Source organism: Aeromicrobium sp. P2_G6 (genome assembly GCF_056403535.1).
In genome coordinates, this window is record NZ_JBFUFH010000001.1 from 1,071,493 (window position 1) to 1,289,220 (window position 217,728).

227 protein-coding genes and 3 tRNA genes (1 of these 230 only partly in view) are annotated in these 217,728 nt (G+C 67.0%); 130 read left to right on the top strand and 100 right to left on the bottom strand.

The window, feature by feature from the left end:
• Positions 1 to 521, top strand: the end of a protein-coding gene (locus AC1DVU_RS05245; RefSeq protein WP_476921361.1) for an MFS transporter. 928 nt of this gene lie to the left of the window's left edge; 521 of the gene's 1,449 nt are visible here — the last part of the coding sequence; the start codon falls outside the window, past its left edge; its stop codon occupies positions 519 to 521.
• 9 nt (positions 522 to 530) lie between these two features.
• Positions 531 to 791 (top strand): hypothetical protein, encoded by a 261-nt coding sequence (locus AC1DVU_RS05250; RefSeq protein ID WP_476921362.1) that lies wholly within the window; start codon positions 531 to 533, stop codon positions 789 to 791.
• Here the strand turns inward: AC1DVU_RS05250 and AC1DVU_RS05255 are convergent.
• The gene (locus AC1DVU_RS05255; protein ID WP_476921363.1) at positions 788 to 2,215 is read right to left on the bottom strand and encodes a CDP-glycerol glycerophosphotransferase family protein; all 1,428 of its coding nucleotides are present in this window, start codon (positions 2,213 to 2,215) and stop codon (positions 788 to 790) included. The two genes, AC1DVU_RS05250 and AC1DVU_RS05255, sit on opposite strands and share 4 nt — an antisense overlap.
• Before the next feature lie 50 nt (positions 2,216 to 2,265).
• Here AC1DVU_RS05255 and AC1DVU_RS05260 point away from each other — a divergent pair, with 50 nt between their 5' ends.
• Positions 2,266 to 3,285, top strand: coding sequence for an LLM class flavin-dependent oxidoreductase (locus AC1DVU_RS05260; RefSeq protein ID WP_476921364.1), 1,020 nt, complete (start codon positions 2,266 to 2,268; stop codon positions 3,283 to 3,285).
• A 167-nt stretch (positions 3,286 to 3,452) separates the two neighbouring features.
• On the opposite strand, the gene AC1DVU_RS05265 is transcribed toward AC1DVU_RS05260, so the two are convergent.
• Together AC1DVU_RS05265 and AC1DVU_RS05270 are read right to left on the bottom strand one after the other, a co-directional pair.
• Complete coding sequence (locus tag AC1DVU_RS05265) at positions 3,453 to 5,273, bottom strand: phosphoenolpyruvate carboxykinase (GTP) (protein WP_476921365.1); 1,821 nt, start codon at positions 5,271 to 5,273, stop codon at positions 3,453 to 3,455.
• 236 nt (positions 5,274 to 5,509) lie between these two features.
• Positions 5,510 to 7,414: a hypothetical protein gene (locus tag AC1DVU_RS05270; RefSeq protein WP_476921366.1), complete on the bottom strand. Its 1,905-nt coding sequence runs from the start codon at positions 7,412 to 7,414 to the stop codon at positions 5,510 to 5,512.
• A gap of 141 nt (positions 7,415 to 7,555) precedes the next feature.
• On the opposite strand from AC1DVU_RS05270, the gene AC1DVU_RS05275 reads away from it, so the two are divergent.
• A tRNA-Arg gene (locus tag AC1DVU_RS05275) sits at positions 7,556 to 7,631 on the top strand.
• Positions 7,632 to 7,701: 70 nt separating this feature from the next.
• Here AC1DVU_RS05275 and AC1DVU_RS05280 read toward each other — a convergent pair.
• The 10 genes from AC1DVU_RS05280 to AC1DVU_RS05325 form a co-directional block, all read right to left on the bottom strand.
• On the bottom strand, positions 7,702 to 7,893 hold the full coding sequence (locus tag AC1DVU_RS05280) for a tyrosine-type recombinase/integrase (protein ID WP_476921367.1): 192 nt from the start codon (positions 7,891 to 7,893) through the stop codon (positions 7,702 to 7,704).
• Between the two features lie 12 nt (positions 7,894 to 7,905).
• On the bottom strand, positions 7,906 to 9,183 hold the full coding sequence (locus tag AC1DVU_RS05285) for a cation:proton antiporter domain-containing protein (RefSeq protein ID WP_476921368.1): 1,278 nt from the start codon (positions 9,181 to 9,183) through the stop codon (positions 7,906 to 7,908).
• A 467-nt stretch (positions 9,184 to 9,650) separates the two neighbouring features.
• On the bottom strand, positions 9,651 to 10,664 hold the full coding sequence (locus AC1DVU_RS05290) for an asparaginase (protein WP_476921369.1): 1,014 nt from the start codon (positions 10,662 to 10,664) through the stop codon (positions 9,651 to 9,653).
• 86 nt (positions 10,665 to 10,750) lie between these two features.
• Positions 10,751 to 11,230, bottom strand: a complete 480-nt coding sequence (locus AC1DVU_RS05295) for a hypothetical protein (RefSeq protein WP_476921370.1) — start codon at positions 11,228 to 11,230, stop codon at positions 10,751 to 10,753.
• A 114-nt stretch (positions 11,231 to 11,344) separates the two neighbouring features.
• Positions 11,345 to 11,788 carry a DUF6069 family protein gene (locus AC1DVU_RS05300; RefSeq protein WP_476921371.1) on the bottom strand — a complete coding sequence of 148 codons (444 nt, stop codon included), beginning with the start codon at positions 11,786 to 11,788 and terminating at the stop codon, positions 11,345 to 11,347.
• A complete protein-coding gene (locus tag AC1DVU_RS05305; protein WP_476921372.1) occupies positions 11,781 to 12,149 on the bottom strand; it encodes a SpoIIAA family protein in 369 nt (122 codons plus the stop codon). Before AC1DVU_RS05305 ends, AC1DVU_RS05300 begins: the two co-directional genes overlap by 8 nt.
• Positions 12,150 to 12,313: 164 nt before the next feature.
• A complete protein-coding gene (gene lepB, locus AC1DVU_RS05310; protein ID WP_476921373.1) occupies positions 12,314 to 12,976 on the bottom strand; it encodes a signal peptidase I in 663 nt (220 codons plus the stop codon).
• A 66-nt stretch (positions 12,977 to 13,042) separates the two neighbouring features.
• Positions 13,043 to 13,408, bottom strand: coding sequence for a TraR/DksA family transcriptional regulator (locus AC1DVU_RS05315; protein ID WP_476921374.1), 366 nt, complete (start codon positions 13,406 to 13,408; stop codon positions 13,043 to 13,045).
• A 110-nt stretch (positions 13,409 to 13,518) separates the two neighbouring features.
• Positions 13,519 to 13,947: a hypothetical protein gene (locus AC1DVU_RS05320; RefSeq protein ID WP_476921375.1), complete on the bottom strand. Its 429-nt coding sequence runs from the start codon at positions 13,945 to 13,947 to the stop codon at positions 13,519 to 13,521.
• A 44-nt stretch (positions 13,948 to 13,991) separates the two neighbouring features.
• The gene (locus AC1DVU_RS05325) at positions 13,992 to 16,379 is read right to left on the bottom strand and encodes an ATP-dependent DNA ligase (protein ID WP_476921376.1); all 2,388 of its coding nucleotides are present in this window, start codon (positions 16,377 to 16,379) and stop codon (positions 13,992 to 13,994) included.
• Between the two features lie 211 nt (positions 16,380 to 16,590).
• Between AC1DVU_RS05325 and AC1DVU_RS05330 the strand changes: the two genes are divergently transcribed.
• Both AC1DVU_RS05330 and AC1DVU_RS05335 read left to right on the top strand, forming a co-directional pair.
• Complete coding sequence (locus AC1DVU_RS05330; RefSeq protein WP_476921377.1) at positions 16,591 to 17,358, top strand: sigma-70 family RNA polymerase sigma factor; 768 nt, start codon at positions 16,591 to 16,593, stop codon at positions 17,356 to 17,358.
• A 114-nt stretch (positions 17,359 to 17,472) separates the two neighbouring features.
• Positions 17,473 to 17,694 carry a hypothetical protein gene (locus AC1DVU_RS05335; protein WP_476921378.1) on the top strand — a complete coding sequence of 74 codons (222 nt, stop codon included), beginning with the start codon at positions 17,473 to 17,475 and terminating at the stop codon, positions 17,692 to 17,694.
• Here the strand turns inward: AC1DVU_RS05335 and AC1DVU_RS05340 are convergent.
• Complete coding sequence (locus AC1DVU_RS05340; protein ID WP_476921379.1) at positions 17,688 to 18,185, bottom strand: hypothetical protein; 498 nt, start codon at positions 18,183 to 18,185, stop codon at positions 17,688 to 17,690. The genes AC1DVU_RS05335 and AC1DVU_RS05340 overlap by 7 nt on opposite strands.
• 173 nt (positions 18,186 to 18,358) lie before the next feature.
• Here AC1DVU_RS05340 and AC1DVU_RS05345 point away from each other — a divergent pair, with 173 nt between their 5' ends.
• Entirely contained in the window at positions 18,359 to 19,078 is a 720-nt protein-coding gene (locus AC1DVU_RS05345; RefSeq protein WP_476921380.1) for a GAF and ANTAR domain-containing protein, read from the top strand.
• Here the strand turns inward: AC1DVU_RS05345 and ku are convergent.
• Complete coding sequence (ku, locus tag AC1DVU_RS05350; protein WP_476921381.1) at positions 19,075 to 19,923, bottom strand: non-homologous end joining protein Ku; 849 nt, start codon at positions 19,921 to 19,923, stop codon at positions 19,075 to 19,077. The two genes, AC1DVU_RS05345 and ku, sit on opposite strands and share 4 nt — an antisense overlap.
• A 77-nt stretch (positions 19,924 to 20,000) precedes the next feature.
• Between ku and AC1DVU_RS05355 the strand changes: the two genes are divergently transcribed.
• The 4 genes from AC1DVU_RS05355 to AC1DVU_RS05370 all read left to right on the top strand — a co-directional run bounded on the left by AC1DVU_RS05355 (position 20,001) and on the right by AC1DVU_RS05370 (position 22,336).
• Entirely contained in the window at positions 20,001 to 20,870 is an 870-nt protein-coding gene (locus AC1DVU_RS05355; protein WP_476921382.1) for an SDR family oxidoreductase, read from the top strand.
• A 21-nt stretch (positions 20,871 to 20,891) separates the two neighbouring features.
• Complete coding sequence (locus AC1DVU_RS05360; RefSeq protein ID WP_476921383.1) at positions 20,892 to 21,164, top strand: DUF7218 family protein; 273 nt, start codon at positions 20,892 to 20,894, stop codon at positions 21,162 to 21,164.
• Between the two features lies 1 nt (position 21,165).
• Positions 21,166 to 21,618 (top strand): DUF6328 family protein, encoded by a 453-nt coding sequence (locus AC1DVU_RS05365; RefSeq protein WP_476921384.1) that lies wholly within the window; start codon positions 21,166 to 21,168, stop codon positions 21,616 to 21,618.
• 73 nt (positions 21,619 to 21,691) lie between these two features.
• Positions 21,692 to 22,336 (top strand): methyltransferase, encoded by a 645-nt coding sequence (locus AC1DVU_RS05370; protein WP_476921385.1) that lies wholly within the window; start codon positions 21,692 to 21,694, stop codon positions 22,334 to 22,336.
• On the opposite strand, the gene AC1DVU_RS05375 is transcribed toward AC1DVU_RS05370, so the two are convergent.
• The 3 genes from AC1DVU_RS05375 to AC1DVU_RS05385 are packed head-to-tail and all read right to left on the bottom strand — an operon-like array spanning position 22,329 to position 24,581.
• Positions 22,329 to 23,024: a GAF and ANTAR domain-containing protein gene (locus AC1DVU_RS05375; RefSeq protein WP_476921386.1), complete on the bottom strand. Its 696-nt coding sequence runs from the start codon at positions 23,022 to 23,024 to the stop codon at positions 22,329 to 22,331. The two genes, AC1DVU_RS05370 and AC1DVU_RS05375, sit on opposite strands and share 8 nt — an antisense overlap.
• 2 nt (positions 23,025 to 23,026) lie before the next feature.
• On the bottom strand, positions 23,027 to 23,740 hold the full coding sequence (locus AC1DVU_RS05380) for a GAF and ANTAR domain-containing protein (RefSeq protein ID WP_476921387.1): 714 nt from the start codon (positions 23,738 to 23,740) through the stop codon (positions 23,027 to 23,029).
• A gap of 31 nt (positions 23,741 to 23,771) precedes the next feature.
• On the bottom strand, positions 23,772 to 24,581 hold the full coding sequence (locus AC1DVU_RS05385) for an SDR family NAD(P)-dependent oxidoreductase (RefSeq protein ID WP_476921388.1): 810 nt from the start codon (positions 24,579 to 24,581) through the stop codon (positions 23,772 to 23,774).
• 236 nt (positions 24,582 to 24,817) lie between these two features.
• On the opposite strand from AC1DVU_RS05385, the gene AC1DVU_RS05390 reads away from it, so the two are divergent.
• Positions 24,818 to 25,915 carry a glycosyltransferase family protein gene (locus AC1DVU_RS05390; protein ID WP_476921389.1) on the top strand — a complete coding sequence of 366 codons (1,098 nt, stop codon included), beginning with the start codon at positions 24,818 to 24,820 and terminating at the stop codon, positions 25,913 to 25,915.
• 2 nt (positions 25,916 to 25,917) lie between these two features.
• On the opposite strand, the gene AC1DVU_RS05395 is transcribed toward AC1DVU_RS05390, so the two are convergent.
• Complete coding sequence (locus tag AC1DVU_RS05395) at positions 25,918 to 26,649, bottom strand: CatB-related O-acetyltransferase (protein ID WP_476921390.1); 732 nt, start codon at positions 26,647 to 26,649, stop codon at positions 25,918 to 25,920.
• 69 nt (positions 26,650 to 26,718) lie between these two features.
• On the opposite strand from AC1DVU_RS05395, the gene AC1DVU_RS05400 reads away from it, so the two are divergent.
• Genes AC1DVU_RS05400 through AC1DVU_RS05410 form a run of 3 tightly spaced genes read left to right on the top strand, consistent with a single transcriptional unit; the run spans position 26,719 to position 29,242 of the window.
• Entirely contained in the window at positions 26,719 to 27,975 is a 1,257-nt protein-coding gene (locus AC1DVU_RS05400) for an NAD(P)/FAD-dependent oxidoreductase (protein WP_476921391.1), read from the top strand.
• Positions 27,976 to 28,003: 28 nt separating this feature from the next.
• Positions 28,004 to 28,597: an LURP-one-related family protein gene (locus AC1DVU_RS05405; RefSeq protein WP_476921392.1), complete on the top strand. Its 594-nt coding sequence runs from the start codon at positions 28,004 to 28,006 to the stop codon at positions 28,595 to 28,597.
• 15 nt (positions 28,598 to 28,612) lie between these two features.
• Positions 28,613 to 29,242 carry a Pr6Pr family membrane protein gene (locus tag AC1DVU_RS05410; protein WP_476921393.1) on the top strand — a complete coding sequence of 210 codons (630 nt, stop codon included), beginning with the start codon at positions 28,613 to 28,615 and terminating at the stop codon, positions 29,240 to 29,242.
• A gap of 29 nt (positions 29,243 to 29,271) precedes the next feature.
• Here AC1DVU_RS05410 and AC1DVU_RS05415 read toward each other — a convergent pair whose 3' ends face one another.
• Genes AC1DVU_RS05415 through gabT form a run of 3 tightly spaced genes read right to left on the bottom strand, consistent with a single transcriptional unit; the run spans position 29,272 to position 33,405 of the window.
• On the bottom strand, positions 29,272 to 30,633 hold the full coding sequence (locus tag AC1DVU_RS05415) for an NAD-dependent succinate-semialdehyde dehydrogenase (protein ID WP_476921394.1): 1,362 nt from the start codon (positions 30,631 to 30,633) through the stop codon (positions 29,272 to 29,274).
• Positions 30,634 to 30,655: 22 nt separating this feature from the next.
• Positions 30,656 to 32,077: an NAD-dependent succinate-semialdehyde dehydrogenase gene (locus AC1DVU_RS05420; protein ID WP_476921395.1), complete on the bottom strand. Its 1,422-nt coding sequence runs from the start codon at positions 32,075 to 32,077 to the stop codon at positions 30,656 to 30,658.
• Complete coding sequence (gene gabT, locus AC1DVU_RS05425) at positions 32,074 to 33,405, bottom strand: 4-aminobutyrate--2-oxoglutarate transaminase (protein ID WP_476921396.1); 1,332 nt, start codon at positions 33,403 to 33,405, stop codon at positions 32,074 to 32,076. The genes AC1DVU_RS05420 and gabT overlap by 4 nt, the downstream gene beginning before the upstream one ends.
• A 71-nt stretch (positions 33,406 to 33,476) precedes the next feature.
• On the opposite strand from gabT, the gene AC1DVU_RS05430 reads away from it, so the two are divergent.
• Positions 33,477 to 34,370: a LysR family transcriptional regulator gene (locus AC1DVU_RS05430; protein ID WP_476921397.1), complete on the top strand. Its 894-nt coding sequence runs from the start codon at positions 33,477 to 33,479 to the stop codon at positions 34,368 to 34,370.
• Here the strand turns inward: AC1DVU_RS05430 and AC1DVU_RS05435 are convergent.
• Positions 34,340 to 34,690 carry a DUF3817 domain-containing protein gene (locus tag AC1DVU_RS05435; RefSeq protein ID WP_476921398.1) on the bottom strand — a complete coding sequence of 117 codons (351 nt, stop codon included), beginning with the start codon at positions 34,688 to 34,690 and terminating at the stop codon, positions 34,340 to 34,342. The two genes, AC1DVU_RS05430 and AC1DVU_RS05435, sit on opposite strands and share 31 nt — an antisense overlap.
• A 55-nt stretch (positions 34,691 to 34,745) precedes the next feature.
• Here AC1DVU_RS05435 and AC1DVU_RS05440 point away from each other — a divergent pair, with 55 nt between their 5' ends.
• Positions 34,746 to 35,390, top strand: a complete 645-nt coding sequence (locus AC1DVU_RS05440) for an ACT domain-containing protein (protein ID WP_476921399.1) — start codon at positions 34,746 to 34,748, stop codon at positions 35,388 to 35,390.
• Between the two features lie 92 nt (positions 35,391 to 35,482).
• Here AC1DVU_RS05440 and AC1DVU_RS05445 read toward each other — a convergent pair whose 3' ends face one another.
• Positions 35,483 to 36,364, bottom strand: coding sequence for an SDR family oxidoreductase (locus tag AC1DVU_RS05445; protein WP_476921400.1), 882 nt, complete (start codon positions 36,362 to 36,364; stop codon positions 35,483 to 35,485).
• An 83-nt stretch (positions 36,365 to 36,447) separates the two neighbouring features.
• Here AC1DVU_RS05445 and AC1DVU_RS05450 point away from each other — a divergent pair, with 83 nt between their 5' ends.
• Complete coding sequence (locus tag AC1DVU_RS05450) at positions 36,448 to 37,353, top strand: 1,4-dihydroxy-2-naphthoyl-CoA synthase (RefSeq protein WP_476921401.1); 906 nt, start codon at positions 36,448 to 36,450, stop codon at positions 37,351 to 37,353.
• Positions 37,354 to 37,591: 238 nt separating this feature from the next.
• Here the strand turns inward: AC1DVU_RS05450 and AC1DVU_RS05455 are convergent, their stop codons facing one another.
• On the bottom strand, positions 37,592 to 39,079 hold the full coding sequence (locus AC1DVU_RS05455; protein WP_476921402.1) for a hypothetical protein: 1,488 nt from the start codon (positions 39,077 to 39,079) through the stop codon (positions 37,592 to 37,594).
• Between the two features lie 147 nt (positions 39,080 to 39,226).
• On the opposite strand from AC1DVU_RS05455, the gene AC1DVU_RS05460 reads away from it, so the two are divergent.
• A complete protein-coding gene (locus AC1DVU_RS05460) occupies positions 39,227 to 40,792 on the top strand; it encodes a Re/Si-specific NAD(P)(+) transhydrogenase subunit alpha (protein WP_476921403.1) in 1,566 nt (521 codons plus the stop codon).
• Between the two features lie 5 nt (positions 40,793 to 40,797).
• On the top strand, positions 40,798 to 42,183 hold the full coding sequence (gene pntB / locus AC1DVU_RS05465; protein WP_476921404.1) for a Re/Si-specific NAD(P)(+) transhydrogenase subunit beta: 1,386 nt from the start codon (positions 40,798 to 40,800) through the stop codon (positions 42,181 to 42,183).
• Positions 42,184 to 42,545: 362 nt separating this feature from the next.
• Here the strand turns inward: pntB and upp are convergent, their stop codons facing one another.
• The gene (gene upp / locus AC1DVU_RS05470; protein WP_476921405.1) at positions 42,546 to 43,184 is read right to left on the bottom strand and encodes a uracil phosphoribosyltransferase; all 639 of its coding nucleotides are present in this window, start codon (positions 43,182 to 43,184) and stop codon (positions 42,546 to 42,548) included.
• Between the two features lie 73 nt (positions 43,185 to 43,257).
• Here upp and AC1DVU_RS05475 point away from each other — a divergent pair, with 73 nt between their 5' ends.
• From AC1DVU_RS05475 to AC1DVU_RS05495, 5 genes are all read left to right on the top strand, one after another.
• Positions 43,258 to 43,725 (top strand): tRNA adenosine deaminase-associated protein, encoded by a 468-nt coding sequence (locus AC1DVU_RS05475; protein WP_476921406.1) that lies wholly within the window; start codon positions 43,258 to 43,260, stop codon positions 43,723 to 43,725.
• Positions 43,722 to 44,201 (top strand): tRNA adenosine(34) deaminase TadA, encoded by a 480-nt coding sequence (tadA, locus tag AC1DVU_RS05480; RefSeq protein ID WP_476921407.1) that lies wholly within the window; start codon positions 43,722 to 43,724, stop codon positions 44,199 to 44,201. Before AC1DVU_RS05475 ends, tadA begins: the two co-directional genes overlap by 4 nt.
• Entirely contained in the window at positions 44,188 to 45,267 is a 1,080-nt protein-coding gene (locus AC1DVU_RS05485) for a GNAT family N-acetyltransferase (protein WP_476921408.1), read from the top strand. Before tadA ends, AC1DVU_RS05485 begins: the two co-directional genes overlap by 14 nt.
• Before the next feature lie 83 nt (positions 45,268 to 45,350).
• Positions 45,351 to 46,466 carry a CE1758 family FMN-dependent luciferase-like monooxygenase gene (locus AC1DVU_RS05490; RefSeq protein WP_476921597.1) on the top strand — a complete coding sequence of 372 codons (1,116 nt, stop codon included), beginning with the start codon at positions 45,351 to 45,353 and terminating at the stop codon, positions 46,464 to 46,466.
• Positions 46,463 to 47,062 carry an FMN reductase gene (locus AC1DVU_RS05495; RefSeq protein WP_476921409.1) on the top strand — a complete coding sequence of 200 codons (600 nt, stop codon included), beginning with the start codon at positions 46,463 to 46,465 and terminating at the stop codon, positions 47,060 to 47,062. The genes AC1DVU_RS05490 and AC1DVU_RS05495 overlap by 4 nt, the downstream gene beginning before the upstream one ends.
• Before the next feature lie 117 nt (positions 47,063 to 47,179).
• Here AC1DVU_RS05495 and AC1DVU_RS05500 read toward each other — a convergent pair whose 3' ends face one another.
• From AC1DVU_RS05500 to AC1DVU_RS05515, 4 genes are read right to left on the bottom strand one after another with little or no spacing between them, the layout of a single operon-like run.
• Positions 47,180 to 47,818 carry a nucleoside/nucleotide kinase family protein gene (locus AC1DVU_RS05500; RefSeq protein WP_476921410.1) on the bottom strand — a complete coding sequence of 213 codons (639 nt, stop codon included), beginning with the start codon at positions 47,816 to 47,818 and terminating at the stop codon, positions 47,180 to 47,182.
• A complete protein-coding gene (locus tag AC1DVU_RS05505; protein ID WP_476921411.1) occupies positions 47,818 to 48,483 on the bottom strand; it encodes a class I SAM-dependent methyltransferase in 666 nt (221 codons plus the stop codon). The genes AC1DVU_RS05500 and AC1DVU_RS05505 overlap by 1 nt, the downstream gene beginning before the upstream one ends.
• Positions 48,480 to 49,547 (bottom strand): dipeptidase, encoded by a 1,068-nt coding sequence (locus tag AC1DVU_RS05510; RefSeq protein ID WP_476921412.1) that lies wholly within the window; start codon positions 49,545 to 49,547, stop codon positions 48,480 to 48,482. Before AC1DVU_RS05510 ends, AC1DVU_RS05505 begins: the two co-directional genes overlap by 4 nt.
• Complete coding sequence (locus AC1DVU_RS05515) at positions 49,540 to 50,193, bottom strand: MurR/RpiR family transcriptional regulator (protein ID WP_476921413.1); 654 nt, start codon at positions 50,191 to 50,193, stop codon at positions 49,540 to 49,542. Before AC1DVU_RS05515 ends, AC1DVU_RS05510 begins: the two co-directional genes overlap by 8 nt.
• A 150-nt stretch (positions 50,194 to 50,343) precedes the next feature.
• Between AC1DVU_RS05515 and AC1DVU_RS05520 the strand changes: the two genes are divergently transcribed.
• Positions 50,344 to 51,150, top strand: a complete 807-nt coding sequence (locus tag AC1DVU_RS05520; RefSeq protein WP_476921414.1) for a serine hydrolase — start codon at positions 50,344 to 50,346, stop codon at positions 51,148 to 51,150.
• A 44-nt stretch (positions 51,151 to 51,194) separates the two neighbouring features.
• Positions 51,195 to 51,281: transfer RNA gene (locus AC1DVU_RS05525), tRNA-Ser, on the top strand.
• A 282-nt stretch (positions 51,282 to 51,563) separates the two neighbouring features.
• Here the strand turns inward: AC1DVU_RS05525 and AC1DVU_RS05530 are convergent.
• The 5 genes from AC1DVU_RS05530 to AC1DVU_RS05550 form a co-directional block, all read right to left on the bottom strand.
• Entirely contained in the window at positions 51,564 to 52,955 is a 1,392-nt protein-coding gene (locus AC1DVU_RS05530) for an AlbA family DNA-binding domain-containing protein (protein WP_476921598.1), read from the bottom strand.
• Positions 52,956 to 53,080: 125 nt separating this feature from the next.
• Positions 53,081 to 55,213 (bottom strand): hypothetical protein, encoded by a 2,133-nt coding sequence (locus AC1DVU_RS05535; protein ID WP_476921415.1) that lies wholly within the window; start codon positions 55,211 to 55,213, stop codon positions 53,081 to 53,083.
• Positions 55,214 to 55,447: 234 nt separating this feature from the next.
• Entirely contained in the window at positions 55,448 to 55,933 is a 486-nt protein-coding gene (locus tag AC1DVU_RS05540) for a GNAT family N-acetyltransferase (RefSeq protein WP_476921416.1), read from the bottom strand.
• A 58-nt stretch (positions 55,934 to 55,991) separates the two neighbouring features.
• A complete protein-coding gene (locus AC1DVU_RS05545; RefSeq protein WP_476921417.1) occupies positions 55,992 to 57,101 on the bottom strand; it encodes a site-specific integrase in 1,110 nt (369 codons plus the stop codon).
• Between the two features lie 121 nt (positions 57,102 to 57,222).
• Positions 57,223 to 57,417, bottom strand: a complete 195-nt coding sequence (locus tag AC1DVU_RS05550) for a helix-turn-helix transcriptional regulator (RefSeq protein ID WP_344768943.1) — start codon at positions 57,415 to 57,417, stop codon at positions 57,223 to 57,225.
• A gap of 304 nt (positions 57,418 to 57,721) precedes the next feature.
• On the opposite strand from AC1DVU_RS05550, the gene AC1DVU_RS05555 reads away from it, so the two are divergent.
• Positions 57,722 to 58,225 carry a hypothetical protein gene (locus AC1DVU_RS05555; RefSeq protein ID WP_476921418.1) on the top strand — a complete coding sequence of 168 codons (504 nt, stop codon included), beginning with the start codon at positions 57,722 to 57,724 and terminating at the stop codon, positions 58,223 to 58,225.
• 192 nt (positions 58,226 to 58,417) lie between these two features.
• Here the strand turns inward: AC1DVU_RS05555 and AC1DVU_RS05560 are convergent, their stop codons facing one another.
• Positions 58,418 to 58,972, bottom strand: a complete 555-nt coding sequence (locus tag AC1DVU_RS05560; protein ID WP_476921419.1) for an SRPBCC family protein — start codon at positions 58,970 to 58,972, stop codon at positions 58,418 to 58,420.
• 405 nt (positions 58,973 to 59,377) lie between these two features.
• Complete coding sequence (locus AC1DVU_RS05565) at positions 59,378 to 59,770, bottom strand: EthD domain-containing protein (RefSeq protein ID WP_476921420.1); 393 nt, start codon at positions 59,768 to 59,770, stop codon at positions 59,378 to 59,380.
• Between the two features lie 335 nt (positions 59,771 to 60,105).
• Here AC1DVU_RS05565 and AC1DVU_RS05570 point away from each other — a divergent pair, with 335 nt between their 5' ends.
• Positions 60,106 to 61,071, top strand: coding sequence for an MBL fold metallo-hydrolase (locus AC1DVU_RS05570; protein WP_476921421.1), 966 nt, complete (start codon positions 60,106 to 60,108; stop codon positions 61,069 to 61,071).
• A gap of 57 nt (positions 61,072 to 61,128) precedes the next feature.
• The gene (locus tag AC1DVU_RS05575; RefSeq protein WP_476921422.1) at positions 61,129 to 61,452 is read left to right on the top strand and encodes a hypothetical protein; all 324 of its coding nucleotides are present in this window, start codon (positions 61,129 to 61,131) and stop codon (positions 61,450 to 61,452) included.
• A gap of 27 nt (positions 61,453 to 61,479) precedes the next feature.
• Here the strand turns inward: AC1DVU_RS05575 and AC1DVU_RS05580 are convergent, their stop codons facing one another.
• Complete coding sequence (locus tag AC1DVU_RS05580; RefSeq protein WP_476921423.1) at positions 61,480 to 62,373, bottom strand: 3-oxoacyl-ACP reductase family protein; 894 nt, start codon at positions 62,371 to 62,373, stop codon at positions 61,480 to 61,482.
• A 64-nt stretch (positions 62,374 to 62,437) separates the two neighbouring features.
• Here AC1DVU_RS05580 and AC1DVU_RS05585 point away from each other — a divergent pair, with 64 nt between their 5' ends.
• From AC1DVU_RS05585 to AC1DVU_RS05640, 12 genes are all read left to right on the top strand, one after another.
• Positions 62,438 to 63,205: a maleate cis-trans isomerase family protein gene (locus AC1DVU_RS05585; protein WP_476921424.1), complete on the top strand. Its 768-nt coding sequence runs from the start codon at positions 62,438 to 62,440 to the stop codon at positions 63,203 to 63,205.
• Positions 63,206 to 63,224: 19 nt separating this feature from the next.
• The gene (locus AC1DVU_RS05590) at positions 63,225 to 63,956 is read left to right on the top strand and encodes a VOC family protein (RefSeq protein WP_476921425.1); all 732 of its coding nucleotides are present in this window, start codon (positions 63,225 to 63,227) and stop codon (positions 63,954 to 63,956) included.
• Complete coding sequence (locus AC1DVU_RS05595; protein WP_476921426.1) at positions 63,953 to 64,201, top strand: hypothetical protein; 249 nt, start codon at positions 63,953 to 63,955, stop codon at positions 64,199 to 64,201. Before AC1DVU_RS05590 ends, AC1DVU_RS05595 begins: the two co-directional genes overlap by 4 nt.
• Positions 64,198 to 65,454, top strand: coding sequence for an alpha/beta fold hydrolase (locus AC1DVU_RS05600; protein ID WP_476921427.1), 1,257 nt, complete (start codon positions 64,198 to 64,200; stop codon positions 65,452 to 65,454). The genes AC1DVU_RS05595 and AC1DVU_RS05600 overlap by 4 nt, the downstream gene beginning before the upstream one ends.
• 90 nt (positions 65,455 to 65,544) lie before the next feature.
• On the top strand, positions 65,545 to 66,015 hold the full coding sequence (locus tag AC1DVU_RS05605; protein ID WP_476921428.1) for a nuclear transport factor 2 family protein: 471 nt from the start codon (positions 65,545 to 65,547) through the stop codon (positions 66,013 to 66,015).
• Between the two features lie 334 nt (positions 66,016 to 66,349).
• The gene (locus AC1DVU_RS05610) at positions 66,350 to 67,099 is read left to right on the top strand and encodes an SDR family NAD(P)-dependent oxidoreductase (RefSeq protein ID WP_476921429.1); all 750 of its coding nucleotides are present in this window, start codon (positions 66,350 to 66,352) and stop codon (positions 67,097 to 67,099) included.
• A 45-nt stretch (positions 67,100 to 67,144) separates the two neighbouring features.
• The gene (locus AC1DVU_RS05615) at positions 67,145 to 67,996 is read left to right on the top strand and encodes a mycofactocin-coupled SDR family oxidoreductase (protein ID WP_476921430.1); all 852 of its coding nucleotides are present in this window, start codon (positions 67,145 to 67,147) and stop codon (positions 67,994 to 67,996) included.
• Positions 67,997 to 68,140: 144 nt separating this feature from the next.
• Entirely contained in the window at positions 68,141 to 69,634 is a 1,494-nt protein-coding gene (locus AC1DVU_RS05620; RefSeq protein ID WP_476921431.1) for a sugar ABC transporter ATP-binding protein, read from the top strand.
• Positions 69,631 to 70,635 (top strand): ABC transporter permease, encoded by a 1,005-nt coding sequence (locus AC1DVU_RS05625; protein WP_476921432.1) that lies wholly within the window; start codon positions 69,631 to 69,633, stop codon positions 70,633 to 70,635. Before AC1DVU_RS05620 ends, AC1DVU_RS05625 begins: the two co-directional genes overlap by 4 nt.
• Before the next feature lies 1 nt (position 70,636).
• Entirely contained in the window at positions 70,637 to 71,641 is a 1,005-nt protein-coding gene (locus AC1DVU_RS05630) for an ABC transporter permease (protein ID WP_476921433.1), read from the top strand.
• Between the two features lie 34 nt (positions 71,642 to 71,675).
• Positions 71,676 to 72,623 carry a sugar ABC transporter substrate-binding protein gene (locus AC1DVU_RS05635; protein WP_476921434.1) on the top strand — a complete coding sequence of 316 codons (948 nt, stop codon included), beginning with the start codon at positions 71,676 to 71,678 and terminating at the stop codon, positions 72,621 to 72,623.
• 46 nt (positions 72,624 to 72,669) lie between these two features.
• Positions 72,670 to 73,398, top strand: coding sequence for an SDR family NAD(P)-dependent oxidoreductase (locus AC1DVU_RS05640; protein WP_476921435.1), 729 nt, complete (start codon positions 72,670 to 72,672; stop codon positions 73,396 to 73,398).
• Positions 73,399 to 73,589: 191 nt separating this feature from the next.
• On the opposite strand, the gene AC1DVU_RS05645 is transcribed toward AC1DVU_RS05640, so the two are convergent.
• The gene (locus AC1DVU_RS05645) at positions 73,590 to 74,342 is read right to left on the bottom strand and encodes an SDR family NAD(P)-dependent oxidoreductase (protein WP_476921436.1); all 753 of its coding nucleotides are present in this window, start codon (positions 74,340 to 74,342) and stop codon (positions 73,590 to 73,592) included.
• A gap of 336 nt (positions 74,343 to 74,678) precedes the next feature.
• Between AC1DVU_RS05645 and AC1DVU_RS05650 the strand changes: the two genes are divergently transcribed.
• The 10 genes from AC1DVU_RS05650 (at position 74,679) to AC1DVU_RS05695 (ending at position 85,334) form a co-directional block, all read left to right on the top strand.
• Positions 74,679 to 75,131, top strand: coding sequence for a nuclear transport factor 2 family protein (locus AC1DVU_RS05650; protein ID WP_476921437.1), 453 nt, complete (start codon positions 74,679 to 74,681; stop codon positions 75,129 to 75,131).
• A gap of 105 nt (positions 75,132 to 75,236) precedes the next feature.
• A complete protein-coding gene (locus AC1DVU_RS05655) occupies positions 75,237 to 76,208 on the top strand; it encodes a quinone oxidoreductase family protein (RefSeq protein ID WP_476921438.1) in 972 nt (323 codons plus the stop codon).
• On the top strand, positions 76,205 to 76,957 hold the full coding sequence (locus AC1DVU_RS05660; RefSeq protein ID WP_476921439.1) for an SDR family NAD(P)-dependent oxidoreductase: 753 nt from the start codon (positions 76,205 to 76,207) through the stop codon (positions 76,955 to 76,957). Before AC1DVU_RS05655 ends, AC1DVU_RS05660 begins: the two co-directional genes overlap by 4 nt.
• A gap of 130 nt (positions 76,958 to 77,087) precedes the next feature.
• A complete protein-coding gene (locus AC1DVU_RS05665; RefSeq protein ID WP_476921440.1) occupies positions 77,088 to 78,740 on the top strand; it encodes a (2,3-dihydroxybenzoyl)adenylate synthase in 1,653 nt (550 codons plus the stop codon).
• A gap of 293 nt (positions 78,741 to 79,033) precedes the next feature.
• Entirely contained in the window at positions 79,034 to 80,269 is a 1,236-nt protein-coding gene (locus AC1DVU_RS05670; RefSeq protein WP_476921441.1) for a bifunctional 3,4-dihydroxy-2-butanone-4-phosphate synthase/GTP cyclohydrolase II, read from the top strand.
• A 320-nt stretch (positions 80,270 to 80,589) separates the two neighbouring features.
• A complete protein-coding gene (locus AC1DVU_RS05675; RefSeq protein ID WP_476921442.1) occupies positions 80,590 to 81,837 on the top strand; it encodes a M24 family metallopeptidase in 1,248 nt (415 codons plus the stop codon).
• Positions 81,838 to 81,975: 138 nt separating this feature from the next.
• Complete coding sequence (locus AC1DVU_RS05680; protein ID WP_476921443.1) at positions 81,976 to 82,857, top strand: IclR family transcriptional regulator; 882 nt, start codon at positions 81,976 to 81,978, stop codon at positions 82,855 to 82,857.
• Between the two features lie 76 nt (positions 82,858 to 82,933).
• The gene (locus AC1DVU_RS05685) at positions 82,934 to 84,079 is read left to right on the top strand and encodes an LLM class flavin-dependent oxidoreductase (RefSeq protein WP_476921444.1); all 1,146 of its coding nucleotides are present in this window, start codon (positions 82,934 to 82,936) and stop codon (positions 84,077 to 84,079) included.
• Positions 84,076 to 84,576 carry an NADPH-dependent FMN reductase gene (locus tag AC1DVU_RS05690; RefSeq protein WP_476921445.1) on the top strand — a complete coding sequence of 167 codons (501 nt, stop codon included), beginning with the start codon at positions 84,076 to 84,078 and terminating at the stop codon, positions 84,574 to 84,576. The genes AC1DVU_RS05685 and AC1DVU_RS05690 overlap by 4 nt, the downstream gene beginning before the upstream one ends.
• Positions 84,573 to 85,334, top strand: a complete 762-nt coding sequence (locus tag AC1DVU_RS05695) for a Crp/Fnr family transcriptional regulator (RefSeq protein ID WP_476921446.1) — start codon at positions 84,573 to 84,575, stop codon at positions 85,332 to 85,334. Before AC1DVU_RS05690 ends, AC1DVU_RS05695 begins: the two co-directional genes overlap by 4 nt.
• Here the strand turns inward: AC1DVU_RS05695 and AC1DVU_RS05700 are convergent.
• Both AC1DVU_RS05700 and AC1DVU_RS05705 read right to left on the bottom strand, forming a co-directional pair.
• Positions 85,301 to 86,023: an IclR family transcriptional regulator gene (locus AC1DVU_RS05700; RefSeq protein ID WP_476921447.1), complete on the bottom strand. Its 723-nt coding sequence runs from the start codon at positions 86,021 to 86,023 to the stop codon at positions 85,301 to 85,303. The genes AC1DVU_RS05695 and AC1DVU_RS05700 overlap by 34 nt on opposite strands.
• Positions 86,024 to 86,063: 40 nt before the next feature.
• Complete coding sequence (locus tag AC1DVU_RS05705) at positions 86,064 to 87,467, bottom strand: FAD-binding oxidoreductase (protein ID WP_476921448.1); 1,404 nt, start codon at positions 87,465 to 87,467, stop codon at positions 86,064 to 86,066.
• A 268-nt stretch (positions 87,468 to 87,735) separates the two neighbouring features.
• On the opposite strand from AC1DVU_RS05705, the gene AC1DVU_RS05710 reads away from it, so the two are divergent.
• The 5 genes from AC1DVU_RS05710 (at position 87,736) to AC1DVU_RS05730 (ending at position 92,149) form a co-directional block, all read left to right on the top strand.
• The gene (locus tag AC1DVU_RS05710; protein WP_476921449.1) at positions 87,736 to 88,212 is read left to right on the top strand and encodes a flavin reductase family protein; all 477 of its coding nucleotides are present in this window, start codon (positions 87,736 to 87,738) and stop codon (positions 88,210 to 88,212) included.
• Positions 88,213 to 88,277: 65 nt separating this feature from the next.
• Positions 88,278 to 89,432: an LLM class flavin-dependent oxidoreductase gene (locus tag AC1DVU_RS05715; protein WP_476921450.1), complete on the top strand. Its 1,155-nt coding sequence runs from the start codon at positions 88,278 to 88,280 to the stop codon at positions 89,430 to 89,432.
• An 88-nt stretch (positions 89,433 to 89,520) separates the two neighbouring features.
• The gene (locus AC1DVU_RS05720; protein WP_476921451.1) at positions 89,521 to 90,681 is read left to right on the top strand and encodes a cupin domain-containing protein; all 1,161 of its coding nucleotides are present in this window, start codon (positions 89,521 to 89,523) and stop codon (positions 90,679 to 90,681) included.
• The gene (locus AC1DVU_RS05725; protein WP_476921452.1) at positions 90,678 to 91,505 is read left to right on the top strand and encodes a fumarylacetoacetate hydrolase family protein; all 828 of its coding nucleotides are present in this window, start codon (positions 90,678 to 90,680) and stop codon (positions 91,503 to 91,505) included. The genes AC1DVU_RS05720 and AC1DVU_RS05725 overlap by 4 nt, the downstream gene beginning before the upstream one ends.
• On the top strand, positions 91,505 to 92,149 hold the full coding sequence (locus AC1DVU_RS05730) for a maleylpyruvate isomerase family mycothiol-dependent enzyme (RefSeq protein ID WP_476921453.1): 645 nt from the start codon (positions 91,505 to 91,507) through the stop codon (positions 92,147 to 92,149). Before AC1DVU_RS05725 ends, AC1DVU_RS05730 begins: the two co-directional genes overlap by 1 nt.
• On the opposite strand, the gene AC1DVU_RS05735 is transcribed toward AC1DVU_RS05730, so the two are convergent.
• Together AC1DVU_RS05735 and AC1DVU_RS05740 are read right to left on the bottom strand one after the other, a co-directional pair.
• Entirely contained in the window at positions 92,146 to 92,949 is an 804-nt protein-coding gene (locus AC1DVU_RS05735) for a TetR/AcrR family transcriptional regulator (protein ID WP_476921454.1), read from the bottom strand. The genes AC1DVU_RS05730 and AC1DVU_RS05735 overlap by 4 nt on opposite strands.
• A gap of 12 nt (positions 92,950 to 92,961) precedes the next feature.
• Positions 92,962 to 93,654: an NADPH-dependent F420 reductase gene (locus AC1DVU_RS05740; protein WP_476921455.1), complete on the bottom strand. Its 693-nt coding sequence runs from the start codon at positions 93,652 to 93,654 to the stop codon at positions 92,962 to 92,964.
• A gap of 500 nt (positions 93,655 to 94,154) precedes the next feature.
• On the opposite strand from AC1DVU_RS05740, the gene AC1DVU_RS05745 reads away from it, so the two are divergent.
• From AC1DVU_RS05745 to AC1DVU_RS05755, 3 genes are all read left to right on the top strand, one after another.
• Positions 94,155 to 95,138, top strand: a complete 984-nt coding sequence (locus AC1DVU_RS05745; RefSeq protein ID WP_476921456.1) for a sugar ABC transporter substrate-binding protein — start codon at positions 94,155 to 94,157, stop codon at positions 95,136 to 95,138.
• Entirely contained in the window at positions 95,135 to 96,211 is a 1,077-nt protein-coding gene (locus AC1DVU_RS05750) for an ABC transporter permease (RefSeq protein WP_476921457.1), read from the top strand. Before AC1DVU_RS05745 ends, AC1DVU_RS05750 begins: the two co-directional genes overlap by 4 nt.
• Positions 96,212 to 96,290: 79 nt before the next feature.
• Positions 96,291 to 97,853, top strand: coding sequence for a sugar ABC transporter ATP-binding protein (locus AC1DVU_RS05755; protein WP_476921458.1), 1,563 nt, complete (start codon positions 96,291 to 96,293; stop codon positions 97,851 to 97,853).
• An 88-nt stretch (positions 97,854 to 97,941) separates the two neighbouring features.
• On the opposite strand, the gene AC1DVU_RS05760 is transcribed toward AC1DVU_RS05755, so the two are convergent.
• The gene (locus tag AC1DVU_RS05760; RefSeq protein ID WP_476921459.1) at positions 97,942 to 98,397 is read right to left on the bottom strand and encodes a nuclear transport factor 2 family protein; all 456 of its coding nucleotides are present in this window, start codon (positions 98,395 to 98,397) and stop codon (positions 97,942 to 97,944) included.
• Between the two features lie 191 nt (positions 98,398 to 98,588).
• Here AC1DVU_RS05760 and AC1DVU_RS05765 point away from each other — a divergent pair, with 191 nt between their 5' ends.
• From AC1DVU_RS05765 to AC1DVU_RS05785, 5 genes are all read left to right on the top strand, one after another.
• Positions 98,589 to 99,080 carry a nuclear transport factor 2 family protein gene (locus AC1DVU_RS05765; protein WP_476921460.1) on the top strand — a complete coding sequence of 164 codons (492 nt, stop codon included), beginning with the start codon at positions 98,589 to 98,591 and terminating at the stop codon, positions 99,078 to 99,080.
• A gap of 14 nt (positions 99,081 to 99,094) precedes the next feature.
• A complete protein-coding gene (locus tag AC1DVU_RS05770; protein ID WP_476921461.1) occupies positions 99,095 to 100,726 on the top strand; it encodes a carboxylesterase/lipase family protein in 1,632 nt (543 codons plus the stop codon).
• A gap of 92 nt (positions 100,727 to 100,818) precedes the next feature.
• Positions 100,819 to 101,247 carry a nuclear transport factor 2 family protein gene (locus tag AC1DVU_RS05775; protein WP_476921462.1) on the top strand — a complete coding sequence of 143 codons (429 nt, stop codon included), beginning with the start codon at positions 100,819 to 100,821 and terminating at the stop codon, positions 101,245 to 101,247.
• Positions 101,248 to 101,272: 25 nt separating this feature from the next.
• Entirely contained in the window at positions 101,273 to 101,512 is a 240-nt protein-coding gene (locus tag AC1DVU_RS05780; protein ID WP_476921463.1) for a hypothetical protein, read from the top strand.
• A gap of 511 nt (positions 101,513 to 102,023) precedes the next feature.
• A complete protein-coding gene (locus tag AC1DVU_RS05785) occupies positions 102,024 to 104,048 on the top strand; it encodes a right-handed parallel beta-helix repeat-containing protein (RefSeq protein WP_476921464.1) in 2,025 nt (674 codons plus the stop codon).
• An 87-nt stretch (positions 104,049 to 104,135) separates the two neighbouring features.
• Here the strand turns inward: AC1DVU_RS05785 and AC1DVU_RS05790 are convergent, their stop codons facing one another.
• The 3 genes from AC1DVU_RS05790 to AC1DVU_RS05800 all read right to left on the bottom strand — a co-directional run bounded on the left by AC1DVU_RS05790 (position 104,136) and on the right by AC1DVU_RS05800 (position 108,912).
• Positions 104,136 to 104,522, bottom strand: a complete 387-nt coding sequence (locus AC1DVU_RS05790) for a cupin domain-containing protein (protein WP_476921465.1) — start codon at positions 104,520 to 104,522, stop codon at positions 104,136 to 104,138.
• Positions 104,519 to 105,838 (bottom strand): FAD-binding oxidoreductase, encoded by a 1,320-nt coding sequence (locus AC1DVU_RS05795; RefSeq protein ID WP_476921466.1) that lies wholly within the window; start codon positions 105,836 to 105,838, stop codon positions 104,519 to 104,521. Before AC1DVU_RS05795 ends, AC1DVU_RS05790 begins: the two co-directional genes overlap by 4 nt.
• A 110-nt stretch (positions 105,839 to 105,948) precedes the next feature.
• Positions 105,949 to 108,912 carry a helix-turn-helix transcriptional regulator gene (locus AC1DVU_RS05800; protein WP_476921467.1) on the bottom strand — a complete coding sequence of 988 codons (2,964 nt, stop codon included), beginning with the start codon at positions 108,910 to 108,912 and terminating at the stop codon, positions 105,949 to 105,951.
• Positions 108,913 to 109,153: 241 nt separating this feature from the next.
• On the opposite strand from AC1DVU_RS05800, the gene AC1DVU_RS05805 reads away from it, so the two are divergent.
• Complete coding sequence (locus AC1DVU_RS05805) at positions 109,154 to 110,077, top strand: patatin-like phospholipase family protein (protein WP_476921468.1); 924 nt, start codon at positions 109,154 to 109,156, stop codon at positions 110,075 to 110,077.
• Between the two features lie 13 nt (positions 110,078 to 110,090).
• On the opposite strand, the gene AC1DVU_RS05810 is transcribed toward AC1DVU_RS05805, so the two are convergent.
• Entirely contained in the window at positions 110,091 to 110,381 is a 291-nt protein-coding gene (locus AC1DVU_RS05810; protein ID WP_476921469.1) for an ANTAR domain-containing protein, read from the bottom strand.
• 134 nt (positions 110,382 to 110,515) lie between these two features.
• On the opposite strand from AC1DVU_RS05810, the gene AC1DVU_RS05815 reads away from it, so the two are divergent.
• Positions 110,516 to 111,196 (top strand): hypothetical protein, encoded by a 681-nt coding sequence (locus AC1DVU_RS05815; protein WP_476921470.1) that lies wholly within the window; start codon positions 110,516 to 110,518, stop codon positions 111,194 to 111,196.
• On the opposite strand, the gene AC1DVU_RS05820 is transcribed toward AC1DVU_RS05815, so the two are convergent.
• From AC1DVU_RS05820 to AC1DVU_RS05830, 3 genes are all read right to left on the bottom strand, one after another.
• On the bottom strand, positions 111,129 to 112,361 hold the full coding sequence (locus tag AC1DVU_RS05820) for a cytochrome P450 (protein WP_476921471.1): 1,233 nt from the start codon (positions 112,359 to 112,361) through the stop codon (positions 111,129 to 111,131). The two genes, AC1DVU_RS05815 and AC1DVU_RS05820, sit on opposite strands and share 68 nt — an antisense overlap.
• Before the next feature lie 65 nt (positions 112,362 to 112,426).
• Entirely contained in the window at positions 112,427 to 113,104 is a 678-nt protein-coding gene (locus tag AC1DVU_RS05825) for a GAF and ANTAR domain-containing protein (protein ID WP_476921472.1), read from the bottom strand.
• A 246-nt stretch (positions 113,105 to 113,350) separates the two neighbouring features.
• Complete coding sequence (locus tag AC1DVU_RS05830) at positions 113,351 to 114,193, bottom strand: acyl-CoA thioesterase domain-containing protein (protein WP_476921473.1); 843 nt, start codon at positions 114,191 to 114,193, stop codon at positions 113,351 to 113,353.
• A gap of 97 nt (positions 114,194 to 114,290) precedes the next feature.
• On the opposite strand from AC1DVU_RS05830, the gene AC1DVU_RS05835 reads away from it, so the two are divergent.
• From AC1DVU_RS05835 to AC1DVU_RS05845, 3 genes are read left to right on the top strand one after another with little or no spacing between them, the layout of a single operon-like run.
• Positions 114,291 to 115,091 (top strand): SDR family oxidoreductase, encoded by an 801-nt coding sequence (locus AC1DVU_RS05835; protein ID WP_476921474.1) that lies wholly within the window; start codon positions 114,291 to 114,293, stop codon positions 115,089 to 115,091.
• A complete protein-coding gene (locus tag AC1DVU_RS05840) occupies positions 115,088 to 116,155 on the top strand; it encodes an NAD(P)H-dependent amine dehydrogenase family protein (RefSeq protein WP_476921475.1) in 1,068 nt (355 codons plus the stop codon). The genes AC1DVU_RS05835 and AC1DVU_RS05840 overlap by 4 nt, the downstream gene beginning before the upstream one ends.
• On the top strand, positions 116,152 to 116,619 hold the full coding sequence (locus AC1DVU_RS05845; protein ID WP_476921476.1) for a DUF8021 domain-containing protein: 468 nt from the start codon (positions 116,152 to 116,154) through the stop codon (positions 116,617 to 116,619). Before AC1DVU_RS05840 ends, AC1DVU_RS05845 begins: the two co-directional genes overlap by 4 nt.
• A 5-nt stretch (positions 116,620 to 116,624) precedes the next feature.
• On the opposite strand, the gene AC1DVU_RS05850 is transcribed toward AC1DVU_RS05845, so the two are convergent.
• Complete coding sequence (locus tag AC1DVU_RS05850) at positions 116,625 to 117,218, bottom strand: TetR family transcriptional regulator (protein ID WP_476921477.1); 594 nt, start codon at positions 117,216 to 117,218, stop codon at positions 116,625 to 116,627.
• Positions 117,219 to 117,307: 89 nt separating this feature from the next.
• Here AC1DVU_RS05850 and AC1DVU_RS05855 point away from each other — a divergent pair, with 89 nt between their 5' ends.
• Entirely contained in the window at positions 117,308 to 119,446 is a 2,139-nt protein-coding gene (locus tag AC1DVU_RS05855; RefSeq protein ID WP_476921478.1) for an acyl-CoA dehydrogenase family protein, read from the top strand.
• Here AC1DVU_RS05855 and AC1DVU_RS05860 read toward each other — a convergent pair.
• The 3 genes from AC1DVU_RS05860 to AC1DVU_RS05870 form a co-directional block, all read right to left on the bottom strand.
• Positions 119,432 to 119,905: an SRPBCC family protein gene (locus tag AC1DVU_RS05860; RefSeq protein WP_476921479.1), complete on the bottom strand. Its 474-nt coding sequence runs from the start codon at positions 119,903 to 119,905 to the stop codon at positions 119,432 to 119,434. The two genes, AC1DVU_RS05855 and AC1DVU_RS05860, sit on opposite strands and share 15 nt — an antisense overlap.
• Positions 119,906 to 120,365: 460 nt before the next feature.
• The gene (locus AC1DVU_RS05865; protein WP_476921480.1) at positions 120,366 to 122,936 is read right to left on the bottom strand and encodes an ATP-binding protein; all 2,571 of its coding nucleotides are present in this window, start codon (positions 122,934 to 122,936) and stop codon (positions 120,366 to 120,368) included.
• Between the two features lie 56 nt (positions 122,937 to 122,992).
• The gene (locus tag AC1DVU_RS05870) at positions 122,993 to 124,216 is read right to left on the bottom strand and encodes an alpha/beta hydrolase fold domain-containing protein (protein WP_476921481.1); all 1,224 of its coding nucleotides are present in this window, start codon (positions 124,214 to 124,216) and stop codon (positions 122,993 to 122,995) included.
• 70 nt (positions 124,217 to 124,286) lie between these two features.
• Here AC1DVU_RS05870 and AC1DVU_RS05875 point away from each other — a divergent pair, with 70 nt between their 5' ends.
• Positions 124,287 to 125,678, top strand: a complete 1,392-nt coding sequence (locus tag AC1DVU_RS05875) for a WS/DGAT/MGAT family O-acyltransferase (RefSeq protein WP_476921482.1) — start codon at positions 124,287 to 124,289, stop codon at positions 125,676 to 125,678.
• 18 nt (positions 125,679 to 125,696) lie between these two features.
• Here AC1DVU_RS05875 and AC1DVU_RS05880 read toward each other — a convergent pair whose 3' ends face one another.
• Together AC1DVU_RS05880 and AC1DVU_RS05885 are read right to left on the bottom strand one after the other, a co-directional pair.
• Positions 125,697 to 126,326: a hypothetical protein gene (locus AC1DVU_RS05880; RefSeq protein ID WP_476921483.1), complete on the bottom strand. Its 630-nt coding sequence runs from the start codon at positions 126,324 to 126,326 to the stop codon at positions 125,697 to 125,699.
• On the bottom strand, positions 126,323 to 126,835 hold the full coding sequence (locus AC1DVU_RS05885; RefSeq protein ID WP_476921484.1) for an NYN domain-containing protein: 513 nt from the start codon (positions 126,833 to 126,835) through the stop codon (positions 126,323 to 126,325). Before AC1DVU_RS05885 ends, AC1DVU_RS05880 begins: the two co-directional genes overlap by 4 nt.
• 115 nt (positions 126,836 to 126,950) lie before the next feature.
• Here AC1DVU_RS05885 and AC1DVU_RS05890 point away from each other — a divergent pair, with 115 nt between their 5' ends.
• On the top strand, positions 126,951 to 127,886 hold the full coding sequence (locus tag AC1DVU_RS05890) for a hypothetical protein (protein ID WP_476921485.1): 936 nt from the start codon (positions 126,951 to 126,953) through the stop codon (positions 127,884 to 127,886).
• Here AC1DVU_RS05890 and AC1DVU_RS05895 read toward each other — a convergent pair.
• Positions 127,883 to 128,824: an alpha/beta fold hydrolase gene (locus tag AC1DVU_RS05895; protein WP_476921486.1), complete on the bottom strand. Its 942-nt coding sequence runs from the start codon at positions 128,822 to 128,824 to the stop codon at positions 127,883 to 127,885. The two genes, AC1DVU_RS05890 and AC1DVU_RS05895, sit on opposite strands and share 4 nt — an antisense overlap.
• Before the next feature lie 81 nt (positions 128,825 to 128,905).
• On the opposite strand from AC1DVU_RS05895, the gene AC1DVU_RS05900 reads away from it, so the two are divergent.
• Genes AC1DVU_RS05900 through AC1DVU_RS05920 form a run of 5 tightly spaced genes read left to right on the top strand, consistent with a single transcriptional unit; the run spans position 128,906 to position 134,567 of the window.
• Positions 128,906 to 131,080, top strand: a complete 2,175-nt coding sequence (locus AC1DVU_RS05900) for an acyl-CoA dehydrogenase (RefSeq protein ID WP_476921487.1) — start codon at positions 128,906 to 128,908, stop codon at positions 131,078 to 131,080.
• Positions 131,077 to 132,366, top strand: coding sequence for an OB-fold domain-containing protein (locus AC1DVU_RS05905; RefSeq protein WP_476921488.1), 1,290 nt, complete (start codon positions 131,077 to 131,079; stop codon positions 132,364 to 132,366). The genes AC1DVU_RS05900 and AC1DVU_RS05905 overlap by 4 nt, the downstream gene beginning before the upstream one ends.
• Positions 132,363 to 133,529, top strand: a complete 1,167-nt coding sequence (locus AC1DVU_RS05910; RefSeq protein ID WP_476921489.1) for a lipid-transfer protein — start codon at positions 132,363 to 132,365, stop codon at positions 133,527 to 133,529. The genes AC1DVU_RS05905 and AC1DVU_RS05910 overlap by 4 nt, the downstream gene beginning before the upstream one ends.
• 40 nt (positions 133,530 to 133,569) lie before the next feature.
• Positions 133,570 to 134,136 carry a dihydrofolate reductase family protein gene (locus AC1DVU_RS05915; RefSeq protein WP_476921490.1) on the top strand — a complete coding sequence of 189 codons (567 nt, stop codon included), beginning with the start codon at positions 133,570 to 133,572 and terminating at the stop codon, positions 134,134 to 134,136.
• Positions 134,133 to 134,567 (top strand): VOC family protein, encoded by a 435-nt coding sequence (locus AC1DVU_RS05920; protein WP_476921491.1) that lies wholly within the window; start codon positions 134,133 to 134,135, stop codon positions 134,565 to 134,567. Before AC1DVU_RS05915 ends, AC1DVU_RS05920 begins: the two co-directional genes overlap by 4 nt.
• Here AC1DVU_RS05920 and AC1DVU_RS05925 read toward each other — a convergent pair.
• Positions 134,564 to 135,181 (bottom strand): class I SAM-dependent DNA methyltransferase, encoded by a 618-nt coding sequence (locus tag AC1DVU_RS05925; protein WP_476921492.1) that lies wholly within the window; start codon positions 135,179 to 135,181, stop codon positions 134,564 to 134,566. The two genes, AC1DVU_RS05920 and AC1DVU_RS05925, sit on opposite strands and share 4 nt — an antisense overlap.
• A gap of 72 nt (positions 135,182 to 135,253) precedes the next feature.
• Between AC1DVU_RS05925 and AC1DVU_RS05930 the strand changes: the two genes are divergently transcribed.
• Positions 135,254 to 135,850 carry a dihydrofolate reductase family protein gene (locus AC1DVU_RS05930; RefSeq protein WP_476921493.1) on the top strand — a complete coding sequence of 199 codons (597 nt, stop codon included), beginning with the start codon at positions 135,254 to 135,256 and terminating at the stop codon, positions 135,848 to 135,850.
• Here the strand turns inward: AC1DVU_RS05930 and AC1DVU_RS05935 are convergent.
• Entirely contained in the window at positions 135,837 to 136,706 is an 870-nt protein-coding gene (locus AC1DVU_RS05935) for a MaoC/PaaZ C-terminal domain-containing protein (RefSeq protein WP_476921494.1), read from the bottom strand. The two genes, AC1DVU_RS05930 and AC1DVU_RS05935, sit on opposite strands and share 14 nt — an antisense overlap.
• On the bottom strand, positions 136,706 to 138,373 hold the full coding sequence (gene kstD, locus AC1DVU_RS05940; RefSeq protein ID WP_476921495.1) for a 3-oxosteroid 1-dehydrogenase: 1,668 nt from the start codon (positions 138,371 to 138,373) through the stop codon (positions 136,706 to 136,708). The genes AC1DVU_RS05935 and kstD overlap by 1 nt, the downstream gene beginning before the upstream one ends.
• A gap of 56 nt (positions 138,374 to 138,429) precedes the next feature.
• On the opposite strand from kstD, the gene AC1DVU_RS05945 reads away from it, so the two are divergent.
• The 3 genes from AC1DVU_RS05945 to dmpG are packed head-to-tail and all read left to right on the top strand — an operon-like array spanning position 138,430 to position 141,241.
• Positions 138,430 to 139,245, top strand: a complete 816-nt coding sequence (locus AC1DVU_RS05945; RefSeq protein WP_476921496.1) for a 2-keto-4-pentenoate hydratase — start codon at positions 138,430 to 138,432, stop codon at positions 139,243 to 139,245.
• A 2-nt stretch (positions 139,246 to 139,247) separates the two neighbouring features.
• Positions 139,248 to 140,144: an acetaldehyde dehydrogenase (acetylating) gene (locus AC1DVU_RS05950; RefSeq protein WP_476921497.1), complete on the top strand. Its 897-nt coding sequence runs from the start codon at positions 139,248 to 139,250 to the stop codon at positions 140,142 to 140,144.
• Positions 140,141 to 141,241 (top strand): 4-hydroxy-2-oxovalerate aldolase, encoded by a 1,101-nt coding sequence (gene dmpG / locus AC1DVU_RS05955; protein WP_476921498.1) that lies wholly within the window; start codon positions 140,141 to 140,143, stop codon positions 141,239 to 141,241. The genes AC1DVU_RS05950 and dmpG overlap by 4 nt, the downstream gene beginning before the upstream one ends.
• Before the next feature lie 103 nt (positions 141,242 to 141,344).
• Here dmpG and AC1DVU_RS05960 read toward each other — a convergent pair whose 3' ends face one another.
• On the bottom strand, positions 141,345 to 142,157 hold the full coding sequence (locus tag AC1DVU_RS05960; RefSeq protein WP_476921499.1) for an isocitrate lyase/PEP mutase family protein: 813 nt from the start codon (positions 142,155 to 142,157) through the stop codon (positions 141,345 to 141,347).
• A 51-nt stretch (positions 142,158 to 142,208) separates the two neighbouring features.
• Positions 142,209 to 142,475, bottom strand: a complete 267-nt coding sequence (locus AC1DVU_RS05965; protein ID WP_476921500.1) for a hypothetical protein — start codon at positions 142,473 to 142,475, stop codon at positions 142,209 to 142,211.
• 226 nt (positions 142,476 to 142,701) lie between these two features.
• Here AC1DVU_RS05965 and hsaA point away from each other — a divergent pair, with 226 nt between their 5' ends.
• From hsaA to AC1DVU_RS05995, 6 genes are read left to right on the top strand one after another with little or no spacing between them, the layout of a single operon-like run.
• On the top strand, positions 142,702 to 143,868 hold the full coding sequence (gene hsaA / locus AC1DVU_RS05970; protein WP_476921501.1) for a 3-hydroxy-9,10-secoandrosta-1,3,5(10)-triene-9,17-dione monooxygenase oxygenase subunit: 1,167 nt from the start codon (positions 142,702 to 142,704) through the stop codon (positions 143,866 to 143,868).
• A complete protein-coding gene (hsaD, locus tag AC1DVU_RS05975; protein WP_476921502.1) occupies positions 143,868 to 144,755 on the top strand; it encodes a 4,5:9,10-diseco-3-hydroxy-5,9,17-trioxoandrosta-1(10),2-diene-4-oate hydrolase in 888 nt (295 codons plus the stop codon). Before hsaA ends, hsaD begins: the two co-directional genes overlap by 1 nt.
• Positions 144,752 to 145,651 carry an iron-dependent extradiol dioxygenase HsaC gene (hsaC, locus tag AC1DVU_RS05980; protein ID WP_476921503.1) on the top strand — a complete coding sequence of 300 codons (900 nt, stop codon included), beginning with the start codon at positions 144,752 to 144,754 and terminating at the stop codon, positions 145,649 to 145,651. The genes hsaD and hsaC overlap by 4 nt, the downstream gene beginning before the upstream one ends.
• A gap of 11 nt (positions 145,652 to 145,662) precedes the next feature.
• Positions 145,663 to 146,283, top strand: coding sequence for a flavin reductase family protein (locus AC1DVU_RS05985; protein ID WP_476921504.1), 621 nt, complete (start codon positions 145,663 to 145,665; stop codon positions 146,281 to 146,283).
• Between the two features lie 8 nt (positions 146,284 to 146,291).
• The gene (locus AC1DVU_RS05990; RefSeq protein WP_476921505.1) at positions 146,292 to 147,782 is read left to right on the top strand and encodes an FAD-dependent oxidoreductase; all 1,491 of its coding nucleotides are present in this window, start codon (positions 146,292 to 146,294) and stop codon (positions 147,780 to 147,782) included.
• Complete coding sequence (locus tag AC1DVU_RS05995) at positions 147,779 to 148,903, top strand: hypothetical protein (protein WP_476921506.1); 1,125 nt, start codon at positions 147,779 to 147,781, stop codon at positions 148,901 to 148,903. The genes AC1DVU_RS05990 and AC1DVU_RS05995 overlap by 4 nt, the downstream gene beginning before the upstream one ends.
• Before the next feature lie 65 nt (positions 148,904 to 148,968).
• On the opposite strand, the gene AC1DVU_RS06000 is transcribed toward AC1DVU_RS05995, so the two are convergent.
• Positions 148,969 to 149,571, bottom strand: coding sequence for a hypothetical protein (locus AC1DVU_RS06000; protein ID WP_476921507.1), 603 nt, complete (start codon positions 149,569 to 149,571; stop codon positions 148,969 to 148,971).
• 176 nt (positions 149,572 to 149,747) lie between these two features.
• Positions 149,748 to 150,386 (bottom strand): TetR/AcrR family transcriptional regulator, encoded by a 639-nt coding sequence (locus AC1DVU_RS06005; protein ID WP_476921508.1) that lies wholly within the window; start codon positions 150,384 to 150,386, stop codon positions 149,748 to 149,750.
• Positions 150,387 to 150,472: 86 nt separating this feature from the next.
• On the opposite strand from AC1DVU_RS06005, the gene AC1DVU_RS06010 reads away from it, so the two are divergent.
• A complete protein-coding gene (locus AC1DVU_RS06010; RefSeq protein WP_476921509.1) occupies positions 150,473 to 151,417 on the top strand; it encodes an NADP-dependent oxidoreductase in 945 nt (314 codons plus the stop codon).
• Here AC1DVU_RS06010 and AC1DVU_RS06015 read toward each other — a convergent pair.
• A complete protein-coding gene (locus AC1DVU_RS06015) occupies positions 151,401 to 151,904 on the bottom strand; it encodes a peptide-methionine (S)-S-oxide reductase MsrA (RefSeq protein WP_476921510.1) in 504 nt (167 codons plus the stop codon). The genes AC1DVU_RS06010 and AC1DVU_RS06015 overlap by 17 nt on opposite strands.
• A 251-nt stretch (positions 151,905 to 152,155) precedes the next feature.
• A tRNA-Gly gene (locus AC1DVU_RS06020) sits at positions 152,156 to 152,229 on the bottom strand.
• A 258-nt stretch (positions 152,230 to 152,487) separates the two neighbouring features.
• Here AC1DVU_RS06020 and AC1DVU_RS06025 point away from each other — a divergent pair.
• From AC1DVU_RS06025 to AC1DVU_RS06040, 4 genes are all read left to right on the top strand, one after another.
• Positions 152,488 to 153,063 (top strand): ArsR/SmtB family transcription factor, encoded by a 576-nt coding sequence (locus AC1DVU_RS06025; RefSeq protein WP_476921511.1) that lies wholly within the window; start codon positions 152,488 to 152,490, stop codon positions 153,061 to 153,063.
• A complete protein-coding gene (locus AC1DVU_RS06030; protein ID WP_476921512.1) occupies positions 153,060 to 153,617 on the top strand; it encodes an SRPBCC family protein in 558 nt (185 codons plus the stop codon). The genes AC1DVU_RS06025 and AC1DVU_RS06030 overlap by 4 nt, the downstream gene beginning before the upstream one ends.
• Entirely contained in the window at positions 153,614 to 154,045 is a 432-nt protein-coding gene (locus AC1DVU_RS06035; protein ID WP_476921513.1) for a DUF6069 family protein, read from the top strand. Before AC1DVU_RS06030 ends, AC1DVU_RS06035 begins: the two co-directional genes overlap by 4 nt.
• Positions 154,046 to 154,112: 67 nt before the next feature.
• Positions 154,113 to 154,589 (top strand): VOC family protein, encoded by a 477-nt coding sequence (locus tag AC1DVU_RS06040; RefSeq protein ID WP_476921514.1) that lies wholly within the window; start codon positions 154,113 to 154,115, stop codon positions 154,587 to 154,589.
• A 10-nt stretch (positions 154,590 to 154,599) separates the two neighbouring features.
• Here AC1DVU_RS06040 and AC1DVU_RS06045 read toward each other — a convergent pair whose 3' ends face one another.
• On the bottom strand, positions 154,600 to 155,535 hold the full coding sequence (locus AC1DVU_RS06045; RefSeq protein WP_476921515.1) for an alpha/beta hydrolase: 936 nt from the start codon (positions 155,533 to 155,535) through the stop codon (positions 154,600 to 154,602).
• A gap of 81 nt (positions 155,536 to 155,616) precedes the next feature.
• Between AC1DVU_RS06045 and AC1DVU_RS06050 the strand changes: the two genes are divergently transcribed.
• Positions 155,617 to 156,147 (top strand): TetR/AcrR family transcriptional regulator, encoded by a 531-nt coding sequence (locus tag AC1DVU_RS06050; RefSeq protein WP_476921516.1) that lies wholly within the window; start codon positions 155,617 to 155,619, stop codon positions 156,145 to 156,147.
• A gap of 25 nt (positions 156,148 to 156,172) precedes the next feature.
• Here the strand turns inward: AC1DVU_RS06050 and AC1DVU_RS06055 are convergent, their stop codons facing one another.
• The 3 genes from AC1DVU_RS06055 to AC1DVU_RS06065 form a co-directional block, all read right to left on the bottom strand.
• Complete coding sequence (locus AC1DVU_RS06055; protein WP_476921517.1) at positions 156,173 to 156,571, bottom strand: ester cyclase; 399 nt, start codon at positions 156,569 to 156,571, stop codon at positions 156,173 to 156,175.
• Positions 156,572 to 156,574: 3 nt separating this feature from the next.
• Entirely contained in the window at positions 156,575 to 157,768 is a 1,194-nt protein-coding gene (locus AC1DVU_RS06060; RefSeq protein ID WP_476921518.1) for an FAD-dependent monooxygenase, read from the bottom strand.
• A 127-nt stretch (positions 157,769 to 157,895) separates the two neighbouring features.
• On the bottom strand, positions 157,896 to 158,591 hold the full coding sequence (locus AC1DVU_RS06065) for a hypothetical protein (protein ID WP_476921519.1): 696 nt from the start codon (positions 158,589 to 158,591) through the stop codon (positions 157,896 to 157,898).
• A gap of 212 nt (positions 158,592 to 158,803) precedes the next feature.
• On the opposite strand from AC1DVU_RS06065, the gene AC1DVU_RS06070 reads away from it, so the two are divergent.
• The 3 genes from AC1DVU_RS06070 to AC1DVU_RS06080 are packed head-to-tail and all read left to right on the top strand — an operon-like array spanning position 158,804 to position 160,262.
• The gene (locus AC1DVU_RS06070; RefSeq protein ID WP_476921520.1) at positions 158,804 to 159,142 is read left to right on the top strand and encodes an ArsR/SmtB family transcription factor; all 339 of its coding nucleotides are present in this window, start codon (positions 158,804 to 158,806) and stop codon (positions 159,140 to 159,142) included.
• A 1-nt stretch (position 159,143) separates the two neighbouring features.
• A complete protein-coding gene (locus AC1DVU_RS06075; protein WP_476921521.1) occupies positions 159,144 to 159,788 on the top strand; it encodes a dihydrofolate reductase family protein in 645 nt (214 codons plus the stop codon).
• A gap of 9 nt (positions 159,789 to 159,797) precedes the next feature.
• A complete protein-coding gene (locus tag AC1DVU_RS06080; protein ID WP_476921522.1) occupies positions 159,798 to 160,262 on the top strand; it encodes an SRPBCC domain-containing protein in 465 nt (154 codons plus the stop codon).
• Here AC1DVU_RS06080 and AC1DVU_RS06085 read toward each other — a convergent pair.
• The 5 genes from AC1DVU_RS06085 to AC1DVU_RS06105 all read right to left on the bottom strand — a co-directional run bounded on the left by AC1DVU_RS06085 (position 160,259) and on the right by AC1DVU_RS06105 (position 166,574).
• Complete coding sequence (locus tag AC1DVU_RS06085; protein ID WP_476921523.1) at positions 160,259 to 160,924, bottom strand: response regulator; 666 nt, start codon at positions 160,922 to 160,924, stop codon at positions 160,259 to 160,261. The genes AC1DVU_RS06080 and AC1DVU_RS06085 overlap by 4 nt on opposite strands.
• Complete coding sequence (locus AC1DVU_RS06090; RefSeq protein WP_476921524.1) at positions 160,921 to 163,014, bottom strand: sensor histidine kinase; 2,094 nt, start codon at positions 163,012 to 163,014, stop codon at positions 160,921 to 160,923. The genes AC1DVU_RS06085 and AC1DVU_RS06090 overlap by 4 nt, the downstream gene beginning before the upstream one ends.
• 29 nt (positions 163,015 to 163,043) lie before the next feature.
• The gene (locus AC1DVU_RS06095) at positions 163,044 to 163,775 is read right to left on the bottom strand and encodes a hypothetical protein (protein WP_476921525.1); all 732 of its coding nucleotides are present in this window, start codon (positions 163,773 to 163,775) and stop codon (positions 163,044 to 163,046) included.
• A 228-nt stretch (positions 163,776 to 164,003) separates the two neighbouring features.
• Entirely contained in the window at positions 164,004 to 164,828 is an 825-nt protein-coding gene (locus AC1DVU_RS06100) for a S1 family peptidase (RefSeq protein WP_476921526.1), read from the bottom strand.
• A 213-nt stretch (positions 164,829 to 165,041) separates the two neighbouring features.
• Positions 165,042 to 166,574, bottom strand: coding sequence for an SEC-C domain-containing protein (locus AC1DVU_RS06105; protein WP_476921527.1), 1,533 nt, complete (start codon positions 166,572 to 166,574; stop codon positions 165,042 to 165,044).
• A gap of 233 nt (positions 166,575 to 166,807) precedes the next feature.
• Between AC1DVU_RS06105 and AC1DVU_RS06110 the strand changes: the two genes are divergently transcribed.
• The 5 genes from AC1DVU_RS06110 to AC1DVU_RS06130 are packed head-to-tail and all read left to right on the top strand — an operon-like array spanning position 166,808 to position 169,198.
• A complete protein-coding gene (locus AC1DVU_RS06110; protein ID WP_476921528.1) occupies positions 166,808 to 167,293 on the top strand; it encodes a TIR domain-containing protein in 486 nt (161 codons plus the stop codon).
• Positions 167,271 to 167,720 carry an HIT family protein gene (locus AC1DVU_RS06115; protein WP_476921529.1) on the top strand — a complete coding sequence of 150 codons (450 nt, stop codon included), beginning with the start codon at positions 167,271 to 167,273 and terminating at the stop codon, positions 167,718 to 167,720. Before AC1DVU_RS06110 ends, AC1DVU_RS06115 begins: the two co-directional genes overlap by 23 nt.
• A 3-nt stretch (positions 167,721 to 167,723) precedes the next feature.
• Positions 167,724 to 168,275 (top strand): TIR domain-containing protein, encoded by a 552-nt coding sequence (locus AC1DVU_RS06120; protein ID WP_476921530.1) that lies wholly within the window; start codon positions 167,724 to 167,726, stop codon positions 168,273 to 168,275.
• Between the two features lie 12 nt (positions 168,276 to 168,287).
• Positions 168,288 to 168,761: a hypothetical protein gene (locus AC1DVU_RS06125; RefSeq protein ID WP_476921531.1), complete on the top strand. Its 474-nt coding sequence runs from the start codon at positions 168,288 to 168,290 to the stop codon at positions 168,759 to 168,761.
• On the top strand, positions 168,680 to 169,198 hold the full coding sequence (locus AC1DVU_RS06130; RefSeq protein WP_476921532.1) for a TIR domain-containing protein: 519 nt from the start codon (positions 168,680 to 168,682) through the stop codon (positions 169,196 to 169,198). Before AC1DVU_RS06125 ends, AC1DVU_RS06130 begins: the two co-directional genes overlap by 82 nt.
• A gap of 100 nt (positions 169,199 to 169,298) precedes the next feature.
• Here AC1DVU_RS06130 and AC1DVU_RS06135 read toward each other — a convergent pair whose 3' ends face one another.
• The 3 genes from AC1DVU_RS06135 to AC1DVU_RS06145 are packed head-to-tail and all read right to left on the bottom strand — an operon-like array spanning position 169,299 to position 172,872.
• Positions 169,299 to 170,465 (bottom strand): NADH:flavin oxidoreductase, encoded by a 1,167-nt coding sequence (locus tag AC1DVU_RS06135; RefSeq protein WP_476921533.1) that lies wholly within the window; start codon positions 170,463 to 170,465, stop codon positions 169,299 to 169,301.
• Positions 170,465 to 172,018 (bottom strand): succinic semialdehyde dehydrogenase, encoded by a 1,554-nt coding sequence (locus AC1DVU_RS06140; protein WP_476921534.1) that lies wholly within the window; start codon positions 172,016 to 172,018, stop codon positions 170,465 to 170,467. The genes AC1DVU_RS06135 and AC1DVU_RS06140 overlap by 1 nt, the downstream gene beginning before the upstream one ends.
• The gene (locus AC1DVU_RS06145) at positions 172,015 to 172,872 is read right to left on the bottom strand and encodes an SDR family oxidoreductase (protein WP_476921535.1); all 858 of its coding nucleotides are present in this window, start codon (positions 172,870 to 172,872) and stop codon (positions 172,015 to 172,017) included. The genes AC1DVU_RS06140 and AC1DVU_RS06145 overlap by 4 nt, the downstream gene beginning before the upstream one ends.
• 55 nt (positions 172,873 to 172,927) lie before the next feature.
• Between AC1DVU_RS06145 and AC1DVU_RS06150 the strand changes: the two genes are divergently transcribed.
• Positions 172,928 to 173,776 (top strand): LLM class F420-dependent oxidoreductase, encoded by an 849-nt coding sequence (locus AC1DVU_RS06150; protein ID WP_476921536.1) that lies wholly within the window; start codon positions 172,928 to 172,930, stop codon positions 173,774 to 173,776.
• Positions 173,773 to 174,444, top strand: coding sequence for a PaaI family thioesterase (locus AC1DVU_RS06155; RefSeq protein WP_476921537.1), 672 nt, complete (start codon positions 173,773 to 173,775; stop codon positions 174,442 to 174,444). The genes AC1DVU_RS06150 and AC1DVU_RS06155 overlap by 4 nt, the downstream gene beginning before the upstream one ends.
• Positions 174,445 to 174,447: 3 nt before the next feature.
• Here AC1DVU_RS06155 and AC1DVU_RS06160 read toward each other — a convergent pair whose 3' ends face one another.
• Together AC1DVU_RS06160 and AC1DVU_RS06165 are read right to left on the bottom strand one after the other, a co-directional pair.
• Positions 174,448 to 174,930 (bottom strand): nuclear transport factor 2 family protein, encoded by a 483-nt coding sequence (locus AC1DVU_RS06160; RefSeq protein ID WP_476921538.1) that lies wholly within the window; start codon positions 174,928 to 174,930, stop codon positions 174,448 to 174,450.
• Complete coding sequence (locus tag AC1DVU_RS06165; RefSeq protein WP_476921539.1) at positions 174,927 to 175,538, bottom strand: TetR/AcrR family transcriptional regulator; 612 nt, start codon at positions 175,536 to 175,538, stop codon at positions 174,927 to 174,929. Before AC1DVU_RS06165 ends, AC1DVU_RS06160 begins: the two co-directional genes overlap by 4 nt.
• A 99-nt stretch (positions 175,539 to 175,637) precedes the next feature.
• On the opposite strand from AC1DVU_RS06165, the gene AC1DVU_RS06170 reads away from it, so the two are divergent.
• From AC1DVU_RS06170 to AC1DVU_RS06195, 6 genes are all read left to right on the top strand, one after another.
• Positions 175,638 to 176,891 (top strand): cytochrome P450, encoded by a 1,254-nt coding sequence (locus AC1DVU_RS06170; protein WP_476921540.1) that lies wholly within the window; start codon positions 175,638 to 175,640, stop codon positions 176,889 to 176,891.
• Between the two features lie 28 nt (positions 176,892 to 176,919).
• Complete coding sequence (locus tag AC1DVU_RS06175) at positions 176,920 to 177,549, top strand: alpha/beta hydrolase family protein (protein WP_476921541.1); 630 nt, start codon at positions 176,920 to 176,922, stop codon at positions 177,547 to 177,549.
• Positions 177,550 to 177,595: 46 nt separating this feature from the next.
• Positions 177,596 to 178,336: an NADP-dependent oxidoreductase gene (locus AC1DVU_RS06180; protein ID WP_476921542.1), complete on the top strand. Its 741-nt coding sequence runs from the start codon at positions 177,596 to 177,598 to the stop codon at positions 178,334 to 178,336.
• 68 nt (positions 178,337 to 178,404) lie between these two features.
• Positions 178,405 to 179,007, top strand: a complete 603-nt coding sequence (locus AC1DVU_RS06185) for a DUF1326 domain-containing protein (RefSeq protein WP_476921543.1) — start codon at positions 178,405 to 178,407, stop codon at positions 179,005 to 179,007.
• A gap of 4 nt (positions 179,008 to 179,011) precedes the next feature.
• Positions 179,012 to 179,854, top strand: coding sequence for a DUF2182 domain-containing protein (locus AC1DVU_RS06190; protein ID WP_476921544.1), 843 nt, complete (start codon positions 179,012 to 179,014; stop codon positions 179,852 to 179,854).
• Positions 179,855 to 179,858: 4 nt separating this feature from the next.
• Positions 179,859 to 180,188, top strand: a complete 330-nt coding sequence (locus AC1DVU_RS06195; protein ID WP_476921545.1) for a hypothetical protein — start codon at positions 179,859 to 179,861, stop codon at positions 180,186 to 180,188.
• Positions 180,189 to 180,207: 19 nt separating this feature from the next.
• On the opposite strand, the gene AC1DVU_RS06200 is transcribed toward AC1DVU_RS06195, so the two are convergent.
• From AC1DVU_RS06200 to AC1DVU_RS06220, 5 genes are read right to left on the bottom strand one after another with little or no spacing between them, the layout of a single operon-like run.
• Positions 180,208 to 181,260 carry an acyl-CoA dehydrogenase family protein gene (locus AC1DVU_RS06200; protein WP_476921546.1) on the bottom strand — a complete coding sequence of 351 codons (1,053 nt, stop codon included), beginning with the start codon at positions 181,258 to 181,260 and terminating at the stop codon, positions 180,208 to 180,210.
• 5 nt (positions 181,261 to 181,265) lie between these two features.
• Positions 181,266 to 182,222 carry an acyl-CoA dehydrogenase family protein gene (locus tag AC1DVU_RS06205; protein ID WP_476921547.1) on the bottom strand — a complete coding sequence of 319 codons (957 nt, stop codon included), beginning with the start codon at positions 182,220 to 182,222 and terminating at the stop codon, positions 181,266 to 181,268.
• Positions 182,219 to 183,358 carry an acyl-CoA dehydrogenase family protein gene (locus AC1DVU_RS06210; RefSeq protein ID WP_476921548.1) on the bottom strand — a complete coding sequence of 380 codons (1,140 nt, stop codon included), beginning with the start codon at positions 183,356 to 183,358 and terminating at the stop codon, positions 182,219 to 182,221. The genes AC1DVU_RS06205 and AC1DVU_RS06210 overlap by 4 nt, the downstream gene beginning before the upstream one ends.
• A complete protein-coding gene (locus AC1DVU_RS06215) occupies positions 183,355 to 184,212 on the bottom strand; it encodes an enoyl-CoA hydratase (protein ID WP_476921549.1) in 858 nt (285 codons plus the stop codon). The genes AC1DVU_RS06210 and AC1DVU_RS06215 overlap by 4 nt, the downstream gene beginning before the upstream one ends.
• A complete protein-coding gene (locus AC1DVU_RS06220) occupies positions 184,209 to 185,723 on the bottom strand; it encodes an AMP-binding protein (protein WP_476921550.1) in 1,515 nt (504 codons plus the stop codon). Before AC1DVU_RS06220 ends, AC1DVU_RS06215 begins: the two co-directional genes overlap by 4 nt.
• A gap of 71 nt (positions 185,724 to 185,794) precedes the next feature.
• On the opposite strand from AC1DVU_RS06220, the gene AC1DVU_RS06225 reads away from it, so the two are divergent.
• From AC1DVU_RS06225 to AC1DVU_RS06240, 4 genes are read left to right on the top strand one after another with little or no spacing between them, the layout of a single operon-like run.
• Complete coding sequence (locus AC1DVU_RS06225) at positions 185,795 to 186,943, top strand: acyl-CoA dehydrogenase family protein (protein WP_476921551.1); 1,149 nt, start codon at positions 185,795 to 185,797, stop codon at positions 186,941 to 186,943.
• A complete protein-coding gene (locus AC1DVU_RS06230; protein ID WP_476921552.1) occupies positions 186,940 to 187,743 on the top strand; it encodes an SDR family oxidoreductase in 804 nt (267 codons plus the stop codon). The genes AC1DVU_RS06225 and AC1DVU_RS06230 overlap by 4 nt, the downstream gene beginning before the upstream one ends.
• A gap of 1 nt (position 187,744) precedes the next feature.
• Positions 187,745 to 188,326 carry a TetR/AcrR family transcriptional regulator gene (locus AC1DVU_RS06235; RefSeq protein WP_476921553.1) on the top strand — a complete coding sequence of 194 codons (582 nt, stop codon included), beginning with the start codon at positions 187,745 to 187,747 and terminating at the stop codon, positions 188,324 to 188,326.
• Complete coding sequence (locus AC1DVU_RS06240) at positions 188,323 to 189,477, top strand: acetyl-CoA C-acetyltransferase (protein WP_476921554.1); 1,155 nt, start codon at positions 188,323 to 188,325, stop codon at positions 189,475 to 189,477. Before AC1DVU_RS06235 ends, AC1DVU_RS06240 begins: the two co-directional genes overlap by 4 nt.
• 78 nt (positions 189,478 to 189,555) lie before the next feature.
• Here AC1DVU_RS06240 and AC1DVU_RS06245 read toward each other — a convergent pair whose 3' ends face one another.
• Positions 189,556 to 189,816 carry a Txe/YoeB family addiction module toxin gene (locus AC1DVU_RS06245; protein ID WP_476921555.1) on the bottom strand — a complete coding sequence of 87 codons (261 nt, stop codon included), beginning with the start codon at positions 189,814 to 189,816 and terminating at the stop codon, positions 189,556 to 189,558.
• Positions 189,813 to 190,064 carry a type II toxin-antitoxin system Phd/YefM family antitoxin gene (locus AC1DVU_RS06250; RefSeq protein ID WP_476921556.1) on the bottom strand — a complete coding sequence of 84 codons (252 nt, stop codon included), beginning with the start codon at positions 190,062 to 190,064 and terminating at the stop codon, positions 189,813 to 189,815. The genes AC1DVU_RS06245 and AC1DVU_RS06250 overlap by 4 nt, the downstream gene beginning before the upstream one ends.
• 92 nt (positions 190,065 to 190,156) lie before the next feature.
• Between AC1DVU_RS06250 and AC1DVU_RS06255 the strand changes: the two genes are divergently transcribed.
• Complete coding sequence (locus AC1DVU_RS06255) at positions 190,157 to 190,591, top strand: SRPBCC family protein (protein ID WP_476921557.1); 435 nt, start codon at positions 190,157 to 190,159, stop codon at positions 190,589 to 190,591.
• A 102-nt stretch (positions 190,592 to 190,693) separates the two neighbouring features.
• Complete coding sequence (locus AC1DVU_RS06260; protein WP_476921558.1) at positions 190,694 to 190,981, top strand: hypothetical protein; 288 nt, start codon at positions 190,694 to 190,696, stop codon at positions 190,979 to 190,981.
• Positions 190,982 to 191,017: 36 nt separating this feature from the next.
• Here AC1DVU_RS06260 and AC1DVU_RS06265 read toward each other — a convergent pair whose 3' ends face one another.
• Together AC1DVU_RS06265 and AC1DVU_RS06270 are read right to left on the bottom strand one after the other, a co-directional pair.
• Positions 191,018 to 192,076 (bottom strand): helix-turn-helix transcriptional regulator, encoded by a 1,059-nt coding sequence (locus AC1DVU_RS06265; protein ID WP_476921559.1) that lies wholly within the window; start codon positions 192,074 to 192,076, stop codon positions 191,018 to 191,020.
• A 1-nt stretch (position 192,077) separates the two neighbouring features.
• The gene (locus AC1DVU_RS06270; protein ID WP_476921560.1) at positions 192,078 to 192,863 is read right to left on the bottom strand and encodes an SDR family oxidoreductase; all 786 of its coding nucleotides are present in this window, start codon (positions 192,861 to 192,863) and stop codon (positions 192,078 to 192,080) included.
• Positions 192,864 to 192,966: 103 nt separating this feature from the next.
• Between AC1DVU_RS06270 and cysD the strand changes: the two genes are divergently transcribed.
• Genes cysD through AC1DVU_RS06285 form a run of 3 tightly spaced genes read left to right on the top strand, consistent with a single transcriptional unit; the run spans position 192,967 to position 196,468 of the window.
• A complete protein-coding gene (gene cysD / locus AC1DVU_RS06275) occupies positions 192,967 to 193,878 on the top strand; it encodes a sulfate adenylyltransferase subunit CysD (protein WP_476921561.1) in 912 nt (303 codons plus the stop codon).
• Entirely contained in the window at positions 193,878 to 195,716 is a 1,839-nt protein-coding gene (gene cysC, locus AC1DVU_RS06280) for an adenylyl-sulfate kinase (protein ID WP_476921562.1), read from the top strand. The genes cysD and cysC overlap by 1 nt, the downstream gene beginning before the upstream one ends.
• A complete protein-coding gene (locus tag AC1DVU_RS06285; RefSeq protein WP_476921563.1) occupies positions 195,713 to 196,468 on the top strand; it encodes a 3'(2'),5'-bisphosphate nucleotidase CysQ in 756 nt (251 codons plus the stop codon). Before cysC ends, AC1DVU_RS06285 begins: the two co-directional genes overlap by 4 nt.
• Before the next feature lie 75 nt (positions 196,469 to 196,543).
• On the opposite strand, the gene AC1DVU_RS06290 is transcribed toward AC1DVU_RS06285, so the two are convergent.
• From AC1DVU_RS06290 to AC1DVU_RS06305, 4 genes are all read right to left on the bottom strand, one after another.
• Positions 196,544 to 197,611 carry an NAD(P)H-dependent flavin oxidoreductase gene (locus AC1DVU_RS06290; RefSeq protein ID WP_476921564.1) on the bottom strand — a complete coding sequence of 356 codons (1,068 nt, stop codon included), beginning with the start codon at positions 197,609 to 197,611 and terminating at the stop codon, positions 196,544 to 196,546.
• Entirely contained in the window at positions 197,608 to 198,369 is a 762-nt protein-coding gene (locus AC1DVU_RS06295) for a CoA-transferase subunit beta (RefSeq protein WP_476921565.1), read from the bottom strand. The genes AC1DVU_RS06290 and AC1DVU_RS06295 overlap by 4 nt, the downstream gene beginning before the upstream one ends.
• 76 nt (positions 198,370 to 198,445) lie before the next feature.
• Positions 198,446 to 199,318 (bottom strand): CoA transferase subunit A, encoded by an 873-nt coding sequence (locus AC1DVU_RS06300; protein WP_476921566.1) that lies wholly within the window; start codon positions 199,316 to 199,318, stop codon positions 198,446 to 198,448.
• Positions 199,315 to 200,097: an enoyl-CoA hydratase family protein gene (locus AC1DVU_RS06305; RefSeq protein WP_476921567.1), complete on the bottom strand. Its 783-nt coding sequence runs from the start codon at positions 200,095 to 200,097 to the stop codon at positions 199,315 to 199,317. The genes AC1DVU_RS06300 and AC1DVU_RS06305 overlap by 4 nt, the downstream gene beginning before the upstream one ends.
• Before the next feature lie 37 nt (positions 200,098 to 200,134).
• Between AC1DVU_RS06305 and AC1DVU_RS06310 the strand changes: the two genes are divergently transcribed.
• From AC1DVU_RS06310 to AC1DVU_RS06330, 5 genes are all read left to right on the top strand, one after another.
• Complete coding sequence (locus tag AC1DVU_RS06310; RefSeq protein ID WP_476921568.1) at positions 200,135 to 200,902, top strand: SDR family oxidoreductase; 768 nt, start codon at positions 200,135 to 200,137, stop codon at positions 200,900 to 200,902.
• Positions 200,899 to 201,780, top strand: a complete 882-nt coding sequence (locus AC1DVU_RS06315; protein ID WP_476921569.1) for an SDR family oxidoreductase — start codon at positions 200,899 to 200,901, stop codon at positions 201,778 to 201,780. Before AC1DVU_RS06310 ends, AC1DVU_RS06315 begins: the two co-directional genes overlap by 4 nt.
• 17 nt (positions 201,781 to 201,797) lie before the next feature.
• The gene (locus AC1DVU_RS06320) at positions 201,798 to 202,334 is read left to right on the top strand and encodes a hypothetical protein (RefSeq protein ID WP_476921570.1); all 537 of its coding nucleotides are present in this window, start codon (positions 201,798 to 201,800) and stop codon (positions 202,332 to 202,334) included.
• A 22-nt stretch (positions 202,335 to 202,356) separates the two neighbouring features.
• Positions 202,357 to 202,827 carry a nitroreductase family deazaflavin-dependent oxidoreductase gene (locus AC1DVU_RS06325; RefSeq protein WP_476921571.1) on the top strand — a complete coding sequence of 157 codons (471 nt, stop codon included), beginning with the start codon at positions 202,357 to 202,359 and terminating at the stop codon, positions 202,825 to 202,827.
• A gap of 133 nt (positions 202,828 to 202,960) precedes the next feature.
• Complete coding sequence (locus AC1DVU_RS06330; RefSeq protein ID WP_476921572.1) at positions 202,961 to 204,343, top strand: LCP family protein; 1,383 nt, start codon at positions 202,961 to 202,963, stop codon at positions 204,341 to 204,343.
• 14 nt (positions 204,344 to 204,357) lie between these two features.
• Here AC1DVU_RS06330 and AC1DVU_RS06335 read toward each other — a convergent pair whose 3' ends face one another.
• From AC1DVU_RS06335 to AC1DVU_RS06345, 3 genes are all read right to left on the bottom strand, one after another.
• The gene (locus tag AC1DVU_RS06335) at positions 204,358 to 205,116 is read right to left on the bottom strand and encodes an SDR family NAD(P)-dependent oxidoreductase (RefSeq protein WP_476921573.1); all 759 of its coding nucleotides are present in this window, start codon (positions 205,114 to 205,116) and stop codon (positions 204,358 to 204,360) included.
• Positions 205,116 to 205,607 (bottom strand): carboxymuconolactone decarboxylase family protein, encoded by a 492-nt coding sequence (locus tag AC1DVU_RS06340; protein WP_476921574.1) that lies wholly within the window; start codon positions 205,605 to 205,607, stop codon positions 205,116 to 205,118. Before AC1DVU_RS06340 ends, AC1DVU_RS06335 begins: the two co-directional genes overlap by 1 nt.
• A 222-nt stretch (positions 205,608 to 205,829) precedes the next feature.
• Entirely contained in the window at positions 205,830 to 206,615 is a 786-nt protein-coding gene (locus tag AC1DVU_RS06345) for an SDR family NAD(P)-dependent oxidoreductase (protein WP_476921575.1), read from the bottom strand.
• An 81-nt stretch (positions 206,616 to 206,696) separates the two neighbouring features.
• Here AC1DVU_RS06345 and AC1DVU_RS06350 point away from each other — a divergent pair, with 81 nt between their 5' ends.
• From AC1DVU_RS06350 to AC1DVU_RS06370, 5 genes are all read left to right on the top strand, one after another.
• Positions 206,697 to 207,773, top strand: coding sequence for a DUF1214 domain-containing protein (locus AC1DVU_RS06350; RefSeq protein WP_476921576.1), 1,077 nt, complete (start codon positions 206,697 to 206,699; stop codon positions 207,771 to 207,773).
• Complete coding sequence (locus AC1DVU_RS06355; protein ID WP_476921577.1) at positions 207,770 to 208,921, top strand: sulfotransferase family protein; 1,152 nt, start codon at positions 207,770 to 207,772, stop codon at positions 208,919 to 208,921. The genes AC1DVU_RS06350 and AC1DVU_RS06355 overlap by 4 nt, the downstream gene beginning before the upstream one ends.
• A complete protein-coding gene (locus AC1DVU_RS06360) occupies positions 208,918 to 209,694 on the top strand; it encodes an SDR family oxidoreductase (protein ID WP_476921578.1) in 777 nt (258 codons plus the stop codon). The genes AC1DVU_RS06355 and AC1DVU_RS06360 overlap by 4 nt, the downstream gene beginning before the upstream one ends.
• Before the next feature lie 76 nt (positions 209,695 to 209,770).
• A complete protein-coding gene (locus tag AC1DVU_RS06365; RefSeq protein ID WP_476921579.1) occupies positions 209,771 to 210,229 on the top strand; it encodes an SRPBCC domain-containing protein in 459 nt (152 codons plus the stop codon).
• Positions 210,230 to 210,367: 138 nt separating this feature from the next.
• Complete coding sequence (locus AC1DVU_RS06370) at positions 210,368 to 211,624, top strand: HNH endonuclease (RefSeq protein WP_476921580.1); 1,257 nt, start codon at positions 210,368 to 210,370, stop codon at positions 211,622 to 211,624.
• 329 nt (positions 211,625 to 211,953) lie between these two features.
• Here AC1DVU_RS06370 and AC1DVU_RS06375 read toward each other — a convergent pair whose 3' ends face one another.
• From AC1DVU_RS06375 to AC1DVU_RS06385, 3 genes are read right to left on the bottom strand one after another with little or no spacing between them, the layout of a single operon-like run.
• The gene (locus tag AC1DVU_RS06375; protein ID WP_476921581.1) at positions 211,954 to 213,516 is read right to left on the bottom strand and encodes a succinic semialdehyde dehydrogenase; all 1,563 of its coding nucleotides are present in this window, start codon (positions 213,514 to 213,516) and stop codon (positions 211,954 to 211,956) included.
• Positions 213,513 to 215,132, bottom strand: a complete 1,620-nt coding sequence (locus tag AC1DVU_RS06380) for a GMC family oxidoreductase (RefSeq protein WP_476921582.1) — start codon at positions 215,130 to 215,132, stop codon at positions 213,513 to 213,515. The genes AC1DVU_RS06375 and AC1DVU_RS06380 overlap by 4 nt, the downstream gene beginning before the upstream one ends.
• A 14-nt stretch (positions 215,133 to 215,146) precedes the next feature.
• Positions 215,147 to 216,310 (bottom strand): steroid 3-ketoacyl-CoA thiolase, encoded by a 1,164-nt coding sequence (locus AC1DVU_RS06385; protein ID WP_476921583.1) that lies wholly within the window; start codon positions 216,308 to 216,310, stop codon positions 215,147 to 215,149.
• Between the two features lie 102 nt (positions 216,311 to 216,412).
• Between AC1DVU_RS06385 and AC1DVU_RS06390 the strand changes: the two genes are divergently transcribed.
• Positions 216,413 to 217,657 (top strand): cytochrome P450, encoded by a 1,245-nt coding sequence (locus tag AC1DVU_RS06390; RefSeq protein ID WP_476921584.1) that lies wholly within the window; start codon positions 216,413 to 216,415, stop codon positions 217,655 to 217,657.
• Positions 217,658 to 217,728 lie beyond the last annotated feature (71 nt).

The following is a 217,728-nucleotide window of genomic DNA, read 5'->3' on the forward strand; positions in this document are numbered from 1 at the left end:
TGATGCTGCCGTCGGCCGTCGCGACGTTCCTGACCGGTCTGGTCGCCGCATCGATAGCGCGTCGTGTCGGCCCCAAGGCGGTCGTGGTGTTCGGCTCCGCGCTCGGTGCAGCCGGCATGTTCATGCTGGCCTGGGCCCACGACACCAAGACGGAGATCGCGGTCGCCAACGGCATCACCGGCGTCGGTATCGGCCTCGCGTTCGCGTGCCTCGCCGGCCTGATCGTCGGTGCGGTCCCGCCGGAGCAGACCGGCGTGGCCAGCGGCATGAACGCCAACATCCGTACGATCGGCGGCTCGGTCGGCACCGCCGTCATGGCGAGCATCGTCACGGCGCACTTCCTGCCGAGCGGGTTCCCCAAGGAGATCGGTTACACGGCCGGCTTCGCGGTGCTGGGTGGAGCGCTGCTGCTGGCAGCGTTCGCCGGGCTGGCGATCCCCACGATCTCGGCCAAGAAGCTCGAGGAGCAGCTCGAGCAGGAGCCGTCACCGGAGTCGCTGCTGCAAGGCGCGACTGCCTAGACTCACGGCGTGAGCCGCCTCGACACGTTCTTCCGGGACGCCTCAGGGCGGCTCGTCGTGGTTCAGGTCCCCAGTCCGGCCCTCTGCGTCTGGTTCGCAGCCGCCGTCCTGCGCTGGAGCGCGTACGACTCGCATGACGTCGAGCTGCGTTGGATCGGAGCAGGCGCGCTGATCGCCTGGAGCCTGGACGAGCTGGTGCGGGGAGCGTCGCCATTCCGCCGGGTGCTGGGCGCCGTCGTGCTCGCCGGGCAGCTGTGGAGCTTCTTCTAGGAGCCGGACAGCTCGGTGACCAGGTCCATGAAGCGCCTCGCGGGGTCGGAGCGGTCGGGGCCGCCGAGGTAGTGGTCGGCTCGCTCGGCACGGATCGAAGCCAGCGGATCGTCGCCGAGGGCTGCGTCCAGCGCCTCAGCCAGGCGTACGAGATCACGGTCGATGACGTACGCCGCCGCTGCCGTCGGGTGAGCACTGCGGAACGCCTCAGGATCGGCGAACTGTGCGGCATACATGACCAACGGCTTGTTGCTGGCCATGAAGTCGACGACGATGCCCGAGACGTCGGAGACCATGGCGTCGACGGAGTTGAACGCCTCGATGAGTGGCTCGTCCATCGCCGTCTTGCCCCATCGGTGCGGCCGTCCGGTCGCGGCGGCGTCGGCCTCGAGGAGCTCGTTGACGCGGACGATCATCGCCTCGGCCTCGAGGTGGTTCTGGCCGGCGAAGTGGCGGCGGAACACCACGGTGCAGCCGCGATCGAGGAGTGCCTGCACGATCCGGTCGGCGACCGCCAGCGACGAGACGTTGAGGCTGTCGTCGGCGTGCCGCCATGTCGGCGCGTAGAGAACGGTGGTCGGGTGGTCACGGTGGTTTCGAGGCGCCCCCTGCCCGCAGGGCTCGCGGGGGGACCCCCACGCTTCGCTCCGCACCTCAACCACCGGGATCGGCACGATGCCTTCGGTCTGTGGACGGCCGATGATGCGCAGCTTGTCGGCCGGGATCGTCAGACCCGCGGCGGCGAACCGGTCGATCGCGGCCTGTCCCGCGACGGCGATGATGTCGTACTGCAGCACCCGCTCCGACGCGCTGAGCGGCTTGTCGCTGTCGCCATGCCCGAGGAAGGCGTGCGTCGCCGACGAGCCGGCGATGAAGTCGGCATTAGTGGCGGCGCCGTGCGGATAGAACGCGCCTCGTACGCTCGCCGGGATCTGCCCCTGCACGATGGGCACGCCCGCATACAGGTCGGCGAGCTGGCGGAACAGAGCGGGCGTACGGGCGACGATGCACCAGTGCACGCCGGTCCGCTCGACCCACGGCGACCACATGCCGATGTGGACGCCGACCTTGCCGGCATACGGGATGGCGATCGTGGGCGCGTACGCCTCGATGGCCGCCTCGGCGTCCGCGCACTCGCGGGCATACCGGTGCAGGGTGCCGGCGATGAGCGCAAGGACCACGCTGCCGCCAATCGCGATCACCAACGCGACGACCGGCTCGAGGAACACCGCGATCAGCACCGCGATGGTCAGCGCGGCAGCCACCACAGCCCAGAGCCGGAGGCGAATCGGTGGCCGCTCGGCGAGGCCGGTCGGCTGCCCGGGAAAGTGCGCAGCGCGTGGTGGCCGCGCCAGCGTGCTGCGTCGGGCCACCACACCGGTCGCGAGGCCGAGGGCCAGCACGAGCAGGGCGGCGACGATCACCCGAGCACTCTAGTCGGAACAGTGCACCGTCCACCGGCGTTGAACCGGGTATGAAAAACGTCGGCTTCCTGTCCTTCGGTCACTACCAGGCGGTGCCCGGTTCACAGACGCGTACGGCCGGCGACGTCCTGCTCCAGTCGATCGACCTGGCGGTCGCTGCGGAGGAGCTCGGCCTCGACGGGGCGTTCTTCCGGGTGCATCACTTCGCCCGCCAGCTGTCGTCGCCGTTCCCTCTGCTTGCCGCGGTCGGCGCTCGCACGAGCCGCATCGAGATCGGCACCGGTGTGATCGACATGCGCTACGAGAACCCGCTCTACATGGCGGAGGACGCTGCCGCCGCAGACCTGATCAGCGGCGGGCGGCTGCAGCTCGGCATCAGCCGCGGATCACCTGAGACCGCCATCCGCGGCTACGAGTCGTTCGGCCACGTCCCGGCGGACGCGCAGAGCGACGCCGACATGGCGCGGGACCACACCGAGGTGTTCCGGCACGCGATCGCCGGAGCGGGCGTGGTGATGTCCGATCCCAGGATGACGGGTCAGTCGGCGCCGCTGCCGGTCATGCCGCAGTCGCCGGGCCTGGCCGACCGCATCTGGTGGGGCTCGGGCACGCGAGCCACGGCCGAGTGGACCGCCGAGCAGGGCATGAACCTCATGAGCTCGACGCTCCTCACCGAGGACACCGGAGTGCCGTTCGACGAGCTGCAGCTCGAGCAGATCCAGCGCTTCCGCGCGGCATGGGCCGAGGCCGGCTGGGAGCGCGAGCCGCGGGTCTCGGTCAGCCGCAGCGTCATCCCGATCCTCGACGCGCAGGACCGGGCGTACTTCGGCGAGCGCAGCGGTGAGGACCAGCTGGGACACCTCGACGGCGGCATCGCGAGGTTCGGCAAGTCGTACGTCGGTGAGCCCGACGCGTTGGCCGAGGAGCTTGCCCGCGATGTCGCGGTACGTGAGGCGGACTCACTGCTGCTCACGGTGCCCAACCAGCTCGGCGTCGCCTACAACGCCCGGCTCCTCGGGGCCCTCGCTGAGCACGTCCTCCCCGCGATCGGCTGGAAACCGCGCACCTGACGCGTGGTTTCGAGGCTCCGGCCGCGGGCGGCCTCCGCACCTCAACCACCGATGGTGCGCACCTGACGCGTGGTTTCGAGGCTCCGACCGCGGGCGGCCTCCGCACCTCAACCACCGATGGTTGAGGTGCGGAGCGAAGCGGAGCCTCGAAACCACAAGGCAGTTGGTCAGGCTTCGAGGCGAGCCTTCAGGCCATCGAGCTCGGTCCACAGAACGGTCGGCAGCTTGTCGCCGAACTTCTCGAACCACTCGTTGATCTGCGGGATCTCGGCCTTCCACTCCTCGGCGTCGACGCGCAGGGCCTTCGCGAGCTGCTCCTCAGTGACGTCGAGGCCTTCGGTGTCGATCGCGCCGGCCGCCGGCACGAGACCGATCGGAGTCTCGACCGCCTCGACCTTGCCCTCGACGCGCTCGATGACGTACTTGAGCACGCGGCTGTTCTCGCCGAAGCCGGGCCACAGGAAGCCGCCATCCTCGTCGCGACGGAACCAGTTGACGTAGAAGACCTTGGGGAACTTCGACTCGTCGTTGTTCTTGGCCATGTTGATCCAGTGGCTGAAGTAGTCACCCGCGTCGTAGCCGATGAACGGCAGCATCGCCATCGGGTCGCGCCTGACCACGCCGACCGCACCCGTCGCAGCGGCCGTCGTCTCCGACGACAACGTCGCACCCATGAACGTGCCGTGGGTCCAGTCGCGGGCCTCGGTGACCAGCGGGATCGTCGTCTTGCGGCGACCGCCGAACAGGATCGCGTCGAGCGGTACGCCGTTGGGGTCGTCGTACTCCGCCGCCAGGGTCGGGCACTGCTTGATCGGGGTGCAGAACCGGCTGTTGGGGTGCGACGACACCTCCTCGGACTCCGGCGTCCAGTCGCGACCCTTCCAGTCCGTGAGGTGGGCCGGCGGCTCGTCCGTCATGCCCTCCCACCAGACGTCGCCGTCATCGGTCAGCGCGACGTTCGTGAAGACCGAGTTGCCCTGGTCGATCGTGCGCATCGCGTTGGCGTTGGTGTCCCACCCGGTGCCCGGGGCGACACCGAACAGGCCGAACTCGGGGTTGACGGCATACAGCCGGCCGTCGGCGCCGACGCGGATCCACGCGATGTCGTCGCCGATCGTCTCGACCTTCCAACCGGGTACGGTCGGCTCGACCATCGCGAGGTTGGTCTTGCCGCACGCGCTGGGGAACGCCGCCGCGATGTACTTGACGACGTTCTCGGGCGACGTGAGCTTGAGGATCAGCATGTGCTCGGCCATCCAGCCCTCGTCGCGGCCCATGACCGAGGCGATGCGCAGCGAGTAGCACTTCTTTCCCAGCAGGGCGTTGCCGCCGTAGCCCGAGCCGAACGACCAGATCGTGCGCTCCTCGGGGAACTGCACGATGTACTTGGTCTCGTTGCACGGCCATGGGACGTCCTGCTGGCCGTCGGCGAGCGGGGCGCCGATCGAGTGGAGCGCCGGCACATAGTCGGCGTCGAGCTCCTCGATCTTGTCGAGCACGTTCTTGCCGACGCGCGCCATCACCGTCATCGACGCGACGACGTACGCGGAGTCGGTGATCTCGACGCCGAACATCGGGCTGTTGGACTCGAGGTGGCCCATGACGAACGGGATGACGTACATCGTGCGGCCCTGCATGCAGCCGTCGTAGAGGTCCGTCATGATCGCCTTCATGTCCGAAGGCTCCATCCAGTTATTGGTCGGGCCGCAGTCGGCCTCGTCAACGCTGCAGATGTAGGTGCGGTCCTCGACGCGGGCGACGTCGCTCGGGTCGGAGGCGCACCAGAACGAGTTGGGCTTCTTGGCCTCATCGAGTCGTACGAAGGTGCCGGAGGCGACGAGGTCATCGGTCAGCGTGACCCATTCCTCGGGAGTGCCTTCGACCCAGTGGATGGCGGCTGGTTTGGTCAGGGCGGCGACTTCATCAACCCAGGCCTGGAGCCTGGGGTGCGTCGTCCGGTAGGTGGAAATGACGGTGTCTGCGGACATGTATGAACGTTTCCTTCTCGCGCATCGCGAACCAAGCGCATTGATTCGCACTCCCTCGGCATTCGGGCCTCAGGTAGCTGATGTGTGATGAATCGTCACCGACGGGCGATGACGATTCAGCCGACTTTACGTGCCCCATCTGGTGTTTGGGCTGGTCGGAAGGGGTGAACATAGTCACACGTATGACAGGGAGGGGCGGCGCCTCGCGGCACCGCCCCTCCGTCAACACCTATCGGCTACGACGTGTATCCGAACCGGATGTAGGCCGATCCCGACGTGACAGCCGGGGTGGCCACCGACTTGCTGGACGTACGCGGGGAGCCGTAGCGGTTCACGTACTGCTGGACGCTGCGAGCGGAGTCGTAGCGGACCTGCGCCTTCAGTGCGGCGAGGACCTGGGCCAGGCTCAGCGGGTTCTGGTCCTCGTAGTAGAACTCCTCGTCCTCCGAGTCGATGTCGATCGTGAACTCCTCCGAGTCGTCGTAGTAGCTCTGACCGCCGGCGAACGAGAGGTAGCCCGTGCCGTACGCGGACGCCGAGATCGTCTGGTCGAGCCGCTTGATGACCGGTGCGGCGACGGAGTCACCGCTCGCCGGGACCAGGTGGACCTGGATCGGGAACGTCTTGCCGCGCCGGGCCGCGACGCGGGTGCCGTTGGCGACCTTGACCCACGCACCGTTCCTTCGGACGTCGATCTGCGAGATGCGGAGCGCGTTGTAGTCCGGGAAGAGCTCGGTGTTGACGGTGACCGAGTTGATCGTGACCCCCGTGTCCGAGCCGAACTGCAGGAACTCGATGTCACTCGCCACGTCGTACGGCATCTCGTCGGCGAAGTCCTCGCTCGTCGAGATCCGCTGGGTTCGGGTGTACGTCGCCGGGACCCCGCCCTTCGGGGTGTAGTTGATCGACCAGCTCATGACGGCTTCGCCGCCGCCGGCGCCGGCATCGAGCCGGTCCAGCGCGTCGTTGTAGAGCTGCGAGCCGGCCGCCGTGGAGAGTGCTGCCGGGACCGAGACCTTGGTCTCCGCGGACGTGGTCGTGGTCCCCAGCTTGGTGTTGCTCGTGACGGTCGTCTCGGTCGGGAGCTGGCCCTTGATGCCCATGATCCCGCTGAGCCGGTCCTGGGTGATCTGACCTGCCGGCTGCATGTCGATGTTGGCGAGCTTGTACGAGCCGTAGGTCGCATCCTCCTGGATCTCGGCGGCCTCGGCGGCGTGGAACGTCTCGGTCGCCTTGGCGCCCGCGAAATCGTCCGGGTGCCCGAAGGCGAAGATCTTGTCGCCGCACACGGCCGTGATCGTGCCGACCGCGGCGAGTGCGACGTCACCGTGCGACCACGAGGTCGCGAGGTTGCCGCCGGGGACGAGCGCGTTGTCGAGGTTGATGTTCCCGAGGGACTGCGATCCGGAGTGGAACTTCGGGACGGCAGCGCCGTACTTGTCGGACAGGACACGAGACTTGCTCGCGATCTTGTTCGCCGCGGGGCCCTTGATGCCGGCCGAGACGCGCGGCAGTGAGAGCTGGTGGATCTCGCTGAAGTCCGCCGCCGTGTCGAGCGTGCTGGTCGTGGTCCGCGCCGCGAGCCGGCTGATCGACGCGGAGACCGGCGCGCTGGTGATGGCAGCAGTGCTTCCGGTGCCGTTCTGGATGCTGATGACATCCTTTGCCGGCGTGACACCCGCGAGATTGCTGGCCCCGCCGCTGAAGCCGTACGAGACCGAGCCGATCAGGTTTCCGTCGTTGTCGTAGACGGGCGAGCCAGACATACCTGCCCAGATCCCGGCGACGACGGTGACGTCACCGGCGTTGTTGGTCTTGGTGATGCGGCTGCCTTCCATGCGGAAGAGGTAGATGTCCTTGCCGCGTCCTGCACCATTGACCAGTGTGCTGACGTACGTGCCGGTGAACTCTTCCGGCGTGATCCCGTGCGTCGTGGTGAGGCCGTGCACGGGCTTGCCGGCGTCGACCGACGTGAAACCGCCCGTCCATACTGGCGTGCCCGGGCACAGGTCGGTGTCGACCGGCTGCTCGATGACGTTGGGGTCCGCCTGCGCGACGCTGGTGGTGGCGGCGATGCCGGCCGCGACTAGCGCGAAGGTGGAAATGACGCTGGCAAGAGTGCGCAGCGGGCGTGGCGACATGGCGGGATCCTCCGCGATCGGTGACAGGGTGTTTCAGCAACCTTAGGGGTCCGGCGCCGCTCGCGTGGGGAGTCAGAAGAAGTGGCCAGATTTTCTCTCGGCGAAGGGCCACGCTAGACTCAGCGAGGCCCTTCGGGGCATGCGCCCGTAGCTCAACGGATAGAGCATCTGACTACGGATCAGAAGGTTAGGGGTTCGAATCCCTTCGGGCGCGCCAAGTGCAGGTCTGTGACCTGCGCAGGGGGTCTTCTCTCACAGATCTCTCACGAACTGCACTCCCGAACGGACTACCGGGCCGCTGCGGGTGCCTGCCCTGCCCGGTGCATCATGGTCGCGATGGTGTGGCGTACGTCGTGCATCCGGATCTTCGCCACCCCTGCGTCGTGGCAGAGGTCCCGGAACCGGTCGGAGTACGCCTCCGGGCGGATCGGACGACCGAGGCTGTCCACGAGCAGGTATCGCTGACTCGCTGGGATCACCCCCGAACGAGTTCATGTCCCATCCGCGCGATGGCGGTGTCCGGCCCGCCGGGACCTCGGGACGTCGGCCGAGTTCACCTGTCCTTCTTCCCGTACGTAACGACTACCGAGGGGCCCCGCCGAGACCCCATGGAGGACCACGCTGAGCAGCACGGTCAGGGCGACCACGCCGACGGCCTGCGCGACCAATGACGACTCGCCGAGCTCCTCGACTGCAAGGAGCGCGAACACGACCGACGCAAGACCCCTCGGTCCGAACCAGCCCACGAACAGAACGGTGGGTCTGTCCAGGCCCATGCCTACCAGCGACAGTGCGACGGGGACCATCCGGATCACGGTCAGGCTGAGCAGGGCGTAGACAAGTGTCACCACAGAGAGGTGGTCAAGGGCCAGCGGCACCAGCGCGGCGCCGAAGAGGAACCACACGCCGAGCGCCAACAGCTCGCCCATCAGCTCCGGCAGCTCTCCCACCTCCTCCACGCCGACGACGTCCGCCGGCAGTCGGGCGCCGAAGGCGATGCCGGCGACGAACGCCGCAATGAACCCGTTGCCGTCGACAGCCACCGCGAGCGCGAAGCTTGCGAGGGCGGCGGCAAGCGCCGCCAGCCGCCGGCCGCCGGCCACGATCCATCGGCGCCTCGAGCCGAACGTGATGAGTACGGCGCTGCCCAGCCCGACCGCGAGGCCGACGACGACGCCGAGACCGAGCTCGAGCAGCGCACCTCCAGCGCCGTCGTGTCCGTGACTCCCAAGTCCGAGCTCGCTCGCGATCACCGCGAGCATGAACACGACGATGGGGGTGGCGATGCCGTCGTTCAGCCCGCTCTCCACATTGAGGGCACGGCGCAACCGCATGGGGATCCGCTCATCGTTGACCACCTGGGCACTGAGGGCCGCATCCGTGGGAGCCAGGGTGGCACCGACGAATCCGGCTAGTGCCCACGAGAAGTCGTCGAACATCCATGCCGCAGCGAGCGTGCCGAGGATGATCGACAGCGGAAGTCCCAGCCCGAGGAGCCGCGCGGGGAAGTAGAGGTCCTTCCTGAGCTGAGCGACGTTCACCCGCGACGCATCCGAGAACAGCAACAGAGCCAGCGTCAGCTCAGCCAGCAGGTGGACCGACGGAGCATCGACATCGACGGCGAGAGGCCCCCACGACGGGTTGCCCAACACGTAACCGGCGATGAGGAAGACGAGCGCTCCGGTGATGTTGACCCCGGCCAGCAAGTGCGACACCACCGCCCATGTGAGAACCACGAGCATGAGGACCGCGAAGCTCGCCTCTGTCACTGCCGCGCCCTTCTCGCATCTCGAGTCTCCTGGCTGCCACCGGCCGACATCGTCCGCTCCCAGTCCGTGCTCGAGACATCTGGCTCTCGACTCTGCCGGACCGGTGCGAAACGCTCATCACCCGAGAGGGGCGACCCGCCACGCCGGGACATCAATGCGCCGACATGGGCCTCTGCGCTCCCGTGTGAAGCGGGCACGTGAGCGGCTCATCCGCGGCAGGGGAGGCCTGCGCCTAGAGCAGTGGTCGGGCCTTGCTCGGCGCCACGTCGTACGCTGTGCTGTCCGACTACGCAGCCCGCATCGCCGCTCAAGGGGGGCGTTTCTACCTAGCTGGACTGGAGCCCGAGGTCCTCGCCCAGGTGCAACGCAACCGGACCGTCGAGTCGGCTGGCGACGTTCCGGGCCTGAAAGCGTGAGAGACGCTTCGACCTTTCATCCGACGTCCGCGTTGCGCCCGAAGGTTAACGTCACCCGTTGGGGATGAGCTCCCCCGCGACATCGCGCTGCATCGTCTCGACGACCGTTGCGGTGTCGAGGCCCTGACCCAGCAGGACTGCGAGCTTGGTCAGGGCGGCCTCCGTGGTCATGTCGAAGCCCGGCACGGCGCCTGCCCGCAACAGCGCCATTCCCGACGCGTAGGCGCCCGGCTGCACCGACCCCCTGAGACATTGGGTGACGACGACCACCACGATGCCCTGGTCGGTGGCGGCCTCGATGGCTGCGAGGAACTCCCGGTCTTCCGACGGGCCGTTCCCGGCCCCGTAGGCCTCGATGACAAGGCCCTGTAGCGGGGGTCGGCACAGGTTCGCGAGGATGGACGCGGAGAATCCGGGAAACAGGCGCATCGCTGCGACCCGCCCGAGCTCTCCGACGCTCAGTCCCGGGACCCCCTCGGGGGAACGGACGAGGGCCTCGTTCACGACGACGTCGATGCCGACCTCGGCGAGTGGAGGAAACCGCGGCGAGTCGAACGCATCGAGGCCCGAGGCGTCGACCTTCGTGGCCCGGTTGCCTCTGAGCAGGACCTCCCCGAAAAGCAACGTGACTTCGGGCACCTCGGACCCCGCCGCGACTTGGAGGGCCCCGATGAGGTTCTGTCGTCCGTCGCTGCGGGTGCGGGTGATCGGGATCTGCGAGCCGGTCACGACGACCGGCTTGCCGAAGGACGGCAGTAGAAACGAGAGCGCCGAGGACGTGTAGGCCATCGTGTCGGTCCCGTGCAGGACGACAAAGCCAGGGTGGTCGGCCCGGTGCTCGTAGAGGATCCGCGCGATCGCGCACCAGTCCTCGGGAGTCGCGTTGGCGGAGTCGATCGGCGGCTCGAGCTCCAGAAACGCGATTGGAGGCAGCTCACCCCGTGAGTTCTCCACGATCCAGTCGAGGTACGGCGCCAGCGCCCCTGCTTCCGGGGCGCGACCATCGGGGGTCTCGACCATCCCGATGGTCCCGCCGGTGTGCAGCACGAGAACGCTCTCGCTCATGGCATGGCTCCCTCCGGCGCGACCCGAACTGGCACCGAGTCAACCCCTTCCGAACTACCCCGAATGCCCGGCTTTGACCCCGTGCGTCAGGCTGAAACGGCGCCACGTACCCGCTCGAGCATCTCCTGCTCACGTTCGCTGACTTGCTGGGCGCCGATGCCCATGAACCCGCCTTCTTTCGCTGCGTCGGCCGCCGCCTGTGCCGCAGCGACGAGCCAGCGACCGAATGCCGCAGCCTCTTCGTCCGTTGCCCGTGCGGCGACGATCTCCTGCACGGCTGTGAGCTCGGCCAGCACCTGGTCTCCCGGGCTGGGAGTGCCGGTTGGCTTGAAATTCTTCAGCGGATTGCGCTTCGCCTGGACCTCGGCCTGCACGTCGAGCGCCACCTCGGTCACGAGCTGCTCTCGGGTCGGGGGGGTCGTCGCGGTCTTGATCGAGGCCATCGTCTCCTTGGTGGCCTCGATGGGGCCGCCTGGGTCGGCGATCATGATCGCCATGCCTGCCACGAGGGGGGCGCGGATGACGCGCGCCCACTCTTCGTCCGGGAATTCACTCTTCGATGTCATGACGGTCTCGCCCTTCGTCCTGTCTGACGGTGCAGTACTCCGCGGCCCATGTGAGCACCTTCGTCGCCACGGCCAGGACATGGCTCACCTTCACCGGGTGAAGAGGGGCGCCGGTCACCAGCGCCTCAGTACCACCGTCCGTGCCATCACGCCCCCGAGCAGGGACAGCACGCACACCCCCAATGCCAGGTTGATGCAAGCAGTGGCGACCTGGCTCTCGGTGCTTTCGCCCACCGCGAACGGAACCGCGGCGCCCGCCACCGTGACCAGGCCAACGATCCAGGAGAAGAACATCCGCGGCCGAGGCGTCACCAGGGCCATGAGGTGCGCGACCCCAGTCGCGACGAGTGTCAGCACGAAAGCGGTCAGAGCATAGTCACCCGCAAATGTGTGGAAAAAGTCGAGCAGCAAGGCCGGCCGCACCAGACGTACGTCGGCGATCGAGCAGACCAGGACGCCGACCACCGCCACGATGGCCGCGACGAGGCCTGTCGCTACACCGCCGCCCCAGAGGCGGCCGGCGTCGACCGAGACACGGGGTCGGACGGGATCAGTCATCTTCGAGCCCGACCAACCACTGCTTCGCGTCCCGGACGTCGTCGGACTCGAAGACCTTCACCTCTCCGGGCATCAACCAGCCGAACGCCTTGACGGCGTTCTCGAGCCAGTCGGCGTCGGAGACAATGGCGACGCGCTCCCATCCCTTGAGGTTCTTGAACCACATCTTCGTGTCGGCCCACACGGCGCCTGGCTTGTAGCCGGCCTCGTCCTCGAGCACGTACAGCAACCGCACCTTGCCCTGCTCCATCGCAGCGTTGATCGTGGGCACAAGCACGTCGCGGTAGTCCTCGTCGCTGATCTTGCCGCTGGCCCGCAGGCCGATGGTTCCAACGGGCATGTTCGAGATCACCTGGATCATGCTGCCTCCTCTGGCCGGTCGCCAACGCCATAGTGCCTGCCAATTTGCCGGGGTCACTCACCCGGATCGGGCGAAAACTAGGTCCCGTGGTGGTGCCACACGAAGAAGTCCCGCCGGAGCCTGTGGCTCGGACGGGACTTCTGTCGTTGGTGGGCTGATCAGCCTCAGGGGTCGAGGTTGGCGTCGAACGTGTCGGGCTTGTGGATGAAACCGGCGCGTCCCAGCGGCCATACGCGCAGCCAGGCCTTGCCCACGACGCTGTCGTCCGAGATGAAGCCGCCGCCCGGATCGCCCATGTGAGCGCGGGAGTCGCTGGAGTTGCCGCGGTTGTCGCCCATGACCCAGAGGTGCCCCTTGGGCACCTTGACGTGGAACGACTTGTCCTTCGTGGCGGTCTCGTCGAGGAGGTACGGCTCGGTGATCTCCTTGCCGTTGACGGTCAGCTTGCCGTCGGTGCAGCAGGCGATCGTGTCGCCGCCGACCCCGATGACCCGCTTGATCAGGTGACCGCCGGTCGGGTAGAGGCCCACGGTCTCCAGGGCCTTCTGGATCGGGTTGGACGCGTGCTTGGAGTCCTCGGCGCTCAGCCAGCCGCCCGGATCGTCGAACACGACGATGTCGCCGCGCTTCACGTCACCGCCCCAGTACGAGACCTTCTGCACGAGGATCTTGTCGTTGACGAGCATCGTCGGCTCCATCGACTCCGAGGGGATGTAGAACGCCTGGAGAAAGAACGTCTTGACGATGACTGCCATGACCATGGCGGTGGCGACCAGAAGGATCGACTCCTGCCAGACCGGCAGCTGCTTCTTCTTCTGATCCGTCACGCAGCGAGCCTAGCGGGAGGCTGCCAACCGGCCGGTCGCAGGATTCCTCCCGGCGATCCGTCGGGGTCAGACACAGGTCATGCAAAGGGTGGCGCGGGGGAACGCCTCGAGCCGGGCCCGCCCGATCGACGCGGAGCACTTCTCGCAGATGCCGTACAGCCCGCTATCGAGCCGCGCGAGAACATGCTCCGTCTGCTGGAGGATCGCCGTCGCATTCTCGATCTGGACGGCATCCTGCATGAGCTCGGCCTGGTGTGCCGCGACATCGATCTCGTCGTGCAGCACCTCGAGGGTCGACGCGGCGACGGCGTGTGCCGACGCCGAGTCCAGGATGGCGATCTCGGCGCGGAGCCGGTCGGCGGCCAGCTGCAGGCCCTCGCGTATGGCGCTCAGCTCGGAGGTGGACCAAGCCGGGTCGATGTCAGTTGTCATGGGAGGTCCTCCAGAGCATGAGTGGTTCAGACCGCATACCCCCTGGACCGGACGATATTCGCCCGCGAACGCACGAATCCCCGGGCCGCTCGCCCGGGGATTCGTGACGTTCAGGCCTTCTTCACAGGGGCCTTCTTCGCGGGCTCGGAAGGTGCCGCATCGGCGGGAGCCGCCGGCGTCGGTGGTGCCGGGAACGGCTCCGGCGGAGGCGGGGTGTTGGCGCGCCCCTTGACCGCGGCGAACGCTGCCGCGCCCGCTCCGGTCAACACGCCGAGGAAGGCGACTCGCTTGAACTTCGAGCGCTTCTTCGGCTTGACCTTGTCGGGCACCTTCTCTGCGGCACTGTCCGGGAGTCGCTCGAACAGGTCGTCGCGGAGGTCACGCAGCTGGTCCTTGTCGGGCAGCATGTCGACCAGCTGGTCGCGCACCACCGGCGCCCGTTCGACGACCTGCTGACGGAGCTCCTCGGTCTGGCTCGCCAGGTCATCCAGGCGGGCTTCGAGCTTGGTGCGGAAGTTCTTCTTCTTCTTGAACGGCATGGATTTCTCCTTGTGTCGTGATGGTGTCGTGTCGGGTCGCAGCCTCACTCCAAGGCGACCTCCTGCGGCTTCTTGTCGGTACGTATGCCGCGCCAGCTCGGCTGACGCAGGTGACCACCGGACGTCCACTCCGCGAACGACACCTCGCCGACGAGGCGAGGGGTCACCCAGTGGGCGTCGCGGGCGATGTCGCGGGGGGTCTCGGCGAGCGGGCTGGTCTTGCGGGCGAGCTTCGACAGCCGCTGTTGGAGATCGGCCAGCGTACGCTCGTCGAACCCGGTGCCGACCTTGCCGACATAGCGGAGTCCCTCATCGGTGGGGATGCCGAGCAGCAGCGCCCCGATCTTGCCGCTGCGCGCACCCTGGCCGCCGCGCCAGCCGGCGACGACGACCTCCTGCATGCGCTGGTGCTTGACCTTGGTCCAGGCCGTCGCCCGCTTGCCGCCGAGATAGCGGCTGTCCAGCCGCTTGGCGAGCACACCTTCGAGGCCGAGGGTCTTGCTCGACTCGACGGCCTCGGCGAGCGAGCCGTCGAACGCCTTGGGGACCTCGATGACATCGGCCGCGATCTTGAGGCGGCGCAGCGCCTTGCGGCGTTCGACGTACGTCTTGTCGACCAGCGGGTCGCCACCGGACCGCATGAGGTCGAACACGAGGTACTTGACCGGCACGTCCCGCCGCGCGGCCTCGACGTCGGCCTCCTTGGTCAGTCCCATGCGCTGCTGCAGCCGGCCGAAGTCGGGGACACCAGCGGCATTGAGGGCGACGATCTCGCCGTCCAGGACGGTGTCGTCGAGGCCGAGCTCGGCGAGCGCGTTGACGACCTCGGGGTAGCCGGCGGTGACGTCGTTCTCGTTGCGCGTGAACAGCCCGACGTCCTTGCCGTCGATCACCGCCACGGCGCGGATGCCGTCCCACTTCATCTCGAACGCCCACTCGTCGGGGTCGCGGATGTCGCTGGCTTCCCCGAGCTTGGCCAGCATCGGCGCGACGAAGCCCTTCTTCATCGAACGCGGCGCGGCCTTCTTGGCGCGCGGCTTGGCCGGGAGGTCCATCAGGTGGATCAGCCAGTTCTTGCCGGTCTTGATGAGCGCGAACTTGCGGGGTCCGCCGAGGCCGCCGCCCTTGCGCCCGGTCAGCGTCGCGATGACCTCCTTGCCGTCGCGCCACTTCTCGAGCTCGTACGTCCCGGTGTCCCAGATCGTGACCTCGCCGCCACCGTACTCACGCTTGGGGATCGTGCCTTCGAACGTGCCGTACTCCAACGGGTGGTCCTCGGTCTGGACCGCGAGGTGGTTCTTCTTGGGATCGGTCGGCACGCCCTTGGGCAGCGCCCACGAGACCAGCACCCCGTCGTGCTCGAGGCGGAAGTCCCAGTGCAGGCTGCTGGCGTGGTGCTCCTGGATCACGAATGACTTGGCCTGTGCTGAGCCTGTCGAAGTGCCGTCCCCGCCCCCCGGCATCGCGTCGGGCACGGGCTCGGGGGTCTTCTTGGCGTCGCGCTTCGACCGGTAGGTCGCCAGCTTGTCACTCGCCGGCTTGGGCCCGGCAAGATCGGCCATGGGGTCCTTGCGCCGCTTCATGCGCTGGAGCACCTCGTCCATCGTGAGGTGCTGCAGGTCGCCGTTGAGCTCGCGCCACGTGCGCGGCACCGCGACGTACGGCTCGAGCTTCCCGCGCAGCGAGTACGGCGCGATCGTGGTCTTGTTGGCGTTGTTCTGGCTCCAGTCGACCAGGACCTTGCCGCCGCGCAGGCTCTTCTTCATCGAGCTGACGACGAGGTCCGGCAGCTCGGACTCCAGCGCCTGGGCGAACTGCTTGGCGAACTGGTTGACGTAGTCCGCGTCGTGCTTGCCGTCCAGCCCGGCATACAGGTGGATGCCCTTGCTGCCGCTCGTCACGGGGTATGCCTCGAGGTCGAGGTCACGCAACAGGGCTCGGGCACGCTTGGCGACCTCGACGCACTCCGGCAGGCCGGCGCCGGGTCCGGGATCGAGGTCGAGCACCAGGTGGTCCGGGTTGTGCTTGGCGCCGCGGCTGCCGACCTTCCACTGCGGAACGTGCAGCTCGAGCGCGCCCACCTGGCCGGCCCACGCGAGTGCCGCGGCGCTGTCGAACACCGGATAGGTGTTGACGTGGTCGCTGTGCTGGATCTCGACCCGTCGGATCCAGTCCGGTGCGGACGACGGGAGGTTCTTCTCGAAGAACACCTCCCCCGGCTTGTCGGCGGTGCCGACTCCGTCGACCCACCGCTTGCGCGTCACGATCCGGTCGGCGAGATGCGGCAGCAGATATGGCGCGATCTCCATGTAGTAGGCGATGACCTCGGCCTTGGTCGTGCCCGTCGACGGGTAGATGATCTTGTCCGGATTTGTGAGGCGGAGACGGTGTCCGGCGACCGACACGGTCTGGGTGTCGCTCTGGCGCGCCATCTGGCCTCCTTTCATCTCCGGCTCGTACCCGGGCGGACCCGGGCGAAACGCGCGGTGGAGACGCTCCGAGACGCCGAGATGGTTCGAAAGAACCATATCGACTAGTCACTCGCGGCCAGCAGACCTTGCGCTTCAGGCTCCACAGTGCCATGGTTGAAGGGCCGGTTGAGCAGAAGCCGGTTGACGGATCGAGACCCTTGGGGGTTTTCCCGTGAACACTGCTCCCGTATTGACGCAGCACGATGACACGCACGATCTGATCGAAGCTGCACGCCATGCAAGCGACGCCGAACGGGCGCTCCTCGAGGACGAGGTGGTTCGTCGCCACCTCGGTCTCGCGCACCACCTCGCAGCACGCTATTCCGGTCGCGGAGCCGACCGTGACGACCTGGCCCAGGTGGCTTGTTTCGCCCTGGTGAAGGCCATCCGGGGATTTGACCACGAGCGTGGGGAATTCGTTCCGTTCGCCACGGTCACGATCCTCGGCGAGATCAAGAAGTACTTCCGGGACTACTGCTGGGGCATCCGTCCACCGCGCAGGATCCAGCAGATGCAGGCCGACATCTCGAGCGCGACCGAGAGATGTCTTCAGTCCGACTCCCGGCAGCCCGACATCGAGAAGATCGCCGACGAGATCGATGCCGGCGTCAATGAGGTCCGCGAGGCGATGGCGGCACGCAGCTGCTTCTCGCCGACGTCGCTCGACCAGCCCGTACGCGAGAGCGGCCGGCCGCTGGGCGAGACCATCGCCGGCGAGACGTCCGACTACGACTTCATCGACGACTGGGTGACGATCGAGCCACTCTGCCGTGACCTTGACGACGAGGAGCGCCTGCTCCTCCGACTGAGGTTCGTGGAGGACAAGACCCAGCAGGAGATCGCCGAGATCGTGGGGGTCAGCCAGATGCAGATCTCGCGCAGGCTTGCCAAGCTCTTGGCGCGTCTGCGGGAGTCGGCGCTGGCCGTCGACGCGGCCTAGCGAGTCAAGGACGGTGGTCACCGAGCCGGTGGCCGCCGTCTTGTCTGCCTTGGATAGAGTGCCGTCACCGGTTCAGCAGCAGCCGCTCCACTTTGCTGACCCGAGGGGCCATTCTTGCGGCGCATCACCCTGACCTTCCGGCTGAGCGGCCACCACATCCTGCGCGACCTGCTCCATGAGTTCGCCCTCCACCACAACGTCATCGTCTCGTCGATCGAGTCCGACCGCGCACCGACGATCGCGGTCGAGACTCTCGACGCACCCGCTGCGCTGTGGGACGTACGCGCGACCGTCGGCATGTTCGACGACAACGCCCTGGAGGTCGAAGCTCAGTGAGGCCCCGATTCGGCCAGGAACGGCCGCGTCGCGAACGATGGTTGACCGGCTGTCGTCCGCATCATCTCGTCGACGACCTGCGCTGCCAGGGCGTTGGTCGCGGCGCTGCCGGTGAAGGCGCCCTCAGAGGTTGGGGCCTCGACATCGAGCGGGGGATGCCAGATCAGGGAGACGTCGTGGTGCATCCCGCAGGCGCGACACATGTCGCGGACCCGGTCGGACACGGACGAGTCGGCCGGCTCGGGACAGACCGCGATGACGTGGGACGCAGGCTGCGGGGTTCGGGACAGCTCCTCGAGTGCCTCAGCGCCCGCTGCGGTGTCGAGTCGCATGACGGCGTGGGTCGCCGAGCGGAGCCACCCGGTCGGCACCGAGACGAAGTGCGTCCGGCAGCCACGTTGCTCGAGCTGCGTGCCCAGCGCATGGTCGAGCGGGTCGCTGTCGCCGAAGAGAGTGACGGTGGTTCCGGTGGAGCCCGGAGCATTCGCCATCGGGCACCCCTTCCCGAGTCGAGGGGCAGCAGGGCTGCCGCCGATTGGTGCATCCTGTTTGCTGCGGCGGACGTACCCAGCACATACAGGAGCAAACACGTGACCCTCAGCCCTATATATTTCCCAGTAAGGGTGTGTTTCTCTTGAATGGTCCCCCGGTAAGGAGATCCCTTGTGGACAGCTCGACCTTCTTCTCGCAGATGGCGCTTGATCTGCACGATGAGCCCACTGCAGAGCGCACGATCGAGCGCATCGCCGACTATGCCCGGATAGCGACGAGCTGTGACGACGCCGGCATCATGCTGGTCCACGCCCGCAACCAGATCGAGACGGCGGCGGCAACGTCCCAGCGGGTCGGCGAGTCGCACAACCTGCAGATCGTGCACGACGAAGGCCCCTGCCTGGACGCGATCGAGGGCGAGGCGATCTACCAGTCGCGCGATGTCGGCAACGATCCCCGCTGGCTCAAGTGGGGGCCCTCTGTCGCGGAGCTGGGCATTCGCAGTGTCCTGAGCGTCAGGCTCGAGACCCGGACGCGGCGCTACGGCTCGCTCAACCTCTACGCCGACCGCGTCGACGCCTTCGACGAGGACGATGTCGCGGTCGCGACGATCTTCGTCCGCCATGCGGCCGTCGCCCTGGCCAACGCGCACAACGAGGAGGGCCTGCAGGTTGCGATCGACGCCCGCAAGCTCATCGGCCAGGCGCAGGGCATCCTCATGGAGCGGTTCGACATCGACGCCGATCGCGCGTTCGACTTCCTGCGGCGCCAGTCACAGGCGCACAACGTCAAGCTGCGCTATGTCGCCGAATGGGTCGTGGAGCACCGCAACTCACCGGAGGCCAGCTTCGACACCCCGCAGCTGACGAGCGACCAGGCCGTCGCGAACTAGCCCGCCTTCTTCTTCGCGGCCGTCTTCTTCTTGGTCGTGCTCTTCTTGGCCGGCTTCTTGCTGGCGTTCTTGCGGTCGACGCTGCGCTTGAGCGCCTCCATCAGGTCGACGACGTCGGCGCTCTCCTCTTCCTCCGGCTTGCCGAACGTCGCCTCGGTGTCGAGTGAGGCGCCCTGCTCGATCTTGGCGTCGATCAGGGTGCGGAGCTGCTCCTGGTAGTCGTCGGTGAACGCCGAGGGGTCGAAGTCCTCCGACAGCGAGTCGACGAGCTGCGCAGCCATGTCACGTTCCTTCTGGCTGATGCGCGGGGTCGAGTCCAGCACGTCGAACTCCGGCTTGCGGACCTCGTCGTCCCACAGCATGGTCTGCAGGACCAGCACGTTGTCGCGGACGCGCAACGCCGCGAGCCGGGTCTTCTGCCGCAGCGCGAACTGCACGATGGCCGTACGGTCGGAGTCCTCGAGGGCACGTCGCAGGAGCGTGTAGGGCTTGAGGGCCCGCTCCTCGGGCTCGAGGAAGTACGCCTTGTCGAGGCGCAGCACGTCGACCTGGTCGGCGGGGACGAACTCGACGACCTCGATCTCGTGGCTCCGCTCAGCCGGCAGTGAGGCGAAGTCCTCGTCGGTGAGCACGACGGTCTTCTCGCCGTCGTCGTACGCCTTGTCGATGTCCTCGTAGGCGACGACCTTGTTGCACACCTCGCACTTGCGTTGGTAGCGGATCCGGCCGCCGTCCTTGTTGTGGACCTGGTGCAGCGAGACGTCGTGGCTCTCCGTGGCGCTGTAGACCTTGACGGGCACGTTGACCAGACCGAAGCTGATGGCGCCCTTCCAGATGGATCGCATGCTTAAGTGAATCGCGCTTGATCCCCGTACGCCAGTCATTCACGTTTATGCGTCTGTCCAGTGGGCACGTTCTCCGCATGAGCCATGACGACGAATCCCAGGCATTCCCACCCCAGCAGCAGGATCCTCCCGGTCTGACGAACGACATGCAGCCGGTCCCGGACCATGGAGAGGACTCCTACCGTGGCAGCGGCCGGCTCGAGGGCCGCAAGGCGCTGATCACCGGCGGCGACTCCGGCATCGGCCGCGCGGTCGCGATCGCATATGCCCGTGAGGGGGCCGACGTCGCGTTCACCTACCTGCCGGAGGAGAAGGCCGACGCTGACGAGACGTCCGCGCTGCTCGAGCAGGCCGGCCACGCGTACGCCGCGATCGAGGCAGACCTGCGGGACCGGGTGACCTGTGACCGGGTCGTGGCCGAAACCGTCGGTCAGCTCGGCGGGCTGGACATCCTGGTCAACAACGCCGGCTTCCAGATGGCGCGTGAGGAGGGCATCGAGGAGATCACGGACGAGCGGATGGATCAGGTGTTCACGACCAACCTCTACGCGCTGTTCTGGCTGACGCGCGCCGCCGTCCCACACCTCGAACCCGGCTCGGCGATCATCAACAACTCCTCGATACAGGCCTACGACCCCTCGAGCACGCTGCTCGACTACGCCGCGACCAAGGCCGCCATCAACAACGCCACGGTCAACCTCGCGGCGCAGCTCGGGCCCAAGGGCATCCGGGTCAACGCGGTGGCTCCGGGTCCGATCTGGACGCCGTTGCAGCCCGCGACCCAGCCGGTCGAGAAGATCGAGAAGTTCGGCGAGGACACCCCGCTGGGTCGCGCCGGCCAGCCGGCCGAGGTCGCGCCGGCCTTCGTGTTCCTCGCCTCTGAGCGCGACGCGAGCTATGTGTCCGGCACGGTGCTGGGCGTCACGGGCGGCAAAGCCGTCTTCTGATTCACGAAGGAAGGAGAAGCCATGCCAGGCAAGAAGAATTCGAGCCTCAAGAACCCCGACATGTATGAGGAGCTCCGCGAGGATGGCGCCTCGAAGGAGAAGGCCGCGCGCATCTCGAACGCGACCAGGCAGAAGGGCAGGTCCGAGTCGTCGGTCGGCCGCAAGGGCGGCAAGTCCGGATCGTACGAGGACTGGAAGGTGACCGACCTGAAGAAGAAGGCCAAGGAGCTGGGGCTGAAGAACTACTCGGGCAAGAACAAGACGGAGCTGGTCAAGGCCCTCCGCAACCACTGAGGTGGCCGAGTCCTCGAGGCAGGCCAAGCTCGACCGCAACTGGCAGGAGCTCTTGCAGGAGCTCCGGGTCGCCCAGACCGGCGTGCAAATCCTGACGGGCTTCCTGCTGACGTTGCCGTTCACCCCGCGTTTCGAGGACCTCGCGGCGTCGCGGCAGGCCGTGTACGCCGTCGTGCTGTGCGTGGCCGTGGCCGCGACGTTCCTGCTGATGACGCCCGTCGCCCTGCATCGTGCGTTGTTCCACCGGCACGCGCGCCCCTGGCTCGTGGAAGCCGCACACCAGGTCTCCCGCTGGGGACTCGGCACGCTGGCGCTGGCCAACATCGGCGCGGTGTGGCTCATCCTCGACGTCGTGACAAAGCCGTGGATCGCCTGGCTCGTCGCCGCCATGATCGCGCTGTTCGTCATCGTCGCGTGGGTCGTGGTGCCGGCCCGCGAGCTCAAGGAGAAGTGAGCCGGTTTGGGAATTCGCTCTGGGGGTAGTCGGTCTTGGCCGTGTGCGCTGCGGCCATGACGAAGGAGTCAGCGTGACGGTGGACATCGACCAGGTACGCACCGAGCTGATCGAGTTCGGATCCCTCTCGATCCAGTACGACGACCGGGTGCTGCGACCCCGGCGGTGGACCACGGCGCAGTCGGCCTGGGCGTCGGCACTCCTGCGCACGGCACCCGACGGTCCCGTGCTCGAGCTGTGCGCGGGGGTCGGGCACATCGGCCTGCTCGCGATGGTCGGCCAGTCGCGTCCACTGGTGCTGGTGGACTCGTCGCAGGTCGCCTGTGACCACGCTGCCGCCAACGTGGAGCGTGCAGGCCTCGCGTGCCCCGTCGACATCCGGTGCGGTCGCATGGAGGACCTGATCGCCGGGGAGGAACAGTTCGCGTTGATCATCGCCGATCCGCCGTGGGTCCGTAGCGACGACACGGACGACCACGCCGATGACCCGGTGCATGCGATCGACGGTGGATCCGACGGCCTCGACCTCGTACGTACGTGCATCGCGATCATCGGCGGACACCTCGCCGAGGGCGGATCGGCGATCCTCCAGCTCGGCAGCATCGAGCAGGTCGCCTCGGTCAGCGACCACCTCGCGGACCACCCTGAGCTCGGCCTCCGGCTGGCGGAGCACCGCTCGTTCGAGGATCGCGGCGTGCTGGTCGAGCTCGTCAGGTGAGGCGTTGAGCCTCGTCGACCACTTCTTGAGCGGCCGCCCGGAGCTTCCCGCCGTCCTGGGCGGCGCGGCGCAGCAACAGCTGATAGGCCTCGGCCATGTCCACGTCGTGGTGCTCAGCGAGGACACCCTTCGCCTGCTCGATGACGATGCGCTCGGTCAGCAGCTCCTGGACGCGCCGTTTGACCGTGTCGAGATCGACCTTTTCGGTCTGGACGATCAGCAGCGTGGCGAGGTCGGCGAAGGCCTGGGCCACGGTCTCCTCGTCGGACGTGAACTGCTCGTCCGAGCGACGGAACAACCCCATGGCGCCGAGCGGGGCGCCATGCCACCGCAGGGGTGAGGCGAGGACCGAGGAGAACCCGGTCCCCAGCATCGTCCGGCCGAACTGAGGCCAGCGGATCGCGAGGTCAGAGCCGTGGGCGTTGACGGTGCGACCCGATTGGTGGGCTTCCACGCAGGGGCCTTCATCCAGCTGGGCCTGGTGCAGCTCGAGCTCGACGGCGGTATGGCTCGAGGCCGCCAGCAGGTCGAGGCCGTCATCGTCCTCGATGAGGATGCCGCCGGCATCGACGCTCAACACGTCGGCGCTGCTGTCGAGCAGGTTCGCGAGGAATCCGGCGATGTCGGTCTCGCCGACCAGGGCTGCGGACGCCCTGGCGAGGGCGTCGGCCGCGCGGGACGCTTCCATGGCTAGTCCCCCTCGATCGTGAAGTCGCGGAAGTTGACGCGTCGCTCGATGATGTCGCGAGCGACGTCGAGCAGCGTCGTGTTGCGCGCGAAGGCATGACCGCGCAGCAGCGCCATCGCGTCCTCCGTGCGTACGCCGACTTGCGCGACGATCATGCCGGTCGCCTGGTGGATCTGCGAACGGGTGGCCCAGGCCTCCTTCGAGACCTGGTCGGGCCTGCCGACACGGGGATCCTGCAGAAGGGCCGTGCCGACCGTCGCTCCGAGGAAGCGGGCGGACACGAGGTCCTCGTCCTGGTCCGGCCCGCGACGATGCAGCGACAGGACGCCCAGCACGGAGAGGTCGGCACGCAGCGGCACCGCGACCAGGGTGCCGACGAATCCCAGGGAGTCCAGGCGGTCGGAGAACAGGGCCCAGCGGTCCTCGTCGCCGTCGCCGAGTCGGGCGACCACGACCTCGCCGGTGATCGCGGCCTCGAACGAGGGGCCTTCGCCGACGACGTCCTGTAGGTCGTCGAGCTTGGCGGACAGCTCGTCGGTCGCGTGCACCAACAGGCGACCGTTGCCGGTGTAGTCCAGGGTCATCGACGCGCCGTCGGCGTCGAGCATCCGCCGACCTGCCTCGCACAGCCGGGCGGTCAAGGACTCCTCTCGGTTGAGGGAGGCCAGGACGGTCGCGAACTTCGAGAGAGCTCGCTGGTCGTCGGTCTCGGACATACCTGGCCTCTCACTGTGGTGTCCTCCGACTCTACGCGCCGGAGTCTGGTGGTTCGGTCATGGACCGGTGGACCTTGGCGGCCATCGCGTCGGGGAGCACCCCGGCGGCAGCCGTCTGCAGCCGGTTGCGCCAGCTGCCGGGGACCACGTGGTCGTCGCCGGCCATCATCGCAGCGAACCCGGCTTTGGCGACGTCGGCCGGATCGTCCTTGGGTCCTTCCGCAACCTTGGTGCCGTCCATGCCGGCCCGGTCGAAGAACTCGGTGGCGGTCGGGCCCGGCATGAGCGAGGTCACCGTGACCCCGGTGTCCTTGAGCTCCTCGCGGAGCCCCAGGGCGAAGGACTGGACGAACGACTTCGAGGCGGCGTACGTCGTGTAGAACGGGCCCGGCATCTGCGACGCCACCGACGACGTGAACAGGATGCGGCCCTCGCCGCGCGTCACCATGTCCTTCGCGATCCACTGGCCGAGGTGGACCGTCGACACGATGTTGAGCGCGATCAGCCGGAGATGGTCGTCGAGTGGGGTGTCGATGAGGCGTCCGTGGACCCCGATGCCGGCGTTGATCGCCGCAGCGGTGACGGGACGGTTCTCCTGCGTGAGCATGTCGACGACCAAGTCGTTTCCAGCGCGGGTCGCCAGGTCAGCACGCACCGGGCGGACGTCGCCGAGGTCACTGAGCTCGGCAGCGATGTCGAGAATGCCCTCGTCCTCGGCCACCACGATCAGGTCGAATCCGTTCTGCACCATCTCGCGAGCGAGCTCCTCGCCGATGCCACTGGAGGCGCCGGTCACCAGCCCCAAAGGGCGACTGCCTGTCCCCTCAGCGGAATGTTCCATCGTTATTTCTCCCTCTGCTTGTAGGCCACGCGTGATTGCTACCCGGATCCCGGAGGGCCATGCGCAGGGGCTGGTTTAAGGGAATGGCGGGGCGCATTCTGGGTAGTGCGTGGGTGGTGCAGCAGGTCGCCACCCCAGACTTCGCACGATGGAAGAGGGCCACGATGCCGACCGCGCGCTCCGCCCGACCCGAACGGTCGAGCCGCGCCCGCTGGCATCGTAGGGGCCGCATCAAGGTGGCTTCCGTCCCCGCCGCACATCCATACGTGCGGCACCTGTCCCCGGTGCGTGAGCTGCGGGACCTGCCGCGGGTCATCCGGCTCGCCGACCCCGATCCGTCCAATCCCAGTCGGGTGACCCTGACGCGGTGGTGGCCACCGGTGATGCTCGAGCCAGCCTGGGTGCGTCAGCATCATGGGGACTTCGACGTGTTCCACGTGCACTTCGGGTTCGACAGCATCGAGCCGGCCCACCTCCAGGAGCTGGTCGACACGCTCCGTGGGGCGGGCAAGCCGTTCGTCCACACGGTCCACGAGCTGCGCAGCACGCGCGACTCCGAGCGCGAGCTGCATGATGCCCGGCTCGACGTCCTGGTCCCGGCGGCCGACGCGCTGATCGCCTTGACGAACGGCGCCGCTGCGGAGATCGAGGAGCGCTGGGGGCGGCATGCCACGGTCCTCCCGCACCCGCACGTCGTCGACCTCACGGCGATGGTGCGCATGCGGCACCGCCGGCAGACACCGCTCCACCGCGACCGGCCGTTCACGGTCGGCTTGCGGGTCTCGAAGCCCCGTGCCGGCGAGCGCCCGTTCACGCTGTTGCCCGCGTTGGTCCGAGCCGTGCGCTCCATCCCGGGTGCGATACTCCAGATCGACGCCCACCCCGACGTCCTCGGTCCCGCTGGTGGACACTTCCAGGTGGATCTCGCCTCAGAGGTCGAGCGCGCGCAGCACCGGGTCCGCGTGCGGGTCCGTGAGTTCTTCAGCGACGCGCAGATGTGGGACTACCTCGGCGGGCTCGACGCGTCGGTCCTGCCCTACCGCTTCGGTCCCCACACCAGCTGGATCGAGGCCTGCCGCGACGTCGGCACGGCAGTCGTGGCGCCGACCGGCAGGTTCTTCGGCAACGACACACCGGTGTTCGGGTTCACGATGGACGACAACGGCTTCGACGAGGAGTCGCTGATCGATGCGGTCCGTCGGGCGTACGACCAGTCGCCCATCGAGGCCATCACGGTGGACGAGCGGATCGAGCAGCGCCAGCGAGTGGCTGCGGCGCACGCCCAGCTGTATCTCGACGTGCTGGTCGGCGACTCATCGCGCGTGCAGACCTGAGCTCAGCGGCGGTACCAGCGACGCCGGGGTCGTGGCGGGACGGGCTTGGTGATCTCGACGAATCCGGGGTCGTACGCCTCGAGGCCCTCGTCGACCTTCTTGCGCAGCTGGCGGACCGCCTCGGCCGGATCGTCGTAGGGGACGCCGCTGAGCTGGTTGGGCGAGAACCGCCACCACGCCAGCGCCTGCAGCTCGTCGCGGAGGTCGTCCGTCACGCGGGGCCGGATCACCTTGGCCGGGACCCCGCCGGCGATCGAATAGGGCGGAATGTCCTTGGTCACGACGGCGTTCGCGGCGATGATCGCGCCATCGCCGATCGTGACGCCGCGGAGCACCACGACGTTGGCGCCGATCCACACGTCGTTGCCGATCGTCGCCAAGTTGCCGGCGACGCTCCGGAAGGACTGGCGGCCGCCCGCCTCGGGGTCGATGACGTCACTGGTGTCGGCCGACGGATGCCAGCCCCACGTCGCCTTCTTGTACTGGAACGAGGAGACGCTGAGCCACGTCGTCGGATGGCCGGTCGCCCCGAGGAGGCTGCCGGGGCCGACCTCGCAGTAGCGGCCGATCGTCGCGGCCTGGACCTCGACCTCGCGGCCGAACTCGCAAAAAGCGCCCAGTCGCGTGTCCGAGCGGATGACGAACCGGCCGAGGAAACGTACGGGCGGCTCGACGAACAGGCGTGACTTGCCGATGCGCTGTACGTGCCCTGCGCCGCGGGTGTGCTCGTCCACCTGTCCTCCTCGGGTCCCGGGTCAGGGTATCGACAGCCGGGGGTCGGGCTGGCACCGCACAATGGGTGCATGAGCGAGCGGAGCGAGCGCCCGGAGCATGTCGTCGTCGTAGGGGCGGGCATGGTGGGGCTGTCGGCCGCCTGGTTCCTGCAGGCCGAGGGCGTACGCGTGACGGTCGTCGACCGGGCCGGAGTCGCTGCGGGTTCGTCGTGGGGCAATGCCGGCTGGCTCGCACCGGCGCTGACGCTCCCGCTGCCCGATCCCGCGATCCTTGCCGGCGGCATCAAGGCGACGCTCAAGCCCTCCTCGCCGGTCTACATCCCGCTGTCCGCGAACCCGCGACTCTTGAAGTTCCTCATCGACTTCGCCCGGCACTGCACTGCGCCGAGGTGGCGCGCCGCCATGACGGTCTTCGCCGAGGCCAACCGGCAGGCGATGCACGCGTTCGACGAGATCGCCGCCGGCGGGATCGCCGAGCCGGTCAAGGCGGCCGAGCCGTTCCTCGCCGCGTTCGCCTCCGAGGGCGACCGGAAGACGCTGCTAGCGGAGTTCGAGCACGTACGCGGGATCGGGGTCGAGACCCCGGTCGAGCTGCTCGACCGCGAGGCGATGCACGCGCTCGTCCCGGCACTCGGCGATGCGGTGACCTGCGGCGTACGCCTGAGGGACCAGCACTTCATCAACCCCGGTCGCTTCGTCAACGCCCTCGCCGACGCGGTGCGCAGCCGTGGCGCCGAGATCAGGGCCGGCGTCGAGGTCAGCGACATCAAGGAGTCGGCGACAGGCGTACGCCTCGAGGTTGCCGGCGGTGCGCCGCTGACCGCCGACGCGGTCGTGATCGCGACCGGCACGTGGCTCGGCTCGCTGGCACGTGACGTCGGCGTCAAGACGATCGTCCAGGCCGGCCGCGGCTACAGCTTCACGGTGCAGCCCGAGCACATGCCGGTCGCGCCGATGTACTTCCCGGCGCAGCGCGTCGCCTGCACGCCGCTCGGCGACGGGCTCCGCGTCGCCGGGATGATGGAGTTCCGCAAGCCGGAGGCGCCGCTCGACCCGCGGCGGATCGCGGCCATCATCGACGCGGCGAAGCCGTTGCTGACCGGAGTCGACTGGGACGCACGCACGGATGAGTGGGTCGGCTCACGGCCGTGCACCGCGGACGGGCTGCCGCTCATCGGGCGTACGCGGTCACCGCGGGTCTTCGTGTCGGGCGGGCACGGCATGTGGGGCATCGCGCTGGGGCCGCTCAGCGGCAAGCTGTTGGCGGCGCAGGTCGCCCGGGGCGAGACCGCGAGCCTGCTGTCGAGCTTCGACCCGTTGCGATGAGCGATCACCCCACTGCGAGGATGTGCACATGACCGAAGCCACGCAACGCTTCACCCTGCGCCAGAAGATCACGATGATGGTCAACCGCTACGAGCTGCGGGCGCTCGGCGACGACGGTGTGGAGGGCCCGCTGATCGCGATGGCCCAGCAGAAGCGGATGGCGTTCAAGGAGCAGGTCACGTTCTACTCCGATGAGGCGCGCACGCAGCCGGTGTTCGGCTTCAAGGCCCGCAAGCGCATCGACCTCGCGGCGACGTATGACGTCACCGATGCGCAAGGCAATGCGATCGGCGAGTTCCGCAAGGACTTCGGCAAGTCGTTGCTGCGCTCGACGTGGCACCTGCAGACCCCCGACGGCCTCGTCGCGGTGGGCCAGGAGCGCAGCCAGGGCGTGGCGATCGCTCGCCGCGTCATCGACATGGTCGGCGACTTGCCGATCTTCCTGCGGTTCCACTTCGACTTCACCGCGCCCGATGGCCAGATCATCCTGACGTCGGAGCGCCAGCGCTCGCTGCGCGATCGCTATGAGCTGACCGTGCCGGTGCTCGACAACGGTTGGCAGCTCGACTGGCGGGTCGCCGCCGCGATGGGCGTCGCGCTCGACGCGCTCCAGTCACGCTGACGCTATCGTCTGGGCATGACCCGTGTGTGGCATGCCGCGATCGCGGTTCTCGCGGCGTTCGCGCTCGTCGGGCAGACCGCGCTGTCGATCGACCGTGACCGCTCGCTGGTCAACCTCTTCAGCTACTTCACGATCGAGTCGAACGTTCTCGTGCTGGTTGCTGCCGCGCTGATCGCGGCGCGACCGGATCGTGGCGGCACGGCGTTCGGGATCCTGCGGCTCGGCGGCCTCACGGCGATCACGATCACTGGCATCGTCTACGCGACGATCCTCGCCGGCAACACGGACTTCTCCGGGGTCGAGTGGTGGTACGACAAGATCTTCCACTACGTCGTGCCGGTACTCTCCGTGCTGGGCTTCCTGCTGTTCCGGCCGCGGACCAGGTTGGACCGGAGCGCCCTGTGGTTCCTGGTGTGGCCGCTGACGTGGCTGGCATACACCCTGGTCAGGGCGGCGGTGTCGAATCCGTCCTACGCCGTCACGAGCGACCGCAGGGCCGACGTGCCGTACGACTTCCTGGACATCGACCGGCACGGCGGCTGGGCCGTCGCACTGGCGAGCCTCGTCGTGCTGGCCCTGGCGCTCGGCCTGGCATGGGGCTACCTCAGGCTGAGTCGTCGCTCGCTCATCGACGTCAACGCCTGACGACCCTCACGGAGCTGCTGACGTAGCTGTCAGTCGGCGATGAAGAACATCCGCTTGTTGACGAACTCGTCCATGCCGAGCGGACCGAGCTCACGGCCGAAGCCCGAGCGCTTGACGCCGCCGAACGGGATCTCCGCACCTTCGCCAGCAGTCGTGTTGACGTTGGCCATGCCGACCTCGAGCCGCTGGGCGATCTTCTCCGCGCGGGCCGGGTCCTTGGAGAACACGGCGCCACCCAGACCGTACGTGGTGTCGTTGGCCAGCTCGAGGGCCTCTTCGTCGCTGCCGACCTTGTAGACGACCGCGACCGGCCCGAACAGCTCTTCGGAGTAGGCCCGCATGTCCTTGGTGATGCCGCTCAGGACGGCCGGCGTGTAGTGCGCGTCGGGACCGTCGCTCAGGACGCCGCCGGCGTGCAGCGTGGCGCCCTTGCTCACGGCATCGTCGACCTGCTCGGCGACGGCCTCAGCGGCCCGGCGCGACGACAACGGCGAGAACGAGTCGAGCGCACGTGCCTTCTCGGTCAGCTTGGACACGAAGTCGTCGAACAGGTCCTCCATGACGATCATCCGCTTGTTGGAGTTGCAGGCCTGCCCGGTGTTGTACATCCGGAAGTCCCAGGCGTTGTCGACGACCTCGTCGAGGTTGTCGCTGTCGAGCACGATCATCGGGTCGGACCCGCCGAGCTCGAGGACGCACTTCTTGAGGTTCTTGCCGGCCAGCGAGGCGACGACTGCGCCGGCGCGCTCCGAGCCGGTCAGCGAGACGCCCTGGATGCGCGGGTCGCTGATGATCGTCTCGATCTGCTCGTGCGACGCGAACACGTTGACGTACGCGCCCTCGGGCACCCCGGCGTCCTTCATGATCTGCTCGACCGCGAGCGCCGACTTCGGCACCGACTCGGCGTGCTTGAGGATGATCGTGTTGCCGAGCATCAGGTTGGGCGCCGCGAACCGGGCGATCTGATAGAACGGGAAGTTCCACGGCATGATGCCGAGCAGCGGACCGATCGGCAGCTTCTGGACGAAGGCCTTGCCGCCCGAGAACGTCTTGATCGGCTGGTCAGCGGCGAGCGTCGGGCCCTCGGTGGCGAAGTACTTGAAGATCGACTCGCAGAACTCGGCTTCCTCGACGCCCTCGCCCAGCGGCTTGCCCATCTCCTCGTTCGCGATCGCTGCGAGCTCGTCGGCCCGCTCGGCGAACAGGGCGGCGACCTTCTTGATGATCTCGCCGCGCTCGGTGATCGGCACGTCCTTCCACGATGCGTATGCCTGGGTGGCCGCGGTGATCGCCTGCTCGATGTCGGCGTCGGATGCGGTCTCGAAGGTCTGGACGACGTCACCCGTCGCGGGGTTGACGACCTGGTAGGCGGGTGCTGCTGTGGTGGTCATGCCTTCTCCTTGGATGGTGGACCTAGGGCCAGTCGATGCTGAGGTACTGGGTCTCGGTGAACTCTTCGAGGCCGGCGCGGGCGCCCTCACGTCCGAGGCCGCTCTGCTTCATGCCACCGAAAGGTGCCGATGGATCCGACACTAGCCCGCGGTTGATGCCGATCATGCCGGCGTCGATCGCCTCGCCGATCCGCATGGCTCGCTGAAGCTCACCGGCGAAGACGTACGCCGCGAGGCCGAACTCCGAAGCGTTGACCAGGCGCAGCATCTCGGCCTCGTCGGTCCACGTCACGATCGGTGCGACCGGTCCGAAGATCTCGTTGGTGACGATGTCGGCGTCGGCCGGCACGTCGACGAGCACGGTCGGCGGGTAGTAGAAACCCTTGCTGTCGGGTACGGTCGCGCGGTGGCTGACGCGGGCGCCGGCGGCGAGCGCCGAGTCGACCAGAGCGGTGACGCCGTCGACGGCCTTGGCGGAGATCAGCGGCCCGATCTGTGAACCGTCGGCTGCCGGCCCGACCGTGAGCTTCTCGACCTCGGCGCCGAGCTTGGCGGTGAACTCCTCGGCGACGTCGGCGTGGACGTAGAGGCGGTTGGCCGCCGTGCAGGCCTGGCCGCCGCCACGGAACTTCGCGATCATCGCGCCGGCGACAGCGGCATCGAGGTCGGCATCGTCTGTGACCACCAGGGGTGCGTTGCCGCCGAGCTCCATCGATGAGTTGATGACGCGGTCCGCGGCCTGCTTGAGCAGCACGCGGCCGATGCCGGTCGAGCCGGTGAACGAGATCTTGCGGACCCGCGCATCGGCCATCCACGTCGAGACGACGGCGGAGGCATCGGTCGTCGGCACGACGTTGACGACACCATCGGGCACGCCTGCCTCGACGAGCAGCCGGGTCACCGCGAACGCGGTCAGTGGCGTCTCGGAGGCGGGCTTGAGCACGACCGTGCAGCCGGCGGCCAGCGCGGGAGCAATCTTGCGGGTCGCCATCGCGGCCGGGAAGTTCCACGGCGTCACGAGTGCCGCGACGCCGACGGGCTTGTGGGTCACGACGGTGCGGGTGCCGCCGGCAGGGGACATGCCGTAGTCGCCACCGGCGCGTACGCCCTCCTCGGCGAACCAGCGGAAGAACTCGGCGGCGTACGTGACCTCGCCGCGCGCGTCCGTCAGCGACTTGCCGTTCTCGGCGCAGATCAGCTCCGCGAGCTCGTCGGTGTCGCGGACCATCAGCTCGTACGTGCGCCGCAGGATCTCCGAGCGCTGCCGGGGCGGCATCGCACTCCAGGCCGGCAGCGCGGCGGCAGCAGCGTCGACCGCGGCGGTCGCCTCGGCCGGGCCGCCGTCGGAGACCTGGTCGATGACCGTACGGTCGGCCGGGTTCTCGACGTCGAACTCGCCGGCCGAGCCGGGCAGCCACTGGCCGCCGATGAAGACGTTGTTCATGCGTTCTCCTTGAATGCGGCAGCGACGACGTCGAGGCCCTCGTTGAGCAGGTCGTCGCTGATCGACAGTGGCGGCAGGAAGCGGAGCACGTTGCCGTACGTGCCGCAGGTCAGCACGATCACGCCGGCCTGGTGCGCCGCGGCGGCGACGGCGTTGGTCAGCAGCGGGTCGGGCTCGTCGGTGCCGCTCTTGACGATCTCGACGGCGATCATGGCGCCGCGACCGCGTACGTCTCCGAGGCGGTCGTCGTCGGCCTGCAGCCGGTGCAGCCGGTCGAGCATCAGCCGCTCGATCTGCCGGGCGCGCTCGACGAGACCGTCGGCCTCGATCGTCTCGATCGTGGCGAGGGCTGCGGCGCACGCGATGGGGTTGCCGCCGTACGTGCCGCCGAGGCCGGAGACATGGGCTGCGTCCATCATCTCGGCGCGGCCGGTCACCGCGGAGAGCGGAAGCCCGCCGGCGATGCCCTTGGCGGTGACGATCAGGTCCGGCACGACGCCGTCGTGCTCACAGGCGAACAGCTCGCCCGTACGCGCGAAGCCGCTCTGCACCTCGTCGGCGATGAACACCACGTTGTTGGCGGTGCACCACTCGGCGATGGCGGGCAGGAAACCTTCGGCCGGGACGATGAAGCCGCCCTCGCCCTGGATCGGCTCGATCACGACCGCGGCGAGGTTGCCCGCGCCGACCTGCTTCTCGATGTACGTGATCGCCCGGCGTGCTGCGGCCGCGCCGTCGACGTTCTTCTCGTCGCGGTAGGGGTAGGACAGCGGCGCGCGGTAGACCTCGGGAGCGAACGGTCCGAAGCCGCTCTTGTAGGGCATCGACTTGGCGGTCAGCGCCATCGTCAGGTTGGTGCGCCCGTGGTACGCGTGGTCGAACGCCACGACGGCCTGCTTCTTGGTGTGCGCGCGGGCGATCTTGACCGCGTTCTCGACGGCCTCGGCACCGGAGTTGAACAGCGCCGAGCGCTTGTCGTGGTCGCCGGGGGTCAGCCGGTTGAGCGCCTCCGCGACCGCGACGTAACCCTCGTACGGCGTGATCATGAAGCACGTGTGGGTGAACGCCTCGACCTGCTCGCGCACGGCGTCGACGACCCGGGGGGCGCTGTTGCCGACCGTCGTGACCGCGATGCCGGAGCCGAGGTCGATGAACGAGTTGCCGTCGACGTCCTTGACGATGCCGCCGCCGGCCTCGACCGCGAAGACCGGCATGGTCGTGCCGACACCCTGCGCGACGGCGGACTTCTTGCGGGTCATCAGCTCCTGGGAGCGCGGACCGGGGACGGCGGTGACGAGGTTGCGGCGTTGCTCGAGCGAGGCAGACATGCGTCGATTCTCGCGCGGTTGGAGGTATGCCGTCCAATACTCAGTCCTGATCGAGGCTATGCTCTGGAGGCATGGAGCTGCGTACGCTCGGATACTTCGTGGCGGTCGCCGAGACCGGGTCGGTCAGCGCCGCCGCCGAGGTCGTGCACGTGACTCAACCGGCGATCTCCCGGCAGATCCGACAGCTCGAGACCGAGCTCGGCGTCGAGCTGTTCGCCCGCTCGGCGGGACGGCTGCAGCTCAGCGCCGCCGGCCGCCAGTTCCTGCCCCACGCCCAGGACGTGCTGCGCCGGGCCGACGGCGCACGCAGTGCCGCCCGGTCGTACGCCGCAGGGCGCCTCGAGCGCATCACGATCGCCGCGCCGACGACCACGCTGACCGATGTGATCGCGCCGTTCCTGGCGACCCTCGGACCGGACGACCCGATGCCGACCGTCATCGAGTCGGACCCCCGCGAGGCGTACGACGCGCTGCGCCACGGCGCCGACCTCGCGATCGCGACCGAGCCGCCACCGGCGCGGCTGGCGCGGGCCCCACTCGCGGTGCTGCCGGTGTGGGCTTACGTGCGGGCCGATCACGCGTGGCATGACCGCGACGCCGTACGCCTGAAGGACCTCGCGACCGAGACGGTGCTCGCGCTGACTCCGGCGTTCAAGCCGCGGCAGATCCTCGACCGGGCGATGGAGCGGGCTGGGGTGTCACCGGGTCCGGTCGTCGACTGCAGCAACCCGCAGGTCGCCCAGGCGCTCGCCGCTGCGGGTCGCGGGGTGGCCGTCGTGTCGGACGATCCGCGCTTCGGCCTGCACCCGCTGGAGATCGTCGGTCGTGACGGGCCCCTGCGGATCGAGCTGTTCGCCGCGTGGGAGCCGAACCATCACGCTGCGGCGACGCTGGGTGAGCTCGCGTCGCGGCTGCGGGAGTTCTGCGTCGAGCGCTACGGAGCCGACGTGGCGCCGACGAGCTGAGGCTTGTTGAGCAGGCCCTTGCGGTCGGCGACGGTCTCGAAGACGACCGTGAAGAACGGCGGGATACTCGACGCCAGAGCCAGGACGAACGTCTTGGCGGTCCAGCCGAAGGCGCTCCGGGACACGAACGTCGTGATGACGAAGCCGATGAAGATGACGCCGTGGATCATGCCGGCGACGGGCACGCCACCTTCGCGGAGGCCGAACGGCTCGGACTCGGTGACGTACTTGCAGAACATCGCCGACAGCAGGAGCGCCCAGGAGACGGCCTCGGCGATCGCGATCGTACGGAAGACAGTGCGGACGGTTGAGGGATTCACGCCACCACGCTACCCGCGTAACGCTGAGGCAATGTGGGCCGGTGACAATGGTCATATGGCCTTCCTGCTGCGCGTCGAGCTGCCCGACGTGCCCGGTTCGCTGGGTGCACTTGCGACGGCTCTCGGTGGCGCCGGGGCCGACATCGAGGCGATCGAGATCGTGGAGCGCCGCTCCGACGGCCGGGTCGTCGATGACGTCCTGCTCGAGCTGCCGCCCCGGGTCATGCCGGACGCCCTGATCACCGCGTGCCATCAGCTCGAAGGCGTCAAGGTCGACTGGATCTCGCGCTACACCGCCGGCGCCAACCTCAGCATGGATCTCGAGGCGGTCGAGCGGTTCACCGAGGACCCGACCAAGGCCATCGAGCACCTCGTCGAGGTCATCCCGGCGACGTTCCGCACGGACTGGGCGATGGCGCTGCACCGGGTCGACGGCCAGGCCGAGGTGATGGCGAAGTCGTCGACCGCGCCCAAGCTCGTCGACGAGGCAACCGCGTGGCTCGGCATCCGCAAGTCCAAGGTGCTGCGGGAGGTGCCGGAGTGGGACTCGACGGTGCTGGCGGCGTCGCCGGCGCGTGATCGACGCGGCGACGGCTTCGTCGTGGTCGTCGGCCGTCACGGCGGTCCGGAGTTCCTCGCCTCCGAGCTCGCCCGGCTTGGCCACATGGTCTCCCTCGCGGCGTCCGTCCAGTCGCGCTGACGGTTTACCAGGAGAACGTGGTAAACCGTCACTTCACCGGGTGAATTTGCCCGGAGAAGTGTTCTCTTGCCCGGAGAAGTAGGGCCTGCCGACTAGTCCTTCGGCTTGGTTTCCGGTACGTGGGAGTGGTGGAAGCGGCCGAGGGCGTCGACCTCCTTCTCCATCTGCGGGACGGTCTTGCGGGTCAGCCGCTTGATCACTGGCCACACGAGCGGCGAGTTGGTCAGCGCCTTGCTCCAGTTGGCGAGCAGGACGCCCTTGGGCACGTACACGCGGCTCTTGCGCTTGGCGAAGCCCTGCAGGATCAGCTCGACGCACTCCTCGACGCTGGTCGTGCTGTTGGCGGGGTAGGGCAGCTTCTTGCGGACCTCGCGGAACGACGGCAGGTCGGCCTCCGCGTTTCGCACGATGTCGGTGTCGATCCATGACGGGTGGCAGATGCCGACGCCGATGCCGAGGTGGGCGACCTCCTGCTTGTACGCCAGCGCAAGCGACTCGACACCGGCCTTGCTGGCGTTGTACGACGCGAGGCCCGCGAGCGCGGTGAACGACGCGAGCGACGCGACCACCAGGGCGTACCCGTTGGTGGCCGCGAGGTGTGGTGTCGAGTGCTTCAGCGTGCGGAAGACGCCGTTGATGTTGATGTCGACGACGCGCTCGAACGCCACGTCGTCGATCTGCCGCACGGTCCCGTACGAGGCGATGCCGGCGTTGGCGAGCACGAAGTCGATGCGGCCGAAGTGCGCCGCTGCCGCGTTGATCGCCGCGGCGACGGCGGCCGAGTCGCGTACGTCCGCCTCCCACCAGGCGGCGGATTCGCCGAGCTCGTCGGACAACTCGGTGAGCAGCTTGGGCTCGAGGCCCACGAGTGCGACCTTGCCGCCGCGTGCGACGAAGCCGCGCGCGACGCCCGCTCCGATGCCGCGGGCGGCGCCGGTGACGAGAGCGACCTTGCCGGTGAAGTTGTCAGCCATCGCATCAACATACCGTCGGTATCTGAAATGCGCCACTCCCGATGTCACATACCGGCAATTCGCCGCGCGATACCCTCGCCGTCATGACCGTCTCCGAGATCTTCGACCCCTCCGCGTGGCGCGAGGTGCCCGGCTTCGAGCAGCTCGAGGACATCACCTACCACCGCGCCGCCGACCACGGCACCGTACGCATCGCGTTCGACCGCCCCGAGGTCCGCAACGCGTTCCGGCCGGGCACCGTCGATGAGCTCCTCCGGGTCCTCGAGCACGCCCGCCAGTCCTCCGACGTCGGCTGCGTCCTGCTGACCGGCAACGGCCCGTCGCCCAAGGACGGGGGATGGGCGTTCTGCTCCGGCGGTGACCAGCGCATCCGCGGCAAGGCCGGCTACCAGTACGCAGAGGGTGACTCGGCCGAGACGGTCGACAAGGCCAAGCTGGCTAGGTTGCACATCCTCGAGGTGCAGCGGCTGATCCGCTTCATGCCCAAGATCGTCATCGCCGTTGTTCCCGGCTGGGCCGCCGGCGGCGGGCACAGCCTGCACGTCGTCGCCGACCTCACGCTCGCCTCGGCCGAGCACGCGCGGTTCAAGCAGACCGACGCCGATGTCGGCTCGTTCGACGGCGGGTACGGCTCGGCCTACCTCGCGCGCCAGGTCGGCCAGAAGTTCGCCCGCGAGATCTTCCTGCTCGGCGACGAGTACTCCGCCGCCGACGCGCACCGCATGGGCATGGTCAACAAGGTCGTCCCGCACGCCGAGCTCGAGGCCGAGGCGCTCGACTGGGGCCGCAAGATCAACGCCAAGTCACCGACTGCGCAGCGGATGCTGAAGTACTCCTTCAACCTCATCGACGACGGCCTCGTCGGCCAGCAGGTCCTGCTCGGCGAGACGACCCGGCTGGCGTACATGACGGACGAGGCGCAAGAGGGTCGCGACGCGTTCCTCGAGAAGCGCGACCCCGACTTCACCCCGTACCCCTGGTACTACTGAGCGGGAATCTTGGCCAGACGCGGACCAGCCGCCGGTGACCACAGGGGGTGCACCCGCGGATGGAGTCCGATCTCAGGTCAGAAGATGAGCACGAGAATGATGATGATCACGATCAGCGTGCCGAGGCCGATGCCGATGTACATACCGCTCACCTCCCTGTGGAGTGCCCGACCGCGGTCGGGCAGCCAGCGCTGGGTTCATACCCGCAAACGCAGCCGGCAAAACTTGCGACGTACGCTCAGCGGCACCCGAGGGCGTAGCCCTGGACCCGCTTGATCAGGGCCTGGTCGCCCTTGCCGAACTCCGGGTCGCTCAGCTCGGCGATCGAGAACTCGGCGACCATCCGGCGTGAGAAGCACTGCGCGGCCTTGGCGGCCCCGCCGGCCTGGACGACGCTGGCACCGATGTAGCCGCGGGTCGCCACCAGCTCGAGCGCCCTTTCGGAGGCGTCGTTGCCCAGCTTGGCCGCCTTGCCGGGGTCGCAGGACTCGAACGTGACCCGGTCGCCGTCGCGCGAGATCGTCGCCGACGAGCCGGGCTGGGCGAAGATCCAGTCCTCGAAGGCCGACGTCAGCAGGGCTGCCTTCTTGTCCGAGCCGGTCGCGTAGTCGACACGCGCGCACAGGACGTCCTTGCGCTTGAAGCCGAGGTAGGCATCACCCTTCCAGGTGTCGGCGGCGGCCAACGCATCCCGCAACGGGATCCGCTCGGCCAGCATGAGATAGGTGACGAGTGACCCCACCTGTCCGGAGTCGAACTTCTTCTCCCCGCTGTGGACCTTGGGGATCTTGACCTTCGTGGCGTCCATGTCATCGAGCGCCTTCAGGGGATCGAGCAGGACCGAGTCGTCGGGCGGCGGGTTCTTGAACAGGTCGTCGACCTCGTCCTCGTCCTGGGCTGCGACGGTCTCGGTGACGGCCTGGCCCAGGGCATACGGCGCCCCCATCAGCGTCAGGACGACCTTCGGGATGCCCTTGAGCTCATCGGTGGACTCGTCAGTGTCGGCGTCCTCGGCCTTGTCGAGCGCCGTCTGTTCCTTCGTGCTCAACGACGCGCGGTAGAGATCGGCCACCCGCTCCGCGTCACCCTCGACGATCGCGCGCAGGGCTTCGCCCTCGGTTGTCGGCTTGCCGTCGGCCGCCTTCTTGGCGAGCTTCTCGGCTCGGTCGGAGATGCCGAACCTCTGGTCCTGCAGCGCGTGGGTCAGCTCGTGCACCAAGGTGGCGTGCGACGCGAGCGTGAGCTTCCTTCCCCGGACCGTGATCGCGCGGTCCTCGAACGAGTAGTACGCGAGGGTGCCCGACCCGCTCGCGTCGTTGAACGCCTCGAACAGGTCGACGTCGCCCGAAATCAGGCCGAATGCGCGGAAGAGTGAGGTGTCCTCCTCGATCTCCCGGCGGTCGTCCTCGTCGAGATCGTCCCTGTCGGTCCGCACGGTCTTCTCGAACGCCTTCTTGTCGAGGAAGCGGACCTTCACCGGGTGCTTGAACTCCAGGCCGCGCTCGTCCTCGACGATCTCCACGTACGGCTTGATGCGCGGGTCCCATTCCTTCGGGTACGAGTGCTTCTCGTCGTCATCGCGGAGCATGAGAAAGACGCCGGTGCCGACGGCAGCGACCAAGACCACCGCAACGGCGAGCACGAGCAGCAGCCGTCGCTTGCGAGGTGGCGTCGGACCCGTCGCAGACTCCGGCTCGGGGGAGTCGGCAGACACCACGTCGCTCATCCCGCGACGGTACTCGCACCGCGGCGCCGGCCGCGGGAGTTTCCGCGGGCAGGCCTCCGGCTGGAGACGCTCAACGCGTACTCGAGGGATGAGACGCGGGTCTCACGGGGTGGTCGCGACAGGTTGCGAACAGATAACGTTCGCCGAATGAGCGAGGGACAGCATGAGGGACCGCCGGCGGCGGTGATCGGGGTTGTTGCCGAGTCGAGCCCGGGCGAGACGCGCGTCGCTGCGACGCCCGCGACCGTACGCCAGCTGATCGATCTCGGGTATGTCGTGGCGGTCGAGTCGGGAGCCGGCGCCAAGGCATCGTTCACCGACGAGGCGTACGTCGAGGCCGGTGCGGTGATCGCCCCTGCCGCCGACGTGTGGCGCAGCGGCATCGTGTTCAAGGTCAATGCGCCGTCGAACGCCGAGATCGACAAGCTCGCCGACGGCGCGACGCTCATCAGCCTCATCAGCCCTGCGCTCAACCCCGACCTCGTGGCGGCCCTGGCCAAGCGCCCCATCACGGTGCTCGCGATGGACGCCGTGCCGCGTATCTCCCGCGCGCAGTCGATGGACGTGTTGAGCTCGATGGCCAACATCGCGGGCTACCGCGCGGTCATCGAGGCCGCGCACGTGTTCGGCCGGTTCTTCACGGGCCAGATCACCGCTGCGGGCAAGGTGCCGCCGGCCAAGGTGCTCGTCGCCGGAGTCGGCGTCGCGGGCCTCGCGGCGATCGGCACCGCCAACAGCATGGGCGCGATCGTACGTGCGACAGACCCGCGGGCCGAGGTCGCCGATCAGGTCGCCTCGCTGGGTGGCGAGTACCTGCCGGTCGATGTCGAGACCGAGCAGAGCACCGACGGCTACGCCAAGGCGACCTCGGAGGACTACGACCGGCGAGCCGCCGAGATCTATTCGGAGCAGGCCGCCGACGTCGACATCATCATCACGACGGCGCTGATCCCGGGGCGCGCCGCTCCGGTGCTGATCACCGCCAAGGACGTCGCGTCCATGAAGGCCGGCAGCGTCATCGTCGACATGGCTGCGTCCAACGGCGGCAACGTCGAGGGCACGGTCGCCGGCGAGGCTGTCGTGACCGACAACGGCGTGACGATCATCGGCTACACCGACCTGGCCGGCCGGCTCCCGACGCAGGCGTCGCAGCTCTACGGCACCAACCTGGTCAACCTCATGAAGCTGCTCACGCCGGGCAAGGACGGCCAGCTCGTCCTCGACATGGAGGACGTCGTGCAGCGCACGATCACGGTCGTACGCGACCGCGAGGTGCTTTGGCCGCCACCGCCCGTGCAGGTCTCGGCCGCCCCGGCCGCCGTGGTCGACAAGCCCGCCATTGAGCCGAAGCCCGAGAAGCAGCCCATGTCGACGTCGCGCAAGCTGACGCTGATCGGCATCGGCGTCCTGGCGCTGTTCCTTGTCAACGCGTACGCCCCGGACCCGCTGCCGGAGCACTTCACCGTCCTGGTCCTGGCGATCGTCATCGGCTACTACGTCATCGGCAAGGTGCACCACGCGCTGCACACGCCACTGATGTCGGTGACGAACGCGATCTCCGGCATCATCGTCGTCGGCGCGATGCAGCAGATCGCCGTCGACGACGCCGCGATCCGTACGCTCTCGTTCGTCGCGATCCTGCTCGCCAGCATCAACGTCTTCGGCGGCTTCGCCGTGACCCGACGCATGCTCAGCATGTTCTCGAAAGGCTGATCGCGATGACTTCGCAAAGCGTTGCCACCGCGGCATATCTCGTCGCCGCGTTGCTGTTCATCCTCAGCCTCGCCGGCCTGTCCAAGCACGAGTCGTCCCGCCAAGGCGTCCTCTACGGCATCGTCGGCATGGCGATCGCCCTGGTCGCGACGTTCATCGTCGTGGCGGACGTGTCCGACTCACTCGGCATCATCCTGCTGCTCGTCGCGGTGGCGATCGGCGCCGTGATCGGCCTGTGGCGTGCCCGCATGGTCGAGATGACCGGCATGCCCGAGCTGATCGCGCTGCTGCACTCGTTCGTCGGTCTCGCCGCCGTCCTCGTCGGCTGGAACGGTCACCTCGAGGACAACCACCTCACCGGCTCGCTCGAGGACATCCACAACGCCGAGGTGTTCGTCGGCGTCTTCATCGGTGCTGTCACGTTCACCGGCTCGATCGTCGCGTTCCTCAAGCTGTCGGCCCGGATCAAGTCCAGCCCGCTGATGCTGCCGGGCAAGAACTACCTCAACATCGGCGCGCTCGTCGCCTTCGCGGCGCTGACGATCTGGTTCGTCGTCGACCCCAACCTCGCCCTGCTCATCGCGGTCACGATCGTCGCGCTCGCCCTCGGCTGGCACCTCGTGGCGTCGATCGGCGGCGGCGACATGCCGGTCGTCGTGTCGATGCTCAACTCGTACTCCGGCTGGGCGGCCGCGGCATCGGGCTTCCTGCTCAACAACAACGCGCTGATCGTCACCGGTGCGCTCGTCGGCTCCTCAGGTGCCTACCTGTCCTACATCATGTGCCAGGCGATGAACCGCTCGTTCATCTCCGTCATAGCCGGCGGTTTCGGCATGGAGGCCGCCGTCGCCGATGACACGGACTACGGCGACTACCGCGAGATCAACGCTGCCGACACCGCCGACCTGCTCAGGAACGCCAAGTCCGTCATCATCACTCCCGGCTACGGCATGGCAGTCGCGCAGGCGCAGTATCCGGTCGCCGACCTCGTCCGCAAGCTGCGCGACAAGGACGTCGACGTGCGCTTCGGCATCCACCCCGTCGCCGGCCGCCTCCCGGGGCACATGAACGTGCTGCTCGCCGAGGCCAAGGTGCCGTACGACATCGCGCTCGAGATGGACGAGATCAACGACGACTTCGACGGCACGACCGTCGTGCTGGTCATCGGCGCCAACGACACCGTCAACCCCGCCGCGACCGAGGACCCGTCCAGCCCGATCGCCGGCATGCCGGTGCTGAAGGTGTGGGAAGCCGACAACGTCGTCGTGTTCAAGCGGTCGATGGCCGCGGGCTACGCCGGGGTGCAGAACCCGCTGTTCTTCCGCGAGAACGCGCAGATGCTGTTCGGTGACGCCAAGGAACGCGTCGAGGACATCCTCCGGGAGCTGTGACCCTCCTCGTTGCCGTGACGCCTGAGAGCGCCATTCGTTAGGTATGTCGACCCGATCCTTTGGAGGACCAGTGGACAAGCCCGAGTACGACCGGCCGGACGACAAGGAAAGCGCGGGCAGCAAGGCCCTGATGTTCCTGGTCCTGGCGATCGTCGTCGTCGCAATCTTCTACTTCGGCATCTACCGCTGAGCCGAGAAGCCCGCTGATCGAGTTCGTCCGAGGAACGAGGACGAGTATCGAGATCAAGGGCCCCGTGAGACGAGCTGCTCGCGCGAGCAGTCAGCTCACGGGGTCTCGATACAGCTGGCGGCTTCGCCGCGCTCCACTCGACCTGTCGTGGTCGTTCGGGCGCTGAGCGCCCTCAGACCACTCCATATAAACGATCGCCCGCGTCGCCCAGGCCCGGGACGATGTAGCCGAGGTCGTTGAGCTTCTCGTCGAGCCCTGCCGTCACGAGCGTCACCGGGACGTTGATCGCGGCGAGCTCGGACTCCAGGCGCGCGATGCCCTCCGGGGCCGCGAGCAGCGTGATCGCCGTGATGTCGTCGGCACCGCGGTTGACGAGGAACTCGATCGCCGCCGCCAGCGTGCCACCGGTCGCGAGCATCGGGTCGAGCACGTAGCACTGACGCCCAGTCAGGTCGTCGGGCAGCCGCTCGGCGTACGTGACGGCCTCGAGCGTCTCTTCGTTGCGGACCATGCCGAGGAACCCGACCTCTGCGGTCGGCAGCAGCCGCTGCATGCCCTCGAGCATGCCGAGGCCTGCTCGCAGGATCGGCACGACGAGCGGCCGAGGGTCTGACAGGCGTACGCCCTTGGCGGCGGCGACCGGTGTGATGACGTCGACGGCCTCGACCCGGACGTCGCGCGTGGCTTCGTACGCGAGCAGCGTCACGAGCTCGTCGGCGAGCCGCCGGAACGTCGGCGAGTCGGTGCGTTCGTCGCGCAACACCGTCAGCTTGTGCGAGATCAACGGGTGGTCGGCGACGTGTACCTGCATGTCAGCAGACTAGCGGTGCCCATGGGGCGTCTGTCACCATCGCAAGAGAGCCCGTCCGACAGGAGGTGCACGCATGGCAGAAGATGATGTCGACTTCGCTGTTGCCGCCTACCGTGACGAGGGCGAGTGGCAAGTCGTCGAGCTCAACCCCTCCCTCGGCGAGGACGTCGAGGGACTCAGTCACGCGTTGGCGCGGTTCCCGTCCGACGTCGGCGTATTGGGTCTGGTGTCGATGAGCGACGACTTCTTCGTGATCCTGCGCCGTTCGGGCACCCAGGTACGCGCGATGCTGTCGGACATCACCGCCGTGACGGACTGGCCGCTCGCGGTCGGCGTGGCCGATCTGCTCGACCTGCCGAACCTCGATGACGACGACGAACCCCAGGCCGCCGGCGACCTCGAGATCCTGAGCGATCTCGGCATGCCGGCGCTGGACCTGGGCGTGCTGTGCGACGACGACGACCTCTACCCCGAGGACATCCTGCGCGATGTCGCGGATCGGCTTGGCTTCGGCGATGCCTTCGAGGCCGTCATCGGGTGACGTACGAACACGAGATGGAGCAGGCGTTGCTCCTCGCCGAGTCCGCCCTGGCCGACGACGACGTACCCGTCGGCGCCCTCGTCATCGATGCCGCGGGCGTGGTCATCGGCCGAGGGCGCAACACCCGCGAGCGCGACGGCGACCCGACGGGACACGCCGAGATCGTCGCGATCCGCGAGGCGGCCGCGGCCCGAGGCGAGTGGCGGCTCGAGGGCTGCACACTGGTCGTGACGCTGGAGCCGTGCACGATGTGCGCCGGCGCGATTGTGTCCGCCCGTCTTGAAAGACTGGTCTTCGGAGCGTTCGACGACAAGGCTGGAGCGGTGGGTTCGCTGTGGGACGTCGTCCGTGATCGACGGCTCAATCACCGGCCGGAGGTCGTCAGTGGGGTGCTCGCTGAGCAGTCCACCGCCATGCTCCAGCAGTTCTTCGGCCACCATCGGAAGGGCAGCACTGAAAGGGATGGGCAGCATTAGCTTCACGATCGACGAGATCAAGGTTCCGGACACGATCGGTGGCGCGGGATGGGAGGTCTTCGAGGAGTACGTGACCGTCCGCAACGCGGTCGAGACCCACACGATGGGGACCGACCTGCTGGCGATGTCGCTGCCCGACGTGTGGTCCGAATACCGCGACAATCCGCACCGCACCCGCCGCCACTTCGCCGTATGGCAGGACGGCGTGATCATCGGCCGGGGCATCGTCACGTTGCGGCCGCACCAGCCCGAGACCGGGGCACACCTGATGGCCGACATCCTCCCGGCCCATCGCCGGGCGGGGATCGGGTCGGCGTTGCTCCAGGTCGTCGAGAAGGTCGCGCTGGGCGCCGGCGCGCCGGTGCTCAAGGTCAACGTCCCCCACATGGCGACTGCAGGCGGCACCCGGGTGGCTTCGCCGACGCGCTTCGGTGACCTGTCGGCCGACGACGACGGCGTCCGGTTCCTCCGCGCCAACGGCTACGCGCTAGAGCAGATCAGTCGCATCAGCCTCCTCGACACCGCCGGTCTCGACGAGCGCATTCGCCCGTTGCGCGAGGCCGCAGCAGCGGCCGCAGGCGACGACTACCGGGTCGTCAGCTGGGTCGGACCCACCCCGGAGCGCTGGGGCCCTGACCTCGCCGAGCTGCGTACGCGGATGAGCACCGATGCCCCGTCGGCCGGGCTCGTGATGACGGTCGACGAGTGGGATGTCGAGCGGGTTCGTGAGCACGACGCCCGTATCGCCGAGAGTGGCCGCACGATCCTGACCTCGGCGGTCGAGCACGTGCCCTCCGGAACCCTGGCCGGCTTCTCCGAGCTCGTCCTGTCGGGTGGCAAGCCGATCGCCAACCAGGAGGACACGTTGGTGCTGCGGGACCATCGCGGTCACCGCCTCGGCACGCTGGTCAAGATCGCCGCCGCCGACCTGCTGCTCGAGCGCGCGCCCGGGATCGAGGCGATCGTGACCTGGAATGCCGAGGAGAACCGGCCGATACTCGACGTCAACGAGACCATGGGCTTTCGTGCCATCGGGTACGAAGGCGGCTGGCAGAAGCGGGTCTGAGGGAATAGCAGCTGTGGTAAACTAGTTGAACATTCAACAGGACCAAGGAATGGCCCTGGCGAAGGAGAAAACAGATGACCAGCATGCAGTTCGGACTCTTCACGGTTGGTGACGTCACACCCGACCCCGTCAACAACACGATCCAGACCGAGCACGAACGCATCAAGAACACGATCACGATCGCGAAGAAGGCCGAGGAGATCGGCCTCGACGTGTTCGCAACCGGCGAGCACCACAACCCGCCGTTCGTGCCGTCCTCGCCGACGACCACGCTGGCGTACATCGCCGCGCAGACCGAGAAGCTCATCCTCTCGACGTCGACGACGCTCATCACGACCAACGACCCGGTCAAGATCGCCGAGGACTACGCGACCCTGCAGCACCTCGCCGACGGCCGCATGGACCTCATGCTGGGTCGCGGCAACACCGCGCCGGTCTACCCGTGGTTCGGCTATGACGGCAGCAAGGCCGTCGAGCTGACGATCGAGCACTACCAGCTGCTGCGCCGGCTGTGGGACGAGGAGATCGTCGACTGGGAGGGCCAGTTCCGCACCCCGTTGCAGGGCTTCACGGCGACCCCGCGCCCGCTCGACGGCGTGCCGCCGTTCGTGTGGCACGGCAGCATCCGTACGCCTGAGGTCGCCGAGCTCGCCGCGTTCTACGGCGACGGCTACTTCGCCAACAACATCTTCTGGCCCAAGGAGCACTACATCCGGCTGATCAACTTCTACCGGCAGCGCTACCAGCACTACGGCCACGGCGAGCCCGAGCAGGCGATCGTCGGTCTCGGTGGACAGTTCTTCATCCGCAAGAACAGCCAGGACGCGATCAAGGAGTTCCGGCCCTACTTCGACAATGCGCCGGTGTACGGTCACGGGCCGTCGCTCGAGGACTTCACCGCGCAGACGCCGCTCACGGTGGGCAGCCCGCAGGAGTTCGTCGAGAAGACGCTGACGTTCGCGGACTACTTCGGCGACTACCAGCGCCAGCTGTTCCTCGTCGACCACGCCGGTCTCCCGGTCAAGATCGTGCTGGAGCAGCTCGACCTGCTCGGTGAGGTGCTGCCGACCCTGCGTGCCGAGTTCGACGCGCGCCGGCCGGCGAACGTACCGGATGCTCCGACGCACGCGGCTCGGGTCGCGGCCCGGAATGCCGCGGAGTCGGCGGCTGTTGAGTCCACTGAAGAGGTGAACGCATGACGAAGATCGTGGCAATCTCAGCCGGTCTGAGCGACCCGTCGACGACGCGTATGCTCGCGGACCGGCTGGTCGAGTCCGTGGAGAGGCAGTCCGGCGACGTGTCGGTGGAGGTCGTGTCCCTGCGCGAGCTCGCGCACGAGATCACCGATGCGACGCTGACCGGCTTCGCGCCGCCGCGGCTGCAGGACGCGATCCACAAGATCGTCGCGGCCGACGGCCTGATCGCGGTCACGCCGATCTTCAAGGCGTCCTACCCGGGGCTGTTCAAGTCGTTCATCGACGTTCTCGAGGCGGACGCGCTGATCGGCAAGCCGGTGCTGCTCGCGGCGACCGGCGGCACCGCGCGTCACTCGCTCGCGATCGACCACGCGCTGCGGCCGCTGTTCGCGTACCTCCAGGCGCTCGTCGTGCCGACCGGCGTGTTCGCGTCGCCCTATGACTGGGGCACTGATGGCACGAACGCGCTTGGCCAGCGCGTCGACCGGGCCGCGGGTGAGCTCGTCAGCCTGCTCAAGGGTGCCGGCACCGGCCGCGCCCGTACGGACGACATCGACCTGTTCAGCGACACCTTCCTGTCGATCTCCCAGCCCCGCTGACCCCGGGTGGTTGGTGGTTTCGAGGCTCCGCTTCGCTCCGCACCTCAACCACCGGAGGTCACGCTGGTTGAGGTGCGAAGGCCGCCCGCGGCCGTAGCCTCGAAACCAGCTGAAACGTCAGATCAGAGCGCCGTCGACCACCAGGTCGGCGGCGCTTCGTCGTGCCATGATGCGCCGGGCGTTCGCCTCGTCGACGTCCGCGACCCAGATCGCGGCCTCCGCCTCGGGCTTGCCGAACTCGACGTGCCGGCGCACCAGGCGGCCAAGGCGTACCTCGTCGTCGATGTCGATGAACCACACCTCATCGAGCGCGGCGCGCACCTCGGGCCACGCCGACTCGTCGTCGAGCAGGTAGTTGCCCTCGGTCACCACGATCCGGTCCTGCGGACGTACGGTGATGGCGCCCGCGATCGGCTGCTCCAGGGTGCGCTCGAAGTCGGGCGCGAGCACGTCGTGCTCCAGCTCCGTGCGCAGCCGCCGGAGCAACGCGAGATAGCCGTGGACGTCGAAGGTCTCAATCGCCCCCTTGCGATCGAGGAGGCCGCGTTCGATGAGCGCAGCATCCGCGAGGTGGAAGCCGTCCATCGGCACGTGCGCGACCCCGACTCCGTCGCCGCGCAGGCGTTCGACGAGGGCGGCGGCGAGCGTGGTCTTGCCGGCGCCGGGCGCACCGGTGATGCCGAGGAGGACCCGATGGTCGTCACGCACCAGGCGCAGGGCGCGGGCGGTGAGCTCGTCGAGCAGGTCTGGGTCCATCAATCGGTCTCGCGTAAGAACTCGGCCGCCCAGCGGCTAATAGCCGGATCGGTGTCGCGGGTGATGCGCTCGATCGAACGCGTCACCAGACCGGAGCCGAAGTCCTCGATCTCGGCGCGCGCAAGCGGCCACGGTGGACGGTCGACCTCGTCGCCGGCGCCGTCGTCGCGGGCGAGTGCGATCACGAACAGCGTCCCGCCGGGTGCGACGAGGCTCCGAACACCCGCGATCGCGGTCGGGCGTATGTCGGCGGGGAGCCCTTGCACGTTCATGCTCTCGACCACGAGGTCGAACGCGCCGATCCACTCCTCCGGCAGGGCCAACAGGTCGCCGACCCGGTAGTCCACCGGCGAATCGGGGTGCCGCTCGCGGGCTGCGTCGATCACGGTCGGCGCGATGTCGAAGCCGAGCGTGCGATATCCGTGCCTGGCGATCAGCTCGGCATCCCGCCCGTAGCTGCAGCCCACCACTGCCGCAGATCGACCGTGACCATCGGCTGCGTGAGACTCCACCCACTGCTCGAGCAACTCAGAAGGGGCGTCGCGGTCCCACGGGACGGTGGCCCGTCCCTCGGCAGCCTCGACGTACAGCTCCTCGAACCACGCCGTAGGGTCATCCCCTGCGGCTCGGCCGCGCGCGTGGGAGTCGGGATCGTCGGTGGTCATCGGGCACCGTCAGCCGTCGCGTCGAGGACGCGCAGGATGTTGTCGCCCATGAGCTTGGCGAGGTCAAGGCTGGACCAGCCGCGCTCGGCGAGGCGGTCGAGCAGCACGGCGTGGCCGGTGACGTCGCCCATCCCTTCGGGGAACGCCGCGACGCCGTCGTAGTCGCTGCCGAGGCCGATGTGGTCGACGCCGGCGACCTCACGGGCGTGCTCGACGTGGGCGACGACGTCATCGACGGTCGTACGTGGTTCCGGCGCCGAGCGATCACCGAAGGACCAGTCGGCCGAGTCCTGGTTCACGAAGTACGGCACGTACGCGACCATGACGACGCCACCGTTGCCGGTGAGTTGTTCGAGCACGTCGTCGGGGACGTTCCGCGGATGGTCGGTGACCGCCCGGCACGATGAGTGGCTGAAGATCACCGGCGAGGTCGTCACGTCGAGCGCGTCACGCATCGTCGTCGCAGCGACGTGGGACAGGTCGACCAGCATGCCGAGCCGGTTCATCTCCGCGACCACCTCGCGGCCGAAGTCGGTCAGCCCGCCGTGCACTGCATCGTCGGTGGCCGAGTCGGCCCACGGCGTGTTGTCGTTGTGGGTCAGCGTCATGTAGCGCACACCGAGCCGGGCGAAGTCACGCAGCACCGCGAGCGACCCGTTGATGCTGTGCCCGCCCTCGGCGCCGAGCAGCGAGGCGATCCGTCCGCTCCGCCAGGCCCGCCGCACGTCGTCACCGCTCCAGGCGTACGACAGCGACTCGGGATAGCGCGCGATCAGGCGGTGGACGAAGTCGATCTGCTCCAGCGTGTACGTCACGGCTTCGGCGCCTTGCTGCTCGCACGGCGCGTAGACCGACCAGAACTGTGCGCCCACGCCGCCGCTGCGGAGGCGTGGGAGGTCGGTCTGGAAGACGCCGGCCAGGTCACCGTCGATGCCCTCGACCGAGTACGCCCGATTGTCCCGGGCCTCCCACGCGAGGTCGTTGTGACCGTCGACGAGGGGCGCCAGGCTGAGGGCCTCGATCGCCGCCGGCTGCCCGACGAGGACCGAGGAATGGTCAATCACGGTAGAGGCCGAGCTTCGATGCGAGCCGCTGGCGCTCGGCGAACCGGCGGTTGGCGCCCTTGGCGCTGGCGGTCGCCAGCGTCGCCAGGAGATCGATGACCAGCGCCACGACGGGCGGCGACACCTCAGGCGTCTCTGGGTGCATGCTCAGCTCGTCGTCGACGTGTGCGTAGCCGGCGGTGTCGTCGGGACCGATGACGATCACCTCGGTCGCCCGTGCGGCGAGCGGGTTGGTGTCGGAGTCGGTGATCAGCACGAGCGAGCCGCCGGCGTCGACGAACGGCAGCGCGGTGTCGATCGTGTAGCTGCGGAATCGCCGGAACGACAGCACGATCATGACGTCGCTCGCGCGTACGTCCGAGAGGATGTCGAGCGGCCGCACGATCGTGCCGTCGACCAGCGTCACCTGCGCCAGCGAGTTGCTGAGCTTGGCTGCGAGCAGCGAGGCGTACGTGAACGAGGTGGCCGAGCCGAGCACGAACCGGCGGCGCGCCCCGGTGATGCGGGCCGCGGCCGCTTCGATCATGGGATCGGTCAGCGCCCACTCGAGGCCTGCCTCGAACTCCTCGCGGTGCGCGTCGATCAACCGCGACTTGAGGATCGTGGCCGAGCGAGGCGCTCGGCTGCTGTCGGGTCGTACGGTCATCGGTCCATCCTTCCCGCAGAATACGAATCACAACCTACACACCAGGACTGCGCGGCGGGATCGAACCGGGAGAGGTTCGACGGAGGTGATGCGTGGTAGCCGACTGATGTGTCACGCAAGACTGCCCGTCTCCTCGCTACGGTGTGACCCGTGGACCTGCCGCCGCTGTTCCGAGACGTCGAATGGTCGGTGTGCGTCCGCGATGCCGGTACGTCCGAGGTCCTGGCGGCCATCGAGCCCGACGTGGTGCTGCGCACTGCAAGCGTCGGCAAACTGTTCCTGCTGATCGAGATCGCGCGACAGGCTGAGGCGGGTGATCTCGACCTCGGCGAGGAGCTCGTTCGTACGGAGGACGATGCGGTCGCCGACTCGGGGCTGTGGCATCTGATGCATCGCGACTCGTTCACGATCGGGGACCTCTGCTGGCTGGTCGGCGGGTTCAGCGACAACCTCGCCACCAACGTCCTCGTCCGTCGCATCGGCATCAAGGCGGTCACCGCCACCTCCACGTCGCTCGGCTTCGAGCACTCGGCTCTGCTCGACCGGGTCCGTGACGACCGCGGGCTCGACGACCCATGGGCCCTCTCGAAAGCGAACGCCGACGAGCTGTCCGACCTCATGGTGCGCCTGCATCGCGGCGAGATCGTCTCGGCGCAGGTCAGCGCCCGCGTGCTGCGCTGGGTCGCGGCCAACGCCGACCTGTCGATGGTCGCCTCCGCGTTCGGCCTCGACCCGCTGGCGCACACCGAACCCGATCGCGGCATCACGCTGATCAACAAGACTGGAACCATCAGCACCGTACGCGCCGACGTAGGCGTCGTCGCCGGCCCCGATGCCGAGGTGGCGTACGCCGTCCTGGCCAGCTGGCCCGACGACGCAGACCGCGACCCGCGTGAACGAGTCCTCGCCGACATCGCAGGGATCGGCGCCGCGATCCGCACCCACATCGGAGGGTGAGGGCGGATTCGGCCAGCGCCCGGGCTTCCGGTAACCTCGTCCGCGGTGGCGTGTCCGAGCGGCCGAAGGTGCATCACTCGAAATGATGTGTAGGTTCATCCCTACCGTGGGTTCAAATCCCACCGCCACCGCACGATGAAGACCCCCGATTTTCACTGGAATCCCAGTAATATCGGGGGTTTTCACTTTGTCACAATGTCCGTTTTGGGCACATTTTGGGCACACTTTTTTGACGATGTGGATGAGATCACTGCTGAATCGTGATCTGCGATCGCCGCAGAGAGCCTTCTTTAGCCCGACTCGCCGTGGCGAGTATGCGGCGAGAGGGAGTCGTTAGTCGCATGATATTTGTCGGTCGGGCGGCAGGCGTTCTGCGACCCAACTTTGGACGACTGCGGCCATGCGACGGGGATTCAGTAGGTCTCATCAGTGGAGACGCCTTGATTTACGGCCCACCTCGCGAGGTCATGACGGTCGACTTCCCAACGCCGAGTGAAGATTGTTCCGTCGACGCCAATCAGATCGGGCTCAGCGACGCCGAACCACTGGAGCAAGGTCGAAGCAACGTAGTGGGCGATCGCGAAACGGCCTTGCTGGTCACTCGCCTGCCCCAAATCTGCTGCGACCTCGGACTTAGGCTGCGACCGAAGCGTTCGTGTTCGAGGAACCTGGTCGCCCCTTCGCCGGTCCGTCAATGACAATCCGTCATACCAGTCGTTAGCACCTGTTCCGCTTGCATCGTGAATCCCAGTCACGAGCGTTGCCACGCCCCAAGCTCCGGAACGGTGCACCACCCATCGGAGCGTCTGATCCACGAGCAGGATCAGGTCCTGAACCAGTAGGTATTCGCTGACGTCTGCTCCTGCGGGCGCATGGTCCGCTAGAAATGCGGCAGCGAAGACAGTGCCGTCCGCATGCAATTCAAGATAAGCCCCGTTGGGGACCGTCTCGTCCGTTCGCGTTGTCGTAGCCGCCTGAGTGAACGACACCCCGCCTGGCACTGGGATACCAGCGCCGTGCGTCGGAAGGTATCGACCGGACGGAAGCGCTAAAGCGCCAAGTCGTTGCCAGGCCTCGATCTCCTTGATCACATCTTGACGCAGGGCTGTGTCGACTCTTAGTTCTGGGATCGCGGATACGAAAACCCAATAACCGCCTCGACGTGCGAGAGCCTCCTGCCCTCTAGCTAAGAGCGATGTGGTCAGAGACTCAGCGGCCGCACGCCCGTCGACACGCCGTCTGTACGACTCAGCAACCTCTGATTCGGAGAGCCAGACAGTGTCTGCGCCATTTCGCACCGGGTAATACAAGGGTCTCCTAGAGTCTCCAGGATGACCCGTGATCGCGTGCGGCGCACGGAAGCTCGGAGGAACCACTACCGCCATGTAAAACCCGCCTTCTTCCGCGGGAATCATGAAGCATTCGATCAACGCCGTTGGCGCTTGGTTGGTGGCCAAAACTTGCCGGAGTCGCTGTTCTTGTGATTCGAAGCTTCCATCGGAAATCGCCGCAAGGCCAGTCGCGACCCCGTCGCTTTCTCGTACTCCGAACAGCAGCAATCCCCCACGGTGATTAGCGAAAGCCGCAACGTCTTTAGCGAACTCTTGACTCGCGGACCACCGTCCTTCCTGGCTATTCCCAGAAGCCGGCACTCTGCTCTTGAAGTCGAGTTGCTCGCCTTCCAACGCTCCACTGGTGATCATCCGTTGCAGTGCTGCTTCCGTCAGACCAACCTCATCCAATGGCCCACCCACTAGAGACTCAAGTTCTACGGACCGCCATTTGGCCACTTGAATTCCCCGCATTCGATTGCCCAAGGTCGGGACTTAAATTTCTCGTCCATTTGATCGGCAGAGGTTCACCTCTCGAGCTGTTGTGCAACTGATCATCTCACCGTCCTGACCCTTCCCAGGGTCAAGACAATCGCTCGTCACTCTGCGGAGCCGGGGCCGCCTGAAGTCCCGGTCTCGAATGTGAGTTCACCGTCGCCGGCGGACGAGAAGTAGATACGCCTGGCCTGTTCTGTCAATTTGAACTCAGGACGGCCGCGGACCTCGTCACGATCAACAAGACTTTGCTCACCTAGACGCTTGGCTCGTTTGCCGACTAGTTGGTACGAGACATCCATCTCGCCCGCAATTGTGGCGGCATACTGGGGTTCGGAATCCGACTTGAGGGCCTGCAGAATGCCTAGTTCAGTCGCCGGCAGCAGTTGCTCCTCATTGACCTCCCGAATCAGGTCCTCGTATTTCTTCGAGATGTTGGTGACTGTGCAAATCCCCGAGATGCATTCCGGGCAGTGCATGCTGAATCGCTTGAGCGCAGGAAGATCCTCCGCTTCGAAGACGTGTCCGCAGGTATCACACTTAATCTCTTGGTTGTTTGCGATGTAGTCCTGAAGTATCGGGTTGTAGTCGAAGACTCGCTCGACTAGATACAACCTCAGGTCCCGGTTGTCCGAAGGTCGACCGAAGGCGATCGAGTATTTCGCACACAATCCGTAGTTAAGCGCGTACACGGAGACGCGCTGGCCGTCCCGATTGCTCATTGAGTAGTACTTGGTCAAGAAGAAGTTCAGTTCAAGCGTGGACAGTATGGAGTCAAAGTTCGGATTGACGATGAAGTGGCTGGTCGGATGTTGGCCATCGATCCGGCGGAATGCACTGGCCGCGTCCTTAGCTCGGAGCGTGCGTGCCCGGTTCACAAGGGACTCCAGAAGTTCTTTGAGGCTGAAGATGGTCGACTTCTCGTCGAATGTCTCGTACAGGAACTTTCCCATCGAGAAGTAGGGCTCCAACTTTTCTTCGTAGTACCTCTTGGCCGCGTCGCGGACGCTGGTCACGTTTATGGCTTCGCCGTAGAGAAGTCGACTTTCATAAGTGAAGAACAATATGTATCCGAGCGTGCGTGGATTGCCCATCGACGCGTGAAAAAGAGCTGCCCAAACTGAGGCAGCGTTTCGCGGGTCGATGTAGTCGTGGACGTCCAGTTCGAAGTGTTCTAGGCGTTTTGTCACGAGCCGCCGGACGAAGTCGATCGCTTTGTCTTCCATCTCGCCCATTGACCCAGTGCCGTAGAGGGTGTGGAGGTCGAGGCTCACCTCGTCGATCTTTGACTTGTCGAGGTCTCCGTAGTAAATCCTGCCTGGGTAAGCAGCGATCTTGAACTTGACCAGCTCGTCGGACCAGTTGTTCAGCGGCGCAACCAGCACGTTGACGACGCTTTCCATCGCGGGCCGGGGAAGCTCCGAAAAGTCATCCAAGAAAATGAACAAGTGCTTCACGCCAGCGGGCTCTAAGAGTTCTTTCAACGCTGAGATTAGGCGCCGGAGGTCGAACGTCCGCATGAGGACGTCGGAGTAAGTCTCCTCGGTTTCTGCGACCTTCCTGTCCCGGTGCTCGGCTCCTAGATTTCCACTAGGACCGGAGGAATCGATCTTCAATCCTGCTTTCAGACCGTCGTCGGTTTCATCACGATGCATCGAGCGCGACACTGGCTGGCGTAGACCCTGAACGTTCACGAATTGAGGAGTCTCAAGGCTCGCGATGAAGTCGTCCAATGACCTGTTCAGATCGTCGAAGGAGCCGGTGAACGCCTCGCGGACCCGCTTTTTCCATGAGCCACGCAGAGTCTTTTTAATGTCATCTCGGACGCCGGCGACGACAGCCCTAAGGAAGGACGTCATAAGGAGGAGTTCCCCGAGAGTCGATTCAGGAAGCGCGGATGGGTTCTTCGCGAGGTTCTTTGCGACCGCAGGATCAACTTGGGACGACTCGTAGACAGTCTTGATGTCAATGTAGGTGGACAGTGCGCCACGGTCTTTTGCGAGGCTCTTCTGTGCACGCAAGAACACCGTCGACTTACCCGTTCCTCTCCGTCCGATGAGGAACGTGGTGTTGGGCCGGCACAACAAGTTGTGGACGTGGTCGTTGGGCAGGGGATCCACGTACAGTTCTTCGATTAAGTCCTCGCCTTGCGGACTCTCCAGTTCCGCCCTTCGGTACAACTTGAGCAGTTGAATTGCCTCCGAAAGGCGCTGAAGTTCATCACTGCTATCGACCATAGGCCCTCAGTTCGGTGCATCGCTGGCTCACGTTCAGCGCTGATCGCGCCATTGAGCAGGTTCTCACGGTTGCATCATTTGTGGTCGGACATTTCCGGTACGCGCCTCGGCTCGGTCCCGGACATTGGGGCTTTGCCGACGCGCAGGACTGTGCCCCGCGTGGGGCCCAGGCGGCTCCTTGCGCAATTTGACGCCAGCAGCGCATTCAGATTCGCGACGATGTGCCAATCGCACTCAACGAATGTATGTCCGAAGGACATCGGTCGGACTAGCGCCGAAGTTGTCTAGCGCGCGGACTTCGAAGCCCAAACCAGTGAAGAACGCCGTTCTCGCCGCAGGATCTGATGAGAGGTCAAGTGATCCGCCGATGAACGTGCACTGGGACGCGAAAGCCGCGTCCGCGTAAGCCTTGATCAAGGCTCGCCCCACTCCTGCATATCTTCCAGACTCCCGCACGTGAATTCTCTCGAGAAACGCATGAGGCGCCGGAGGCAGCTCGAATGAATCAAACGAATTGCCACTGCTGAAGTCTGAATCGAATGATCCGGTGAGAACTCCCTCGATTCCGTCCCCGCGTGAGGCGATGAAGATGGTGTAGGGACTTTGTCTACGCCGATAGAGGTACAGAAGGTTCTGAGGGAAATCTCTTGAATCTTCCAGCATCTGGCACAGTGCTGACCGCTGATTCTCCTGCATGACTGCGACTCGAACCGATTCCATCTGCTGAGTGGATCACACCCTATGTAAGGTCCACACCGGAATGGGTTGTGAAACAGCTTCAGGCTCCGCTGGTGTGAGGCACCCCAAGCTCGCGGACTGCCGCTTCGTTCATCGCGATGGCCACCGCGTCGAGGTCGTCTTCGAAGAGGTCGGCGTAGACGTCGAGGGTCATGGCGGCGGACTTGTGGCCGAGCATGCGTTGGACCGCCTTGGCGTTCGCGCCTGACGAGATCGCCAACGACGCGGCGGTGTGGCGTAGGTCGTGGGGCGTGACGCGGGGGATCCCGGCTCGTCGTACGGCGCCGGCGAACCAGCCGCCGGACGAGCCGTCGGTCCGGGTGCGTCGTCGGAGCTCGCCGTCGGGTCCGGGGAAGAGCAGGGCGTCCGGCGGCTTGCCGGCGCACGCCTTCTCGAAGAGCGGGTCGAGCATCTGGATGTATGGCACCGAGCGACGTTCGTGATTCTTCGGCGTGCCGATGTGGATCTCGGTGCCGACCTCGACGGCGTTGCGTTCGATCGAGAGGCGGCGCCGGGAGGTGTCGACGTCGCGCACGCGGAGCGCGATCATCTCGCCCCAACGGATGCCCGTGTACGCGAGGACCAGGACGACACCGGCAGCGTCGCCAGCCTCGCGGGCAAGGCGGTCGACCTGTTGGTGGTTGAGGTAGACGCGGCCGCGCATGACCTTGCGCTTGGTCTTCACGCCCTTGGCCGGGTTGGCGATGATGCGGCGGTCATCGACGGCGTCGTCGAGGATGGATGACAGGACCCCGAAGGCGCGCTTGACAGTCGTGGCGGACCGGTCGGCACCGAGCGCAGCGACCCAGTCCTGGATGGTCGTCCGACTGATGTCGCTGACCCTTACGTCACGCCAGCGCGGCTCGACATGGACGCGCCACCCGATCTCGAGCGCCAGCAGGGAGGACGGCTTGAGGTGTGCGCTCTGGCGGACCAGCCAGCCCGGTCCAAGCTCCCCGACTGTGGCCTGTCCGGCTTGGTGCGAGACGTACTCGCCGCGATACTTCTGGACCTCGACGGAGGCCGCGAACTGCTCGGCGTCGCGCTTGGTCCTGAAGCCACGCTTCTTGGTCTGCTTGTGCTCGGGCGTGCGGTAGCGAACTTGATACCGCTTGCCGCCGGACGTCTCGTACGACTCGATGGTCGCCACAGTGAATCACGTCCCTTCTACACTCCGGGCATACCGCGGCCGTCCTCATCGGGACCCGAGACAACGGCCGAACTGTGGACAACGGCGATGACCCTGGTCCCTGTGGATCACCGCCTGCGCGTTACGTACGAGCGCGTCGCTGCTCGTCGAGCCAGGTCCGTACGTCCGACAGCGAGTACCGCACCCGCGTGCCGACCTTCACGTACTCCGGCCCGGTGCCGAGGTAGCGCATCTGGGCCAGCTGCCCTGTTGTCACCGAGAGCAGCTCGGCGAGATCCTCTGGTGCGACGAGGCGCTCCATCACCTGATCAGTCATTTGCTTCCTCCGTATCCGTTGGCATCACACCCACCTAAGGCCGCGGTGGCGCGCTCGAAGGGCCAGGGAACGTTCAAGATTCGGGGGAACGTTGGGGAACGTTGAGGGGGAACGTGGGGGCTTGCGTGGGGGAACATTGCTCGAACCCACGTGGTCAGGGTGCTTCCCAGGCATGCCAGCCCGTGGAAAGAAGGTGCCTTCGTACTCGCCGGCATTTCGTCAGGAAATCCGGGAGTGCACTAGGTGTGTGACGAAATTTGAGCGCGGTGTCCTCTCGGGCTAGAACTCTCGGCCTTGTGGAGTCATGAGCGATGGCAACGGGTCGAAGGAGCCGAGCAAGCCTCGGCTGTGTGAGCGGTGCGGGAAGCGTATGCCGCCGCAGAAGCGTGGGCGGCCTCGTCGCTGGTGCTCGCAACAGTGTCGGCAGTCGGCGTACGAAGAGCGCCACGGTCTGGAGAGCTGGAAGGACAAGCAACCGAAGGTCAACAACCTTTCGGACGTTGTCGAGGCGATGTCCGAGCGCGGCGCAGGTCGAGATGCTTCGCGCCAGCGGTCTTCGCGTGATCGTCGCCGCGCCCACACAACAGACGATTGCCTGAACGTCGTCGGCCAGGACCTGCAGTTGATGGCCCTGATCGTCGACCAGGTGATCGACATAACGCGCAGGTATGGAGCGATCAACACCTTCGAGGGACGAATGCTCGCCGAACGAGTTGCTGAGCTGGTCAACGCCGTTCTGGAGCAGACCGCGAGAGTTGTGCCGGTTGATGAGTGTCCCTGGATCAACCCACCGACGCCGCGTGGCTGAGCCGAGAAGTTCCGCAGGTAGGGATCTCATGGACTCGACAAACCTAGCGACCTGATTGCGGTCCCGGGCGCGAAGCAGCGGCCGAGTGCCAACCCATCCACGCGAGTGCTCGACCGCGTGGCTCTCCCGGAGTGTCATTTGTCCGAAGCACACTGAAGGGGTGTCTAGACCTGGGCGGCCAACCATCGAGTTTCAGTTGATCTCCTGCACGTGCGGAGTTGAACGAGTGCGCGGCGTCGCTTGCCCTGACTGCGGCTCGAGACCGGATGCTCGCGAGGTTGACCTTTGCTGGTTGGCCTGATCAGCGAGAAATTCATCGAGCTTGCGGAACGACTGAAGCCAGAACTCACGCAGCACCCGCGCCATTGGGCCCGGGCAGGGGCCCTCCCGCACTTCCAGTCGGGTGCCATCGCCTTCGTCGACGAACTCGATGCTGAGGCTCACATGGTCGATTCCATCGCCGTTGAAGTAGCTCGTGAGGTTCTCTTCACTCTGGAGTCTGTGGTTCTCGATCACGTCTGTAAAGGTGCCGTCGATGGACCAGTCCATCGCACCGCTATAGGTCGCGATTGTCAGTCGTCGATGGCCGCTGGCTCTGGCATCAATCGAGACGGTGCCGGGCACGACCCACGCGCCGTCCGGCGAGAACCAGGCGCTCAGCTCGCGCTCATCGACGAACGCGCGGTAGACGCGCTCGCGCGGGGCGTTGAGGTGTCGGTGGATGTCGACCACCAGCTGCACGTCCATCAGGCCCCACTCCTGCCCCGATTCGTGGCGTCAACGATACGCCCGCGTGGGGTGTCGAGTGTCGGTCGGACGCCAGGAACTGCGAGAGAGGCTCCGTGTCGTCGTCAGCGACGTTTGATTTCGACGATCCCGGTCTGGCCGCTCGCCATGGAATATGTGCTCGCCAGACGTCGAATCATCCGCGGCTACTAGAGACTTTTCGGCAGCTGTGTTGGCGTCGTTTGCTCGGCGAGATGTATGCGGGTGGTCCCGGACGGGATCACTCACATGCCCGATGAGCTCCGGATTCCCGACACGATCGACGGACGTTTCTGGCCAGTGGGATCGCCCGGCTTGTCAACACGGTGGTGCCGGGGCGATCAACACACACCTGAAGAAAGGCGGCCAACGTGAAGCGCTGAGCCACTATGACCAGGCCGAGTCGCCATCAGGGAGGACGACAAAGCGGCGGATCGCCGAAGGGTCGAGGAAGTTCTCCTCATCTGCCAGGACCTGTGCCCGGACGGCCGGTTCGGCGCTTCGGTCGCGGAAGGTCTCAAAAGCCTCCCAGCTGTCGAAGAACACTTCGGAGATCGAGTCGAACCGGCCGTTTGCTTCATTGCTGGAGGACGCCGGGGCCAGTCCTTGCCGAGTCTCGGCAAGGTGAGTGCGCTCGAGGTCGACATAGTTGCGCCGGTAGGTGCCCAACGTCGGAAACAGGCTTCGTGCCAATGGGGCGTGAACATTTTCGTAGTAGTCCCGGTAGTCCTCGAGAGACACTCCCTGCTTGCGGCTGTTGAAGACCAAGATTTTGATCATTCGCGCTCCTCCTAGATTGGCTGAACCCACGCTCCATTTTGAACATATTGACGTAAGCGTTAACTATTAGACATACTTGCGCCCAAGTCAATGTTCTGACGGGTTAACGAGCTTGTCAGGCGATCGCGGACGAGGATTCTTTCCATAGGCCCCTAGTCGTGGGAGACGTTGATCAACCAATTCCTCCTTGGATTCGGATGCCCGAGAAACTGATCGGGTCGACGAAAAGGAGTGAGCGGAATTCGAGATTGACGGCGCACGTAGCAGACGTGATACTGAATGTAGTGTTGATAATTTGACACCGTTGCGAAACTGAAGAGACGAAAGGCATCGCGATGCGGACCTGGCAAGTTGGCAAGATCAAGGTCACCGAAGTCCATGAGCTGCAGATCGAGGCCGGCCTCCTCGACGGGCTCATCGCGCAAGCGACGCCGGAGGTGGTTCTCGGGATCGATTGGATGTCGGACTACGCCAACGATGCTGGCCAGACGTTGTGGGACATCCACTCGTACGTCGTGGACACCGGGGATCACAGAATCTTGATCGATGCAGGCTGCGGCAACGACAAGAACTACCCCATGCAGCCGGTGTGGACTGGACTGAACACAGCGTTTCTCGGGCGCCTTGAGGAGGCAGGCTACAGTCGCGACGACATTGACATCGTGCTCTGTACCCATCTTCACCTCGATCACGTCGGGTGGTTTGCCATGAAGGACGCCGATGGCGATTGGGTGCCGACCTTTCCGAACGCGCGACTCATGCTGGTGCGCGAGGAGTACGAGGCCCATCTCAACCAGTTGACCCCCACGACCGAGGCGGCGGCGCCGGCCGACGAGGGTTCTGATGATGAAGACGTCGACCTGATTGCACGAGCCTTCCTGGCCGACGAGTCGGCGTTGGCGACACAGACGAAGCTGATCCAAGAGGAGTCGATCCAACCGGTCATCGACGCCGGCCTGCTTGAGCTTGTGCCGACCAACGGTCACATCGTGGATGGCGTTCGTTATGAATCAACGCCCGGCCACACCTCGGCCCACCACAGCGTGCGGCTGGAATCAGACGGAGTCTCAGCGTTCGTCACGGGCGACTTCATCCATCACCCCATGCAGATTGCCCGCCCCGACTGGAGCTCGACCGGTGACTTCGACGGCGATGCGTCGGCTCGCAACCGTCGAGCTTTCCTCGAGTCGAGCGCTGGCACTGACCTGCTGGTGTTGGGCACTCATTTCACCGGCCCGGGTGCGGGCTACATCGTTCAGGACGGCGATGGATTCCGCCTCACTCAAACCAGGCCTGAATAGCGGGAGCAAACGAGACGGTTGCGGGCGTGACGCCAAGAGTCGCGGGAGCATCGAGAGATGTCATACGGGGAGCAGAGCGCGACCGACAACCAGTCTGCTGTGCCCCTGTCGCATCGTTTGCTCGAAGTGATCCAAAGGCGACTGTTCGACCTTGACCCGAGCGTCAAGGCTGCAAGCCTCGAATTCGCCAGCGCCTGCCAGTCTGACCTGGACCTGGACCTGGACCTGAAGCGGCTGCGGGTCGCCGTCGACTTTGCGTTGACTGGGGCCCACTGGGAACCGTCTGAATCTCTGAGTGGGGAATCCGTGTGCATGACGTGCGGTCAGGAGCGGCCGTGTGCCACCGTGCGGTCGTTGGCCGCGAAGTATCGCGTGATCTAACGCGCGATCCAATCGCGCATCGACAGATCAAACGGTGAAGCCGCCGTCGACGTTCCAGTTCGCGCCGGTGATGTAACCAGATTCGCTGCTGGCCAGGAAGCTGACAACCGCGGCCACGTCGTCTGTGTGTCCGTATTTGCCCAGCGCCATGATCGCTCGCGACACGTCGGCGTGATCGCCCGCCGCTGGGTTGGCGTCGGTATCCACTGGTCCGGGCTGGACGTTGTTCACCGTAATTCCGCGGGGTCCGAGCTCCCGTGCCAGACCCCTGGTGAATGACGCCACGGCACCCTTCGTCATCGCGTACGCCGCGAGCCCGGGACCCTGGACGCGATCGGCATTGATGCTGCCGATGTTGATGATGCGCGAACCGCTATCCAGATGTACGACAGCGCTGCGGGCAAACATGTAGGTGCCGACGATGTTGATGGCCATCATCCGGTCGAACACCTCTTGCGGGAGAGTTTCGATGGGCGCCATGTGACCGATACCGGCGTTGTTGACGAGGATGTCGAGACCGCCGAGAAAGCTCACGGCCTGCTGAACCGAAGAGTCGATCGCAGCCGGATCGGCGCTGTCAGCCTGGATTGCCGAAGCGGCGGCACCTCCCTCGGTCACCTCATTGAGGAGTTTCTCCGCTTCCACGGATGACGCGTTGTAGGTAAAGGCCACGGACGCACCATCGGCAGCGAGTCGCCGCACAATTGCCGCACCAATCCCGCGCGAAGCGCCAGTGACGAGGGCTCGCCGGCCCTCCAGGAATGTTGTTCGGGTCGATGCCATGGCTGCGTCGCTTTCGTCGGTAGGGGACAGCTGGAAGTGTATCGCACAGTCAGGTCGATAATTAAACGCAAGCGTCATCCAATGCTTGTCGCCTTCGATGAATGTCAGTGATGACTGCTGCCGATCGAAGCGTTGCACCTCACTTACGATAACGTTGACAAATCATCATCAGTGTCGAATCATGGTTGACGAAAGGGGTTCCATGTCTCTCACCCGAATCGGTTTGGTCGTTCCCAGCTCGAACACGACCGTTGAAACTGAAATGCCCGCGATCCTCGGCCGGCACGCTTCTGCTCGGTTCTCGTTTCACGCGAGCCGTATGCGGATGGCCAAGGTCTCACCAGAACAGCTTGCCGCGATGAACGCCCAGCGCGAGCGCTGCATCTTGGAGCTAGGAGATGCCCGCCCTGACGTCATCCTTTACGGGTGCCTCGTGGCGCTGATGGCGGCGGGCCCGGGAGAGCACCAGCGGGTCGAAGGGCTTGTCGCCGAGCAACTCGCCACTGGCGGGTCGGAGGCGATGGTGCGCTCGAGTGCTGGCGCCCTCGTCGAGGCCGTTCGTGCGTTGGGCGTCTCGCGGGTCGCGCTGGTGACGCCTTACATGCGGCCGCTCGCCGAGCTGGTCGTGGCCTATCTGGAGGCCGAGGGCCTGGAGGTCGTTGACTGGCGTGCCCTCGAGGTCGAGGACAACCACGCGGTGGGATCCATTCCAGGCGAGCGTGTGCTTGCTGCGGCACGATCCCTCGATCTTACGGATGCTGAGGCACTTATCGTCTCGGCCTGTGTCCAGATGCCATCGCTCGACCTGATCGAACCGGCGGAGCAGGAGTTCGGGCTCCCTGTGCTGTCCGCTGCCACGGCGGGCGCCTACTCCATCCTGCGCGCGACCGGCCAATCGGTTGACATCCCGGGCGCCGGTTCGTTGCTGCGAGCTGACGTGGCGGACCCGGCGTACGCCACGAACTCATGAGGAAGAGGAGGCACGATCGATGAACGAACTTGCTAGCGAGCACTTGGTGCGAGGTGTGGATCACGCGGCATTCCCGACGTTTGACCCAGCCGCCACCGTGCGTTTCTATCGGGACACCCTGGGGTTCCCCGTGGTCCACTCCATCTGTGCTGCTGGATGGGGTCCGGAGGATCATCCCGACTTCATCCACTTCTTCTTCGACATCGGCAACGACGATCGCATCGCGTTCTTCTACTACTTCGGACTCGACGCTCCGGACGTCAGTCAAGGTAAGGGTGACGTGTACGCGCGGTTCGATCTGGACATGCCCGAGTACTTTGTCCGCTCGCGGCACATCGCGCTGCACGTCGAGTCCGAGGACCACCTGATGGAGTACCGGCGGAGGCTCGATGCGAGCGACTGGCCGGTCGAGATGCAGATCCAGCACGAGACGATCGAGTCGATCTACACGCACGACCCCAACGGATACTTCTTCGAGGTCACCCGCGCGTTGCGACCGGTGACGCCGCAGGAGGACCTGGACGCGAATCTCACGATCGACGCTCTGGTTGACATCGTCCAGCAGCCGGGGGCGTCGATGGACTCCCTGCTGGTTCGCAAGGCTGAGCTGATCCTTGAGCGGGCCGAGGGCTGGCAGGAGGCCCAAGTTGTCCAGGCTCGGCAGGACGCCACGGCCACACCTGTCAGCGTGGGTCGGCAGCTGGTGCGGGACGGGCTGATCGCGAGCCCGGAGGGTCCAGTCCAGCGATGAGCAACCGGTTGTTCGTCCTCGACGTCCCAGAGAACACGTCGATCCTTGAGGTCGCTCGCGAGCAACCCGGGGTGTCATTGGAGAAGGTTGGGCCATACTTCGTCGTGACTGCCGAAGGATCGGTTTCGGTCGACCGCCGTTCGTCGGGGGCCCGCCATGCTGTCTGGTACAGCTGGATCGGCGGCCTCGATGGCTGGCGCATCGCGCAGTGGGACCAGGAAGCACTCCGGCTGGAGCCTCGATGAGCCGCGTCGCGGGCGCTGGCCTCGGCGCCGGCCGATACGTGGAGGTCGGCGACACCGCGACCCTCGACGCAACTCCAACCTCGGTGCACGAGCTCACCACTGTCGATGGAGCCAAGGTCACGGGTGTGCTCCGAAGGCCGGCGGGTGCGGAGACTGTGGTCACGATCATGCATCCGCGTCAAGACGTCACGCATCACGCTCTCGTACCGCATCTGCTGGCCGACGGCCTCGCGGTCTGGACGCAGGGTTCGCGATCACCCAACAATGACCTCAACCTGCTGCACGAGCAGGCGATCATCGATCTTGCCGCTGGTCAGGTGTTCCTCCGCGACGCGGGATTCGAGCAGGTCGTCATCCTGGGTCACTCCGGCGGTGGGACGCTCACGGCGTTCTACTGCGAGCAAGCCGGGCGGCGACCCTCGGAGCGCCTCTCTACCGCTCCGTCCGGACGGCCGGTGTCGCTGGCGGAGGCGGCAATGCCTTTGCCCGATGCTGTGATCTTCCTGGCACCGCATCCTGGGCAGGGCGCGCTGCTCCAGCGAGTCATCGATCCGTCGGTCATCGACGAGCGTGACCCGTTGTCGATCGATCCAGAGCTGGACCCCTTCGACCCGCGCAACGGGTTCGCTGAGCCCGGCGTGTCGAGCTCCTACCTGCCCGAGTTCATCGAGGCGTACCGGAAGGCTCAGGTCGCCCGCATCCGCCGGATCGACGAGGTCGCCATGCGTCTTGTCGAAGAGGGGCAGGCGGCGAACCGGGCGTTCAAGCAGGGCGGGGATTCAGTCGACCGACGCCGCGCACTGGCGCCTCGTCTGGTCGTGGTCAACCGGACCGACGCGGATCTCCGCAACGTCGACCTGTCCCTCGACCCGAACCAGCGGCCGTACGGGTCGCTGTTCGGGCGACGACCCGATCTCACGAACTACGGCCTTGTAGGGTTCGGCCGGATCTCCACCGCGGAGGCGTGGCTGTCGACATGGTCGGCCACGACGACGAACGCGGACTTCCTGCGCTGCGCCCCTGGCGTGACGGTGCCTACTCTTCTTCTGGAGTTCACGGGCGATCAGGCATCATTCCCCACCGACATCGCGGCGATGGGCGCAGCGCTCGGCGCGGACGACCTCACTGTCGAGGCGGTCGACGGCACCCATTTCGGCGGTCCCCTGCGGCCGGACGGCCCGACGGGGGCCGAGCTCGCGGCTCAGCGCGTGCGAGCCTGGCTCGGACAAAGGTTCGGTTCGGCGGACTCGTAAGCGGTGGCAACTCCCGTTGGAGGTGGCGGTTGGCGTCCGCTGGCAGCACGCTGGTGATGGATTCTTCAAACAATGGCGGAGGTGTTGAACGTGAGTGACAAATCCCTTGAGGACCGGCTTAACGCGCTCGAGGATCGGCTGGCGATCATCGACGTGCTCAACAGGTACGCGGTGAGCATCGATCGGCATCGGTGGGATGACTTCGCGTCGTGCTTCGCGGACGAGATCGACCTCAATGTCATCCGGACGAAGGGGTGGGTCAGATGGGCGCTGCCCGACTTCCTGCAGAGACTCCGGAAGGTCTTCGAGTCCTACACCGCGACCCAGCATCTCAGCGCCAACCACCAGATCTCGATCGAAGGCGATGAGGCGGTGGCATGGTCCACGTTGAACGCGACCCACTTCCTGAGGGGAATGGCTGACGGGGAGTTTCAGCAACAGGTCGGCTACTACGAGCACCACTTCATCCGTGACGGCGACACGTGGCGAATCGACAAGGTTCGTCAGGTCGAGCACTGGCAGACCGGTAACCAGCAGATCTTCGACCGTACGGTCGACTGAGAAATGAGTGACGACGAGCCAGGAGGAGCTGTGGCCGGGGCGCCAGAGGACCCACCGCGGCGCTCTCGCCGTGAGCATGAGGATGCAGGCCACGTCGCGGGCGATCGGCACGGAGATTCGACACCCAGGTCGCGCACTTCTTTATCTTCGATGACGGGCTTATCCGCGAGTTCAACATCTTCTACCTCGACCCGGTGCAGGTCCTCGACGTGACGGTTCCTTGAAACGTCGCGCGTTCTGCAGGGCATGACGGTGGTTGACAACCCAATCCCTGCTACGTGTACCGTCAACGATCTAGTCAGTTATTCCACTAAATCGTAGATCGAGGTATGTCATGGGCCGCCAGCTCGAAGGTAAGGTTGCCGTCGTCACGGGCGGGACGTCCGGCATCGGCCTGGCCATCGCGACCCGTTTCGCGGCCGAGGGCGCCCGCGTCTTCGTGACCGGTCGCCGTCAGGAGCAGCTCGACGCTGTCGCGGACGCGGTCGGTCCGATGCTCACCGCGGTCCGCTGCGATGTGAGCGACCTCGCCGAGATCGACGCCCTTTATGACATGGTGCGGGAGCAGGCCGGCCGGATCGACATCCTCGTCGCCAACGCCGGGGGTGGCGCGATCGCGCCTCTCGGCGAGATCACCGAAGAACACTTCGACAACACCTTCTCGGTCAACGTCAAGAGCGTCGTCTTCGGCGTGCAGAAGGCCATGTCACTGCTGTCGCGGGGTTCGTCGGTGATCCTCATCGGGTCGTCGACGACGCGTCGCCCGGACCCGGGGCTCGAAGTCTACGGCGCCAGCAAGATCGCGCTCCGCCACTTCGCCCGCAGTTGGGCCCGCAACACAAAGGAGCTCGGCTTCCGCGTCAACGTCCTGAGCCCCGGACCCACCATCACGCCCGGCCTTCTCGGCACCGTTCCCGAGGACCAGCAGGACGCGGTCGTCCGGCAGTTTGCCGAAGCAATCCCGGTCGGCCGGCTCGGAGAGGCTCACGAGATCGCCGAGGTCGCGCTGCTGCTGGCATCGGATGCCGCGACGTACGTCAACGGCGCCGAGTGGTTCGTCGATGGCGGCTACGCGCAGATCTGAGCAACCTGTCCACCAGCATCTGTCTACGGATCGGAGGCATCGTTCATGGGTCGACTCGACGGAAAAGTAGCTTTCATCACCGGGGCCGGTCGCGGCCAAGGGCGAGCCCATGCCATCCGACTGGCCGAGGAGGGCGCCGACATCATCGCGATCGACATCCTCGAGGACATCGAGGGCCTGGCCTATTCGATGGCCTCGCTCGCGGACCGCGACGAAACCGTCGCGGCGGTCGAGGCGCTCGGTCGCCGGATCATCTTTGAGAAGGCCGACATCCGCGATCTCGAACGCCTGCATGAGGTAGCGGCTCTCGGCGTCGCCGAGCTGGGTCACATCGACATCGTCGTTGCCAACGGCGGGGCAGTCTCGACGGGCATGGTGTACGAGATGGACGAGAAGGACTTCATCGACACGATCGATGGGTTCCTGACCAGCGCATGGCGCACGGTGCGCGCCGTTTCCCCTCACATGATCGCCGCTGGCCGCGGCGGGTCGATCATCCTGATTTCGTCGACGTCAGGCCTCGTCGGCGTGGCGAACATGGCGCACTACGTCGCGGCCAAGCACGGTGTCACCGGGCTGATGAAGGCGTGCGCGATCGAGCTCGGACCATTCGACATCCGTGTCAACGCCATCGCGTCGTCGAATGTCAACACTCCGATGATCCGCAACCCTGCGATCCGCAAGGTGTGGACCGGTGACCCGGATGCTTCTGATGAAGAGGTTGAGCGCGTCATGTCGGCGATGCACATCCTGAACGTCCCCTGGGTTGAGCCTGCGGACATCAGTCACTCGGTGCTCTGGCTCGCATCCGACGAGTCCCGCTACATCACGGGGTCGACCATCCCTGTCGATGCCGGCGCTTTAGCGCCGTTCAAGATTCCGCATCCGACCGACTGAACTCATGCGTCTACCTCGGGCTCGGGTAGGCGGAACGTCCCGATGTGATCCTTGACACGCGCACGGCCGCTGACTAGTCTTCCACCATAACGTCAAAAATATGACGAACACGACGAATCGAATGAACCGAGGTGGACCATGCTCATGAACGCTGTTGACAGCCGCGGCGCCGTGCAGTCGCCCGTCGTGGTGGACAGGGTCAGCAAGACCTTCGGCGCCGTCCGCGCGGTGGTGGACGTGTCCTTCTCGATCCAGGCAGGGGAGCGGCTCGCCATCATCGGTGAGAACGGCGCCGGCAAGTCGACGCTCATGAACATGCTCGCCGGCCGGCTCGAGCCGGACTCGGGACGGGTGGTCGTCCAGGACGGCGCGTCGATCGGCCTGGTCCACCAGGAGCTCGCCCTCGTACCGGACATGACTGTTGCGGAGAATCTGGCGCTCGGTCGCCTCCCGGTCCGGGGTGGCCTGATCTCCCGCAAGGCCATGCGAGCCGGTGCCCGGGCGGCGCTGGAGCGCGTGGGCAGTGACATCGACCCGCAGGCTTATGTCCGCGACCTGCCGGTCGCCTCGCGTCAGTTCGTCGAGATTGCTCGCGAGCTGTCCCGTGAGCCGGACGTCCTGATCCTCGACGAGCCGACAGCGGCGCTGACTCTCGACGAGACTGACCGCCTCTTGAAGCTGCTCAACGGACTCGCAGCGGCCGGGACCGCGGTCGTGTTCATCTCCCACCGCATCCCCGAGATCTTTGCGCTCTGCTCCCGGGCCGTCGTGATGCGGGACGGGCACCTCGTCAGTATCTTGAGCTTGGCCGAGGCCTCGGAGGCGGACTTGATCTCCGAGATGGTCGGCCGCAAGCTCGACCTGTCCTGGGTCAAGCGGTCCGTTCCCGACGGCCAGACCGTCGTTCGCTGCTTGAACGCCTCGTCCGACACCGTTCACAACGTGTCCATGGCGGTGCGTCAGGGCGAGATCGTCGGCATCGGAGGACTGGTCGGCGCGGGTCGGACCGAGCTCCTGCGACTCATTGCCGGTCTGGATCCTGTCGTGTCGGGCCGGATCCTGATCGCCGGGAGCACGGGCGAGCTCAAGGCCGTGAAGTCCTATCACGCGGCGCTGCGGCAGGGTGTGGGTTTCGTCCCGGAGGAGCGACGGGAAGAGGGAGTGGCCCTGACGGTGTCGGTCGAGGACAACCTCATCGCCCGTGCGCTGCCCGCGCTGAGCAGGTGGGGCGCTGTCCACCCGGCCCGGGCCCGCGCGCTCGCCGAGTCTCTCTCCGCGAAGTTCGCGATCAAGACGAGCAACCTCGGACAGGACGTGTCGGAGCTCAGCGGCGGCAACCAGCAGAAGGTTGCGCTGGGCAAGTGGCTGGCCGAGTCGCCCACCCTGCTACTGCTCGACGAGCCGACGCGCGGCGTCGACGTCGGGGCAAAGCAGGAGATCCACGACCTGGTCCGCCAGCTCGCGGACAACGGCACGACGGTCGTGTTCGTCTCGTCGGACCTGCCCGAGCTGTTGTCCCTGGCGGACCGTCTCGTGGTCATGAAGGACGGCGTGGTGGAAGGCGAGCTGCCCTGTCCTGCGACGGAGCCGCAGGTCATGCGTCTCGCCACAGGCCTTCGCGAGGAGGAGTCAGCATGACGTCGCAAGTGTCCGCGAGCACGGTGGTGTCCACCGAGCCGGAGACGAAGGAACTGTCAGCCAAGGAGCGCAACCGACTGCGCACGCTCGGCGTCTTGCCGCCTACTATCGCGCTGATCATCGGGTCGGTCCTGTTCGTGCCGCACTTCACGGAGCGCGCCAACCTCAGCAACCTGTTCTTCACGATGGCCGTCGTCGGTTTCGTCGCCGTAGGGATGACGTTCGTAGTCGCGAGCGGCAACTTCGTCGACCTCTCGGTCGTCGCCCAGATCGGGATGGCAGCGGTCTGCACGATCGCGCTGCAGGATCACGGGGTCGTCACCGGGCTTGCTGCGGGACTGGCCCTGTGCCTGGTCTTCGGCACGGTCAACGGCCTCGCGGTCGCAGTGCTCAAGGGCAATCCTGTCATCGTGACCCTGGCGACCACGACGGTCGGGGCCGGCATCTTGACCCTCATCACCAAGAGCGCCCACTACAGCGGGCAGTCGGCGGGATTCCAGTCGTTCGGGTCGTGGCGGATCAGCGTCTTCCCGATCGGGATCGTGCTGCTGGTCGTCGTTCTCGTCGCGACGCATGCTCTCCTCACGTACGGCAGCTTCGGGCGCCGGGTCAAGCTCGCGGGCTCGAACCCCCGGTTCGCCCACATTGCAGGCATCCGCGTGCCTCGCACCATCGTGGGCTGCTTCATCGCCGCCTCAATCGGCTCGTGGGCCGCCGGCGTCCTGCTGGCCGGCTACTCGGACACGGCGTACTCGACGATCGGGACGGGCTACGAGTTCGATGCCCTGGCCGCAGTCGTCATCGGCGGGAACAGCCTCTTCGGCGGTCGTGTCAGCGTCGCTCGTACGGCCTTGGGCTTGGTGCTGGTCGGTGTGCTGTCCAACATCCTGCCGCTGACCGGCATGCCCTACGAGACCCAGACCATCGCCAAGGGCCTTGTCGTGATCGTCGCCGTGGTGCTCGACACGCTCGCGAGCCGCTCGACGAAGGGACGGATCTGACATGACCGCGGTGAACAAGCTGATGAGCGGGACGGCCTCCCGCGCCGTCGTGTTGCTGGTGCTGGTGCTGATCTGGCTCGCGCTCTTCGCCCCGGACGCGCTCAGCAGCCCGTCGCTGATCCTGTCCCGCACCGCGGTCAGCGGGATGGTCGCGATCGGGCTGACGCTCGTCTTCATCCAGGGCGAGCTTGACCTCAGCGTTGGATCGGTCAGCGCCGCAGCCGGCGGTGTCATGGCGGTCGCACCAGGACCGCTCGCAGCACAGTTGCTGGTGGCGGTGGCCTTCGGCGTCGGCGTCGGCGTCGTGAACGGCCTGCTCGTCTCCCGACTGGGGGTCAACTCATTCATCGCGACTCTCGGCACGATGCTGGCGGTGCGCGGGCTGGCCCTGCAGTTCACAGGCTCCGAGCCCAAGCCGCTGTCGAACTCGATTGACGCGATCACGCTGATGAGCCGCGAATATCTCGGCTATCCCCTGAAGGTTTGGGTGTTCGGGGTCCTCGTGCTGCTGGCGGCAGGGTTCTTGAGTCGCACCCGCTTGGGCCGCGACATGTTCGCTGTCGGGGGCAATGCGGAGGCAGCGCGGTCGGTCGACATCAATGTCGAGGCACGCAAGCTGCTGGTGTTCATGATGTGCGGCGGGATTGCCGCCTTGGCCGGCGCCCTCGACGCCATGAGTCTCGGCACGGTCGATCCGACCGCCGGACAGGACATCCTCCTTGTGGGCGTCAGCGCGGCCGTCATCGGCGGGTGCCTGTTGACCGGTGGCCGGGGATCGGCGCTGGGCACAGCGCTCGGTGCCATAGCCATGTCCGCTCTTGCCGTGGGTCTCGGGTTCCGCGGCACAGATGCGAGCGTCCAGACGATCGTGACCGGGAGCGTTCTCCTGATCGCCATCGTCAGTGATCGCACGCTCGTCTCACAGATGATGCGGTCGCTTCGACGGCATTGGACCAACCGAGGAACAGATGGTTCCGCGGTAGAACACGAGAAAGTGAGTGCTTGACATGCACATCAAGACAATGACCCGGGGACTCGCGGTGGCGCTGGCGCTGGCCTTGGGCCTCAGCGCGTGCGGTTCGGCGGGCAGCGATGGCGGATCGAAAAGCGACAAGGATATGTTCGTCGGCCTGCTCTTCCCTGTGATCGCCGGCACTCCGTATTCGACGGCCTACTCGAAGGCGTTCAAGGCGAAGGCGGCCGAACTCGGGGTGAAGGTCAAGGTGTACGACGCGAACCTCTCTGCGTCGACGCAGTCGTCACAGGCTGACGAACTGTTCGCACAGAAGCCTGACGCCGTCGTCTTGAGCCCCGTCGCCGCCGACGCTGCTGCGCCGATCATCGCGAAGGCAAACGCGCTCAAGATCCCGATCTCGATCTCGAACAGTGAAGTCTCGCCCGACCTTGCGAAGAAGACCGTCCTCTACACGGGACCGCCGAACAAGGAGCAAGGCGAGGTCGCGGCGGAGATCATGGCTAAGGCGCTCGGCAACAAGGGAAATGTCGTCATCGTCGGCGGTCCGGCTGGCCTCCAGGTCTGCGCCGACCGCGAAGGCGGGTTCAGGGAGAAGCTGAAGGAGATCGCACCGGACATGAAGGTCCTCGACTCGCAGCCGGCCGATTGGGACGTCGCCAAGTCCATCAGCGTCACGACGTCCATGCTCACGAAATACGGCGACCAGGTCGACGGCATCTATGCCATGGCTGACTTCGAAGCTCTGGGCGCGGCGAAAGCGTTGACGAAGGCCGGCAGGGATCCGAAGGACATCCGCATCGTCGGAACCGGGTTCTCGAACGACGGCCAGAAGGCGATCAAGGACGGCGTCCTCTACGGGACGGTGCGTCAGTCCGCCACGGACGACGGCGAGTACGCGATCGAGTATCTGGTGAAGTCGCTCAAGGGCGAATCAGTGGAGAAGAACACGTATATCACCGCCGATCAGATCACCCTCGAGAACGTCGACGAGTTCACGCCTGACTGGAACTGACCACAGTGGGGCCACGGAGATGATTTCCGTGGCCCCACTCTGACCAATGACACACCACACCATCGAGAAGGGCACAGGAATGGCAGAGCAGCAGCGAGTAGCAGTCGTCACTGGGGGTGCAGGCGCGATCGGATCGGCGATCGTGTCAGCGCTTCAGGCGTCTGGCCATCAGACCGTCGTTCTCGACCGCACGGGAGATGTCCGTTGCGACCTGACATCTGAGCAGTCAACCAAGCAAGCGGCTGCCGCGGTGCTGGCACAACATGGTCGCTGTGACGTCCTGGTTCATTGCGCTGGCGCCTTCGACGCGATGCCCCTAGAGGACCTCGACCTGACCCGGTGGCGTGATCTGATGGCGGTCAATGTCGAATCGTCGCTGTGGTTGGCTCAGGCCTTCGCGCCGGGAATGGTCGAACGTCAGTTCGGCCGCATCATCCTGATTTCGTCGGACGGGCAATGGGGACCGCCCAACGGCGACTTCCTTCCCTACGTGACGAGCAAGGCGGCGTTGCACGGCCTCATGAGGACGCTCGCAGTGACCTTCGGCGGTGATGGCATCGCGGTGACCGCGGTGGCACCCGGTCTCACTGACACTCCGTTGGCCCGAGCTGTCGTCGAAGAGGGTGCGATTGAAGCTGTAGTCGCTGCTCAAGTGCTGAAAAGACGCCTAGTGCCCGCAGACACGGCCCACGCCGTAGCCTTCCTTGCTTCCGATGGAGCTGAAGCGCTCACCGGCCAAGTCCTGGTCGTCGACGGCGGCGCGTTTCTGCGCTGAGCTCGGCGCTTCTGCGCGCAAGCACCGCACAGAAATTGCAACTCGGCATGGACTCGGCGAGGGAAGCCTCGTCCGTTACATCAGGCTGGACGAACCCCGCTTCATGCTGTCCTCTCGGATGGCCGGGCCGGGTTTTGTCCATTTGGCGGCCCCATGCGGCACTCACAGGCCGCATGGGGCCACGGCGTCGATCAACGAGCTTCGAGGAAGATCCCGCCGTCGACTGAGAAGTCGGAGCCGGTGATGTAGGAAGAGGCATCGGAGGCAAGAAACAGCGCCATCTCCGCGATCTCCTTCGACTCGCCGAAACGGCGGAGTGGAATGCGGTTGACAAGCCATTCCTGTCGTTCAGGGGAGTTCTGCTGATGCATCGGGGTATCGATGCAACCAGGGTGGACGACATTTACTCGGATCTTGTGGGGGGCGAGCTCCGCAGCCGCAACCTGGGTCATCCCCCGCACGGCAAACTTCGTTCCGGTGTATGCGATGAGTTCCGGTTCGCCACGTAGCGCCGCGGCCGAGGCGATGTTGACGATGCTGCCAGCACCGGCCCGCCGCATAGGCTCGATCACCGCCTGCATTCCCAGCAGCACCCCTCGCTGGTTGACTCGAACCATGAGGTCGAAGTCGTCCCAGTCGAGTTGCTCAAGCGTGCCTGCTCGGGAGATTCCCGCGTTGTTGATCAGGACATCGACGCCCCCACGGGTGTCGTCGACATGCTTGATGAGTTCGGCCCACGACGTCTCGTCGCCCACATCGTGGTGAACGTAGTCCGCACGATCGCCCAGCGACTCTGCTAGCAGTTTCCCCTCGTCGTCGCTGACGTCGGTCAGAACTACGAATGCACCTTCGGCCACGAAAAGGGCGGCCTCAGCGGCGCCCATGCCGCGGGCCGCCCCTGTCACTATGGCGACCTTTCCCTCCAAGCGCCCGAGGCCGGTCACTGTGACACCGCCTCGGAACTGGTGGTGAAGCTGGTGCGCGTCGGTAGTGGGAATCGGTTCATTGTCAGTCCTCGCAACTCGATCGGACTCCGTCTGGAGTTCAGCCCGGACGCCATGATCGACATCACTCTCCGGGCTCTCATTGCATGCTAGAGACGGGCAGGTAAGTGAGTCAATAGTTCGACGCAAGCGTCAGATTGCGAGAATGAAGGGAACAGGGTCAGCGGCCGCCAGCCCTGAACGCACGTGTTGACTTTTCTACACATGTGTCGGCATAGTTGTACTGATCCGGCAAACCGCAGGATTGGTCATCGTCAAGACAGCACAGGAGTCCTCATGACTGCGACGAGCAGCGACGCCCCGCCGACCGGTGGACATTTCGACATCCTCAATGCGTTCTACGACGCAGAACAGCGCTACATCAATGCCGGCGGGCAGAAGGCTGGAGCGGATTTCAGTGAGGTCGCGTCCTTCTTCCATCCCGAGTTGGTGGTCCGCCACGGCCCGACTGTGCCGTACCCGGGGGAGTGGCATGGTGTGGAGGCTCTCGAGCGATTCTTCGTGGTGTTCGCGGAGACCTGGTCAACGCTCGATCTGAGCGAGTTGGGCTACTTCTCCGGCGAGACTGGCATCGCGATCACCATGCGGATGAAGGCGACGGCTCGAAGTACCGGAAAGCCCCTGGACACGAAGGTCGCGCACTTCCTCATCATCGAGGACGAGCTGATCCGTGAGTTCAACGTCTATTACGCCGACCCGGTCGCGGTGAAGGAAGTCACGCTTCCGTAAGGGCGCAAGCCACCCACGGTCACCCTCCGCGCAGGCGAAGACACCGCGCTGACGGGCTGCGTTCAGATCCACATGCCATGACGACGAATGCGAGGAGATTGCCGCATGAGAGCAATCGTGATTGACAAGACCATCGATGAGAGTGGTGGACCCGAGGTGCTCACCCTCAGGGAACGGCCGACGCGGCAGCCAGGCCACGGAGAAGTCCTGGTCGATGTCAGGGTCGCAGGGGTGAACTTCTTCGACACCGCGATCCGTCGGAATGCCTTGGTCGATGTCCCGGGTACCGAAGGCTCTGGTGTGGTCGTCGAGGCCGGCGACGGTGTCGACGAGTTCGCTCCTGGTGATCGGGTTGCATGGCTGGCAATCGAGACACAGGGCAGCTACGCGGAACAGATTGTGGTGCCGGTCCGCGACGTCGTTGCCGTACCGGATTCTGTCGACGACGAGACAGCCGGCGCCTTGTTGGCGCAGGGGATCTCTGCCCACCATTTCGCCACAGTTTGCCACGCGACACAGGCCGGGGACACCGTGCTCGTCCATGCCGCCGCCGGCGGGGTCGGCATGCTCATCACCCAGATCGTCAAGGCTCGGGGCGGCACTGTCATCGGCTTGGTCTCGCGGCCCGAGAAGGTCCAGCTGGCGACTGAGGCCGGCGCGGACCACGTCCTCGTCTCGACTGGCGCAGAGTTCGTAGAAGAGGTCAAGGAGTTGACGAATGGCGAGGGCGTGCATGCGGTGTTCGACGGCGGCGGTGCGGCGACGTTCGCGGCGTCGTTGGAGGTACTGCGCACGCATGGCTCGCTGGTCTTCTACGGGCCCCTCATTCCCGGCGGCGTGCCCACGATCGCGATGACCGACATCCCGCGCAGCACACGGCTGACCTATGGGCGGGTCGAGGATCACATCCGCACGCCGGAAGAGTTCAGGGCACGCGCTGACGACCTTTTCACCCTCGTAGAGAAGGGTGAGTTGACTGTCCGGGTCGGGGGCCGCTACCCGCTGGTCGACGCAGCGAAGGCCCACGCCGACATCGAGTCCCGGACCACGACGGGCAAGCTGCTGCTGGTCCCGTGAACGTGCGTGGCGTTGAACGGCGCTCGCCCGAGTTATCAATCAACAAAGCACTTCGAGAGGACAGCATGACCGTCACACTGATCAGTGGAGCGAACAAGGGCATCGGGTTCGAGACAGCCAAGCAGCTCGTGGAGTTGGGGCACGATGTCTACATCGGCGCCCGCGATGTCGAGCGGGGTGAGAGTGCCGCAGCCGAGCTGGGAGCGCGGTTCGTCCAGCTTGATGTGACGGACGAAGCTTCGGTAAGCAACGCGCTGGCCACGATCGACGCCGCCGCCGGCCGACTGGACGTCTTGGTGCACAACGCCGGCATCCTGGAGACCGGCCTGGACGGCCCTGCCGCACTGCGATCGTTCGACACCAACGCGGTCGGGATGGTGCGTGTCACTGAGGCGGCGCTGCCGTTGTTGCGCAAGTCGTCCAATCCCAACGTCGTCACTGTCTCCAGCAGCATGGGGTCCTTCTGGGCGGTCAACAACCCTGACCGGCCCGAGTCCTCAATGCCCTTGGCCTTGTACGCGGCGTCGAAGGCGGCAGCCACCATGTTGACCGTGCAGTACGCCAAGACCCATCCCGACATCAAGTTCAACGCCCTGGAGCCGGGTACGACTGCCACCGACATGACCGCCGCGTTCGGAATCGGGCGACCAGTGCAGGAGAGCGCCAGTGTGGTGGTCCGTCTGGCCACGCTCGGCTCCGACGGCCCGACGGGAACACTTCAGGACGAAAACGGCGAACTCGCCTGGTAGCTCCAGCAGTTCAGCGAGGAGAGGACATTTCGGTGAAGTCTACGATGACGTTCATTTTCAGGCACCGCCGTCGTCCATCTGTGTCATCAGCGGTCGAGGATCGATATATTCATGAACGAGGAGGCCGACGGTGATCGATTGGGGCGAAAAGGTTATCGGCTATCCGGACGACTTCGTCGAGCGCTACCGCGACGCGGGCCTTTGGGGCGACGTCCCGATTGGAGCGGAATTCCATCGCGTGGCTCAGCTGCACCCCTCGCGCATCGCGGTAGTCGCCGAGGAGGGGGCGGTGACATTCGCTGAGCTCGACGAAAGCTCGGATCTGTTGGCGGCCGGACTCGTCGATTTGGGCCTCCAACCTGGCGATCGCGTCATCGTGCAACTGACAAACCGGCTGACGTCCGTTGTGGCGTGGTACGGCCTCCTTAAGGCGGGCCTGATTCCTGTTTGCACGCTCGCGGCCCATCGGGCACACGAGATCGGCTCGATCAGTCGTAAGGTGCAGGCGGTCGCTCATCTCGTTGAGTCGGGGACTTCAAAGTTCGATCTCGTCGCGTTCGCGCACGAGATGCAGGTCAATCACCCCACGCTGCGGCACGTCCTGACCATCGGGGCGTCTCCCGACTCGCCGGGCGTGCGGGTCGAGCAACTCATTGCCGATGCCGATCCCGTTGTGGCCCGCCAGCGCGTCGACGGGATCCAGAAGGCGGTCGACCCGGACGACGTCGTCTGCTTCCAGCTCTCCGGCGGAACCACCGGAGTCCCCAAGATCATCTCGCGGTTCCACGCCGAATATTGGTACAACGGGCGCGCCTTCGCCGAAGCAAGTGGCTGGAACGAAGAGACGCGCGCGGCGCACCTCATCCCGATCATTCACAACGCTGGCATCTCGTGTGCACTCCACGCCGTGCACAGCGTTGGAGGAACGCTCGTGCTGGCGACGGCGGTGCTCGACCAGGCGCTGCCGCTCCTAGCCCGGGCGGGAGCGACTGATGCCTTGATTGGTCACGGCCACTTCACGATGGTCGATCATCCAGGTTTCAGTGATGCCATGGCGTCGATGCGGCGTGTCCTGCTTTCAGGTGCCAAGGTCCCGACGCGGGTCTTTGAGGCGTTCGAAGACGAAGGAGTCTGGGCCGGTCAGACGTTCGGCATGGGGGAAGGTTTCTTCACCATGTCGACGCCCGCTTCGACACGAGAAAGCAGGATGACAACAGTCGGCGTGCCTATGTCTGCGTACGACGAGTTCCGGGTCTTGCAACCCGGGACCGAGATTGGGGTCACCGAGGGTGCGGTCGGCGAGCTCGTGTGCCGAGGCCCTTACACGATCCGGGGCTACTTCGATGCCCCGGAAATCAACGCAGCCGCTTTCACGTCCGATGGCTTCTATCGCACGGGTGACCTTGTAGCTGTGCGAGACATGGATGGCGAGCGCAGCATCTCGGTCGAGGGCCGGCTGAAGGACCTCATCAACCGAGGTGGGGAGAAGATCAGCGCTGAGGAGGTCGAGGGTCTGCTCCAGCGTCATCCCGCTATCGTCGCCGCGGCCGTGGTGGCCATGCCCGATGAACGTCTCGGCGAGCGTGCCTGCGCATACCTCGTGGCGGTCGGCGAGCCGCTGACGATGGACGAAGTTCGTGAGCATCTGGCATCGCTGTCGTTGGCCAAGTTCAAATGGCCCGAACGTCTCGAGTGGGTCGCGACTCTGCCAACCACGCCAGTAGGAAAGATCGACAAGAAGTGGCTGCAGACGGATGTCGCAGGCAAGGTTGCGCCGTCATAACGCGGACGACCGCCTCCGCTCCGCTATGGACGGTCTGACATGTCAAGTCGTACGGCAACTACAACGGCCCCGGCGCTGGCCGTGCTCTAGGTGGCGCGCGGCAGGCCGAGCACCTCGAGGCCGGGTTGAACCTGTGTTTCGACCGTCGGTTGGCGTTGCCCGGACGGCCATCGTTCTGCAGCGCGGAAAGTAGTTGGTGCCCGGCAGGGTCTAAAGGCGACCCTGTTGAGGCAGGAACACGGCGCGTCGACTCGATTGAGTCCACGGACACCGCAGCGGAACGGAGACGACCCATGGGAGCGATCGACGAAGCGCTTGAGGTGCTGGCGCGAGGAGGCATGGTTGTCGTCGCGGATGACGACGACCGCGAGAACGAGGGCGACTTGGTGATGGCCGCCAGCGCCATGACCGAGCAGGACATGGTGTTCTACCTGCGCCATGGCAGCGGCATCGTGTGCGCCACGGTGACCGAGCAGCGCGCCCGCGAGCTGGACCTGCCGCCGATGGTTGAGGACAACTCGGATCCCCATGGCACGGCATTCACTGTGAGCGTCGACCACGTCAGCACCGGCACCGGTATCTCCGCTGCCGACCGCGCCGCCACGATCCGTGCGATCGCCGACCCGACCACGCGGCCGGAATGTCTGCGTCGTCCCGGTCACGTCTTCCCGCTGCGCTCGCGTGCAGGCGGTGTCCTCAAGCGGCCCGGCCACACCGAGGCGTCGGTCGACCTGCTGAAGCTCGCCGGCCGGCAGGACGTCGGCGTGATCACGGAGCTGACGGGCGACGACGGCCGTCCGATCTCGGGCGACGGTCTGTCCCGCTTCGCCACCGAGCACGGCCTGGTCGTGGTGCAGATCAGCGACCTGGTCCGCCACCGGCGCCTCAGCGACCAGCTCGTGACCCGCAGCGGGGAGTCCACCCTGCCGACCGAGCACGGCGACTTCACCGCGATCGCATACCGCTCCGAGATCGACGGAGCCGAGCACCTCGCACTGGTCCGCGGCAACCTCCTGAGCGTCACGGCCCGCGGCAGCGCGGTGCTCGTCCGCGTCCACAGCGAGTGCCTCACCGGCGACCTGCTGGGCTCGGCTCGCTGCGACTGCGGCTTCCAGCTGCGCCAGTCCCTGGCCCGCATCGTCGAGGAGGGCGTAGGAGTGCTGATCTACCTGCGCGGACACGAGGGTCGCGGCATCGGCCTTGGCCACAAGCTGCGGGCGTACGCGCTGCAGGACCTCGGCCGGGACACCGTCGACGCCAATCTGGATCTGGGACTCCCAGTCGACAGCCGTGACTATGGCGTCGGCGCGGCGATCCTGGCGGACCTCGGCATCTCCCGGCTTGCCCTGCTGACCAACAACCCCCACAAGTACTCGGGGCTGAGCGGCTACGGGCTGGAGATCACCGAACGCGTGCCCGTGCCCCCGCGCGTGACGTCGCAGAACCTCGCGTACCTCACGACGAAGCGCGACCGCATGGGGCACACGTTCACGCTTCCTACACTTCCGACCGCGATGGACCCGCCGTGAAGGGAAAACCCACAGCGGCACCCGTACGCCGCCATGACTCAGGTCATGGCCCAAGGCTGCGCGACGAGGCGATCATCGTTGCATCCTCACACCGTGGCAGCGATGCCCGAACAAGAGATGGTGACTGACCCGTGACACTGACGCCCCCGATCGAGAACGGGCCGGAGATTACTGCCCCCGCCAAATGCCTGCTGCCCTCCGGCGAGCCGGTGCCGCACGAGCGACGCGACATCGTCTCCGGGTTGATGACGCCTTTCCCTGACCACCCTGTGCCCGAGGGAGCTCGCGCTACGACCGTCCCCTCGCGGCACTTTCCGCAGATGCCGCGCTTGGAGCGGGACCGTCGCTGGGACCGGCTGCGCAAGAAGATGCTGCTCGAGGGAGTCGAGGCACTGCTGTTCCTCGGTAACGACATCTACTGGGACATGGGCAACGCCAACATTCGGTACATCTTCGGGATCGCCGCCAAGATGGGCACAGTCGGGATCTTCCCGTTGGAGGGCGACCCGGTCCTGTTCAATGCCGTCGCCCACATGAGCCAGCCGTACCACCCCCAGGCGTCACTGCAAGATTGGGTCGACGACATCCGCATCCATCGGGGTCCCCGTGAGGTCGCGGGGGAGCTCTCCGATCGTGGATTCGCGAGCTCGCGCGTCGGGCTGGTCTCGTTCTCGTCGACGATCCAGCCACCCACGCTGCTCAAGTCCGACCACGACGCCTACACCTCGCTGCTGCCTGGTGTGACCTTCGTTCCCTTCGATGGCCACCTCCAAGACCTGCGCATGATCAAGAGCGAGGTCGAAATCAACCACCTGCGCGAAGCCGGACGGATTGCCCGGTCGGTCGTCGACGCTTTGGTGGAGAGCGCCGTCCCCGGCGCCACGGAGGCCTCTGTCTTTGCCAACATGGTGCAACGGTCGATCTCGAGCGGTGGCGAGCCGAACATCTTCCAGCTGTTCGGGTCCGGCCCGATCGAGCACCCGAGCGAGGAGATCTGGCACCTGCTTCACGGCGCGGACCAGCCGATGGCCCCCACGATGCGGCCCCTCGACAAGGGCGACCTTGTCGTGGTCGAGTGGCACACCAAGTACGGGGGCTATCTCGCGCACACCGAGTACACCGTCTTCGTTGGCGAGAAGCAGGACGTCCCGCCACAACTCGACCGTCTGTTCAAGGTCGCCGTCGAGTGCCTCGACGCCAGCCGCGAGGCCCTCGTACCGGGCAACACGATGCGAGACGCGTGGGAGGCGATCCGCAAGCCGGCCGCACGTGCCGGCGTCAGCTGGGTCGAGCTGGGCTGGCATGCGATGGGTCTGGCGTCGCCGGAGTTCCCCACCGTCGTGTACGAGCCTGGCTTCGGCTCGCGCACGCTTAACGGCGACGGTATCGGTGACCTGGTCTTCGAGGAGGGTATGACGGTCGGCAACAACATCGACTTGCACGACCGGAACTGGAAGACCGACATCGGGATCATGTACGCCGACTTCATGGTCGTGCGGCCTGGCGGAGCCGAACTCCTCGTCAACACCCCTCGCGAACTGGGTATCGGCGGTCAGCCCACCCCCTAGGTGCGCACGCCCTGCGGGGGACACCCCGCCCTGCCGCCGTTCTGCACAGCGGAACCTCGTTGGCGCGCCTTCCTGCCGCGAACGAGGATGCAAGCCGGGGCTCGTATCTGCCGAGAAACAAGGATGGAGGACCAGGTCATGGGTGTGATACACAGCGTTCTTGACGTACCGAGCGGTTGCGAGGTCTTGGCTCCGCTGCCCGCACGTCCCCGGCCACCGACGGTGACGGCGGAGAAGTCTGTTGACGCCGATGGTCGCCGCACACCACCGGCATACGCAATCACCTCGGTCGACAACGCGCTGCAGCTGGTCCAGATGCTCGCCCGCGATGGGAGCGTGCGAGTCAGCGATGCGGCAGCCGAGCTCGGCGTGGCCAAATCCACCGCGCATCGCTTGCTGGGCATGCTCTGCTACCGCGACTTCGCCCGCAAGGACGACGGGCACCTCTACTGGCGGGGGCCAGCGCTCGGCAAGTCCAGCGGTGTCGCGAAGCGGGACACCCTGAGCATCGTCGCGACGCCGATCCTCGAAAAGCTGCAACACGAGTTCGACGAGACCGTCCACCTCCTGGTGCTACGGGGCACTGAAGTCGAGTTCCTGATGAGTCTGGAGTGCCGTCAGTCGCTGCGGATCGGCTCGCGCGCAGGCGCGATCATGGGGGCGTACAAGACCTCGGGCGGCCAGGCGCTGCTCGCCGCGCTCCCGCCGGCCGAGCTGGCCAGGAGGTTCCCCGAGGGGATCCCCGAGGCGGGGATCGACACGCAGGGTCTGGGTCGCACCCTCGCCGAGGTGCGGCGGCGCGGCTACGGCATCAACGAGGGGCTCAGCGAGCGCGGCGTGGTCGCGATCGGATCGACCGTCCGCGATCCCGACATGCAGCCCGTCGCGGCGGTCTGTGTCTCCGCGCCTGCGTTCCGGCTGCCCCGGCGTCGCTTTCGGCAGGCAGCGCAGGTCCTGCAGCAACACGTCGCCTCGCTCGAGGCAGAGCTGGCGCGCACCTCGACCGATACGCACGGGTGATCGGCGAACCGATTCAGCACGGCCTGATGTGAGTCCTCCCGAGCCCCACGAACATGAACCAGGATGGAGCCCCAACATGAAGCAGCTCAACACGGATCCCGACGCGCTGAGCGTTGGCTACTTCTTCCCCGCCGGACAGACCAACCACGTGTGGTCCGACGAGGCGGCTCGGCGCACCCCGCGGATGACACGCAGGAACCTCCTGGAGCTCGCCAGGGCTGCTGAGGACACGGGCTTCGACTCCCTCTTCATCGCCGACAACTGGTCGGGGCATCAGCGGGCGGCGGAGGTGGCTGGCCACCAGGCACCGGCCTTCCATGCCCCGCTGCTCGCGATGGGCATCTTCGCGGTGACCGACCACATCGGTGTCATCACGACCTTCCACACCACGCATCACCATCCTGCCCACATCGCCCGCATGGGTGCCGCGCTCGACGCGTACAGCGACGGCCGGTGGGGATGGAACGCCGTGACAGGGCACGCCGCGGCCGAGGCCGCGCTGTTCGGCGAGCCGTACGTCGAGCACGACGAGCGCTACGCCATGGCCTCGGAGTTCGTCGACGTCGTGCAGCAGCTGTGGCACGAGCAGGAGCCCATCGATTTCACCGGCAAGTACTACCGCTCGCAGGGACGGGTCAAGGCGCCGCGCCCGGCCCAGCAACCGCGGCCCCTCATCGTCAGTGCCGGAGCCTCCTCGGCGGGGACGGCCTTCGCGGCCCAGTGGTGCGACGCGCTCGTCACCTTGGCTCGGACCGAGGAGGACGTCCGCGTCCTCGATGAGCGGCTGCAGGAGATCGTCAAGCCGACCGGCCGGTCGGTGTCGAGCTGGCCCTTCGCGATCTGCATCGTCCGCGATGGCGAGGGTGAGGCGCGGGAGGAATACGAGCACCTGCTGAAGTCGCTCAACGGCGATGCGGCGTGGGAGATCGCGGGGGACATTCTGGGCTCGATCGAGACGGCGCAGGCGCTGTTCGACCGGCTGGGACGCGAGGAGGCCATCCGTGCCATCGGTTCGGGCAGCGCCCAGTTGCAGCTCATCGGCACCCCCGACGAGGTTGCCGAGCAGCTCATCTCGCTGAAGCGCAACTCCGGCGCCAGCGGTGTCCTGATCAACTTCCCGCTCTGGAGCCCCGACGAACTGCGCAACTTCAAGGGAGTGCTCACTCGGCTGGAGGAAGCCGGTGTGCGTACACCGCCGTTCTCGCGCGACTACAGCTGGTGACCGGGGTGACCTCGCGGATCGTCACAGTGGTCGGCAATCCCCGACCGCGCTCGCGCACGTACGCCGCGGCCGACCTCGCCGTGCGAGCGATCACCGGTCGGGACCCGGACGAGCGCATTGACCTGGTCGACCTCGGGGCCGGTCTGCTGGACTGGTCGTCGCCGGCGACAGCGGAGAAGGTCGAGCTCTTGGCGTCGGCGGACCTCGCTGTCATCGCCAGCCCGACCTACAAGGCCAGCTTCACGGGCCTGCTGAAGCTCTTCCTCGATCACGTCCGGGCCGGCCAGTTGAGGACCCTCACGGTCGTGCCGCTCATGGTCGCCGGCGAGCCCCGGCACGCGATGGCCGGGGAGGTGCATCTGAAGCCTGTGCTGGCCGAGCTCGGTGCGAGCTGCCCTACCAGTTCGCTGTTCCTGCTGGAGGAGGAGTGCGAGGACCCGGCTGCGTTCGAGGACTGGGCCTCGATCGCGCGGCCGCGGTTGGGGCACGTGTTGTGAGGTCCTTCGCGGACATCGCCAACCCGGATGTGTACGAACCGGCTGCCGCACTCGACGAGGCGTGGCACCAGAGTCCGTTCGCAAGTCTGGACGATGCGGCTCGCGCTCTGCTCCTGGGGGGCACGAAGCTGGAGTGGGTGGCAGCTGGTGACGTCATCCAGCGTGCCGACGAGACACCCCAGGTGTCGCTGATCGTCGACGGTCTCGTCCGGGTGCTCGCGACCAATTCGTCCGGGCGGCGGGCAGCGTTCCGGTACGCGCAGTCCGGTGAGTGCATCGGTCTCATCTGCAGCATTGTCAGGCAGCATGACGTCGAGGCGGAGGCCTTCACCAGCTGCGTCATTGTGCGGATCGACCCAGATTTGGTGAGATCCCTGGCGCAGCGACACCCCGCACTCTCGTGGGCGATCGCTGAGAGTGCGGCACAGATCGCCTCGACCCTGATGGAGGTGGCCGGCCACAGCATGTTCGACAACATCCGCGCGCGGGTCGCTTGGCACCTGCTCGACATGGCGGACTCGTCGCGGGGCGAGCTCGTCGTCCGCGCCAACCAGTGGGACGTCGCAGAGTCGGTCGGATCGGTCCGCGACGTCGTGGCCCGGGCCATGAACGAGATGCGCCGCGAGGGCTTGATCGCCCGGACGGCGGAGGGGTGGCTCCTACTCGAGCCGTCACGGCTGCACCGCGATGCGCGCGGTGACACGGACCCCGACGTCGCCGTGGCTCAGGACACGTCCGCGGTGGCAACCACGTCGTGAAGGTCCGGCAGCACTTCGAGCGCCCGACGGCGGTCGAACCGCAGCGAGGGGCCCGACACCGTGATGGCGACCTGCTGAACCGGGTCGGTCTGCGCCGGGACGCCGATCGCGGTGATGCCGCGCTCGCTCTCGGAGTCGCTGAGGGCGAACCCCTCGCGCCGGATCGACTCCAGCCGTACGAGCAGAGCCTCAACGTCGACGTCCGAGCGCTCCGCGTAGAGCTCTCGCAGCGGAGCCTCACCCAGCTGGGCGAGCAAGACCTTGCCCCCGGAGTTGCGCTCGGCCGCCATCCGTGTGCCGGCGCGTGACCCGACCGTCAAGGGCTGGTCGGAGACGACGCTGTCGATGAAGATTGCGCTGGTTCCGTCGCGGACGATGACGTGGGCGGTCTCGCCAGTGCGGCGTGCCGCGTCCTCGAGCACGTGATGCCACCGGCCGGACAATGCGGACCAGCCCGCGAGCGCGGGATTGCGTGGCAGCGCGGGCCCGGGGCCGTAGGAATGGTCCATCTTGCGCACGGCATATCCCCGGAAGACGAGGGTTTGCACCAGCCGGTGCGCCGTCGATGGCGCGACGCCCAGCTCGCGCGCGGCGGCACTGATGTGCAGGCATTCGTCCCGGCGGAGGATCTCCAGCAGGGTGAGCACGTGATCGGCCGACTGGACCACCGCCGGTACTTCGCGCCGCATGCCCGCATCGTAGACCTCTGACTGGTCGTGTGGGCGTGCGTCAGTAGCCGCGACCGGGGTTGAGGATGCCGTGCGGGTCGAACGCCACCTTGACCCGATGCATCAGCGCGACCTCGGCTGTACCGACCTGCCGTGCGACGTACGGCTGCTTGAGGACCCCGACCCCGTGCTCACCAGTCACGGTGCCACCGAGCTCGAGCGCAGCGAAGACGATGTCATCGAACGCGGCCCTCGCCCTCGGAGTCGCGGCGGGATCGGCGGGGTCGAAGACGATCGTCGGATGCAGGTTCCCGTCGGCGATGTGGCCGAAGGTGCCGATGACGACACCGTGGTCCTGCGAGGCTCGTTCGATCCGTTCCAGGATCTCCGGCAGTCGGTGAATCGGGACTGCGATGTCGTCCAGGAGGGTGCTGCCCCAAGCCTCCAATGCCGGGTACGCCAGCCGGCGGGCCTCCATGACCGCCCTGCCCTCGTCTTCATCGGTCGTGTGCAGGACCTCGATGGCGCCTCGGTCCTCGGCGAGCGCCACGCAGATGGCGGCCTCGGCGGAGGCATGGGGGCCGTCGAGGACGAGGAGCACCAGGGCGCCCGCGTCCTCGTCGAGGTCCATACGGACGAGCTCGTTGACGGCCCGCACAGTCGTGCGATCCATGAGCTCGGCTGCGGCCGGCTCGATGTTTGCATCCTGGATCGCGGCGACGAATGCGACGGCCTCGAACGGCGACGGGAAGGTCGCGGCGACCGTCCCGGTGCCGCTCGGCCGAGCGCGCAGTCGGACCGTGATCTCGACGATGACGCCGAGCGTGCCTTCCGAGCCCACCACAAGCCGGGTCAGGTCGAGGCCCGCGACGTTCTTGCGCGTGGTCCCTCCGAGTTGAACGAGCTCGCCGCTGGCGAGTGCCAGCGTCAGCTCGAGCACGTGGTCGCCCGTGACGCCGTACTTGGCACAGCACATGCCTCCCGCGTTGGTGGCGACGTTGCCGCCGATTGTGGAGATGGCCCGGCTCCCCGGGTCCGGCACGTACCAGAGGCCGTGCTCCTTGGCGAGGGCGTCGAGATCGCCGTTGAGCACGCCGGGCTCGACGCGTGCGATTCGTGCGACGGGATCGATCTCCAGCACTTGTCGCATGCCCGAGAGGTCAAGGACGATCCCGGCGTCGAGTGCGTTGGCGGCCCCGGACAGGCCCGTCCCAGCGCCGCGCGTGACGACCGCGACGCCATGGGAGGCCGCGATCTCCAGGGTCGCCACGACGTGGTCCCGGTTCGTGGCACGCACCACCGCGATTGGCGTGCCGGACTCGGCCAGGAGGCACTGGTCGCGGAGGTGGCCCAGCATGGAACCGGGGTCGGAGACGACTCGGTCCGCCAGTCGAGCCGTCAGATCGGCGAGCACTGGGTCTGTAGGGGAGTCCGTCCCATCGGGGGCAAGGCGTAACGCAGTCATGTCACCACTGTCCCGTGAGGCGCAGGGAACGGCCACCTACTGCGCGGTCCCGTTCTGCCCCGCGGAACGTTGCTGGTGTTGGCCAACGCGACCGTCCAATACTCGACTTAAGGTTCAGAACCGATGGACGAGCAGGAAGGCATCACGATGGGAACGCTGGGGAACCCCATGGACGGCGAGTGGCGAGTTCGATCGCGGACTGGATGGGTCGAATCACCCACGGGTGCCGACGCCGCACGAGTCATCGGAGTCGGCCATGCCAGTTCGAATGACTGAGGTGGATGGCGCAGCGATGCGTCATGCGTTGAGCCACTTCGGCACCGGTCTGACCATCGTCACCGGACACACCGAAGACGGACCAGTCGGCTTCACGTGCCAGTCGTTCTCGTCGTTGTCCCTTGACCCGCCGCTGGTCACCTTCGCGCCGGCACGGACCTCGACCACGTGGCCGGTCATCAGGCCCTTGGCGAGCTTTGCCATCAATATCCTGGCCGATCATCAGGACGCCCACTCCACGGCCTTCGCCCGGTCCGGCAGCGACAAGTTCGCGGGCGTCGACTGGAGCCCTACAAGCTTCGGTGCGCCAGCGCTCACCGATGCGCTGGCGACGATCGACTGCCGACTGTGGGCCGAGTACGACGGCGGTGACCACACGATCGTGGCGGCCGAGGTGCTGGACCTCCGCGTCGACAGCGAACGCGCCCCACTTCTGTACTACAAGGGGCGCTACGCCTCGGTCGGCTGAGCGCAGCACCGGCACCACCCCTTCAACCGCGCTGGACCAAACGCTATGTGAAAGGCAACAACATCATGAAGATGCAGCGAGACAACCCCGACGAGCTGAGCTTCGGCTACTTCTTCCCCACCGGGCAGACCGACCACATCTGGTCCGACGAGGCCGCCGAGACCACTCCGCCGCTGAACAAGAAGGTCTTCACCGAGATGGCGCAGGCGGCCGAGGCCACAGGCTTCGACTCGATCTTCATTGCCGACACGTGGTCAGGGCATCAGCGTGCCGCCGAGCGGGCAGGCCACCAGTCGCCCAAGTTCCACGCCCCTATGCTCGCTATGGGGCTGTTCGCGGTGACCGAGCACATCGGTGTCATCACCACGATGCACACGACGCACCACAAGCCGGCCCACGTAGCACGGATGGGCGCGACCCTCGACGCGTTCAGTGAAGGTCGCTGGGGCTGGAACGTCGTCACCGGCTTCGGTGACCCCGAAGCGCGGCTGTTCGGCCACGACACGCTCGTCGAGCACGACCAGCGGTATGCCATGGCCGGCGAGTTCGTCGAGATCGTCAAGCGGCTGTGGACCGAGCACGAGCCGATCGACGTCGACGGCAAGTACTACAAGGTGCAAGGTCGGATCAAGGCCCCCAGGCCCGCGCAGAAGCCCTATCCGCTGATGGTCAGCGCAGGAGCATCTCCAGCCGGCATGACGTTCGCCGCCGAGCACTGCGACATGCTGGTCGTGGCCGGCAACAGCGTTGACAAGGTGCTCGAGACCGAGCAGCGGGCCGAGTCGATCGCGCAGAGCGTCGGGCGGGAGGCCCCTCTCGGGGTGTCCCCCTTTGCCATCGCCATCGTGCGGGAGAACGAGGGCCAGGCCGAGGAGGAGTACGACCGGCTGTGCCAGACGCTGAACTACGACGCGACGGTGGAGCTGACCGCCGACATCCTCGGCGACATCAAGTCGATCGAGTCGATGTTCGAGGGCATGACCCGCGAGGAGGCTGCCCGGGCCTGGGGCAGCGGGCAGGGCATCCTCAAGTTCATGGGCACCGCGGACCAGGTGGCTGAGCAGCTGATCGCCCTGAAGAGCCAGACGGACACGTCGAACATCCTCATCAACTTCCCGCTGTGGAGTCCGCGTGAGGTGCTCGACTTCCGACCCGTCCTGGACCGTCTGCGTGACGCCGGCATCTGGTCTCCGCCCGAGGTGCGCGACCACTCCTGGTGAGGCGGCCGGACGCCAGGCCCACAGAGTCCCGGTTCGAGCTTGCAGAACCTCCCTGTCCGACCAATCGAGATGAGACAAGAGTTCAAACATGACTACTGCGAAGACCCCGGTTCGACTCCAGGCGGTGGCCGCAGCCGACCAGCCTGATGTGACCCCCGCTCTTGAAGAACTTTACCGAGGCTTCGAGCAGGAGCTGCTGGTGCCGTTGTGGACCGAGATCGGCGATCTGATGCCGGCTCACCCACGGTCCCGCGCGGTGCCCCACCTGTGGACGTGGGAGAACCTCCGACGGCTCGCAGCGCAGGCCGGCGAGATCGTGCCGGTCGGCCGTGGTGGAGAACGCCGGGCGATCGCCTTGGCCAACCCGAGCTTGGGGGGTCGTCCCTTCGCCACGCCGACGCTGTGGGCTGCGATCCAGTACTTGATGCCCGGCGAGGACGCCCCCGAGCATCGACACACTCAGCACGCCTTCCGCTTCGTCGTCGAGGGTGAGGGGGTCTGGACCGTCGTCGGTGGTGACCCCGTGCCCATGCGCCGCGGCGATTTCCTGCCACAAGCCGGCTGGAACTGGCACGCCCACCACAACGCAACCTCCAAGCCAATGGCGTGGATCGATGGGCTCGACATTCCGTTCCAGTACGCCGCCGAAGCCCAATTCTTCGAGTTCGGCCGCGACCAGATCTCGGATGCGGAGCGCGTGACCCCGTCGAGGTCGCGGTCTGAGCGGCTGTGGGGACATCCAGGCCTGCGGCCGCTCTCATCCATCGGCGGAGCAAAGTTGAGGCCCGGCTCACCACTGCTGGCGTACAAGTGGGAGTTCACAGACCGCGCGCTGGCTGACCAGCTGGCCATCGAGGCGGAAGGGCACGGCGGAACCGTGGAGCACGGTCACGCCGCGGTGCGCTACATGAACCCGACCTCCGGGGCCGACGTACTGCCGACGATTCGCGCCGAGATGCATCGCATCGCCCGGGGAGCCGAAACCGCACCTGTCCGCGAGACCGGGTCATCGGTCTACCAGGTCTTCGATGGGTCGGGCACGGTCACCGTAGGGGACGTCACCTGGACGGTGGGGCGCGGCGACCTGTTCGTCGTCCCGTCCTGGGAACCCTTCTCCGCGCGATCCGAGGCCGGTTCGACCGACTCCGATTCCGGCGGACTCGATCTCTTCCGATTCTCCGACGCGCCGGTGTTCGAGGCGCTTCAACTGGATCGGACTGACGTGTCGGCCAGGGAGGTTCGAGCATGAGGATCGCGACGATCCGCACACCTGGCGGAACTCGCGCAGTGCGTTGGGAGTCAGACCGGCTGGTCGACCTCGGTGCGGCTGACGTCGGCGAGCTGCTGACTCGGAGCTCCTGGCGCGAGGACGCTGCCACGGCCGAGGGAGCCACCTATGCGGTCGAATGCGCCGACTTCGCTCCGGTGGTGCCTACGCCCTCGAAGGTGATCTGCGTCGGACACAACTACAAGAACCACATCCGCGAGATGGGACGTGAACTGCCGGCGTATCCGACGCTGTTCCCGAAGTTTGCCGAGACCCTTGTCGGCGCTCGCGACGACATCGTCAAGCCGGACGAGACCGATGCGCTGGACTGGGAGGTCGAGCTCGCGATCGTCATCGGGCGTCCCGTGCGTCGTGCGACCGCGGCTGAGGCGGAAGCGGCTATCGGCGGCTTCACCGTGATGAACGACATCTCGATGCGCGACTGGCAATTCAGAACCGTCGAGTGGACGCAGGGCAAGATCTGGGACTCGTCGACGCCGGTCGGCCCGTGGATGGTGACACCTGACGAGGTCGGCGGCGTGCGCCCATCGTTGACCGTGCGGACGACTGTGGACGGGCGTGTGATGCAGGAGGACAGCACTGGCACGCTGTTGTTCGACCCCGTGCATCTGGTGCAGTACATCTCCACGGTTATTCGACTCAACCCGGGTGACCTCATCGCAACAGGGACTCCTGCCGGGGTTGGACACGCGCGTGACCCGAAGACCTACCTGGTTGGCGGCGAGACGGTGGTGACCGAGGTGGAGGGAGTCGGAGCCTGCATCAATCGCGTGGTGAAGCACTGATGCCGACTTCTGGGGACACCCGCCCTCGCACCCCCGAGGCTGCCCGACGGTGGGCCGATGATGGCACGAGGCTCTTCCTGGACGCCGCGGGTGAGCTGACGGAGCGGACCTTCGATCACCCGACCGGGTTGCCCGGCTGGACCCGTCGGCATCTGGTCGCGCACGTTGCAGCCAACGCGGATGCCCTGAGCAACCTCGTCAGATGGGCAGCCACCGGCGAGCCCACGCCGATGTATGCGTCTCCCGAAGCGCGGGCGGAAGGTATCGAGCGCGGCTTGCAGATGTCGGCGCCGCATCTCCTGACCTGGCTGCGTGAGGCGTCCACCAGCCTGGGTTCGTCCATGGGCCGATTGACCGGTGACCAGTGGTCGAGAATGGTCACCACCGCTCAGGGTCGAACGGTGCCGGCGACCGAGATCCCGTGGCTGCGCGCGCGAGAGGTCTACGTGCACGCCGTCGACCTGGCGCTCAACATCGCCTTTGCCGACTTGCCCGAGGACTTTCTCGAGGCACTGCGATCCGACGTACTGGCCAAGCGCGGCGACGTGCCCGACGTCGACGGCGAGCTCGCCGAGCAGGTCGCGTGGCTGACCGGTCGGCCACACACACTCCCCGAGGCTCCGGACCTCGGTCCCTGGCTCTAGTCGCGGTCGAGTGCCTGTTCGAGACGGTCGAGATCCTGTCGAAGGAGTGCGATCGCCTTGCTCGGACTCAGGGCTGTGTCAGAGGATTGCTCAGCCTTTTGCACACTCGCGACGGCCAGGTCGGCCAGCTGATCGGCGATGGACTCGACGGAGTCAGATCCTCCCGGTTGGTACCACCAGGCTGCCCAGTTGGAGATCCCGAAAACGCCGAGCGCCGCGACGCGAGGATTCACCGATCTGAATTGGCCCGCCTCGATGCCTTCCTCGATGACCGCGGTGACGGTATCGATCGCCTCGCGGCTGCTGGCGTTGAACTTCTTCGCACTCGCTGGTGACAGCTCCGACTCCGACTTCACGAGCAGACGGAACCGATCGATGTGTGTCAGGACCCACCTGAGGTTCCGGCGTGTGATGGCGTGCAGGCGCTCGGCCGGGCTCAGATCGGTTTGCTCGGCGATGATCTTCAGCTCGTGCGTGGGACCACTGACACCCTCGACGATCAATCGGTCGAGCAGCTCGTCTTTGCTCTTGAAGTAGTAGTAAAGCGCCGGGCGCTTGAGCCCCATCGAGTTCGCGACGTCCTGCAGGCTGGTCCCGGCAAACCCTCGCTCGGCGAACAGGCGGGTCGCGTGCTCGAGCACCTCGTTCTCCATGAGCTGCTTGCGGGTGGACGCCGTGGGTGAGTCGTCATCCGCCGCCGAAGTCTTTCGTCGCGTCGTCTTTTTCGCTTGTGTGGGATTCGAAGCCATGTCGTCATCATACGGCCGGGAATCAGCGTGTCGAATATTCGACACCCGCACCGACGACCTGTCTCAGCCGCCGACGCGCTCGGCGCGCTTCAGGTTGCGGAGGAGTTCCTCGCGCGTCTGGCCGTCGACGTGGTGGCGCCACATCGGCGTGCCGGGCGCGCTACGCCACGACTCGCTCAAGGGACTGTTGTCGACCGCGTCGAAGCCCAGGTCGTCGTACAAGCGCGTGACCAGCTCGACGGCCTCGGGGTAGTCGCTCGAGACGACCAGTGCCTTCCGATCGGCGGCACCGGCTGGCCGCGCCAGTCGGATGACGGCAGGCAAGGTGTCCTCGGGGCCGCGCACGGGAAAGCGCTCGTGGAACTGGACGTGTGTGAACGCCTTGACGAGCTTGGAGGTCGGCAGCTGCTCCTGCCGCAGCTCGTGGATCGTCTTGCGTCCCGAGTCAACCTCGGGATAGTTGCCGTCCCGCCAGATCATGTAGTTGTTGTTGTCGATCACGACCTTGCCCGCCAGCTCGTCCACTGGCAGCTTGGCACCGGGTACGTACGGGAAGGCGAGGATCGCGAAGTCCGAGTCGGCCGCCGCCTCCGATGCAGTCGCGGCGCGCGCTCGTGGACCCAATTCGCGAACCAGGCCCTGCAATGTCTCGGGTCCTCCCGAGTTGGCGATCACGATGTCGTAGCCGGCTGCGACCGCGACGCGGGCAAGGGTGCTCCCTACCTGGCCGGCGCCGAGGATGCCGAAAGTGCTCATGGTTCTCCCCTTCAGATGGTGCTGTGTGACATCATCGTAGAACTTCTGAAGTCAACGTAGAGCGCCGGTCCTAGGACGAGCGGGGCTCCGGTCCCATCGAGCCCGGACGGCGTCCTTGGGAGCCTGCATCTTTGCGGTGTTGTCAACCCCTGCTTCCTCCTCCAAACGCAGACGTTCGGCCATGCAGAACACCTCAATGTGACCGTTGACACACGGGTCGGACGGTCGTACTTTTGACAGGAAGGTCAAATTTCCGACCAATGTATTCGATCACGGTGATCAGCGCCGTGGTTGTTGTCCCTGAACGACATGGAGGCACGAGGGTGAAGGTTTTGCAGCGAGACAGGCGTATCGGGGGCCGACGTGGCGTGACACTCTGGGGGGCGCTCGCGACCGTATCGATCCTGGTCGTGTCCGCGTGCTCCGGGGGCACGAGCGACTCCGGGGACACAGGCGCGAGCGGTTCAGCTGGCGGTGACTCAGCGGTAGTGACCGACGCTATGAAGCCGGTCAACACACTTGACGCGCCCACGAAGCCGTTCACTCCGCCGACCGGCAAGAAGATCCTCATCATGCCCTGCGGCAGCTCTGGCCAGGGTTGTGTCAACGAGGCAAAGGTCGAGAAGCAAGTTGCAGAGTCGCTGGGATGGACGGTCAAGATGGCCGATGGGAAGTTGGATCCCACCACCTGGAATCAGGTAGTGAAGCAAGCCGCCGACTCGGGTATCGATGGGATCATCGCCGTCTCGGCGGATCCCAACCTCTATACCGAGGCCATGGCAGCAGTGAAGGCGAAGGGCATACCGTTCGTGCTCACGCAGCAGCCCCCCGGTGACAAGGATGTCGACGGAATCGGCGCCTACGTTGCGACTGACCCGATTCCGGGCGGAAAGGATGTTGCGGACTGGATCAAGGCTGATTCCGACGGCAAGGCCAACGTCGTCGTGCTCGACTTCCCGGGATTCTCAGCAGTCCAGGCGCGAGCCAAGTCGATCGTCGACAATATCAAGGCCGACTGCTCGGGCTGCAAGGTCAAAAAGGTCAATGTCTCCGTGCAGACCATGGGAACGAGCCTCACACCCCTCGTCACGTCGCAGCTTCAGAAGGACCCGAGCATCGACTACATCTGGGGATCGGACGACTGCTGCGTCAGCTTCATGCAGCAGGGTATCCAGGTGGCTGGAAAGTCTTCGAGCGTCAAGCTCCTCTCCATGACCGGCTACCCCGACCAGATGACCCAGCTCAAGACTGGCGAAATGGCCGCGGAGCTGGCGAGTGCCACACCGTACTCGGGTTGGCTTGCCGTCGACAGCCTCGGCCGTCTGATGGCGGGCGAGCCGCTGGAAAAGAAGTTCTGGCCCGTCCCGCAGCGCATCTGGTCCTCCGAGACGATCGGTGATGCCCCCGCTTCCGTGTACAAGGTGGGCTGGGACACCGAGGTCGACTACGAGCCAATGTTCAAGAAGTTGTGGGGTCAGAAGTGAGCAAGCGCATGCAACTGGAAGCCGAATCGCCAATCAGCGTCGATCATGACGATATGGTCTCGGCCGAACCGGCAGAGATGAGCAACGAGAGCCGTAGCCCCTCGAGGCGTGGGCTGACCAGCGAGAGACTCTCCGACTTCACGTCCCGATTCGCGCTCGTCGGCGTCCTGGTCGTGCTGTGGGTGGGGTTCAGCCTGAAGAACCCTGACGTGTTCGCCACGACGTCGAACCTCCAGACGATTCTGTCCGTGCAGGCGACGACGGGACTGCTGGCTTTGGCGGTAGTGGTCCCGCTCGTCGCCGGACAGTTCGATCTTTCCACGGGATTCCAGCTCGGACTCGCGCAGAGTTTGTGTGCCGTGCTGGTGATCAGGGAGCAGTGGCCTCCGCTGCTGGCACTCGTGGTGGTCCTTGTGGTCGGCTTGGTGATCGGAACGATCAACGGACAGCTCATCACTCGGCTCGGGCTGCCATCGTTCACCACCACGCTCGGCGTCGGCATGGTGGTCCTCGGTCTCACGGAGTGGCTGACGTCGAACCAAGTCATCACAGGCCCCGCCGCGGCTTGGTTCTTCGACCTCGGTCGCACCCGGGTGGCCGGCATCCCCCTGCCGTTCGTCTATCTCGCGATCGTCGCGATCCTGCTGTACGTCCTGCTCGAATTGACCGTGTGGGGGCGTCGCTCATACGCCGTTGGCGCGAATCCGGTTGCCGCTCGCCTTTCGGGCATCGCGGCCGACCGCCAGATCCGCCAGAGCTTCGTCATCGCCGGCTTCCTATGTGCGCTGGCGGGATGCATCTCGATGATGAGCTTGGGCGGCTCGTCGCCGGTGATCGGCCTCGGGTCACTGCTGCCGGCATTCGCCGCGTCCTTCCTGGGCGCGACCTGCTTCCGGCCTGGGCGCTACAACGTCGCCGGCACCGTGATTGCCGTTTACGTCATAGGCGTTGGCATCACCGGTCTTCAGCAACTGGGCGCGGAGAGCTACGTGCAGGACCTGTTCAACGGTGCGGCTTTGCTGATCGCGCTTGTCATCTCAACCATCGCACGCCGCCGCCGGGTGGCGGCCTGAACCGCAGGCACACCGGGTCGGACCGACGCAGAAACGGGTTTCGTCCGATGGGGTCGGCACCGACTAAGGAAGGCAACGCATGAGCGTGACAGACACTGGGCGGATCGACGAGCACCCGGCCCTGAGGTTCTCCCACCTGACCAAGTGCTTCGGGCACAGCGAGGTTCTTGAGAACGTCTCGTTCGACGTCCGGCCGGGGGAGATCCACGCTCTCCTGGGCGCGAACGGCGCCGGCAAGTCGACGCTCATCAAGATCCTTGCGGGCGTCTACAGCCTCGACTCCGGCACGATCGAGGTGCATGGCGAGCCGCTGCCTGCGGGCCACGGCCCCGATGATGCCAAGGCAGCCGGGATCGCGTTCGTGCACCAGGACCTCGGGCTGGTGGAAGACATCAGCGTCGCCGACAACATCGCTCTGCAGCTCGGCTTCGAGAAGCGACGAGGGCTGGTCAGCGCCCGTGCCACCTCGGTGAAGGTGGCGAAGGTGCTCGAGTCGGTAGGCGCGGACTTCTCTCCCGACCGGCTGGTCAACACATTGTCCCGCGACGAGCAGGTCCTGTGTGCCGTCGCGCGGGCTCTCGCGTTGAACCCCAGCATCGTGATCCTGGACGAGGTCAGTGCCAGTCTGCCCAAGCCGGAGGTGGAACGCCTGTCGCGATCGCTCCGGACCATGCGCGGCGGCGGGGTGGCCTTCGTCTACGTCACGCATCGCCTGGACGAGCTGACCGACCTCGTAGACCGGGTGACGGTCCTGCGTAACGGCAAGCTGGTGTGCACCACCTCGATGGCCGACCTGACGCATGAGGCACTGGTCAAGCACATCGTTGGCTCCGAGGCGCTGGCCGCGCAATCGTTGTCGACGGCGCAGCTGGACCGTTCGTGGAGCGAGAGCGATCCAGCGCACTTGGTGGTCCGCCAGCTGACGACCCACGAGCTGCCGCAGCCTATCTCGTTCGAGGTGCGGGCTGGTGAGATCCTCGGAATCTGCGGGCTCGTGGGTAGCGGCACTCGTGAGCTCGCGCAGACGCTCGCGGGCGCCCGCCACGTCACCGGAGGGTCCGCTGAGCTCTCCGGGGAGCCCCTTCCGCTCGGGAGCCCCGAGGCGATGAGCCGCCGCGGCTGTGCCGTCGTACCAGGCGACCGGGTGCGCGAGGGGATCGTCACAGGTCTTGCACTCAGGGAGAACCTGCTGCCGACGCGTCGTGAGTTCGGGGCGTGGTCACGAATTGGCTTCCGGAGCCCCAAGCGGGAGACCAGCGCGGTCCTGCAGACGTGCGACAAGTTCGGCGTCGTCCCGCGAGACCAGGCCGACCGCGACATCGCGGACCTCAGCGGCGGCAACCAGCAGAAGGTCGTCTTCGCCCGGGCTCTCGCGGACCGGCCCGAGGTCGCAGTCCTGGAGGATCCGACCGCCGGCGTCGACATCGGCTCTCGGGCGGTGCTGTACGACCTGATCAACGAGGCAGCGCAGGCCGGCACCGCGGTGGTGCTGATCAGTACTGACTTCGAGGAGGTGGCCGCTCATGCGCACCGCGTGCTCGTGCTGAGCAACGGGACGATTGCCACCGAGTTCACCGACGCACGCACGGTAAGCGCCGACCAGCTGGCTGAGGCGAGCTACGCGGTGGCGCCCGCCGTGTGAGAGGTTCCCGCGTAGCGAGGAGCCCGACGGTCAGTGACCGCCGGGCTCCTCTGCGTCGCCCTAGTTCAGGGCCGCCGGGACGCGGACGTCACGCGTCCTGCATCGTCACCCTCATGACCTCGACGGGGTCGAGGTAGAAGACGTTGATCTCGCTGATCAGCCCGTCGCGGAACATCATGAAGTGCCCCACGCGGGTGTCGAGCAGCTTGCCCGTGCTGCGTGCCGTGGCGCGCATCCGCATGTAGATCGCGACGCCGTCCTCGCCCTCGAAGTGCTTGATGTCGGTTAGCTGGAGCGACGACCAGGTTTCGGTGAACTCCGCGAAAAGTCGCTCCATACCGGCGGCTCCGTGCCATTCGCCCGGCCACGGGACGGTCGGGCCCTGACGGGCCACGATGTCGGGGTGGAGGTGTGAGCCGAGCTCGGTGAAGTCCGCCCCTGCGGGTGCGCCGCCGGCTGCTACATACCGCTGCTCCGTCTCGTAGAAGCTGTGCAGGACGTCGATTGGTCGGCGTGCCGGTGAGCTGGGGGTGGCGGTAGTCATATGCGCTCCTGGTGATCATAACGTTGAATATCAGACCTATATGTCAGAAGAGGCCTCGTCAAGGGGAGGCCGCCAGGATTCTGCGCTGTTTAACAATATTGATAAATAGTTGAAGTTTGCGTCGAAACACTTCTAGGCTGACGCCCATATCGACCTGTAAGACCGGTCGTCGGACGGCCTGAGGAGGCACCGTGTCGGATCCTGCCGAGGCGATCCAATTGCTCACCGATCGCGCGGACATCATCGACGTGGCGAACAGATTCGCGTCCGGCATCGATCACGAGCGGTGGGACCAGTACGGGTCGTGCATCGCTGACGAGATCGAGATCAGCCTGCCGGTCACGGGTGGATGGGTCCGATTGAAGCGCGAAGAGCTGCTGGCCGTCGCCACTCGGATCTATGCTCAGATCGAGGGCTCGCAGCACATCAGCGCGAACCACCAGGTCATGGTCTCGGGCGACGTCGCGACGTGTGTGGCCACACTGAACGCCACTCACTATCTCTCTGCGGACCACGACGAGCGGCTCCAGCGCGAGGTCGGCTATTACGAGTACACGCTGGGCCGAACGCCGGACGGTTGGAAGATCCACCGCATGCTGATGACGATCATGTGGGTCGAGGGGAACACCGACGCGTTCCGCCAGGTGCAGGCGAACGCCTCGATGCCCTCGGTCGGTGTGTGACGGAGGTGCCCACGATGCACGACTTCGTCACCGTCGAGTCGGGTGGATTGCGGGGTCTTACCGGGGCAGACGGCAGTGTCAGGTCCTTCCTTGGAGTTCCGTACGCCGCGCCGCCCGTGGCTGACCTTCGGTGGCGCGCGCCGCAGCCGGCTCCGGAGTGGTCAGGCGTGCGCGAGGCAACGCAGTTCCGCGCGGCTGCTCGGCAGGGGCTCCTTCCCGACAATTCGATCTATGCGGCGATTCAGGCCGACACCGAATTCGACGAGGACTGCCTGTACCTGAACATCTGGACAGGCGCGTCGGGTGGGGCGGCAGACCGTCCGGTCATGGTGTGGCTGCATCCCGGTGCGTATCAGTTCGGCTCCGGCAACAGTGCGCTCTACAGCGGCACCGGATTCGCTCGAGAAGGCATCACACTCGTCACCGTTAACCATCGGCTCAATCGTTTCGGCTTCCTTGCGCATCCTTGGCTCTCTGAGGAGTCCGAGCACGGGGGATCGGGTAACTACGGCTTGATGGACATCGTTGCAGCGTTGGGCTGGATCCAGCGCAACATCGAGCAGTTCGGGGGAAACCGCGACAATGTCACGGTGTTCGGGGCGTCTGCTGGCGGCAACAGCGTGCACAACCTCCGGGCGATGCCCTCGGCCGCGGGCCTGTTCCACCGAGCGATCGCCCAGAGTGCCCCGGGGATCGGACCTGTGCTGAACGGGCCGGGCCATGCGCTCGGGCCGTCGACACTTGAGGCAGGCGAACGGGCAGGGCGAGAGCTCACTGATGCGCTGGGCGTGAACTCTCTTGCTGATCTGCGTCGCGTGCCGGCCGAGGTGATCGAGTCGGTCCAGCTGCCTCGCGCGGTCGGAGACTGGCGGTTCAAGATCCTGCCGGGAGCGGAGGTGAGCACCCATGTGTTCGACAGCGGCTACCCGGTGATCGACGGGTACGTCCTGCCGCGAAGCCCGATTGACGTCCATCGCACTGGTGATCAGCTGGATGTCCCCATCATCATCGGCAACACGAGCAACGAATCCTGCCCACTGCCCTATCTGACGTCCTTGTCGGACTACCGGCGGTTCCTCGCTGACGAGTTCGGCTCGTATGCGGAGGAGGCGTTCGTACTCTATCCAGCAAAGACTGATGGTGAAGTCGAGCGGGCCTCCGCCACGCTGGACGCTGATCGAACGTTCGTGTGGTCCAACCGCACGGCCACCCACCTGCAACACCAGACCGGCTCGGCGCCCGTGTGGCACTACTGGTTCGACCGTGCTCCCGCCATTCCTGAAGGCTACGTCGAGAAGGAGTACGCAGGCGCATTCCACCTCGCGGAGATCCCATACATCTTCCGAACCTTGGACGCTCCCAGTCGGGACGAGTGGCCGTGGAGCGACGCCGATCGCGAGCTCTCCCAACAGATCTCGACGGCGTGGATCAACTTCGCGCGGACGGGTGATCCCAATGGAGAGGGTGTGCCGACCTGGCTCACCTACGATCCGGACCTCCCGAGCACTTTGGTGTGGGATCTCAAAACGCACGTCGCGGATCCGTTGGACCGCGGACGCATGGAGTTCCTCGACCGGTTCAACGCCGTATGGGACGGAACCTCGGAGTCGGTCGCAACTTCCGCCGGCCTGGCTCGGCAGGGCTGACGACCTCATAGCGTCGTTGCCAGCGTTGACTATTCGACGCGTGCGATGGATAGTGAAAATGCCCACCAAAACGAGCGAAAGCAGGCGGTATCGTGACGGACTTCGACCCGCTGGCAAGCATCCAGCGTTTCTTCGATGCCGAGAACGAGTTCTGCCGCGCAGCGCCGGAAGCACGGGACATCACGATCATGCTCAAGGAGCTCGATCCTGACGTCGTCGTCCAGGTTCCCGATTCGTTGCCGCACGGCGGTACGTGGCGTGGTCACGACGGGTTCCGTGAGCTCTTCGACGTGGTCACTGAGACCTGGCAGGAGTTCGAGGTGGTCTACGACGAGACGAAGTGGCACAAGATCGATGACGAGCGCGTACTTATCGAAGGGGGACTTCGGGGCGTGGTCAAGGACAGCGGCCGCGTGGTTGAGATGCCGGTTCTCTCGTTGTTCACGTTTTCCGACCGCGGCGCGTCGCGCTTGGACCACTACTACAAAGACACCGCCGCGATTGTCTCGGCGGCCCAGTAGTCGGTGCGGGTCGAGACGACACGCAATGAATGCGGCCAACCTGGATGCATCACGCATGGGGAAATGCAATTCGCAGGCCGCCGGTGATGAGAGCTTCGATGTTGTGAGGCGCAAGAAGGTCAGGCATCACGACCTTCCGGGCGAGGAGGCCGTGAGGCTGCGCGGAGCCAGGCTCGCCGACGGGTGCATCGCGATGCTCGAGGCATCAGGCAAGCCGGCGTTCTGGGCCACAGCGATCGGATTCGATTTTCAAAACTATTCATAGCGAGCTGTGCCGCGATGCCGGCGCTATGTGGTCGCATTCGAAATGCGGCCCCTTAGATTGCAGATCGAAGCGCGGTCGGCGAGACGACTGCTGCGATCGTGGGACGCCAAGGGCTGCCTTTGGGTTACATCGTGGGCACATTTTGGGCACACTTTGTTGTGATCTAGCGGGATTCGGACACATCACCGTGATGCGAATTCATTGGAATGGCAGTGATTTCGTGAGTCGCGCGAGGTCGCAAAAGGCCGATTTTCGAGTTCAAATCCCACCGCCACCGCACGATGAAGACCCCGGTTGTGACTGGTTGCGCCAGGCAGAGCCGGGGCTTTTTCATGCGCGCCCAAGGCCTTTTCATTCGCGCGGCGAAGAGGAGTCGGCTGCAAAGGAAACATCACACGTTTCCTTGTGACAAACATCATACGTATGATAAATCTGTCTGCGGGGGGCATCGATGCCCACGATGAGAGAAAGCGATCGACCAATGATGTTGACGTCAGAATCGCGGAACTTGATGGGACGAGGGCGCAAGTCGGCAGCTCTTGCGTTGCTCGGCACAGGCATTGTCCTCGTGTCGGCGCTCGTCCCGATCCGTGCACAAGCCGATCCGGCGACGATCTACTACGCGTCACCGGACGGGAAGGACGGGGGACACTGTAGCCAGTCCCTGCCGTGTTCCCTCGAGCGCGCCCAGCACGTGGTGCGCCCCGCCGCCAAGCGTGGCGATGTGACCGTCCAGCTTGCCGATGGCACCTACCGCCTGTCCGACCCGTTGACGTTCGACGCGGCCGACGGCGGCGGTGAGCACACGGTCGAGTGGACGGCTGCGCCAGGCGCCCACCCGGTCATCACGGGGGCCTCAAAGGTCTCCGGGTGGTCGAAGTCGGACGCCGGCGACGGCCTCTGGGTCGCGGACACGCCTCAAGGGCTCGATACCCGGCAGCTGTACGTTGACGGTGCGATCGCCCCGCGCGCTGCCATTCGCCTGGCGAATGCGGACGTCACACCGACCGCGAAGGGCCTCACGATCAAGAACCCAGCCCTGAGCTATCTCGCGTCGCTCCCTGATCAGGGACGGATCGAGTTCGAATCGCTGGGAGACTTCACCAACCGCTACTCGCCCGTGAAGAGCATCAGCGAAACCGAGATCACGATGGCGCAGCCTGCGTGGGACAACAACACCTGGGGCTGGGACACGGTCCAGAACTCCTTCCTGGCGGGCCCCAGCTGGTACCTCGACAACTCGCTCAGCTTCCTCACCAAAGCGGGCCAGTGGTACATCGACCCGGACGAGGGCAAGCTCTACTACAAGCCCGCTGACGGCGTCGATCCCAACGGTCTCGACATCGAGCTGCCTCGGTTGGAGTCGCTGATCAGCATCGGCGGCACGTACGACCAGCCCGTTGAGGGGCTCGCGTTCAAGGGGATCCAGTTCTCCGGCACCTCCTGGCTCGGACCGTCGACCTATGGCTACGCCGTCCAGCAGAACGGCGCCTTCATCAAGGACGCGTACGACTACCGTCCGGCCGACGCCTTCAGCAGCTGCTCCCGAGGGTGCGAGATGTTCGAGCGTGCCCGCACCAGCTGGTCCCAGGAGCCCGCGGCCGTCCAGGTCTCGGCGGCCAGCCGAATCTCTTTCACCGAGAACACCTTCACCAACCTTGGTCAGTCGGCCCTCGGCATCGGGAACGACGCCAACGCCACGGTGACCGGAGTCGGATGGGGTGCGAGCGACATCGACGTGGTCGGCAACCGCTTCATGGAGGACAGCGGACACGGCATCGTCGTCGGCGGCGTGCTGCCGGATGCCCATCACCCCAGTGATCCGCGGATGACCAACGAGGACATCCTGCTCGAGAACAACACGGTTGACCGGGTCGCGGTGGACTACAAGGACAACAGTGGAATCCTCAGCACGTACGTGACGAACGCGCGCATCCCGCACAACGAGGTCTCGCACGTGCCCTACGACGGCATCGACACGGGGTACGGCTGGGGCATCAACGATGCGGGCGGATCCAACGACTACGTCGACCGCGGCTACTACAAGTGGAACACGCTCTACACGACGCCGACCACGCTGAAGAACACCCGGTTGGAGGGCAACCTCGTCCACGACACCAAGGCGCGCTTCGCCGACGGAGGGTCGATCTACAACCTGTCGGCCAACCCCGGGGCTGTCTTTGCGAAGAACTACCTGTTCAACATCTCCGGTGTCGGCCTGTATCTCGATGAGGGCTCGCGGGGGATGACCTGGGAGAACAATGTGGTGCAGGGTGGCTCGTTCGTCTTCACCAACGCGTACAGCCTCCGCAACAACACGAGCGACAACGTCATCCAGAACAACTGGTACAACTCCGGCGGAATCTCCGCCCCCAATGCGGCGGCGCACAACAACAAGCTGATCAACAACGTGAAGGTGAGTGGGACCAACTGGCCTCAACCTGCACGTGACGTGATCTGTGCCGCGGGTGTCGCGCCGGAGTACCGGACGGCGCTCAACGCGAACCAGGGCGGCTTCCCGGGATGCCCGAGCTGACGGGGCGGTGAGTTCTTTCTAGCACGACGGACCCCCGACTCCGCTGGGATTCCAGCGAAGTCGGGGGTCTCGTGCGTGGCGACGGCACTACGCCGATGCTCCTGCCTTCTCCGACCGCCGCCCGAGCCCGATGCGCCGGTCGAACCCGCCGGGTGCATGGACGTTGAGGAACCGCACGTCGCCAGGTCCGGAGTTGGCGAGGGCGTGGAGCGTGCCCGACGGCACGAGCACGAACGTGCCAGGCCCTGCCTGCAGCTGCCGGAGGTCGTCGCCGACGGTCACGGACAGCGTGCCGGCGAGCACCAGGAAGGAGTCGTCCTCCTCCTTGTGCCGGTGACCCTCGACGCCTTGGCCGGGCCTGAGCGTGATGATCGCCAGGTTGAAGAACGGCGTGTCCGTCGTACGCGCGAGGAACTCCACGTTGCCGACGCGTTGACCCTGCCCCGGTTCGACGACCACGACCGCGCGGCTCATCGCGCACCCACCGAGACTCGTGCGGGGCTCGTGAGCCCGCCGAAGAGGTCCCGGGGATCGGCCGACGCCTTGACGCGACGCAGTCGTTCGAGAGCGTCGGGCGTCCACAGGGAGCTCGCCTCCCTGGCGTGGCCGGCGAAGTTGACGAGCGACGAACCCGTCGACCACGGTTCCAGCGCGTCGATCACGGCAGCCGTCGCAGCAGGTGCGATGGCGGCGAGCGGCGGCGGCGCGGGCGCGATCACGGACAAGGAGTACGCGCCGTCGCGGCCTGCCACGGCATTCGGGGCCGCCGCGGGTCGGCCGAGCGCCCCGCCCATCAGCCGCAGCTCGACCACGGCCAGCGGCACGTCGACCTCCGGACCGGCCACCGCAAGCAGCGTGTCGATCAGGTCGGCGGGCATCGAACGCAGGAGGCCACCTCGCACGACTGCCGGCATCGGCTCGGTGGGATCCATGTGGATACGGTCCACCGCGGCGTACGACATGGGGCCGACGGAGTCGAGCAGCGGGACTGCGACCGTCCGCATCGGCGCCAGCAGGGCTTCACCGCGGTCGGCAGGGCCGGCATAGCCGAAGCGCAGCGCCAGACTGACCACCCCACGCAAGGGAGGCGGCACGTCGTCGGACGGCGGCAACCGGAGCAGGGCGACGGACGTCGTGACCTCCTCCGGCATGGTCGGTGCCCACGCGGAGAAGGCGTGCAGCACGTCCTCGACCGCATCCGCGCCGAAGATCATGGCTCCGCCGAAGAACTCGGGCACCGGGAACAGGTCGAACTCGAGGGCCGAGACGATCCCGAACCGACTCTGACCGCCGCGGACGGCCCAGAAGAGGTCGGGGTCGCTCTCGGCCGTCACGGTCCGGATCTCGCTGTCGGCGGTCACCAGCTCGATCGAGCGAACGTGGTCAGCCGCGAAGCCGTGGCGCCGCGCGAGATGTCCCATCCCGCCACCGAGGGTGTAGCCGACGACGCCCACACCCGAGGACGAACCCGACAGCGGTGCGAGCCCGTGGGGCACGGCGGCGTCGATCACCTGCCGCCATCGGACACCCGCCTCGACTCTCGCGACCCGCATCACGGGGTCGATCTCGACGCGCTGCATGCCGCTGGTCGAGACCAGCACCGTGTCCTCGGACACCGCGGCCGCCCCGTGCCCGGTGGCCTGGACCGCAACCTTGAGGCCCTCGCCATTCGCGTAGCGGATCGCTGCCGCGATGTCTTTCGCGGTGCTGGCTGCGACCACGAATGCGGGTCGATGCTGGACGGCCAGGTTGAAGCCGGGCAGCTGCTCGTGCGTGTATGACGTACTCATCTCGTTCCTCCTCGACGCCTCCGCACGGTGCGGATCGGCATGACGTCGACTCTGGAACTAAGGACAGGCCTCAGAGATGAGGAATTCGCGCAGTTCTCGACCTCACAGGCCTACGAGGTGGAGCGATCCGGTCCGAGTACGTCCAGCAGTCCGCGGCGCTGGGCCACCGTGACCGCCTCGGTGCGGCTGGCGGCATTCAGCTTCGCCATGACGTTGCTCAGGTGCACGCTGGCGGTCTTCGCGCTGATGAACAGTCGCGCGCCGATCTCGCGGTTCGTCAGGCCTTCCGCCACCAGCTCGAGGACCTCCCGTTCCCGTTCGGTCAGCACCCCGTCTCCCGCCGATGCGGTGCCGCTCAGGCGTGCTCCGCTCACCGTCGCCGCAACCGCTCGTTGGAGCGGGGCCGCCCGCATCTGCGCGGCCGCCACGGCTGCGGCATCGGCATGGATGCGGGCAGCGTCGCGGTCACCCGCAGCGATGCAGGCCTCGGCGAGCCGCCAATGGCAGCGGGCCTGCTCGTAGACGTGACCGAAGCCGTACGCGTCCAGCGCGCGTTGCCAGAGCTCGACGGCCGGATCCCCGTTCAACCGGGCGTGCTCAGCCAGGGCGCGGGCATGCCAGGCGTGGCCTTCAGGTCCCAGGTCGCCGGGGCGACCGTGCCCGCCAGAGACGACTCGCGCGACCCGCTGCCGGAGGATCTCGCCGCGCTCCACCGCGGCGACCACCCCGGCCTCGTCGCGGCGCTGCCGGCAGTACGCCGCCTCGTCGGCCAGCGCGGCGAGCCCCAACGCCGACAGCCACAGGCCGCCGTACATCCCCTCGCCCGCGACCGAGTCCAGATGGATCTGCGCGCGCTCGGCCATCGCGGCCGCAGCGGTGAACTCGCCCTGCCACCCGAGGTGGTCGGACTCGCACCCACCTGCCACCAGCCCGACCTGAGGATCGGTCTCCCAGCTCTCGCGCAGCCGGTCGAACCGGCGTTCAACGTCGTCGAGCCCACGGGCGACGGCCGCATAGCAGCTCACGGCTGCGAGCCTGGCGGCAGCGACGTCCGGTGGCCTGCCCTCGAACGCCTCTGCTGCGTCCAGGCTGCCGGCGAGGTCGCCCGTCAGATACAGCGCTATCGCGTGCAGCAGCCTGAGCTCGACGCCGTGACTGCTCCACCGCAGGCCGCTTTCCGTCGCCCTGGCAACGGCAGCCTTGAGGACGGGCAACGACCCCTCGATGTCGCCGTTGTAGTAGTGCAGCGACGCCAGCGCGTAGTGCGCCCGCAGCTCGGCTGCCAGATCGCGCTCTGACCTGGCCAGCCGCAGGGCTGACCCGAGCCGCTGGGTCGCGACGTCACGATCTCCCTCGAGCTCTGCGAGGAACGCCGCAGTCGTGAGCGCTTCGACCTCGAGACCTGGCGATCGCGCAGCCTGCGCCTCGACGAGAGCGCGCTCAACGTGCGTGCGGGCGTCATCGGTGCGATGGGCCAAGATCAAGGCCCGGGCCAGTATGACGCGAGCAAGGGCTGCGGAGGTCGCGTCGACGTCAGCAACGTCGGCGAGGCGAACGGCTTCCTCAGCAGAGCGCACCGCCAGGTCACCGGCATCGACCGCCAGCAGCTGACGACCGAGCTCCGCGTGTGCCTGCACTGCGCCGGTCGCGTCTTCGCCGGGATCGCAGAGCTCGACGGCTCGCCGGGCCCACTCGACGGCCCGAGTCGGCTCGCCGGCAAGGCCGGCGGCACGTGCCGCGAGTACGGCGATCCGGCCTTCCGGCTCTCCGGCGAGCGCGTCCGCGTCTTCGACATTCGGCCATTCGGCGAGGGCGCGTTCGAGGTGTTGGAACGCCTCGCTCGCGGCCAGGACGCGGGTGGCCTCCTCGGCGGCACGGAGCGACCACACGAGCGTCTTCGGTGCGTCCTGCGCCTCCGTGAAGTGGTACGCGACCTCGGCGGGAGATGCCGAACCTGCAGCACCCGACTCGAGTGCCGCGGCATGAGCCGCATGGAGCCTCGCGCGCACGCCGGGCAGGAGATCGTCGTGGACAGCCATGCGCAGCAGGTCGTGCGCAAAGGAGTAGCCGGAGCCGTCCGGTGTCAGCACCCCTGCGGCCACCGCGATCCGCAGCGCCTCGTCGATGGCGGCGTCGGTCAGCCCGACGACCTGGCGCAGCACTCGGTCGGGCACTGGGTGGGCAACGATTGCGGCGCATCGCACGACGGTCTGCGCGTCGTCCGAGAGACTGTCCAGCCTGCCGACCAGCAGATCCGCCAGTGCTCGCGGGACGCCCTCGTCGACCCTGCCCGTACGCCCTATGGACGCAGCCAGCGTCTGCACATAGTAGGGATTTCCACCGGTACGACGGAACACCTCGTCGGCAACTCCTGCGTCCGCCGGGCCGCCCTCGACTCGCGCGAGGTAGTCAGCGACCTCGCTCTCGTCGAACGGGTCGAGGTCCAGGCGCTGGACCGAAGGCAGGCGGCCGACCTCGTTGAGCAGCTGGCGGATCCGGGGACGTGCTGCCAGCCCATCGGTCCGTACGGTCGCCACCACCATGACTCGTGCGTCGATCATGCGGCTGAGCAGGAACCGCAGGAATTCTGCCGAAGAGGCGTCCACCCACTGCAGGTCCTCTATCGCTACGACGACCGGACCGCGGATGCGCCCGGCTCCAGCGACGATCGCCGCCGCCGCGTCGAAGAGCTGGAGTCGCCGTGACTCGTCGACGGACCCGTCGCGCGCCGAGTCCGGGTCGGTCAGGGCGGCCACGACCGGATGCCGGTCGAGCACGGAGGAGATGTCGGGATCCGTCCCGGCCAGCGCTTGAAGGCCGCGCACCAGGTCGATCAGGGCCAGGTAGGGCGGGCCGGGATCGCCCAGATCGACGCATTGCGCCCGCAGCACCAGGCCTTCGGGGTGGGCCGAATCGTCAAGCAGAGCGCGGATCAGCCGACTCTTTCCGACGCCCGCGGCGCCCGCGACGAGGACCGCGCTGGGGTCGCCCTCGGCTGCCCTGCGCACCGCGTCACGCAGGATCGCCAGCTCGCGCTCGCGACCCACGAGCGGCACGTCGCCGTGGACTCCCACGTCGAAATCATCGCACCGGACACTGGACCCGCGCATCGGAACTGCGCCGGGAGCATGCCGGCCCACGATTGCGCGCCGCGTCATCGACGGGTTAGAGTCCCAGCGATCGTCATCGACTGGCAGGAGGTGAGACCCCATGAACGCAGTTTCCGAAACGGGTGCTCCCCTGCAGTGCACGATCTCGCGACTGAGGTAGTCGCCACGGGGAGCGCCTGACATGCACTTCGCGAAAGGCAACCCGATGAACACAGCACTTTTTCCCACCCTGCATTTCACCCCCACGACCGGCGAGCGAGCCCTGGTGCTCGGTGGTGGCGGGTCGACCGGCAACGCCTGGCTGATCGGCGTCATCGCCGGCCTGTTCGATGCCGGGCTGGACGTGACCACGGCAGACCTGACCATCGGTACGTCCGCCGGTTCGACGGCTGCTGCCCAGCTAGCCGGCGCCACTCCGACCGAGCTGTTTGCCGCCACCGTTGCCGGGGTTCCGCAGCAACGCACTCGTCCGGCCGGATCCGGCCAACGCCCGGCAAGGCCGATGGCGGACCAGCTCGAGAGATTCCGCACAGTCATCGCCTCCTCTGACGACGTGGCCGACATGCGCCGCAAGATGGGTACAGCGGCGCTCGAGCGGGAGGCGGCGTCGGACGGGTCGTGGCAGGCACTGTGGCGCACCACAGTCGCGTCGCGACTGCCCGGTCGGACCTGGCCGAAGCGTGCGGTCCTCATCACGGCGGTCGACGCACGTACGGGTGAACCGGTCGTGCTCGACCGTCACAGCGGGGTCGATCTGGCGGACGCCGTCGCTGCGAGCTGTGCCGGAGGTGGCCTCCCCTACAGGATCGGGGACACCCCATACCTCGACGGCGGCTATCGAGCCAACGCCGAGAACGCCGACCTGGCAGTCGGCCATGCGCGGGTGCTGGTGCTGTCACCGCTCGGTGGGGGAACGCTGCATCCGCTGGACTGGGGCACGCGGCTCGCCGTGCAGGTCGACCACCTACGTGCGTACGGCAGCAGGGTCGAGACGCTCTTCCCGGAAAGCGACTCCGAGCACATGTTTGGCGCGAATGCGATGGACCTGTCGCTGCGTCCGCCGGCTGCTCAGGCGGGCTACGACCAGGGCAAGGCCCAGGCCGAGCGGCTCGCAGAGTTCTGGCGCTGACGGCTGGCGGGTCTCAGGTCTCGTGCCCGAGGATTCGTTGAGCCGCCTCGGCCATCGTGAGCCCGCGTGCGGCGGCGTCCTGGACCAGGACATGACGCGCCTCGTCGATCGACAGCTCGAGCACCTCGGCGAGGAAGCCGGTCGCCTGCTCGACCGGCATCCAGGAAGGAGTCTCGATCGAGACGTGAGCGGACTGCGCGATCCGTTGCCGCAGCCGGCGACCGGCGTCTCCGCCCAGCCGACTGTCGAGCTCGACTGGCGTGACCGGGTCCTCGTACTCGAGCTTCCGGCGCTTCCTTGCCATGGTCCAACCTCCGTGCGGCCTTCACACAACAGGTCCCCGTCCCATCGCCTATCGTCTCAGCGATTCACGCCTCGGCGCAATGAGCCCTTGCTGGTTGCACCCGATCGGCGCATGCTGGAGTTGGAGGAGAAATCATGGCTACTCATCCCGTTCCCGACAGCCTGCCGGTCCTGTCCCGCGGCAAGCATCGCTCCGCTCGTAAGGGTGCCTGCTTCATGGAGATGGCGTCAGTGCTCGCGAATGAGCCGTGGAGCGACCGGCCGAGCTGCACTCATCCGTTGCTCGGCGACCTCGCCAGGCTCGTCAACGACAACACCAGCGACCAGAACCGCGGCGAGCTCGCGGTGCTCATCCCGTCCGTGATCGGGCTCCGCGGCGGCAGCGTGGAGTGGATGGTCGAGTTGACCTCCGCCGTCGCGTTGCACGCCATCCCGAATGTTCCGGAGCCCTCGCAGCGCGCCCTCGCTGTGGGTCTGATCCGGTGCAGCGAGCTGGCTTCCGCCGACGCCGTTGATCGAGCCGCGGAGCGGGCCCCCGGCGCGATGGCGTGGGCACACGAGTTCGCGGCCGGCTCGAGGACCACCGAGAAGCAGTTCGCCAAGCGCACCGCACCGACGGTGATTCGGTGCGCGGTGCGAGGGCTGATGGCTTCGGCGACCACCCAGGACGAGATCGACAGCCGACTGCGTGAGCTGCTGCGGGAGGCGATCGCCGCCGCCGAGCGCGTCGAATCTGCTCAGGCAGCGCTCACCCGACGCGCAGTCGCTGCCGAGGCTTCGGCGGCATCCGGCGCAGCCCGGGCTCGCCACCGATGAACGAGTAGCGCAGGGCCGCGAGCCTCGGCACGAGGGTCACCAGGACCGCCAAGGTCATGTCCTCCCCGGGGCAGCGGTGACCCGTGCGCCGGTCGCCGCCACCTTGCGGAACGAGGTTGTAGGGGGTGACGGGTGTCGTGTGGAAGCGGCGAGGGTCGAACGTGTCCGGATCTTGCCAGATGCGCGGGTCGTGGTTGGTTCCCCACGCGTCGAGCACGATCAGCGATCCGCCCGGGATCGCCGCACCGTGGTGGACCAGGTCCTGGGTGGCGCGGGTCGCGAGGAAGGGGACGAACGGGTACGTCCGACGTACCTCTTGGGCCAGGTCCATCGGCGACACGGACTCGGGGAGGATGTCCTCCCAGCGCCGCCCGGACTCGCACCTCAGCGCGAGGCCGCTGATCAGCCACGACACCGCCACGAGCGGGCGAATCAGGTTGATGATCTCGACCGCTGCGGTGTGGACGTCGAGACGATTGCCATGCTCGTCCCGGTATGCGACCACCGTGCCGGCCGGGGTGTGGGCTTCCGCTGCGGCTCGTCGCGCATCCCGGACGAATGACTCGACCCACGACTGCGTACGCCGCCGCGCCGCCCTGGCCCTGAGCTGACGGGACGACGGCGCGCCGAACCCATCGACCAGGGCCAGCATGTCGTGGGTCCGTGCACGCGTATATGGTCCCGAGTCCGGCAGCCCAACCCATGCGGTGCCGGCCTCGAACAGGATCTCGGCGATCTGGTCGAAGACATCCACATAGCCCCGCCACCGCGGCGCACGGTCGTCCCATCTCTTCGCGATCCCGGCGCAGACCTCCGTGCTGGCGTACTCGTCGAGCAGTCGGTTGAACACCGCCTTGCGATGCAGGTGCGCGTCGCCGTCGAGCATGTGGACAGCCCCCATGCCGAACAACGCACCGACGAGCGAGGTGGGGAGCGCCGTCGATCGTTCGGCGTGGGGTGTCTCGTAGAAGAACTGCGCGGCCTCAGGGCCGCGGATCACCGTGACGGGTTCGTTGAGGAGGAGCGTCTGGACGATCTCGGAACCAGTCCGCTGCCTCATCAGCTCCCAATGGCGGTAGCCGTGCTGCAGCAACCCGACCGGCTGGCCGATCGCCTCGCGCGGACGGGCTGACAGTGTCGGTGCCGCGGATCGGTGGGAGGTCATGCTGGTTGTAGTGCCCCTCCGAAGCCGCCCCATGCGTTGGTCAGCGAGAGGCATGGTCGAGGCCTTCAGTGCTCGAGGCTGCGGAAGGCATCTGGCAGCTCACGAGTCTTCACGAGCTCAACCACGATGTCCCGGATACGCCTGTTGGACTCCTGCGAGTAGCGGCGCAGGACGTCGAAGGCGTGGTCGGCGTCCAGGTCGAATCGCTCCATCAGGATCCCCTGCGCCTGCCCGATCATGGTCCTGGTGTCGAGGGCGTGGATCAGGCCCTCTTCGTTGCGCATGTTCGCCAGCGCCCCGGCGGCCTGAGCGGCGAACAGCCGAGCAAGGTCGACGTCCTCGAGGTCGAACTGGGTCTCCTCGAGGCCGTAGAGGTTGAGGGCGCCGATGCGTTGTCCGCGCCCGTGGATCTCGGCCGAGATGACGCTCTGGAACCCGAGCTCTGCGGCGGCCGGGCCCCAGCGTGGCCACCGTTCATCGGTCTTCAGGGATTCCGAGTGCACGCTCTTCATGGCGACCGCGGCATCGACGCACGGTCCCTCGCGCAGCTCGTACTGCAGGTGATCGGCCTGTTCGACGCGCTCGCAGGTGGCGCCCAGCGTCACGAATCGCCGTCCGCCGGCCTGGAGCATCGTGACGCCCCCGTATGAGGTGCCGGTCGACTCGACGGCGAATCGCACCACCTCGTGCACGGTGGCCGCGACGGTCTTGCTCTCGGCCAGCGCGATCGCCAGCTGGAGCATCCGCTGATCTGATGGGCGAGACCCGACGAAACTATCCTCGACGTCGTCTTGTCTGCGCCCGTTTCTGGACACGATCGAAGCGTACTCCCGTCCGACTGTTGTGGCGGCGAAACGAATCAGGCCCGATTGAGCGGGTACGTGCACCGGGTTGAACGAAGAGGTGCACATGTTCGCTCAACGACAGGCGCCTGGCGCCGGGGCGGTCGGTTGAACAAACAGCTGGCCGCCTTCCCCTGCGGTGCAGCGTCAGCCCTCGGCGGGCTTGCGGCTTCCGTCGTCCTCGAACTCGACGTCGCCGAAGTCGATCGGGCGCGAGGCGTTGGCGATCGCGGTGACCATGGCCGTGCCCAGCGGGCCGGCACGGTCGAAGACCTCGACGGTGCCAACGGCGATGCCGTCGTACTCGACGCGGTCGGTCGCCGACAGGCCGATCTCGCGGCTGACCGGCGGCCGGGCGAGGGCGAGGGTGATGTCGGTGTTGATGAACTTCACGCCCTCGGTGCCCCAGTTGACGACCATGCTGGTGCCGTCGGCGATGCTCGCGACCGACTGGAACGGCGTACCCGGCTCACCCTCGACGACCGGCAGTCCGGCCTGCCACGTCTGCTTGCGCCCGGCGTTCTGGTGCTCGGGGAACGACTGCGACCACGGGGAGTCGCTGAGGAAGTGCGGCACGCGGGGCTCGTCGCTCGGCGGGACCAGGTCCTCCGGCGGCGGCTCGGGGTGCTCGAACGGTGTCCACACGTCACCCTTGGGCGTCTCGGTCGGCAGCAGGAAGATGCAGCTGGCCCGCGCGACACGCTCGCCGTCCTGGAGCAGGACCGCGTCGATCAGGCAGATCCGACGCCCCTCGCGTACGACCTCCGTCTCGACGGTGCACGGCGACATCGTGGCCGGCTGGAACAGGTCGACGGTGTAGCGGGCCGGGTGCAGGTCGTCGCGGCCGAGCTCGGCCAGGCGCATCTCGACGGCGCGGGCCAGGGCTCCGCTGACGGCGACGCCGTGCATCTGGTCGTGCTTCCACATGCTGCGGGCGATCTCGGCGGGGACGAGCTGGTCGCCCTCGAGGGTGAACATGGCCAGGGACATGAGCTAAGCCTGTCAGTCGTCGATCGCATGCGCTCAGCTGAAGCCGGCACCCCGGCAAGACTAGAACGTGTTTCAGTTTTGCGCTACTGTCCCCGCCATGGTGCTTGAGAGATTCCGGCTCGACAACAGAGTCGCCGTCGTCACCGGTGCAGGCCGCGGGATAGGGGCCGCCAGTGCCCTCGCGCTCGCTGAGGCCGGCGCTGATGTCATCCTGGCCGCACGTACGGAGGACCAGCTGCAAGAGGTCGCTGCGCAGGTCGAGGCCCTGGGACGCAAGGCCGTCGTCGTGGCAGCCGACCTGTCCGACCTCGACCAGGTCGCCGGGCTCGCGCAGACCGCCGTCGACACGTTCGGTCAGCTCGACGTCATCGTCAACAACGTCGGCGGGGCGATGCCCAAGGAGTTCGTACGCACGAACGTGGCCGCGCTCGAGGGTGCGTTCCACTTCAACGTGTCGACCGCGCACGCGCTGACCCGCGCCGCACTGCCGCACCTGCTGAAGAGCCAGGGTGCGGCGGTCGTCAACATCTCGTCGGTCATGGGCCGGGTGAGCGGACGCGGCTATCTCGCGTACGGGACGGCGAAGGCCGCGCTGGCTCACTGGACCCGCCTCGCCGGGCGTGACCTCGCACCCCGGGTACGCGTGAACGCGATCGCCGTCGGGTCCGTGGCGACCTCCGCGCTCGAGATCGTGACCGGCGATGAGGGCCTCACGGCGCTGATGGAGGCCAACACCCCGCTGCGCCGCATCGGCGATCCCGACGACATCGCCGCCGCCGTCCTGTTCCTCGCCAGCCCGGCCGGCGGCTACCTCACCGGCAAGGTGCTGGAGGTCGACGGTGGCATCGACCAGCCCAACCTCGACATGGCCCTGCCTGACCTGGGAGAAGAACTATGAGCATTCGTGTCGTCGCATGGAGCACGGGCAATGTCGGCAAGCACGTCCTCGCGGGCATCGACGCCCGCCCGGACCTCGACCTCGTCGGCCTCTGGGTGTCCAACCCCGACAAGGTCGGCAAGGATGCCGGACAGCTGGCCGGCCTCGGCCGCGACCTCGGCATCCTCGCCACGAACGACGTCGAGGAGATCATCGCGCTCAAGCCCGACTGCGTGCTGCACTCCGCGATGGCCGACGACCGGCTGTTCGAGGCGATGGCCGACCTCGAGCGACTGCTGCGGGCCGGCATCAACGTGGTGTCGAGCGGCCCGGTGTTCCTGCAGTACCCCTCCGGCGTCGCGGTCGACATGGCCAAGGGCGTGCAGGAGGCGGCCGTCGAGGGCGGCGTCTCGCTGTACGTCAACGGCATCGACCCGGGCTTCGCCAACGACTGGCTGCCGCTGTCGCTGACCAGCATCAGCGAGCGCATCGACCAGGTGCGCTGCTCGGAAGTGCTGAACTACAACACGTACGACCAGGGGATGATCGTCTTCGACGTCATGGGCTTCGGCAAGCCGATGGACGAGATCCCGATGCTGCTCGAGCCGGGCATCCTCAGCATGGCGTGGGGCAGTGTCGTGCACCAGATCGCCGCGGGGCTCGGGGTCGAGCTCGATGACGTCGAGGAGTTCTACGAACGGCTCCCGGCGACCGAGTCGTTCGACATCGACAGCGGCCGCATCGAGAAGGGAACGGTCGCGGGCCTGCACTTCGAGGTACGCGGGATGGTCGGCGACAAGGCGGTCGTCGTGCTCGAACACGTGACGCGGGTCCACGACGACATCGGCCCGGACTGGCCGCAACCTGCCGGCAAGGGCTGCTATCGCGTCGAGATCAAGGGCGAGCCCAACTACACCCTCGACCTGCAGCTGCTCGGCACCGACGGCGACCACAACACCGCCGGCCTCAAGGCGACCGCCATGCGGCTGGTCAACGCCGTCCCGGCGGTTGTCGACGCCAAGGCCGGGCTGGTCACCACGCTGGACCTGCCGCTGGTCACCGGCCGCGGCCTGGTGGTCACATGAACGCGCGGCTCGGTCGCCTGATCGCGATCGCCACGATCGCCGGCGCCCTCGTCCTCTCGCCGGTCACCGCGGACGCCGCGACCGGCTGCTCGCAGGCCGGATCGCAGGCGGCCTCGCAGAAGTACCTCGACGCCTTGGTCGACCGCAACGCCGCCTGGTCGATCCCGCTCGACCCGTTCGTGCTTCGCATCGAGAACGGTCTGCCCACGGCGGTGTCAGCGTTCGACCTGAAGCTCGATCTCTACCTGCACGTCCAGTACTCGGTGTTCACGTCGATCGAGAACGTCGGGTGGACGTGGCAGCCCGATGGCCGGGAGAACATCATCAACGCCACCTACGACATACCGGTCGGCGTTTCGGACGTGCCGCTGGGGAGCTCGACCGTGGTCGAGGACTTCACGCTGACCGCCGACTGCAAGATCAAGCGCATCGACGCGACGTTCACGATCGAACCGGCGGCTTGAACCAGCTAACGCAGCAGCAGGCGTACGGCGACATCCATCGACTTGGTGACGTCGTCGGCCGACGTACGACCGGTGACCCAGCCCATGAGCGCCGACAGCCACACGTCGCCGATGACGCGGACGATCGCCATGTCCTCGTCGGTGGGCTCGCGGGCCTCGTCGGTGCCGTCGATCGCGTGCGTGATCATCGCGGTCAGCTTCATGCCGACGAGGTGGATTTCCTCGGCGACCGACGCGTCGGCGAACATGAACGCGCGGGTCAGCGCCTCGGTCAGCTGGGGCTGCTTCTGCAGGGCCGTCGTGGTCACGCCGAGCACGTGCATGACGCGCTGGTGCGGGGTGTCGCCGGGCACCGCGCGGGTGCGCGACTGCGCCTCGGCGCGCTCGAACTCACGCCCGAGGGCGGTGACCAGGAGATGGATCTTCGACGGGAAGTAGCGGTAGAGCGTCCCGAGTGCGACATCCGCGTTGTCGGCGACCGCGCGCATCTGCACGGCGTCGAACCCGCCAGAATCCGCAAGGGCGATCGTGGCATCGAGGATGCGACGGCGGCGTTCCCGCTGGGCGTTCGAGCCGGGAGTCTCGGTCGTGCTGGTCATCCGGCATCGTCTCCTGTCCACGATTTGCTGACGGCGGCCTCGCCGGGCGTCGGTATGATTGAAACACGTTCTAGATGCGGAGGCGACAGATGCCCGTCGGCGTGACTCGTGATCACCTAGAACTGAGTACCAGTTTACGGGCCTGGGCCGCTGGACTCGGCGGCCCCGCCGCGCTGCGAGATGTCGAGACCGATGCCTCAGCCGCGTTCGCGAAGACCTGGCAGGCCGTCGTCGAGACCGGACTGCCCGCCATCGCCATAGACGAGCTGCACGGCGGCGGTGGGGGCGACCTGCTCGACCAGATGGTTGCGTTGGAAGCTGCGGCGTACGCCCTGGTGCCCGGACCGCTACTGGGTACGCCCGTGGTCGCCCAGCTCACCGAGCACGGCGACGTGCTCGCCGGGATCGCCGCCGGCGCCAGTGCCGCGGTTGCCGTGACGGGTGCGGTCACGGTCGACGAGTCCGGCGCTCGCGGTGCCCTCGACGTCGTGCTCGACGCCGTCGAGGCCCACTGGCTCCTTGCACCGGCGACGGACGGCTCGTGGGTGCTGATCGACGCCGAAGGCTGGAAGGCCGAGCCTGAGATCGGCCTCGACCTGTCCCGCCGCGGCGGGCGGGTCCACGTGGCCGCGACAGCCGACCAGGTGAGATTCCTGCCCGACGTCGACACGCAGCACGTACGCCGTGTGCTCGTTGCGCTCGCAGCGGCCGAGGCGGCCGGCGTGGCGCAGTGGTGCCTCGACACGGCCGTGCAGTACGCCAAGGTGCGCGAGCAGTTCGGCGCGCCGATCGGGTCGTTCCAGGCGATCAAGCACCTCTGCTCGCAGATGCTCGAGACCACGGAGTCCGTGACGGCCGTCGCCTGGGACCTCGGTGCGGCGGCACGGCCAGACGTGCCGGGAGGGGAGGCGGACTATGCCGCCGACGTCGCCGCGACCGTGGCCTTCGACGGTGCAGTGTCTGTCGCGCAGGACTGCGTCCAGGTGCTCGGCGGCATCGGCTTCACGTTCGAGCACGACGCGCACCTCTACCTCCGCCGGGCGATCGCACTGAGCGTCGCCGTCGCCTCGCTGACCGGGGGCTCGGAGCAGTCCGCGGCCCGGCTGGCCAGGCGTGCCGGCACAGGGCAGCGCCGGGTGCCCGAGATCGACTTCGGTGGGGCCGATGGCGAGTTCCGCGAGACGACGCGCCACGAGATGACCGCCATCGCCGAGCTGCCGGCGGACCAGCAGCGAGCCGCTCTGGCGAAGGCCGGCTACCTGACACCGCACTGGCCGCGGCCGTACGGCCTCGATGCCGGACCGGTCGAGCAGCTCGTGGTCGACGAGGAGCTGGCCCGCGCCGGGCTCAGCCGCCCTGACATCGCGATCGGTGGCTGGGCCGTGCCGACGATCATCGGGCACGGCACCGACCAGCAGGCCGAGCGGTTCGTCCTGCCGACGCTGCTCGGCGAGCTCAGGTGGTGCCAGCTGTTCAGCGAGCCCGGTGCGGGCTCCGACCTCGCGTCGCTCAGCACCCGCGCCGTAAGCACCGAGGGTGGCTGGCAGCTGACGGGTCAGAAGGTGTGGACCTCGCGGGCGCGGGAAGCCGACTGGGCGATCTGTCTCGCGCGTACCGACCGCGATGTCGCCCAGCACAAGGGGATCACCTACTTCCTGGTCGACATGACCTCGGCCGGGATCGACACCCGGCCGCTGCGCGAGCTGACCGGCGACGCGATGTTCAACGAGGTGTTCCTCGACGAGGTCTTCGTGCCGGACGACTGCGTCGTGGGCGAGGTCAACGAGGGGTGGAAGCTCGCGCGTACGACCTTGGCCAACGAACGGGTCGCGATGGCCGGCACCAAGCTGGGCATGAGCACGGAGCGCGCCGTCGAGCTGCTGGCCGGGCGTGAGTCCGAGACCGACGCGGCGCTGGTCGGCCACCAGGTCGCCCTCGCGACGGTGTGCCAGCTGCTCGGGGTGCGGTCGACGCTGCGGTCGATCGCCGGGCGCGGTCCCGGAGCGGAGTCGAGCGTCGCGAAGCTGCTGGGCGTACGCAACCGGCAGGAGGCGTCCGAGCTCGTGGTGCGCATGCTGGGCCCGGCTGCATTGCTGGCGTCGGACGATCAGGTCGCCGCGGACGTGCACGAGATGCTGCTGACCCGGTGCTTGTCGATCGCCGGCGGCACGACCCAGATCCTGCGCAACGTCGTCGCCGAACGGGTGCTGGGCCTACCCCGCAGCTGACTCCCGCTCGAACGATGCCTGGAGTGCGTCGATCGTGACGGTGCGTTCCTTGACGGCGAACCGGCGGAAGATCGGTGAGCCGAACGCCCAGATGCCGTACATCTTGAGCTTGGCGTGGTGGTGGACGCGGGTGGCGTTGTAGCCGTCCGGCTCCAATGCATAACTCGGCCAACCCTCGAACGTGAGCTTGCCCGCCTTCGACTTCTCCCACCAGTGGAAGACCACCCTGTGCGGTGCTTCCAGCTCGGCGATGTCGCCGGGCATCGGGCCCTGGGTCGTCTCGTCGATGAAGGTCGTGCCGACGGCCGGCTCACCGGGCGACGTCTGTCGCGTCTCCTTGAGCATGGTGCCCTTCTTCGGCATCCAGGCGTTGTATCCATCGATGTCGACGAGTCGTGCGAAGACCTGGTCGATCGGTGCCTGGACCACTCGCTCGAGGTCGAACTCGACGGTCCTCATGCGGTCAGGATGCTCCCCCCGACGGCGGCGATCAAGGAATCCGCTCAGAGCGTGGGCCCATGTGTCGGCTGAGATGACGATGTCACCACATGCGTCCCCAACTCCGGCACCCACTGAGCCGCAGCAACTCCTGCGCCTGTGAGGTTGTCGCACCGCACCAGCTGCACCCCGACTCGGGCGAGCGGGCAGTTTCCCGAACCCAGCGCCGAGATCGACGTGGCTCGGGTCAGTCCCGACTGTGCGGTGGCACCCGCCGGAGACGTGGCCGAAGCGAGGAGGATCGCCACGGCGATCGCGCTGCCAGTCCGGGTGTGTGTAGAGATGTTCATGATCGTTCCTTCCAGAGGTCCTTCACGCGACGTGCGTGGCTGATACGTCGACGCTAGGAGTGGCCACTGGGGCATCGCATGGGCAGAGACTGCCCACATTTCGAAGGGGGATTGCCCAGGTTTCGGGTGGGTCAGGCGACGCTGACCAGGCCCAGCCGGCGTGCCTCGGAGCCGGCGGCTTCCCGCGAGGTCACGTCCAGCTTGCTCAGGATGGCGGAGACATGGTGGTTGACGGTGCGGACCGAGATGAAGAGTCGTGCGGCAATCTGCTCGTCGGTCATGGAGCTGGCGATCAGTGCGAGCACTTCCTGCTGGCGCTGGGTCAGGCCAGCAGGGTGTGCTGCGGTCGCCGATCGCGGGCCGGCGGGAATGGAGTCGGCCCCCAGGCGGCGGAGCTCCATGCGCGCGATCCGGGCCGCAGCAGGGACCCCCATGCGGTCGAAACGGCGCAGGGCCTCGCGGACGGTGTCAGCGTCGCCGCTGTCGAGAAGCGCCCACGCAGCCTCATACGGCATCGCGCGCTCCTCCCATGCCGCAGCGGCCTCCCGGTGATGGCCGGCCAGACTGAGGGCAACCGGCGCCTCCAACGCGATGCCCGGCAGCGCGGGGGCGTCCAGCCCAGCGCGCCGCAGCCAGAGCAGAAGTGAGCCGACGGCGGTGGGCATGATCTCCCTGAGCCCGGGCTCCAGGCAGCTTTGGAGGTCGCTTCGCGCAGCCGCCACGTCGCCCATCAGCAGATGGCCTTCAGCCCGCGGCACCTTCGTGATCACTCGCCATTCGAGGTCCTCGTTCTGTTCAGCGATTGCGACAGCCTCGTCGAGGGCCCGCATGCTTTCAGGTTGGCCGCGCCGAGCTCGTACGAGTCCGACGACACAGAGGGGCCCGACGACGTTTGCTGGCGAGGCCTTCAGATCCACCAAGGGCTGGGCCAACGCGACGGCGTCGTCCCATCGTCCCCTCGACAGCATCGCCTCGGCATTGGCTGCCCGAATGCAATAGCCGTTGGAGGCGATGTCGTGCTCTTCGCAGTAGGCCAGGCCCTCGACCGTGATCGCATCGAACTCGTCCCACCGCCGCTCCTCGCCGACGAGCGCCTGGTAGTTCCCGTAGGCCCGTCCGGCCTGCCCGTCGGAGCGAGAAGCCCGGGCGACGTCGAGTGCTTCACGCATCCACTCCTCCCAGGGCTCCCCACGGCTGGCGTGCGTGTACGCCTTGGTGTTCAGCAGGTCGCTGACCACTTCCGGCAGGTCGAGCTCGCGCGCCATGCCCTCGGCGCGGCGGATCTTCTCGAGGCGGACGGACAAGTCACTCTCGAACGCCGCTTCCCGCTCAAGCGCTCTGGCGAGCTCTGGCGTCGAGCCGTGTGGCTCCAGCATCTCCACGGCCTGCCGCGCACTGTCCATCGCGTCCCGCTGCAGGCAGAGCCGCCACAACGCGCTCGAGCGAACGCGCAGCGCATTCCCGAGCCGTATCGGGTCGCCGACTCCGCGCCAGAGGGCGACGGCGGCGTCGATGGCTTCCACACAACGTTCCCAGCGGTCGATCAGACCCGATTCGACACTCAGCTCGGTCCAGAGCTTGGCCACCTCCTTGGCCCCGAGACCATCGGTGAAGTTGAGGGCGCGTTCTAGCTGAGCAGCGGCCTCTCGGTGGGCTCCGAGCCGAGCGGATCGTTCGGCGGCCCGCGGGGCGAACCATTGGACTGCCTGCGCATCCCCGGCTCCCTCGGCGTGATACGCGAGTCGGGACTCGTCCGCGTCTCGCTCGATCAGTGCCGTGAGCGCAGCGGCATGGATGGCCGTCGTCCTGTGTGCCGGGATCTGTCGGGCGATCGTCATGCGGGTCAGCTCGTGGCGAAAATTCAGGCCTGTTGGTCCGCTGACCACCAGGCCTGACTCGACGAGCTCGTCGAAGTCGTCGGCCTGGGCCCCGAACACTGCGGTCAGCAACGCCGTGTCGAGCCGGCCGCCCAGCAGCGCGGCTGCCTCGACGGTCCGCCGAGAAGGGTCGCTGAGCCGCGTGGTTCGTGCGAGCACGGCATCTCGAGCCGATGGCGGGATGGTGCTGAGGCCGCCGCGGAGCACCTCGGCCACGAAGAACGGGTTGCCGCCCGTGAGCCGGAACAACTCATCGCCGGACATCGCCGCAGAGCTGGCCAGGTCGTGCACCGCGGTCTGCGACAGAGGTGCCAGGTCGATGCGCCGGGTGGTCGGCTGAGAGCTGAGCTCGCCCAGGACGACGCGCAACGGGTCGCGAGCGGACAATCCGTCGTCGCGATACGTGGCCAGGACCAGGACGGGGCGATCCGTGAGCCGGCGGCCCACGTGGCGTACGAGGTCGAGGGTTGCCTCGTCAGCCCAGTGCAGGTCTTCGAGTACCAGGAGAGTCGGTTGCTGGGCGAGCGTGTCGAGCAGGGCGGAGAAGAGCTCCTCCCGTGGGCGTCCGGCACGGCAAGCCTCGAGCAGGGTGCCTCCGGCCTCCGACGCCACATCGAACAAGGGGCCCAGGGCCCGGGGGGTGAACAGCCCGTCGCAGGCGCCATGCAGCGCGCGCAGGCCGGCCGAATGCTCGAACGTCGACACCAGCAAGCTCTTGCCGATCCCGGCCTCGCCGGAGACGAGCGCCAGTCGCCCGTGACCAGCACGCGCGTCGTCGGCGTAGTCGGTCAGCGCCGACAGCTGGCCCCCGCGTTCGAGCAGCATTTTCGCATTCTCGCCCCGAGACTCGCATCCGTCCATGGGCCGTTGGGGTGGTTCTGTCAGGGCCGGGTAGCGCGGTGCCACTCGAGCCAGCGCTGCACGGCGGCGATCGTGTGCTGGCTGCGGATCGACGAGAACACCTCGAACGCGTGCTGGGCGCCGGGCAGCTCGGCATACGTGACCGAAGCGGACGACTTCTCCTTGAGCGCGGCCACGAAGGCGCGAGCCTGCTCTACCGACACGACGGTGTCGTTGCTGCCGTGGATCACGAAGAAGTCGGGCGCGTGTGCGCCGACCTGGGCCAACGGCGACGCCTGCACGAAGTCCTCGAGGTGGTTCCGCGCGTCCTTGCCGAAGACCCTCGGGCCGAGGAACCTGTCCCGCATGTCGATAGCGGCGCGTTCCTCGGTGATCCCGCCGAGGTCGTAGACGCCGTAGAACGGGACGCACCCGGCGACCGAGGTGTCGGAGTCCTCGAAGCCGGGTTGGTACTCCGCAAGGCCCGGCGTGAGCGCGGCGAGGGCCGACAGGTGACCGCCCGCGGAGCCACCGGTGATGACGACGTACGAGGAGTCGCCGCCGTACTCCTTGATGTTCTCGTGCACCCAGGCGATCGCTCGCTTGACGTCGACGATCTGCGTCGGGAAGCGGTGCTTGGGTGCGAGACGGTAGTTGACCGAGACGCAGACCCAGCCCTGCTGAGCCATCCGGTTCATCAGGAGGATGCCCTGCTGCTCCTTGTTGCCGATCGTCCAGCCGCCGCCGTGGATCTGGATCAATACCGGGGCGTCGGCGAGGTCGCGGTTTTTGGGACGGCGGATGTCGAGGGGGGCCTTCTTGCCGCCCTCGGTGTAGGGCACGTTGCGCAGCACTTCGATGTCGCGCGCGCGGAAGTTGAAGGGCCGGACGACTGATCCGCGGGGGATGCGCAGGTCCAGCGGTCCGGGCAGATCGAGCTCGTCGAGGTAGCCGTCGCCGATGCCCGTGCGGAGCGCTTCGTCGAGCTGGGTGCCGGTGCGGCGTGCGCCGGCGATCGTGTATCCCAGGAGCCCGGCGGCGACTGCGCCTGCGGCAAGTCCCAGCTTTGACGGCTTGCCTTGCCGCACGGTGAGCTCGGCGGCGGTGTCGATCGCAGCGGCGCCCAGCAGGTGCGGAGCCAGCTCGCTGACCGGCCAGCCGAGGGCGAAGCCCGGCAACGCGGACCAGCCACGACGCATCGGGCGTACGGCGTTGAAGGCCAGAGCGGCGAGCGTGAGCTGGCGACAGGTGAACCCGGCTGACATGTGAACCCTCTCCTCACTCTGCCGATCTTTGGGAAGTAGAACAAGTTCTACGCAGCGCTAGGATACGGCCATGGATCGACTCAGTGGCCTCGACGCCAGCTTCCTCTACCTCGAGAGCGGCGCGCAGCTGATGCACGTGTGCGGCGTGATCGTCGTCGACCCGGCGACCATCCCCGGTGGGTACGAGTTCGGGCGGTTCAAGGAGGAGCTGTCCCAGCGCGTCTCGGGCATCCCGATGTTCAACCGCAAGCTCAAGTTCGTGCCGGGCCGGATCGACTTCCCCGTATGGGTGACCGACGACGAGTTCGACATCGACCGGCACGTGCACCGGATGGCTGCGCCGGCGCCCGGCAGCGAGCGTGAGCTGACGGAGGTCGCCGGACACCTCGCCGGCATACCCCTCGACCGGTCGCGGCCGCTCTGGGAGATGCACGTCATCGAGGGACTGGCGAACGGCAAGATCGCGGTGTTCTCGAAGATGCACCACGCGTCGGTCGACGGGGTCTCCGGGTCGAACATGATCTCGTACCTCTGCAGCCTGGAGCCCGAAGCGGCACCGCTCGACACCAGTGCGGGCGATCATCAGCGTGCGCCGTCGGACCTCGAGCTGGTGGGTCGCGGGCTGTTGGCGACCGCGACCAAACCGTGGCAGCTGGCCAAGCTGGTGACGCCGACGGTTCGCACCCTCGTGGAGACTGCGAGCCGGGCGAGGCAGGGTACGGCGATGGCAGCGCCGCTGACCGCACCGCGTACGTCGTTCAACGGCACGATCACGGGGCACCGGTCGATCGCCCTCGCGGACGTCTCGCTCGACGTCATCAAGGAGATCAAGAACGCGATCCCCGGGGCCACCGTCAACGACGTCGTGCTCGCGCTCAGCGGTGGCGCGCTGCGTCGCTATCTCATGGACCGCGACGAGCTGCCCGAGACATCCCTGCTGGCCAGCGTTCCGGTGTCGGTGCGCAACGAGTCGACCAGGACCGGCGGCCGCAACAAGGTCTCTACGATCTTCTGCCGGCTGGGCACTGACGTCGAGGATCCGCTCGAGCGGATCACCGAGATGTCCGTCGCCAACGCGCACGCCAAGGACCATCACACCGCCGTACCGGCAGACACCTTGCAGGAGTGGGCCGAGTTCGCGGCGCCGCGGACGTTCGGGCTCGCGGTGCGCATGGTGTCCGACCTGCGGCTCGCCGAGCGGGCTCCGGTCATCCACAACCTGGTGATCTCGAACGTCCCCGGGCCGCCTGTTCCTCTGTACTTCGTCGGCGCGCGGATCGATGCGCTCTATCCGCTCGGCCCGATCTTCCACGGCGCCGGGCTCAACATCACCGTGATGAGCAACAACGGTCAGATGCACATCGGCGCGATCGCCTGCAAGGAGCAGATGCCGCGCGTATGGGACCTGGTCGACCAGTTCCCTCTCGAGCTGGAAGCGATGCGCAAAGCCGTCCTGGGGTAACACGCCCGCCAGTTGAACTCACTCGCCGCCGGTGACCCCTGCACCCGTCGAATAGCCGACGGGAAGTTCGGGATGAAGAGATTCGTCGCAACGTCCACGGAAGGTGGGGTATGAGTCCAGCCACAGGTTCCGCGCATGGAGGGCGGATCGGTCCAGCTCGCGTCGGGCGTAGGCGGTATCAACGTGTATGCCCTCGCGCGAGAGCTTCGGATGCCACGCCAGCAGCGGCCAGCCGGGAGTGTCCGACTCAACCAGCATTCCCGGGTGTTTGGCAGCGACGATCAGGCCCGCGATCACCAAGCGCTGGGCGTCTGTAAACCGTCGACCTTGCATGTGTGCAACAACTTCAGGACTCATGCAGGACTGGATCTTGGCGATCTCTGCGTCCAGATCTAGGGATGTTGCTCGTGCCTGGTTGGCTGACGCCTTCACGTTTCTGCGCCCGTGATCGAGCACGGTCCGGGTGGGGATAGGTGTGGAGGGCCGGGTCGAAGGCCGTCGAACGCGAGGACGTTGCGTCCGATTGTTGTTGGCGGCGTTCACGCGCCCGGCGAGTGTCGTGGGTACGTCGCCCACGAGCGCCCGAAGCTTGGCGGCCATCGCCGGGTCGTCGCCGATTCGGTGTGAGAACCCTCGTGAGTTCGTCATGCCGCATCCCCGAGGTTGAGATCGTGGTCGGTCAGGAACGTCACTCTTCCGGCAGCGACCTGCAAGCGCCGCGAGAGCGAGCCGTGATGGGCCGCGACGTGAGTCCGGAGGCCCGCTGCTTCCGCTCGTGCAATTGCCTCGGTGAAGATTGCGTCGCCGGAAATGAGGACCAGTTCGTCGAAACGGTGGGACAGATCCTCGGACTCGATCACGTCGAGTAGAGCCAGATCGGCCCCGTCCGGACCTGAGCGGAAAACGAGTCGGGGGTGAACGTCTTTCCATCCCGTTGCCGACGTGAAGAGTCCGATGTGGCTCACGCCGATGACGATTTGATCGCACGGGCGGATTCCGATCTTCAGCTTGATCTGAGCCAACGCCCACTCGGCCTGGCCGACCGTGAGCACGGCCGCGCCGACGACGTTCTCGATGTCCACGGCGACAAATCGTCGGGGAGCGCCAGCTGCCCGCTCCAGCTTCATCTTCAGGTTCCTGCACATCTTGTCCTCCATTCGTGACCCCGGATTCACAGAATGGCACAATTAGACGGGGCCCACTACTAATTTGAAAAAATAGATGTCAACCCCGATTACAAATAGATAATAGGTGGGTGTGTAGACTGTTTGTGTGAATGTAGATGTGACGTTGATTGCGGTCTCGATTCGTTACGAGAACGGGGCTCCACAGTTCGTGGGGTTGCGCGTCGGCGACCGGTGGCCTCGCGCAACGGTGGCCGGGAAGCTGTCGGCTACGGTCGATGCGCTGGTGGGCGATCTTCCACCTGAGTTCGAGCACGTGTTGACGGCGCGCCAGATAAAGCCGGAGCGCGTGACGTTCAGGGACGAAGATGGCGGCGCGCTAAATCTGATCTACACGCTCGCCCTCCCGATCCCTCTGGGGAATCTGGAAGTCGATGGAGCAGAGTGGGTTCCGTTGCTCGCGGCGGCGACCAAGCACGCGGACGCGCGGAAGATCGGCTTCGAGGCGAGGGGTGATGCTGAGAACTCGGGAACCATGCTGGAGTGGTGGAAGGAACTCTTGGAAGAAGACGCCGGGGTTTTCGCGCTTCTACCGCAACATTTCACTGCTCGTCAGGCGCGGGATGTCTACAGCGCCATTTGGGGATACGAGCAGGATGCCGACAGTTTCGGGTCGTGGTCTGGGATTGGACGTAACAGGTCACAGGGTGTGCTCAGCCGATGGATCGAACCAGAACCACTGACCGAAGGCGACCTTCTCGAGCAGTTCGTGGACGTGATCTGCAAGTCGCGCGGGCGGGAGGACGAGAGCGACCACGCGCGCGCCCTAGCTACCGTCGTCGCGCGAGACGCGAGCGAGAAGATGGTCGGTCTGGATCCGTCCAGTCCGATCGAGTCCGCCGGCGTCGTCACGCGTAGCGCGCTCTTTTCTGCGGCCGCACTGATTGCGTACCAAGTGCGCGCCCGTGGTCCGAAGCCTGCTTGGTTCCGCCAGCCCAAGCCGGGGGATACCGACGGAAAACTTCAGGATCTCTACACGCCGAGACCCACATGGGTCTATCCGCCCGCCACCTCGACCGTCTAGGCCGGTTGGCGTTTGCGCATGCGGGTCGTGACCGCGTGGGCTGCTTCGAGCAGGGCGGGTACGAATGCCTGGTGCTCCAGCACGCAGCCGGCATGCCCGCAGGCGGCCTCGTGCACCGTCGCTCCAGGGATCCGGTCGGCGATGTCGCGCTGGCGATCAGGCGGGATCACCCGGTCCTTCGTGGTCACGACGACCGCCGTGGGTACGTCGATGTCCGACAACCACCGGGTCGAGTGGTGCCGGCCGAGGGACGCCACGGCCTGGCCAACGGCCCACGGGCTGCTGGCACGCCACTGCTTCATCGCCCAGCGAGCGGTGTCGGAGCTGTCGGCGTCGATCGCATCGACGGCGGCCGAGCTGGCCCGGCGGACCACGCTCGAACGGGACAGCGTCGCGCTCAGTCCCATGCCGAGCTCCATACCCGCATGGAAGATGCGCTCGCGGCCGTTGGTGCGGAAGTGCGCGGTGCTCGCGGCGAGGATGAGCCCGCCGACGACATCGGGGTGCTGCCGCCACACGCGCTGCGCGATGACGGATCCCATCGAGTAGCCGGCGACGATGGGGCGGTCGAGGTCGAGCGCATCGATCACCGCCGCGACGTCGGTGGCGCAGTCGGAGATGAGGAAGCGCTCCGACGTGATGCCCCGGCCGTGCCAGCGCTGGTCGAACGTGATGACCCGGTAGTGCTCGGCCAGACGGGGGATGGCGGGGAACCAGGTCAGCTGTCCGGTGCAGCCCACAGCATGCAACAGGATGATCGCGGGCGCGTCCGGCGTCGGCCCGGGTACGTCCGTGAGCCACGTACGGCCACGCCGGGGCAGGTCCAGCCAGCGCCCCTCGGGCAGGTCCACAGGAGGCAGGTCGAACAGGTCCCACGACGCGGGGTCGGGCAGCAGGTGTCGTACGAGCGACAGCGGCAGCTTGAGCGGGTTCCGCACACATCCTCCTCGAGACAGAGCTCCACAGAGTAGAACACGTTATAGTTTTGCACGAGAAGGCTGCCACTCGAAGGATTGGGGATGTGCGTGGACTCGGTGCTTGACGAGGTGCGCTCCGTCATCGGCGATGTGCTCGACCGCGGTGACGGGACCTGGCGCGCGCTCCAGGAGTCCGGGCTGCTCGCGCTGGTCGCCCCGAAGGAGCACAGCGGCGAGGGCTTGGGCATGGCCGAGGTCGCCGTGCTGCTGCACGAAGTCGGGCGCCGCGCGGCCGAGCTCCCGGTCTGGGAGACCGTCGCCTGCGGCCTGTTGCCCCTCGTGCAATCGGGCTCCGCGACGTTGCAGGCCGACCTCGTCCCGCAGGTGCTGGCCGGCGAGCTGCTGTTCGCACCAGCGCTCGGAGAGCCGGGGTCGGCGCTGCCGCGCGATCCCTCGACGGCGTACGACAACGGCACCGTGTCGGGCACCAAGATCGGCGTGCCGGTGCTGGATGGGAAGACCCTGCTGCTGGTCTCGGCGACCGGCGGAAGCGTGGTGCTCGTCGATCCTGACGGCCCCGGGGTGAGCCGGGTCGACACCGGGACCTCCCGCGGGGCCACTGAGGCGACGTACACCTTCGACTCGGCTCCGTCGCTCGGAGAGCTCGACGCCGAGGTCGTGCGCAGCCATGCCATCGCGGGCCTTGCCGCCCTCGGCGCGGGACTCGTCGAGGGTGCCCGTGACCTGACTGCCGGCTATATCCGCGACCGCCGCCAGTTCGGTCGCGCTCTCGCGGAGTTCCAGGCCGTCGCCCAGCAGATCGCCGACGTCTACATCGCATCGCGGACGTTCTCGCTGACCGCCGGCGAGCTGGTTCGCCGCCTCGACGCGGGCGATCCGGTCGACGACGACCTGGCCATCGCGGCGTACTGGTTCGCCGACCGCGCGCCATCCGTGCTGCAGATCTGCCAGCACCTCCACGGCGGCATGGGCGTCGACATCACCTATCCGCTCAACCGCTACTTCTCGGGCGTACGCGACATCGCCCGCCAGCTGGGCGGGCCGGCGGCGCTCAACGCGGTGCCGGTCACCGAGTCCGACGGCAAGAACGCCGAGCTGACCGCGGAGGAGCGGGCGTTCAAGCAGGAGGCGCGCGACTATCTCAGCGGCCTGGCCTCCGACGCCGATCGCGACGAGATGCGCACCGACCGGCACGGTCCGGCGTACCACCGGATCATCAAGCAGATGGGCGCCGACGGCTGGATGGGTGTCGGCTGGCCGAAGGAGTACGGCGGCCAGGGGCGCGGCGTCATCGAGCAGCAGGTGTTCGTCAACGAGGCGGCGCGGGCGGACGTGCACCTGCCGTCCGTGACGCTGCAGACCGTCGGGCCGACCCTGCAGGCATACGGCACCCAGGAGCAGAAGGACATGTTCCTCGCCGACATCGTCAACGGTGACGTGCACTTCGCGATCGGCTACAGCGAGCCCGACGCCGGCACCGACCTGGCGTCGATGCGCACGACGGCCCGGCGCGACGGCGACCACTACGTCGTCAACGGCCAGAAGATGTGGACGACCGGCGGTCACGTGGCCGACTACGTATGGCTCGCCGTGCGCACCGATCCGGACGCGCCGCCTCACCGCGGCATCTCGGTGCTCATCGTCGACACCCGCGACCCCGGCTTCTCCTCGACGCCTATCGTCACCAGCGACCACTCGCACCACACCAACGCGACGTACTACAACGACGTACGCGTGCCGGTCGACATGCTCGTCGGAGAGGAGAACCGCGGCTGGCAGCTCATCACGACCCAGCTCAACCACGAGCGCGTGATGCTGGGCCCTGCGGGCCGGATCGAAGGGCTCCGCGACCTGGTGCGCGAGTGGGCGAAGGACCGCGTCGCACCGGACAGCACCCCGCTGCTGGACGTCCCGTGGGTCCATGACGTCCTGGCGCGCGCGACCGCATCGTTCCGCGTCAACGAGCTGCTCAACTGGGCGGTTGCCCGTGGCTCGTCGTCCGATCGGGCGACCGTCGCGGAGGCGTCGACGTCCAAGGTGTTCGCCAGCGACGAGGTGCAGCGGCTCGGGCTGGCGCTGATGGACGTCGTCACGACGTACGGCGACCCTGCCGACCCGGCGACGGGCCGGCTGGCGGAGTATCTCGACGCAACCAGCAAGCGCAACCTCGTGCTCAGCTTCGGCGGTGGCGTCAACGAGGTACAGCGCGAGCTGATCGCGATGTTCGGCCTCGACCTGCCGAGGGTGCCGCGATGATGGGCCACGACGAGATCCTCAAGCGGGTCGAGGAGATCAAGGCTCGTGGCAACAGCCCGCTCCGGGAGGCGCCGGACCCGGTGAACGCACCGATGATCCGGCACTGGGCCGAGGCGATCGGCGACACCAACCCACGCTGGGCGCCCGGTCCCGACACCGAGGCGCCCCCGGCGATGGCGCAGGTGTGGACGATGTACGGGCTCAACCACGAGCGCATGCCCGGCGACCCGCTGCCCGACACCATGAGCGTGTTCGACGAGGCGGGCTACACCTCAGTGCTCGGCACCAACTGCGACCAGACGTATGCCCGGACGCTGCGACCCGGCGAGGTCCCGGCGATCAGCACCCGGCTCGACGAGGTCGTCGGCCCCAAGAAGACCGGCGTCGGCGAGGGCTACTTCGTGACGACGAAGAGCGTGTGGACGGTCGGCGACGAAGAGGTCGCGACGATGACGTTCCGCGTCCTCAAGTTCAAGCCCGGCACCGGCCGCGCGTCGGTGGACAAGTCGCAGTCGGCCCGGCCGATGATCAACCGCGACACCGAGTTCTTCTGGGCGGGCACCGCCGCCGGCGAGCTGCGCATCCAGAAGTGCAACACCTGCGGCGAGCTGCGCCACCCGCCCGGCCCGGTGTGCCCGTCCTGCCATGCGATGGATCGCGGGTATGTCGTCGCGTCCGGTCGCGGCAAGGTGCACTCGTTCCTCGTGCACCACGCGCCGGCCGTCCCCGGCAAGCAGCTGCCCCTGACCCTCGCCCTGGTCGAGCTCGACGAAGGCGTCCGGATGATCGGCGAGGTCGGTGGCCAGGTCGACATCGGGGACGCCGTCGAGGTCTGGTTCGACCCGATCGACGACGACGTGACTCTGGCGAAGTGGCGACCGGCCGGCTCGGCGCCACCACCACCTGTGCCCGAGCCTCCCTCGGACATACCCGCCTGGGAGCTGCCGATCACGCCGACCCTCGTGGTGTCGACGGCGCTGGCCACCCGGGACTTCCAGGACGTGCACCACGACCGCGACCGGTCGATCGGCCACGGCAGCAAGGACATCTTCATCAACATCCTGAGCACGACCGGGCTGGTGCAGCGCTATGTCACCGACTGGGCTGGCCCGCAGACGCAGATCCTGTCGTGCGCCCTGCGGCTCGGCGCGCCGGCGCACCCGTACGACACCCTGCGCTTCACCGGCAACATCGTGTCCGAGCAGGACGGGGTGACCACGATCGACGTCACCGCTGCCGTGTCGATCGGCATCCACGCCAACGCCCGGCTGGAGGTGCGGCGATGAGTACGTTCAGCGGTGCGGCAGCGATCGCCGGGATCGGCGCGACCGAGTTCTCCAAGGAGTCTGGCCGTTCGGAGCTGCAGCTCTCGGCCGAGGCGACGCTCGCAGCGCTCGCCGATGCCGGCCTTGCCACCTCCGACGTCGACGGCCTCGTCACGTTCACGATGGACTCGACCTCCGAGATCGCGCTGGGCCGCGAGCTCGGCATGGGTGACCTGCGGTTCTTCAGCCGGATCAACTACGGCGGCGGCGCAGCATGTGCGACCGTGCAGCAGGCCGCGATGGCCGTGGCAACCGGCATGGCTGACGTCGTGGTGGCCTATCGCGGGTTCAACGAGCGGTCCGGCCAACGCTTCGGCCAGGTGCAGAAGTGGGCCGCCGAGCAGGTCAACACCAACGGCCTCGACAACGCCTGGTCGTACCCGCACGGCCTGTCGACGCCGGCAGCCACGGTGGCGATGCAGGCTCGGCGCTACATGCACGAGTACGGCGCGACGTCGGCAGACTTCGGCCGGGTCGCGGTGGCGGACCGGCGCCACGCGGCCACCAACCCCAACGCGTTCTTCTACGAGCGGCCGATCACCCTCGACGACCACCAGGCCTCCCGGATGATCGCCGACCCGCTCCGGCTGCTCGACTGCTGCCAGGAGAGTGACGGAGCGGTCGCGATCGTCGTGACCTCCACCGAACGGGCGCGCGACCTCAGGTCCGGCGCGGTGCCGATCGTCGCAGCGGCCCAGGGCAGCGCCGCCGACCAGTTCGTCATGACGTCGTACTACCGCGACGACATCGGCATCCCCGAGATCGGCGTCGTCGGCCGCGACCTCTGGCGCCAGTCCGGACTCTCGCCGGCGGACATCCAGACCGCGGTGCTCTACGACCACTTCACGCCGTACGTCCTGATGCAGCTCGAGGAGCTCGGCTTCTGCGGCCGCGGCGAGGCCAAGGACTTCATCGCCGACGGGGCGATCGAGCTCGGCGGTCGGCTCCCGCTCAACACGCACGGTGGGCAGCTCGGCGAGGCGTACATCCACGGCATGAACGGCATCGCCGAGGGCGTACGCCAGCTCCGTGGCACCTCGGTCAACCAGGTCGACGGCGCCCAGCACGTGTTGGTGACTGCGGGAACCGGCGTACCGACCTCAGGGCTGATCCTCGGCGCCTGACCCCGCACGGGTCCGACGAATTTCGCTTAGCGTGGGCCGTATGCGAAACCTCATCGTTCAGCAATGGGTCACCGTCGACAACGTCGCGGCGGAGGAGGATGGCGGACTCAGCTTCGTGTCCGGCGAACCGTTCGACGACAACGCCGCCGACCCGTTCCGGGACAACCTGATGGAGTTCATCGACTCCGTCGACACGATGATCCTCGGCGCGAACACGTACGCCCAGAGTGTGGGCTACTGGCCACGGGCCACCGACCAGGGTCAATACGGTGAGAAGTTGAACAACCTCACCAAGTACGTCGCCTCGACCACGATGGATGAGGCGCCTTGGGGTGACTTCGCCCCCGCGACGGTGACCTCCGACCCGGTCGCCACCGTCATCGAGCTCAAGGGGCAGATCGGCAAGGATCTCTGGCTCTGGGGGAGCCTGACGCTCATGCACTCGCTGATCGACGCCGGTGTCATCGACGAGGTGCGGATGCTGGTCTGTCCCGTGTCCCGCGGCAAGGGAACCCGGGTCTTCGAGGATCGGCGAGATCTGGAGGTCCTCGAGGCGACCGCATTCGACAACGGTGTGACCCTTCTCCACTACGGGATCAGCTCATGACCGTCATACGGATGGACCACGCCGGGTACGTGGTCGAGGATCTCGAGGCCGCCATCGCGTTCTTCGTCGAGCTCGGACTCGAGCTCGAGGGTCAGGCGACAGTGGAGGGTGCGTGGGCCGACCAGCTCATCGGTCTGGAGGACATGCGGGCGAACATCGCCATGCTGCGTACGCCCGACGGCCACAGCCGGGTCGAGCTGTCGACCTTCGACCGGCCGGTTGCCACCAACCCGTCGCCGTCGCCGCCGGTGAACGTACCGGGCATCCCGCGCCTCACGTTCTTCGTCGACGACGTCAACGACACGTTCAACCGGCTGCGGCCGCATGGCGCCGAGCTGGTCGGGGAGATCGCGGAGTACGAGGACATCTACCGCTACGGCTACGTCCGCGGCCCTGCCGGCGTCATCATCGGGTTGTGCCAGGACCTCTAGCGCACCTGGGCCAGCACGCAGAGCCAGCCGTCGTCGTCGGGCGACTGGTCGGTCCACTCCGGGATGAGCCCCGCCGAGCTCAGGGCGTCGATGAACTCGTCCTTGCTGTGGAGCGCGCGGTAGTAAGGACTGCCCGACTCGCCGATCTCCCAGCCGGCACCCTCGCCCCGGGGTATCGAGACGAGGAACCGGCCACCCGGCCGCAAGGCGCCAGCGACCTTGGACAGCACGGTGGGTAGGTCCTTCGGCTCGACGTGCTGGAGGACGTGCAGCGTGACGACGGCATCGTACGGACCGCCGAGGTCGTCGTTGATCGCGTCGAGCTGGTCGACCTGCTTGCCTCGGGCGCGCTGCAGCTCGATGAACGCCTGCGTGATGTCGGTGCGGCGAACGGTCAGTCCGGCTTCCTCGAGCCGGTCGGCGTCCCAACCGGGGCCGGAGCCGATCTCGAGGACGTGACCGGATGGCACCGCCTCGACCAGGCGCATCAGCGCTCCGGCGAGGACCCCGTGACCGGAGGTCTCCTCGGCATACGCCTCGGCGATGTGCTCGTACGACTCGACCGTGCGGGCATTGGGCGAGCCACCGGGGTCGGGGATGCGCTCGGGCTCCATGCTCCGAGCCTAGGCGGTTGACCGCGGCGCTGGTCGGACCGGACACTACGAAGACCACGAGGAGATGCCGCCATGGGAGAGCTGCACGTCAACATGAACATCACGCTCGACGGCGTGATCCAGGCCAACGGTGGCCCGAGCCCGCAGGACGAGGGCTTCGAATATGCCGGGTGGGAGCGCCCGTACGGGGACGCCGAGTCCGGCGAGGTGCTGACTGCCGACGTCCAGCTCTCCGATGCCCTGCTGCTGGGCCACACGACGTACGAGATCTTCCGCCCCTACTGGCCCAACCAGTCAGGCGGCATCGCGGATGCCTTCAACCAGGTGCCCAAGTACGTCGCCTCGCGCGGCACGCCTGAGCTCACCTGGGAGACCAGTACCCAGGTCCGCGATGCGGCCACCGAGGTGCGGGCGCTGCGGGAGCGCCACCAGCAGATCCACACCTGGGGCAGCGGCGACCTGCTGCAGACCTTGTTCCGCGAAGGGCTGGTCGACCAGGTCAACCTGTGGATGTGCCCGGTCGTGATCGGGCAGGGCAAGCGGCTGTTCCCGGACGGCACGACGCCCACCCGGTTCCAGCTCGCGCAGCCGCCCAGGGCGTTCCCGGCAGGTGCGGTGCTGATGCGCTACCGGCGGCTTGAGGGCCCCCCGGCGACTACCGACGGGTGACGAGGCAGTCAGCCAGCGCTGGCCGCGCGTCCTCGCCCACCGTCACGGTCACCGCGATGCCGTCGGCCACGTCCCACGCGTCGATCGACAGCATTTCGCCCGGGAACACGACGCCGGCGAACCTCGCGCCGAAGCCGCCGACCGCGCTGGCGTCGCCGTCCAGCATGAGGTCGATGACCTCGCGGAGCACGATGCCGTACGTGCACAGTCCGTGCAGGATCGGCGCCGGAAAGCCCGCAGCCTGCGCGAACGCGGGGTCGGAGTGCAGTGGGTTGCGGTCGCCGCACAGCCGATAGAGCAGCGCCTGCTGCGGTGTCACGGTGTACGTCGTGGACTTGTCCGGCGCGCGGTCGGGGACGACGACGGCGGTGCTTTCGCCGCGGTTGCCGCCCCAGCCGCCCTCACCCTTGACGAAGATCGACGATCGTACGCGCCACATCTCGGTGCCGCCCGGACCGGTGGCGACGCCCTCCTGCCAGATGACGGCGGCCTTGCCCTTGTCCCAGACGTCGGTGATGCGGGTCGTCAGCCTGGCCGAGCCGGAGGCGGGCAGCGGACCGTTGACCCGTACGTGCTGGGCGCCGTGCACGACCTGGGCCAGGTTGATGTCGCAGCCGGGCAGGTCGAGCCCCGGCCGATCGGTCTCGTGGAACGTCGGCGCCACCACGGCGAAGCTCGGCAGCACCTGGAGAGCGTCGTCGTCGAGCGTCCACCGCAGGGCGTCGGCCGAGACGTTGTCGCCCGGACGCGAACCGGCGCCGACGGCGAGCTGGTAGAGCAGCACGTCGCTGCTGGTCCAGGAGAACTCGCGCGTGCCGACCTCGGCGCCGATGGCGACGCTGGGATCGATCGGCATCAGCCGGCGTCCTTCGACTGCGCGATGTCCTCCGCGGCGAGGTAGCCGAAGGTCATCGCGGGCCCGATCGTGGCGCCCGGACCGGCGTACGTACGACCCATGACCGCTGACGAGCAGTTGCCCGCAGCGTAGAGCCCTTCGATCACGGAGCCGTCGGGCCGCAGCGCGCGTGCCCGCTCGTCGGTGACGATCCCGCCCTTCGTGCCGAGGTCGCCGGGGACGATCTTGACGGCATAGAACGGTCCGCGGTCGATGCTGTGCAGCGACGGGTTGGGCTTGACCCGCGGGTCGGCGTAGTAGCGGTCGTACGCGCTCTCGCCGCGGTGGAAGTCCTCGTCGATACCGGACTCGGCGAACCCGTTGAACCGGCGCACGGTCTCCTCGAGCGCGCCGGCCGGGACGTCGATCTCCGCGGCGAGCTTGCTGAGCGAGTCGGCCTTGCGGACGGTGCCGAACTTGTACCAACGGCCGGGGAACGGCTGCCGCGGGGAGAGGCCGGCGAACAGATAGCGGTTGCGATAGCGCTGGTCCATCACCAGCCAGGCCGGGACGTGGGGGACGCCGGTGGCCTCACCCTCGTAGATCGCATGGGTCGCCTCGACGTACGGCAGCGCCTCGTTCATGAACCGCTGACCGGCGGAGTTGACGATGATCGAGCCGGGCAGGTTGCGCTCGGCGAGGCAGAACCACGGGCCGGACGGCAGCGGGATCGTCGGCCCCCACCAGGCATCGTCCATCAGGTCGGTGGCCGCGCCGATGGCGACGCCGGCCTCGATGCCGGCACCGGTGTTGCTCGGCGCCGCGGTGCTCCAGGCGGCGTCGGTGGGTGCGGGGAGGTACTTCTCTCGCAGCGCCTCGCTCTTCTCGAACCCGCCGGAGCCGAGGATGACGCCGTGACGGGCACGGATGACGACTTCGGCGCCGTCGCGCTGAGCGCGTACGCCGACGACCCGGCCACCCTCGATGACCAGACCGGTCAGCGGGGTCTCGTAGTGCACCGGCACACCGGCATCGATCAGGCCCTTGCGCAGGCTGATCGTCAGGGCGTTGCCCATGGCATACATCCGGCGACCGCGGAGCGAGCTGACCAGACGCTTGACCATGACCCGCATCATCGTGAGCGGGCCGCGGAGCGTGCGCAGGCCGAGGCTGATCTTGCGGAAGTCGGCCTGGGTGACGATCAGGTTGGCGGGTGCCTTGGCGTACGGCGGGTGCAGCCGGTCGAGCTCGGCGCCGAGGATCCGGCCGTCCATCGGCACCGGCTCGACGCTGCGTCCGCGCGGCCGGCCACCGGGCTGCTCGGGGAGGTAGTCGGAGTATTCGGGGACCCAGCTGAACCGCACCGGGGTGTTGTCGAGGATGAAGTCCATGACCTCGGGCCCGCGCTCGAGGAACGTGTCGCGTCGCTCCTGGGGGACCACGTCGCCGACGATGGCCTCGAGGTAGCGCCGGGACTCCTCCGCGTCGTTCGCGTCGACTTGTCCGGCGGCCCGGAGTGCCCGGTTGCCGGGGATCCACACGCCGCCACCGGAGCGGGCCGTCGACCCGCCGAAGTAGGCGCTGCTCTCGATCACGACGGTCTCGAGACCGTGCTGCGCAGCGGCGAGAGCGGCCGTCATTCCGGCACCACCGGCACCGACGACGACGACGTCATACGTCTCTTGCATGGGACCTCCGTCGGGGTGAACTACCGCAAAACTGTAACAGGTTCTAGTATGGCGTTGTGTTCTCCACCAAGGCTGATCCTGCCGCCATCGCCGCGGCCACCGAGCGGCTCGCGCAGGCCCTGGAGACCCGGGTGCCGTGCGCGGCGGTTCGCGATCTGATCGGGACCGACGATCTGCCTGCGGCGTACGCGGTGCAGCAGGGCCTGGTGCAGAAGCGGCTGGCGGCCGGCGTGACCGTCGTCGGACGCAAGATCGGCGCCACCTCCGAGGCCGTTCAGAAGCAGCTCGGCGTGGACCAGCCCGACTTCGGCTATCTGCTCAGCGACATGGATGTCAGCCACGGCACCGACGGCACTCCGATCTCGATGCGCACCCTCCTGCAGCCCCGGGTGGAGGCGGAGGTCGCCTTCCGGCTGGCCCGCGACATCGACGTGCCCGAGGAGCAGATCACGATCGACCTGGTCCGCGAGGCCGTCGACGTGGCGCTGCCTGCGCTGGAGATCGTCGACTCGCGCATCGACGGCTGGGACATCGAGTTCACCGACACCGTCGCCGACAACGCGTCGAGCGGCCTCTATGTCATCGGCGACGTGGGGCTCCCGCTGACGGAGATCGAGCCGCGCGACGTCGTGATGAGCCTGACCATCAACGGCGAGGAGCGCTCGGCCGGCACCGGAGCCGCCTGCCTGGGCGACCCGCTGGAGGCCCTGCGATGGCTCGCCGTGCAGGCCGCACGCTTCGGCGATCCGCTGCGCGCCGGACACCTGATCCTGTCCGGGGCCCTGGGCCCCTTCGTGCCGTTCGCCGCGGGCGACCGCGTGACGGCATCCATCAGCGGGTTCGCGCCCCTGACCGTCTCCTTCGAGGAGTGAGAATGAGCAACAAAGTCACCGCAGCCATCGTCGGTCCGGGCAACATCGGCACCGACCTGCTCTACAAGCTGCTGCGCAGCGACTCGATCGAGCCACGCTGGATGATCGGCGTCGACCCGGCATCGGAGGGCCTGAAGCTCGCCCGCGATCGCGGGGTCGAGGCCTCTCACGAGGGAGTCGACTGGCTGCTCAAGCAGGACGAGCTGCCCGAGCTGATCTTCGAGGCCACCTCCGCGTACGTCCACCGTGAGTACGCGCCGCGCTACGCTGAGGCCGGCATCCGCGCGATCGACCTGACCCCGGCCGCTGTCGGCCCAGCCGTCATCCCGCCGGTCAACGGCGAGGAGCACCTCACCGCCGACAACGTCAACATGATCACGTGTGGCGGCCAGGCCACGATCCCGATGGTCTACGCCGTCTCGCGCGTGGCTCCGGTGCCGTACGCCGAGATCGTCGCCTCCGTCTCCAGCGCCTCCGCCGGACCCGGCACGCGCGCCAACATTGACGAGTTCACCCGCACGACCAGCGCCGGCGTCGAGACGATCGGCGGTGCGGAGCGCGGCAAGGCGATCATCATCCTCAACCCCGCCGAGCCGCCGATGATCATGCGCGACACGATCTTCTGCGGTGTCGCCGCCGACGCCGACCGCGACGCGATCTCCGAGTCCGTCGTACGCATGGCACAGCAGGTGCAGGAGTACGTGCCCGGCTATCGGCTGCTGCAGGACCCGCAGTTCGACGACGCCGCCGAAGCCACGATGGGCCTGACCAAGGTCAGCATCTTCGTCGAGGTCGAAGGCGCCGGCGACTACCTCCCGCCGTACGCCGGCAACCTCGACATCATGACCGCCGCCGCCACCCGAGTCGGCGAGTCGATCGCGAAGGAGATCCTCCGATGAGCACCCCTCCCGTATCCGGCCTCGACGCCTCTGTCGACGCCCTCGCTCGTACGTGGTCGCAGACCGACTCGGCGAGCGACCTCGACCTGCGGCTGACCGACACCTGCCTGCGCGACGGCTCGCACCACAAGCGCCACCAGTTCGTGCCGCAGGAGGTACGCGACATCGTCGGCGCGCTCGACGCTGCGGGCATACCGGTCATCGAGGTGACGCACGGTGACGGCCTCGGCGGATCGTCGTTCAACTACGGGTTCTCCAAGACGCCCGAGCAGGAGCTCATCAAGCTCGCCGCCGAGACGGCGAAGACCGCTCGCATCGCGTTCCTCATGCTCCCGGGCGTCGGCACCAAGGACGACATCCGTGCCGCCCAGGACAACGGCGGACAGATCTGTCGCATCGCAACGCACTGCACCGAGGCAGACACGTCGGGGCAGCACTTCGGCCTCGCCCGTGAGCTCGGCCTGGAGACCGTCGGCTTCCTGATGATGAGCCACACCCAGTCGCCCGAGGTGCTGGCCAAGCAGGCCCGCATCATGGTCGACGCCGGCTGCCAGTGCGTGTACGTCGTCGACTCCGCCGGTGCGCTTGTCATGGAAGGCGTTGCCGATCGCGTGTCGGCTCTGGTCGCCGAGATCGGTCACGAGGCGACCGTCGGATTCCACGGTCACGAGAACCTCGGCCTCGGCGTCGCCAACACCGTCATCGCCGCTCGCGCCGGCGCGACCCAGATCGACGGGTCCGTACGCCGGTTCGGCGCCGGTGCCGGCAACACGCCGCTCGAGGCGTTCATCGGCGTCGCCGACAAGCTCGGCTGGAAGACCGGCGTCGACTTCCTGCAGATCGTCGATGCCGCCGAGGACGTCGTACGCCCGGCGATGCCGGAGGAGTGCACGCTCAACCGGATGACGCTGATGATGGGCTACGCCGGCGTCTACTCCTCGTTCCTCAAGCACGCCGGCAACGCCGCGGAGCGCTACGACGTCTCGGGCGCGAAGATCCTGCTCGAGGCCGGCCGCCGCAAGCTGATCGGCGGCCAGGAAGACCAACTGATCGACATCGCCCTGATGCTCAAGGCAAAAGCCGACGCAAACGCCTAGCTAGACGCATCGACCAAGATTTGGCCGGATATCAACCGTTTCTGAGCCGCAAGGGGTGCGGAACGGTTGATGTGCCGCCACATCTTGGCGGGAGCGGTGCCGGCTAGCGGCTGAACCGCTGCTGGAACTCGCCGTAGGAGATGGCTCCGTCGGCCCAGCCGAAGGTCCCGTGCTCGAGCATCTCCCGCCCTGCCCGATCAATCAGGCTGAGCGCGGCGCGAGTCAGGGTGCCGCCGATGCTGATCCTCGCGACTCCCAGGTCGCGCAGGGTGGCGGCATCGAGCACCGGCTCGACCAGCCCGGCCACCACGTTGACGGGCGCGTCGATCTCGGCGGTCAGGCGCCCGATCTCCTCGGCAGCGCTGACGCCGGGCACGAAGATGCAGTCCGCCCCGGCAGCGACGTACTGTTCAGCCCGCCGGACCGTCTCGGCGAACGGGTCCGGGTGCCCGACCATGTAGGGATCGGTACGGGCGTTCAGCACGAACGAGCCGGTGGGTGCGCTGCCCCGTGCGGCCTCCAGCCGTTCGCGCGCAGCCTCGACCGGCAGCAGCTCGCCGGGCGGGTTCGCATCCTCCAGGTTGCCGCCGACCACGCCGATCGCGACGGCCGCAGCGACCGTGTCGGCAACCTGGTCGGCGGTGGCGCCGTAGCCGGACTCGAGGTCGGCGCTCACCGGGCACTCGACGGCCTCAGCGATCGTGGCGATGCAGTCGAGCATCTCGGGTCCAGCCATCTGCCCGTCGGCGCGACCGAGGCTGAACGCAATGCCGGCACTGGTGGTCGCGATCGCGGAGAAGCCGACCTGCTCCAGCATCCGTGCCGATCCGGCGTCCCAGGCGTTCGGCAGTACGAAGCCGGCACCGGGCTGGTGCAGAGCGAGGAATGCCGCCGCGCGGTCAGTGTTGGCTGTCATGCGCGTCAGTCTGGCAGGGTTCGACCCGAGCAAACCGGTTTGTAGCTCTGTTTAGTGCTGGACCGACTCGACCTCTTCGAAGATCTCGACGCGAGGGGCGCCGACGACTCCGGATCTTTCCATGGCCTCCTTGAGCTGGGGGTCGTCACGGAACTGCTGGGCAGCTTCCGCCGTGTCGAAACCCGCAACGACGGTGACGTTGTTGCCGTCCTCGATGTTGCGGTTGACACGGTGGAACCTAGCGCCGTTGGCGGGCGGGAAGGTGTCGAAGACGCTCTTCCAGGTCTCGTAGTCCTGGACGTCGTGGTTAACGGCCATCACATACATGATGGTTCTCCTTCGGGTGTGGATTGGTTCGTACGTCCCCAGACCCCGAGGTCGTGTGTGAATTCAGCCACCCCTCGTGACTACCGACGATAGGCTCCGCGTCCGGTTCTGGCTACGGTCCGCCGGGATGCCCTGCTGCTAGGCGCCCTGCCGTCCGGATAGACGTACTACTAGAACGTGTTCTAGTATTGAGGCATCGGATCTTCAAGGAGCTGTGATGACTCAAGCTGTGCTGGATGGCGTTCGGGACCTCCTGCCCTCGTTTCGCGAGCGCGCGGACGAGACTGAGCGACTGCGTCAGGTTCCCGATGCTTCGGTCAAGGAGCTCGAGGAGACCGGGTTCTTCCGACTGCTGCAGCCCCGGCGCTTCGACGGCCTCGAGGGCGATCCGATCGACTTCTACACCGCCGTCAGCCTCATCGCGTCGGCGTGCGGCTCGACCGGCTGGATCTCCTCGGTCCTCGGCGTCCACCCGTGGCAGGTCGCGCTGTTCCACGACACCGCCCAGCAGGCCGTATGGGGCGACGACACCTCCACCCGGTTGAGCTCGTCGTACGCGCCGACCGGCAAGGCTGCCGTCGCTGACGGTGGCTACATGCTGCAGGGCCGGTGGAGCTTCTCGTCGGGCTCGGCGCATGCGACCTGGGTGCTGCTCGGCGGACTGGTGTCCAACGCCGAAGGCCAGATTGTCGACTTCAAGACGTTCCTGGTGCCGCGCGAGAAGTACGAGGTCGTCGACGTCTGGAACGTCGTCGGCCTCTCCGGCACCGGGTCCAACGACATCGTGGTCGAGGAGACGTTCATCCCCGAGGAGTTCACCCTCTCGATGGGCGACACCGGCCGCTGCTTCGGCCCCGGCCAGGAGCAGAACCCCGGCGACCTCTACAAGCTGCCGTTCCACTCCTTGTTCACCACGACGATCAGCACGCCGATCATCGGCATGGCCCGCGGTGCGTACGCCGAGCACGTCGAGATGCAGCAGAAGCGCGTACGTGCGGCATACCTCGGCGAGAAGGCGTCCTCCGATCCCTTCGCCGCCGTACGCATCGCGCGTGCCGGCAGCGAGATCGATGCGGCGTGGGCCCTGACAATGGCCAACATCCGCGAGGAGCAGGCGCTCGTCGCCAAGGGCGAGAAGATCCCGATCTCGCTGCGCCTCAAGGTCCGCCGGGACCAGGTGCTCGGCACCCAGCGATCGATCGACGCGATCGACGACCTCTTCGAGGCGTCCGGTGGCCGCGCGCTGGCCGAGGGCACCTACCTCCAGCGGGCCTGGCGCGATGCGCATGCCGGCCGGGTTCACGCGGCGAACGATCCCGAGCGCGCGCTGCAGATGTACGGCATGGCGGAGTTCGGTCACAAGGTCGACCCGGGAATGTACTGATGGCTGGCCTTGATCGCGAGTCGACTCGGCGGTCCGCCAAGGCCGGCGACCTGACACTCAACTACTACGAGGCGGGTGAGCCGACCGTCGTCGGTGGCGGCCTGCCGCTCGTCATGCTGCACGGCGGTGGACCCGGAGCATCGGCGTGGTCCAACTTCGGCTCGGCGCTGCCCGGCTTCGCCGAGGACTTCCGTACGCTCCTCGTCGACCAGCCCGGCTTCGGGCAGAGCGACAAGCCCCCGGTCGTCGGCAACTACTTCCGGTTCGCCGCCGAGGCGGTCAAGCTGCTGCTCGACGAGCTGGGCATCGACCGCATCCACCTGCTCGGCAACAGCCTGGGCGGCGGCACCGCGATGCGCTTCGCCCTGCTCTATCCCGAGCGCGTCGGCCGGCTCGTGCTGATGGGCCCCGGCGGGCTGAGCCTCAACCTGTTCCACGCCGACCCGACCGAGGGCGTCAAGCGGCTGATGGACTTCTCCGCCGCTCCGTCCAAGGAGGCGCTGCGCGCATTCATCTCCACCATGGTCGTCAACCAGGACCTCGTCACCGACGAGCTGGTCGAGGAGCGGTATGCCGATGCGACCGCGCCGGGCTCGATGGAGGCGCTGCAGTCGATGGGCATGTCGTTCTGGAACCCCGACAGTTATGAGGACGGACTGCTGTGGCGCGACGCCCACCTGCTGCGCCGGCCGACCCTGCTGACGTGGGGACGCGAGGACCGGGTCAACCCGCTCGACGGCGCGTTCGTCGGGCTCAAGATGATCCCGAAGGCATCGCTGCATGTGTTCCCCAACTGCGGGCACTGGGCACAGATAGAGGCGGCCGAGGAGTTCCGCGAGGTCTGCACGGCATACCTCGCCCGCCACGTTGAAAGGAAGCGCTCATGACGATCGACATCCGCTCGATGGGCTATGCACGGGTCGCTTCCACCGACCTCGAGGCGTGGCGCCACTTCGGCTCCAAGGTGCTCGGCCTCGCCGAGGGTCGCGGGCCGACCGAAGAGAACCTCTACTTCCGCATCGACGAGGTTTCCGCTCGCCTCATCGTGTTCCCGTCCGACCACGACCGGTTGGAGTGCGTCGGCTGGGAGCTCGCCGACCACGACGCGCTGCAGGGCGCCCGCGAGCACCTGACCAAGGCCGGCGTCGACTTCGTCGAGGGCACCCCCGAGGAGCTGGCCGAGCGCCGGGTCCAGGAGATGATCCGGTTCACCGACCCGTTCGACAACGTCTTTGAGCTGTTCCACGGCATCACCTACGAGTCGCGACCGGTCGTGACCCCGTACGCGGCGAAGTTCGTCACCGGCGACCAGGGGATGGGCCACGTCGTGATACCCGTCGACGACGACGTCGAGGCCCTGCGCTTCTATCGCGACGTGCTGGGCTTCCGACTGCGCGACTCGATGTCGATGCCGGGCGAGTTCGTCGGCAAGGAGCCGGGCTCGAAGGTCTGGCTCCGCTTCCTCGGCGTCAACCCCCGGCACCATTCGCTGGCATTCCTGCCGATGCCCAACCCCAGCCGCTGCGTGCACATCATGTTCGAGGTCGAGAAGCTCGACGACGTCGGCCGTGCCCTCGAGCGCGTGCGCAAGCACCAGGCCCCGTTGTCGGCGACCCTCGGCCGGCACATGAACGACGAGATGGTGTCGTTCTACGTACGCTCGCCGGGCGGCTTCGACATCGAGTTCGGCTGCGAGGGGCTCACCGTCGATGACAAGCGCTGGGTGGCCCGCGAGTCGACCGCGGTGTCGTACTGGGGTCACGCGTTCGGTCAGTCGGGCTAGTCGTGGACTCCGTGACCGACGCAGAGCTCCCCGAGGGCATGAGCCCGGACGCCGCGGCGTCCTGGCCGTCCCGCGAGCTGATCGAGTCCTACCTCGGCGGCACGCACGAGGTGTTCGCCTGGCGGCCCGGCGAGATCGTCGAGATCGACGGCGACGCTGCGCAAGCCGCCGCCCGGGCATACCGGGACGTGCTCGGCCAGTACGCCAGCGGCGTCACGGTGGTCACCACCGTGCTGGATAGTGTGCCGGTCGGTATGACCTGCCAGTCCTTCACCAGCGTCTCGCTCGACCCGCCGCTCGTCGCGTTCCTGCCGATGAAGACCTCCCGCGCCTTCGCAGCGATCCGCAAGTCCCGGCGGTTCTGCGTCAACTTCCTCGCCGCCGATCAGGCCGACGTGTCCAACACCTTCGCGTCGCTGGCCGACGACAAGTTCGCCGACGTCACGTGGCAGCCGACGAGCAACGGGATGCCATTGATCGACGGCACCGTCGGCTGGGTCGACTGCACGGTGCGAGACGTCCACGAGGCCGGCGACCACTACCTCGTGATCGGCCGGGTCGAGGACCTGGGTCACGGCGATGCGGACAAGCCGCTGCTGTTCCACCGCGGGCGTTACCGCACAGCCGACTAGGAGTCTGAATGACGTTGGGCCGTACAGCCGTCGTTCTTGGCGGCAGCGTGGCAGGGCTGTGCTCCGCCGGTGCGCTGGCTCCGTACTTCGACGCGGTCGTCGTGCTCGAGCGCGACGAGCTGCCGCCGGATGCCCGGCACCGACGCGGCGTGCCGCAGAGCAAGCACCCGCACTTCCTGCTCAACTCGGGCCGCCGCGCGGTCAACGACCTGTTCCCGGGGTTCGAGGAGGACCTGATCGCCGCCGGCGGCCTGCACCTGACGGCGTCGATGGACACCGCATACCTCGAGGGTCCCGGCTGGACGCCGCGCAAGCAGGGTGCGCTCGACATGGTCTACGGCTCCCGGATCCTCATCGAGCGGGTCCTGCGCGACAAGGTGCGGCGGCTGCCCAACGTCACGATCCGCGAGGGCGCGTCGGTCAACGGGATCGACACCGTCGATGGCGGTACGCCGCAGGGCCGGGTCACCGGCGTCAGGTTCTCGGCAGCCGACGGTGACGAGCAGATCGCTGCCGACCTGGTGGTCGACGCCATGGGCCGCGGCTCGTCGATCTCCGACTGGCTCGTCGCGGCCGGCTGGCCCGAGACGCCGGTCAAGACGCTCGACGCCAAGGTCACATACGTCTCGCGGTGGTACGACCTGCCGGCACCGGAGGAGCGGTCAGAGTCCTGGTGGTGGCAGCACATGGTGATCATGCCGACGCAGGACAAGGGCGAGCACCCGCCGGAGCACGAGTTCCTGGTCAACTTCTTCCCGATGGAGGGCAACCGCTCGATCGCCTGCATGGGGTCGTGGGGCATCGACATGCCGCGCACCGTCGAGGACTTCACGGCGTCGGCCGAGCGCCTGCGGACGCCGCAGTTCGCCGCCGCGATGGCCGCGTCCACGCCGACGTCGGAGGTGCACCTGACCCGTTCGACCGGCAACAAGTGGCGCCGCTACGACCGCCTGCCTGCGCCGCCCCAGGGCATCGCGTTCGTCGGCGACGCCATCTGCGGGTTCAACCCGTTCTACGGCCAGGGCATGAGCGCCGCCGCGATGTCAGCCGTGCTCTTGCGCGACGCGCTCCGGTCGGCGACGGCGATCGACGAGACGTTCGCCAAGCAACTCCTGGCCGCTCAGCGCAAGAACCTCAAGGTGGCCTGGGGCATGGCGATGGCCCGCGACCGGGGTTATGAGTGCGCGACCGGCACCGAGACGGTGCCCGCGTGGCAACGCCGGATCCTCGCGGCGATGACGTGGCCGATGTTCAACCTCATCACCGGCGCCTCGCGGGAGTATCCGGTCGTCGACGAGCACTTCGCCCGCGTCTTCAACCTCGACGAGTCGATCGGCGACATGATGCGCAACCCGCGAGTGCTGTGGGCGATGCTGCGATTCAAGGTCCGGGCGAAGCTGGGCCGGCTCACGTTCCCGTACGGCTTCGACTCCCAGCTCGAGCCGCCCGGCAAGGACTGGACCCCGGGGGCAGAGACACGCCAAGAAGCGCTCGCATGAGCGCGACCTGCGACGACGCGGCCGAGCAGGTCACCCGGCAGCTGGGCTTCGACTGTCATGACGTCAGCCCGGTCATCTCGGTGCACAACCCGTTCGACCTGGCCAGCTGGACGATGCCGGTCCTCGAGCTGCTGATCATCGCCGGAGCGATGTTCGCGCTCGTGCACGCCATACGCCGGTTCCGCGACGGCGACCCCATCAACCTGGCGATGTGGTTCGCGCCGCTGGTCTATCTGTTCGTCACCGAGCCGCCGCTGTACTTCCCGGAGTGGTTCGGCCTCGACAGGCAGTTCGGCTTCATCTTCGCCCACAACATCTTCACGGTGCAGTTCATGTGGGACCGGCTGCCGCTCTACATCATCGCGATCTACCCGGCGCTGACCCAGCTGGCGTACGAGCTGGTGCGGGTGCTGGGCATCTTCCGCCGCGGCGCACTCCTGGGATCGGTAGCCGTCGCGTTCGTCTGCCAGGTCTTCTACGAGATCTTCGACCAGCTCGGCCCGCAGCTGAAGTGGTGGGCGTGGAACGACGCCAACCAGGACGTCAACCATCCCGCGCTCGCGTCCGTGCCGATGAACAGCATGGTGCTGTTCGCCTCGGTCTCGTTCGGCGTGATGACCTACCTCGTCGTACGCCTGACCGGCCCTTCGACAAGCTCAGGGGACACCGACGGTGGCGAGTCGCGCCGCGGCTGGTCGCTGACCTGGCGCATCGTGCTCGCCGGCGTGCTGGCTCCTCCGGCGATGAGCCTGTTCGGCATCCCGTCGAGCATCTTCGGCGGCGACACTCCCAACGTGACCGCGCAGGCCTGGGTCCTCGGGATCGAGCTCGCCCTGATCTGGCTCGCCGGGGTGTGGATCCTGGTCACCCACCTGCGCCGCCGCCACGAGTTCGAGCCGATGACGCCGTTCGCGCGCATCTACCCGGCCGTCTACCTCGCCGTCATGGCACTGCTCTGGGTGACCGCCCTCCCGGAGTTCCTCGATGCGAAGGACGGCATCACCAGCGGCGGGACCCCGATCGGCTGCGGTCTCTACGCGATTGCCTGCTTCATCGGCGCCACCGCCGTACTCGCGGTCCTCCACACCACCCGCCGCCGCGCCAGCGTTTCGACAGCCTGAGCGCGGGGCGGGCTACGACCGAGTCCGCGAGGGAACGGGCTCGGTCGGGCCGGTGTGGAAGATGGTCACGCCATCTCGGGGACGTGCAGGTGCGCGTACGCGAGCTCGAACTCGTGCACGTCGACGATCTCGCCTCCTGACTCGCTCGCAGCCCTCTGGCGCATGTCGTCGGCCGCCATGCGGCTGGTCTCCATCGCCTCGCGACTCTCCCATGTCGTGGTGGCGCAACCCATGCCGGACGAACGGTTCATCAGCAGGCTGGCGCTGCAGAAACCATCAGTCTGCTCGAGCTGGGGAAGGAGACTTACCCGGAACGTCTCGGCCATGGAGTCGAGGTCGCCCTTGAGCCAGCTGACTCGGCAGCACTCGCCGTGGTGGTTGCGGTGCATGACGGCGATCTCCCACTCGTCGACCTCCATCGAGCCGCCGAGGATGTCCTTGCCGCGCTCACGGTGCGGGCGTAGCTGCTCGTCGCTGGCGCGCATGGTCTCCTCGCTCTCCCATGAACTGGTGACAATGCAGTGCCCGGTGTCGCGGTCGACCAGCATCGAGATGCCGCGACAGCCTTCGATCTGCCCGAGCATCGGCCAGACCTCGTCCTTGACGAACGCAATACCCGCGTCGACGTTGGCGGGCGTTCCTTTCAACGTGGTGGAGCGTGCGTACACGGCCCACTCCTCTCTGGGATGGGGCAGTGCCCGGCCGGCACCGCCGGTAGTTTCCGCTCTACTCCTCCGAGCAGGAAAATGCCAGAGCCCGTTGGGATCAGGTCCGGAGTACGAGTCTCAGTGCTTGTCCCGCCCGACGCGCGCGCACCAGTCGTCGGGAGGTACGCGTACAGACGTCAGTCGGCGCCGTCGGTGGTGTGGGACGCGACGTAGGTGAGTGCGGCGTCGAGGGCCTCGCGCAGCGGTTGGACATCTCGTGCGGCTTGGGTGAGTAGAAGTCCGCCCTGGAAGGCGGCCATCAGCGAGGTGGCGAGCTGGTCGAGGTCGGCATCGGGTCGCAACTGTCCGCGATCGCGCATGGCAGTCAAGCCGTCGCGGAACTGTGCCCGCCAGCGGGCGAAGCCTTCGGCGATGGCGTCGCTCACGTCCAGGTCTGACTTGAGGACCTCGGCGGCCAGAGATCCGAAGCTGCAGCCACCTGCCACGACCTCTGGCCTGCTCACGTAGCTGTCGGCCCAGGCGCGGAGTGCGGCCATGCTGTCGAGCGGACCGCGCGGGGGATCGTTGCGGAGTCCCATCATCGACTCGGCCCGCCAGGCCAGGGTCGCGCGCACCAGGCTTTCCTTGTCGGGGAAGTAGTGCGCGAGCTGAGACCCGCTCACACCAGCCGCGCGTCGGAGGGCGTCGTTGCTTGTGCCCTGGACCCCGTGGCGGTAGATCAGCTCGGCGGCGCTCTCGAGGATACGTTCGCGGGTCGCCTGCCCCTTGCGCGTCAGCTTCGGTCCGGAGCCAACTGTGTCTGCGGTGTGCGGCATGGACACCATCCTAGCAATAGTGGGCTTGACAACCCATTCCTTCTCTGGATTAAATGGGTTGCATAGCCCATTTTGTAGGAGTACGCATGAACAAGAACAGAGGAGACGAACCGATGAAAGCGATCGTGGTGACTGACCAAGCGGCCGGAACGGCCGGGATGACGCTGATCGACCGGCCCAGGCCGGAGCCAGCAATCAACGACGTCGTCGTTGAGATTCATGCGTCGGGGTTTGTCTCGACCGAGCTGGAATGGCCCTCGACCTGGACCGACCGAGCCAACCGCGACCGAACACCATCGATCCCCGGACACGAGCTGGCCGGAGTGGTCACCGCGCTCGGCTATGGCACGACCGGGCTGTCGGTAGGTCAGAGGGTGTTCGGCCTCGCCGACTGGCACCGTGACGGGACCTTGGCAGAGTATGTGGCCATCGAGGCGCGCAACCTCGCGCCGCTGCCTGCCGACGTCGCCTTCTCGGTGGGCGCGTCCCTGCCCATCTCAGGGCTGACCGCGTGGCAAGGACTGTTCCAGCACGGCCACCTTCGGGCGGGGCAGAGCGTCCTCGCGCACGGTGCGGCCGGCGCAGTCGGGACCATGGTGACGCAACTCGCGCGCGAGGCAGGTGCCTACGTGATCGGGACCGGGCGCACCGCCGACCGTGAGAAGGCCCTCGACTTCGGCGCACAAGAATTCGTCGACCTCGACAACGAGACCCTCGAAGACGTCGGGGGAGTTGATCTGGTCTTCGATCTGATCGGCGGCGAGATCCAGGAGCGGTCCGCAGGTCTGGTCCGCGCTGGAGGAGTGCTGGTGTCCGCTGTCGGGCCGGTCGAGGCGCGGCCCACTGACGGCTTGGCGGTCGACTTCGTCGTCGAGTCCGACCGCACCCAGCTCGGCGAGATCGTTCAGCGGGTCCGGGATGGACGGCTGCGGACCAACATCGGCACCACGGCGTCCCTCAACGATGCCGTTGCCGCCTTCAACTCGACCGAGCGACGCAACGGGAAGACGGTCATCAGCGTTCGTCCATGACGACCTTAGTGTCGGCCTGCGGGGGAAACGGGGGCTTGCAGCCGGTGGGGAACCGCAGGAGGTAGTCCTGATCCTCAGGGCCCATCTCCCAGAACACCGAAGCCTCGCTGACCTTGGTCACGGTCCTGCCCGGCCAATGGCCTGACGCGTCCACGTCGCGGATCATCTGCTCGGCGACCGTCCGCTGCTCCGGGCTGGTGCAGAAAATCTCGGAGCGATAGAGCGAACCGACGATGTCCTCATCGAGGTCGGGGCGGTGAACCTGGAAGAACACCTCGAGCAGCCCTCGGTACGAAAGGTGTTCAGGATCGAACACGACTTCGACGACCTCGGCATGACCGCCGTCGTCCTCCTCGGTCGGGTTCTCGGTCTTGCCGCCCATGAAACCTGTCCGAGTGGAGATGACGCCTTCGGGCTGGCGCAGCAGCTGCTGCATGACCCAGGCGCAACCGCCGGCAAGAATCGCGGTCTCGGTCTGCTCGCCCATCGCCGACTCCAGTCATCGAAGGAATTTCAGGCTATACCCGGGTATTCGGGCTCGTCCGAGTCAGTTCTTTTCAGCACGATAGAGCTGAAACCCAACTTCTGCGCCGGAGGGTGAAGTGCTGCGAGCCGGAACCGAGCGTGGCTGCGGGTACAAGGGCCAATGGAGTCAGGTGGTGTCGCTCGCGATCGTCCCTGGCGTGGAACCGCGCATCGCCCTGGCCACACCGATCGCGGACAACCGTAGCCGGCATATGGAGCGGACGCGAGGATTTGAACCTCGACCCATTCCCTGGAAGGGAAGCGTGCTGCAACTACACCACGTCCGCGAAGCCAGCCTCTGTCGAGCCCGACAAGTTCGTAGTATGACCCATCCGGAGGACCATCCGGGCGGGAGGGTGCCACTTCCAGACCACAGAACCTCGCGCACATGAAGCGAGAGCGACAGGTCTGGAACGGTCTGGCGCATCCAGCTGCTACTTCGACCGCGTACGTGGCGGCATGACGAATGCTCTGCCTCTCCGGGAGCGGAACTGCGCTGTCGACCGCCTTGACAAGTTTATTTGTCAAGGCCTACGGTTGGCGTCATGCAGGACGTACAAGTACTCAAGGACGCAGCCGTCGTGGAGGTGGCGCTCGACCCCATCCGCGCAGCGATCCTCGACGCTCTGGCCGAACCAGGGTCAGCGGCCTCGATCGCAGCGACGGTCGGCCTGACGCGTCAGAAGGTGAACTATCACCTCAAGGCGCTGGAAGCGCACGGTCTGGTGGAGCCGGCCGGCGAACGCACCTGGGGCGGCATCACCGAGCGCTACGTGCAGCGTTCGGCCCGCCTCCTCTTCGTCGCTCCGAACGTCCTGCAGGACACCGCAGCCGACCCCAAGCAGGTCGCCGACCAGCTGTCCGCCGCCTACCTGATCGCGGTGAACGCTCGGACGGTGTCGGAGGTCGGGGCGATCGCGACCAGCGTGGCGCCCGGAACCCGCCTGCCGACTCTGACCGTCGACATGGTCATCGGCTTCCGGTCACCTGACGACCGAGCCGCGTTCGCGGCCGAGCTGCAGTCGGCGATCGCCGGGCTGGCTGCCAAGTACCACCACGACGACGGGCGCCCCCATCGTCTGACCGTTTCGTCCTATCCCCGACCAGAGGAGTCATCGTGACAGACCACAAAGAGCCCGACCAAGAACACCGCTTCGAGCACCGAGCCGAGACCACCGTCGAGCTCGCCGCCACCCCCGAACAGGTGTGGCAGGCGATCGCGACCGCCGACGGGATCTCCGCCTGGATGGTCCCGACCCGCCTGGACCCACGCGTCGGTGGCGAGGTCTTCTTTGACCACGGCGGACTCGAATCAACCGGCGTCGTCACCGGCTACACACCGAACCAGCGATTCGCGTACGAAGAGTCGTGGCCAATGACAGAGGACATGCGCGAGTGGGTGGTCGAGGTCGCTGACCACGAGATCACCGACGAGGACCTGTCGGCGGTGGGCCCGATCGCCACCGAGTTCCTCATCGAAGCAGCGTCCGGCGGCAGCTGTGTACTGCGTGTCGTGTCCAGCTCGTACGGAAGCGGAGCGGAATGGGAGCACGAGTTCTTCGCCGAGATGGTGGCCGGTTGGGGTCCGACGCCCTTCGGTCCCGACGAGGATGAGCCGTGGCTGGCGAAGCTGGTCCGGCATCTCGACGCCGCGGTCACGGGAGCACCTCGATGAGCACCTCGGGGGCGAAGTACGGCGAGCAGGCAGTGCGCGCGTCGCAACCAAGCACGCTCCTCCTCATTAGGCGCGGTGCCGTCGCCGGCGCAGCTGCGGCCATTGTCACCACCGCGACAGCCACGATCGCGCGCGCTGCCGATGTCGATCTCGAAGTGGACGGGGCAGCGATCCCGATCGCGGGGTTCGCGATGTGGACCGTCATCGGCGCGGCGCTGGGAGTCGTCTTGGCCCGCCTCCTGGGCGACCGCAGACGGTTCGTCGCGGTGACCGTGGCTGCGACCGGTCTGTCGCTCATTCCGCCGATCGCACTGCCCGATCACCTCGCGACGACAGCCGTCCTCGTGGGCGCACACCTCCTCGCGGCAGCGATCATCATCCCGGCTCTCAGCCAGCCGCTTCCGTCTGTCCGCAAGCGGGAGCTCTAGGGCTCCAGTCCGCGCCATCGCCGCGTGTTTGATGCGCTGCGTCGTTGGCTGCGGCATGCTGCAGGACATGAAGCTCCCGATTGCCGGCGTGCGCCAGATCAAGCTCCCGGTCAGCGATCTGGCCCGCAGCGCTCGTTGGTATGCCGACCTGTTCGGCCTCGAGCTCGCGGCCGAGTTCTACGAGGACTCTGCGGTTCGGGGAGTCGTGCTCGCTGACCATGCTGCGGGCTTCGTGATCGGCCTGCGCCAGCGCGAGTACTGCGCGAGCACGCCGGTGTTGGATGGCTTCGACGTCTGCGCCTTCGAGGTCAGCACTCCTGAGCAGATGTTGACGGTCGCCGCCAGGTGTGACGAGCTGGGCATCGCGCACGAAGACATTCAGGACCGAGCCGAGTTCGGCGTCGCGATGGATGTGCCGGATCGCGACGGGACCGTCCTTCGCTTCGTGGCGGGCCCGCACACCGGACCAGCAGGTACGTTCTTCGGCCTCGAGTTCGGGGCTGGGGCGCCGACTCGCTATGACCAACCGCGACTCAGCTTCTAGCCCAGCTTGACTAGGCGCCAGGCGAGATCGGGACGTGTGCCTGTAGGAACGCGAGCTGGTCGCCGACGACCCGGCTGAAGTTCGGTTCGACGTAGGGGTCGAAGTGCCCACAGTCGTACAGGTGCACGGTTGACTGCGGTATCCGGGCGGCAGCCTTTTCGGCAACCGAGCGCGGTGTGATCGCATCGTGTTGGGCGATCTGGACGAGCGCCGGGCAGGTGATGCGAGAGGCGCGGCGACCTGGCGAGTAGAACCCGATCTTCAAGGCGATCCGTGCGGCGACGTCCTCGCGGTAGGCGCCGCGCTCGATCCCCGAGTCGTCGGTGAGCTTCTGCAGAGCGGAAGCAGCATCCGGTGACGTCATCACAGCCGTCGTACCCGGCTGGCCCACCAGGTCCACGTACACGGGTTTGCGTCCCCGCAGCGCGCTGACCTGGTCGCGAACGGCCGCCGGCAGCAATCGCGCCGAAGCCGTCAACCCGGTGGCGCGCACGGCCGCCGGACCACTGACGTGAGGCACCTGCGCAATGACCGCTGCGAATGGCTCACCCGTGCTTGCGAGGCTGAGCACATGTCCACCGGCGAAGGACGTGCCCCAGGCCACGATGCGGTCGACGTCTGCGTCTTCAAGCGTCCGCGCAAAGGCCAATGCGGAACGCCAGTCCTGGTGCTGCATCGAGATGTCCAGCACCTGTCGGGGCTCGCCGTCGCTGTCACCGAAACCCCGGTAGTCGAACACGACCACCGTGTATCCGGCTGCTGCGAAGCGCTCGGCGTATGCATACAGGCGCAACGCACGAACCGATCCGAAGCCGTGCGCCATCACGATGACCGGCACTGGTCCTGCGGGGCGGGGATCCGCACGGAAGACGGTCGCCGCGCAGGACACCCCGTGCGAGTCGAACGAGGTCGCGATGTGCGAGAACCGCGGATCGGTGGGATTCATGAGGCCTCCGGGTCAGTTCTTGATCAGCAATCAAGAGGAATGTATGCCTTTCTTGATCGGCAGTCAAGATAGGCTTGGTGCATGCCCCGCAACCGCCGTCCCCAGGACCCGGAAGCCAAACGCGAAGAGATCCTCGACGCGGCTACGGAACTGTTCACCCGGCTCGGGTACGAAGGAACTTCACTCAAGGCGATCGCGACTTCAGCAGGCGTCACCGCCAACACCATCTACTGGTACTTCCCGGACAAGGACACGCTCCTGGTAGGCGTCGTCGATCGGCTCCTGAGGGCGGCGTTGACCGACCTTTCTGCATTGGAGGACGAGCCGCTGGCCGAGCAGCTGCTCTGGGTGGTCCAGCGCCTGCGGGACAACCACCAGCTGGTGACCGCGGTCCATGCCCGCGCCGACACTTCACCGCCCATCGATGCGTGGCACCGGCGGTTTCACGACCTCGCCGATGCCGTCCTGAAAGAGGGTTTCAGGCAAGCAGGCGCACCTGAATCGGATCTCGATGCCAGGACGCATATGGCTGTGCTCGTGGTCGAAGGACTCATCACTCACACCCACGACGGCGACCGCACACGAGCGATACTCGATCTCCTCGCTTCCTGACGCTGGCGGCGGAAGCTCCGTCCCCTCAGGAACTCATCTGATCGACCAACGAGCCGACGTCGGCGATCTCCCAGGCTTCGGCGATCTTGCCGTTGTCGAGGTGGCAGATGACTGCCTGATCCATACGAAAGGATCGGCCCTTTCCTGAGACGCCGCCGAAGTCGTGGAGGAGAGTCCCGGTGACGATGACACGCGCCATCTCCACGTTGCCTTGGGTCACGACCTCCTGGACCTCGTGGCGAAGGTCCGGCATGGCTGCCGTCGCCTCGCGCCATACCTGCTTCTCCGATTCGCGGTCCTCCGTGGAGAGCCCCCGCGGGGCATGGACCACGACATCAGCGTGCAGGAGGTCATCGAAGGCCTCGAGATCACCTGAATCACCGGCGGCCAGCCAGCGGGCGACGACGGACGAGGGCTGCTGCATGCCTCACACTCTCCCAGAGTTGAGGTCGGGCACGCTTTCGTAGTCGGGCAGCTCGGGGCCGCCGACAGCGCGCTCGACGAGGGCCATGATGGCCTCCATGTCGGGCTCCGGGCCCGGCTCGGCCTCTGGGTCGGCGGTGAGCATCTGTACGTGCATCCGGCCGATCTCCTGGTTGTCCTCGACGTACGAGCGCATCCGCTCTTCGTAGGCGGCGAACCCAGCCGCGGGATCCCAGTCGGCAGCAGCGAGCTCGCCGGCCAGCATGTAGGCGCCGACCAGCGCGAGCCCGGTGCCGGCGCCGGACATCGGCGACGCGCTGAACGCGGCATCTCCGAGGAGCCCGACCCTTCCGTTGGACCAGCGGTCCATTACGACCTGCGCGACCTGGTCCAGATAGAAGTCCGGGGTGTCGTCGAGGTGCGCAAGGATGCGCGAGGTCTCCCAACCGACGCCGGCCATCTGCTCGCGCAGCAGGCGCTTCTGGGCTTCGATGTCGCGGTGGTCGATGTCGAAGTCGGGGGAGGGGAAGGAGAGCATGGCGATCGCCCGGGCGGCGTCGGGGATGGGCCGCAGACCCGCCGAACGGCCTGCCTCGTGGTAGTCGATCAGCCAGCGATCCAGCCCGAACTCGTTGGGAACGCTGTAGAAAGCGAGCACGAGCCCGAGGTGACGGACGTACTGCTCGCGCGGCCCGAAGACCATCGACCGCAGTGCCGAGTGCAGCCCATCGGCGCCGATCACCAGCTCGAAGCGCCGCTGGTCTCCGCCTGCGAAGGTGATGTCAACACCGTCGGCGTCCTGGGTGAGGTCGGCGATCCGGTCGCCGAAGATGTACTCGACGCCATCGCGCGTGTCGTCGTAGAGCACCTGGGAGAAGTCTCCGCGCAGGACCTCGATCTCGGAGATGTAGCCGTCGCCGTCGTTGTCGTCCGCGCGGTGGGTGTCCAGCACCCGCCCGTCCGCATCCACCACGTACGCCCCGGCGGTGTCGGTGCACACCGCCCGAATCGCGGCGTCGAGCCCCATCCGCCGGATGACCTCCTTGGCCACCCCGCGCGCGTCGACCGCCTGCCCACCCGGGCGCAGCCCGTCCGACTGCTCGACGACAGTGACCTCGGCGCCCCGTCGGCGCAGCCAATGGGCCAGCGCCGGACCCGCGATGCTTGCTCCTGAAATCAACACCCTGGTCTTGCTCATCGTGTCCCCTTCTCACCCGTCATTCGACGGATTGGAATCTTACGGGCGGCGCGGTGTGGCCGCTTCTCACTCACGCCACGAACGGGCGACGGCAAATACGACACCGGAGCTCGTGTTCCGGGCAGTGTCATTCAGCGCGGGTCCAGGTGCCGGCGAAGACGATGTCGCGGTCAGCGCAAACCTTCTGGATCGGCGTGAGGGTGAGTGATGACCCAGACAAGTGCCAGGTGTAGTCCGAGGACCGTTCTGGTTCACAGAACAAGTTGGGCGTCGTGGGATCGGGCTGCGCCCAGACCGCAGGCCCGTACAGCCGCAGTTGGTTGCCCTTCAACGTGTACGGCTCCACAAAGGGGTTGGAGGTGTCGCCGGCCGGGTCGACGCCGACGATCTTGCCGCCAGGCTCGATGTCGACCGTCCATGTGCCGGGCGGCGGGATGTCACCGAACGCTCCCTTGGACGCGACGCGGTAGGACTGCGCGCGCTCGATGTCAGCCTTGGTCACCACCCGGTGATACGTCCCGGCGATCGCCTGGTTCTGCGCCAGGTCGACGTCGACGGTGACGTTGGCCGCGACCTTTGCGCTCGCACCTTTGGCTGTCGTGGCCCGGACGACCAACGCGTGTTGTCCGTTGCCCAGGAGCCACGGCGGGAGCACCTGGTTGTCGTCGTCGAAGTAGTACGGCGCGTCGCGCTCCACCCACTTCTGCTCGCCGTCGATGAGGAAGGCGACTTTCACAATGGAGTCGCTTCCAGCCGGCTCAGCCTCCGCCTTCCACGGCACGGCCGCCGTCAGCACATCTCCGTCGTGAATCGTCGTCGACACTTTCGGCGGAGCCGGCTTCGGCGAGTCCGAGGCGGAACCCCCTCCGCTGTTTCCTCCGCATCCGGCGACGACGCAGAGCGCCAAAGCCACTCCAGCAATCGTCCGCTGCCGCATGATGCCTCCGCATACGAGACCCCACATTCTTTGTATCTCTCGGCGTGATCCGTGTCGAGCAATTGACGAAGCACCGCCAGTGCATAATAGTTAGGTGTATGCCTAAGTATTACGACGAGCTGGACGCCGTGCTCCGCGCTCTCGCGGATCCGACGCGTCGGGCCGTCGTGGAGCGGCTGGCGAAGTCCCCGGCCGTCGTGTCGGAGCTCGCGGCGCCGTTCTCGATGGCGTTGCCGTCGCTCATGCAGCACCTGCGTGTGCTCGAGGACGCCGGCATCGTCACGTCGCAGAAGCACGGACGCGTCCGCACCGTGAGCCTGCGACCGGGCGCCCTCGACGTGCTCCACATGTGGCTCGGCGAACAACGAACTCCTGCCGAGCACCAGGCCGACCAGCTCGGCATCCACCTGACCCGCACTTCCCCGAAGGGACGCTGACATGACCCGCGTACGCATGGACCTGTTCACCTCGCTGGACGGCTACACGCCCTCCGACCCCACGCCCGAGAGCCCGATGGGCGCCGACTGGGAACGCATCACGGCTGCGTACGCCGCCACGCGTACGTTCCGCAAGAACGTCTTCGGTGACACCAGCGGCGAGGGTACGACCGGCGTCGACGATCGGTACGCCGCCGCGTTCTCCGAGGGCGTCGGCTCCGAGATCATGGGCGCCGCCATGTTCGGCCTGCACTCGTTCCCCGACGACCCGGACTGGAAGGGCTGGTGGGGTGACAAGCCGCCGTTCAGCACCCCGGTCTACGTCCTCACCCACAGCGCGCCACGTCCGTCGATCCCGATGGAGGGCGGGACGACGTTCCACTTCCGCAACGCCACCGTCGAGGACGCGCTCGCCGAGGCGACTGAGGCTGCCGAAGGTGGGGACGTACGCATCGGCGGCGGGTACCGGACGGCGCGCGACTTCCTGCGCGCCGGTTTGGTCGACGACGTGCACCTCATGGTCGCGCCGATCTTCCTGGGCCGGGGTCACCGGCTGTGGGACGACCTGGTCGGCTTCGAGCTCACCCACACGGTGACGACGGAAGTGGCCGAGAGCGGCACGATCCACGTCAACCTGAACCGATAGGACGTACGCATGACGATCGAACGCCGCCTCGCCCGCGCCGACTTCACCCTGACCCGCGACTACCCCGCTCCCACCGAGCGCGTCTGGGACGCGTTCGCCGACGAGGAGCAGAAGCTGGCCTGGTGGGGCGCCGGCGACGCCATCGAGCAGCGCGAGTGGGTGTTCGACTTCCGCGTCGGCGGGCGCGATGTCGCCGAGGGAAAGTTCCACAACGGTCCCGTCTCGCGCTACGAGGCCACCTACACCAACATCGTCGAGCACGTCCGCATCGTCACGACGTACGACATGTGGCTCGACGGGGTCCACATGTCGACCTCGGTGGCGTCGCTGGAGTTCGAGCCGATCGACGAGGGCACCCGGTTCACGCACGTCGAGCACGGCGTCTTCTTCGACCAGTTCTGGGCCGACGCGCCCAACCGCGAGGCCGGCAGCCGGGGTCTGCTCGACGCCCTGGGCAACCACCTGGCCAGCTAGCTCTTGCCGAAGCCTGCCTCGCGCGCCTTGACGATCGCCTCGGCGCGGCCGTTGGCGTGCAGCTTGGCGTAGATCCCGGAGACGGTGTTGCGTACCGTCTTGTTGGACACGAACAACTTGCGCGCGATGGCGTCGTTGCTGGCGCCGGCCGCGAGCAGGTCGAGGATCTCGCGCTCGCGCTCCGTCAGGTCGGCCAGGGCCGGCGGCGTGGACGTGGTGCTGCCCGCCTTCTGGAACAGGTCGGCCACACGCCCCGCGAGCTTGGCCCCGAACACCATCCCGCCCTGGTGCGCGGTGCGGACCGCAGCGAGCACCTCCGCGCCGCCGGAGCCCTTGAGCAGGTAGCCGGACGCGCCAGCCCGGATCGCGCTGACCACGGTGTCGTCGTCCTCGCTCATGGTGAGCATGACGACGCGTACGTTTGGGTGCTCGGCGGTGATCCGCCGGGTCGCCTCGATGCCGTCCAGCTCCCCGGGCATCTGGATGTCCATGAGCACGACGTCGGGCTGCTCGGCGGCGACCAGGGTGAGCGCTTCGGCAGCCTCGGCGGCCTGGCCGACCACGTGCGTGCCGTCCATGGCCGACAACAACGCCACGAGACCTTCCCGCACGATGGCGTGGTCGTCGACGACGACCACGCTGAGGTTGTCCGCGTCGCTCATGACTCGTCCTTTCCGGCTGTCCCGAGGGGCAGTACCGCCCTCACCACGGTCCCACCCGACGAGGGGCACTCGACGTCGGCGCGGCCGCCGAGCTCGGCCGCACGTTCGCGTATGGAGAGCAGTCCGACCCCGGCCTGCACGTCCTCGCCGATGCCGATGCCGTCGTCGGCGATCTCGACGACCAGTTCGGTGCCGGCGACGTCGAGTCGTACGCGGGCCGAGTCGGCTTCAGCATGCCGGACCACGTTGGTCAGCGACTCGGCCACGATCCGGTAGGCCGCGACCTCCACGGCCGCGGACATGGTGCCGAGGTCGCCGGCGTCCACCGCGATCGGGATCGGCTGGGTCTCGGCGAGCTGCCGGATCGCGCCGACCAGGCCGCGGTCGTCGAGCGCCGGCGGGCGCAGCTCGTGCACGAGCCGGCGTATGTCGGCAACCGTGTCCTGCACCTGGTCGCCCACCTGGGTGAGCATCTCGTCGACCCGCTCGGGCTGGTCGGCGACCAGCAGCCGGGCGGTCTCGAGCTGATAGACGATGCCGGCCAACGAAGGGCCGAGGCCGTCGTGCAGGTCGCGGCGGATCCGGCGACGCTCCTCCTCGCGGGTGTTCACCAAGCGCTCCCGGCTGGCCTGAAGGTCCTCGGCGAGGCTGCTGGTGCGGGCCGCGGTCGCCGCCTGGCGGATCAGGTCGCCGAGCAGGCTCTCGTCCTTCGCGGACAGCCGGCTGCGCAGCCCGCGCGCCGGCAGCACGAGCCGGCCCACGACCGTGTCGCGGTAGGTGATCGGAAGCGTACGTACTTCCCGAGGCCGCACGCCGCGGGTTGCCGTCAGCCGCTCCCCACCGGACCGGTCGACCTCGACGGAGACGTAGTCGACGCCGAACGCGTCAGCGACAGCCTGGGCGACCGCGCCGAACTGGGCGGGCCCGTCGTCGATGGACTCCAGGCTCGCGGCGAGCCCGGCCACCACGTCGTACCGGTTGCCACGGCTGCCCAGGATCCAGGCCTGCACGAGCCGGTAGAGCCGTCGCCGGAGCGGGCCGTATCCGAGCGCGGTCACGAGCAGCACGACGGTCACCAGCTGGCGGTCGTCGAGGCCACCGAGCATGCGGGTGAGCACCGCCACCACGAGAAGGTCCAGCCCGAGCAGGCACAGTGCGACCAGTCCGAGCACGAGGGTGCGGACCAGCAGGTTCTCGACCGGCACCACGGTCGGGCGGACCACGCCGACGGTCATCGCCACGACTGGCAGCACCGCGACCGCGACGATCACCGAGTCGATGGCGGAGCCGAGGTCAGCGACCGTGGTGATGGCCAGAGTCAGTGCCATCACCAGCACGGCCCAGACGAGCCAGCGCATCTGGTCACGTTCGGCACCGGTCGAGCGGCGGTGGCGAAGGATCGCGGTGGCCATCGCGACCAGACCCCCCGCTGCGATCAGGATCGCGCTTAACGGCCGAAGCACACCGGCCGCTCCGTCGAGTGCGGAGGAGGTCAGGTAGTTGTAGTCGATCTCCGGCGGAAGGTTGGCGATGTCAGGGGCGTCGGTGGCGGGGGCGAGGATCACCATGAGGACGCCGACGACCATGCCGACGAACGCCCCGATGCCCAGCCGGCCGAGCCAGCCCGCGAGGAACCGCCCGGTCGGGAAGATCAGCAACAGCGCAGCGATACCGAGGGGCAGCACAGCGCCGACCCGCATCAGGTACCAGAGCGCCAGGTTGGCGCCGTCGTACGCGTCTTCGGGCCGGACCGCGAAGCGTACGTATGACTGGGAGAGGCCGTCCAGCGCCCAGACCGCGGCGACCGGGAGCAGCGCCGGGCCGAATCGGTTACGCGGGTCCGTGCGTACGGCGACCAGCGCGCAGACCGCGATGGCCAGACCGGCCAACGTGTAGACGGCGCCGAACCCGCGTCCGATCTCGTGGCCCGGTCCGTCGTCGGGTGCCGCGATGTCCAGGACGAACGAGACGACGACCATCACGGCGACCACCGCGACGAGAACCCATGCGGCGACCAGGAGCCCTCGATGGGCGTGCCGGAGGACCGGCATCGTCGATGCCGGTCCTCCGGAGTTGGTGATCGCGCTCATCGGTGGATAAACCGTACGTCGTTCAGAGCTCAGGCACTCGTGGAACGGTGGGCACGGTCGCCGACCAGGAAGCCGACCGAGGTGACGATCAGCCACAGCGCTGCGATCGGTCCGGCCATGTACTCCAGGGGCGAGACGCCGAGCAGTGCGGCGAGGCCACCCAGGACCAGTCCGACCCGGCCGATCCAGCGCGGTACGACGTTGATCCGGCTGGTGGCGTAGACCGCCAGGCCGGCCAGGCCGGCGAGCACCCACACCCACGGGATGGTGCCGATCCAGTTGTTGTAGAAGGACGCCGAGGAGTTGGGGACGGCGCCGTCCTCAGCGGCCAGGCCCATCATGAACTCGGTGTCGAGGCCGGCTCCCATGACGGAGACGACCGCGGTGCCGAGCAGGCCGGCGAAGGCCACGGTGGGGGCGATCGAGTCACCGGCGCCGCGACGCAGGCGACGGAGCAGGCCTGCGGCGAAGACGACCATGAGCAGGGCGCTCAGTGTGGTGATGCTGTGGAACGCGAAGAGCACACCGGTCTTGTCGTCGAGCGCCTCGGTGAAGCCCTCGGTGGTTCCCTTGAACTCGTCGCGGTAGACCACGTCGACCATGGACGAGGTGGCGATGGTGCCGATGCCGAGGATGCCGGCGCCGAGACCGCTGAGCGCCCAGAGGCGGGAGTTGTTGCGTCCGACGGGAGCCGAAGGCTGGTCCTCGGTGGTGAAGACGTCGGAGCGAACCGGGTTGCTGGTAGCGACATGAGTGGACATTCTGCAATTCCTTTCTGATGGTCCGGGGCGGATGTTGCCACCGGCGTGATCAGAGATTGCAGGGCCCGTTGTCCCGCTGCACAGGGACAACAGGGCAAAGGTTTGTCCCTGTGGTTTCGAGCGTCGTCCAGACGGTGACACTCGACGCCACCCCAACGCGGCGATACGACGCATCCATCCAGTGGGCCTGGTGGGAAACGCGGTGGGTGCATTGGCCGGAGCGCGGCGCTAGAGGCAAGTCGCCCGAGATCCTCCGGCTACGACTTCGACGATTGCCTGCACCGTCCAGACGCGCCCGATGTCGCTCTCCGCATTTATTCGCCCGGAGTACACCCCCATGAATCGAGAATTGATCTCTGATCGCCCAAGGGTGGTGGCTCCGACAGCAGACTGATACTGACCCGACGCCGAGTAGAAGATGACTGGTGAGCCACTCTGGCCCTGTCGCGTACGGCTGTCGATGAGAAACGAGGGCAAACCGCGATACTGAAGGTCCAGTTCGCTCGCCACGAAACCCTGCGTCCAGATGGGGAATCCTTGGACGTCTTCACCGACGGGGAAACCGACAACGCTCAACCGTTCGCCAATCGAGACATATATCCCCGCAGGATCGGGATTCGCAAGATCGATGGCGTGGAAGCTGATGGTCGGTCGGGTCGTAATAGTCGCCCCATCAGTAATTGTGATCTGACTGATCCCCTCAGCTCCTTGTGGAATCTTCAGGGCAGCAACGTCCACGCGGTGACCCAGTTGTGGATGCTCCAACCACAGGGGTTGTCCCTCACTGTCCTGAAGGGGAAGCCTGACGTCGGTGAAGGTCCCGAGGCCCGCGGGTGAATGGAATCGAACGACGACGCTCTCCGGAGTGGCGTCGGTGGACGACATGATGGCCTGCGTTTCGGCATTTCGGCCACTCAAGACGTGCCAATTCGTGACGAGCCAAAATTCGTTGTCCCAGCGGGCGAGAAAACCCGTGGCCGGGCCGAGACTTGATCCGCCTGGGCTGATCATGGTCAGTTGAAGTGACTGAACGGACGGCTCGGCGATAGGCATCGCGCACACCCTTCTAATGATCAACTTCTTCACTTTTGGTTCGAGGTTGAAATATTAGATGGCGTTCGACGCTATGTCCGCTGCGTTGAGCCGCCATCTGAACGAGTCTGGAACGGGTCGAGCCCGTTGTTTTACTCCAGGCGGGGCCCAACGCCGGAACTGAGATTATCCGGAGACCGCAGCCGGTTGGGTTGTCAATTTGCGCCGCTCGGGTCACTTTCGGCCCCTGCGCGCGGCGACAAACAGGTATGCGGCGTCGCGGCGGGTGCTCAAGCGTGTTCCCAGTTGCGGCGCTAAAGCACTCAACACACCCAAGGCGCCCACTCCAAGACCAGTCAGCCCGCCGGTGATGCCACCGATGAACAGTGAAGCGGTGCCCAAACCTGAAGGGATCGCGCCTTGCCACGCACTATCCGTTTGAGCCGTGCGGCGAAGCTTGTGCGAAGCTGCCTCGAGCTCGTATGTCAATTCAGTGATGGCGTCCACATTGTCCGCATCAGTACGTGCGGTCACGAGCGCAGCACGTACCTGCCTGCGCAGGTCCTCGACCGCTCCCTCGTGCTTGAGGACCTTGACGAGGTCACGTCCGGACAGCGCGGGTAGCTCTGGAATGTCCGCCCACAGCGCAGCCTGCGAAGGGCCGAGTTGTTCGCTTCGCGATCTGCGACGAAGCAGTCTGGCCTCGAAGAGCGACGCTGACACGTACTCGGAACCGAATACGTCCGCAGCGATGACCCGCTCGTTCGTACGTTGAATGAACTTGCTCACCGCCGAGTTCTCTACCTGCTGAATCCACGGTCCGTAGTTGTCGTTCGGGTCATACGCCGACAACATCTTCATACCGAACCGCCCGGTGTCCTCCTGAAGAGAGTCACGGTCGATTCGGCCACGCAGCCAGAAGTCGGTGGGCTCCGGGTTCAGGTCGTCCAGAGCACGGACGAATAGTGCCTCCCTAGCGGTTGGTCCCTCCAGGATGAGCTGCTGGCGAACCCACGCGACGAGTTCGGCATTGCTCAGGTCCTTGGTGGTCGAGTCGAGGACGGCTCTGCTACTCGCAGCCATCGCGACCCCCGGGGGCACCGGGATCAGGACACCGCCGGCGAGCAAAGCAGCGTCCTGAAGCTGTCGCCTAGCGGCATCCCGCAGGTCTCGCTGAGATCTCTGCCTGAGCAACTCGTCGAAGACACCGTCCGGGCACAGGACGTGATCTGCGAGCAGGAGTGTGCGGCCAAGAAAGTGGGCCGGATCGAGTTCCTCATTCCATAAGATAGTCAGCCTGGGCTGAAGGCCCGCCAGTTGAGCAACTGTCTGGATGGTCGCAGCGGTCAGCTCGTAAATGCCCGCGATGACATCATCGGGCGGGGGGTCGTCCGTCTCGCGCAGTGAAGCGAGTTTGCGCAACACTTCAACTCGCAACGCACCCATGGAAGCCGGTGACAACGCGTCATCGTCCGGACCCGCCGACGCCAAGTCCTGCTCCCAGTTGCTGAAGGTCACCGCGGACGGTGTCGGAACCTGCGACGGCATCGTGATTGGCGTTTCCCCGGGTAGGAACGAATTGAGCGTATCGATACTGACCAGGGTCGAAGGGCTGAGATAGACGCTGCCCCCAGGGTCCGGAGGAAGGGGCGCACCGGGCGCTGACGGCGGATGATCGTCCCCATGACAGAGCTTGTACTTGCGCGTAGATCCGCACCAGCACGCTTCGTTGCGACCGTAGGGGGCCAGCAGATCAAATCCGGTCATAGCGACATGATGTCGCAGAATCTGCGGCCGAAATGACGCATGGAGACGTCGCGAGCCTCACGGCACCCTAGGCACCGCATGGCGTGGCCTTCTGAGTTGCGTTTCGTTCAACCGTCGATGCTCCGACTTTGCCAAAAGCCCCCCGACGTGGGAGTCATCCTGTATCGATTCACACATTTCGGTCTGCCCTCTGCGGTAGCGTCGAACTACCGAACGAAGGCAGGAAGTTCGCTATGGCGAAATCAGTGTTCTACAGCTTTCACTACGCGCGCGACGCTTGGCGGGTCCAACAGGTCATCAATATTGGTTCCATAGAGAATCAAACAATCCTCAACGCGCAGGATTGGGAAGAGGTCAAGGGCCGGGGCGATCCAGCAATTGAAGCGTGGATCAACGACCAGATGGCAAACAAGAGTGCTGTTGTTGTGCTGGTCGGAGCGGAGACAGAGTCCCGGCCTTGGGTCGTGTACGAGATCGCTAAGGCGTGGGATGAAAAGCGGCCAGTTGTGGGCATACGCATCCACGGCCTGGCGGACAGTTCAGGAAACACGGACACTCCAGGGAAGAATCCTTTCGGATCTGTGAGCCTGCAGGGCGGCGGGACTGTTGCAGATTACGTCCAGCTCCATGACCCCACTGGAGCTACCAGCCAAGACGTGCACGCGACCATCGCGGCGGGGCTCGAATCTTGGGTTGATGGCGCGTATAGACGTGGCTGAGTGTCCGTTTTGTGCGATCGCGGCGGGACAGGACGCTGACGTGCGCGAGGTCTATCGAGATGCCGAAGTCGTTGCATTCTTTCCTACGGAGCCTGCCGCCCTCGGTCACATGCTGGTGATTCCGCGCCGTCATGTTCAAGATATTTGGTCGATCGACGCTCTTACCGCCAGTCGCTTGAGTGAAATAGTCCTCAACTTGGCAGGCGCCGTGAAATCGGCCCTCTCACCGGACGGTTTGAATGTGATCCAGTCAAACGGACGAGCTGCTACGCAGACTGTGAACCATTTGCATGTTCACTTGGTCCCTCGCTGGGATAACGATGCGTTCGGCCCCATCTGGCCAAGTGAAACCAGCTACTCGGAGTCCGAGAAGGATGACGCGCTTGCTGCAATCCGCCACGAGCTGATCGCCAAGGGGACCGATTGAGTCATGACTTACTACACCGTTGGGGATGCGCAGCAGGCCGCGAGGGAGAGTCTTCGTGGCACCTTCGCCAAGGCAGAAGCTGCGCTACGAAACACCCCGTTGCGAGATTCGTATGACATTTTTCTGAGTCACTCCTTCCAAGATGCTGAACTCGTTCTAGGCGTAAAGAAGTTGTTGGAGACTGGCGGTCGATCCGTGTACGTCGACTGGATTGACGATTACCAACTCGATCGCAGCAAAGTGGATTCGTCGACTGCGTCTCTACTTCGGCGGCGAATGCAGCAGTCCCGATCGTTCGTTTATGCGTACTCAGTCGCCTCGACACATTCGAAGTGGATGCCTTGGGAGCTGGGATACTTCGACGGCTTGCGCGACGGGAAGCAGATTGCAGTTATGCCCCTCACCGCTTACCGCGGCGACAGCGTTGCCGGACAGGAGTATCTCGGTCTCTACGCGCCTATCGAACGGCAGGCCGGTGCGTACGCCGACTCGCCGATCGTAAAACGCTTTGGAGGGTTTCCTCCCCGCTCCTTGTCCGAATTCGCGGGCCGATGAGGAGCGCCTGAAATGCGATCCCTGTTCGGGTCCCGGCGCTCGGAAGAAGCTGGGCCTCTTCCCGAAGAGGACTTCAGCGACGCGCGGATGAAGCATCTGGAGTTTGTCCAAGCCGCGATCACGCGAATGGCGTCCAACTCCTTTGTTTTCAAAGGCTGGGCGATTTCGCTCGCTAGCGGCCTGGCCGCATTCGCGGCAATCGAGTCAACTAAGCCCCTCCTGATTATCGTGCTCCTTTCGACGGGGCTCTTCTGGGCGATGGATGCCTACTATCTCTGGCTTGAGCGGGGATTCGTAAAACGGTGGGTCGAAATCGCCGATGCGCCCGCTTCCCAGCCCGTTGACTTCAACATGCGTCCTGTTAAGGACGGCGGATTCTGCGGCTGGGTAGCAGTGTTTTTCAGATGGCACCTGCTTCTGTTTTACGGCGTGATCATGCTCGCGGACGTACTGGCGATCATCTACTTCAAGGAGATCAAGTCGTGACTCGTAGGGCCTTCTTCAGTTTCGAGTACTCAGATGTCCAACGAGCAATGATCGTGCGCAACAGTTGGGTTACCAAGGAACATTCCGCACGCGGCTTCGTGGATGCCGCCGCATTCGAGAAGTTGCAGCGTGTGGGGGATGCCGCAGTCAAACGGTGGATTGATCAGCAGCTCGAGAACACTTCGGTCACGGTGGTGCTCGTCGGGGCAAAGACATGCGACAGCAAATGGGTGAAGTACGAGATCGAAGAGTCGAAACGACGCAGGAATGGTCTGATCGGAATCGACGTCTCGAAGGTGCCAAACTTCGCCAAGCAAACGAGTACAAGATGCGGTCGAATTCCTGCTGGGTATCCGTTCTATCTCTGGGTTCATGACAAGGGCTTTTCGAACCTCGGCTCTTGGATCGAGTCCGCGGCAAGATCTGCAGGACGTTGAGTGTCATCCATGAGGAGCTAGCTATGCCTCCACCGCGCGTTCCACCCTCGGTGGTTGCGCCATGTGGGCAGAGTTGACGCAGGGAGGTCGCCGACGCGCCCTACCCAGCCAACGTGCATCTCGTGCCGGAGTAGATGGTCGGCATGCATTGGTTGCAGTGGATGCAGAGGCCGCGGGTGGTCTCGCCGGCCTGCATGCGGTTGACCAGGTCGGGCTCGCGCAGCAGGGCGCGGCCCATCGCGACGAATTCGAAGCCCTCGGCCATCGCTCGGTCCATCGTGGCCCGGTCGTTGATGCCGCCGAGCATGATCAGCGGGATCGACAGGGCGGAGCGGAAGGCGAGCGCCTTCTCGCGGAGGTATGCCTCCTCGAACGGGTACGCCTTGAAGAACGCCTTCCCCACCGGCGTCCTGAGCCCCAGGCGTACGGGCAGCGGCATGTTGGCGGCGAAATGCTTGAGCGGGACGTCGCCTCGGAACAGATACATCGGGTTGAGCAGAGAGCTGCCGGCGCTGAGCTCGAGCGCGTCGAGGTGGCCGTCGGCCTCGAGCATCTGCGCGAACTCCAGGCTCTCCGGCATCGAGAACCCCCGCGATGAGCCCTCGGTCATGCCGATCTTCGCGGTGACCGCGACCGCGTCGCCGACCTCCTCGCGTACGACCCGGGCGATGTCGCGGGCGAACTTCGCGCGGTTGTCGAGCGAGCCGCCCCAGCCGTCCTTGCGCCGATTCTGTCCCGGCGCGAGGAACGAGCTGAGCAGGTAGCCGTGCGCCATGTGGATCTCGAGCACGTCGAAGCCGGCGTCGACCATGATCCGCGCCGTACGCACGTAGTCCTTCGTGATCCGGGCGATGTCGGCAGCGGTCGCCGAGCGGATCATCTGCATGCTCAGCGGCGACGGCATCCGCGACGCGGCGAGGGCGTGCACCCCGTTGGACCGGCCGTTGGCCACAGGCCCGGCATGCCCGAGCTGGCCAGCGACCTTGGCCCCGGTCTCGTGGATCGCGTCGGTGAGCCGCGCCAGACCGGGCGCCGAGGCCTCGTTGACGACGATGACCTCCTTCTGCGTACGCCCCTCGGGTGCCACCGCCAGATAGGCAACCGTCGTCAGGCCGACACCGCCGCGGGCCGGCGCCAGGTGATAGTTGATGAGCTCGTCGGTGACCAGGCCGTACGGCGTGCGGCCCTCGAACGTGGCGGCCTTGACCGTACGGTTGCGCAGCCGCACCGGTCCGAGCTGAGCCGGCTCGAAGACGCCGCCGACCATCAGCGCAGCCGGGTCTTGCGCATGAACTTCATCGTCTTGAGCGCCGTCGCGACGTGCTTCTCGTAGGGCTTGTCGGCGGGGGCTCCGAGCACCTGCTTCTTGAGCACGGCCACATGCTGCACGTCGGTGTACTTCAGCAGCCCCGCATCGCCGTGACGCGCACCGACGCCGGAGTTCTTGAACCCGCCCGACGGCGTTGCCTTGCTGGCATACGAGCAGGCCAGCGGGTCGTTGACGTTGATGTTGCCGGACTCGATGCGGCGGCCGATCCGCTCGGCAGCCTTGAGGTCGCCGCCCCAGATGCTCGCGTTGAGCCCGTATTCGGTGTCGTTGGCCAGCGCGATTACCTCGTCGACGGTGTCGTACGCGTGGATCGTCACCACCGGGCCGAACGTCTCCTCGCGGGCGTGCAGCATGTCGGGGGTGACGTCGGTGAGCACGGTCGGCTCGTAGAACGCCGGTCCGAGATCAGGGCGAGCCTTGCCGCCGGTCAGCACCGTGGCGCCCTTGGCCCGCGCATCCTCCACGTGCGCCGACACGCGGTTCATCTGGTCGACCGACACGAGCGAGCCCATCGTGGGCCCGAAGTCGTACGCCGCGCCGACCTCGATCGCGGCCGCCGCCTCCACGAACCGGCGGGTGAACTCCGCCACGATGGCACGGGGTACGTAGATCCGCTCGATGTGCATGCAGGCCTGGCCGGCGTTGAGGAACGTGCCGAACGCGGCGCCGGCGATCGCGTCGTCGAGGTTCGCGTCGTCGAGGACGATCAGCGGGTTCTTGCCGCCGAGCTCCAGGGTGCAGTCGATGAGGTTCTCGCCGGCCTGGGCGCCGACGAACCGGCCGGTCGCCGTGCTGCCGGTGAACATCACGAAGTCGGCGTTGTCGACCAGCGCCGGTCCGACATCGGGACCTTCACCGCAGACGATCTGGAACAGCCCCTCGGGCAGGCCCGCTTCGTACAGCAGCCGCACGCACTCGGCGACGCACAACGTGCTCTTGTTGTCCGGCTTGAGCACCACGCCGTTGCCGGCGATCAGGGCCGGCATCGCGTCCGAGAGGCTCGTGGCCAGCGGGAAGTTCCACGGCGAGATGATGCTGACGACGCCCTTCGGCACCCGCACCTCCTTCGAGGTCGAGGCGACCGGCACGACACCGCCGCGCTTCTTCTCCGACAGCACGCGCTTGGCGACCTTGAGGTAGTGGCTGGTCGTCATCCAGACGTCGCAGACCTCCTCGAACGACATCCGCCGGGCCTTGCCGGTCTCGGCCTGCATCAGGTCGACGACGGTCTCGTAGTTCTCCAGCAGCAGGGCGTGGAACCGCTTCATCACCGCCAGCCGCTTCGACAGCGGCAGCGCCGCCCATCCGGGTTGTGCTGCGCGTGCGTCATTGAACGCGTTGACCACGTCGTTCGGCGTCGACTGGGGGAGCGCGGTGATCACGTCGCCGGTGTAGACCTCGAGCAGCTCGTACGTCTTGCCGCCCGAGGCGTTGACCAGCCCGGTCAGCTCGGTCAGCACGTTCTTGGTGATGGATGCGGGAAGGGTCATTCGTGGAACTCCTTGTCGGCGGCCGGAGCGCTCCGGGCTGCGCGTTCTTCGTACGTCTTGCGGTCGGGGTCGTCGAGCGCGTCGAGTGCCGCCCGCTCACCGCCGAGCACCTTGTTGAGCCACTCGCCCGTACGCCGCGGGATCAGCCCGCCCGTACGCACGGAGGTGCCGAGGCTCTTCGGCACGTACACGTTGGGGCGCGGCTGCTGCATCGCCGACAGGATCCCCTCGGCGACGGCCTCGGGCGTGACCGGCTTGGCCGGCCCCTTGTTGGCCTTGAACCCCACCGCGAGCTCGGTGTGCACCATCGCGGGGTGGACGACGCTGATGTCGATCGGCGTCCGGTCGGCCTTGAACTCGATGTGCAGCGAGTTGGAGAACCCACTGACCCCGTGCTTGCTCGCGACGTACGTCGACGCGCCGGCGATCGGGATGCGCCCGGCAGCGCTCGACACGTTGACGATCTGCCCGCCGGTGCCGCGCGCCTTCATGCGCGTGACCATCTCCTTGGTGGCGTAGATGAGCGCCATGAGGTTGAGCCCGATGATGTCGTGGGTCGTGCGGTCGGACTCGTCCTCGATCCGGTTGAGCGGCATGATCCCGGCGTTGTTGACCAGCACGTCGATCGGGCCGAGCTCCGACTCGACCTCGTCGAGGAACCGCCTGAACGCGGCACGGTCCGTCACGTCGACCACCCGGCCGAACACGGCGGCCTCCTTCACGGTGACCTCGTCCAGGTCGCAGATGGCGACGGTGGCGCCGACGCTGGTGAGCAGCTTCGCCGTGGCGGCGCCGATGCCGCGCCCGCCGCCGGTGATGACGACGACCTTGCCGGTCAGGTCCCGCTTCTTCATCAAGCTCCTCGGAGTAGCGTCCCCATGATGGTAGAACACGTTCTACATTGGTGGTATGCGCAATGGAATCGTGCTTTTCACCTCGGACCGCGGCATCAAGCCGGCCGCCCTCGCCCAGGCCGCGGAGGAACGTGGCTTCGACACGATCTACGTGCCGGAGCACACCCACATCCCGGTCAAGCGCGAGGCGATGCATCCGACCGGCGGCGAGGAGCTGCCGGACGACCGCTACATGCGGACGCTCGACCCGTGGACGACCCTCGCCACGTGCGCCGCGGTGACCGAGCGGATCGGCCTGTCGACGGCGGTATGCCTGCCGGTCGAATCCGACCCGATCACGCTGGCCAAGACGCTGGCGACCCTTGATCACCTGTCGGGCGGCCGGGTCACGATCGGCGCCGGGTTCGGGTGGAACACCGACGAGCTCACCGACCACCACGTGCCGGCGAACAAGCGGCGGACAGTCCTCAAGGAGTACCTCGAGGCAATGCGCGCCTTGTGGACGCAGGACGAGGCGTCGTACGACGGCCAGTTCGTGTCGTTCGGTCCGAGCTGGGCCTACCCCAAGCCCCCGCAGGGTCGGATCCCGGTGATCATTGGCGCCGGCGGCGGCCCCAAGACGATGAAGTGGATCGCCCGGAACGCGGAGGGCTGGATGACGACCCCGATCGAGACGGACACCGCCGCGAAGGCCGAGCTGCTCCGCAAGGAGTGGGCCGACGCCGGGCGCGAGGGCGAGCCCGACATACGGATCCTGGTCGCGAAGAAGCCGACCGAGGAGGACTTCGCCGACTGGGCATCGGCCGGTGCCTCGGAGCTGATCTGGGGCGTGCCGGACATGGGCGAGGACCAGGTCCTGGGCTATCTGGACAAGCTGGCCTCACGGCTGGGGCTCACCTCATGACGCTGTCGTCGATGTCGTTCAACCCGTCCGACCTGTCCACCGCCGAGGTCGAGGCTTCGGAGCGCCTCTACGGCGGACTGGCAGACGATGTGCGCCTGCTCATCGACGTAGCCATCCGCACCACCGTCGACGCCGACCGGATCGCCGCAGCGCGTGAGCTGGTCCGGCAGGCGGAGCAGATCCTGGCCGAGGACGCCTCGCCCGACCCCGCGGGCGTCCACTTCAACACCGAGGGCAGGTCGTGGAACTGGGGCAACGCGGTCGTCGGTGTCCGCAATGCCATCGCCCCGCCGGTGGTCCTGCAATGGGCGGACGACGGGACCGTACGTTCTGAGGTCGAGCTGGGCGCGGCATACGAGGGGCCGCCGGGCTGCGTGCATGGCGGCGTCTCGTCGCTGATGCTCGACCACCTCATGGGCGAGACCGCGAGTGCTGGGCATACCCGGCTGATCGTCACCGGGACGCTGACGTTGCGCTATCGGCGGCCGCTGCCGCTGGGGAAGATCCGCATGCAGGCGCAGATCACGGAGGAGAATGACCGCAAGGTCACCGTCACGGCGCACATCGGCTGCGATGCGTACGGCGACGAGCCGGCGGTCGAGGCGACCGGGCTGTTCATCGTCCCTCGGTGGGCCCGCGACGGCTCCGTCTCCGGCTCCCTCGACTGAGGCTTATCCACCGAGTGCGCTGAGCATCCTCTTGCCGGTGTCGCTCAGCGTTCCGTGAGCGTCGGCCACGCGGCACCAGTCGCGGGTCATGCCGGCGAACTTCTGCGGGTTGTAGATGTCCTCTTCGCGGACCAGGCTGCCCTCGTCGTCGAACGTCAGGATCGTGATGTTCGATGCCTCGTGGACCGAGCCGTCGCCCGGGTCGCGCATGATGTTCCGGATCTCGCAGATGACGCGATTGGTCGCTGGATCGACGACCGACCAGGCCGCCGGGAAGCTGACCATCTCGGTCGCCGGGAACTCGTTCATCGTCCTGACGACCCATGTGCGGATCTCCTCGCGGCCGGTGAAGTCGCCGTACGCGTGCTCGCGATATGTCGCGTCCTCGGCGAACATGTCGGCGAACGCCGACCAGTCCCGGCTCTCGGCGATCTCCTCGACCCGCGCCGCGTAGCGGTCGAACGCCGACTGCAGCAGGTCGGTCATGCCTGTCCTCCACGCAGCGCCGGAGCGACCCATCGGCGGAGGTATGCGCGGAGCTGCTCGCCCGTACGCGGGGGGTCGCCGGGATCGAGCACCAACGACTGAAGTGTTCGCAGTAGGTGCTCGACGAGCTCGAGCTGGTCGTCCTCGGCGAGGCCTCCGGTCGACCAGTCGACGCCGAGGTCGGCGAGCAGCTTGCCGCCGAGCGCGATCGACGACGGTGCCGTGAGGCCGCCGAGCGTGGTGCTGATCCGTCCCGGCGCGAGGAGCCGGTTGAGCGCCGGGTCGTCGCGGAGGTGCTCATACACGTACGCGACCGCCTCGACGGCCGCCTCGGCTCCGTCACCGGAGCCGTCGAGATGTTCGACGACGTGCGCGCTGAGCTGCTTCTCGAGGTCTCCGGCTGCATCGAGCGACGCGGCGTTGAGCAGGTCGTCGGTGGTCGGGAAGTGGCGATAGACGGTCTGCCGGGTGACTCCGAGGTCGTCGGCGATCTCCGAGATGTTCGTCGTGCCGGTCGCGGTCAGGCGTGCACGCGTGGCGGTGAGGATGCGCTTGCGCGCCTCGGCCGCATCAGCTGGCGGTCGCCCACTCCAGCCATGTGCCCGCATCCGGATGCTCCTCGCTCGATCCTTGACGAATCATACACATCCGTGTTTCTGTTCATCCAAACTTGCTGACTTGTATGATCCGGCACCCCGAGGAGCACCATGACCACCGACGTCCTTCCCTTTGGCTTCGACTTCACCGATCCCGACGTGAACCTGGCCGGTGTGCCGCACGACGAGCTCACGCTGCTGCGCCAGACCTCACCGATCCACTGGGTCGAGCAGGCCGAGTCGGCGCGAGCGGGTATGTCGGTGGACGCCGGCACCGGCTATTGGGCGGTCACGAAGCACGCGGACATCTCGGAGGTCTCCAAGAACAACAAGGTGTTCTCGAGCAAGGAGAACGGCGCCATCGTGCGGCTGCCGGAGACTGCGACGCGCGAGTCGATGGAGATGACCCAGGTCGTCATCATCAACCAGGACGCGCCCGACCACACCCAGCTGCGCAAGATCATCAGCCGCGGCTTCACCCCGCGCGCGATCGGCGCCCTGGACGAGGTGCTCGAGGAGCGCGCCCGCCGCATCGTGGCGGACGCCGTCGCTGCCGGCAGCGGCAACTTCGTCGATCAGGTCGCCTCACAGTTCCCGCTCGAGGTCATCGGCGACATGCTCGGCATACCGGCTGAGGACCGGCAGAAGATCTTCGACTGGACCAACCAGATGACCGGTGCAGAGGACGTCGACCTGGCCCGTGAGGACAACGATCCCGAGGCCGCCGCCGCCGAGGTGCTGATGTATTCGATGGGTCTCGCGGCCGACCGCAAGGCCAACCCGCGCGACGACATCGTCACCAAGCTGGTGCAGTCCGGCGAGGACGGCGGCCGCGGACTGACCGACGACGAGTTCGGGTTCTTCGTGATCGCCCTCGCCGTCGCCGGCAACGAGACCACCCGCAACGCGACGACGCACGGCATGAACGCGTTCTTCGACAACCCCGACCAGTGGGACCTGTGGCTGCGCGAGCGCCCGAGCACGATGGTCGACGAGGTGATCCGCTGGGCGACCCCGGTGACGTCCTTCCAGCGCACCGCGCTCGAGGACGTGGAGCTGAGCGGCGTACAGATCAAGGCAGGTCAGCGGGTCGCACTGTTCTACGCGAGTGCCAACCACGACGAGGATGTCTTCACCGACCCCTTCACGTTCGACATCACCCGTGACCCGAACCCGCACCTCTCCTTCGGCGGCCACGGCGTCCACTACTGCATCGGCGCCAACCTGGCCCGGATGGAGATCAAGCTGATCTTCGAGGCGCTCGCAGACCTCGCCCCGGACATCCGCCGCACCGGCGAGGCCGGCCGGCTGCGATCGGGTTGGCTCAACGGCATCAAGACGCTGCCGGTCGACTACCGAGGCTGACCACGGCGTTTGGCCGTACGGTCTTGGTATGACCGAGCTTGCGCCCTCCCTCGTGCCGACGCCACACGGCGATGCCCGGGTGCACATGCTCCAGACGGCGGACGAACCCCGCGGCCTCATGATGCTCGGTCACGGTGCGGGCGGAGGCATCAATGCTCCTGACCTGCGGCTGGCGACCAAGGTGGCGCTGGACGAGGGCCTCGCGGTCGCCCTGGTCGAGCAGCCCTACCGCGTCGCGGGCAGACGGGCGCCTGCGCCGCCGGCCCAGGTCGATGCCGCGTGGTGCGCTGTCGCCGAGCACGTGCACACCGCGGAGCTCGCGGACCTGCCGCTGATCACCGGCGGACGCTCGTTCGGCGGCCGGGTCGCCTGTCGAACAGCTGCGGATGTCGGCGCGAACGGCGTGCTGTGCCTGGCATTCCCGTTCCACCCGCCAGGCCGTCCCGAGAAGTCCCGGCTCCCGGAGCTCACGTCCGTCACCGTGCCGACCCTGGTCGTGCAGGGTGAGCGCGATCCGTTCGGCGTACCGGATCCCGCGACCCTGCCCAGCGGGATCACCCTGATCGTGGTGGAAGGCGATCACTCGTTGAAGAAGGACGCCCCTGCGATCCGCGAGGCCATCACCGCCTGGCTCGCTGCACTTGTCCTTGGTGCCTGAGAGAGTCAGTACTGATGAGCCAGAAACGCCTCAACGAGGGGGATTCATGAAGGCAGTACGACTGCACGCCGACGGGCTGCGGCTCGAGGAGATCCCGCGACCCGAGCCGGGTCCGGACGAGGTCCTGGTCCGCGTCCATGCGGCTGCGATCACCCGTGACGAGCTGACCTGGCCGACTGATCGGCTGCCGGCGATCCCGTCGTACGAGCTCTCGGGGGTTGTCGAGTCCACCGGTGAGGAGGTCATCGCGCTGACGCCTTTCGACCGCGACGGCGTTGCCGCCGAGTGGGCAAGTGTGCCGCGTTCTGTCCTCGCTCCCAAGCCCGCCGGACTGAGTCATGAGGAAGCCGCAGCGCTCCCGATGCCGGGCCTCACTGCGTGGCAGGGCCTCGTCGTCCACGGTGCGTTGAGCGCGGGTCAGCGGATCCTGGTGACCGGCGCGGGCGGTGGTGTGGGACATGTCGCCGTGCAGATCGCGCAGCAGCTCGGCGCCGTGGTGGTCGAGGACGGTGAGACCTGCGACCTGCTGTTCGACACCGTCGGCGGCGAGTCACTGGCCCGCAATGCCGGGGGCGCCGCAACCGTCGTCACGGTCGCCGCCGAAGCGCCGGGTGCCCACTTCTTCATTGTCGAACCAGACGGCGCACAGCTCGCGGAGCTGCCGGAGCTGCAGCCGCAGGTCGACAGCGACTTCCCGCTGGAGGACTTCGAGGCAGCGTTCGCACGCGTCGCCGAGCGAGGCAAGCACGGCAAGGTCGTGCTGAGCGTCGCCGGCTCAACCGGCTGAGGGCCTCACGTTGACGCCTTGCTCGGCGGGAGAGACACTGGCGAGAAGTGAGCGCGAAGGGGAGTCCGATGTCTTGGAACCTGGCGGGCAGCTACAGCGAGACCTGTTCTTGCGAACTCATGTGCCCCTGCAACCTGTCACTCGACCACGGGGCCACCTACGACTTCTGCCGCGTGACGCTTGCCTTCAGCGTCCATGAGGGCTCGGTGGACGGCACCGACATCGCTGGGCGAAAGGTCGTGCTCATCGCCGACACCCCGAAGGTGATGACAGACGGCAACTGGCGCGTCGGCGTGTTCGTCGACCAGGACGCGTCCGACGAGCAGTTCGACAAGCTGGTCCAGGTCTTCGGCGGTCAGCTCGGTGGGCCGATGGCCGGGCTCGCACCTTTGATCGGGGAGATGCTCGGCGTGGAGCGCGCGGCGATCGACATTGAGGACGACGGCCTGCTGCACAGCGTCCGGGTGGGCGACGTCATCGACTATCAGATCCAGGACATCGTCCCGTTCGGCGTCGAGACCGGTGAACCCGTGCGGTTCGACGGGATGTTCCACCCGCTCGGGTCTGACCTGGTGATGGCTGAGGCGAAGCACACCAGGATCGACGCCTTCGGCATCACCTATGAGGGAAAGACAGGCCTGTCGAAGTCAAGCTTCACCTGGGCCGCTTGACGTCATGAGCGAGGCAGAGTCGGTCACCGGCTCGGGCGTCCGACCGGCGTACGCCGCGACGCGTACCCACCTGGGGATCGTCGCCGTCCTGTTCGTGCTGGCTGCCATCGGCTGGTGGTGGACGGCCGCCGAGATGCGCGGCATGGACGACGGACCGTGGACCGCCCTGGGCGGCTTCGGCTGGTTCGTCGGGATTTGGGTGGTGATGATGGCGGCGATGATGTTCCCCTCGGTTTCGCCGACCGTCGCCCTGTATGCCCGAATGAGCAGGTCGCGAGTCCTCCCTGTGGCTTTCACCGCCGGTTACGTCGCCACCTGGGCCGCCGCCGGGGTGGTCGCGTTCCTGATCGCGCTGACGGTGACTCGTGCTGCGCACGGCGCCCTGCGGTGGGAGAACGCCGGGCAGGGGATTGCCGGGGTGACTCTGCTGATGGCCGCCGGCTACGAGCTGACCCCCCTCAAGGACGTCTGCCTGGGGAAGTGCCGCAGCCCACTGGGCACGCTGCTCGGCTCTTGGCGAGCCGGCTGGGCGGGTGCGTTCCGCATGGGACTCGGCAACGGCGCATGGTGCGTGGGCTGCTGCTGGGCTCTGATGGCGTCGCTCTTCGCGCTTGGCGTGATGAGCGTGACCTGGATGGCGGCGGTCGCCGGAATGATTGCGATCGAGAAGACGATCCCGTGGCGTCGCGTGGCGACCTACGGAACGACGATCGTCCTGGTCGTGCTCGGCGTCATGATGCTGGTCGCCCCCGACGCGCTTCCCGGGCTCACCGTCCCGGGCGAGAGCCCGATGCCCTCGATGTCACACAACGTGGCCGCTGGTCGCGACGGAAATGGCATACGTTGAACGCGTGCGTCGATGGGAACGGTGGTTCGGGCTCGGCCTCGGCGGGTTGCTGGTCGCTGCCGGAATTGCAGAGACGATTCGCCTCACGCGCAGCGGTGATGGTGGCCTCGCGTTCTGGTTCCCGACCCTCGTCGGTGGCGGCCTCCTCGTGGTGGTGGGGACGCTGTTGCGTCCGCGAAAGCCGATCCCCGGATTCGTGCTCACGACGATCGGCTGTGTCGCCGGGATCCTTCCGACGATCTGGACAGTGATAGTGCCGGTGCTCCTGATCGCGTTGGTCATCGTGAGCGCCAAGCACACTGCTGAGCTCACGGGCGGGCAGCACCCCGGGTAGAGCAAGCTCTCTCGGAGCTTCAGGAGATGAGCGACGCGCGTTGCTGGTGGGGGAGGCCGAAGAGCTGCTGAAGCGCCTGTGCGCGCTTGAGCACGAGGTGGGCGTCGTGCTCCCAGGTGATCGCGATGCCGCCGTGCAGCTGGACCGTCTCGGCGGCGACGGCCATGGCGGCCTCGGAGCAGTACGACCCGGCCGCCGCGGCCAGCCGGTCGGCGTTCGGCGAGTCATGGATGTACGCCTGGACGGCGGCCCACGCGCCCGACCGCGACATCTGGACCTTGACGAGCATGTCGGCCATACGGTGCTTGAGCGCCTGGAACGAGCCGATCGGTCGGCCGAACTGCTCTCGCTGCTTGGTGTAGTCGACGGTCATTGCCAGACCGCGCTGGGCACAGCCGACCTGGAGTGCCGTGGTCGCGAGGGTGCCGACGAGGTGGGTCCTCTCGAGGATCTTGGTTGCATCCAGGGAGATTGGCTCGGCGGCGACGTCGTCCAGCTCGAGGCTGGCGAAGGCGAGGGTCGGATCCAGTCCGGCAACCTTCGTACGCGTGACCGTCGTCGGGTCGACGCTGAACAGACCGACGCCGTTGTCATGCTCGGCGACGACTAGGAGGATCTCGGCGCTGTCGCCGTACAGCACAGGAGAGACCGATCCACGGAGAGCGTCACCGTCCCAGGTCACCCCGACCGGTGCGGTGGCGGCGCCGGTGATTCCCGACCAGGCAAGCGTCGCGATCGTGCCGCCGGCGATGCGAGCCAAGGACTCATAATCCGTGGGTCCGGCGAGCGCGGCGCTTGCGATGACCGACGCCAGCAGCGGTGAGGGCGTCAGGGCGCGGCCGAGCTCCTCGAGCACGACGTGGGTCTCGGCAAGGGTGAAGCCGGCTCCGCCCTGCTCCTCCGGGATGGCCAGGGCGGCCACACCGATCTGCTCGCACAGCGTCGTCCAGAGGTCGGCGTCGTAGCCCGCTGGCTGCTCGATCGCCCTGCGTACCGCCTGGCTGTCGGAGCGACGGTCGAGCAGGTTGCGGACAGCCGTAGCCAGCTCGGTGTGCTCCCGGGTGGGCGTCATGTCGGTCATGATCTGGCCGTCAGGAGATCGGTCAGCACGCGCTCGCGGTGGTACGCAGGCGAGCCCCACGCCGACTGCAGCGCTCGGATGCGGAGCAACCAGCGGCTGAGGTCGTACTCCTCGGTGTAGCCGATCGCGCCGTGCACCTGCAGGCCGACGCGGGCTGCGAGGTTCGCCGCGTCCGCAGCCTGGATCTTGGCCGCCGAGACAGCGCGTGGCGTCAGGTCGAGCGCCGCGCCGAACACCAGAGGCCGGGCGAAGTCGAGGGCGATGCGTACGTCAGCCAGCTGGTGCTTGATCGCCTGGTACGAGCCGATGGCACGGCCGAACTGGGTGCGCTGCTTCACGTATGCCACGGAGTCCGCCAGCACGCGCTCACCGGCCCCGAGCAGCTCGGCAGCCGTCGCGAGGGTCGCAAGGTCGAAGGCATCGTCGAGTGGTCTCGATACACCGCTCGTTCCGCCCCCTGCTCGCTGCGCTCGCGGGGGGACCCCCAGCGGCACTCGACCAGCGGTGGTGGGCTCGACCCCAAACAGTCGGCGGCTGGGGTCGACTGATGTCACCTGCGCACCTGGCGACGCGGTGTGCAGCTCGCCTTCGACGACGACGTACACCGCGTCGGCGACGTCGGCGTCCAAGGCGTACGGCATCGCCACCGTGGCGCGTGACTCCGAGAGGTCGACGTCGGGGAGCGCCATTGGCAGGTAGGCCGCCGACTCGATCCACGGGCCGGGCACGGCGTAGCGACCGATCGCCTCGAAGGCGATGCAGACCTCGACGGGTGTGGCTTCGGTGGCCAGCGACGTCACACCCAGATCGGCGAGTCGGGACCAGAGCTTGAGTCCTGGCTCGTGGTCGCCGGCCGCCCACGTGCGGTTGACGTCCGGGGTGTCGGCGCGCGACAGCAGGTCGTCGAGGGACCGGGCGAAGCCGGTCTGTTCAGCGGTCAGCTCGAACTTCATCCGCGCACCTCGCGAGGGAGGCCGAGGATGCGCTCGGCGATGATGTTGCGCTGGATCTCGTTGGTGCCGGCATAGACCGGCCCGGACAGCGAGAACAGGTAGCCGTCGGTCCACGCCGACTCGACCTCGGCCTCGGCGCCGAGCAGGTCGAGCGCGGTCTCGTGGAGGGCGACGTCGAGCTCGCTCCACCAAACCTTGTTGACCGAGCCGGCCGCGCCGATGTCACCACCGTCGGCCAGCTTCGTAACGGTGCCCCAGGTGTAGAGCCGGTACGCCTCGGCGCGCACCCAGGCATCGACGACAGAGGTTGACGTCCCTTCGACAGGCTCAGGGACCGAACTGTAGAGGTCGAGGAGCCGGTCTGCAGAGGCGCAGAAGCGGCCGGGCGAACGCAGCGACAGCCCGCGCTCGTTGCCGGCGGTGCTCATCGCGACCCGCCAGCCGTCGCCGGGCTCGCCCAGCACGTCGGCGTCCGGCACGAACACGTCGTCGAAGAACAATTCGGCGAAGCCGGCCTCACCGTCGAGCTGCGCGATCGGCCGTACCGTCACGCCCTGGGCGTCGAGGGGGAAGCAGAAGTAGGTCAGTCCGCGGTGCCGCTCAGCCTCGGGATCGGAGCGGAACAGGCCGAACCCCTGATGGGCGTACGCCGCGCGGGACGACCAGGTCTTCTGCCCGTTGAGCAGCCAGCCGCCGTCGGCGCGCTTGGCGGTCGAACGCAACGACGCGAGGTCGGAGCCGGCCTCGGGCTCGGACCAGGCCTGGGCCCAGATCGTCTCGCCGGTCGCCATGGACGGCAGCCAGCGCTGCTGCTGCTCGGCGGTGCCGTGGTCGAAGATGATCGGCGCGAGCAGGAAGATGCCGTTCTGCGAGACCCGACCGGGAGCGCCCGCACGGTAGTACTCCTCCTCGAAGATGACCCACTCGACGAGGGACGCACCGCGGCCACCGAACTCCTCGGGCCACGAGACGACCGACCACCGAGCGTCGGCGAGCCGGCGCTCCCACTCCTGGTGCGCGACGAACCCGTCGGCGGTGTCCATCGACGGCAGCGCCTCCGCTGGTACGTTCGCGGCAAGCCAGCCGCGGGCCTCGTCGCGGAAGGCGAGCTCGTCGGGGGAGAAGTCGAGGTTCACCCCGGCTCCTGTTCTTTGTTCTTCGCCGCCATCGCCTTGGCGTCGAGCCCACCGAGCGCGTTCTCCGAGGTCTCGGCGTTGTGGGCGTGCGCGAAGTGGTGCAGCCCGAACACCGAGTCCATCCCGGCGCGCATGCCCTGCAGGTCCTCGGCCTGGTTGACCGCCTTCTTGGTCAGCGCGAGGCCGAAGCGAGGCATCTCCGCGATGCGGCCGGCCAGCGCCAGGACGGTGCTCTCCAGCTCCTCGGCCGGCACGACCTGGTTGACCATGCCCAGCGCGAGCGCACGGTCAGCGGTGAACCGGTCGCCGGAGTAGAGGAACTCCTTGGCGGCGCGGGGGTTCATGACCCACGGATGCGCGAAGTACTCGACGCCGGGGATCCCCATGCGTACGACCGGGTCGGAGAAGAATGCATCGTCCGACGCGATGATGAAGTCGCACGCCCAGGCGAGCATCAGCCCGCCCGCGATGCAGGCGCCGTGCACCATCGCGATGACCGGCTTGGGCACCTCGCGCCAGCGCCGGCACATGCCGAGATAGACCTCCGACTCACGGGCGAAGCGCAGGTCGCCGCCCTCCTTGTCGGTGTGGTCCCACCAGATCACGGCCTTGCGTTCGAACGTCTGGTCCACGTCGCGGCCGGGCGTCCCGATGTCGTGGCCGGCGCAGAAGTGCTTGCCGTTGCCGGCCAGGACGATGACCTTGACCGCGTCGTCATCGGTGGCGCGCTGGAACGCGGCGTCCAGCGCGTACGTCATCTTGGAGTTCTGCGCATTGCGATACTCCGGCCGGTTCAGCGTGATGCGCGCGACCTGGTCGACAACCTCGTATGTCACTACGTCTTCATCGGTCACGATGTGCTCCTCAGCTCGGTTTTCAAGACTTTCCCGCCCAGGTTCCGCGGCAGCGCGTCGACGAAGACGACCTCACGCGGCACCTTGAAGTTGGCCAACCGCTCCCGGGCGAACACGATCACGGCGTCCGCATCGGGACCGCCGTCACGCCGTACGACGAACGCCTTGCCGACCTCGCCCAGACGCTCGTCGGGTGCGCCGATCACCGCCACATCGACCACACCATCGAGGCGTACGAGTGCCTGTTCGACCTCGGCGGGGTAGACGTTGAAGCCGCCGCAGATGTACATGTCCTTGAGTCGGTCGGTGATGCGCAGGTAGCCGTTGTCCTCGAGGACCCCGACGTCGCCGGTGTGCAGCCACCCGTCGGCGTCGATGGCCTCGGCGGTTGCCGCGGGGTCGTCGAGGTAGCCGAGCATGACCTGCGAACCGCGCAGCAGCAGCTCGCCTTCGGTGCCGGCCGGGAGGTGCTCGCCAGTCTCGGGATCGGCGATCGCGGTCTCCATGCCGTCGATCGCGCGGCCGCACGTGGTCGCGACGGTCTCGTCGCTGTCGCCGCGTCGGCACATCGTCGCGACGACACACTCGGTCATCCCGAACGCTGTGATGACCAGGTCGAAGCTCAGCTCGCGCTGCAGCCGCTCGACCAGGGCGACGGGCACGTTCGCGGCCCCGGTGTTGGCGAAGCGCAGCGATGAGGTGTCGGTGGTCGCGAAGGCCGGCGATTCGAGCAGTCCGAGGAAGATCGCCGGAGCGCCGGGGACCATCGTGATCCGCTCCGACTCGATCAGCGCGAGCGCTGCGTCGGCGTCGAAGGTCGCCATCGGGTGCAGGGTGCACCCGTGCAGCAGGCCGACGAGGACGCCGACCTTGTAGCCGTACGAGTGGAAGAACGGGCTGATCACCAGGTAGCGGTCGGCGCTGCTCACCTCGCCGACGGCGCTCCAGGCAGCCGCCGCGGCGACGGTCTGCCGGTGCGCGCTGAGCACGCCCTTCGGTCGACCGCTGGTGCCGGATGTGAAGAGGATGTCGGCGATGTCGTCGGGAGTGACGGCGTCGGCGGCCGCTTCGACGGCGGCGAGGTCTTCGGCCTCGTATGAGAGGGACTCGAGGTCCGCGAGGTCGAGGATCGGTGCAGCGGGGGAGAGTGCACGTAGGTCGGAGATCTGGGTGCGGCCGAGGAAGCCGTCGGCGATGACCACGAGTCTGGCCTTCGTACGTTCGACGATGTCGACGACCTCGTGGGCGGTGTAGCGCGAGTTGGCCGGCACGAGGGTGCCTCCGGCGTACGTCACCGCGAGCCCGGCCACGATCCAGTCGATGCTGTTGGGCGCCCAGAGGACAACGCGGCCGCCCGGCTCCAGGCCGCGCTGGTGGTACGCGGCGGCGGTGCGGCGGACCTGATCGTGCAGCTCGGCGTATGACACCGTGCGGCCGTCCATCGAGCAGGCCGCGGCGTCGCCGTACTCCGTGGCGGCACGACGAACGAGTCCCGGGACGGTGTGAGCCACGAATCCTCCTTTCGCCTCTTTGCTGGCTGAGCTTGTCGATGCCCAAGCAAGTGCTTGGTAGGCTACCTCATATGAACCCGGACGACGATGCCTTCCGCGAGCAGGTGCGTACGTGGCTCGCCGAGCATCTCGTCGGCGAGTGGGCGGCCCTCAAGGGCGTCGGCGGGTCGGAAGCGTACGAAGAACGGCGCGCGTGGAACCGTCACCTCGCCGAGCATGGCTGGACCTGCCTCGGCTGGCCGGAGGAGCACGGCGGTCGCGGACTCAGCCTCGCGCAGCAGGCGATCTTCCACGAGGAGTACGCCCGCGCTGATGCGCCGGAGACGGTCAACCACCTCGGTGAGCAGCTGCTCGGCCCGACGCTGATCGAGTTCGGCACCGACGAGCAGAAGGCCCGCTTCCTGCCGGTTATCCGGACCGTCGATGAGCTCTGGTGCCAGGGCTATTCCGAGCCCGGCGCCGGCTCCGACCTCGCCGCCGTCAGCACGCGTGCGGTGCTCGACGAGGCTGCGGGTGAGTGGGTCGTCGACGGCCAGAAGGTCTGGACGTCGTGGGCGCACGAGGCCGACTGGATCTTCGTCATCGCCCGCACCGAGCCGGGCTCGGTGCGCCACCACGGGCTGTCGTTCCTGCTGGTGCCGCTGGATCAGGACGGCGTCGAGATCCGGCCGATCGAGCAGATCACCGGCGACTCGGAGTTCAACGAAGTCTTCTTCTCCGGCGCCCGGACGCGGGCCGCGATGATCGTCGGCGAACCCGGCGACGGGTGGCGCGTGGCGATGGGTCTCCTGGGCTTCGAGCGCGGCGTGTCCGTGCTCGGCCAGCAGGTCGGCTTCGAGCGCGAGCTCAACGACCTGATCGACCTGGCCCGCAGCAACGGCGCCCTCGACGACCCGGTCATCCGCGACCGGCTCGCTGCGCAGAGTGCGGAGTTCGAGGTCATGCGGGTCAACGCCGTCCGGTCACTGACCGAGGCAACGCCGGGCGCGGACAATGTCGCGAAGCTCGTCTGGGCCGGGTGGCACCGCCGCCTGGGCGAGCTGGCGATGGAGGTCTGCGGCGCCGGCTCGCTGACCGCCGGCGAGTCGTACGACCTCGACCGCTGGCAGCGGCTCTTCCTGTTCTCCCGCGCCGACACGCTCTATGGCGGCAGCGACGAGATCCAGCGCAACATCCTGGCCGAGCGCGTGCTCGGCCTTCCCAAGGAGGCCCGCGGATGACAACGATGCGACCGGAACAACCCACCCCCGCGTACGTTCCGGGGCACGGCCTGCTGACGGACAAGGTAGTCGTGGTGACCGCCGCCGCTGGTGCCGGGATCGGTGCGGCCGTGGCCCGGCGTGCTCTCGAGGAGGGTGCCGGGGTGGTCGTCATCAGCGACACCCACGAGCGACGACTCGGGGAGGCGCGTGATGCGCTGGCCGCGGAGTTCGGCGACGAGCGCGTGCGTGCGCTCGCGGTCGACGTGACGGACGAGGACCAGGTGCAGGCGCTGCTCGACCTCGCCGACGAGCACGGCGGGGTCGACATCATGATCAACAACGCCGGTCTCGGCGGCACCGCCGACGTCCTCGAGATGAAGGACGACGAGTGGTCGCGCGTCCTCGACATCACCCTCACCGGCACGTTCCGGTGCGTCCGCGCCGCCGGCAACCGCATGCGGGACGCGGACAAGCGCGGCGTGATCATCAACAACGCCTCGGTGATCGGCTGGCGGGCCCAGGAGGGGCAGGCCCACTACGCCGCCGCGAAGGCCGGGGTGATGGCCCTGACCCGTTGTGCCGCGCTCGATGTCGCGCCGTACGGTATCCGGGTGAACGCGGTCGCGCCGTCGCTGGCGATGCACCCGTTCCTGGCGAAGGTCACCAGCGACGAGCTGCTGGCCGAGCTCAAGCAACGTGAGGCGTTCGGCCGGGCGGCCGAGCCGTGGGAGGTGGCCAACGTGATGGTGTTCCTGGCGTCGGACTACTCGTCGTACCTGACCGGCGAGGTCATCTCCGTGTCGAGTCAGAGGGCCTGAGATGACTGCGACCCAGACCCGCCGCGAGGAGCTGCTGCAGATCGCCGCAGAGCTGTTCGCGACCAAGGGCTTCAAGAACACGACGGTCCGTGACATCGCCGACGCCGCCGGCATCCTGAGCGGTTCGCTCTATCACCACTTCGACTCCAAGGAGTCGATGATCGACGAGATCCTGTCGTCGTTCCAGGAGGAGCTGTTCGGTGCGTACGCGGGGATCCTCGCCGGCAGCGACGACCCGCGTGCCAAGCTCGAGGCGGCGGTGCGGGTGTCGTTCGAGGCGATCGACCACCACCGCAACGAGGTGGCGATCTTCCAGAACGAGGCCGACTATCTCGGCACGTTCGACCGGTTCTCCTACCTCGCCGAGCGCAACCAGCAGTCGCGCGACGTCTGGCTGACGCTGCTGCGCGAAGGGGTCAGCTCCGGCGCCTTGCGCCAGGACCTCGACGTCGAGCTGGTCTATCGCTTCATCCGCGACACCGTCTGGGTGGCGGTGCGGTGGTACCGCCCCGGCGCCAAGCTCAGTCACCACGACGTGGCCGACCAGTACCTCACCATCCTCCTGGACGGGATCACCACATGAGCCTCCCATCTGCGTACATCGTCGACGCCGTCCGGACGCCGGTTGGGAAGCGCGGCGGCTCGCTCGCCGGCATGCACTCGGCCGACCTCGGCGGCCACATCCTGCGGGCCTTGATGGATCGCACCGGCATCGACCCGGGTGCCGTCGACGACGTCATCATGGGGTGCTGCGACACGATCGGCTCGCAGGCCGGAGACGTCGCGCGTACGGCCTGGTTGGTCGCGGGGCTTCCCGACCACGTGCCCGGCGTGACGATCGACCGGCAGTGCGGCTCGTCCCAGCAGGCGGTGCACTTCGCCGCCCAGGGCGTGATGTCCGGGACGCAGGACCTGGTCGTCGCCGGAGGCCTGCAGAACATGAGCGCGATCCCGATCTCCGCGGCGATGCTGGTCGCCGACCAGTACGGCTTCACGACGCCGTTCGCGGAGTCACCGGGCTGGCTGGAGCGCTACGGCAACCAGGAGGTCAGCCAGTTCAAGTCCGCAGAGATGATCGCCGAGAAGTGGGACATCAGCCGCGAGCAGATGGAGGAGTTCGCCCTCGCGTCGCACGAGCGGGCGCGGACGGCGATCGCCGAAGGCAGGTTCGCGGGGGAGATCGCCCCGGTCGGCGACTTCGCGACCGACGAGTGCCCGCGCGAGACGTCGCTGGAGAAGATGGCGGCCCTTCAGCCGCTGGCACCCGGCGGCCGGATCACCGCCGCCGTCGCGTCGCAGATCAGCGATGCGGCGAGTGCCATGCTGATCGCGTCGGAGCAGGCCGTCAAGGATCACCAGCTCACCCCGAGAGCGCGTGTGCAACACCTGTCTGTACGTGCCGACGACCCGATCTGGATGCTGACCGGCCCGATCGGCGCGACCCGGCACGCGCTCGTCAAGGCGGGTATGACCGTCGACGACATCGACCTGTTCGAGTGCAACGAGGCGTTCGCCTCGGTCGTGCTGGCCTGGATGCAGGAGCTGGACGTGCCGCACGAGAAGGTCAACGTCAACGGTGGTGGCATCGCCCTCGGCCACCCGATCGGCGCCACCGGCACACGCCTGATGACGACACTCGTCAACGAGCTGGAGCGCACCGGCGGCCGCTACGGCCTGCAGGTCATGTGCGAGGGCGGCGGCCAGGCCAACGTCACGATCATCGAAAGGCTCTAGCACCCATTCGCCGGTGGTTTCGAGGCTTCGGCCGCGGGCGGCCTGCGCACCTCAACCACCGTCCCGGGCCCGTCTGGGTCAACTGCCGTAGTGATAGCGGCAGGCGGCGATGCGGACGTCATCGTCGACGACCTTGTAGACGAGGCGATGCTCGTCGGTGATGCGACGCGACCAGTAGCCCTGAAACCCGTGCTTCAGAGGTTCGGGTTTGCCGATGCCCTCGTTGCCGTTGCGAGCGACGTCCTTCAACAGCAGGTTGATCCGCTTGACGAGCTTCCGGTCCTGCTGCTGCCACCAGACGTAGTCGTCCCACGCGGACTCGTCCCAGACGAACCTCACTCAGCGAGTTCCCGCTCGACGCCGCCCCCGCTCTCGAGTCGATCGATCGAGGCAAGAAGTCGGCGAGCGTTCTCTGGGCTCTTCAGGAGGAACGCGGTCTCCTTGAGCGATTCGTAGTCGTCCAGGGACACGATGACGACAGGCTCGTGACCAGCGCGGGTCACCACCACTTCTTCGCGGTCATCCGTGACGGCGTCGAGTGTCGCCGCGAGATTTGCTCGCGTCTGCGAATAGCTCAGGGTCTTCATGACGCCCTCCTGCGTACGTACAGGAAATTGTACGTATACGGGCGACGTGAAACAACATCCCGCCGACGCGGTGACTGGCTACGCTGTCGGCCATGGCCGTTTCTGGCACCACTGAGTTCGACGTCGCCGCGACACCTGAGCAGGTCATGGACGCGGTGGCAGCTGTCGAGGATCTCCCCAAGCGCTCCAGCGCGCACAAGTCCGCAACCGTCGAGTCGCGACACCCGGACGGGCGACCCCAGCGCGTACGTGCCAAGGTCTCGGCTGCGGGATTCAGCGATGAAGAGGTCACGGACTACACGTGGGACGAGCCGCGATCCGTGACCTGGACGCTGGCCGAGAGCTCGGTCCAGTCCATGCAGGTCGCGACCTACACGCTGACGCCGACCGACGGCGGCACACACGTACGCCTCGACCTCGAGATCGGCGTCAAGGTGCCGATGCCCGGGTTCGTGCTCAAGCGGGTGCTCAAGAGCGCGCTCGACACCGGGAGCAAAAGTTTCAAGGCGTACGTCGAAGGTCGCTAGACGCTCCAGCATTGACCAGAGGACCCCAGGATTCTGGGATGGGCCGTCGCAGGCTCGCTACCTAGCGTTGATGAGGATCACTCTCTCAACGCAGGAGTCGCCATGACCACGCTTCAGATCGAACACGCCATCGTGGATTTCGAGCTCTGGAACTCAGCCTTCGACCGATTCGCGGAGCTCCGGGAGGAGGCCGGCGTTCGTGCGCACCGGGTCCAGCGACCGCTCGACGATCCGCACTACGTGGTCATCGATCTCGACTTCGGCACGGTCGACGAGGCAGAGAAGTTCCTGACGTTCTTGCGGGAGAAGGTCTGGACATCCTCCGAGAACGCGCCAGCCTTGGTCGGAACCCCGCAGACCAGGATCCTCGAGCTGGTGAGTGGCTCATGAAGGCAATCGCGGTCATCACCGCGCAGCACGAGGCGGTCAGGTGCCCAGGGCGCGGGACAACAGGGTGGGACGGTTGTGCGTGGCGGTCTTGGCGAAGATCGACTTGAGGTGGTCCTGCACGGTGTGCTCGGACAGGAACATGAGGCCTGCGACCTGGCGGGTGTCGGTCCCGGTCATGAGGTGGCTCAACAGCTCGCGCTCACGCGCGGTGAACCCGAAGGCGCTCGCGAACAGCTCCGCTCGTTCGGTCGGCGAGGTCTCCTCGATCGTGACGGCGATGTCGCGGTCGCCGACGGCTGCCGTTTCCCCGATCCGGGCAGCGCGCAGGGTGACCCATCGGCCGTCCGAGACATGCACCCGGGCAGACGGAGGATTCTGGTCGATGTCCTGCTCGACGGCCAGGAGCTGGGCGGCGACGTTGTAGGCGCTCGCCGGGATCGGCGCCTGGCCCTCCTCTGGTGGCACGAGCGCCCGCAGGTACTCCTGTGTCTCGGCGGTCTGCCGGAGCACGTCGAGATCCGGGGACAACAGCAGCACCACCGGGCCGATCCGGCGGGCATCTCCGTGCGCCGCCACAAACGTGCTGGCCTGGCACCGACGCAAGGCCGTCGTCACCGGAGCGACGATGCCGGCGAGGTAGTCGATCTCGGCCGGAGTGAACCGCGCCGTGCCGGACCGCCACAGGTCGAGGAATCCCCAACACCCGAATCGGTCCCGATGGACAAGCGACGCCACGTCGCCGATGTCGTACCGAGAGAGCAGATCGCGCCACAGGCGGCTTCGGGACAGGTCACCATCGGTCGCGTCGTGGAGCGAGGCGACAGGCGAGTCGGTCAACGTCGTCCATCGGTTGATGTCGGTGACGTACTTGAGGCGGACCAGGAGCGGGAGCTCGGGCAGGCAGGGGACGTCCGCCAACGGCGCAGACCCGACTGAGGTCCCGGGATCGGTCAACAGCCACGCGTACGCGTCGAAGCCGACCACGCGTCGGATCTCGTCGACCAGCTGGAGGCGCAGTGTCCTCGCATCGGTAGCGGACTCGCAGATTCGGACGACGCGAGCTTGCGAACGCGCGTACGCCACCGGGTCGGCCATGTCAGACGTTCCAGCCCTCGGGTGACTGGGGATGCAGCATGGCGTCGGTGCCACCGTCGGCGTACACGACGGAGCCGACCATCAGGCTGTTGGCGTCCGACAGCATGAACGCGATCAGTGCCGCGATCTCGTCGGTGCGGCCCGCCCGGCCGATCGCCGTGGGATAGGCCTCGACGAGCGGGCCGATCTCCACGTCGGCGAGGAGCTGGTCGGTCATCGGGCTGGCGATCATGCCGGGCGCCACGGCGTTGAGTCGTATGCCCTGCCCGATCCACGCGTCGGTCACGCACTCGCGGCGGGCCCACCAGGCCAGCGCGGCCTTGGTCGCCGGGTAGACCATGACGGACTCGGCCCCGGCAGCGTCGGCCCGTGCGGCCGGCTCGTCGTCGGCGAGGCAGTGCCCTGCGACCGAGGCGCGCCAGCCCGGCATGCCCGTGATCGAGTTCGACGCGAGCAGGACGACACCGGCGCCACCGGCGGCTGCCAGCTGGGGCTGCAGCCCGCGTACGAGCGCGACCGCGCCGAAGAAGTTGACCGAGACCACGAGTGCGGAGTCGACGCCGGTCGCCCCGGCGATGCCCGCGCAGGGGACGAGGCCGTGCACGACGTCGGTCAGCTCCTGGACCGCGGCCACCGCGTGCGTACGCCCGTCGAGCGTCGACAGGTCGGCGACGATGTCGGCATCGCGCCGGTCGATCGTGATCACCTGATCGCCCTGGGACCGCAGCAACGACGTGGTCGCAGCCCCGATCCCGCTGGCGGCCCCGCTGACGACGTACGTCTTCACGGGCCGACTGTAGCCGTGTGCGCGAGTTTGGTTGCGGTTCTTGCTGCCGCCTGCAAAACTAGAACATGTTCTATTTCAGTCCTGCCCCTCGCGAGCGTGCGGCATGACCCAGACGTACGTGCTGACCGACCTGGACAAGCTCGAGGCCGAAGCGGTGCACATCTTCCGCGAGGTCGCGGCGACGATCGAACGACCTGCGCTGCTGTTCTCCGGCGGCAAGGACTCGGTCGTGATGCTGCACCTGGCGGCCAAGGCGTTCTGGCCGGCACCCGTGCCGTTCCCCGTCATGCACATCGACACCGGGCAGAACTTCGACGAGGTCATCGAGTTCCGCGACCGTACGGTCGAGCGCTTCGGGCTGCGGCTCATCGTCGCCAGCGTGCAGGACGACATCGACGCCGGCCGCGTCGCTGAGATCGGCGGACCCCTCGGCCCCCGCAACAAGCTGCAGACTGTGTCGTTGCTGCGCGGCATCAAGGAGAACCAGTTCGGCGCCGTGTTCGGCGGTGCCCGGCGCGACGAGGAGAAGGCGCGCGCCAAGGAGCGCGTCTTCAGCTTCCGCGACGAGTTCGGCCAGTGGGACCCGAAGAACCAGCGCCCGGAGCTGTGGAGCCTCTACAACGGCCGGCACCGCAAGGGCGAGAACATCCGCGTCTTCCCGATCTCCAACTGGACCGAGCTCGACGTCTGGAACTACATCCTCCAGGAGGAGATCGACCTCCCGGAGCTCTACTACGCGCACGAGCGCACCGTCGTCGAGCGCGACGGCATGCTGCTCGCGGTCAACCGGTTCATCCAGCCGCAGCAGAGCGAGGAGCCGGTCGACATGACGGTGCGGTTCCGCACGATCGGCGACGCCACCTGCACGGGCTGCGTCGAGTCGCAGGCCGCGACGCCGGAGGCGGTCGTCGCCGAGGTGGCCGCGGCTCGCATCACCGAGCGAGGTGCGACGCGTGCCGACGACGCGATCTCCGAGGCCGGCATGGAAGACCGCAAGAAAGAGGGCTACTTCTGATGTCGCAGCTGCTGCGTATCGCCACCGCCGGAAGCGTCGACGACGGGAAGTCCACCCTCATCGGCCGGCTGCTGTTCGACGGCAAGGCCATCTTCGAGGACCAGCTCGGTGCCATCGAGTCGGCGAGTGCTGCTCGCGGTCACGAAGGCCCCGACCTCGCACTGTTCACCGACGGCCTGCGGGCGGAGCGGGAGCAGGGCATCACGATCGACGTGGCATACCGCTACTTCGCGACCCCGAAGCGCAAGTTCATCATCGCCGACACCCCCGGCCACATCCAGTACACGCGCAACATGGTCACCGGTGCGTCCACTGCGGACGTCGCGCTGATCCTGATCGATGCGCGCAACGGCGTCCTCGAGCAGTCCCGGCGCCACGCCTTCCTCGCGACCCTGCTCGGCATCCCTCACCTCGTGCTGTGCGTCAACAAGATGGACCTCGTCGGCTACTCCCAGGAGCGGTTCAACGAGATCCGCGCGGAGTTCGAGGCGTTCGCGTCGAAGCTCGAGGTCCCCGACCTGACGTTCATCCCGGTCTCGGCGCTCACCGGCGAGAACGTCGTCACCCCGAGCAGCGCGATGCCCTGGTACGAAGGGCCGGCCCTGCTCGGCTACCTCGAAGAGCTGCACGTCGCGTCGGACCGCAACCTCATCGACGCCCGTATGCCGGTGCAGTACGTCATCCGGCCGCAGCAGGCCGACTTCCACGACTTCCGTGGGTATGCCGGCACGGTGGCCGGCGGTGTCTTCCGGCCGGGCGACGAGGTCGTGGTGCTGCCGTCGGGATTCTCGACGATGGTCACCAACGTCTGGGGCCCCGGCGGGACGAAGCTGGACGAGGCTTTCACCGGTCAGTCGGTGACGATCGAGCTGGCCGACAACCTCGACATCAGCCGCGGCGACATGCTCTGCCGGCCCAACAACCGGCCGACCAGCACGCAGGACGTCGACGCGATGATCAGCTGGATGGACAGCGACCTGACGCTGTCGACCGACACGACGTACACGATGCTGCACACCACGCGGGACACCCGCGTGTCGGTCAAGGAGCTCGAGTACCGGCTCGACATCAACACGCTGCACCGCGTGGAGGACGCGCCGACGCTCGGGCTGAACGAGATCGGCCGCGTACGACTGCGCACCCAGAAGCCGCTGCACTTCGACCCCTATCGCCGCAACCGTGACACCGGCAGCTTCATCCTGATCGACGAGGCCACCAACAACACCGTCGCCGCCGGCATGATCCTCGGCGCCAGCCAGAACGAGCCCAACATCGTCTGGCACAGCGGTGCGGTGACGCGAGAGCACCGCAAGACCAAGGGCATGACGCTGTGGCTGACCGGCCTGTCCGGCTCCGGCAAGTCGAGCGTCGCGGTCGAGATCGAGCGCCGCCTGGTCGCCTCCGGCCAACCGGCATACATCCTCGACGGCGACAACCTGCGCCACGGCCTCAACTCTGATCTCGGGTTCAGCCCCGAGGACCGGCAGGAGAACGTACGTCGGGTGACCGAGGTGGCCAGGCTCATCGCGGATGCCGGCGTCGTCGCGATCGTCTCGCTGGTCAGCCCCTATCGCGCGGACCGTGACGCGGCCCGCGCTGCCCATGAAGCCGACGGCCTGCCGTTCCTCGAGATCTTCATGGACACCCCGCTCGAGGTGGCCGAGGCCCGGGACACCAAGGGGCTGTATGCCAAGGCGCGCGCCGGCGAGATCTCGGACTTCACCGGGATCAACGCGCCGTACGAGGCACCGATGCGCCCGGACCTGTTGTTGCGGCCGAGCGACGGTGACGCAGGTACGCTCGCGGGAATCGTCATCGACCGGGTGGAGCAGGTATGAACGAGGAGCGGGATGCGGCACTGGCGGCTGAGCTGGCCGAGCGGGCGGGAGCACTGCTGCTCGAGCTGCAGGAGACCTCTGGCCTGACCGGCAAGGAGCTCGGCAAGGCCGGGGACGCCAAGGCCAACGAGCTGCTCATCGCGCTCCTGGCCGAGCGACGACCGGGAGACTCCGTGCTGTCCGAGGAGTCGGCGGACTCGCCCGAGCGCCTCTCCGCCGATCGGGTCTGGATCATCGACCCGCTCGACGGCACCCGGGAGTACGGCATGGCGGGTCGTGCGGACTGGGCGGTCCACGTCGCACTGTGGGAGCGGGGGGCACCGGGCTCAGCGATCACGGCCGCTGCGGTGGCTCAGCCCGCTCTGTCCACGGTCTACTCGACCGGGCGTTCGTCGGCGATGCGCGGCCCGCACTCGCATCCGATCTTCCTGGTGAGCGACACCCGCCCGCCGGCATTTGCTGCCGCGGTGGCCGAGGAGCTCGACGCGGAACTGCAGCCGATGGGCTCGGCCGGCGCCAAGGCGATGGCCGTGCTGCGCGGCGACGCCGACGCCTACCTGCACGCGGGCGGCCAGTGGGAGTGGGACTCGGCCGCGCCGGTCGGCGTGGCGCTCGCGGCCGGCCTGCACGCGTCACGGGTGGACGGGTCGGCGCTGACATACAACGCGGCTCACCCCTACCTGCCCGACCTCGTCATCTGCCGGGCAGACCTCGCTGAGAAGATCCTCTCGGCGATCGCCGCAGCGAGCTAGACCCCCCGTTGGCGGTGAGTCAGGGCCCACCGGGCGTCGATTCTTGAGCCCTAAGTCACCGCTCCTCCACCGTCCTCAGACCGCATAGTCACTGGCCCGCTTGAGGGCCGACGCCGCCTCGGTGATGACGCGGTCGATGAGCTCTTCGCAGGTCGGCAGGTCGTCGATGACGCCGACCACCTGACCGGAGGCGAGGACACCGGCGGTCGCGTCGCCGTCGACGAGCCCGGCCTTGAGCATCATCGGCGTGTTCGCGGCGAGGGCGAGCTGGCCGAGGGTGCGGCCTTGTTCCTTGCGCATCGCGCGGCCGTCGACGGCGAGCTGCTTCCATGTCATCCCGGCCATGCGCTTGAACTCGAGCGTGCGCCGCGCGGTCGGGAGGACGCGCCGTATGCCGGCATCGCCCTCGACCTGGTTGACGAGGTCGGTGCGGAGCATGCGGTGCGGCATGCCGTCGACCTTCTTGGTCACCACGGTGTCGTCGAGGCCCGCGGCGAGGTAGCGCTGCTTGACCTCGTCCGGCACACGGCTGTCCGCCGTCAGCAGGAACCGGGTGCCCATGCCGACGCCGGCAGCGCCGTACGAGAGGGCAGCGGCGAGCCCGCGGCCGTCGAAGAACCCGCCCGCCGCGATGACCGGGATGTCGACCGCGTCGAGCACTGTCGGCAGCAGCAGCGTGGTCGGCACCGAGCCGGTGTGGCCACCGCCCTCGCCACCTTGGATCATCACCGCGTCGGCGCCCCACGACGCGACCTTCACCGCGTGCTTGGGCAGCCCGACGCTGGGGATGACGACGATGTCGTGCTCCTTGAGGCGGGCGATCAGCTCGGGCTTGGGCGCCAGCGCGAACGAGGCGACCTTGACGCCGTACGAGATCAGCAGGTCGCACCTCGCCGGGGCGTCGGCGGCGTCAGCCCGCAGGTTCACACCGAACGGCTGGTCGGTGCGTTCCTTGACCTCGATGATGGCCTGCTCGAGCTCGGGCAGCGTCATCGTGGCCGACGCGAGGATGCCCAGGCCACCGGCGTTTGCGGTACCGCTGACCAGGCTCGGTCCGGCGACCCAGCCCATGCCGGTCTGGACGACCGGATGGCGTACGCCGGTCAGCTCGGTGAGCGGGGTCGACAGCAGCTGGTCGATCACGAGGTCGGCACTTCCCGCTCGCGGATGTTCGACGGGTCGAGCAGCTCGCGGATCAGCACCAGCTCGCCATCCGTGGGCGTACGAGTCTCGGGCACCTCGCCGTCGGCATGGATCTCGCACCCACTCGCCGCGCGTACCTCATCGATCGTCACCCCGGGGTGCACCGAGACGAAGCGCATCGTGTGCTCGGGCCCGCCGAAGTCGAAGACGCCGAGGTTCGTGACCAGCCGGTGCACATGGTGGAACCGCGTCGCAGCAGGGCCGGCAGCCTCGGCCCGGGCGCGACCGATGCCGGACACGACGTCGACCTGCTCCACCACGACTCGCGTGGAGTGCTTGGGCACCCAGTAAGACGTCTTGTTGTTCACAGTGTTGCCGGGGGCGCCTCGTACGCCCAGCAGCTGGCGGGTCGGCTTGTCCCACGGGCCGATCGCGGAGATGTTCTGGTTGCCGTGCCGGTCGATCTGGGTGGCGCCCATCATCACGTGGCGCTTGCCGTAGGTGACCACGGACTCCAGCACGAGCCGGAACGGCATCCAGCCCTCGGTGACGTCGGCAGTCTGGCCGAGCGGGGGCGTGCCACGCAGGATCCGAGCCTCGCCATCGGTCAGCATCAGCCTCGGGTTCGTCGTGTTCTTGGCCAGCCGGGCGCCCAGCGTGGGGAGCAGTCCCATGGGGCTGCCCATGATCTCGCCGTCGTCGGCGAAGCAGTCCGCGATGGCGACCGCGCAGTGCTCGGATCGGGTCACGTCGCTCATGCCGGCACCTCCGTGGAAAGGCAAAGATACGGACCTGCCGGCATGAGTGCCCTTTGATTCGCTCGCTGGCGCTCGCTCATTTCGCCTCCTCGGCTCGGAACGCGGTGACGGCGGCTTGGTAGGCCGCCTCATCGCCGGCGAGGAACCGTTCGTGGAACGCCGTCCAGTCCTCTGGCGTCTTCGCGGCCGTCGCGTACGCCTTCTGGAACTTCTCGTCCCGCTCGTACGCCGGGGTGCAGGTGGTGAAGTGCGCGCCGTTCGGCGTCTCGACCACGCCGGCGACCATCGTGCGGTTGAGCAGCATGCTCTGCAGCGGTGCGTCGACCGTCAGCCCGGCCGAGTCGATGATCTGCTCGGTGGAGACGTACGCCTCGCGCGCGGCCATGCAGAACAGGTCGTCGAAGTACGGGTCAGGGCCGAGGTACTGCGCGTTCCCGTACTCGTCGGAGCGGTTCATGTGCACCAGGGCCACATCGAGGGTCAGAGCCGGCACAGCGACCAGCTCCTCGGCGTCGTCGTACGGCGACACGACCGTGCGCAGGTCCGGGTCGTTCTCCAGCACGGCGGAGCCGAGGCCGGCGCGCGTCGGCAGGAACGGGACACGCTGGGCGGCGGCTCGCAGGCCGGTCTGGAACATGCCTTCGTCCCACTCCCGGAACTCCGCGGAACCTTCCACCCGCGCCTTGCTGAACAGCGGCTCGAGGGGGATCGAGTCGAGGGTCGCGAAGGCATACGTCACCCGGCTGGCCTTGCCGGACGCCAGCAACAGGCCGACGTCCGGTCCGGCGTACGACACGATGTGCAGGTCGGTGAGGTCGCTGCGCAGGATCGCGCGTACGAGCGCCATCGGCTTGCGCCGTGAACCCCAGCCTCCGATGCCGACGGTCATCCCGCTCTCGATGCGGCCGACGACCTGGTCGATCGTCAGCTCCTTCGACGGTGCTCTCATTTGGCAGCCTTGTCTGTGCCAGCACTCTGCACACTTTTCGCCGTTCCGGCGAAGTCGTCGCGGAGCTCGTCGCTCACGCCCATCAGGTTGAGCTCCATCGTGAATCCTTGCTCGAAGCGATAGCTGGTGTTGACGTCGATCGGGTCGATGCCGTTGAGCGCTTCCTTGGCGGCACGGATGACCCGGCCGTCCTTGGCGGCGATCTCCGCGGCGAGGCTCAGCGCCAGGTCGTCGAGCTGGTCGCGCGGCACGACGTCGAACACCGAGCCGTGCTGGACCAGCTCGGTCGCCGGAATGGTCCGGGCGGTGAAGTAGAGGGTGCGCATCAGGTGCTGGGGGACGAGCCGCGCCAAGTGCGTCGCCGCGCCGAGTGCGCCCTGGTTGACCTCGGGCACCCCGAAGTATGCGTCGTCGCTGGCGACCACGATGTCGGAGTTGCCGACCAGGCCGACCCCGCCACCGAGGCAGAAGCCGTGCACCGCGGAGATCACCGGGACGGCGCACTCGTACACCGCCTTGAACGCGGCGAAGCAGCCCTTGTTCGCACCGATCAGGGCGTCGAATCCGGTCGTGTTCTGCATCTCCTTGATGTCGACCCCGGCGTTGAACCCCTTGCCTTCGGCGCGGAGCACGACGACCTTCGTGGCGAGGTCGGCGCCGGCCTCGTCGAGCGCGCTCGCGAGGTCGAACCAGCCCTGGACCGTCAGCGCATTGACCGGCGGGTGGTCCATCGTGACGACGCGGATGCCGTCGTCGCGGAGCTCTGAACGTATGGTCATGGCTGCCAACCTAACATTTGCTTGGTAGCCTGTCAGCATGACTCTGGCCTTGGATCTCTCCGGACGCGTCGCGCTGGTGACCGGCGGCTCCCGTGGGATCGGTCGCGGGATTGCCGCGGTGCTCGTCGAGGCGGGCGCCACGGTGGTCACGTGTGGCCGCTCGGACGCCTCGGATCCGGCGGAGGGCATGGAGCACCTGATCTGCGATGTACGCGATGAGGACGCAGTCGAGGCACTGATCGCCAGCGTCGTCGCCACGCACGGCCGCCTCGACCTGCTCGTCAACAATGCCGGCGGGGCGCCGTACGCCCTTGCCGCCGACTCGAGCTCCCGGCTCGACGACAAGATCCTCGGCCTCAACCTCTCCGCGGTGCTGACCGTCTCGAAGGCGGCCAACGACGTGATGCAAGGGCAGCCCGACGGTGGCGCGATCGTCAACATCTCGTCGGTGTCTGCGCTGCGTCCGTCGCCCGGCACCGCGTCGTACGGCGCCGCGAAGGCCGGCGTCGACTCCCTGACGAAGTCGCTTGCCGTCGAGTGGGGCCCCCGCGTCAGGGTCAACAGCATCGACGTCGGGCTGTGCCGCACCGAGCAGACCGCCGACCACTACGGCGACGATGCGAGGGTCGCCGCGGTCGAGGCCACCATTCCGTTGGGGCGGATGGCGGAGCCCGAGGAGGTCGGCCGCGTCGTCGCGTTCCTCGCCTCGGACCTCGCCTCGTACGTCTCCGGGGCCACCCTCGCCTGCCACGGCGGCGGCGAACCTCCCGTCTTCCTGCACGTCGTCACCAAGGAGCAGCAGTGAATCTTCTCGAAGGCCGTATCGCGATCGTGACCGGAGCGGGCCGCGGCATCGGCCGGGCGCACGCGCTCGAGCTGGCCAGGCAGGGCGCGAAGGTCGTGGTCAACGACTTCGGTGTCTCGCTGGCGGGTGAGTCCGACGCCGAGTCGCCGGCGGACGCGGTCGTCTCCGAGATCAAGGCACTCGGGGGCGAGGCGGTCGCCAACGGTGCCGATGTCGCGGACTTCGCGCAGGCCGAGGCCATGGTGCAGCAGGCCATCGACACGTTCGGCGGCCTCGACATCCTGGTCAACAACGCCGGCTTCGTCCGCGACCGGATGCTGGTCAACACGTCCGAGGACGAGTGGGACGCGGTCATCCGGGTGCACCTCAAGGGTCACTTCGCGCCGCTGCGTCATGCGGGTGCGTACTGGCGCAACGAGTCGAAGGAAGGTCGTACGCGCGCTGCCCGTGTCATCAACACCTCCTCGGGTGCCGGGCTGCAGGGCTCGATCGGCCAGACGACCTACTCCGCTGCCAAGGCCGGCATCGCCGGTATGACCCTGGTCGCCGCTGCCGAGCTCGGCCGGTACGGCGTGACGGTCAACGCCATCGCGCCGGTCGCCAAGACGCGTATGACCGAGGGAGCGTTCGACACCTCGGCGATGCCGGAGCCCGAGGACAACTCGCCCGTGGTGGCCTGGCTGGCGTCGGTCGAGGCCGGTGACGTCACGGGCCGGGTCATCGAGGTCGAGGGTGGCCAGATCTGCCTCGAGCAGGGCTGGACCCACGGACCGAAGCGGGACGCCGGTCGACGCTGGGACGCCGCCGAGGTTGGCGCCGCGCTGAAGAACCTGATCGCCGAGGCCGGAAACCCGGAACCTGTCTACGGCGTGAGCTGATGACGCCCCGGAACGCAATGAGGCGGGCTGCCTGGCTGTTCGTCATAGCGGTGTTCATGGGCGTCGCTGCATGCGGGCAGTCTGACGACCCAAGCGCACGACCGGTCATCCACGAAGACGTGCCGGCCGCAGAGATCCCGACCCTGTCGGCGGACGACATCGCAGAGGCGGATCAGATCATCAAGGACCTGCCGACCGCTCTACCGGATCTCGACAAGACGTTGCTCGACCTGTTGACGAGCCTGCCGCCGGAGGAGCAGGGACCCTGGCACGCGAAAGACCTGCGGTTGATCGGTGTCTCACGACACGTGATCCTGCCGCAGCCGTTGACGCTCGGGCCGGTGTCGCTTCCGGATATCGCGTGGGACGAGGCGACAGATGACTACAAGCCGTTCACGTTCCACTACGACTCGATCGTCGGTCTGCGGACGGTGACGATCTCGATCGACCTCAAGCTGGGCCGCGTCGTGGCGATCCAACCGGACGAGGCCAAGAAGGTCACTCCGAACGACAAGACCGAGTTCCCCGCCGTGGAGGACGGCGGGCTCGGCTAGCTTCGCGCCATACTCTTCCGGCATGGGTCTGTTCACTCCGCTCGCCGTGCGTATCGGCTCCATTCCGTGGCTGCCGCGTTACGTGCCGCAGATCATGTGGGTCGACAAGCTGCTGCAGCGGGTGACTCGTGGACGCCTCAGCCTGCTCGGCATGGCTGGGCTGCCCAACCTGATGCTCACCGCGATCGGGCGCAAGAGCGGCGTCCCACGCGACACCCCACTGCTCTGCGTGCCGTACGGCCAGGACATCCTGGTCGCCGGGTCGAACTTCGGCATGGACAAGGAGCCGATGTGGGTCAAGAACATCGAGGCGAACCCCGAGGTCACGGCACGATTCCGGCGCCGTACGTCGGCGATGGTCGCGCGCCGACTCGAGGGTGACGAACGCGAAATTGCGTGGGCGCACATGGTCGACACGTGGCCCAACTTCGCCAAGTACGAGCAGCGCACCGACCGGCAGATCAAGCTCTTCCAGCTGACCGCCAAGCCCTGACCCACGGCGGTGTGTCCCGCGTCGGGCCGTGTGGAGCATCACGTCGCGTTCACATCGTTCTCTCAGGCCCGACTCGTATGCTCAGGAGTTCTGCCGATCCGTGATCGGCCCTCGACCTGCAGGAGATTCGACCGTGACGAGCGATGCCACGCCACCCACACCCAAGGGCGCTCGACGCCGCCCGAAACGGGTCTGGCGACGCCTCGTGATCGGCTTCGGCGTGTTCGCGCTGGTGCTCGGCATCGGCGGTGCTGCGGCCTACCAGAAGCTCAACGGCAACATCGAGTCGAACCAGCTGGGCCCGTCGCTCGTCAAGGACGACACCCCTGAGGGCGCGACCAACATCCTGTTCATCGGCTCCGACTCCCGCAAGCTCAAGTCCAAGGGCTACGGCAACGAAGCCGGACAGCGCAGCGATGCGCTGATGCTCGTGCACTTCTCCAAGGGCAACAAGCGCGTCGAGGCAGTCCAGATCCCGCGCGACACGCTCACGACCCTCCCCGCCTGCAAGGACACCGGAAGCGGAGCCTTCGCCGGCGGCGCCAACCTGATGATCAACTCGGCGCTGGCCGGCGGTCCGGCCTGCTCCGTGCGCGCGGTCGAGGCCATCAGCAACGTCCACATCGACCACTTCGTGCAGCTGGACTTCGACGGCTTCGCCTCGATGGTCAATGCCCTCGGCGGCGTCAACGTGTGCCTCGACAAGCCCATGGTCGACCCCGACGCCAAGCTCAACCTGCCGGCCGGCAAGCAGCATCTCAACGGCAAGAACGCCCTGGCTCTGGCCCGTACGCGCCACGCCGTCGGCGATGGCAGCGACATCGGCCGTCTCGGTCACCAGCAGGTCGTCATGTCGTCGATCATCAGCCGCGCCCGGAGCGCAGGTGTGCTGACCCGCCCCGACCGGCTCTTCAAGTTCCTCAACGCCCTGACCTCGTCGATCACGGTCGACGAGGGGATCTCATCGATCTCCAAGCTCACGGGCCTCGCCAAGCGGGCCAAGGCGGTGCCGGACTCCAAGATCCGGTTCATCACGATGCCCACCGGCGCAGCACCGACCGACCCCAACCGCGTCGTCAAGACCGCTGACGCGGACACGATCTTCGCCTCGATCGCCAAGGATCGAGAGGTCCCGGTCGAGAGCAAGGACACCGAGACCACGACGGCCCCCAAGACCCCCGTCAGGGTGCTCAACGCCACCAGCACGCAGGGCCTCGCCTCATCGGGCCAGGCCGCGCTGGCCAAGGAGGGGTACGTGGTCTCCGGCATCGGGACGGCGCAGAAGAACTCAGCCAAGACCCGCATCTTCGTCGACAGCACCCCCGAGGCGCTCGCGACGGCCAAGGCGCTCAACAAGAAGTTCGGCTTCAAGGCCGAGATCGTCGAGCAGCCCAGCGGCATGACGGGCGTATGGCTGATCGTGGGGACCGATCGGGTGCAGGCTGGCTTCGAGCCGAGCACACCCGACGCCGTCAAGGCGACGACCCGCACGGCCAGCGACTCGCTCTGCTCCTGACGCTCGCCGTTGAGTCAGCCGGCGAGGTGGCCGTGATCGACCATCTGGATGCTGCCGTGGATCGAGGACGCGTCGTCCGAGGCCAGAAACACGATGACCGCCGCGACGCTGTCGGCATCCATCAGACCGCGGTTCGCAGCGACGCGCATGATCAGCTCCCAGTCCGCATCGTCGGGAACGCTGATGGTCTGCGCCTGCGGGGTGTCCATCCCGCCCGGGCACACGCAGTTCACCCGTAGCGGTGTCTTCAGGTACTCGATCGCCAGCGCCCTGGTGAGGCCGACGATGCCGTGCTTGGCAGCTGTGTACGCCGCTGAGTATGCCTCGCCCATCACCCCGGCCACCGAGGCGACGTTCACGATGTTGCCCCCGGTCTCGAGCAGATGTGGGATCGCTGCCTGGGACAGGTGGAACGCGCCGCTGAGGTTCAGCGCGATGTCCGCGTCCCACTGCTCCTCGGTCACGTCGGTGGTCACTCGGAAGTCGTGTCGCCCCGCGTTGTTGACCAGCACGTCGAGCCGCCCGTACGCGTCGACCGTGGCAGCGACCGCGGCCCGGCAGTCGGCGGCTGACGAGACATCGAGGTGACCGAACCGGACCTTCCCGGGCAGGTCCGCACAGGATGCCGCGACCTCGGCAAGCTTCTCCTGGTCACGGGAGGCGGCGTGGACGAGACCGCCGCCCGCAGCGAACCGGCGTACGGCCGCCGCGCCGAGTCCCGAGGACGCACCCGTCACCAGGATGCTGCGGCCGGCGAACTGAGACTCGGCCATCAGCGGGCCGACAGGTGCGACGGCAACACGCACACGGCGTCGAGGCCGAGCACGCGGTTGAGCCGCCCGAATGCGAGCCACGAGCCCAGGCACATGCTCAGCTCGACGATCTCGCGCTGGTCGTACTCCGCCAGCATCCGCTGCCAGAATGCGTCGTCGATGCTGTGATGGTCGGTCGCGTAGCGCTCGGCGTACTCCGCAGCCAGCCGCGTACGTTCGTCGAACGCCTCAGTCGTGCGCCACTCCTGCACAGCCTGGTCGAACGAGTCCTCGACCGTCTCGCCCTCGCGCTCTGTGCGCCAGTCCTGGCAGAACAGGCAGCCGTTGATCTGGGCTATCCGCAGTCGCGCCGCCTCGAACTCTCGGAGGCCGAGGGTCGAGTCGGAGTAGACCTTCATCGAGAACGTGGCAGCCGCACTGCCGATCCCGGGCACCATCTCGCCCCACACGTAGCTGATGGGGTCCTTGCCCTCGGGCACGTCGATGATCATGTCGACAATCTAGAACGTGTTCCAGTTTCTGAGAAGGCCTTGAGCGTTGTTGCCGGTCGAGTAGGGCAGCGAGCTCTGCGAGCAGGCCGTATCGAGACCCCGCGAGTCGGTGAGCTCGCTCGAGCCGGGGAAGTCACCTGACGTGGTCTCGATACCCTCGCTCGTCCCTCGCTCGGACTCGACCACCGAGTGCTCGCTTGAAGTCTTGCCCTTGCCGGGAGGTCAGACGGTGTAGCCGCCGTCGACGTCGAGCTTCTGGCCGGTGATGAATCCGGCGCGGTCCGAGGCCAGGAAGCAGACGGCTTCGGCGATGTCGGCGGCGTTGCCGAACCGGCGCAGCGGGATGTTGGTCCGGGTGATTGCCAGAGCTTCGTCGTCGAGCTCGCCGGACTCGATCAGTCGTGCGGCCATGCCGTCGGTGAGCATTCCGGGCCCGACGGCGTTGGCCCGGACGCCGAAGCGCCCTTCTTCCGCAGCGAGCCCGCGTACGAGCTGCTCCACCGCACCCTTCGGCGTTGACGAGAGCCCGTCCCGCACGGGGAACCGCGCGGTCGCCGCCGTCGTGACCGCGACGATCGAGCCCTTGGTCTGGCGCAGCATCGGCAGGGCAGGCTGCACGAGGTTGAAGAAGCCGACCGCGTCCTGGTTGAGCTGCTCGGCGAAGTCCGCGGGTGACACGTTCGAGAGATGCACCATCGGGACGTGCGGACCGGCGGCGTAGACGAGCGTGTGCAGGCCGCCGTACGCCTCGGCGACCTCGGCCAGCAGTGCACCGCACGCCTCGGCCGACGTGACGTCGAGCGCGTGCGCGCTTGAACGTACGCCGAGGTCGGCGGCCGCTGAGGCGACGGCCTTGCCGGCTACCTCGTTGCTGCGGAACGTCACAGCGACGTCGCTGCCGCGCGCCGCGAGCATACGGACGATCTCGGCACCCAGTCCGCCGCTGCCGCCGACCACCAGGGCACCACCAGTCGCCTCGGCGAAGTCGGTCGAAAGGTCGTCACTCATGAGGTGCCGAACTCTACCGAGCGGTTGTCCGATGTGTGCGAAACTGGTAGAACGTGTTCTAGATTTCACCGTGGAGGTGGCATGACAGGCGGAGCTGGAGAGGTGTCGTCCGGGCAGGCATGGACCGAGTTCTGCCGCGCATTGGAGCAGGCCGGTGAGGTCATCCTGCGCGACACCGCGCCCGACACGCCGCTGGACCGGGCGGAGGGCTATCGCTATCTGACGCGCCTGCTCAGGGAGATGTTGTACACGACGGTCGAGAACGCCGATCCCGACTTCCCGCGGCTGCACGAGCTCGATCGCGTCAAGCTCGGCGCCGACAACCCGGACAACGTCTACCTGTCGGCCAACATCCGCGGCGACCGCACCTACAAGATCACCGGCACCCGCGGCTCGATCGCGTACTTCAGCATCGGCTCCAAGGCCAACCGCTACGCGATCGACGGCACCATGGCGTCGACCGGTGAGGTCTCCGACCGTGACCTCGTCGTGGAGCCCGACGGCACCGTCGAGATCATCGCCAGCGCAACTCCGCACGACAAGAACTGGCTGCCGCTCGCGCCGGACTCCACCGGACTCGTGGTGCGTCAGACGTACCTCGACCGTACGACCGAGGTCCCCGGGCAGTGGCGCATCGAACGGATCGGTGACCCGATCGAGCGCAAGGAGCTGGACCCGGCGCAGTTCGCCAAGGCGCTCGCAACCGCCGCCTTCTCGCTGCACGGCACGGCGGCGCTGTTCGCCAACTGGACCGAGATGTTCATGGCCCGCCCCAACGAGCTCGTCGACTTCGGGCAGGAGATGTTCCAGAAGGCCGGCGGCGACCCCGAGATCTTCTACCTGCACGGCTACTGGACGCTCGAGCCCGGCCAGGCCTGGGTCATCGAGACCGAGGTGCCGGACTGCCCCTACTGGAACTTCCAGCTCGACAACTGGTGGATGGAGTCGCTCGACCACGAGCGCCAGATGACCATCAACAAGCACACCGCGAAGCTCGACGACGGCCGGCTGACGATCGTCATCGCCGACAAGGACCCGGGCTGGGGCAACTGGATCGACACCTGCGGGCACACGAGCGGCACGGCGTTGCTGCGCTGGCTCGGCGCCAACCACCACCCCTTGCCTGAGTCCAAAGTGATCGACCTGGAGGCACCATGACCACCGCCGAGACCGCCCGCGTCCTGGACGTCGACGGGCTGCTCGCCGCCGCCCGCGACAAGACCGGGCTCAGCGACTACGGCGACGACTGGTTCGTCGAGCCGCTCGACGTGCTGACCTCGGCGCTGGTGGAGGAGGCGCGGCTGTCGGAGCTCGGCCTCGACCTGACCCATCGCCGGCTCGTCGCGTCGTTGGCGGACCGCCTGCGGCTCAAGCAGCTCCAGGCCGAGCACCCGGAGATCCTCGACGAGGAAGTGACCGTCGCCGCCGAGATCTGCGGTCTGCCCCGTACGGGATCCACGCTCCTGCACCGGCTCCTGGCATCGTCGCCCGAGGTCACCTCGACCCTCTCGTGGGAGAGCTCGTACCCGCTGCCGTTCCCCGGCGAGAGCCCGGACGCGGAGCTGCGCAAGAAGCGCGCGCGGGACCGCTACGAGATGTTCCTCGAGATGGCGCCCGACTTCGGCGACATCCACACGATCGAGTGGGACGGCCCCGAGGAGGACGTCATCCTGCTCGACCGCACGTTCACGTCGATGAGCTACGACTCGTTCTACTGGGTCCCGACGTACGGCCTGTGGCTCCGCGGGTTCGACCAGGCGCCTGCGTACCGAGACCTCAAGGAGTGGCTGCAGGTCCTGCAGTGGCAGAGCCCCGACCGCGACGGCAAGCCGTGGATGCTCAAGTCGCCGCACCACCTCACCGCAGTGGACACGGTGCTCGACACGTTCCCCGGCTGCAAGATCGTCATGACGCATCGGTCGCCGACGAAGGCCGTGCCCTCGTACGCATCGATGGTCTGCGCGATCTCCGGGCAGTACAGCGACGAGGTCGACCCGAAGGCGGTCGGCCCGTACTGGCGAGACCGGTTCGTGACGGCACTGCAGGAGTACGAGGTCGTGCGGGCCGCGCGACCCGACCGGTTCGTCGACGTCACGTTCCAGGACACGGTCTCGGACCCGGTCGGCACGGCAACGAAGGTCATGGGCGAGCTCGGGCTGCCGGCCGATCGTGACGCACTGGAGGCGTACATGACCCGCAACCAGGAGCAACGGCACGGCTCGCACACGTACACGGCGGAGGACTTCGGGCTGTCCGAGGTTGAGCTGGAGCAGGACTTCGCGTTCTACCAGAAGGAGATCTCATGATCCTCAAGGACGAGGTGGTCATCGTCTCCGGCGTCGGCGCCGGTCTCGGCGCGAAGCTGTCCGCCCGCGCGGCCGCCGAGGGCGCGAAGGTCGTGCTGGCGGCGAGGTCCGACGGCGTCACGGCGCAGGTGGTCAAGGAGATCACCGCCGCCGGAGGCGAGGCCGTGGCCGTGCAGTGCGATGTGCGCAAGGAGGAGGACGCCGAGCGGGTCGTGGCGACGGCGGTCGAGCGCTACGGCAAGGTGACTGGGCTGGTCAACGCGGCATACGCCCACCCGGGCTTCACGGACCTGCTGGAGACACCCGAAAAGCAGCTGCGCCGGGCGATGGACGTCATCTTCCACGGCGCGCTGGGGATGACTCGAGCCGCGGTGCCGCACATGACCGGCGGCGGATCGATCGTCAACGTCGGCACGATGTCGACGCGCAGGGTGATGCGCGGTGAGGGCGGCTACGCGGTGGCGAAGGCTGCGATGGGCTGTGCGACGCAGTACCTCGCGCTGGAGCTCGGCGAGAAGGGCATCCGGGTCAACCAGGCGATCCTCGGCTGGCTGGATGGTCCCGGCGTGCGGTTCTACCTGACGATGACGGCCGAGGAGAAGGGGATCACGGAGCAGGACGTCTACGACGACATTGCCTCCCGCAACCCCCTCGGCCGGATCCCGACCGATGAAGCTTGCGCCGGCGCGATCCTCTACCTGCTGTCGAGCCTCGCTTCCGAGGTCACCGGCGCGGTGCTGGACGTCAATGGCGGGGAGTACATGCCGGCATGAGCGAGCGCCAGCGAGCGAACAGTCGGGATGTCATGCCGCCACGTCCGTACCGTCGCTTCTTCTCGGATGTGTCGGCATGACGAACGTGGTGACGTCGGTGACGGTCGAGATCGAGGCGCCGGCAGCATCCGTGTGGGACGTGCTCGTGGACTATCCGCGCTATCCGGAGTGGAACCCGTACACGGTTGCAGCAGAGACGTCGTTGGAGCTCGGCGACCGTATCGACCTGACGCTGCCGAACCCGGATGGCTCGGACGGTACGTTCGTCAATCGCGAGTTCATCCGGGTCGTCGACCGGCCTCACCACCTGCGCTATGACACGGGTGAGGAGATGGAGGGCATCTTCGCGATCCGGGACCAATACATCGCTGAGCTGGGTCCGGACCGTTGCGCGTACTACACGACGGACACGCTGAGCGGCGAGCACGCGGACCTGGTGATGGAGCTCAACGGCGACTGGATCAAGGCCGGCTTCGACTCCGTGGCGTACGCGCTGAAGGCGCGAGCGGAGGAGCTCGCAACCACCGGTCCTTGAGCCTGTCGAAAGGACGCCAGTGGCTGATCGACAGTCCTCGCCAGTCCATCCTTGCACAAGGGTCAGACAGTCGATTTTCTCTGTCATATCAGTGAATTGGCTCTTGTGATCGAACATGTGTTCGAGTAGAATTGAGGCATGAACTCGGGGGCCGTGGTTGAGACGATGCGCACCGCTGCGCGCACGCTCGCTTCCGGTGATGTGCGGGACAAGATCCACGCGTTGCAGGCCGTCCAGCATGCGGTCGATGCCGCCCAGGCCGCGTTGTTGGCCGAGCTCGAGGCGTCCAAGGACTTCGAACTCGACGGCGCCTCGACACTGAATGCTTGGGTGCGCAACCAGCTGCGGATGAATTCCGGCCAGGCCAGCGCCTTGGTCCGCAACGTGATGGTGCTGCGTGACCTGCCCCTGGTCGCCGAGGCGGCGTTCGCTGGACAGATCAGCGCCCAGCACGTGCGGGCTTTCGTCTACGGACTCAAGCATGTCGGTCTGGCGCCGATGCGCCAGCACGAACAGGTGCTCCTCGAGGTCGCCCTCGACCGTGACCCCGGTGCACTGTTCGAAACGGTCAAGCATCTCAAGGACGTTGTCCACCCCGAGGACCTCGACGACGCGTGGGAGCGGGGCATGGACCGCGAGGACTTCCAGGTGAACGCGGTCCCCGACGGCTGGCACGTCAGCGGATTCCTCAACACCGTCACCGGGGCGAAGGTGAAGGCCGTCATCGATTCGGTCTCGGCACCGAGGGACAAGGATGACGACCGCACGGGGTCCGAACGCCGGGTCCAGGGACTCGACGACCTGTGCGACGCGGTCCTTGCCAACGGTCTCCCCTCGGACAAGGGCGTCCGCCCGCACCTGTCGGTGTTCGTGGACGCCGACACCCTCGAAGCTGCCGCCCAGCACGTCAAGCAGACCACCGAGAGCCCGTATGTGAGCCCGGCCCCGATGCCCGATGTCGAGCCGGCGAAGCTCGCCAGCCACGGGGCGATCGGCCCCCACCTGCTGATGCACTTCCTGTGCGTCAGTGACTTCACCGCCTTCTTGATGAAGCAGAACGGCGGCGCCCGTCAGGCCCAGATCCTCAACGCCGGCCGCGGCCGCTACCAACCCAACATCCTGCAACGCCGCGCAGTTCTCGCCCGCCAACGCGGCGTGTGCGCCACCCCAGGCTGCAACCACACGCATCTGCAGATCCATCACACCGTCTGGTGGTCCCACGGCGGACCCACAGACATCGACCTCCTCATCGGCCTCTGCGTCCGCTGCCACACGCTGCTCCACCGAGGCCGGCTCCACATCACCGGCAACGCCGTCGACGGATTCGAATTCGCCAACCGCGACGGCCGGACCCTACGCAAACGACGACGAACCACCTACCGCCAAGCCGCCTGACCACCAGTCCGGCGGCCCATCGGCCTGCCCAGATCCAATTAGTCCGTGGCGCCGCTCCCATTCTGTCGGTGTTGGAGGAACCAGTGGCCAGTCAAGTAGGCCGCAGATGCCCCTAGCCACGTGGCGACGTAAAGCCAGAAATCTGCGTCAGCCGTTGCAAGGAGGATGGCCGCAACAGTCAGCGCAAGTAGGTACCCGACGCGGAAGAGCCGATCACTTTTGGCGGCATCTTCCCAAAGCAACGGACTGCAACTTCATCCCGCGATCATCTCGCAACAGCATCCCGGCCGCGCGCAAATTCGACTCGAGTGCACGAGAAGGGATAGGAACTAGCGCAGGCGCGTCTTGCGCATCAGCTTGAGCGACAGCTGCGTCTGCTTGGCGTACGACTCGTAGGTCTGGTCCGGCTTCGGCTCCATGACCTGCTTCTTGAGCAGCGCGATGTTCTGCGCGTCGGTGTACTTCAGCAGGCCCTGGTCTCCGTGACGCGCACCGACGCCGGACTGCTTCAGGCCGCCGGAAGGCGAGCCCTTCGAGGCGTACGCCGTGGCGAGGATGTCGTTGACATTGACGTTGCCCGAGTCGATTCGCCGGGCAACTGCCAGCCCACGCTTCACGTCCTTGGTCCAAACACTCGCGTTGAGGCCGTAGTCGGTGTCGTTGGCGAGCGCGATGCCTTCGTCCTCGGAGTGGAAGCGGTAGAGGCCGACGACTGGACCGAACGTCTCGGTCGAGCCGGCGAGCATGTCCTTGGTGACGCCCTCGAGGATCGTCGGCTCGTAGAACGCGGGTCCGAGGTCGGGCCTCGCCTTGCCGCCGGTCAGCACGGTCGCGCCCTTGGCTCGGGCGTCCTCGACATGCGTGGCCACGCGGTCGCGATGGTCGACCGACACCAGCGAGCCGATATCGGGCCCGAAGTCATACGTGGCATCGATCTTCATGGCTTCGGTGGCAGCCACGAACTTGTCGCGGAACTCGTCATAGATCGAGTCGTGTACGTACAGCCGCTCGATGTGCATGCAGATCTGGCCGGAGTTGCCGAACCCGCCGAACAGCGCTGCGTGCACGGCTTCGTCGACGTTGGCGTCCTCGAGCACGAGCATGGGGTTCTTGCCGCCGAGCTCGAGGCAGCAGCCGATGAGGTGCTTGCCGGCCAGCTCGCCGATGATCCGCCCGGAGGCCGTCGAGCCGGTGAACATGACGTAGTCGGCGTTCTCCAGCAGCGGTCCGCCGACGTCGGGCCCCTCTCCGCAGACGAACTGCACCAGACCGGGCGGCATGCCGGCCTGCTCCAGCAGGCGTACGCCCAGCAGAGGCGAGAGCGCCGTCTTGTTGTCGGGCTTGACCACGACACCGTTGCCGGCGATCAGTGCCGGGATCGTGTCGGAGATGCCGGTCGCGAACGGGAAGTTCCACGGGGCGATGATCGCGACGACGCCCTTGGGGCGGCGCACCTCGGTCGAGTGCGACAGCACCGGGACGGGCCCGGCGTGCTTGCGGTCCTTGAGCACGGACGGAGCGCGCTTGATGTAGTGGCTGGCGCCCATCGGCACGTCGCACGACTCCTCGAACGCCATCCGCCGGTTCTTGCCACTTTCGGCCTGGATGAGGTCGGTGATGAGGAACTGGTTCTCCAGCACGAGCGCGTGGAACTTCTTGAGTACCTTGAGCCGCTTGCGCAGCGACCACGACGCCCACACCTGCTGCGCCGCGCGCGCGTCGTCGAATGCCTTGGCGATGTCACTCGGCGAGGACTGCGGCAGCTCGACCAGCAGGTCGCCGGTGTAGACCTCGGTCAGCTTCCACGTGTTGCCGGTGGTCCCGGGGACTCGCTTGACCAGGCTGTCGAGGAACTCCGGGGTCAGGCTCGCAGGCCGTCTTGTCGTGGTCATCCCAGCACCAGCTCCGCGCACTTGTCGCCGATCATGATCGACGGGGCATTGGTGTTGCCGCCGATGATCGACGGCATGATCGACGCGTCGGCGACCCGGAGGCCGTCGATCCCGCGTACGCGCAGGTCGGGTCCCACGACAGCTCCCTCGTCAACGCCCATCCGACACGTGCCCACACCGTGATAGACGGTCGTGGCCCGGTTGAGGACCTCGGACTTCATGGCCTCGGAGTCGATCGCCGCGCCGGGGTGCAGCTCCGACGTCACGTTGCCGCCGAACGCGGCGGACTTCATGATCTCGCGGATGATCTCGACGCCCTCGACCAGCACCTGCCGGTCGCCGGCCTCAGCCAGGTAGTTCATGTCGATGAGCGGCGCAGCACTCGGATCGCTCGACGCGAGTCGCACGGTGCCGCGGCTGCGCGGATAGATCAGCGTGGACATCACGGTCAGCGCGCGCCGGCGGTCGACCTTGTGCCGGATCGGGGCGTCCTGGTTGGGCGACGGGTATGCCCACGGCAGCACGTGGATCTGCAGGTCGGGGACGTCGGTGGCCAATGACGTACGTACGAAGCCGACGGTCTCGAAGACGGTGTTCTCCAAGAACGAGCCACCGACCGTGAGCTCCCGGGCAAGCCCTCGGGCGAAGTAGGTGGGGATGCCCCGGTGCACCGCGTTCGGCATCAGCCAGGTGGTCGGTACGAACAGGTGGTCGTGCAGGTTGTCGCCCACGGGCAGGTCAGCCTTGACCTCGATGCCGTGCTCGGCGAGATGCGCGGCAGGGCCGACGCCCGAGAGCATCAGGATCTGCGCGGAGCCGAACACGCCGGCGGAGAGGATGACCTCCTTGCCGGCGCGGACCGTCCGACGCTTGCCGCCCTTGTCGAGGACCTCGACGCCGGTCGCGCGGCCGTTCTCGATCACGACCTTCTGCACGTGGACCTCGGGCTGCACCTGGATGGTCGGCCAGCTGGTGTTGGTCAGATAACCCCGCGATGACGAGAAGCGCTTGCCCTTTTCGGCGCTCTGCTGGAACCGGCTCACGCCCTCCTGCTCGGCGGCGTTGTAGTCCTTGAGGATCTTGACGCCCAGCGTGTCCGCCGTGGCCTGCTCGAACTGCAGCGACGCCTCGGTCGGTTGCGTGTGGCGGGTGACCTTGATCGGGCCGCCGGCGCCGCGGTAGTCATCGGCGCCGTCCTCGAAGTCCTCGACGCGCTTGTACGTCTCGTTGACCGAGTCGGCGTCCCACCCGGTGTTGCCCTCAGCGGCCCACGAGTCGTAGTTGGCGCGATTGCCGCGTACCCAGAGCAGACCGTTGATCGAGCTCGAGCCGCCGACGACCTTGCCGCGGGTCTGCGGGATCACCCGGTTGTTCATGTGCTTCTGGGGGACCGTGTAGTAGCCCCAGTCGACCTTCTTCTTGATGTTCGGCTCGGCGTGCATCGGCCCGATCATGCCGGGCTTGGTGACGAGCATCGAGGTGTCCTTCTTGCCCGCCTCGAGCAGGATCACCGAGGCCCCGGAGGCTGCCAGACGCGAAGCGGCAGCGGCCCCCGCGCTTCCGGCGCCGACCACGACATAGTCGGCCTCGGTGCGCAGGGAGTCGTTCTTGGTCATGGCAGTCCTTCGGGTCAGATGCGTTCGATGATGGTGCCTGATGCCTGCGCCCCGCCAGCACACATCGAGATCAGGGCGGTGCTGGCGTCCCGGCGCTCGAGCTCGTGGAGGGCGGTGGTCAGCAGCCGGGTGCCGGTCGAGCCGACCGGGTGGCCGAGCGCGATGGCCCCGCCGTTGACGTTGATCTTGTCCTCGGGGACCGAGTGCACCTTGGCCCACGACATCACCACGCCGGCGAACGCCTCGTTGACCTCGCAGATGTCGATGTCGGAGATCGACATACCCGTGTCTGCGAGGAGCTTCTCGGTCGCCTGCACAGGGCCGTCGAGGTGGTAGTACGGGTCCGCACCGACGAGGCAGGAGGCGACGATGCGGGCCCGCGGCGTGAGCCCCAGGGACGCAGCCAGGTCGGAGTCCATCAGCAGCAGCGCCGACGAGCCGTCGGAGATCTGCGACGAGGTGCCGGCCGTGTGCGTGCCGTCAGGGAGTACGGGGTTGAGTGCGGCGAGTCGTTCCAGTGAGGTCTCGCGGATGCCCTGGTCGGCGTCGACCAGCTGCGTGTCGTCGGTGGGCTGGCCGTTGTCATCGAGGACGGGTGCCTTGAGCGCGAAGATCTCGCGGGCGAAGCGGCCCTCGTCGCGTGCAGCGCGGGCCTTCTCCTGCGACCATAGGCCGAATGCGTCGACCTCGGCGCGGGAGAAGCCACGGTCTCGTACGATCCGGTCGGCCCCTTCGAACTGGTTGGGCAGGTCGATCGACCAGTCGTCGGGGCGGGGAGATCCTGTGCCGGGCGGGACATTGGCACCGAGAGGTACGCGCGACATCGACTCGACGCCGCAGGCGATGCCGGCTTTGATCAGGCCGGCGCCGATCATGGCGTGGATCAGGTGTGTCGCCTGCTGGGCCGACGAGCACTGCGCGTCGATCTCGGTGGAGGCGGTGGCGTTGGGCAGCCCGGCGTGCATCCACGCGCGGCGCACCATGTTGTTGGACTGCTCGCCGGCCTGGGTCACGCAGCCGCCGATGACCTGCTCGACGATGTCGGCCTCGATGCCGGCGCGGGAGATGACCTCGGCCTGAGTCATGCCGAGGAGCACCGCGGGATGGAGACCGGCCAGCACGCCGTTCCTCTTGCCCTGAGGCGTGCGGACGGCATCAACGATCACAGGGGTGCCCATGGGTCAAAACTAGAACACGTTCTCGTCTTGCACAAGCCTTCCGAAACGCCGGGAGTCGTGTCAGGATGAACTAGAACGTGTTATAGAAATCTAGGAGCCCATGTGACCACGACGTCCGATGCACCCGCCATTCCCGCTGATTTCGACCCGACCGATCCCGACCTGTGTCAGGCCGGCGTGCCGCTCGAACAGTTCGCGGAGCTGCGACGGACCGCTCCTGTGTGGTGGGTCAATCAAGCTCCGGAGTCGCGCGCCGGCTTCAACGGCGAGGGATTCTGGGCGATCAGCAAGCACGCGGACGTGTCCGCGGTGTCCAAGGACAGCAAGAACTTCTCCAGCCTCGAGAACGGCGCGATCATTCGCTTCGCCCCGGACATGACCCGTGAGCAGGTCGAGCTGCAGGGCATCATGCTGATCAACCAGGATCCGCCGGACCACACCAAGATCCGCCAGATCATCAGCCGGGGCTTCACCCCGCGCTCGATCAACGCCCAGCACGATGTCCTCGTCCAGCGGGCCAACAACATCGTCGACGAGGCCATCGCCAAGGGCTCGGGCGACTTCGTCAACGAGGTGGCCTCCGAGCTGCCGCTGCAGGCGATCGCCGACCTGATGGGCGTACCGCAGGAAGACCGCGGCAAGCTCTTCGACTGGTCCAACACGATGATGTCGTTCGACGACCCCGACTTCGAGGGCAACCCGGACGAGGCCGCCGCCGAGATCCTCATGTACGCCATGGGCCTCGCCGAGGAGCGACGCAAGAACCCGCAGGACGACATCATCACCAAGCTCATCACCGCCGATGTCGACGGGCACGGACAGCTGGGCGAGGACGAGTTCGGCTACTTCGTCATCATGCTCGCGGTGGCCGGCAACGAGACCACGCGTAACGCGATCACCCACGGCATGAACGCGTTCTTCCAGTTCCCCGACCAGTGGGAGCTGTGGAAGAACGAGCGGCCGTCGACGATGGTCGACGAGGTGATCCGCTGGGCGACGCCGGTGACGGTCTTCCAGCGCACCGCGATCAACGACGTGATGGTCGGCGATGTCGAGGTCAAGAAGGGCGAGCGCGTCGGCCTCTACTACGCCAGCGCCAACCACGACGAGGATGTCTTCACCGATCCCAACACGTTCGACATCACCCGCAGCCCGAACCCGCACCTGTCCTTCGGTGGCCACGGGGCGCACTACTGCATCGGCGCCAACCTCGCCCGTCTGGAGGTCGAGATCATGTTCAACACGCTCGCCGACCGGCTGCCCGACATCAAGCAGCTCGGCGAGGCCAAGCGCCTCCGCCACGGCTGGATCAACGGCATCAAGGAGCTCCCGGTCCAGTACGTCTGACCGTTTCGGCCACGTCGAACGCCTCGCCGGTCGAGTAGGAGGCCGCCCGCGGCCGACGTATCGAGACCACG

Bases quoted from the DNA above. Each gene is read 5' to 3' on its own strand.
- AC1DVU_RS06285 (WP_476921563.1), top strand. From the start codon at position 195,713: ATGAACGAGGAGCGGGATGCGGCACTGGCGGCTGAGCTGGCCGAGCGG.
- AC1DVU_RS05855 (WP_476921478.1), top strand. From the start codon at position 117,308: ATGCCCGTCGGCGTGACTCGTGATCACCTAGAACTGAGTACCAGTTTA.
- AC1DVU_RS05825 (WP_476921472.1), bottom strand. From the start codon at position 113,104: ATGCTCCAGCTGGCGATCGCGCTGGCCGAGAGCAAGACCGTCGCGGCC.
- AC1DVU_RS06265 (WP_476921559.1), bottom strand. From the start codon at position 192,076: ATGGCCGACCCGGTGGCGTACGCGCGTTCGCAAGCTCGCGTCGTCCGA.
- AC1DVU_RS05630 (WP_476921433.1), top strand. From the start codon at position 70,637: ATGACCGCGGTGAACAAGCTGATGAGCGGGACGGCCTCCCGCGCCGTC.
- AC1DVU_RS05585 (WP_476921424.1), top strand. From the start codon at position 62,438: ATGTCTCTCACCCGAATCGGTTTGGTCGTTCCCAGCTCGAACACGACC.
- AC1DVU_RS05450 (WP_476921401.1), top strand. From the start codon at position 36,448: ATGACCGTCTCCGAGATCTTCGACCCCTCCGCGTGGCGCGAGGTGCCC.
- AC1DVU_RS06185 (WP_476921543.1), top strand. From the start codon at position 178,405: ATGTCTTGGAACCTGGCGGGCAGCTACAGCGAGACCTGTTCTTGCGAA.
- AC1DVU_RS05790 (WP_476921465.1), bottom strand. From the start codon at position 104,522: ATGAGCCGCGCGGTCGTGGTCGTCGAACCGGGGCAGGGTCAACGCGTC.
- AC1DVU_RS06355 (WP_476921577.1), top strand. From the start codon at position 207,770: ATGACCACCGCCGAGACCGCCCGCGTCCTGGACGTCGACGGGCTGCTC.
- AC1DVU_RS05570 (WP_476921421.1), top strand. From the start codon at position 60,106: ATGCGGACCTGGCAAGTTGGCAAGATCAAGGTCACCGAAGTCCATGAG.
- AC1DVU_RS05685 (WP_476921444.1), top strand. From the start codon at position 82,934: ATGAAGCAGCTCAACACGGATCCCGACGCGCTGAGCGTTGGCTACTTC.
- AC1DVU_RS06050 (WP_476921516.1), top strand. From the start codon at position 155,617: ATGCCCCGCAACCGCCGTCCCCAGGACCCGGAAGCCAAACGCGAAGAG.
- AC1DVU_RS06035 (WP_476921513.1), top strand. From the start codon at position 153,614: ATGAGCACCTCGGGGGCGAAGTACGGCGAGCAGGCAGTGCGCGCGTCG.
- AC1DVU_RS05610 (WP_476921429.1), top strand. From the start codon at position 66,350: ATGGGCCGCCAGCTCGAAGGTAAGGTTGCCGTCGTCACGGGCGGGACG.
- AC1DVU_RS05815 (WP_476921470.1), top strand. From the start codon at position 110,516: ATGGCTACTCATCCCGTTCCCGACAGCCTGCCGGTCCTGTCCCGCGGC.
- AC1DVU_RS05540 (WP_476921416.1), bottom strand. From the start codon at position 55,933: ATGGAATCGGTTCGAGTCGCAGTCATGCAGGAGAATCAGCGGTCAGCA.
- AC1DVU_RS05900 (WP_476921487.1), top strand. From the start codon at position 128,906: ATGTGCGTGGACTCGGTGCTTGACGAGGTGCGCTCCGTCATCGGCGAT.
- AC1DVU_RS06305 (WP_476921567.1), bottom strand. From the start codon at position 200,097: ATGACCATACGTTCAGAGCTCCGCGACGACGGCATCCGCGTCGTCACG.
- AC1DVU_RS05770 (WP_476921461.1), top strand. From the start codon at position 99,095: ATGCACGACTTCGTCACCGTCGAGTCGGGTGGATTGCGGGGTCTTACC.
- AC1DVU_RS05930 (WP_476921493.1), top strand. From the start codon at position 135,254: ATGGGAGAGCTGCACGTCAACATGAACATCACGCTCGACGGCGTGATC.
- AC1DVU_RS05320 (WP_476921375.1), bottom strand. From the start codon at position 13,947: ATGCCGTTCAAGAAGAAGAAGAACTTCCGCACCAAGCTCGAAGCCCGC.
- AC1DVU_RS05960 (WP_476921499.1), bottom strand. From the start codon at position 142,157: ATGACAGCCAACACTGACCGCGCGGCGGCATTCCTCGCTCTGCACCAG.
- pntB (WP_476921404.1), top strand. From the start codon at position 40,798: ATGACTTCGCAAAGCGTTGCCACCGCGGCATATCTCGTCGCCGCGTTG.
- AC1DVU_RS05260 (WP_476921364.1), top strand. From the start codon at position 2,266: ATGAAAAACGTCGGCTTCCTGTCCTTCGGTCACTACCAGGCGGTGCCC.
- AC1DVU_RS05460 (WP_476921403.1), top strand. From the start codon at position 39,227: ATGAGCGAGGGACAGCATGAGGGACCGCCGGCGGCGGTGATCGGGGTT.
- AC1DVU_RS06140 (WP_476921534.1), bottom strand. From the start codon at position 172,018: ATGACCCTTCCCGCATCCATCACCAAGAACGTGCTGACCGAGCTGACC.
- AC1DVU_RS06325 (WP_476921571.1), top strand. From the start codon at position 202,357: ATGGGTCTGTTCACTCCGCTCGCCGTGCGTATCGGCTCCATTCCGTGG.
- AC1DVU_RS05430 (WP_476921397.1), top strand. From the start codon at position 33,477: ATGGAGCTGCGTACGCTCGGATACTTCGTGGCGGTCGCCGAGACCGGG.
- hsaA (WP_476921501.1), top strand. From the start codon at position 142,702: ATGACTCAAGCTGTGCTGGATGGCGTTCGGGACCTCCTGCCCTCGTTT.
- AC1DVU_RS05935 (WP_476921494.1), bottom strand. From the start codon at position 136,706: ATGCCGATCGATCCCAGCGTCGCCATCGGCGCCGAGGTCGGCACGCGC.
- AC1DVU_RS05415 (WP_476921394.1), bottom strand. From the start codon at position 30,633: ATGACCACCACAGCAGCACCCGCCTACCAGGTCGTCAACCCCGCGACG.
- AC1DVU_RS05715 (WP_476921450.1), top strand. From the start codon at position 88,278: ATGAAGATGCAGCGAGACAACCCCGACGAGCTGAGCTTCGGCTACTTC.
- AC1DVU_RS05805 (WP_476921468.1), top strand. From the start codon at position 109,154: ATGAACACAGCACTTTTTCCCACCCTGCATTTCACCCCCACGACCGGC.
- AC1DVU_RS06235 (WP_476921553.1), top strand. From the start codon at position 187,745: ATGACTGCGACCCAGACCCGCCGCGAGGAGCTGCTGCAGATCGCCGCA.
- AC1DVU_RS05925 (WP_476921492.1), bottom strand. From the start codon at position 135,181: ATGGAGCCCGAGCGCATCCCCGACCCCGGTGGCTCGCCCAATGCCCGC.
- AC1DVU_RS06155 (WP_476921537.1), top strand. From the start codon at position 173,773: ATGACGCTGTCGTCGATGTCGTTCAACCCGTCCGACCTGTCCACCGCC.
- AC1DVU_RS05305 (WP_476921372.1), bottom strand. From the start codon at position 12,149: ATGATCCAGGTGATCTCGAACATGCCCGTTGGAACCATCGGCCTGCGG.
- AC1DVU_RS05625 (WP_476921432.1), top strand. From the start codon at position 69,631: ATGACGTCGCAAGTGTCCGCGAGCACGGTGGTGTCCACCGAGCCGGAG.
- AC1DVU_RS05640 (WP_476921435.1), top strand. From the start codon at position 72,670: ATGACACACCACACCATCGAGAAGGGCACAGGAATGGCAGAGCAGCAG.
- AC1DVU_RS05420 (WP_476921395.1), bottom strand. From the start codon at position 32,077: ATGAACAACGTCTTCATCGGCGGCCAGTGGCTGCCCGGCTCGGCCGGC.
- AC1DVU_RS05965 (WP_476921500.1), bottom strand. From the start codon at position 142,475: ATGGCCGTTAACCACGACGTCCAGGACTACGAGACCTGGAAGAGCGTC.
- AC1DVU_RS06335 (WP_476921573.1), bottom strand. From the start codon at position 205,116: ATGGCCGAGTCTCAGTTCGCCGGCCGCAGCATCCTGGTGACGGGTGCG.
- AC1DVU_RS06225 (WP_476921551.1), top strand. From the start codon at position 185,795: ATGAACCCGGACGACGATGCCTTCCGCGAGCAGGTGCGTACGTGGCTC.
- AC1DVU_RS05535 (WP_476921415.1), bottom strand. From the start codon at position 55,213: ATGGTCGATAGCAGTGATGAACTTCAGCGCCTTTCGGAGGCAATTCAA.
- AC1DVU_RS05355 (WP_476921382.1), top strand. From the start codon at position 20,001: ATGAGCCATGACGACGAATCCCAGGCATTCCCACCCCAGCAGCAGGAT.
- AC1DVU_RS05760 (WP_476921459.1), bottom strand. From the start codon at position 98,397: ATGACTACCGCCACCCCCAGCTCACCGGCACGCCGACCAATCGACGTC.
- AC1DVU_RS06130 (WP_476921532.1), top strand. From the start codon at position 168,680: ATGGCACCTGCTTCTGTTTTACGGCGTGATCATGCTCGCGGACGTACT.
- AC1DVU_RS06025 (WP_476921511.1), top strand. From the start codon at position 152,488: ATGCAGGACGTACAAGTACTCAAGGACGCAGCCGTCGTGGAGGTGGCG.
- AC1DVU_RS06120 (WP_476921530.1), top strand. From the start codon at position 167,724: ATGACTTACTACACCGTTGGGGATGCGCAGCAGGCCGCGAGGGAGAGT.
- ku (WP_476921381.1), bottom strand. From the start codon at position 19,923: ATGCGATCCATCTGGAAGGGCGCCATCAGCTTCGGTCTGGTCAACGTG.
- AC1DVU_RS05300 (WP_476921371.1), bottom strand. From the start codon at position 11,788: ATGACTGATCCCGTCCGACCCCGTGTCTCGGTCGACGCCGGCCGCCTC.
- AC1DVU_RS06100 (WP_476921526.1), bottom strand. From the start codon at position 164,828: ATGCCTATCGCCGAGCCGTCCGTTCAGTCACTTCAACTGACCATGATC.
- AC1DVU_RS05885 (WP_476921484.1), bottom strand. From the start codon at position 126,835: ATGGAGGACAAGATGTGCAGGAACCTGAAGATGAAGCTGGAGCGGGCA.
- AC1DVU_RS06365 (WP_476921579.1), top strand. From the start codon at position 209,771: ATGACGAACGTGGTGACGTCGGTGACGGTCGAGATCGAGGCGCCGGCA.
- AC1DVU_RS05595 (WP_476921426.1), top strand. From the start codon at position 63,953: ATGAGCAACCGGTTGTTCGTCCTCGACGTCCCAGAGAACACGTCGATC.
- AC1DVU_RS05740 (WP_476921455.1), bottom strand. From the start codon at position 93,654: ATGAGCACTTTCGGCATCCTCGGCGCCGGCCAGGTAGGGAGCACCCTT.
- AC1DVU_RS06385 (WP_476921583.1), bottom strand. From the start codon at position 216,310: ATGGGCACCCCTGTGATCGTTGATGCCGTCCGCACGCCTCAGGGCAAG.
- AC1DVU_RS05880 (WP_476921483.1), bottom strand. From the start codon at position 126,326: ATGACGAACTCACGAGGGTTCTCACACCGAATCGGCGACGACCCGGCG.
- AC1DVU_RS06240 (WP_476921554.1), top strand. From the start codon at position 188,323: ATGAGCCTCCCATCTGCGTACATCGTCGACGCCGTCCGGACGCCGGTT.
- AC1DVU_RS05780 (WP_476921463.1), top strand. From the start codon at position 101,273: ATGAATGCGGCCAACCTGGATGCATCACGCATGGGGAAATGCAATTCG.
- AC1DVU_RS05295 (WP_476921370.1), bottom strand. From the start codon at position 11,230: ATGACATCGAAGAGTGAATTCCCGGACGAAGAGTGGGCGCGCGTCATC.
- AC1DVU_RS05720 (WP_476921451.1), top strand. From the start codon at position 89,521: ATGACTACTGCGAAGACCCCGGTTCGACTCCAGGCGGTGGCCGCAGCC.
- AC1DVU_RS06180 (WP_476921542.1), top strand. From the start codon at position 177,596: ATGAAGGCAGTACGACTGCACGCCGACGGGCTGCGGCTCGAGGAGATC.
- AC1DVU_RS05590 (WP_476921425.1), top strand. From the start codon at position 63,225: ATGAACGAACTTGCTAGCGAGCACTTGGTGCGAGGTGTGGATCACGCG.
- AC1DVU_RS06170 (WP_476921540.1), top strand. From the start codon at position 175,638: ATGACCACCGACGTCCTTCCCTTTGGCTTCGACTTCACCGATCCCGAC.
- AC1DVU_RS06055 (WP_476921517.1), bottom strand. From the start codon at position 156,571: ATGCAGCAGCCCTCGTCCGTCGTCGCCCGCTGGCTGGCCGCCGGTGAT.
- AC1DVU_RS06380 (WP_476921582.1), bottom strand. From the start codon at position 215,132: ATGACCAAGAACGACTCCCTGCGCACCGAGGCCGACTATGTCGTGGTC.
- AC1DVU_RS06105 (WP_476921527.1), bottom strand. From the start codon at position 166,574: ATGACCGGATTTGATCTGCTGGCCCCCTACGGTCGCAACGAAGCGTGC.
- AC1DVU_RS05850 (WP_476921477.1), bottom strand. From the start codon at position 117,218: ATGACCAGCACGACCGAGACTCCCGGCTCGAACGCCCAGCGGGAACGC.
- AC1DVU_RS06175 (WP_476921541.1), top strand. From the start codon at position 176,920: ATGACCGAGCTTGCGCCCTCCCTCGTGCCGACGCCACACGGCGATGCC.
- AC1DVU_RS05670 (WP_476921441.1), top strand. From the start codon at position 79,034: ATGGGAGCGATCGACGAAGCGCTTGAGGTGCTGGCGCGAGGAGGCATG.
- AC1DVU_RS05495 (WP_476921409.1), top strand. From the start codon at position 46,463: ATGACGAAGATCGTGGCAATCTCAGCCGGTCTGAGCGACCCGTCGACG.
- AC1DVU_RS05730 (WP_476921453.1), top strand. From the start codon at position 91,505: ATGCCGACTTCTGGGGACACCCGCCCTCGCACCCCCGAGGCTGCCCGA.
- AC1DVU_RS05405 (WP_476921392.1), top strand. From the start codon at position 28,004: ATGACCGAAGCCACGCAACGCTTCACCCTGCGCCAGAAGATCACGATG.
- AC1DVU_RS06040 (WP_476921514.1), top strand. From the start codon at position 154,113: ATGAAGCTCCCGATTGCCGGCGTGCGCCAGATCAAGCTCCCGGTCAGC.
- AC1DVU_RS06085 (WP_476921523.1), bottom strand. From the start codon at position 160,924: ATGAGCGACGCGGACAACCTCAGCGTGGTCGTCGTCGACGACCACGCC.
- AC1DVU_RS06370 (WP_476921580.1), top strand. From the start codon at position 210,368: ATGAACTCGGGGGCCGTGGTTGAGACGATGCGCACCGCTGCGCGCACG.
- AC1DVU_RS06255 (WP_476921557.1), top strand. From the start codon at position 190,157: ATGGCCGTTTCTGGCACCACTGAGTTCGACGTCGCCGCGACACCTGAG.
- AC1DVU_RS05340 (WP_476921379.1), bottom strand. From the start codon at position 18,185: ATGGCGAATGCTCCGGGCTCCACCGGAACCACCGTCACTCTCTTCGGC.
- AC1DVU_RS05990 (WP_476921505.1), top strand. From the start codon at position 146,292: ATGACGTTGGGCCGTACAGCCGTCGTTCTTGGCGGCAGCGTGGCAGGG.
- AC1DVU_RS05375 (WP_476921386.1), bottom strand. From the start codon at position 23,024: ATGGAAGCGTCCCGCGCGGCCGACGCCCTCGCCAGGGCGTCCGCAGCC.
- AC1DVU_RS06165 (WP_476921539.1), bottom strand. From the start codon at position 175,538: ATGCGGGCACATGGCTGGAGTGGGCGACCGCCAGCTGATGCGGCCGAG.
- AC1DVU_RS05380 (WP_476921387.1), bottom strand. From the start codon at position 23,740: ATGTCCGAGACCGACGACCAGCGAGCTCTCTCGAAGTTCGCGACCGTC.
- AC1DVU_RS05440 (WP_476921399.1), top strand. From the start codon at position 34,746: ATGGCCTTCCTGCTGCGCGTCGAGCTGCCCGACGTGCCCGGTTCGCTG.
- AC1DVU_RS05915 (WP_476921490.1), top strand. From the start codon at position 133,570: ATGCGAAACCTCATCGTTCAGCAATGGGTCACCGTCGACAACGTCGCG.
- cysD (WP_476921561.1), top strand. From the start codon at position 192,967: ATGACCCAGACGTACGTGCTGACCGACCTGGACAAGCTCGAGGCCGAA.
- AC1DVU_RS05710 (WP_476921449.1), top strand. From the start codon at position 87,736: ATGACTGAGGTGGATGGCGCAGCGATGCGTCATGCGTTGAGCCACTTC.
- AC1DVU_RS05620 (WP_476921431.1), top strand. From the start codon at position 68,141: ATGAACGCTGTTGACAGCCGCGGCGCCGTGCAGTCGCCCGTCGTGGTG.
- AC1DVU_RS06095 (WP_476921525.1), bottom strand. From the start codon at position 163,775: ATGTCCACTCATGTCGCTACCAGCAACCCGGTTCGCTCCGACGTCTTC.
- AC1DVU_RS05650 (WP_476921437.1), top strand. From the start codon at position 74,679: ATGACTGCGACGAGCAGCGACGCCCCGCCGACCGGTGGACATTTCGAC.
- AC1DVU_RS05840 (WP_476921475.1), top strand. From the start codon at position 115,088: ATGAGCATTCGTGTCGTCGCATGGAGCACGGGCAATGTCGGCAAGCAC.
- AC1DVU_RS05910 (WP_476921489.1), top strand. From the start codon at position 132,363: ATGAGTACGTTCAGCGGTGCGGCAGCGATCGCCGGGATCGGCGCGACC.
- AC1DVU_RS06005 (WP_476921508.1), bottom strand. From the start codon at position 150,386: ATGCCGCACACCGCAGACACAGTTGGCTCCGGACCGAAGCTGACGCGC.
- AC1DVU_RS05485 (WP_476921408.1), top strand. From the start codon at position 44,188: ATGGGCAGCATTAGCTTCACGATCGACGAGATCAAGGTTCCGGACACG.
- AC1DVU_RS05600 (WP_476921427.1), top strand. From the start codon at position 64,198: ATGAGCCGCGTCGCGGGCGCTGGCCTCGGCGCCGGCCGATACGTGGAG.
- AC1DVU_RS05555 (WP_476921418.1), top strand. From the start codon at position 57,722: ATGAGCGATGGCAACGGGTCGAAGGAGCCGAGCAAGCCTCGGCTGTGT.
- AC1DVU_RS06190 (WP_476921544.1), top strand. From the start codon at position 179,012: ATGAGCGAGGCAGAGTCGGTCACCGGCTCGGGCGTCCGACCGGCGTAC.
- AC1DVU_RS06340 (WP_476921574.1), bottom strand. From the start codon at position 205,607: ATGATCATCGACGTGCCCGAGGGCAAGGACCCCATCAGCTACGTGTGG.
- AC1DVU_RS06015 (WP_476921510.1), bottom strand. From the start codon at position 151,904: ATGGGCGAGCAGACCGAGACCGCGATTCTTGCCGGCGGTTGCGCCTGG.
- AC1DVU_RS05410 (WP_476921393.1), top strand. From the start codon at position 28,613: ATGACCCGTGTGTGGCATGCCGCGATCGCGGTTCTCGCGGCGTTCGCG.
- AC1DVU_RS05860 (WP_476921479.1), bottom strand. From the start codon at position 119,905: ATGAGGACCGTCGAGTTCGACCTCGAGCGAGTGGTCCAGGCACCGATC.
- AC1DVU_RS06295 (WP_476921565.1), bottom strand. From the start codon at position 198,369: ATGAGCGACGTGACCCGATCCGAGCACTGCGCGGTCGCCATCGCGGAC.
- AC1DVU_RS06310 (WP_476921568.1), top strand. From the start codon at position 200,135: ATGACTCTGGCCTTGGATCTCTCCGGACGCGTCGCGCTGGTGACCGGC.
- AC1DVU_RS06135 (WP_476921533.1), bottom strand. From the start codon at position 170,465: ATGGTCGGCGGCGTCTTCGAGCCGGCTCAGCTCGGACCGGTGCGGCTG.
- AC1DVU_RS05400 (WP_476921391.1), top strand. From the start codon at position 26,719: ATGAGCGAGCGGAGCGAGCGCCCGGAGCATGTCGTCGTCGTAGGGGCG.
- AC1DVU_RS06145 (WP_476921535.1), bottom strand. From the start codon at position 172,872: ATGAAGAAGCGGGACCTGACCGGCAAGGTCGTCGTCATCACCGGCGGC.
- AC1DVU_RS06200 (WP_476921546.1), bottom strand. From the start codon at position 181,260: ATGACGCCCACCCGGGAGCACACCGAGCTGGCTACGGCTGTCCGCAAC.
- kstD (WP_476921495.1), bottom strand. From the start codon at position 138,373: ATGCAAGAGACGTATGACGTCGTCGTCGTCGGTGCCGGTGGTGCCGGA.
- AC1DVU_RS06160 (WP_476921538.1), bottom strand. From the start codon at position 174,930: ATGACCGACCTGCTGCAGTCGGCGTTCGACCGCTACGCGGCGCGGGTC.
- AC1DVU_RS05700 (WP_476921447.1), bottom strand. From the start codon at position 86,023: ATGCGGCGCGAAGTACCGGCGGTGGTCCAGTCGGCCGATCACGTGCTC.
- AC1DVU_RS06300 (WP_476921566.1), bottom strand. From the start codon at position 199,318: ATGAGAGCACCGTCGAAGGAGCTGACGATCGACCAGGTCGTCGGCCGC.
- AC1DVU_RS05515 (WP_476921413.1), bottom strand. From the start codon at position 50,193: ATGACCGTACGACCCGACAGCAGCCGAGCGCCTCGCTCGGCCACGATC.
- AC1DVU_RS06345 (WP_476921575.1), bottom strand. From the start codon at position 206,615: ATGAGTGACGACCTTTCGACCGACTTCGCCGAGGCGACTGGTGGTGCC.
- AC1DVU_RS05680 (WP_476921443.1), top strand. From the start codon at position 81,976: ATGGGTGTGATACACAGCGTTCTTGACGTACCGAGCGGTTGCGAGGTC.
- AC1DVU_RS06110 (WP_476921528.1), top strand. From the start codon at position 166,808: ATGGCGAAATCAGTGTTCTACAGCTTTCACTACGCGCGCGACGCTTGG.
- AC1DVU_RS05575 (WP_476921422.1), top strand. From the start codon at position 61,129: ATGTCATACGGGGAGCAGAGCGCGACCGACAACCAGTCTGCTGTGCCC.
- AC1DVU_RS05360 (WP_476921383.1), top strand. From the start codon at position 20,892: ATGCCAGGCAAGAAGAATTCGAGCCTCAAGAACCCCGACATGTATGAG.
- AC1DVU_RS05505 (WP_476921411.1), bottom strand. From the start codon at position 48,483: ATGACCACCGACGATCCCGACTCCCACGCGCGCGGCCGAGCCGCAGGG.
- AC1DVU_RS06205 (WP_476921547.1), bottom strand. From the start codon at position 182,222: ATGAAGTTCGAGCTGACCGCTGAACAGACCGGCTTCGCCCGGTCCCTC.
- AC1DVU_RS05820 (WP_476921471.1), bottom strand. From the start codon at position 112,361: ATGACCTCCCACCGATCCGCGGCACCGACACTGTCAGCCCGTCCGCGC.
- AC1DVU_RS05500 (WP_476921410.1), bottom strand. From the start codon at position 47,818: ATGGACCCAGACCTGCTCGACGAGCTCACCGCCCGCGCCCTGCGCCTG.
- AC1DVU_RS06350 (WP_476921576.1), top strand. From the start codon at position 206,697: ATGACAGGCGGAGCTGGAGAGGTGTCGTCCGGGCAGGCATGGACCGAG.
- AC1DVU_RS05675 (WP_476921442.1), top strand. From the start codon at position 80,590: ATGCCGCGCTTGGAGCGGGACCGTCGCTGGGACCGGCTGCGCAAGAAG.
- AC1DVU_RS05875 (WP_476921482.1), top strand. From the start codon at position 124,287: ATGGATCGACTCAGTGGCCTCGACGCCAGCTTCCTCTACCTCGAGAGC.
- AC1DVU_RS05265 (WP_476921365.1), bottom strand. From the start codon at position 5,273: ATGTCCGCAGACACCGTCATTTCCACCTACCGGACGACGCACCCCAGG.
- upp (WP_476921405.1), bottom strand. From the start codon at position 43,184: ATGCAGGTACACGTCGCCGACCACCCGTTGATCTCGCACAAGCTGACG.
- AC1DVU_RS06125 (WP_476921531.1), top strand. From the start codon at position 168,288: ATGCGATCCCTGTTCGGGTCCCGGCGCTCGGAAGAAGCTGGGCCTCTT.
- AC1DVU_RS05950 (WP_476921497.1), top strand. From the start codon at position 139,248: ATGAGCAACAAAGTCACCGCAGCCATCGTCGGTCCGGGCAACATCGGC.
- AC1DVU_RS05725 (WP_476921452.1), top strand. From the start codon at position 90,678: ATGAGGATCGCGACGATCCGCACACCTGGCGGAACTCGCGCAGTGCGT.
- AC1DVU_RS05755 (WP_476921458.1), top strand. From the start codon at position 96,291: ATGAGCGTGACAGACACTGGGCGGATCGACGAGCACCCGGCCCTGAGG.
- AC1DVU_RS05530 (WP_476921598.1), bottom strand. From the start codon at position 52,955: ATGCGGGGAATTCAAGTGGCCAAATGGCGGTCCGTAGAACTTGAGTCT.
- AC1DVU_RS06060 (WP_476921518.1), bottom strand. From the start codon at position 157,768: ATGAGCAAGACCAGGGTGTTGATTTCAGGAGCAAGCATCGCGGGTCCG.
- AC1DVU_RS06150 (WP_476921536.1), top strand. From the start codon at position 172,928: ATGCGCAATGGAATCGTGCTTTTCACCTCGGACCGCGGCATCAAGCCG.
- AC1DVU_RS05290 (WP_476921369.1), bottom strand. From the start codon at position 10,664: ATGAGCGAGAGCGTTCTCGTGCTGCACACCGGCGGGACCATCGGGATG.
- AC1DVU_RS05615 (WP_476921430.1), top strand. From the start codon at position 67,145: ATGGGTCGACTCGACGGAAAAGTAGCTTTCATCACCGGGGCCGGTCGC.
- dmpG (WP_476921498.1), top strand. From the start codon at position 140,141: ATGAGCACCCCTCCCGTATCCGGCCTCGACGCCTCTGTCGACGCCCTC.
- AC1DVU_RS05475 (WP_476921406.1), top strand. From the start codon at position 43,258: ATGGCAGAAGATGATGTCGACTTCGCTGTTGCCGCCTACCGTGACGAG.
- AC1DVU_RS05490 (WP_476921597.1), top strand. From the start codon at position 45,351: ATGCAGTTCGGACTCTTCACGGTTGGTGACGTCACACCCGACCCCGTC.
- AC1DVU_RS05785 (WP_476921464.1), top strand. From the start codon at position 102,024: ATGGGACGAGGGCGCAAGTCGGCAGCTCTTGCGTTGCTCGGCACAGGC.
- AC1DVU_RS05830 (WP_476921473.1), bottom strand. From the start codon at position 114,193: ATGTCCCTGGCCATGTTCACCCTCGAGGGCGACCAGCTCGTCCCCGCC.
- AC1DVU_RS06115 (WP_476921529.1), top strand. From the start codon at position 167,271: ATGGCGCGTATAGACGTGGCTGAGTGTCCGTTTTGTGCGATCGCGGCG.
- AC1DVU_RS06010 (WP_476921509.1), top strand. From the start codon at position 150,473: ATGAACAAGAACAGAGGAGACGAACCGATGAAAGCGATCGTGGTGACT.
- AC1DVU_RS06075 (WP_476921521.1), top strand. From the start codon at position 159,144: ATGACCCGCGTACGCATGGACCTGTTCACCTCGCTGGACGGCTACACG.
- AC1DVU_RS06360 (WP_476921578.1), top strand. From the start codon at position 208,918: ATGATCCTCAAGGACGAGGTGGTCATCGTCTCCGGCGTCGGCGCCGGT.
- AC1DVU_RS06070 (WP_476921520.1), top strand. From the start codon at position 158,804: ATGCCTAAGTATTACGACGAGCTGGACGCCGTGCTCCGCGCTCTCGCG.
- hsaC (WP_476921503.1), top strand. From the start codon at position 144,752: ATGACGATCGACATCCGCTCGATGGGCTATGCACGGGTCGCTTCCACC.
- hsaD (WP_476921502.1), top strand. From the start codon at position 143,868: ATGGCTGGCCTTGATCGCGAGTCGACTCGGCGGTCCGCCAAGGCCGGC.
- AC1DVU_RS05565 (WP_476921420.1), bottom strand. From the start codon at position 59,770: ATGATCAAAATCTTGGTCTTCAACAGCCGCAAGCAGGGAGTGTCTCTC.
- AC1DVU_RS05325 (WP_476921376.1), bottom strand. From the start codon at position 16,379: ATGGCGCGCCAGAGCGACACCCAGACCGTGTCGGTCGCCGGACACCGT.
- AC1DVU_RS06090 (WP_476921524.1), bottom strand. From the start codon at position 163,014: ATGAGCGCGATCACCAACTCCGGAGGACCGGCATCGACGATGCCGGTC.
- AC1DVU_RS05865 (WP_476921480.1), bottom strand. From the start codon at position 122,936: ATGCTGCTCGAACGCGGGGGCCAGCTGTCGGCGCTGACCGACTACGCC.
- AC1DVU_RS05550 (WP_344768943.1), bottom strand. From the start codon at position 57,417: ATGACTGATCAGGTGATGGAGCGCCTCGTCGCACCAGAGGATCTCGCC.
- AC1DVU_RS05995 (WP_476921506.1), top strand. From the start codon at position 147,779: ATGAGCGCGACCTGCGACGACGCGGCCGAGCAGGTCACCCGGCAGCTG.
- AC1DVU_RS06045 (WP_476921515.1), bottom strand. From the start codon at position 155,535: ATGAATCCCACCGATCCGCGGTTCTCGCACATCGCGACCTCGTTCGAC.
- AC1DVU_RS05810 (WP_476921469.1), bottom strand. From the start codon at position 110,381: ATGGCAAGGAAGCGCCGGAAGCTCGAGTACGAGGACCCGGTCACGCCA.
- AC1DVU_RS06375 (WP_476921581.1), bottom strand. From the start codon at position 213,516: ATGACCACGACAAGACGGCCTGCGAGCCTGACCCCGGAGTTCCTCGAC.
- AC1DVU_RS06320 (WP_476921570.1), top strand. From the start codon at position 201,798: ATGAGGCGGGCTGCCTGGCTGTTCGTCATAGCGGTGTTCATGGGCGTC.
- AC1DVU_RS05905 (WP_476921488.1), top strand. From the start codon at position 131,077: ATGATGGGCCACGACGAGATCCTCAAGCGGGTCGAGGAGATCAAGGCT.
- AC1DVU_RS05270 (WP_476921366.1), bottom strand. From the start codon at position 7,414: ATGTCGCCACGCCCGCTGCGCACTCTTGCCAGCGTCATTTCCACCTTC.
- AC1DVU_RS05445 (WP_476921400.1), bottom strand. From the start codon at position 36,364: ATGGCTGACAACTTCACCGGCAAGGTCGCTCTCGTCACCGGCGCCGCC.
- AC1DVU_RS06250 (WP_476921556.1), bottom strand. From the start codon at position 190,064: ATGAAGACCCTGAGCTATTCGCAGACGCGAGCAAATCTCGCGGCGACA.
- AC1DVU_RS05845 (WP_476921476.1), top strand. From the start codon at position 116,152: ATGAACGCGCGGCTCGGTCGCCTGATCGCGATCGCCACGATCGCCGGC.
- gabT (WP_476921396.1), bottom strand. From the start codon at position 33,405: ATGTCTGCCTCGCTCGAGCAACGCCGCAACCTCGTCACCGCCGTCCCC.
- AC1DVU_RS06260 (WP_476921558.1), top strand. From the start codon at position 190,694: ATGACCACGCTTCAGATCGAACACGCCATCGTGGATTTCGAGCTCTGG.
- AC1DVU_RS05835 (WP_476921474.1), top strand. From the start codon at position 114,291: ATGGTGCTTGAGAGATTCCGGCTCGACAACAGAGTCGCCGTCGTCACC.
- AC1DVU_RS05705 (WP_476921448.1), bottom strand. From the start codon at position 87,467: ATGACTGCGTTACGCCTTGCCCCCGATGGGACGGACTCCCCTACAGAC.
- AC1DVU_RS05655 (WP_476921438.1), top strand. From the start codon at position 75,237: ATGAGAGCAATCGTGATTGACAAGACCATCGATGAGAGTGGTGGACCC.
- AC1DVU_RS05385 (WP_476921388.1), bottom strand. From the start codon at position 24,581: ATGGAACATTCCGCTGAGGGGACAGGCAGTCGCCCTTTGGGGCTGGTG.
- AC1DVU_RS05920 (WP_476921491.1), top strand. From the start codon at position 134,133: ATGACCGTCATACGGATGGACCACGCCGGGTACGTGGTCGAGGATCTC.
- AC1DVU_RS06230 (WP_476921552.1), top strand. From the start codon at position 186,940: ATGACAACGATGCGACCGGAACAACCCACCCCCGCGTACGTTCCGGGG.
- AC1DVU_RS05795 (WP_476921466.1), bottom strand. From the start codon at position 105,838: ATGAGTACGTCATACACGCACGAGCAGCTGCCCGGCTTCAACCTGGCC.
- AC1DVU_RS05455 (WP_476921402.1), bottom strand. From the start codon at position 39,079: ATGAGCGACGTGGTGTCTGCCGACTCCCCCGAGCCGGAGTCTGCGACG.
- AC1DVU_RS05315 (WP_476921374.1), bottom strand. From the start codon at position 13,408: ATGACAACTGACATCGACCCGGCTTGGTCCACCTCCGAGCTGAGCGCC.
- AC1DVU_RS05560 (WP_476921419.1), bottom strand. From the start codon at position 58,972: ATGGACGTGCAGCTGGTGGTCGACATCCACCGACACCTCAACGCCCCG.
- AC1DVU_RS05870 (WP_476921481.1), bottom strand. From the start codon at position 124,216: ATGTCAGCCGGGTTCACCTGTCGCCAGCTCACGCTCGCCGCTCTGGCC.
- cysC (WP_476921562.1), top strand. From the start codon at position 193,878: ATGTCGCAGCTGCTGCGTATCGCCACCGCCGGAAGCGTCGACGACGGG.
- AC1DVU_RS06080 (WP_476921522.1), top strand. From the start codon at position 159,798: ATGACGATCGAACGCCGCCTCGCCCGCGCCGACTTCACCCTGACCCGC.
- AC1DVU_RS05745 (WP_476921456.1), top strand. From the start codon at position 94,155: ATGAAGCCGGTCAACACACTTGACGCGCCCACGAAGCCGTTCACTCCG.